This is a genomic window from Gaetbulibacter jejuensis (assembly GCF_039524015.1).
GTDB classification, from domain to species: domain Bacteria; phylum Bacteroidota; class Bacteroidia; order Flavobacteriales; family Flavobacteriaceae; genus Gaetbulibacter_B; species Gaetbulibacter_B jejuensis.
This window is the reverse complement of sequence record NZ_BAAAGF010000002.1, coordinates 230,686-461,371: the sequence shown is the minus strand read 5'-3', so window position 1 is coordinate 461,371 and position 230,686 is coordinate 230,686. Positions and strand designations below refer to the sequence as shown.

The window sequence follows — 230,686 nt, the reverse complement described above, 5'->3', positions numbered from 1 at the left end:
TGTAACTTCTTCAGTACAAGAGGTAACTGTATCAGTTACTGTTACTGTATAAACTCCAAAAGGGAGTCCTGAAATTACATCTCCAGCAATACTCACAGAAGCAGGATTAGGGCTTATGGAATAAATATAAGAACCTGAACCTCCTGATACTGACATTGTAATTTCACCATCATCATTATTACAGGTAGGAACCGTATTTACTGTTGGCGTTAATCCTAAAGGTGGCGCAATTGTTACTGAAACTAAGTTACCACAACCATTTGCATCGTTTATTTCAACAGTATGTGTTCCTGAGTATAAATTTGAAATTGTAAATGGAGCTGTTAGTGTTTGAAATGCACCTCCATTAATACTATAACTATAAGGAGCAATTCCTGCAGTTGTTAGTGCTACTTCTATTTCAAAATTACCCTCTTCTGTTGTACATTGGTCACTTAATGTTGCTGTAATTACAGGAGATGAATCCATAGGTAATACAACAACAGGACTTGTTACTACACAACCATAAGCATCAATAACATGTACATAGTAGCTTCCTGCATCCATATTAAATGTACTTACTGAACTCCATGAAGAATCGTTAGCTGCTGGAGCAGTTGCTGTTGTTGTAATTTGATATTGATAAGGCGCTGTTCCATCATGACCAATAGCGCTAATAACACCTGAACTTGGGTTACAGTTAGCGTTTTGATCTACTGAAGTAGTTAAACTTAATGGAATTGCAGATTCAGTAATATTAAAAGGAGCAGTTACCACACTACAGCCTGCATTGACTCCTGAAGTTTCAGTAATTAACACATAGTAGTTTCCAAATGGTAAAGGTCCTAAGTTTGTAACATTTAGCGAACCTCCTGCCGTAACTGTTCCTGAACCTGTTATTCCTGTATTTTGTTGTGATATGGCATCAAATATTGTATAATCTACTGTTACATCAGTCCCATAAATACTGTTTACAGTAAACGATACATTACCATCGTCACTTCCTGTACAAGTTATATTATTAAAACTCTCAGCACTTATTGACAAGGTTGAATTTGTAGGTATAGGTGCTGTTGCAGGTTCATAATAACTACACATAGTAGAGGCATCATATACAATAAAAGTATAGGTAACTCCAGGTGTTAATCCAGTAAATGTAGCTGATTGACTTCCTGGTGAATCTTCAGGAATCCACGTTCCTGCAGGATTAGGATATACCGAAGTAGGTCCTTGGTAAATACTGAAAAAGAATGGACCAAGACTTGGTAAACTAGAACCAATACTTACTACTGCTTCTCCTCCTAATGCACAATCTACCGAAGTACTAATTACAATATCTAAATCTGTAGGTGGAGACGCTACTAATACATCTTGATGTAAAACCGAACAACCATTAGCATCGACTACATTAATTTCATATAAACCAAAATCAACCACATCAAAACTTACCGAAGTTGATCCAGTAGCATTCAATTCAGAATTTGAATAACCATTAGTTCCTGTTACAAAATAATTGTAAGGAGCTGTACCACCTACAACGCTATCAATAATAATAGAACCTTGAGACACTCCTCCTGCTGTACACGTAATATCAATGGTATGATAATCTACTACAATTGCATCAGGCTCATTTATAGTAATGGTTTCAGTGCCTGTACAAGAATTAGCATCAGTAATAGTAATAGTGTAAGTTCCTGCTTCTAATCCTGAAGTTTGCGTACCAAAATCTGTAGCTGTTGTATCATTAAATACATTTATTGTAAAAGGAGGCGTTCCTACTGAAGGATCAATTGTAATATCAATTGCTCCATTAGTATCTCCATGACATAAAATAGGCTGAGTTTGAACCACAGCACTTATTGCAGGAGGAACAATTGGTGCTACAGTATGAATTACAGATTGAGCTGTACATCCATTAGCATCAGTAATTTCAAATTGATAAGTTCCTGGAGTTGTAGTTGTATAGGTAAATGTTGTTCCTGTTGCTCCTAAATCACTAAACGCTCCACCATCAATAAATACTGCATAAGTAAATGGAGCTACTCCACTTGATATTGTCCCTTCAATTACAGCATCAGGTGTTGCTGTACAATCAAGACCTTCAACTAAAACTGTATTTACCGAAACTACTGGCAAAGGATCTATAGTATAAGATTCTGAATATTCACAGTCATTTTCGTCTCTTACTTGAAATGTATATGTTCCTGGAGCTAAACCTGAAAATACATTTGACGTTTGGTAAGATGTTGCATAAGAAGCTGGAGCAGTAATTTGATATTCTAAAGTTCCTGTTCCACCTGTTACACTTGAAATAGTAACAGTTGATTCATTTGTTGGACAAGTTAATGGTGTATGACTAAAGGTTAAATCTGTTGGAGGATTCAACACATCAATTGTAATTGTATTAGTAATAAAAGTACATCCACTTGCATCTTGAATAGTTACAGTATACGTTCCACTAGTTAATCCGCTAAAAGTATTACCTGGCTGAAAATTAACACCATCAATACTATAAGTATAAGGTGGTGTTCCGCCTGTAACTCCTGTAACTGCAATTGTTCCGTTTGTTGCACAGGTATAAGGTGCTGATAATTCTGCTGTACCATCAATAGCGTCTGCTGAAGTAATTGTTACCGTTTGAGGATCAGTTAAACAAACCGAAGTTCCTACCGTATATTGAACGACTACATCATAATCTCCTTCTGAAAGTCCAGAAAACACTGAGGAGTTAGAAAAAGTCGTTCCACCATCAATACTGTATTGTAAACTATTACCATTAGTATTGGTCACATTTATGGTAATTGTTCCATTTGACGAACCTGAGCAAGAAATATCTGTTGTTGCAATGGTAAAATCTGGAGCAGGAATAGCATCTACAGTAATAGTTGTTTCTGCTGAACAGTTGTTAGAATCTATTACTAAAATATCATAAACTCCTGGTGAAGTCACTACAAATTCAGGTACAGTTTGGAAATCTGTTGTACTATTTATAAAATAAAAATATGGAGCTGTTCCACCTTCTGGATAAATAGTTATTTCTCCATCACTACATGTTAAAGGTACGGTTACTGCTGCAGTAACAGTTAATAATGGTGGCTCGATAATTTCTATATCTTCAGTATGAAAACAACCATCTTCAGTTTCAATATTAACCGTGTAGATTCCTGGGTTTAAATTTGCAAACGTATAGTTATTTTCGGTAATAGGACCTACACTATTTACTAATGTTCCTCCATTATATATTGAAAAGAAATATTGAGGATCAACATCATTAGCAGCTAAGTGTACACTTCCTAAATCACCATGACACAAGGGTTGTGTTACTAAAGTTGAAACCGTAAAATCACGTTCTAAAATTTGAACATCTGGTACAGTAAACACACATGGGTTTGTTGACACTCCAATTTGTCTAATATATACAGTATAAAGTCCAGGAGTTGTTACTGAAAATACATTGCTTGTTTGATAATTTACATCATCTAAACTATACTCATAACCATTTGGCACATCTAAAACCGTAATACTTCCTGGTGTTGTACAAACAATATCAGTAGCAATTACCGAAGGACTTAAAAGATTTTGATATACATTGAAATAGAATTGCACAAAACAACCACCTTCATAATTAATAGTTAACCTAAATTGACCTGCTGTGTTTGCTGTAAAGTCTGAACCTGTTGCTACTTGATTCCAAGTACAAGCATCGTTTTCGTTAGCACAATCGTCATCAGTTACAGGAGCACAACTCGATTCATCTAATTGTTCCCAAATTATTGAGGTGGCTCCAGCAATATCAGTTTCAATTTCTCTAAAATCATTTGCTCCACATAAAAATATATTTGGTAATAATTTTCCATCGTTTGGACAAGTCACCACCTCATCAGCATAAGGAATAACAGGGTTCGTTAAGTTATTACCTCCATAAAGCCCAACAACATATTCTTGCTCAATAGATTGACAAGGTGCTAATGCAGTATTAAAAGAATAATATGTACCTGTGTTTGTAACTGTAATGGTTTGTGTAGTCCCAATTACAGGAGTTCCTGTTGGACTTGTTGACCAAGAGTACGAATCATAACCATCAGCTGCAGTAAGTTCAACACTATCACCACATAACACTATGTTTTGTGTAAACGTACAATCTAAATCTGCTAAAAAATTTGTGGCTTGAGGAGTGATTAAACACCCTGTATTACTACTTAAACTTGGGTCATCTGTAATTGTGAAATTAGGGTTAAAAAACCCACTGTAAGACGCAAAAGCTTGATTACTCACAATGTTTGAACACGCATCAGCCAACTCATTACAAGTATCTACAACTTGAACTTCAATTCTAATTTCGTAAACTGGATCATTTTCTTCAACTAAGTAATCTTCAATATCAAATATAATTTCTCGAGTAGTAGGATCGTAACTTACAACTGTAACTCCTGGAGGTAAAACCAAATCCTCTGGGTAATTAAAAATAATATTTACCGGAAGAATATCCCTTATTTGAAAATTTGTAGCATTATCATTTCCTGTATTTTGAAAACCGATAACATAATTTAAGGACGCTCCTAAACCAACAGTTTGCCCTCCAATGTTGTTTCCTGAGTTGTCCTCTACAATTTTTGTAAGTACAATATGTGGCTCAATAATTTCTACTGCAAATGCGAAAAAGTAAGGAAAATAAGTATCACCACTTGTTTCTAACCTAATTACTGCAGATGTAGCATCGTTAGCAATTACTGTATTTCCAGGGTTAGGAACAGTCATTACACCTGTGTCAAATCCTAATGTATTGGTACTATTAGGAACTCTGTTATTTACAGGTGTTGCATCTAATTGCGTTACAGAACTATTAAAAAAGTTACCTACTGGTCTATCTGCAGTAGATAATGGCACACCATTAAGTAACAAACGGTCTCCTAAAATAGGCTTATCTCCTTCTAAAGTTGCAAAAGCAAAATTTGCTCTTACAGGAGCAGGTGCTGGAATAGTTCTAAATCCACTAACAGGAATATCAAGATTTGGATTACCTCCTGCAACACTAATTGCACTAAAACCGTCAAAACTGGTAATTGATTTACCAGGTAGTGTTGGGTCTTCATACACAACAAAAAGTGACCATCCAGCAGATTCTCCAGTTCCATTATATGGACTATAATCAGACGATTCTCCCTCAGCTGATGACACGTTTGCTACAGTATAAGTTCCCAAATCAACACCAGTTCCAAAACTTGTTACAATACTAGTTACATCAGCAAAACAAGCATAAGAAAAGCTGTCTCCTCCATCAACCGAACTACCATTTGCATCATAAATTACTGTACCAGTAATATCATTATAACCTCCAACAGGACCTCTTAACTTAACATTTGTAATTGGTTCGTCACCAGGATTTACTGCTCCCCAATATAAACCAGCATAAATAATTTGGTAACAGTTTGGGTTAGGAATTTCTAAATCAGCACTTGAAGAAGAAAACGTCGTTGGGTCTCCATCAATATCAATATAAGTCATATTAACATTGTGGTTATACACCGAGTTATTATTAAACGCATTATTATTTGGTCCAAGAATATTGTTACCTATAAGCACAATATCACCTTTTAAATCTTCATTGAATCTTGGTGTAAAAGGCTCGTAGTTTTGGGCATAACATTGTAGGCCTAAAAACAATAATGAAACTAAGGTTGCTAGTTTAGAAAAAGTAGGTTTTTTCATGGTATTCAATTTTTTTAATTCTGAGTTCAAAAAGGGGCATAATTGAACCTAGAATTGGCCTATTATTTTATTAGTTTTCTATTTTCAAGAGTGATGCTTTTGCTTTATATGGTTTACTTTCTTTAGCTTCCAGTGCTGCATTTGCAGCTTGAATGCTTTCAAAACTTTCGTAATAGATGTAATACTTACTTGTCTTAACATCGTAGAAGAAATTAATGTTCTTCTCACCTGAAGCTACTGCTTTAGCTAAGAAATCATCTCTCTTTTCTACATCAGTATGTACTGCAACTACTAAATAATATCCATTTTCTACATTTTGAACATTCTTAAGAATTTGGATATTGCCACTTAATTCTTCTCCAAAATCAAACTCTTCTTCAGGAATTGGACTTATGCTTAGTGGTGTGTTTTGCTTAATACTATTTAACCTCGCTTTATCTTGAGCATATCTATCTTCTTCATTATCATAAAGTGCGCGTTTAATTCTTCGTTTTCTTTCAAAGTCAGTTGCTAAGTTTATATCTTCCAACCTACTTTCTAAATCAGATTTAGCTTTAATAGCAGCCGCTTGTTCGGCTTTTAAAGATTTAAGTGCTTTTTGATAGTATAAGTACACTTCATCCATTGCTACGGTTTCTATTTGCTGTCTTTGATTGTATAAAGATTCTAATTCGTTGATTTTATCACTTGTAGTTTTAATCGCATTATCTAAATCTGTTCTAATTGCTTCAAGAGCAGCATTTTCAGCAGTAATACTCTTAAATGGTTTAGGCTCCATATAAATACCTTTTTCACTTAAATCGTTTTCCTCTTTTAAGTCTTTAAGGTCTTGGTCTTTTACATCAATAGCATCTAAAAACTTCTTTAATAAAGCTTCTTGCTCTTTCTTAGACGCTTCAGTGGACTCAGATATTTCGTTCATAGACTTACCAAGATTATCAGTTGCTTCTGGCGGTGTATCTTTCTCTTCATCAACCACTTCATCCTCTTGACTTTCTTCTAATTCCTGCTGAGCTTTTGCCTTAGCTTCAGCTTCTTGTCGTGCTTGCTCTTCTGCTGCTGCTTTGGCTCTAGCTTCCTCTTCAGCCTTTTGTTGTGCTTCGGCTTGGGCTTTTGCATCAGCTTCTGCTTTAGCCTTAGCTTCAGCCTCTTGTCGTGCTTGCTCTTCTGCTGCTGCTTTGGCTCTAGCTTCCTCCTCAGCTTTTTGTTGTGCTTCGGCTTGGGCTTTTGCATCAGCTTCTGCTTTAGCCTTAGCTTCAGCCTCTTGTCGTGCTTGCTCTTCTGCTGCTGCTTTGGCTCTTGCTTCCTCCTCAGCTTTTTGTTGTGCTTCGGCTTGAGCTTTTGCCTCAGCCTCTGCTTTGGCCTTAGCTTCTGCTTCTTGTCGTGCTTTCTCTTCTGCTGCTGCTTTTGCTCTAGCTTCCTCTTCAGCTTTTTGTTGTGCTTCGGCTTGGGCTTTTGCATCAGCTTCAGCTTTAGCCTTAGCTTCCGCCTCTTGTCGTGCTTGTTCCTCAGCTGCTGCTTTCAATTTACGTTCGGTAGCTTCTGCTTTAGATAGTTTAACAACAGGCTTTCTTTTTCTTGTTGGAGAAATTAAAGCACTTACTTCATCTTCGCTACTATAATCATAGTTTGTGTTGTTCTTAAATTTGTAGGCCAGTGTAATTTCATGTGATGGACCAAAATCTGTTAAATCACCTAGCGCTTTTTCAAAGTTGTATTCAATTGAAATTTGATTCGTGATATTAAGTCCTAAACCTGCTGAACCACCATACAGAGTGTTATAACCAACTTGTGCCCAAATACCTTTAGGTACCATCACCATAGCTACACCAGAAATAACTGTTTTATCTTTTTTAAATTCTGAACGCAATAAACCTGTAAACTTACTTTCATCAAAAAAACCACGACTATCCATATAACCTGTATACATCATGTGTGCTTGAATAGCTTGTTCAGGATTATCTTCTATAAGTTGAGAACTATTGAGATTATATAAGACTAGGTTGTTTATTGATAACCCAAAGTCTAAAAATGCTGTTCCATAGTTTATTCCTGGATTAACGGTAAGCATAAAGTTTGAAGGAATATTGTCTAACGAAGGGTCTGGGAAATTGGTAACGACATTTCCATCGTTAACTCCACTTTTATAAGCACCAACGTTAAGACCAAACGTTAGGTTATTATCAGTATTTAGCCTAACGTTATAGGCAAAATTAGCAAGTCCACCAAAAGTAGTTAGTACTCCGTAGTTTTGTTGAAATACACCTACTCCAATACCAATATTTTCTTTAAACCTTCCTGAAAAACTCACTAAGTAGGTTTGTGGCGCGTCTTCAAACTGAACCCATTCTCTTTTATTAGTTAAACTTATGTATTTATTTTGTTCTCTAACAAAGCTAAATGTTGGATTAATAACATATCTGTTGAACTTTAAAGAGTTTCGTACTGGTAGCGCAAGAGCAACTACTCCATCATCTTCTTGAGAGTAGGACATCTGTGTAGAACAGATAAATAACGCTATTATTAGTACAAAAAGTTTCATTTCATTTTACTACTGTTATTGAACCTTTTTTGGGTTTTTGATTAGGGATTGTGATGATATAATAGTAAACTGGATTTATGCTTTTAAAATCCAATTGATTTTCAGGCCAATTGTTTTGGTAATCATTAGTTTGCAACACTACTTTTCCTTGGTTTGTCATAATAATAACTTCGGCATTTGTACCACTAACATATTGTGGTGGTATTACCCAAGTATCATTAACACCATCTCCATTGGGACTAATAAGATTAGGTATGTTTGCTACATCAGGAAATTGCTCTATTGGTGCAGAAATTGAAAACAGAAATTCGCTAGACACAATACAACCTGAAGTTTGAGAAATAACAACTCTATAATCTCCATAAGCTGTTGCTTGATAGGAGTCTTCGGTTGCTCCTGCTATTAAATTGTTATTGAAATACCATTGAAATTCTGGATCAATAGCTGTTGTTGTTAAACTCACCCATAAGGTTTCGCCTTCTTCCATAGTATTTTCTTCAGGAACATCAATAGTACTTGTAAAGCTTTCACTCACTAAATCTATGGAACCTGAAGCTTCACAACTTCCTAAATCTACTTGAACAGAAAACACTCCAGATTCGTTTGTTTGATACATTTGCTCTGTAGCATCTGGAATTATATTTCCATCTTTATACCATTGGTAACTATTTCCGCCAATAGTGCTTAATGTTGTCATTCCTTGATCTGGACAAAACGGATTTCCTAAACTAGAAACTATTGATGCATTAGCTTCTCCTGAAGTTGCCTCACTAATAGTAACTCTATTTGAAAATGAATTAGAGGTACAAGTACCATAATTAGTTTCAACAAAATAAGTACCTTCTTCAGTAACCTCTAGAGAGTTTCCTTGAGCTACAAATACTGAAGTTGTTGGTCCAGTTTCTTTATACCAATTAAATGTAAGAGATGGATAGTTTAAAGGAGAATCGTTTGAACCTGTTCCTGGATTATCAATAGTCAACAAATAACTACCTCCAGTACAATACGCTCCTGTAGACACTAAATTATTAATAGTAAACGGACTATCCTGTGCTTTATAATAAGCTGCAAAAGTTGCTGAGCCAGAGCTAGTAGCTACAGGAGCAGTACTTTTAATTCTTATTCTGTAACCTTCACCTGAAGTTGTTTCAGGTAAAGAAAAGCTTAATGTTGCTGGTGAAGTTGTAACTTCTCCTGCATTTGATGTAAATACAATTGTTGGATCTGAAAAGCTTCCATCAGCGTCAGACATTTCAATGATAAATTGGTTTGAAGCGCTCAAAGCAGATTCTGGTGAAAATACAAATGTTGTGTTATACGTATTGAACGACTCACTTGCGCATGCTTGACTGAATCCTAAATTTGGCGTACCAATAACTATTTGAGCGTTTGATTTTTCTGTTGAAAGAAAAGTCAACAAACAAATTCCGAAAAATAGGGCTTTAAGGATGGTAGTTTTTTGCATTCAGTTCTGTTTTTTAATTACCTTTTTTATTCTCAATGTCAACCCTTAAAAGAGCTTCTTAATTGATTAATCAAAAAGAACACGCAATTCATTATGAATAGAGTGTTTAAAAAATTACATGAATCTATCTATTAGTCTTCGTAGGCGTTAGAAGCTATAATTTTGTTAATACGTAATCTGTAATCAGGACGTCTCGTGCTTGTTGCATCAATAAATGTTTCAGAGTCGTCTCCTTTAGAATACACATTAAAAAATACACTGTTTCCGTACCAATTCTCTAAGTCTTCGTTATTGGAGTTATTTTTAGTAAAAATGTTTCCGTTGCAGTTGTTGAAATACATTTCACTAAATCTTATCTTTTTGAGATTTTCGCTATTTACTTTGATATTGTCATCTAAAATAACCGCTGGATTAAACCCAGAAATTACACTTTTGTTCATTCTCAATGAGGCATCTTGATCGATATAAAGTGCTTCTTTTACCAAACCAACTTTTATATCAGCTTCTAAATTATCACTAATATTTACTAATGTTAAGTTTTCAGCATTAACAAAAGTTCCAGGTTTAGTAAAATCTACTTCATCTTTTTTATCATAAGAAGCAATGTGCATACATATTGAACCATCAGCTCCTGAGATATAAGGAGATCTAATTGCTAGAGAATTTGAAATATTACATAATGTTCCATAATTAAACTCATAGTCATTACTACTTGTTCTATATGAAATCATCTTATTTAAGTTTACTTCTCCTCCAAGAATATTGAAAGAGTTTCCTTCGCAATAACTTACCATAACATTTTCAATAATGGTTTGGTTTCCAACACCTGCTAAAGTAAGTGCGTTAAAATAACCAAAGTCTTTAGTTCTTTTACCAGCAAATTCAATTCTTACATATTTTAAAATACCTGAATTGCTTTCAGTATTGTCACCACCATAACTAATATTTTCATAAGATGAAGGTCTTAATCCGTATTCAACTGAAGAACCATTTCCATATTTATTAATTGGTGCATCTCCCAATACAAAAACACCTCCCCAATCTCCTTGTTTTTTTACGCTTCTGTTTGAAGTGAAAACAATTGGATCGGTTTGAGTCCCTTCAGCAATAATTTTACTGCCTTTACTAATGGTAAGTGACCCATTAGTATCAAAATCTCCAAGTATTACTGTACCTGGTTCAATTGTAAGTGTAGTACTATCAGTAACAAAAACACTTCCTAATAAAAGGTAAACATCTCTTTTATTAAGCTTTGTATCTTTTGTGATGTTTCCGGTTAAAATTTGTGTTGGCTCACCATAATCAGTATGATTTGGTTTAAACTCTGTCCAATTATTCAACCAGTTATTTGCTCCTATTATTCCCTTTTCCTGTTGGGCAAAAATGTTGCCAACAACAAAAAGTAATACACATAAAATTTGAGTAGAGTTTTTCATAGTAGGTAAATTTGTAATTAGGTTTGGGGTTCATTTTTATACTATTAGACCAAACATATTAACTTTTCCTATGAAATACAAATAATATCGGCAAAATACATTTTTTTAATATAAAAGACAGTTTATTCCTACAAAAATTAAGATAATTTGACTATTTTTTAATGAAGAAGAAATACTAATTAACAAGAAAACTCCTATTTATCAGAAAAATAAAAGATTACAAATAAAAAAACCTCAACTTATTAGGTTGAGGTTTTTATAAAAACAATACCAAATTGTTTAGTTATTAAATTCGTTATAAGTATGTAGCGATTTTAGTGTTTGCTCATAAAAAAGAATGGCTGCAATTAAATTTGATTTATCTGAATAAGGCAACACCTTTTTTTGAAATTCAATTGTACTATCAAAGTAAATTTTTGAGGCGTTTTTATTATCCTCTAATGCTTTTCTATTATCCTTAGTGTCTGGAATTCCTAAAGACGTCATTGTAATACCAGGCTTCGTTGCAAAAGCAATATTAGGGAGAATGTTAACAATGACTTCTATACGTTCGGTATACAAATCCAACAACTCTCCTTTTTGCATCTTTTCTAAATCTTCACGATCATGATACTTAGTTATTGAAACTTTACCGCTTATAATATTTTGAGCCTCATCCTTTTTTTGAGCAAATACGTTACTCATAGCTAGGAAAAAAACCATCATAAGTATAGTAAATTTAGTTTTCATAGTTTAGATTTAAGGGGTTCAATATCGCAAATTTATGTAATTAAACGAAAAAAACAAGCGTTTTGTCGATTTTTTAAGGAATTTACGAAAAAAAAATTGTAAAAAATTAACAAATAGGACTTTAGAAGACATTTTATGATTAAACCATCTTATTTATAAACCTTTACATAATCTACAATAAACTCTTGAGGAAAAATTGAATCATCTACTTCTGGACCTCCAAAATTACCTCCAATAGCCATGTTTAGTATAATATAAAACGGTTTATCAAAAGGCCATGTTTTATCGTTTTTAACTTCTGGATTAAAAGTGTAAACCAAAGTATCATCAATAAAAAACTCAATAAAATCTTTAGTCCAATTACATTTATAGATATGAAAGCCTTCTTCTATTTTATTGTTTGTTGTAATTTTAGTGTTTTTAGATTGACCATAACTATCAGGAGTATGTAATGTTGTGTGTACTTCATGTGGTGCTTTACCAACATATTCCATAATATCAATTTCTCCACATGCTGGCCAACCTTTGTCACCAATATCAGAGCCTAACATCCAAATTGCAGGCCAAATACCTTGTCCTTGTGGCAACTTTGCTCTAACTTCAACTGTTCCGTATTGAAATTCAATCTTTTTTGCTGTAGTAATTCTTCCTGACTCGTAAAGCGTACTATCTTTTGTTGCTTTAATATATAACAAACCATCTTTTACTGAAACATTGTGCTTGGTATAAGTCTGTCGTTCATTATTGCCCCAACCACAGAGGTTAGGGCAGCCATCTCCTAATTCGTAATTCCAAAATGATTCGTTTAATGAACTTCCTGTAAAGTCTTCTTCAAAAATTAATTCTTTTTTTGATGCTTTGTTACAAGATGTAAAAGCAATACACAATAATGCTATTAAAAAACTATTTCTCATTCTAATGTAAATTTAGCTTCTAATGTTGTATTTGAACTTCCTCCAACATACACTTTAAAGTCTCCTGGTTCAAGTAAAAATTTTCCTTCGTTGGAATAAAACCCTAACTCATTTTTAGACAATGTAAAGTTAATTGTTTTTGACTCGTTAGGGTTTAGCTCGACTAATTCAAAACCCTTTAACTCTTTTACTGGTCGTGTAACACTTGCAAATAAGTCTTGCATATATAATTGCACTACTTCTTTACCTTTTAGCTTACCAGTATTAGTCAGTTTAACACTTACCTCAACTGTGTTGTTAGAAACTACGTTAACCTTTAAATTGGTATAATTAAACGTAGTGTAGCTCAAACCATATCCAAAAGGATATAATGGTGTATTGCTTACATCTGTATAATGAGACCAAAATACCTCGCCTGGTGAAGGCATATTTGGTCGTCCTGTACTTTTACTGTTGTAGTATAATGGTAATTGACCTACGCTTCTTGGAAAAGTCATTGGTAATTTACCACTTGGGTTATAATCTCCATACAACACTTGGGCAATAGCATTACCACTTTGTGTTCCTAAATGCCACGCTTCAACAATTGCTGGTATATGCTCATCAGCCCAATTAATGCTTAACGGTCTTCCATTATTAAGTACTAAAACAATGTTTTTATTTACTTTATAAACCTCTTCAAGTAATTCTTGCTGAACTCCAGGTAAATCAATATCTGCTCTACTTCTTCCTTCTCCACTTTGAAACCCATGCTCTCCTAATACCATAATAACAACATCTGCTTGTTTAGCAACTTGTTTAGCTTCGGTAAACCCACTTTTATCAGATACATTAATATCTAATTCTCGTGCAAAAACAGTCTGTCCATATACCAAATCTGCTCCTTTAGTATACGTAATTTGATTTCCAGAATATGCTTTTAATCCTTCTAAAACTGAAACTGCTGTTCCATCATCGGCTCCAATTCTCCAGCTACCCAACGGACTTGTTTTATCATTAGCTAAAGCTCCTATAACTGCTATTTTTTGTCCTTCCTTTTTTAAAGGCAAAACATTGTTTTCATTTTTTAATAACACTATAGATTTTTTAGCCATATCCAACACTGCATCTTGAATTTCCTTACTACCTGTTACGCTTTGCTCTCGCTCTTCGTTACAGTATTTATAAGGGTCATCAAACAATCCTAATTCAAATTTTACTCTTAAAATTCTTCTTGCAGCATCAGTGATAAATTGCTCGTCTACTTTACCTTCTTTTACTAAAGTGACCAACTCATTAACATAAAGGTTTGATTCCATATCCATATCAGAACCTGCATTAACCGCTAATTCTGTAGCATGAGTACCATCTTTAGCATGACCATGTGCAATCATTTCTGCAATTGATCCCCAATCTGACACTACAAAACCTGTAAAATCCCATTGATGTTTAAGAATTTCTCTTTGTAAATATTTATTACCTGTTGCTGGCACACCATTAAGCTCGTTAAAAGAATTCATAAAGGTTCTAACACCTGCTTCATTTGCTGCTTGAAATGGTGGCAAGATAGTATTGTAAAGTGTTGAAGTACCAACATCTACAGTATTATAGTCTCTACCTGATTCGGCAAAACCATAGCCAGCAAAATGCTTTGCACAAGCTGCAATAGTGTTGTGAGCTGAAAGGTCTTCGCCTTGAAACCCTTTTACTCGCGCAACAGCTATTTTACTTGATAAATAGGTGTCCTCTCCAGATCCTTCCATTACTCTTCCCCAACGTGCATCTCTTGAGATGTCGACCATTGGAGCAAAAGTCCAATTTATACCAGCAGCTGCAGCTTCTTCAGCTGCAACTTCTGCTGATTTTTTTATAGCTTCTAAATCCCAACTAGCTGACTCAGCTAATGGAATAGGGCTAATCGTTTTATAACCATGAATAACATCAAACCCAATAATTAACGGAATACCTAAACGTGTTTCTTCAACGGCTATTTTTTGAACAGCTCTCACATCCTTTACGCCTCTCACATTAAGCATTGACCCTACTAACCCTTTTCTTAAATCGTCATATTTTTTTGCCGCATCACCATTTTCAGGCACTGGACCAGTAACATCCCAAAACCCATTGTACTGGTTCATTTGCCCAATTTTCTCTTCTAAAGTCATTATAGCTAAAAGGCTATCTACTTTAGACTCGATGGTAGTATTAAGATTAGTATTGACAGTACTTATTGCCAATTTTTTCTCATCAGTTTGGTTGCATGAAACCAATAGTAGTCCTATACAGACAAGCTGCAAATACGTTTTTATATAGTCTTTCATTTCTTACTGGTATACTCTTACATAATCAACTTCCATAGTATCTTCGGTAAATGCAGGATCAATTGTTCCTCCTAAAGTTCCTCCCATTGCAACGTTTAAAATCAAAAAGAAATCACTGTTGAAAGGTAAACCTGCATTATTACTTACAGTATGGAAGACAGTATCATCAACTAAGAAAATAATTTCGTCTGTTCTCCACTCAACAGTATAATTATGAAATTCTGTTGTTGAAGTTGGCGCACTTGTACTAGAAGAATCTCCAGCTCCAGGAGATACTGCAGGATGATGAACAGTTCCTAGAACTACATTTTTGTCTTGTCCTGTTTGTTCCATAATATCTATTTCACCACATGCTGGCCATGTATTAGTCTGGTAATCTTCTCCTAACATCCATATTGCTGGCCAAGTCCCTTGTGAAGCAGGTAGTTTTGCTCTTACTTCAACTCTACCATAAGTAAACTCATATAAGTTTTCAGTTTTTAATCTAGCAGAAGTATAACTTCCTCCATCGGCTTTTGCAGTTATTTTTAGCAAACCGTCTTCAACAATAACGTTATCAGATGCGTTTGTGTAAGTTTGAGATTCGCCATTTCCCCAGCCACCAGCACCTAAATCATAGGTCCATTTTGTAGCATCAGGAGCTCCATTAACATCAAAAGCATCTTCCCAAACTAAATTATCAAAGTCCGTTTCGAAAGGATCTTGTCCTGCTCCTTCTTCTTCTGAAGTAATAATGAACCACCAATCGAACTCTCCATTTCCATCAGTAGTTTTTAATAAAATTTCATTTGGAACAGAGCGATCTACAATTTGATAATTATGGTTACCACCACAGTAATAGCTTATAAATGCTAATCCTGATAAACTTAAGGTTTCTTGTCCTCCAGGAGCAATAAGCGTCCAAGTCTCAGAATAATCATTATAAGGGAAATTTTCAACATCAGCTCCATTAATTGTTCCTGTACCACTTCCTAATTCACTTACAAGACCATCACGACCAAAAATGGTTCCTGTTGGATCGTTTGTAGGATCATCATTAGTATTATTGGTAATATGAGTGAAAGTTCCATCTGCATTAAATATAAAACGATCGTCATACATTCCTACTCCAACTTTTTCATTAGCTGCAGCTCCATACCATTCCGCTGGAATTTGTCCTCCTACTGGACCCAAGCCAAAATGTCCAGGTTGTTCAGATTTCATTCTCCAAGTTTTAGAGCCGTCACCAACTAGCAGTTCTAATAAATCTTCAGGTGGCGCATAAGTTGCTAAAACTTCTACAGTAACTAATGTAGAGCTTGATGTTCCGCCAGCACCATAAGCTATAACAACAATGTCATAGGTATTAATGCCTAAGTTAGAAAAATTCATTGCTACCTCTCCAATTGGTGAGTTTGCAGCAACCGAACCGTAAACAAACTTAAAGTTGATAGCATTATCTGCTGTAGCTTTAAAATTAACTACACCACTTCCATCACCATAAGGATTATCGGCATCCTGCCCTACAATTTCGGTAGTTACAACAATATTTGATGGAGCTACTATATCTCCAAAACTTGCATCATCATCTTGACAAGAAGTAGCTACAAAAGCTATTGCCAAAAGTGAAGCGAAAATATATCTTAATTTCTTCATAGTCTTATTTTTTAAATTTTTACAAGCTTATACTGCCAGAATACGCCTGCTCCAGCTTCAATAGAAACATTAATTGTATTACTGTCAATAAACGTTACACTATATGTGATTGATGATGGTGCATCAGCTGGATTGCTTAACTCACCTGAATTATTTGCTTTAGGCACTCCTATAAAAGCACCTACACCATTTAGTGTTACAGTTCCTGCTCCTTCATCATATGTATAAGTTGCTGGATTAGATCCATCATGAGGTGCTACTGGAGTTCCACATGCATCTCCTCCACCTTGCCAACCTTCAACCCAAGTATCTGCTCCAAGAACATTACTGAACGATCCATCAGCTCCAAAAACATATTGGTCATCATAGTAACAAGCTCTATCAGTTACACAAGCAGCATCACAGTTCCACCAGCTAGTGTCTCCAGGTGCTGGACCAACTCCTAAAGCTCCTGCTTCCTGAGCGACTTGCCATGTTCCTGCTAATGGAGATACTGGCTCTGATTCTTTAACTAAATGAAATTGCCAGAATACGCCTGCTCCAGCTTCAATAGATACTGTCATTTCAGTGTCGAAATTAGAAAGCTCTACATTATAAGTAATAGATGCTGGCGCATCAGCTGGATTACTTAATTCACCAGAGTTATTGGCTTTAGGCACTCCAATATAAGCTCCTACTCCATTTAATGTTATTGTACCATCTATATCATTGTAAACAAAAGTTGCAGAATTAGATCCATCATGAGGTGCTACTGGAGCTCCACATGCATCTCCTCCACCTTGCCAACCTTCAACCCAAGTATCAGTACCAAGAACATTACTAAAAGTTCCATCAGCATTAAAAATATATTCATCATCATAGTAACAAGCTCTATCAGTTACGCAAGCTGCATCACAGTTCCACCAGCTAGTATCTCCAGGTGCTGGACCAACTCCTAATGATCCTGGAGCAGTAGATAACTTCCAAGTTCCTAAAACACCTGTTGGTGTTGCTGATGGTGTTTTCCAGAAATAAATATTATCAATAAACACTGTTCCAGCAGCCCATGGTTCGCCTACAAACTTTAGTTGAAAAATCTCAGTTACTGTTAATCCTTGATCGATATAATCTGAAATAGGAATTTCAATACTTGTCCAGCTATTAGCATTTAATGCTACAGTTACTGGAGCTTCAGTAACTGTACCTGATGCGTTATTAATTAGTGATACTTCAATATCAGTCACTGCATCAGCAGTCCAAACATCTAAATGAAGAGATTCCATGTTAGAAACGTCTACCGAAGTTCCATCGGCTAAGGCAATACCTTGATAGCTTAAATTTACATATTGTAGCATTTGGTCTCCTCCTAAATCAAACATAGCCCAACCACTGCCTTGACCTCCTTGTCCCCAATCTGGAAAATAGTTAGTATCTGGAACATCATTATAAACACTACTAAATATTGATATTACATCTTCTTCAGCTCTTGAAGGTGGTGTTGGTGCCGATGCTAATGGTTGTAAAATAGCTGTAACTTCAAAGTCTTCTGAATATGTAGTTGTTTCAATAGCTGCTCCCATTGCTTCAATAGTAATGGTGTAAATACCAGCTTCTTGGTAAGTGTAAGAAATAGTTTCACCTATATTGGCTGAAGATGGCTCAGTTGAATCATCTTCTCCAAAATCAACTTCATAAAACATTGCATAATCTGCAGTAACAGTTACGTTAACTGTTTTTGATAATGCTGAATCGTTTTCTATAATAACTTCTAAAATCTCTGGAGCTTGAAATGACACTACAATTTGTTGTGTGATAGTAGTTGATAAACCATTAAGTCCGTTAGCAGTTATTGTTGCTTCGTAAGTTCCTTCTTCGTAAATATGGTCTACACTTCCTCCTGGTAGGATAACTCCTGAAGGTTCTGAATTATCACCAAAACCAATGTTAAAGGTTGTTACACCTTCTGCTAAAGGTGTTATGGTAACTAATCCTGTGTTGTCTTGTGTTACTCTTACAGATGCCGAAACATTTGTTGGCGCTTCAATTTGATTGACAAAATCTGTATTATCATCATCACTAGTACATCCAAATAATGTAAGGACAATGAGCGATAAGCCAAGTGTGTACTTTAAAATTTTCATAGTCTTATATTTTAGTATCCTGGGTTTTGTTCCCAATTTCCGTTTGAGAATTGAATCTCTTGTAATGGAATAGGAAATAATTCGTTCTTATTAGCTGTAAATCCTGGTATTTCAGTACCTCTTCCTGTTCTTACCAAATCAAAGAAGTGATGCCCTTCACCTATTAATTCTACGCGTCTTTCATGATAAATAGCTTGTGTTAAAGCGTCTCCTGTTGCTGTAACATTATGCTCTGTATCACCAAAGGCTCTTTGTCTTACTCTATTAAGGAAATTTTGAGCTTTAGTATCATTGATATTTCCTCTGTTAAAAGCTTCTGCAGCCATTAATAACACATCAGCAAAACGAATTGCTCTGTAATTATTAGGGTTTGTTAGGTTTAAATCTCCTGCTGCTTCAGTACTTCTAGTTCTAGGTAAATACTTTCTGTTGAAATAGCCTGTATGCTCATAACCTGTACCATAAGTAGCTCCTGTTTCATCTGCCCATGCTTGGATATCTAAAATTGCAACGTCTTTTCTTAAGTCACCATCTTCAAACTCGTCAACAGCTTCTTGAACAGGAACATTAAAGCTAAATCCTGGTGTAAACAGTGGGCCACTATAGTTTCTTACTCCACTAAAACCAACTGCAACATTACCTTCGCTACACTGTAAACAATCGAATCCTGCTCCTTCAACATCAGTATATTGAACTTCAAACACTGACTCAATTCCGTTTTCGCCTTCCATCTCAAAAATGGTATCATAGTCGGTAACCAAATCATACGGTCCATCCATAATTAAAAGGTCTAATACATTTGCTGCTTCTTGAAACTTATCTTGATATAAATACACTTTTCCTAATAATGCTTGTGCTGAACCTTTAGTTGCTCTTCCTGTTTGTGGTGCAGTGTAAGTAAGATTATTTACTGCGTAGATTAAATCGGTTTCAATAAGTGCATAGACATCTTCAACTGGTGACCTTGGTATTGTAGTTTCATCACCTAATTGAAATCTTGATTCCTTAATTGGAATGGGACCAAACCATTTTACTAATTCAAAATTGAAATAAGCTCTTAAAAATCTTGCTTCAGCAATTATTGTTTCTCTACCTTCAAAATCGGTTTTATCTTGAAATTCTAGAATATAATTTGCACGATTAACACCTGCATACATCCAGTTCCATATATCTCTTAGGTTACTGTTTACTGGTGTATGAATCATATCGTCAATTTGTTGCCACCCAACAACGTCAGTAGCACTCTCTCCTCCACATAAAGTATTATTAGAAGCTATTTCTCCTAAAATAACATTAGCATAGGTAGATTGAAGTATATCGTAAACTGCTATCAAGGCATTGTAATAATCGTCTTCTGAATTGAAATAGTTTTCAGAATCTATGTTATATGTCGATACATCTTCTAAATAGTCGTCACCACAAGCATTAATGGCTAAACCCATAACGATTAAAAGTGACAGTTTTTTAATTTTTCTTAAGTATGTTTTCATTTTAATCATTTTTTTATAGTGAAAGATTTAACCCTAATAAATACTGTCTTGATATTGGGTAAAACCCGTAGTCGATTCCTCCTCCAATTGCATCTCCAGAAGTAGCTGCAGGATCATACCCTGAGTATTCAGTAAATGTAAATGCATTGTTTACCGCTGCATAAATTCTGAATTTACTCATTCCTATTTTTTCTAAAACATTATCAGGTAATGAATATCCTAATTGGATGTTTTGAATTCTCAAGAATGATGCATCTTCCACATAAAAATCAGAGAATAATCTGTTAGTTGTTGAGGCAGTTGTAACTCTAGGTACTGTATTACTAGTACCTTCACCTCTCCATCTATTAAGGTATAAATTAGAACGGTTTACATTAGGTTGAGACCTCTCGTAGTTTCTAACCATTTCTTTTCCAACTTCAGCATACATATAGGTTGCAAGATCAAAATTCTTGAAGTTTACACTTAAATTCAATCCCATGTAATAGTCTGCTTGCGGTTTTCCTAAATAAGTTCTATCATCAAAATCGATAACTCCATCACCATTAACATCTGCATAACGAATATCTCCTGGAGCAGCTTCAGCTCCTAAAGCCAATTGTGAAGGATGTGCTTCAACTTCAGCTTGGTTTTGAAATATTCCATCTGTTTTTAATCCATAAAAATATCCTATTGGTTGTCCTACTTCCATTCTTGATGGTGCTAATTGACCCACGCCAAAAGCGCCTCCTTCAGGAATAACATCTCCATTGATTGAAATTACTTCTCCTTTTACATTAGTAAAGTTGAAATTAGCAGCAAAACTTAAGTTATCAGAAAAGTCATCTTTATAACCAATACTAAATTCAAACCCTTTACTACGTGTTGTTCCTGCATTAACCGTTGGGTTTCCTCCTCCTGGAGCAGCAGTTCCTAAAATACCTGAAACTGGTAAACCTCCTATAAGCAGATCTTCTCTATCTTCAACAAAATAATCTGCTGTAATGTCTACTTTGTTGTTAAGTAATGTAATATCAAAACCTACATCTAGCTTTTCTGCTGTTTCCCATTGCGCATTAGGATTTGGTAATCTACCATTTGCAACTCCTGTTACTAAAGCTCCATCCATTACATAAGTAGCTTCACCATTTAATAAAGCTCGGTATAAATCGGCTCCAACATTATTACCAAGTGTACCATAACTAGCTCTTAATTTTAAGAAATCTATTACTTCAGAATCTTCCATAAATGGTTCATCAGAAATTTTCCAACCAGCAGTTACAGACTTAAAGTAGTCTACTCTATTTTCTGGAGAAAAATCTGAAGCAGCATCTCTACGAACCATTGCAGACAATAAGTATTTGCCCATATAATCGTATTGCAGTCTTCCAAAGTAAGATGTTAGCCTGTTATCGTAAACATAAGAAGCATTTGATTTTGCATCACTTAATCCTGGTGTTAAACTTATATCTGCAAATTCCCAAGAGTTATTTGGTACATCAAATCCGCTTGCGCTTAAACCATCTCCCCAATTTCTTTGAGCACTTGTACCCAATGTTACTGTTGCGTGGTGCTTATCGGCAAATGTTTTATCGTAATTAATGAATGTTTCCCAAGTATAAGAGTTGTAGTGGTTTCTCGATTGGTCAACTCTACTTCTAGGATTGTTAAATACTTTTCCTGTTCCGTACTCAACAATTGGAGCAAACGATTTTCCTTTATCAGAATATACTTTGTATCCAATTCTTGAGGTCACGGTCAATTCTTTTAAAGGTTTGTATTCTAACTGAAAATTACCTTCAATATTAGTTCCGTTGTAACTGTTATAAGTATTTCTTATTTGTGACAGTGGATTAATAACTTCGTTTCCTAAAGTACCATTCCAATCTTCTTCATCTACATTAAAAGTTGGCGCATAGTTTAAAGCATTGAATAATACCGAACCTAAAGCGTTCTCTGAAAACCCTCTACTTGATGCTGTAAAATAATTGGCATTAGTTGTAAACTTGAATTTTTTAGAAATATCTATTCCTAGGTTAATCTTGATGTTGTTTCTAACAAAATCAGATTTATCTCTAGCTACTATACCATCTTGCTCCAAACGCGAAGCTCCAACATAGTAAGTAATTTTTTCACCACCACCAGACAAACTAACATTATGGTTAGTTATAGGTGCATTACTAAATACTTCGTCTTGCCAATCAGTTCCGGCTCCTAATCCTGAAACATTAGGATAAGGTAACGCTTGCCCATTAGCAGCATAACTTTCATTAAGTAATAAAGCATACTCTGTAGCATTTAAGTAAGGAAGTGTACGTGTTGTCTCTTGAGTTCCTGTATATGCATTATATGAAAACTTTGGTGCTGAATTTTTCTTACCTGACTTTGTAGTAATTAAAACGACACCATTTGCTCCTTTAATACCATAAATAGCTGCTTGAGCATCTTTTAACACTGTTATCGATTCAATATCATTTGGACTTATAGTGTTAAAGGATGACACCTCATAACCATCAACAATGTAAAGTGGCTTGTTACTACCATTAGAGCTAATACCTCTAATTATAATATTAAACTCAGCTCCTGGAGAACCCGAAGGCGAGTTAACAGTAACACCTGAAGATGTACCTTGAAGTGCTATTGCTGCATCTACAGGTTTTAAATCTTCTAAAGTTTCAGATGATACTAGAGACACAGCTCCTGTTACATCTTTTCTCTTTTGTGTTCCGTAACCAATAACCACTACCTCGTCTAAAGATTCGGCATCTTCAACTAAAAGAATTGAGATTTCTTGACTACTTGTTATAGTTACTTCTTGAGTTTGATACCCTAAATAAGTAACTACTAAAATTGAATTAATTGGCACATCGTTAATTGAGAAATTTCCATCAAAATCGGTCGAAGCACCTTTTGCTGTGTTTTTAACAACAATATTTACACCTGGTAGTGGTGCATTTGTTGCTACATCTTTTACATTACCTTTTACGTTAATTGTTTGCGCATAAGAAAATGCGGAAAACATAAATAAGGCAATAAAAGCAATGAAGTATGTTTTTTTCATATAGATTGAATATTAGTTGTATGGTAAAATTATCACATTACACTAATAAATTATCAAAAACGCACGCTACAAAAAACATACAAATCAAAAAAAATCACATTTTTTTACGAATTTGACAAAAAACCCTTACTGTTGTTAGGTTTTAGAAGCATTACAAAACACCAAACTACATCGTTGTAGATTAGCTATTTGCATAAAATGTTGTGGTAATGTATAGGTATTTTAACTATTTGTTTGGGTGTTATAAATCCAAGATATAATTTGTTAAGCTCACATCATGCTCTAATTCCATTTTTTTGCGAAGCCTGTATCGTTTTACTTCTACACTTCTAGGAGAAATATTTAGTAAAGGTGCTATTTCTTTTGAACTTAAATTTAGTCGCAAATAAGCACATAATCTTAAATCGTTTGGAGTAAGTGATGGGTGTTTAGCTTTAATCTTCTTAAGAAAATCTTTATCAGCATTATTAAAGGCTTCCTGGAAGAGTTTCCAATCGTCTGTATTATTAAGGTTTTTATCAATGATTTTAATAACAGGTTTTAAACCCTTTCCTTCTTGGGCAGCTTTAAGTTCATCTTTAATGTTATTTAAAAACTCATTTTTCTTTATCAAACTCATTGTAGAAATAGCCAGCTCTCGGTTTTTATTATCAATGTCTTGTTGTAGCTTTTCGTTCTTAAAAGCCATAAGCTGTTGTTCATTTTCTAATTTCTTAAGATCTAATTCGCGTTGAGTCCTTTCTAATAGTTTTTCACGTTGCTTTTTGTAATAGTTTTTATATACATTATGCATAAAGAATGAAAAAAGCGCAACACTAAACACATATAAAACGATCATTGTATTGGTTATATACCAAGGCTTTGCAATTGTAAAATTATAAGACGCTACATTAGTTGTAATAGTATTACCTACTCTTCCTCTTACATTAAAAGTATAGTTTCCGTAGGGTAAGTTTTTGAAAGACTCTTCAGAATAGTTACTCCACGAACTCCAATTATCATAAATTCCCATAAGCTGATATTGATACTCTGCCTCAGAATAACGGTTGAATTCGGAAATACTATACGAGAATGTTATGTTGTTTTCTTTATTTTCAAAATTTCCTGACACAGATTTATCTATAGCACTTTGGTCTCCATCAAGAGCACTCATTTTTATTGTGTTGATGTCTATTTTAAACTTTCGTTCTTTAAGCTTTTCTAAATCAACTACAATATATCCTGATGAAGACCCTAAAAGGTATTTTTGACCATACAAGTAAGATATATTCTCATAACCTGTCATTTCATTTCTTAAAGAACTTGGTAAAGCAATTGAATGTATTTCTGGGATATGACTTAATTTCCCGGGTGTAAGATAGTTAAGTTCCTTATCAGAAAAACTCCAAAGCCTATTCGTGTTTTGATGCGCAATCAACTTTCCTGAAGTGTAGTTTTGCTCATTAAATAACTTACTGTATATAGAATCTCTTTGAAATGTACTGTTTTCAGAATCATATTTAAAAACCCCTTTTTTATAGGCATAATAAATTGAATTGTTAAATTTTACTAGACTAGAATTATAGCCTTTATCTACAGTACTATCTTTTGTGAGTTTAATAACTTTGGTTAAGGTTTCGTCAACTTTTATTTTAAAAACTCCTTTGTACTCATGACTTACTAGAATCTCATTATTTTGTGATTGCTCAAAATACTTAGATGAATTATTAAATCCTTCTATTTTATTCCTGAAAGTCCAACCTAATGATGTTTTCTCTAAAATGTTCAACCCATTATAATTTCCTTGTAACAGTAGGTTTTCAGCATCTTTAATAGGTTGAATATCCCAAGTACCTTGCACATTGGAAACTAATTGTGCTGAATCATTTTCTACTACATAAGTTCCCATATTATGACCACAAAATAATTGGTCATTTACAACTCTTAAACACCAAACCTGTCCTTTAGTACCTTTAATAAATTTAAACGCTTCGCTGCTATCTTCTTTTTTGTAGAAAAGCCCTTGATTAGTTCCTAAATAAAGGTTTCCATTGTAAACTGCAGAACAATACACAGTTCCTAAATCGCCTTTTATATCATTGTAAATTCTAAACGGAGAAGTAATATTAACACAGTTAACACCATTATCTAGACCAAGCCATATATTGTTATCCACATCTTCCATTAAAGATAATACAGTATTATTACCCAAACCATCTTCGTGACTTATGGAATAATTAATTATACCATTTTCGGTTAAATGCAATAAACCGTTTGATATTGTTCCTAAAGCAAAACTGTTATCCTTAAGCTGAATGCTACTATAAATCGTGAAATTTGATAATTGAACGTTGGCAGGAATATTCCATTTTCTCAATTCATCATTATTGTAAACAAATAATCCTTCTGATTGCGTATGTATCAACAATGATTGCCCTTGTTGAAATACATTTACTATCCTACTACTCTTCAATACTTCATTGTTACTTACTAATTTAGGTAAACCGTTTTCTAACTTGAATAAACCTTTGCCATACTTCTGAAAGTAAATACTATTACCTACCTTGTACATTTTAACAATTTCAGTTTCGCATTCAATAACCTTTATTGTTTGGTTTGAAATATTATAAATGTAAATTCTATTTAAAGACTGAAACAATACCCAATCATCAACTCCTATGATGTTCCAAAACTGTTCGTCTTCAATAAGTGGTTGCTGTAAGGTTTTAGATATTGAGGTATAATCTAAAGTTCCAAATTGATTATGCGACCAATAACCAAATTCCATATAACAACCTGTATAAATACGCTCATTAATAGCTTTTACTGAACGCATAACAGTTTCGTTAGGTGAATTATAAAGTGTCCATACTGCTCCATTAAACTCTAGAAGACCTTTATTATTTGCTACATATACATATCTATTATCTGCTTGGGTGATTGACCAATTTTGATTTCCAGCATTGTAATCTTTGGTAGTAAATACTTCAATTGGAGGCAATTCATCTTGAGAAAAGCAAACACTATACTGTATAGCTATAAGAAAAAAAGAAAGTATATAGGTTTTAATTTTCACTCCAATTTATATTATTAGTTACACAAGTATACAAATAAAAAAACACAACTCTCAAATTACACAATCATTGGTCAATGCTATACTTGTCAAGTTATTTTAACAACTCTATAATTTATTTAACAATTGTTTAACTTCGTTTAGTTCGGATTGTTCCGAACTTGATATATTTTTGCATCATAATTTTTTAAAATAGTATTATGACGAAAGATATATGTAGCAAAAAAATGGCACTAGTTGAAAAACTTGGTGTACACTTAGAAAGTCGCGAAAAACTTGCTCCAGTTGCTGCACGTATAATGTCGTACGTGATTTTAACTGGTAAACGAGGTTCTACTTTCGATGAGATGGTAGAAGTATTGTGTGCAAGTAAAAGCACTATTTCTACTCACCTAAATCACTTACAAGATTTAAAAAAGATTGAATACTTCACTAAAACTGGTGACAGAAAAAAGTATTTCATCATTAATAAAGATTCTGTTTTACATCATATTAATGAAATGATTAAAGAATGGGAAGAAGTTGCTACACTTCATAAAGAAATGAAAGCATACAAAGAAACAATTAACGAGCATATTACAGATGAAGATGAAAAATTTGACCTAACCTTTCATAATGATTATTTAAGATTCGTTCAAGATGCTTCAGCTTCGATAGAAATTTTAAAAGAAAACCTAATTAAACATAAATTTAACCTTTAAGACAATGAAAACAAATAAAATAGCATCAATATTAACCTTAGCCAGTGTGTTTCTAGTCATGGTTAGCTGTGGTAATAAAGACAATACCCAAGCAGCTGCACCACAACAGCAACAAGCCTTACCATTTCCAGTAACGCAAATTCAAACGCAAACAGTAGAAGGCTATAATGAATACCCTGTAAACATAGAAGGTATTGTAAACAGTGATGTGCGTGCGAAAACTTCGGGTTACGTTCAAAAAGTATTGGTAGACGAAGGTTCTAGAGTACGCAAAGGTCAACCTCTTTTTAGATTAGAAACACAATCTTTAAGTCAAGATGCCGAGGCAGCAAAAGCACAAGTAAATGTAGCTCAAGTCGAAGTAGATAAACTTAAACCTTTAGTTGAAAAGAACATTATTAGCTCAGTACAGTTAGAAACTGCTAAAGCCAATTTAGCTCAAGCCAAAGCTAATTATAGCAGCATTGTAGCTAATATTAGTTATGCAACCGTAAAGAGTCCAGTAGATGGTTACGTAGGTTCAATCAATTTTAGAGAAGGTGCTTTAGTAAGTGCTGCTGATGGAACACCACTAACAACGGTTAGCGATATTAGTAAAGTCTATGCGTTTTTCACTTTAAACGAAGCACAATACATAGACCATTTAAAACGAATGAAAGGTCAAACAAAAGCTGAGCGTATCAAAAATTCGCCAGACGTTAGTTTAGTATTGGCAAATGGCGATATATATTCTGAAAAAGGTCGTATTCAAACCAGTACTGGTCAAATTAGCGAAACAACAGGTACCATTAAAGTAAGAGCTGCTTTTAATAATCCAAACGAGTTATTAACCAATGGAAATAGTGGTAAAATACGTATTCCTTCAACTTATGACAATGCTGTAGTTGTACCACAGTCTGCAACTTATGAGCAACAAGGAAAAGTAATGATTTATACTTTAAGTGAAGACAACAAAGTGAGCAGTAAAATTATTGAAATTGAAGCCAAAGTAGATAACTTATATGTAGTTAAATCTGGTATAGATGCTAATACAAAAATTGTAGCTTCAGGTGTTTCAAAATTACGTGATGGTATGGCAATAGCACCACAAGAAATTCCATTTAGCGAAGCCACAAAAAAAGTAGCTACCTTATTTAAAAACTAAAATCATTTTATAAACATATTTATTAGTTATGTTAAAAACATTTATTGAAAGACCTGTCCTTTCAACAGTAATCTCTATTATTATAGTTGTACTCGGTGTTATCAGTATAACATCCCTTCCAATAGAGGAATATCCAGATATTGCACCTCCAACTATTAAAGTTACAGCAAACTATACAGGTGCCAACGCTGAAACCGTTTTAGAGAGTGTTATTGTGCCTATTGAAGAGCAAATTAATGGTGTAGAAGGTATGACGTACATTACCTCTACAGCATCAAACAATGGTACTGCCGAAATTACCGTGTATTTCGACCAAACTATGGATGCAGACATTGCTGCGGTAAATGTTCAAAACCGTGTAGCTCGTGCAAATCCGTTGTTACCTTCAGAAGTTATCCAAACTGGTATTGTAACGCAAAAGCAAGAAACTAGTGCATTAATGTTTATTGCTATGTATTCTGATAGTGAAGATTATGATGCTACTTTTATTCAGAATTACTTAAAAATAAACGTAATTCCTGCTATGCAGCGTATTAAAGGTGTTGGTGATGTATCTGTATTTTCGCAACAAGATTACGCAATGCGTGTTTGGTTAAAACCTGAAAAATTAGCAGCTTATAACTTAATTCCATCAGATATTACAGCTGCTTTAAACGAGCAGAATATAGAAGCTGCAGCTGGTGCTTTAGGTGAAAATAATGGTGAATCGTTCTCTTATATTTTAAAGTATAGTGGTCGATTTAAACAAGAAAGTCAATATGCAGATATTATAATTAAAGCCTTAGGAAATGGCGAATATTTACGCTTAAAAGATGTAGCAGATATCGAATTAGATGCGCAATCCTATTCATCTAACGCTACAAGTTTAGGACATCCAGCAGTATTTATGGGAATTTTCCAAACCAAAGGATCTAACGCTGCCGAAATTATTGAAAACATTAAAACCACTTTAGACGATGTAGAACAAGGTTTGCCTGATGGCTTAAACTTCTTTGTGCCTTACGATACAAGTTTATTCTTAAACGCATCTATGGACAAAGTAATTAGCACACTTTTAGAAGCCTTTTTACTGGTGTTCTTAGTGGTATTTATCTTCTTGCAAGATTTCCGCTCTACATTAATTCCTGCAATTGCAGTACCAGTCTCGATTATTGGTACCTTCTTTTTCTTGAATGTCTTTGGCTATTCCATAAACCTATTAACGCTTTTCGCATTAGTGCTGGCTATTGGTATTGTGGTAGATGATGCCATTGTTGTAGTAGAAGCAGTACACGCCAAAATGGATAGTGGTGAGAAAAAACCGAAAAGCGCCACTTTAAAGGCTATGAGTGAAATTTCGGGTGCTATTATTTCTATTACACTGGTAATGGCAGCGGTATTTATTCCGGTAACTTTTGTAACTGGTCCTACAGGTGTATTTTACGAGCAGTTTGGTGTTACTTTAATTATAGCCATTTTAATTTCAGCAGTAAACGCCTTAACGTTAAGTCCTGCATTATGCGCATTGTTATTAAAAGAACATAAAGACGATGAAGAATTAAAAGGAAAAAATGCACTTCAAAAATTCTACACGTTGTTTAATAGAGGATTTGACGCAACGGTAAATAAATACGGAAAGTCACTACAGTTTTTATATAAAAACAAGTTTGTATCAGTGATGCTATTAATCATTGCTGGTGTAGGTATTTACTGGGCTGCAACAACAACACCAACAGGATTTGTGCCAAATGAAGATAGAGGAATTATTTTCGCTAACATAGAATTACCTGCAGGTGCATCATTAGACCGTACCGAAGCAGTAACAAAAGAATTATATGCAAAAATTAAAGACATTGATGGTGTTACAGATGCTAGTTTTGTTAAAGGACGAAGCTTAATTAGTGGTGCTGGTAGTAACTTTGGTATTGGTTTCGTGAAGTTAGACGATTGGTCTGAAAGAGAATCAGAAGCCTTATCTGCACAAGCCATAACTGGTAAATTATTTGGTATTGCGGCTACCATTCCAGAAGCAAAAATTATTTTCTTCTCGCCACCAAGTATTCGTGGTTTTGGTAACTCAGCTGGTTTTGAGGTGAATTTATTAGATAAATTTGGTGGTGAGTTTACCGATTTAGATAAAGCAAACCAAGAATTTGCAGCAGCCTTAATGAGTCATCCTGAAATTCAGTATGCGCAATCAGCATTCAATACTAATTATCCGCAATACGAAATGGAAGTTAATGTGCCTTTAGCAAAAGAAAAAGGTGTGGCTATTAACAGCATTTTCGGGACGCTTCAAGGTTATATTGGTGGAATTTACGCTTCAGATTTTAGTCGATTTGGTAAACAGTATCGTGTATACATTCAATCGTTACCAGAAGACAGAGCAGATGAAAACGACCTTAACAGTATGTATGTGAGAACAAGTTCTGGTGAAATGACGCCAATTACACAGTTTGTAACCTTAAAACGTGTGTATGGTCCGCAATCGGTAACGCGTTTCAACCTATTTAATTCAACAAATATAACAGGTGCAACTAATCCTGGATTTAGTACAGGTGATGCCATTAGAGTGATTGAAGAAGAAGTAGCAAAATTACCAAGTAATTACACCGTTGCATATTCTGGTTTAACACGAGAAGAGGTAAATGCAGGTAACCAAACTACGTTTATTTTCATCTTAAGTATTCTGTTTGTGTATTTCTTATTAAGTGCGCAGTACGAGAGTTATATTTTACCATTTTCGGTTTTATTATCGCTACCATTTGGTGTATTTGGTGCGTATATAAGTACAAAATTCTTCGGGTTGGAAAACAATATTTACTTCCAAATTGCACTGATAATGCTGGTTGGTTTGTTGGCTAAAAACGCCATACTTATTGTTGAGTTTGCATTGCAAAGACGTAAACAAGGTGAAGGTATAGTAGATGCAGCTATTCATGGTGCCAAAGCACGTTTACGACCAATTTTAATGACATCATTCGCCTTTATACTTGGGTTAATGCCGCTAGTATTAGCCAAAGGTGTTGGTGCCGAAGGAAACAATTCTATTGGTACAGGTGCAGCTGGTGGTATGTTAATAGGAACCCTATTAGGTGTATTTGTTATCCCAATTTTATTCATCTTTTTCCAATGGTTACAAGAAAAAGTATCGCGTAAATCCGTTATTGAAACTAAAGAAGCTTAATTAATTATGAACTCTATAATAAATAAAACCTTAGTTGTGGTCGTTATGGCCACAACTTTACAAAGCTGTTTTGTTGCAAAGGACTATACACGTCCTGAATTAGATGAAACAGAACATTTGTACAGAACTGATAACTTACCACAAGATAGTTTGTCTATGGCAGATGTATCATGGAAAGATATGTTCTCTGACACTTACTTAAAACAATATATTGAAGAAGGTCTTCAAAACAACTTGGACATTCGTGTGGCTATTCAACAAATAGCTGCTGCTGAAGCTTACATGAAACAAGGTAAAGCTGGTTATTTTCCAACATTAAACGCAAATGCACAGGTAACCCATCAAGAGTTATCTGAAAACAGTCAGTTTGGTGGTTTGTTTTCATCTTTAGATCAATATGAACTTTCAGGAAGTTTATCTTGGGAAGCTGACATTTGGGGAAAGATAAGAAGTAATAAACGTGCTGGCGAAGCTAGCTATTTACAAACAGTTGCAGCTCATCAAGCTGTTAAAACACAATTAGTTTCAGCTATTGCTTCAACCTACTACCAATTGTTAGCTTTAGATGCTCAATTGGAAATTACAAATCAAACTATTGCAACAAGAGATAGCAGTGTGTACACCATTAAAGCGCTTAAAGATGCTGGACAAGTGACTCAAGTTGCAGTGGACCAAAATATAGCACAATACAATAATGCAAAAGCACTAAAAGTAGATTTGGAAGTTGCTATTTTTAAAACTGAAAATGCTTTTAATTTATTATTAGGAAGACCAGCAGAAACTGTTAACCGAAGTGCATTAACTCAACAGCAGTTAAATGCTGATATTAAGTTAGGTATTCCTGCTACTCTACTTAGCAACAGACCTGATGTTATTGCTGCCGAATATAGTTTAATTAATGCCTTTGAATTAACCAATGTTGCTAGAAGTAATTTTTACCCATCGTTAACCTTAACAGCAAGTGGCGGATTTCAAAGTTTAGAATTAGATGAATTATTTAATGCCAATTCATTGTTCGCTACTCTTGTTGGAGGATTAACACAGCCAATATTTAACAAGAGACAAATTAAAACTCAGCATGAAGTAGCTGTTTCTCAACAAGAACAAGCCTTATTAAACTTTAAAAAGACTTTACTAACAGCTGGTAACGAAGTATCAAATGCATTATACGATTATGATGCTGAAACTGAAAAATTTGAATACAGGCAAAATGAAGTTGAAGCGCTACGACAAGCTGAAGCAAATTCTGAGGAATTACTTAAAAATGGTTATGCAAATTACTTAGACCTATTAACTGCAAGAGAAAGCGCTTTAAATGCTGAATTGAATGTTATTGATAATAAACTACAGCAGTTATTAAGTGTTGTTAATTTGTATGAAGCACTTGGTGGTGGCTGGAAATAATAATGATAAGTAAAGAAGAACTTTTGGAATGTTCGGTGGCTAATTTTACCACCTTTGGAAGCAAGCGTTTTACTATGGACGAGTTGGCGCACTGTTTGGGTATTTCAAAAAAAACTATTTACAAATATTACAGTAGTAAAGAGGAGCTTGTTATAGCTAGTGTTACGTGTTTGATAGACTCTTTTAATGAAAATATAAAGGAAATAATAGCTAAAGAACAAGACCCTCTTTCTTGTATTATACTATTGTACAAACGAGGGTTTGAGTATTTAAAACACTTTAAACCTTCGTTTATTTTTGGCTTAAAAAAATATTACCCTGAAGCCAATAAAGTCTTTGATGATTTTAGAGATGAGTTTGTAAACGAAATTGTTTATGGGCTACTACAAAAAGCTCAAGTATTTAAGTTTATTAGTAGTGATGTGAATATAAAATTGTTTTGTGAGTTGTATTTTAAGAGGTTTGAAGAAATTGCTTTTAAAGACAATACGCTTTTTGACACTTACAGTAATGATGAGCTTTTAAATCATTTTGTGATTTTTAGTTTAAAAGGAATTATTAATCCTAATTACGAAAATCCTCATTTTAAAAAAGCCTCCTTTTAATACAAAAAGGAGACTTCTCTACTAATCAATTCAAAAAAACACTTACTTTATTATTGAGCTATTAGGTTTAAAGAAACCACAAGCAAACTACCTCCTCCAGAGAATTTTTCGGCCCAAACCTCTATGTAATCGCCTTGAGACAATTCAACTGAACCCACAACAGACACAGCTCCTACATCATTATTTGCTCCAATTTCTCTATAAACTTTGGTATCTTCTAAAACACTTCCATTTTTTGCTATATAGAAGATATAAATTGAGTTATTGTTATCACCTTGAAAAGAAATACTAGATGATATGTGAAAGTTTCTAGTCTTAACACCATCATAAACAATTCTATTATCAACAGGAGCACTAAATCTAAATAAGTTATTAGATGTTGAGGTTCCTACAAGCTTTGTCTCAACTCCTGATCCTATTGACCCAAAATCTGTTTCAAAGCCACTACCAATTGGTGCATCTAGATGTATATCTCCACTTGCTACATTATCAGTTTCTAATTGAATTCCTGGACAATCCACATCCCAAGCTGTAGTGAAGTTATAACCAGGATATGTTCCTACTGTATATGGGTTCACTCTTGTTCCTGCACCTGTAAAACTTATTTCAGAAAGCGAAGCAGAAATATTAATTGTAGGGTTTGCACTTAAATCAATTCCTGTTTCTCCTGAATCAGCTACAACTCTTCCATTAGCCAATTGCAAATTATCAAAAGCACCTGAAAGAGTTAAAAAAGTACCTGAATTAGTATCAGTCCAAAACACTTTATCCATATACAAAGACGTGATATTTGAAGCATCAATACCATCACTAGAGTTAATGAGCTGAAACACCTCAAAATATACTATACCTAAGTTACTTAATGTTCCTATTGAAGATGCTCCATTAATAATTACACTATATCCAACAACACTTTCTGCTCCAGACCCTGTGATATCAAAAACTTGTTGTCCATTACCACTAATCACAACATCTTTAATACGTCCACCTTTACTACCACTAAACAAAGCTGAACCTGTATTATTTACAAGAATATCTTCTCCTGTGTCATGTCCTTCAATATATGCTCCATTTAAATCTATTGGGTTATCTATTAGTATTGTTCCGTTGATTTCATATAAGTAATTTTCGTTTAAAACATATTTTCCACCTGATAATTCATCAGATAAATCAGCAACACTTTTAACCAACTTATAATTAGTTCTAGTTTCTGCTCCCTCTAATGGCAACCAACTTCCTCCATTATAAAAATAAAACACATTTTCATCGGTATCGAATACCAAAAGCCCTTCAGCTGGACTAGAAATTGCAGTTCTTTGAGTAGTGGTCATTCGTGGTGTTAACATTCCTTTTTCCGTAGAGCTTATATCTAACATTGAAGAAGGATCTGGATTGGTTGTTCCAATTCCAACTTGAGAAAAACCGTTGTAATTAAAACCTATGCATAAGGTTATAATAGAGATTATAAATTTTATTTTTTTCATAACTAGTAGTTTAAGATTTTTTGGGTGTGTTTGCTATTAATTGTTTCTATCTGTACAATATAAACTCCATCACTTTCACTAAATGGAATTGATATGTTTGTTTTATTATTAAGGCCCTTATTTAAGGCTAATATTTCTTGACCTAATACATTAAATACTTTTATAGATTTAAGTTCTACTCTATTTGCATTGCTTATAATTATATGCTCATTACCATCATAATAAATTTTGACATTTTCAATATCGTTGTCATTATTAGATAAAGTTGCTTGCGGCATAAATACTATTGAAAATCTATCTAAATATTCGCCTATTGGTAAATTAACACTGTAGCTAGACTCGGTTAAATTATGAGTAGTGTTTAATACATTATCTTTTAAATAAACATTTATCAGAAAAGTTTTCAAGAGCATCAATCATGATATTATGTGTTCCATTTTCAGAAATTAAAATACCTATAGGGAACTCTAACGTATTTTGATAATCATCTAAACCTTGAATTGCATATTTTTTAGTTAAGTCGTTATCAATAATAAAAAACATATCATCTTCTCTATGTCTATTTAGCAGTGCATCATAACCCAAGTTATAGTTTATATCAGCTGGTGAGTTTGGTAAAAAACCAAGTAGTAATTGCCTGTGAAATCCTTCTGGATCTTCGTAACCTAGTCTAATGTATTGTTTAACTGATTCTTGCTGGTTACTATCTGTTGTACTATAAAAAATAGACTCTTCAACTACTTCAGACTTAAATGCTCTTTGAGAGTTATTAAACACAATAGAACCTGTACCATAAGCTTCAACAAAAAAGCCCTGACCAACTGGCACATATTGTTTTGGAGCTGTAACACTACCTGAGCTACCTAGTCCACTTATTAAAGGTGATGCTATTGAAGGAGGTGTACCTCCTGTTAAATTTCTTATTGCATAACCTCCTAAATAATCGGTTAAAGCATGAGAAGTTGATCCTCCATCAACCCAAAAGTAAAGCGCATCTAGAAGTAAAATATTATCATTAATAAACTTTTCAGAATCAAGTGCAGAAGGATACGGATTCCCTAACAATGATTGCTCTCCTGAGTTTATTGCAAACGAATAATCTCCATTATTTGGCGCACCATAATACACATAATTTTGTTCTGACAATAGAGTGTTTGTCCCTTTCATGGTATAACCTTGTCCAGGGTTTAAAGTGCTGTTTTCATCTAAACTTACCCAATCAGAATATGCTCCTGTACCTTGCATGTACTGATACAACCAATAGGTATTAATGGTCAAAGGTGTAATTACATTATCAGATCCGTCAACTACTGATGGCAAACCATTGTATGGCGAACCAGAATTAAATGAAGCTTGTTGTGGATTAAATGAATTAATACTAGAATCTGTACCATCAAACTTTCCGCCTAATAGTGAAAATGTACCACCATTGTTAATTGGAGACGACCAATAGTTAAACTTATAGGCTGATGAGTATCCTTGTTGGTCAATTAACAACTTTCCTGATGTAATTGTATTAGCATCAACACCAGAGTGCGCTTGGATTAGTTGTGCTTCTCCTACAAGTCTAATATCTCCACTTGTAAAATTTACAGCATTTTCTACATTTAAAGCAAATCCATCGTTTACTGAAAGTCCTTTAGTGTTAGTTGCTGTTACATCAACTTCTAAGTTGTAAAAGTTAATTTCATTAGATAATCCTGAAATGCTTAACAAAGGATTACTCGCACTTTTAAAATAAGTAGTTCCTGAAGTGGAGGTTGTAGTTCCGTTGTTTACAAAGTTGTTGTTTAGGTATAAATTACCATCGTTGTTATGAGTTCCTGTTGTTTTATTAGTGTATTCATTTTCAAAATAAACATCAGTTGATGCTGAGATTTCAAATACTCCTTCATTTGAGATTTGCGAGTACCCAAACGAAAAGCAAAAAAGAGCAAGAAAACATATTTTAGTGTAGTTTTTCTTCATAAAAAAAGGCTATAGTTAATAAAGTAGATTGGGTTAAGGTGTAATTCTTAAAGCATCAGAGTTATAATTTTCTTTGTGATATTTACAGTTACTTGAATAGGTTTCAATTTTAGAAAACACCTTATATAAATGATCTTTTCTTAAAGGCTTGTAGATTAAATCTTCACAGAGTAATTCGTTTTTTGCCTTTATAACATCTTTTAGGTTAGTTGTAGCTGAGAGCATATAAATTTTTATCTCTTTCCTTTTAGGCTTCTTTAGTTTTTTAAATTCTTCTAAAAATTGAAAACCATCCATAAAAGGCATACTAATGTCTAGTAAAATGATGTCTGGTAAGGAAAGCGTTGGGTAAACAGTTTTACCGTCTAGAATTTGCAAAAACTTAAGCGCAGAATTTGCGTTTACAAAGGTTCGCACATTGCAATCTGGCACAACCTTTTCAATTGTTTTTTGACTAACAAATAAATCAATTTTATTATCGTCAATTAACATAATGTTCAACTTCATAAGTAGGGAGTTTTAAAGTTAGTTATTTAGGGTTAAAGAGATGAGTACTCCTTTGGGGTTTTTAAAGTACTTGCTCTTAATTCTTCTATTTCATTTATAATATTTTTTTTAAGGTTTTGTTTTATAATTAAAGTTGCTGAAACTACAATTCCTAGTTCATTAAAATTTGGGGAAACTAGTGTAGAATAGTTTATTTTTTTTCCATTTGCATCAAGGTCATAACTTTCAAATTCACTTAAAGTCTTGTTAATGAATACGTAATCAATATTTCTCTTAAAAACTTCAAAAAAATCAATGTTAATATAGTCATAAATATATGTATTTATCAAATCTTGAATGCTTTTATTGTAACATTCTTTACTAACATTTAATATTTTTCCGTGTTTGGTAATTGTAAAAACATAAACAGGCATATTGTTAAAAAGTGTTTTGCTTTTTATGTTTTCTTCTTTTAAGTTTTTATTGTCTAATTTATATTGGGTAACGTCATTATATATTGCTAAATACCTTGTATGTTTTTCTTTTTTAGTTTTAAATGGAATTATCGTTGCATCTAACCAAATTTCTTTACCATTAGATAAGGTTTCGCTTAGAGTACCTTTCCATGTTTTTCCCATTTTTAAAGTTCGCCATAACCCTTTATACAAAGGATCTGAATGCAAATGAGACTTAAAAAGTGTATGCGATTCTCCTACTACTTTATCACTATCATACTCTAGTGTTTTACAAAAAACATTATTAGCATACTCTACTCTTCCTAAATCGTCTGTTATGGTAACCATACAGTTAGACTCTAATTGAGATAATATTATATTTTTAAGCTTATTCTCTCCCATAAAAGTCATTTTTAGTTTCTGTACAATATTGTTTTGCTAATCTAATGTCACCGAAAATGCCATGAGGTGTAGTAGAATCGTATATTCTTTTATAAGAAGCAATTAAAAGTTTTGCGCCAATAGAATTAAGAATAAAAGCTTCAGAAATTCTTAAACTTTTTAAAATTGGGGAATTAGCCATTAAATTTCCTGCTTCAGGTGTAAAGGCTCCTTTAACACCTCTTATATCTACAACAAAAGGCATTGGATTACCCTGACACATTTTTTCAATTGCTTTTATATATTCTTCTACTTTATTCAAATCTAATTTGCTGTAATTATCCGTACTTAAAAATTGACAAAAAAGTATACCATCTTCAATCCAAAATTTAGTATTACCTACTTTCACAACTTTATGATTATCCATACTTTAACTTAATCCGTTGAAAATAATATTGTTTTTATCGCAATGCCTTATTGCCATCCTTAACGTCTTAAATACTCTATCTGGAATTATAGGGTTACACATAAAACTATAAACAGTTAACACTCCTTTTAAAAGATAACTATCAACTAAAAATGTCTTAGAAAGCACTAAAGAATTAAGTATTGAGTTATTCACTAAAAACTTAAATATCTTAATAGCTTTAAAAAACCCTACATTTTCAATATTTATGATAATAGGCATATATTTTCCTCCTGATAATGAAGCTATTACTTTAGAGAAGATTTTTTCAACAGCAGCTTCCGTTTGGTTAGAGTCATAACTATTACTTACCTCACAATAAATAATATTGTCTTCAACCTTAAATCTAAAATCATCTATTCGTATTTCACTCGTCATTATCCTGAATTTGAATCATTTAAGACAATACCAATGCCAAAAAATGACCTCAGAAAGAAAAACAAATACAATTCATTGATTTTCAAACACTTAAAAACATTGAGTTTTTTTCAATGAAAATAAAACGTGTCGGAATACCGTGTTTTTTTTATGGAAAGAAAAGATACTCACGGAATACCGTGAGTATTACGTTAAGGTTTTTGTATTCCTAGTTTGGTCATTTTATCACGTAAGGTACTAGGTTTTAGTCCCAATACATCTGAAGCGCTTTTTAGACCACTAATTTTCCAGTTACAACTTTCTAACACTTCTAATATGTGAGCTTTTAAAACAGAGTTTAAAGATAAGTCCTTACTATTGATACGTTGTTTTGATTTTTGCGTTGAAGTTTCAAAACCTGGTATCATTAAAGTTTCTGTGCTTGTTAGTATTACAGCTCTTTCTATTAAGTTTTCTAGCTCTCTAATATTCCCAGGCCAATTATAAGTCTTCATTTGAGCCATAGCTTCATCAGAAATATACTTTATTTGCTTTTCATAAGCTTTATTGAATTTATCTACAAAATGCTCAACCAATAGAGGAATATCCTCTTTACGATCTCTCAATGGCGGAATACTAATAGGGAACACGTTAAGCCTAAAATACAAGTCTTCCCTAAATTGTTTTTTCTCAATTTCTTCTTTAAGGTTTCTGTTTGTAGCTGCAATAACTCTAACATCTAGCTTTTTTAAGCCAACTCCTCCTACTACCTCAATTTCGCCTTCTTGTAAGAATCTTAAAATTTTAGGTTGCATGTCTATTGGAAGTTCTCCTATTTCATCTAAAAAAAGCGTTCCACCATCAGCAAGTTCAAATTTTCCTACTTTATCACTAAATGCTCCTGTAAACGACCCTTTTTTATGTCCAAACAACTCGCTCTCAATCAACTCCCTTGGAATAGCTGAACAGTTTACTTTTATTAACGGTTTATTATTTCGGTTACTTGTATTGTGAATTGCTCTCGCTAATAGCTCTTTACCTGTACCAGATTCTCCTAACAATAATACAGTAGCATTTGTTGGAGCAACACGCTCTACTTCTGTCAACACATTACTAAACTCAACACTACCATATACCATTTCTTCATAATTGAAGACAAGGTCTAACTCATTTCTTAAATAAACGTTCTCTTGTTCTAACTGCTTTTTTAATTCATTCAACTCTTTATTAGCCTCTAAAAGCTGAGTATTTGTTTTCGCTATTGTTTCTTCGGCTATTTTACGTTCATAACTCTCTACCATTAAGGACACCACATTAGCTATAGAACTTGCAAACTCTTGTTCTTCAATAGTCCAATCTCTAGTCTCCTCACCAACATGCTCAAAACAAATTATACCATAATACCCAGTTGTGCTGTTTATAAACACATCCATTAACGATTTAATTTTATTAGGTTTAAGGTATTTTTCTGAAAACCGCTTGGTGATGTTATCGTTTTGGGCATCAACCACTAAAATAGATTTATTGCTTTCTAAAGCCTTAAAATAGTTTGGGTTGTCCTCATAATTTATGGTGAAGTTTTTTTCATAAGAGTTTGATTTTAATTCATATAATTGCTCACAATGTATCGCATTATTATTATCATTAAAACTCCAAATACTTACACGACAAACATTTAATGTTTCGGCAGATAGTTTAGTAATTGTCTTTAATGAAGATTTAAAATCGTGTCCTACTAATTCAGCTAATTTTAAAATTACATCTTTTTTTTGTGAAGACTGTATTGCACGTTCTTCTAATATTTTTTTAGCTTTTTCTTCCTCTGAAATATCTTTCATTGTTCCAAATAAAGCTGTAATTTCTCCAGTTTCGTTTTTAATAGCTCCTGTTAAAAATGATGCTAAAAACTGCTCTCCATTTTTTCTTATAATTTCATATTGAAGTGATGGAGACTCTCCTGCTTCTATTCTTTTTTTATCAACAAGAATTTTATTGTAATCCTCTTTTTTAGTAAATGAGTAAGGTAATTGCATTCCAACCAATTCTTCTTTGGAGTATCCTAGAATTTTACAAGTTGAGTCGTTAACCATTATAACTTCCCCTTCAAGATTAGTTATAATTAAACCTTCTTGCATGGACATAACAAGGTTACTAGTAAACTCTTTGGCTGCTCTTAAATCGAGTTCTGCTCTTTTTCGTTCAGTAGTATCTATTATTGTTCCAAAATAAGATTTTATAGTTCCATCAGAGTCTTCAATACTAGAAACCATTACATCAACATTAAAACGGGTTCCGTCTTTACGCATGTATATGGTTTCAAAATTATTTAGTTCTTCTCCTCTTTCTATTTGTTCGTGACGAAGGTTGGACTCATCTTCAATTTCTGGTGGTGAAAAAGGATATGGACATTGCTGACCAATCAATTCTTCTTCAGTAAAACCAGACATCTTACAAAACGAAGGATTCACTTTGGTTATTTCGGTTTCCATATTGAACACAATTAACCCTTCGTTCATTGATTCTATTAAAGATTCAGAATAGTCTCTAGCTTCTTTTATTTCTAATTCAGCCTTTTTTTGTTTGGTAACATCTCTAATAATTCCAACAAGAAACTTATTACCTTCTTCATCTAAAAAGCGAGTTTTTTTAGTCGATAAATATTGTGTTTCTCCTCCTCTTAATGTTAAGGTTTCTTCATTAACATTCTCTTCTCCTGTCTTTAAAACATGCCTATCTATTTTTAATGCTAATTCGGCCTCTTCAGGCTCAACATCTTCTACAAGTGTTTTTCCTATTATATAGTCTCTAGGTGAATCAAACATTTTACAAAACTCATTATTAGCTAAAATAACTTTACTATGCTCATCCTTAACAAAAACAGGGTCTCCTATTTTATTAATAATATTGTTTAAGTATTTTTCACTTTTGGCTATTAAACGTTCTGCAATTTTTTGTGGTGTTATGTCAATAAAATACAAAGTCAATCCATCAGCATGCGGATACACCTTATTGGCAAACCATTTATTCAAAGGCTCGTAATAATCCTCAAAATATTGGGTTTCTTTTGTCTCAATAGCTTTGTAAAATGCGTTGTAAGTTGGCAAACCTACAGCTTCAGGAAATACTGTCCAAACGTGCTTTCCTATTAGTTCTTTTGGTGATTTACCTAGAATTTCTCCTGCTCTATTGTTTGCATAAGTGTAACAAAGATTGGTGTCAAACGACACTAATCCATCAGAAATATTATTTAATGTACTTTCTATTTGCGAGGAAATGTTTCGCTCTAGCATTAAATTGAGATATCGTTTTCTATAATTTAAAACCGAAAAAATGTCTTTATTAGATAGCTCGAGTGACTCTATATCATAATCAAGATCAGAAATTGATTGAAAATATTTAAGATAAGCTATTACTTTAGACTTAGTATTTTTTATGGCAGCCAAAAAAACTAAAACAGGAAATTCTTCTCCTTTTTTATGCTTATAAACAGCTTCAAATTCACGTTTTAAATGATCCTCTTGAAAATCTTTAAACCTCTGGTTAAACTCATTAATATATTTTTTTGGCCAAAATGGAAATGGAGTTTTAATATTTAGTAACTCATTTTTATTAAATCCTGTTATACTACAAGCCGCAGCATTGACCATTAAAACTTCCCCTTGGGTGTCAGTAATTAAAAGTCCATCCTGTAAGGATTCAATAAAATTTTCAGAAAACCCATAGGAATTCTGTAGCTCTAGAAGTAATTTTTTCTTTGTGTTGCTCATAAAAACATATTTAATCCCTCTAATGCGCTTTGTTGAATTAACACCTGAAAAAATACCGCTTACTATATAAGAAAGTATTTAAGAAATTAAAGTACTTCTTTTATCATAAAAAAACTAATTTAATCGATAAAAGGACAAAAGAAATATTTATCGGTCTTTTTTAATCCACTCAACAGTAAGTTAGCAATTTAAAAAAACGTAAAGCACTGTTAATCAAAATACAACAGTTAAAATTATCTTAAAAGAAAATTATCCATTCATAGGCGAAAATTGTCCATTTTAACACATTGTTTTCTTCTTCAAATTTGCAGTGTCAATAATGACAAACAATTTAAAATATAAAAAAATGGAAAATTTAACTGCAACGGAATTTAAAGTTCCAACACGAGAAGAAGTATCTCAAAACAATCAAGAAATTTTTGACAATTTAAACAAAGCTCTAGGCTTTGTTCCAAATCTTTATGCTACAATAGCATATTCTGATAATGGTTTAAAACGCTTTTTAGACTACCAAAACGCTAAAACCTCTTTAAACAACAAAGAAAAAGAAGCTGTAAACCTTATTGTAAGTCAGGTAAACGAATGTGTGTATTGCCAAAGTGCACATTTAGTACTTGGTAAAATGAACGGGTTTAGCGACGAGCAATTACTAGACATTAGAAAAGGAACAAGTGATAACGCTAAACTAAACGCTTTAGTAAAATTAGCAGCTGATATCACTGAAAACAGAGGAAAAGCTAGTAATGAAAATGTTGCTGATTTCTTTGCTCAAGGTTATACCAAAGAAAACCTTGTAGATGTTATTCTTCAAGTAAGTGACAAAACAGCAATGAACTATTTACACAACCTAACTAAAGTGCCAGTAGACTTTCCTATTGCTGAAAGTATTTAAAACATTCTAAAAAAACAGAGTCTTTTCTTGTTGAAGAGGCTCTTTATAACTCATTAAAACAAAACACAATGAAAACACATAGTATTAATTGGCGAAATGCCATTTTAGCAGGTATCACAGGGACTTTAGCTTTTGATTTGATAGGTCTTTTATTCACAGGAACATGGTGGGATATTGCAGGAATAATAGGAGAAAAAACAGGATTAGGTTTAGCGTATGGTGTATTTGGTCATTACTCTAACGGTATATTATTAGCTGTTTTATACGCAGGAATAGCACCATCATTAATTGGTCCTAATTGGCTTAGAGCTCAAATTTTTGTAATTGCAGAAACCATAGCACTCGTTTGGTTTTTTATGTTTCCACTTTTAGGTGCTGGCGTTGCTGGTTTAGAAGCTGGAGCAATGCTACCAATAGTTTCAATGGTAAGGCACTTAGCATATGGTGTTCCTTTATGGTTCTTTATTCATAAATTTCAACAACAAGAACTAAGTAGTAAAGCCACAATAAAAGCCTAATGATAATTAATCCAATACACAAACAACCTTTTTCATTCTAAAATCAAAATGAAGAAGGTTGTTAACACAACCAAAAACACATTAAAAATGAATACAGAAATAAAACACCCAATTCCTCCATTTAATGAAGAAACGGCAAGATTAAAAGTACAAATGGCTGAAGATGCTTGGAACTCTAAAGATCCAGTAAAAGTATCTAAAGCATATACTATAGATTCTGAATGGAGAAATAGAACTCAGTTTATTAACGGAAGAACTGAAATTATTGCGTTTTTAACCAAAAAATGGAATAACGAAAAACACTACAAACTAAAAAAAGAGCTTTGGGGATTTAAAAACAATAGAATGGCTGTAAGGTTTGAGTATGAATTTCAAGATAATAACGACCAATGGTATAGAGCCTACGGAAATGAGCTTTGGGAATTTGACGAAAATGGGCTTATGCAAAAGCGCTACGCAAGCATAAATGATTTAAAAATTGAAGAAAGCGACAGACGATTATAAAACCTAACAATCAACAACACAATGAATAGAAGGCTTTTAGGAAATGTATTAATTGTTATACTCCTTGTTTTATTAGGTTCAGGTATAGCTATGTACATCATACCATTTAGCAAAGGTCTTGCTTCTTTGCATACAGTTTTTGGTTTCTTGTTTGCATTAACTATGGTATTCCATATAATCAATAACAAAAAACCACTCTTTAACTACATCACGGGAAATAGAAAACCACGTTTTCAAAAACTTCAAGCGCCATTTATTTTTAGCATTATTGTAGCTCTAGCTTTTGGTCTATATTTTAATATACCTTTATTAAATGGCGTTTATAATTTTGGTAATCAGTTAAGAAATAAAAAACTGGGGAAAGTTAAAACACCTTTTGAGTATGAAGTCATAGAACTCTCTAATGCTAATGGTCATCATAATTTTGAAATAGAATTAAAAAAAGGCAATGCTTTTCAATATCCTTTGTTCGCTATATGGTTAGAGGATAGTCTTGGTAATTATATAGAAACGCTTTATATTTCTAGAGTAATAGCATCAAGTACATTTGATTATGGTAAAAACGTTGACGGTAAATGGCAATCTGCAGTAAAAAGACGTCCTGAAGCTTTACCATATTGGTCTCATAAAAGAGGTATAAAAGCATCAGATGGTTTATATGTGCCGCTTAATAACGCTACAGATATTGATGCTGTTTCGGGTGCAACACCTACAGGGAATTTTATTATTAAATCTAAAAGTGATTTGAACGATTTAAAACACTATAAAGTAATGCTAGAAGTAAATCAATCTTACGATTGGAATAACTATTACACCAAAGATAAATTTCCTGATGATGACATATATTCTGGTTCTGGTCAAGTTGGTCAACCATCATTAATTTATGCTACAGAGGTATCATCTCTCAACATTAAAGACAATACGTATAAAATAATGCAACTTATAGGTCATGGACATCATTCAGGAAAAAATGGCAACCTTTACAAGGATCTTTCGCACATTAGCACAGCAAAACAAATTATAGATAGAGTAATTCTAAAAGTACACTAACAAGCAATAATGATTATGGAACAAAGAGATAGCTTTACGCTCACAAACCCACAAACAGGTAATTTAGCATTCAAACTATGTTATTTTGAACGTAACAATCCTTTTGACCATATAGACAAACACAACTATTACTCCCTTATTTGGATACAACAAGGTAGCGGAATTATAAAAGCCGATTTTAACACTTATAATTTTACGTCAAATACGTTATTGTCGTTTTCACCTCATCAACCTTTTTTACTTGAAGCTGAAAGTCCTTTGAGTGGTTTAGTCATAAATTTTCATCCAGATTTTTTTTGTATTCATAAACACCATAAAGAAGTAGCTTGTCATGGTGTATTATTTAATAATATTTACAACCCTCCTTTTGTAGATGTAGATGCTAAAGCCCAAGCCAATTTTAATATGGTAGTAGAACAAATTAAAACTGAGATGCAAAATCCTGCTCTAGCACAATATGAATTATTGGTTTCTTACTTAAAGATTTTTTTAATTACTGCATCAAGATTAAAAACCGAGCAACAGTCTGAAATACAAAAAGAACGTAGTGATACAGAAGAACCATTTATACTTCAAAATTTAAAAAACTACATTGAAACACATTATAAAACCAAGCACTCTGCTAGTGAATATGCTGATATGCTTGCAATAACACCCAAAGCTCTTACCAAGTTAACCAAAGCCCACTTTAACAAAACACTAACCGATTTAATTTCTGAACGTATAATTATAGAAGCCAAACGAGAACTCTATTTAACCAACAAAACCGTAAAAGAAATAGCTTTTGAATTAGGTTATAATGATGAATATTACTTTAGTAGATTTTTTAAGAAAAATGCCGAAGTATCTCCTCAATTGTATAGAGACACTGTAGGATTTGATAGAATATCAGCCTTACAATAATATAACTCAAAAATAGTATCTTTATTCATTCAAACTATTTCAATTACTACTATTGGTGTTTGGGTAACCTTGAAAAGTTAATGAATCGTGAAATAATAGACATAAACGACTGCACAATTTTATTAGAAGAAGCTTCAACTAATACTACTTTAGTTGATTCCTGCTTTTTTGACGAACCAGTAATAGCTATAGCATTTTATGGTGCTGGCGATGTTGGTTTAAACGTAAAATACAACGAAAAAACTAAAACATTTCATCATACAAAAGGTATGGTACTTTCGTTTTATGCTGATGAAAAAGTAGAATTTGAGCACCTAGTTTCATCACAAAAACCATTACAATGCTTGGTGATAGCAACGAGTTTAAGAAATTTAGATAAGCTACCTAATGGTGAAGGTCAATTTCTAGAACAATTTTTACACCAACTAGTACATCCAAAAGATCATTATGTTGAAGGTCCTGTTTTTAAAATGAGCCCTGAAATGTTTCTATTAGTTGAACAGTTCTTTAGCAACACTTATGAAGGAGGCATTAAAATGATGTTTTACAAAAGCCATATGACGGCTTTACTTTCACATTACTTCGGACAATTAGCAAGTCAACAATCAACAAAAATAAATGTTGAACAACTTGAAAAAATTAATCTTGCGCAAGAAATCCTATTATCTGATTTAGAGAACCCACCTTCACTTACCGAACTTGCTCATAAAATAGGCACCAACACTAACACTCTAAAAAAAGAATTTAAAGCCCAATTTGGTGTTCCTGTTTTTAAGTACTTACAAAATGAGCGTTTAAATAAGGCACACAATCTCATAAAAAAAGAGCGCACAACCATCCAAGAAGCTGCTTGGGCTGTAGGTTATGACAGCCTAGGCTCATTCTCAAATGCTTTTGAAAAAAAATTTGGATACAGACCTAGCCAAGTCTAAAATGCTTTTCGAATAAATCTTAATGCTTTTTAAATAAGTAGCTGATTTACAATGGCTATAGATTTGCATCATAATTAAAAAATCAAAAATTATGATTTGCAATCGGTTACTTAGTATTATATGCGTCATTATAGTATGGGTTTTGGGTGTTAGCTTTTATTTGACATCGTTTTACATCAACATCTTAGAAAACCCTGAGCGACAAGCCAATATTATATTAGCATTGTCAATTGTACCAAGTGCTTGTCTTGGAACCTATTTGTTTTACAAAAAAGGACAAATGAAGCCTTCAACATTAGCTCTAATATTTGTATTTACTGCTGTTTTACTTGACGCTTTAATTACTGTTCCTGTTTTTATAATTCCTGAAGAAGGTGGTTATTCTAGCTTTTTCTCAGACCCTGTATTTTATGCCATTGCAGTAGAACTTTACTTTATAGTATTCTATTTCGGGAGTCATTTAACTAAAAACAAAACATCATGAAAACTTCAGTATTTTTTATCACAGTTTTACTAAATGCTCTTTCTGCTGGATTCTTCTTTGCTTGGTCAGTTTCGGTGATTTTAGGAACAAAAAAAGTTGGTGACCTTACTTATCTAGAAACCATGCAAAGCATTAATAAAGAAATTCTTAATCCTGTATTTTTTATCGTTTTTTTCGGGAGCTTAATCACTCTAATTTTAAATGCAGCTCTACAAAACAATAATAAACTAATGTTTTGGCTCTTATTAACTTCTGCTATTATATATCTCATAGGCACTTTTGGTGTTACTGCATTTGGAAATGTGCCCTTAAACAATGAATTAGATGCATTAGACATCAAAGCATTAAATATAAACGAATTAAAAAGCTTCAGAGACTATTACGAAAGTAACTGGAACCAATATCATAACATAAGAACCCTATCAAATATGATTTCATTTATTCTTTTACTCATTTCAATTTTTATTCAAAAACTATTTTAAATCAATCAAATTATGAACAGTAACATTTTAATTATCGGAGGAACAGGGAAAACTGGTCGTCGAGTAGTAGAGCAATTACAAAAGAAAGGTATACAACCTAGAATTGGATCAAGACAAGCAACACCAAGCTTTGATTGGGACGATAAAAACACTTGGATTGAATCCTTAAAAGGCATTGAAAAAATGTACATCACCTATTACCCTGATTTAGCAGTTCCAGGAGCTAAAGAAGCAATAGAAAGTTTAACTTATTTAGCTAAAGAACTTGGTGTAAAAAAAGTTGTTTTGCTTTCAGGAAAAGGCGAAGTTGAAGCTGAAGCTTGTGAAGCCATTGTAAAGAATTCTGGTGTAGATTATACCATTGTAAGAGCATCTTGGTTTAACCAAAATTGGAGCGAAAGCTTCTTTTTAGACCCAATACTTTCAGGAGAAGTGGCTCTACCAATGTCTAATGTTCTAATTCCGTTTGTAGATGCTAACGATATTGCTGAAGTAGCAGCAACAGTACTATTAGATAATAATTACAATGGAAAAACAATTGAAGTAACAGGTCCTGAATTAATTACTTTTAAAGACATTATTCACACAATCTCTACAGTTACAAATAGAAATTTAACCTTTCATGAGATAACTTTAGAACAGTACATTGAAGGCATGAGGCAAATGCAGTTACCTGAAGATGTAATTTGGCTAATTGAGTATTTATTTAGTAATGTACTTACTAATCCAAATAATCAAAAAATTAGCAATGATATAGAACAAGTATTAGGTAGAAAGGCTAGAACATTTTTGGAATACGCTAAAGAAACTGCTGAAACCGAAGTTTGGAGTACTGCTGAGATTATCAAATAATTTTTTTTCAAAAAAAGGTATACTCTTTATTACACTATCTTTGCTTTTTTAACGCTCACTAAAAGTTAAAACGCTTTAATGGGCTAGCGCAAAAATATGCAACACTTTACACATTACTTTTTACACTTAGTGTTTCCGTTTTTAATAGCCTTTATATTCTTTAGGAAAGACTGGAAAAGAGTATACTTTATTTTATTAGCGACAATGCTTATTGATTTAGATCATCTTTTTGCAAACCCAATATTTCAACACAATAGATGTAGTATTAATTTTCATCCACTACACACCTACTATGCTGCTATTGGTTACTTTGTATTGCTGTTTCTTAAAAAACCACTAAATATTATAGGCATTGGTTTACTGTTGCATTTAATAACTGACTTGATTGATTGTGTCTTTACTTATAGTAGCTGCAAATCTTGTTTAAATAATGCTCCAGCTATTAAACTTATTGAAGGTATATCTAAATTAATTGGATTAAACTGAAAAACAAGATTGTTATAAAATTACTGATGCAATGTTAATACAGTGTTTGTATTTAACTGTTTTAGTTTTAAAATAACATCAGACTTAAAAAGACCTATTTTTCTAAAAAAGTTTGGTTTTTTATCTACAACACACATTATTTCATTGCGATGAGATTGTGCATAAGCCTTAAGCTGATTATTAGTTTTAGCATATTTTAAATCAACATGTGCATTTTGAAATTTACTTAAATACAGCATAAAGGCTTCTAAATTATCCTTGATTTGCTCTGAAAGTTTATGTTCTTCTTCTAAAACTAGTATTCCTATTTCAACTTCTAAACCTCCAAGGCTTTTTCTAAATTGATCAAGTTGCTCATTGTTTAGTTTTTGCTTAAAATTTGAAGCTATGGTTAAACTTAAGCGTTTGCCTAACTTAACATTTGAAGGAATTATTAAAATTGGACAGTCTCTAACACTGTTTAAAATTTCATCATTAGTTTTTTCTACTTTTTTGTTTCCTCCACTGGTTAATAAAACTAAGTCGACACCCAAATGAGCTTGATGTTTTTTTACAGCATTAACTAAACTAGAACATTCAGTTATTGCGTGAAAATTATGAGACTCTACTTTACTTAAAGAAATACAACGTTCTATTAGTTTGCCTAATTTACTCTCAGACTCTTGTTTAGGTTTTTCATACCACTCTTCATCGGCATGCAGCAATTCTAAAGCATCTAATCCATTAACACTAAATGTGTAGGCATGCAAAAAATAAAATTCACATACTTCGTGCTTAAAGAGTTTTAAAATAGCGTCAATAGCTTTTTCATTTGCAGTCGAAAAATCAGTTGGGATTAAAATTTTTTTCATCTTTTCTTCAGTTTTAAATATTACTCTTTATACTTAGGCTAACCGCAAAGTCAATCTCTTTGCGGTTATAAAAACAAAACTAACAACACTATAACTCACTATTAACTAATGAATGATGTTAAAACCGCCTAAGTATTTTTCTTTTTTAACTTACCTTCTCTTATAGGTTATCAATGTTTTATAAATAGCTGTTTTCAACTCATTGTAATCTTTTATCAATTGTTGATATTGCTGTCTTTTATTTTCATGCTGTTTTGCTCTAACTTCATCATAAGGCACTTTACCATATTCAAACTCGGTTTTTAACGATTGCTCATATTTACACAAAGCAGCAACCATTAAAACATTTTTTCGCCTTATAGACTTTACATGATTTACAACAGCTAAGCTTTTTATTAATTGAGTACCTATAGTATTTAAGTAGGTTAAATCTTCATTGTTATTTTCTAAAACTTCAAGCCACTGCTCTATTTCTTTAATATCCTTTTTTATACAAAGCCTTCTATAGGCATCTATTATTGTTTGTTGAAATTGCATTAAACAAACGGAGGAATTAAGTCATTTTTAAAAGCGCAAACTTGCCTTTCACTTTTTTAAAAAAATCATCTTTTAAACGTCTATATTTATCTAAATGATAGAGGTAACTTCTTCGGTAACTTTCGTGTTCTGTTATATATACCATATCACATTGTGTGTCTTCACACTCAACAATATGACTTCGTGATACAGAGTATTTCACTAAAGCATTTAGAAGCGTATCGTTTTCTTTTTGTTTTTTCTTAAAATGTGCTAAAACGTTTATATTATTTATTTTATCATCCATATTGTGTGTACAAATAGACACCAGATTAGCAAGCTCTTTTTTTATGTATTCTAGATGAGCTATCCAGTTATCTAACTCTACACTATTGATTTTGTGTGTTAAATCAACATCAGTATCATGATTATAAATTTCGTTTTCTACTTTTTTCATAGTTTACCTTAAATTACTGTACCTACGTCACTAAGTGTCTCTTCTTGTTCAACTTTTACAATCTTAACTTCTTGCTTACCATTTGGAAAATCCCACAGAACCGTATCACCTTCAGAATAACCAAATAGCGCTGAACCCAAAGGCGTTAAAACAGAAATTTTATTGCTCTTAAAGTCTTTTTCTATTGGAGTAACTACTTGTATTGTTCTTTGTATGTCATTACTAAAAGCTACAGTAACCATACTGTTAAACCTTACTATATCTGTAGGCATTAATTCGTGATCAACAATATGAGCAGTCTTTAACTCTTCAGAAAAACTCATTAAGCACTTCTGTGTTTCGTGATCTTCAGCATATCCTGATATGTTGAGTATGCGCTTTAAATACACATACTCTTTTTTTTCTAGTATTAGACTTCCATATTTCATCTTCTTTTCTATTTAAAATTAATTAAGGGAAAATACCTCTTTGAACATAAGCTCTTTCTATACGCTGAATAGCAATACAGTAAGCAGCTGTACGCATATCAATACCTTCTTGTCTTGAATAGTCATACACCTTATCAAACGACTCTTTAAGCTTTTTATCAAGTTTTGCCATAACCTCATTAAGTTGCCACAATTCTCCGTTTCGGTTTTGTAACCATTCAAAATAGCTTCCTACTACTCCACCTGAATTACATAAAATATCAGGTATAATAGTTATACCTCTTTTTAAAAGAATTTTCTCTCCTTCAACATTAGTTGGGCCATTAGCTCCTTCAGCAATTAACTGTGCTTTAATTTTTGAAGCATTGTCTTTGGTAATCTGATTGCCTAATGCAGCAGGAATACAGATGTCGCAATCAAGTCCAAAAAATTTATCGTTATCTACAGGTTGAGCTTGAGGAAAATTAACGATACTTCCTTCGTTAATTTGACTGTAGTTATACAAGTCTTCAACCTTTATTCCTTTTGGATTTTGTATACTTCCGTTTGCATCTTGTACTGCTACTAATTTTGCACCATCTTGCTCTAAAAAGTAAGCTGCCCAATAACCAACATTGCCAAAGCCTTGTACAATAAATTTTTTATCGGTTAATACTTGAGCATTTTTTTCGGCCCAAAACTTTATAGAAAGGTAAACCCCATAACCAGTTGCTCTGTCACGTCCTTCTAAGCCACCACTACCTGCAGGTTTTCCTGTTACTACATGCTGGTTTGCCGAACGTTGCGCTGGCGGACGCGTACTCATGTACGTGTCAGCCATCCACGCCATTGTTTGACTATTAGTATTTACATCTGGAGCTGGAATATCATGTTCTGGACCAATATTATCTGCTAACGCATAAGTAAAACGTCTTGTAATACGCTCTAGTTCTGATTGGGAATATTTTGAAGGGTCTAATTTAATACCTCCTTTTCCTCCTCCATAAGGCAATCCTGCCAAAGAGGTTTTCCAGGTCATCCACATTGCTAATGCTCTAGCTGCATCAATATCAACTGTTGGATGATAACGAAGTCCGCCTTTATATGGACCTAAAGCATTATTGTGTTGCACACGGTAACCTGTAAAAACCTCAACATCACCATTATCCATCTTTACAGGGAAATTCACAATAATTTCGTTATTGGTAATGCTTAATATTTTTTTGATATTAGGATGTAGTTTTATTTGGTTTGCAGCACTTTCAAACTGCTCCATAACATTATCCATCATACCTCTTACAGGCACTTTCTTTTCTTCTTTTTTTATTTCTTTTGTTAATGTTGTCATTCTTTTTGCTACTTCTTTTATTGAATTTATTTTTTTAATTGTTATTTAAAATATCTGTTGCTTATGCTTCTTTCGTGATATTTCTCGTTTAAATACTTGTTAATTCTAGAGGCTTTTTTATTGCTTATTGCTTGCTTTGGAATAACAGCTGCTATTAATGTATTTAAGTTCATCTTCTCTTTCTTTTTAAAAAAATTAAACTAATTCTGTTTCGAGTTTTGCTGTCTTATTTAAAACTTCGTTCTCTGGTAAATGGTTTTCTTCAAAACCTTTTTCATCATACTCACTACAAGACCATACCTTATCCTTTTGAGTTGTTAAAACACAACTAGACATGTGTAAACAACTTGGACAAATATTAATGTGATTCATATAAAAAATGATTTAGTATTTATTATGTACCACTATAGGCAATGCATGTGCCAAACGAATTACACAGGCATATAAAAAACCTCAAAACCCTTTATTTACAAGGCGTTTTGAGGTTTTAAAAATTGCTTTTCACTTTTTTACACTGGTACTTATTTCCCCTAATGTGTAAAAACGTATCAGCCAAATTTTAATCCATAAGTTTTTGTCGGATAGTTTTTCTATCTATTTGAAGAATCTCTGCTGCTTTAGTTTTATTGTTTCCTGTAGCTCTTAGCACTTTTTCTATGTATTTTTTCTCCATAGCTCGAAGTGGTACAAGCTCATCAGTTGGTGTGTCAATTGTATATTTTAACCGCTCAGGAATATGTTCAACATCAATTATTTTGTCACTCATAATTACTGCTCGTTGAACAATATTTTCTAACTCTCTAATATTTCCTGGCCAATCGTATCGTTTTAGTATTTGTAGTGCTTCTGGAGTTATTTTTAAAAACCTATCTTTATATTCAATACCATACTTTAAAAGAAACTTATCTACCAATAAACCAATGTCATCTTTACGGTTTCTTAGAGGAGGAATACTTATTTCTACTACTGATAATCGATAAAACAAATCTTCTCTAAAGGTTTGATTTTTTATCATACTCAACAAATCATTATTTGTAGCAGCTATAATACGCACATCTATTTTTTCGGCTTTGGTTGTTCCTACTTTAATTACTTCTTTTTCTTGAAGTACGCGTAGTAATCTAGACTGAACTGCCAATGAAGCGTTACCTATTTCATCTAAAAAAATTGTACCTCCATGTGCTGCTTGAAAAAACCCGTCTTTGTTAGTTTCTGCTCCAGTAAACGCACCTTTTACATAACCAAATAACTCGGCTTCCAAAAGATTTTCAGGAATAGCACCACAGTTTACTGCTACAAAAGGTGCTCTTGAGAATTTCCCTTGATAGTGAATAGCTCTTGCAACAAGCTCTTTACCTGTTCCACTTTCACCTTGTATATAGATTGTTGCTTTATTGTTTTTAACACGATCAATAATTTCAAAAACAGTTTTTATGCTTTCAGAATTTCCTATAATATCTCCATAAGCCTTTTGCTCTGTAGTAATTGTGTTTTTTTCGTCTGCAGTGGTTTCAGAAGTTCCAATCGCTTTTTGTAAAGCTTCTTTTAATTCTTCTTTTGTAAATGGTTTAGTAAGATAATCTACAACACCAGATTTTATAGCCTGCAACGACCCTTGTACCGAAGGATAACCTGTTATTACCAATGCTGGCATTTTAGGGTAATGCTCTGAAGCAAACTTAATAAGTTCAAAACCATCAACCTCAGGCATTTTTAAATCTGTAATTAATAAATGTATATGTGTATCTCTCAAAATCATTACAGCTTCTTTTACAGACACAGCCTTAAAGACATGATAATTCCAAGATTGTAAATGTCGTTGTAATAATTCTAAAATATGAATATCATCATCAACTATAAGTATATTTTCCTTTCTTAATTTCATAATACTGCTACTTGTTTATAGGCAATTTTATAATGAATAATGCACCTTTATCTGAATTGTTTTTAGCTACTATAGAACCTTTATGAGACGCAACAATACCATGCACAACACTTAGCCCTAAACCTGTTCCTTCTCCATGAGGTTTGGTCGTAAAAAAAGGCTGAAAGACTCTATCTAAATCGGTTTTTTTAAACCCGATACCTTGGTCAGAAATTTTTAAAACTATATTGCTTTTTGTACTGTAAGCTTCTATCGTTATCATGCTGTTTTTTGGTGAAAAATAAATAGCATTAATTAATAAGTTGAAAAGGATTTGAGTCATTTGAATTTGGTCTGCACGCAAAAAAAGTTCGTCTTCAAAAATTTTCAATTCATAATTAACTTGTTCTTTTTTAAAAGTTGCGTCTAAAAGTTTAATGGCATTATGAATACTTGGAATTAAATCTATCAGTTTCATTTCCTGAGGCATTTCGCAAGCAAAAAACATTAACTTTTTAACAACTTCTCTCGAAAAAATAGCATTTTGAATTATTTTATCTAAGTCGGAAACCGCTTTTTTATTAGACTTTAAATCTTCTCTAAGCAACTCACCAAATCCTAGAATGTTAGCTAAAGGTGTATTGAGTTCATGTGATATTCCTGCGGTTATTTTTCCTAAAATATTTAAACGGTCAGCATGCTCCATTTGGCGCTTTAATGAAATCTCATTTTTTTGAATTTCTATACGCTCCAAAAGGCTTCCTATTTTTAAAGCCACACTGTCTAATAGTTGTTTTTCTTCTCTTAAAAAATTAATGTATTGTGCTTTAGACTTCTCTAAATAAACCTCTAGCTTCCCTCTTTCAGTATTAAAAATATTGATAGTTGAGCTTATCTTTAAATCTTTATCAAGAAAATCATTTGTTGCGATTTTTATAGACTCACAATCAATTAAAACATTAGTTTTTTTAGGGTATTGAAACGCTTTTTTTAAACTAAATGCTATGGCTTTTAAGGTGTCTTCAACCAGTTCATAATCTGAATTTGCTATAATTGAAGACACCTCATATAGGCAAGTTAATTCTTTTATTCGCTCTTTTAAGGCTGATTCAGTTTCATTCATCATATACTACTTCTATTTTTATATCCTTCTAAATTCAACCTCTTATTAGACAAACAAATTTACTCAATTTGACGATTTAACTGTTCGTTTTCTTAAAATAAGATATCCTAAAACAGCTGAAATTATAGAGCCTATAAGTATCCCAATTTTAGCAGACGAAATAAACTCTGGTGTTGAAGCAAATGCTAAACTAGCAATAAAAATAGCCATAGTAAACCCTATTCCTGCTATAAAAGACACACCAAAAATATGTCTTGTAGTGATATCATTTGGAATTTGTATTAAGTTAAGTTTTTGAGCTAAAAACACAACAAGCGGAATTCCAAAACCTTTACCAAGTACCAAACACAATACAATATTTACAATTAAAGGAACATCAAGCTCGACTGAACTATTTATAACCACACCAGCATTAGCAAGTGCAAATAGCGGAATGATAAAATACGCTACCCAACCATGAAGATTATGTTCTAAATGTTGTAATGGAGACTGAAATTTGCTCGACCAATCTTCTAAATCATCCAAGTGTTCAATTTGTTCTTTTGATAGAATAGGTTTTTGTAAAACACTTGCTGATTTTATGTCATTGAAAATAGTTTCCAACTGAGTTAAAAACGTTGATGTATCAATCTTTTGTCTTATAGGAATTGAAAATGCTAATAAAATACCTGCAACAGTAGGATGCACTCCCGATTTTAAAAACAATAACCATATAATAACACCTGTAAAAAAGGTTACAAACCTAGAGTAAAACCCTCTAAAAGACAGTATATATAAAAAACCAAGTAAGGCTAACCCTATTAACAATAACACAGTATTAATAGTACCACTGTAGAAAATGGCAATTACCAAAACAGCTTCAATATCGTCAACAATAGCAAATGCTATTAAAAACACTTTTAAACTTAAAGGAACTCGTTTACCTAAAGCATTTAATACTGCTAAAGAAAATGCAATATCAGTAGCCATAGGTATTCCCCAACCTGAAAATGTTTCAGGATTATTGTTAAGTAGCACAAATAACGCTACTGGTATTATTGCACCTCCTAAAGCTCCAAACAAAGGAAAAGCTAGCTTTTTAAATGAGTTTAGCTCGCCTATTAATACTTCTCGTTTTATTTCTAACCCAATAAGGAAAAAGAATATTGCCATTAACCCATCATTAATCCAAAGTAACAATGGTTTTTTAAGCTCAAAATTTTCAGAAGCAATTCCAATTTTATACTCCCAAATTGACTTATATAAATCACCATAACCCGAATTGGCCCAAACCAAAGCGATTACAGTAGTTAATAACAATAAAATACCACTCAATCCTTCAACTTTTATAAATTTTTGAAATGGTGAAAGAAATACTCTTTTAAGCATAGGCAATTTTATTTATAAACGATTAAATTTTAATTCTCTTTTTATCACAGATAATATACCAAATTCGCTTTAAAAACTGAACGCTTATCGTCAAATACTTTAAACTTAAGTGGTTCTTTACAAAAACTTTTTATCTCAACTAAATCGCACTGGGTAAATTTTACCCGCTAGAGTAAATTTCACTCAGTAGAACCTTAAAATTTGTTGACTATAATTATCCTGATAGCACTTTAAGTAAAATGCCAAAAGCTGTATCTTTATTCCATAATTTTTTTAAAACTCATAAAAAAACACCAATAACTCGTGACTGAAAAAGAAAAAATGCTGAATGGAGATTTTTACAACTCTAGAGATCCTGAATTAATAGAAATGTATCACAATGCCCGAAAATTATTAAAAGCATACAATAATCTAGACTCTAAATTACTTGATGAACGCAATACTATTTTAGACACGCTTTTTGAGTTTAAAGGTGCAAATGTTTGGATTGAAACTCCTTTTTTTTGTGATTATGGTGCTAATATTTCAATAGGAAAAAACACATTTGTAAACACCAACTGTATGTTTTTAGATAACAACAAAATTTCTATTGGTAAAAACGGTTTGATTGCACCTTATGTTCAAATATACACAGCTACACACCCTTTAAAAGCTTCTGATCGTATAATTGAAACTGAAGATAATTCTCGTTACCTTACCTCTACTAAACCTGTAACCATTGGAGACAATGTATGGATTGGTGGAAACTCAGTAATTTTTCCTGGAGTAACCATAGGCAATAATGTAACCATTGGAGCTGGCAGTGTTGTTACTAAAGATATTCCTGATAACGTATTAGCTTTTGGAAACCCTTGTAAAGTTGTTAAGCAACTATAGCAGTTACATACAATCTATAATAAAATTAATTACCAATCAGATTTATTATCTTTAATACCGCAACTAATCTGCTGTGATTAATGAATAAAGTATTATTAACTGGAGCTACAGGATATATTGGAAAACGGTTATTACCTGTTCTAATAGAAAAAGGATGCTTTGTTGTATGTTGTGTAAGAGACAAAAATAAATTTCATATTGAAGATTCTATTAAAGACAGCATTGAAGTAATTGAATTAGACCTCACTAAAAAAGATACCTTTAACAATATTCCTAAAGATATTGATGCTGCTTACTACTTAGTGCATTCAATGTCAACTTCAGATGATTATTTTGAATTAGAAAAGCAGTCAGCCATAAATTTTAGAGAAGCCATTAATACTACAAGTGCAAAACAAGTAATTTATTTAAGTGGTATAGTAAACTCAAACTCTCTATCTAAACATTTACAATCTAGAAAAAACGTTGAGATTGAACTCAGCAAAGGCAATTATGCACAAACTACTGTACGTGCAGGAATAATTATTGGGTCTGGTAGCGCTTCTTTTGAAATTATTAGAGATTTGGTAGAAAAACTACCAATAATGGTTACACCCAAATGGCTAAAAACCAGATGTCAACCAATAGGAATTTCAGATGTCATTAAAATTTTAACTGGTGTTTTAGGGCATAACCAAACCTATAACAAAAGCTTTGATATTGCAGGTAACGAAATACTTACTTACAAAGAAATGTTATTAGGCTTTGCTAAAGTGCGTGGTTTAAAAAGAATGATTTGGACAGTGCCAGTAATGACACCTAAGCTATCTTCATACTGGTTGTATTTTATTACCTCTACTTCTTACAAACTTGCTGTTTCATTAGTTGACAGTATGAAGGTTGAAGTTATTGCTAAAAATGACAGCATCATAAAATTGCTCAACATTACACCTCTTAGTTATGAAGAGGCTATCAAAAAAGCATTTAGTAAAATAGAGCAAAATGAAGTGGTTTCTAGCTGGAAAGATTCCACAGTAAGCGGAAGAATAAATTACAGAATATCTGACTATATAAAAGTACCTCAATTTGGATGCTTTATTGATGCTCGAAAAAGACCAGTTGAAAATCAAGAAAAATGCCTTGAAAAAATATGGAAAATAGGTGGAAAAACAGGATGGTATTATGGCAATTGGTTATGGAAGCTTAGGGGTTTTTTTGACAAACTATTTGGAGGTGTTGGTTTAAGAAGAGGACGCACAAATATTTACGACATAAACTCTGGTGATACTTTAGATTTTTGGAGAGTACTTTATGCTGATAAAACTGAAAAACGTCTCTTATTATTTGCTGAAATGAAATTACCAGGTGAAGCTTGGTTAGAATTTAAAATACAAAACAACACTCTTATTCAAACTGCTACATTTCGCCCAAAAGGCTTATTAGGTCGACTCTATTGGTACTTAGTATTACCGTTTCACGGATTCATTTTTAAAGGCTTAATAACCGAGTTAACTAAAAATGATAACTCATAAGCCTCTTCTAGTTCACATTTACTACTAGATCTAACAAACTTCTTTTCATTTAAAAAATTGAAAATAAACCCTTTACAAAAACCATACTTTTTAAAATGATTTTTAACCGCAACCAAGTTGCATTATTGTTTTTTTATTCTAGTTTTGCAACTTAGTTGCTTTTAAAATCTAAATTCAACTAAAAATAATTAACTAAATACTTTAATAAAATTAAACAATGAACAAAAAACATGTATTTTCTTTAGCGTTAGCGGTTTTATCAATTTTTGGCTTCCAATCTTGTAGTAATGATGATGACAATTCAGGAACAAGTTTTCGATGGAGTGATCAATCTGTAGCAGGAACTCTAGCATCAACAAACTCTCCAGATAGATATAGTTCGTACATAATAATATTTGACGAAGAAGAAACTGGAAAATTAATTACATCTACAAGCGAGTTTGAAGGTACTTATGAATTAAGAAATGACTCTCTTATTTTTAACACAAATGATACCGAAAAATGGTTTTTCTTTGACGTAATTGACAATGAGTTAATTAGCAGCAAGTACGAAGTTAGATTTTATAATGAAGACGGAACATACAACCCTGCAGCAGTACAGTACAATTCAACTTTTTATCAATCAGAAATTCCCGTAAGTAATGAATTAGTTGGCAACACTTATGTAGGAGATCTATATAAGTTATTTACATCTGGTGTTTTTGAAGAAAATTACAACATCGGTTTTGACCCTACTGGTGACTATTATGTAAGTGGTCAGGAAGACCATATTCATTATGAAACATATAACAATATAGCTTTTAGATCTGAAATTAATGGCAAAAAAGAATTTGGTGTTCTAATAAATGGAGAGCTTGTTGTTTCTGCTCTTGATGGTAACGGATTTTCTTATTGGGGAACCTTTGAAAAACAATAAACTAAAATTAAACAGCTTATTAAAAAAGTCACTTAAATGGTGGCTTTTTATTTTTTAAACTGATTAGAGAGATAGTATAACCAACATTTAGTAAGTTTAACTCAATTAAATCTAAACATAAAACTCATATACAAACCTAACCTAACATGCCTAGAGAATTTGATTCATTTATTATAGTCCCTGAATTTGCTGAAAAATCTATTATGCATTACGATGACTATATTGGTAAAAAAACAGAAGATTATCCTGAAATGGCTTTGTTGCAATTTAAAAGTATCATCGCTTCATTTATTCATGATGCCACTGAAAAAGAGGAAAAAACAATTACTTTTTTTGAAACACCAAACACTAACATAAAAACTCATTTTCAGAAAAAATTAAAAACTATAGACAAAACACTAAAAATAAATACTAACATTTTTTTAGACACTATTAGTATTCTACCTGAAGACAACAACAACTATCATTTAGCAAAACTTACATTTATAGCAAACAACAAAAAAATATGTATGTATTCGTATGGTCCTGAGGTTATCAAAATTGAGAACTAACAATTACAAATACACTATCTTTAATCCTCCAACAAGAGAACACTAATAAATATCTATGAAACAAAATATTTTAATGCTCTTCGTATTAGTAGTTTTAGTAAGCTGTAGCTGTAGCTCGTTAAAAAAAATACAACTAATGAAATCTGGTAAAGTTAGTAATAGTAACTTTATGGAACGCATCAGTTTTGACTATGGTGCTAAACTTCCTATTGTTGAAGCCACTATAAATGGACATAAAGGTAGATTTCTTTTTGATACAGGAGCACCAAATGTGCTATCAAAAGAGTTTTCCCAAAAACTTAATTTAAAAAAATTAGCCTATGGTAGTGTTGGCGATTCTGGAGGGAATGTTTTAAACAATCAAGCTTTTATACAAATTGAAACTATTACTTTAGGTAAGGTTACTTTTAAAAACACAGGAGCAATTATTCAAGACTTAGGAACATCACAAGCTATGAAATGCTTAAATATTGATGGAATTATTGGCGCCAATTTAATGCGAAATGCCTTTTGGAGAATTGATTACCAAAACAAAAAAATTGAAATCACTGACGATTTAAATCGTTTTGAACTAACAAACGAATATTCAATAATTAATTTTAAGACCAAAACTCAAGGCACACCTTTAATAGATTTAGATATAGATGGTATAAAAGTCAAAAACTTAACATTTGATACAGGATCAAATGGTCAAATGTCAATACCCACAAGTGCTTTACAAGCGCTACAAAAAACTAAAACTGTGAGTTCAACATATTCAATAGGCTCAACAACTTATGGTGTTGGCGGAAAAGCTAAAAATGACACTCTCTTTTATGGTATTATCGATACAATTAAAATTGGAAATTTAAATCTTGAGAAGAAAATTATAAAATTCAGCACTCATAGCGATAATATTGGAAATAAGTACTTTGAGAACTATAATGTCGTTTTAGATTGGAAAAATGAAAAAATTTACATGAAAGAATTACAAAATTACCAACACGACTCCTTAATCGATTTTGGCTTTGGTATTGATTGGCAAGACGATGGCATATACATTGGCTCTATTTACACAAACTCTGATGCTACAAATAATTTACAAATAGGTGATAAAATACTAAAAATCAATAATCAAGAATTTACAAACTTAAGTAACGACACCATTTGCATCACTTTTAAAAACAATGATTGGGATTACGAAAAACAAGACAGTATTATAATAACTGTAATGCGAAATGACAAAGCCCATGAGTTTAAACTTAATAAGAAACAACTATTACCAGTTGCCATAAGTGATTAAAATATTAACATATTTTCCCTCTGATTATATCAAATTATTTATTTTCGAAGTGTAAAACATTTAATTACACCATTATAGTTGAAAGCATCTTCTAAATCTATTGCTGTTCTGCCATTTGTCAATATGAGTAACGATATTGACAATGAATATTTTAGTGATGGTATAACTGAAGAAATCATTAATGCTTTATCTAATATTAAAGCACTAAAAGTGATTGCGCGAACATCTTCTTTTGCCTTTAAAGGAAAACAAGTTGATGTTAGAGACGTTGGAAAAGAACTCAATGTTTCAACCATCTTAGAAGGCAGTGTTAGAAAAGCGAATAACAGAGTACGTATTTCAGCTCAATTGATTGACACATCAGATGGTACGCATTATTGGTCTAAAAATTTTGATCGCGAACTTGATGATATCTTCAAGTTGCAAGATGAAATTAGCCTCTTAATTGCTGATAAAATACGAGAAAATTTTGGACACTTTAATGTTGACGATTCTCTGGTAACACATCATAATATTTCTACAGAATCATATCACAATTATTTAAGGGCTAAAAAACTTATCTCACGCTTTAATAAGGTCGATGTGTTTAAAGGAATTTCGATTTTAAAAGAAATTATAGAACAGCATCCTACTTTCGCATTAGCACATGTTAATATCCATTACGCATACAATATACTTGCTGCTGGCGGATTAATGCCTGTAAAAGAAGCTTTTGAAATTGGCGGGAATTATCTTGAAACAGCCCATAACCTAAAAGTAGATTTACCTGAAGTACATCATTCATTAGGTTGGGACGCCCTTAATAAAAAATGGGATTTTAAAGCGGCTGCTTGTCATCTTAAAAAAGCTTTAGAATTAAAACCTGGTTATTCCGATGCACATCAAAAGCTTTTCATAACCTTAATTTTAGAAGGAAACCTAGAAGAAGCAAACACCCATATAAATACTGCATATACATTAGATCCGCTTAATGATTTAAACAACTATTTTAAGGGCTACAATGCCTATATTAATAAAGATGAAAACGCTGTAAAAAAGCATTTTAAAAGATGTTTTGAAATCAATAACAAGTTTATTGTTGGTTATGGCATTTATGCCTTGGCTTTAGCGTATCACAAACAACCAAAGCATATTATTGAAGTTGCCCAAAGTATTCCAGAAATGGAAGGCTCTAAAATGGAGCAATTAATAATGACAACTTTAGCGCATGCAGTAATGCAAGACACTGCAAATGTTGAAGCGAATTTAGAACTGCTAAAACCGTTACTGAACACAGATAGTCGTGAGCGTGTACGCTTTTTCTTGATTTATATTTACACGCTTTTGAAGCAATATGACAAGGCTTTAGATTTAATTGATGAAGGCATCACACATAAAGAGCCTTTAATGACTTTGGTTAAAGTTGATCCCTTATTAGAGCCTTTACACAATCTTGAACGCTTCAAAAAACAGCTAGACGTCATTTTCGCTTTATCCAACGAAAGTAAACCACAAACCGAAAGCACTGAAAAACAACTACTTTCTAAAACCCAAATAACGCATTACAAAACAGCTATTTTAGATTTAATGGTCAATGAAGAATGCTTCCTAAACACCACATTGTCTTTACGAACATTAGCTGATAAAATCGATATTCACCCAAATCATTTATCATGGTTGCTTAATGCGAGTTTCAAGAAAAACTTCAACGATTTTATTAATACCTACCGTTTAGAATATTTTAAAACCATTGCACTAAAACCCGAGTTTAAACACATCACCATTCTTGGTTTGGCTTACGATAGTGGCTTTAATTCTAAAAGTGTATTTAATACTTTTTTCAAAAAAACAGAAGGTATTACACCTAGTAAATGGGTGCAACAGCATTCTAAGTAAACCTTTCTTCTTATAAATTCCGAACGTTCTAAATTATAATTTAGCACGACGGATAACTATTTATACTTCAATTTTGCAGTATCAAATAATCAATTAAAAACGAACAGTTATGACAACTTTACACAAACTTTTAATGGCATTTATAATTGCAATTTTAATGCTTTTCACATCATGTTCAACCGATGATGACAACAACACAGCTTCCATTAATTACACAACTGCTGAAAATTTATTAACCAACATTAACTTTCAAGGGTATGCCATTATCACAAAAAATGGAAACGATTTGGTACGACAAGGTTTTGGCTTAGCCAATGAAAACACAGCACTTCCTCAAGATTACGAAATAGCATATCGTATTGGTTCGGTATCCAAAACATTAACTGCAGCAGCAATTATTCAGTTAAAACGCGATGGTTATATTTCAAATTATAATCAAACTTTGGATGAATTTGATCCTGAATTTCCAAACGGAAATCAAATTAGTATTGCACAACTGTTATCGCATCAATCAGGTATTCCAGACTATCAATTTGTGGTTGAAGACGCTACAGAACAAGGCTACTTTTTTGATAAAGAAGACGTCTATGAAGTTATTATGGAACTAGTTACAGAAAACGGACTCAACTTTACACCTGGCGCAGGAAAACAATACAGTAATTCCAACTACCTCATTGCGGCTTTGTTGGTTGAAGAACTTACTAATATGGCTTATCACGAGTACATTCAGCAGAATATTTTTAATCCTTTGCAAATGACAAACACGTACAGAGGCACAGACAACATTAATCCAAACACACATGCAGAAGGCTACAACAATGGTAGTACCAACAGTGTTTACCCTATGAATTTAGCGTTTGGCGCAGGCGATTTTAGTAGCACACCAAGAGATATGGAAACATGGACAAATGCAGTAAAAACGAATTGGTTTTCAGCTGAAGAAAAAGAAGACATATTTGCTCAAGATGTACCAAGCGGCTATGTAGATTTTGGCTTAGGTTGGTTTACCACACAAGAGGGCAACACCACACTTTACTGGCATGGTGGCGACATAGATGGGTATTGGAGTATGATTGGTTTTTTGCCAGAATACAACGCTACTATTATATTATTAAGCAATCAACAAGACGATTCTGGTGAACAACGCAATACCATAATTCAGCAACTGTTAACTAATGAATTTAATTAAGGTTCAATCTTAAACATCACACAAAATGCAACATACCAACATACTATTAGCAGGTGCTACAGGCTATTTAGGCAAGCATTTATTAAGGGTTTTAATAGAAAAACAAAACCAGGTGGTTGCTATTGTCCGTAAGCCAAATCAGATAGATAATCCTAATGAAAATTTTCTGGAAATTAAGCAGGCTGAAGTCACCAAACCAGAAACCTTAAGAGACATATGTAAAGGTATAGACACGGTCATTTCAACCATTGGTATTACGAGACAAAAAGATGGTTTAACCTATATGAATGTCGATTATCAAGCGAATATGAATTTGCTTGAAGAAGCTAAAAAATCTGGTGTGAGTCACTTTGTTTACGTCTCTGCCATTAATGGTGATAAACATCGAAATTTGAAGATTTTTGAAGCAAAAGAGAAGTTTGTTGATGCTTTAAAAGTTTCAGGGTTAAATTACACGATTGTAAGACCTAACGGGTTTTTCTCGGACATGAAAGACTTTTTACAAATGGCAAAATCAGGTCGTGTGTATTTATTTGGATCAGGAAATCAAAAATTCAACCCAATTCATGGAGAGGATTTAGCAAAAGCTATTGTCGATAACTTAGAAGATTACAATAACGAATTAACCGTTGGAGGTCCTGATATATTAAGCTTAAATGATATTAGTAAACTCGCTCTGACTTCATTAAACAAGCCTATAAAAATAACGCATTTACCAGATTGCTTAAGACGATTCACCATTTGGACTTTAAGAACTTTTACCAGCGTAAAAACCTATGGTCCTATTGAATTTTTCTTAACCTTAATGGCTGAGGATAATATTGCACCAACTTATGGAGATTATCATTTAAAAGACTATTTTAGAGAAGAAGCTAATACACTAGAGATATGAACATTCCAGATCCAAATACCGTTTTCCCGTTGGCCAATTACGATAAGCTTTGTTTTTTGAAAAACTACATTAAAAAACCGAACATTAAGGTTGGTGATTACACCTATTACGACGACTTTGAAGATGTTTCAAATTTTGAAAAAAATGTGAAATACCATTTCGATTTTATAGGTGATAAACTCATCATTGGAAAGTTTTGCATGATTGCTTCAGGTGCTATCTTTATTATGAATGGTGGTAATCATTTAACCGAAGCCACATCAGCCTATCCGTTTGCCATATTTGGTGGTGCGTGGCAACATGCTATGGAGGGTAAAAGCTATCCAACCAAAGGGAATACTATAATTGGTAATGATGTGTGGATTGGTCATAATGCTACCATTATGCCTGGTGTAACCATTGGTGATGGTGCCATTATAGCCACAAAAGCAGTGGTTGCAAAAAACGTAGAACCTTACACTATTGTTGGCGGAAATCCTGCTGAACCTATTAAAAAACGTTTTTCAGAAGACACCATTTCTAAATTATTGGAACTTAAATGGTGGGATTGGGAGATTGAAAAAATCACTAAACATGTAGATAAACTTACTTCCCATCCCGAGGAGTTGTTATAAATAAACCCTAAGAACTAATAAAAGGCTTAATAGTAAAACTGTTAAGCCTTTTTCTATTCATGTAAAAATGAAGGATTCGTACTAAATATCAAAAAGGTACCGAATCATAATTCAGAACGATTAGCCTTCACTTCTACTGCATCTTTGTACCATCAAAATTTCAATCAAAAAACGAACAATTTAAACATCAATCACAATGAAAAAATTAGTAATTATCTGCCTGTCACTTTTTACAATTCATGGTTTTGCTCAACAGATTTCAGAACCAGAAAAACACAACAACGCGGATTTAAAATATAGAGTCAGTTTTCCTGCCATTATTTTAGGAAATATTGGAAAAGATGGCGAAAGAACCAACACGCAACACATTGAATTACACGTTAAACGTGAGCTTGATGTCAAAAACATCGTTGGTGTTAAATTTGCCACTTGGCGCTTATTTCAACCTATGGGAATTCAATGGTGGGATGGACTTACAGATAAAATAGATTCTGAAACCGAATTTTATCCTGGCTATTTACGTGAAACAGGTGTAGGTATCTCATATCAACGTATGCTATGGAAAGGGTTATTTGCTTCAATTGAAGTATTACCATTATACAAAACGTATTTAGATCTTAATGACAAAAAAATAGCCAACGGTTTTAAACTTTACAATTCGTATCATATTGGTTATCATTTCGCTTTTGGTAAAAAGAAACAATTTTTTATAGAACCACAATTTCATTGTAATGTTTGGCATTTTGACACCAATACGCCAGATTCTTTTAAGCAACTCGACAACAAATGGGATTCTTATTTCTTATTTGAACCCAACCTTTATATTGGTATAAAATTTTAACTTATAAAACCATCTTAAAATTCTAAAACTAACATTATGAAACATTTATTTCTAGGTTTAATATTTTTAGTTGGATTATCAGCTATTGCTCAGCAAACAAAAGAAACAACAATTATACAACTCTTTGAAAATGAATTAGAAAGAGAGAATATAAAAAGTGGAATACTACACGTGTATTCTGAATCTCGTGGCATTAACATTCAGATTGCGGAAAGTAAAGAAGATTCTATTTCAATAGATCATCCATTTTACACAGCTAGTATTACAAAACTATTTACCGCAACAGCTATTGGAATTTTAAAGGATCAGAATAAATTAAACTTTGAAGACAAAATCGCTCAGTACTTACCAGATTCACTGATGAATAACCTTCATGTATTGGATGGTAAAGACTATTCAAAAGATTTAACCATTGCACATTTATTACAACACACGTCTGGTTTACCTGATTATTTCACAGATGAAACTAAAGACGGAAGTCCGAATATCATCAATCAACTATTAATGAATCCTAATAAAATGTGGTCTGCTGAAGAACTGATTCAGTTTTCAAAAGAAAAGATGACACCTCATTTTGTTCCTGGCGAAGGTTATCTTTATACAGATACTGAATATGTGCTTTTAGCCTTAATTATTGAAAACACAAGTGGTTTAACTTTAGATGAGTTCTTTAAGCAGCGTATTTTTCAACCATTAAAAATGAATAGTTCTTATGTCAACTTAAAGTCATCTTCTATAGAAAACAAACTTACAATCGTTAAGTTTTATGCTAGTCAATTTGAATTATCGTCTCTTAAAAGTCTGAGTGCCGATTGGGGAGGAGGCGGTTTAGTCTCAACAACTCACGATTTAATTACGTTTTTAAAGGCTTTTAATACTAATGCCATTGTAAAGAAAGACACACGTTTTGCCATGCAAAATTGGGTGACTGAAACAAAAGGTATGGAATACGGTCTTGGGATAAGACAAGTTTCTGTTGGTGAATTAACTAATACAGAAAGCGACTTACAACTCATTGGACATTCAGGATCTACAGCTTCCTTCTTATGGTACTGCCCACAATTAGATACATATATTTCGGGTACTTTTAATCAATTAGAAGTTTCAAAAAATGCTTTACTTTTGGTTATTGATTTACTAAAAGCAGTAAAAAGAAAATAAGTTTCATGAATACATTTCAAAAAAAAACAACCTGTCTTTTAATTCTTTTTGTCTCGATGTTAAGTACAATGTTAGCTCAAACACCAAACAAAATAGATTGGAAAGAAGACTTACAAATTTACAAAGCATCTTTAGAAGACAAACATATAGACCTTTACCATTCTGTAACTGAAGAAAAATTTAATGCAGAATGGAGTAAAATTTATGACAGCATTGGTTTATTAAACGATTTTGAAATTACCTTAAAATTAATGCAATTAACAAGGCTTATAAATGATGGGCATACAGCTGTATCACTTCGTAACTATGATATCCACGACTATCCCTTCAAAATAAAACATATAGAAAATCAATGGCGCGTTGTAAAAATTAATAATACTAACAAAAACCTATTAAAATCTACACTTGTAGCTATTGATGGTGTTCCAATAGACGAGGTTATGTCTAAGGTTTCAAAAGTTGCTCAATTTGTTGAAAACGAACATTCATTATTAGTTAGAACTGGAAACTATGCAACCATAAGCGAATTGTTATATGCTCTTGGTATTACAGAAAAATCAAACTCAGCAACATTTACTTTTCAAGACATAAACCATCAAAGTATAGATTTAAGACTTGACGCTTTAAATCAAACAACTTCAAACTCTGATTCTTTTCAAGAACTTGTTATCGGTATTCCTGAAATCATTAAGCCTGAAAACCTCTCTTTTGAGTATTTATGGTATGCTCCTATTCAAAACACAAATGCGGTTTATATCCGATTTGATAGCTACCCTTCTTTTGAAAAAATGCAACGTTTTAGCGAAGAACTGTTAGGCTTTATTTCTAAAAATAAAATTGAAAAAATTGTAATTGACATGCGCAATAATGGTGGTGGTGATTTGTATGTTGGTATAGCACTAGCTTATGCTCTAAATTTGTCTGATACTGTAGATTGGAAACAAGGCGTTTATGTTATGACTGACGCTGTAACATTTTCAGCAGGAACTAGTAATTCTGCTCTTTTTAAACAGTTACTAAATGCAAAAATAATTGGACAACCAACAGGTTCCAACCCAACTGGTTATCAAGACATGGATCAGTTTGAATTACCAAACTCTAAACTTGTTATTACCTATTCTAAACGAAGATTCAATTTATCAGAAACGGTAACCCAAGGTATTTATCCAGATGTAATATTAAATTACAATTGGAAAGACTATCAAAATGGTTTAGACACTATGCTGCTATGGGTTATAAAAGACATTAAAAAGAAGGAATAGTTATACCTTATCCTTATAAAATATATAAATCCAAATAGACCTCGACAATTTAAAGTTAATGGTTCCTAATAAAACAGCTATTGTAGCAATAATAGCAAAAACTCGTAAAGGTGATAAATCAATAAAATACCAGAACACCACAAGACTCGCAATCATTTGCGCTACAGCAAGTCCGTAACTCACAAACATAGCTCCAAAAAAGAAACCTGTTTCGCGTTCAAACTTATAGTTACAAACAGGACATTTATCATTCATTTTAGGAATATTCAACAATAAGAGATTACCTCTATTATTAAAAATTTTACCGTTTTTACATTTAGGACATTTACAAGTCAACGCAGCAATAACATTAGGCATAAGCAACTATTTTATTAGCAACAAAAGTAAAACCTCTAATCCTTTTTACATATATAGAATTTGCACTATTATTTGTACTTTTAGGACATATTATGCAAATTCCTATTTTAAATATTAGTCAGTTTAAAGAATCTACGCCTCTTAATGAAGTGTATATCAATTCATTTTCAAAACATATACAGCGTAATAAAGATTTAATAAATAAGCCACACAGTCATAACTTCTATCTGTGTGTACTATTCACCAAAGGCACAGGCATCCATGAAATAGATTTTGATTCTTATGCTATTAATCCAGGTAGAGTGTTTTTCTTAAAACCAGGACAAACTCATTTTTGGAAGTTTAAGACACAACCCGAAGGGTATATCTTTTTCCATTCGCAAGAATTTTATGATCTAAAGTTTTTAAATCATACCCTACATTCATTTCCGTTTTATTATTCTTATCAGAATCCTCCTGTAGTAGATTTAACAAGCCAACAGCTCTCATTACTACAACTTAAGTTTAAAGAGGCTTACACCGAATATATGCAACCTAACCTTTTAAGAGAATTAAAAATAGTAAACTTGTTTAGTGACATTTATATTGAACTCACTAGAGCATATACCACTAATATTAATTTAGAAAAGCTTAAAACATCTCAATATTCGCAAATATTAGAGAAGCTAGAGCATTTAATAAACAATCATTTCCTTAAAGAAAAACTACCAAAGTTTTATGCACAAGAACTTAATATAACTACCAAGCATCTTAATAGAGTGGTTCAAAAAACCATTAACAAAACTACAAGTCAGCTTATCTCTGAGCGAGTCATCCTAGAAGCCAAACGATTAATTGTGCATTCTCATGATAACTTAGCTACAATTGCTTATCAGCTCGAGTTTTCAGACTATGCCTATTTTTCAAAAGTATTTAAATCCAAAACCGGACTAACTCCTTTAGAGTTTAGAAAAAATTATAACTAACAAACAGATTAACCTTTTAATAAACCATACAGAATTATATATAACAACGTAGATTTAAACAAAACAAACGTAGATTTGGAAAACTATCTCTTTTAGTATTTGCTCAACTTTGTATCATCATTAAAAAACTACAGTAACATGAAACAAAAAACAGCAATTATTACAGGTGGCAGTAGAGGTTTAGGACGCGATATGGCTCTTAATTTGGCACAAGATGGTGTCAACATCATTTTTTCATATCACAGCAACCAAAATAAAGCCAACGAAGTTATTTCTGAAATTGAAGCTATGGGTCAAAAAGCTGCAGCATTTCCTTTTGATGCCAACAACCCTAAAAGCGGACAAGATTTCATTAATAAAGCAACCAACTATTTACAACAAGAAAATGGAAGCAAAAACTTTGATTTTTTGATTAACAATGCAGGCACTGGAACGTTTAACTTAGTACCTGACACTACTGAAGTTCAATTTGACGAAATGATGAACATACACCTAAAAAGTGTCTACTTTTTAACACAAGCAGCTATACCATATCTCAATAAAGGCGGAAGAATCATTAATATATCAAGTGGTTTGGCACGTTTTAGCCTACCAGGAATGTCTGCTTATGCTATGATGAAAGGAGGAATTGAGGTCTTTACACGTTACTTAGCTAAGGAACTAGGTAAACGTAACATCACAGCCAATGTGATTGCTCCTGGAGCCATCGCAACCGATTTTGCTGGAGGCAGCAACAAAGACAAAGAAAAAGCAGACTTAATCTCTAGCATTACAGCACTTGGTCGTGTAGGTAAAGCCGAAGATATTGGTGGAACTGTCGCTTTCCTTTGCTCTAAAAAAGCAGGCTGGATTAACGGACAGCGTATTGAAGTATCTGGTGGTATGTTAGTGTAAAATCTTTTCTTAATTTTATAGCTAATGAAAGACTTAAAACACTTTAAAAAGGTAAGTGATTACCATAAACAAGCCAATATAGCTGCACCTGAACATCCATTAATTAGTTTAGTGGATTACAGTCAGGTGCAGTATCCTTCAAATATTGAATCTCTAAAATGGAAACAAGATTATTACACTATTGGCTTAAAACGCAATGTGCCTTACAAGTTCTTTTATGGTCAACAAGAATATGATTTTGATGAAGGTGTGATGACTTTCATTGCACCTAATCAAATTATGAGCTTAGGAGAAAATCCTAACATTAAAACCAACACACCTTCGGGTTGGCTCCTATTGGTACATCCTGATTTTTTATGGAACTCGTCCTTAGCAAAAACCATAAAGCAATATGAGTTTTTTGGATACACCGTAAACGAAGCATTATTCCTTTCAGAAAAGGAAGAACAAATGATGTTAAATATTTTAATGCAAATTCAAGGCGAATACCAGTCTAACATAGATAAATTCAGTCAGAAAATCATAATTGCGCAAATAGAACTACTCCTCAATTATGCTGAACGTTTTTATGAAAGACAATTTATTACCCGAAACATTTCTAATCATCAAATATTAAGTCAACTAAAAAAGGTACTTGCAGAATATTTCAATGATGACCAAATAATTGATAACGGCATACCTACTGTACAAGATGTTGCAGACCGCTTAAACTTATCGCCTAACTATTTAAGCAGCATGCTCAAATCCTTAACAGGACAAAGCACACAACAACATATTCATAATACAATTATAGAAAAAGCTAAAGAGCAATTGGCAACACCGCTACTCTCTATTAGTGAAATAGCCTACAACTTAGGCTTTGAACATCCAGCTTCATTTACCAAACTTTTTAAAAATAAAACAGACATGTCTCCTTCAGAATTTAGAAAAACGTATAATTAATAACTAGAGTAAATAGCAATCAAATATTTACTTAAATAACAATTCTTAAAAAGATGCTTCTATAGCTTTTATTTTTTGATTTACAGCCATTATTCTTTATTAACATCCTTAAACAATTGATCCACTCTAGACTTCAACACATCATTTGGTAATAAGCTATAAAATTCCTCAAGCAAGTCTAAAGACGTTGGTTTTTTTGGATACTTGTTATTAGCTAAAAAGTTCCTTAACGCTTGATTGACTTTGTCTTCACCGATTAATTCAGATAATTTCACCATTGCAATAGCTCCTTTTGAGTAAGCTATATGTGTGGCTCCATAAGGTACTTTGTACAACGGTGGATCTCCGTAAAGTCCCTTTTCGTTATCATAAATTTGTTGATGAATTTGAACACGTTCCATCATACGCTCTTTTCCATATAGTTTTTTGTAAATCATCATTTCGGTATACATGGCAAGAGATTCTGTAAGCATGGACGCTCCTTCCCTTTCATCTGGGTTTATTTGGCTATTTCCCCACCAAATGTGAGCCAACTCATGACCTGCCAATTCATTGATAACATCTTTACTTGGGTCACTATCGATATTAGCGTGGAAAATCATGTTTTCGGTCATAAAAATGGTGGCTGGATAGGCTGTAGCAGCGAATCCGCTCGTAAAAGAAGACACCTCAACAAAGCTTATTTTTTCAAATGGGTAAGTATTAAAATTATCGATACAGTAATCTAAACTCAATACCGTATTTTTCAGTAGTCGGTCTACATTTTCAAAATGCATATCATGATAAAGCACTTCAATCTCTATATTACGATGCATCATAGACTGCTTTTGGTATTTAGCAGAAGCTACTGCAAATCGAAATGGAATACTATCGGCTTTATATTGTGTAAATGCCCTTTCGTTTTCAGACCAAGTTTTAACTACATCACCAATTCCCATTGGTGTTTGGTGGCTTTCCGTAGACACTACCATATCTAAATTGATAAAGTCATTTTTAAAAACTTCTGGTGCTTCAAGTGTCTTTAAAGGTGTTGGATTTCCAAGTTCGTAGGCTTCTCTTTTTTGCTCGTCCTCTATCTCTTTATCTGATTGGTATCCCAATGATGGATAATAATTACTAATACGCATAAACGAACCATTATTCACGATAGCATTAAACGATTGATGTCCATTGACAGCATACCATTTGTATGATAAATGAAACTCTAGAATCGCTGTGTCATTTGGCAATAAAGGTTTATTAAGCTTGATTTCTGACACATGCTTATCGATTGAAATCTCTTCATTCTGTATTTGAAGTTTTGCGTTCTCTAATTTTAAATCAGCGTGAAAATTTAATAGAATCTTATGTATTGGTTCATCTGACAGATTTTGAAGTCTATACTTGCCTTGAATCTCATAAGCATTTTCAGAAGGATACAAATCTATTTTTGTATCTACATCTGTAATTGTAGGTTGAGATATGTTTTCATAATGACGAAAATTCTTTTCATAATTAACAGCCTCAACAAGTTGAGCATCTTCGTTTTTTGGTGCATAACCCTTCATAAAATTGAATGCTGTAAAAACGCTTAATCCAAAGAAAATAACGACAATAAATGATTTGATTTTAGTCCATTGTTTTGATTTCAAATACGAATTAAAAACCCACAATAACCCTAAAAGACAAATTCCAAAAAGCGATCTATTTATAAAAGCTGACAGGTAAGCTCCATAACCATTTAGGTCACTAAATACACCTTTGAATCCTGAAAACACATGTAATAATGGATAGGGCAACAACATCTTTATTAATGGTGTCGTAAAGACTACAACCGCTAATATTGAAACGCCTAAGGCTACATATTTGCTATTGATGATACTATTGATAAGAAGTAGCAATGTACCAAAAAGAAAAAGCGGAATTGTATTGAATATAATAACTCCAAAATAAGCCAACCAATCCATTTGTGAATATCCATAACCGAGTTGAAAAACTAATGCTAGTACGATAAGTAACGTTGTTAAGAACACCAATAACACAACCAGTGACATTAAGTGGCCTTTCAGTTTTGCTTTTGAAAAAAATGCACTGTCTTCAATTAAGTAAAAATTGGCAGAACTACTTCTCCAATACATATCATTAATGAAATACACTAGAATGAATCCTCCTAACAAATGAAAACTTTGAGAAATAGAAGTCGCCAAAAGTCCAGAACTGGCATAATAATCTGGTAAACGTATGCCTTTATCGATATCTGAATACATTTCCATGCCAACGAAAAATACCAATAGCATAGAAACGGCAACTATAGTTACGCTTTTAAAAAGGTAAATCAAATCAACTTTTGCAAAGGAAATGATTGCGTTTAATTCTGACTTAAAACCAAAATTAAGAGCAGGCGTTTTGACTTTTGTTAATTTGACTATTGCGTCTTTAACGCTATGTTTTTTACGCTTCAATGTCTTTTTACTTGTTGCTTTATTAAACACATAAAAACGATAAGAAATCACCAAAAACAGCATTGACAATACCAGATAAACTATACGATTGATAGCTAAAAAGCCTTTTAGTGGCACGATGAACTGATTTTTATCAGTAACACTTAAGTCTCTAGCTTCAAAGAAATAGGCAGATGTTCCAAAAGGGTCTAACAATGATGATAGTTGTTGTACTTCAATAGATTGCGGAATACTTCCTGCCATAAATGGCGAATTAGAAAACACCAATAACACCATATAAAGCACATACAGAAGTAAACCTCCAATGACCACTAATAACTTCTTACGTGTTGTGTAAGCAATCATAAACAAGACGCTACAAACAAAAAGGCAGTTTAAAACTCCGAAAATTAAAAAGGGATAGAGATACGACCAAAGACTAAATCCTAACTGCATTTCGCTTCCTGTTCGTATGTTTTGACCAATAACGAAACCAATAATTAAGATTGAAAAACTTAAAAAAGTTTTTATCGTAAATCCTGAAAACTTTCCGATTAAATAGGTCTTAAGGGAAACAGGATATGAAAATAACATGATATCAAATTTTGTATCCCATTCCTTAAACAGAATCTCTAAGGCGAATAAAATAGCCAAAAATATCATGGACAGACTCAACAAAGCCATCATAAATCCAATGGTGTATGGTGAATTAAGATAAATGCCCTCACCAGCAGTTAGGTTGAATTTATAGCCACAAAACCATCCTATAAACAGTAATAAAACACTTGTTAAAGCTAAGACGTAACGATTTCCGCTATGCTTTAATTGAAATTGAAGTATAGCATTCATAATTAACTGTTTTGAGAAAGCACATTAAAGTAAACATGCTCTAATATTGGATTAATTGGTGAAAACCCTTCAGGTTGTGAAGGTGCAACTACTGTAATTTGAAGTTGACGTTCTATTAGTTGCTGACTGATAACATTGAGATTTGATTGGTACATTTCCAAGTCTTCATTAGCAATACTTTTTGACCAGATTTTACCTTCTAATTCTTTGATTAATTCTTTAGGCTTTCCTGTTTTAAGAATTCGACCTCTATTCATTACAGTCATTTCAGAACACAAGTTTTTAACGTCTTCAACCAAGTGAGTAGATAAAATCACAACAACCTCACTACTAATATCACTTAAAAGCGTATTAAACCGATTCCGTTCTTCTGGATCCAGTCCTGCTGTTGGCTCGTCTACAATGATGATTTTTGGGTCGCCAAGTAAAGCTTGCGCAACCCCAAAGCGCTGTTTCATACCACCAGAAAACGTGTGTACCTCTTTATCTCTAAAGTTCCAAAGGTTCACCTTTTCCAACAAATATTGAATCTGTTTTTGACGTTCAGATTTGTTATTGATCCCTTTTAAAATAGCTATATGATTTAATAAATCGTATGCATTCACTTTAGGGTAAACTCCAAAGTCCTGTGGCAAGAACCCTAGATTTTTTTTAATATAATCTGCATCTTCTACAACATTAATATCATTAAAGGTAATTGATCCTGAAGTTGGTTTTTGTAAACCTACAATGGTTTTCATTAAAGACGATTTTCCAGCTCCATTAGGACCTAACAAACCAAACATCCCATTCTTTATTTCTAGGGAAATTCCGTTAATGGCATTATAACCATTTTTATAAGTTAGATTTAGGTTGTCGATTTTTAATGTATTCATAATGTTCATTTTTGATTGATTATTAATTGCTTTAGTTTTTACGCAATTTTTCTATTTCCTTTTGCAAATCATCTTCTTGTCCAAGTTTATATCGTTTTGAAACTTCAACTCCGAGGAGATAAGTGTCGATCGCTTTTTCCTTTTGGTTGGTCTTTTCATATAATTTTGCCAATTGCGTCAATAATCCAATGTACATTGGATAGGCTTCTGAGGCTTTTTTTAGTACAGTTATAGCTTCTAAGTCATTCTCTTTATTGACCAGAACCGAAACAAGATTAAAATAATCTTCAGCAGGTCGTCTTGCCATATTGCCATACTTGGTTTTCAATTGTTCTTCAGCATCTAAAAAGCTATTATCACTAAAATTACTGATTAAGTCTTCATTTAGTTTTAAATCAGAAAACAAAAACTTTAAACCATTGTAGTTCAACAGTAATCTAGATGCCATATGACCTTCATCACCTACCTCTTCATGAAGCCATCTAAAGTTTTTTGGTTGGTATTGTTTTACAACATCAACATACCTGATCAACTCTTGTTGCATTCCCCAACCGTCTCCACCACCAATTCCGAAGTAGACTGTTTTGTTTAGTATCCTATTGGATTTGAAGAAGGTTTTTGCCTTTTCAGTCATTTCTTCTTTATTCCACCAAAGTGCTGGTGATTGAATAATAAACGCATCAAAAAGTTCTGGGTTTTCCATGAGCGTGTAAACGCTAAACAAACCTCCAAAAGAATGACCTTCTAAAATACGATAAGGATGTGTTCGATAATTGTTATCTACAAAAGGAATCAACTCTTCACTTAAAAACTCTAGAAATTTTGGTGCACCTCCACTCTGTGGTATTCCTGAATTTCCAGTGCTTCCTTGTAAATCCTCTCCAGCTTTTGAAGGAGTAAAATCTCTATTTCTGTCTAAACTTTCTATACCAACCACAATTATAGGTGGAATTAATCCCGACTCGGTTAACAGCTCAACAGTACCAACTGTGTGTTTTATGTTTTGCAAACCATCTAAGACATATAGCACTGGATATTCTGCTTGGTTATCATGATAGCCTACAGGTAAAGAAATAATTACAGGGCGTTCTTCCTTTAAAATATCAGACTGAATTTTGTGTTGAGTTCCTAAACCCAACAATTGATAATCTTCAGTCATTTCTATTTTATTAGCTAACTGTGCGTTTGATTGATGACAAGACAAAACCACAATGGTAATAAGTATAATATGCTTAATTAATTTAGCTTTCATAATGCTAATTCTTTTAAATTCTTATAGGATTTTGTTGTTCCCTTTGTAATCATATAAAATGTTAATCCTACCTCACCAAGAGCAGCTGCAACTCCAACTATTAATGCGGTATAACCTTCATAACCTGGAACATTAAAATTTCCAAAAGTTTCAATAAGATAACCAGCTGCAGCACCTAACAACAAACCGCCAAATAGTTTTGGAAACACATTGGATTTGTATATAAGCATAGCCAGTAACAAGCAATGAATACCAAAAAATCCACCAGCAATTAAGTATCCGTAATGATGCGCTTCCATCAATAGACTGCTCATTTCCTGAGCTTGTGCTTCACTAAATGCGCTTGACATTCCGCTTGTTCCAAGCACCTTCAAAGCCATGTAGTGATTCAATAAATTTAAACTCCCTATCGCTGGATGTGCGATAAGTCTAAAGGCCGAAGACACCATGGCTAAAGTTTTATTGAAAGGTTTAAAAATCTGATACAAGAATACCGAAATGACAACATCTAAAAGGAATGCTATTAAATCTGTTGTTAAACCTAATTGAAACAAACCTTTATTTTGAAGTATATTATTTGCGGTTTGTACAGCATTACCTGGCACAATAAGAGTTCCTCTAACATACCCTTGACTAAAACCAGCACAAATTATAACCAACAAGTAAAGTAATCCTGTGAGTCTAATCTGTTTTATACTCGCTAACGCTTTTACACTTTTCATGATTTCGACGTTTTGATTTATAAGCAAAATTCAGAAATAGGCACTTGTTTTTATTGACTGTTAGTGCCAAAGATTTGATAATTTGGGACAACGCACTTGTATACGTTTATGTCACGCAGTAATTAGTTCAACTCTTTCAATAATTTCTCTGATTCTTCTTTCATCAAATCTTTAGAAATCAAATCGTTTGCAATGCGTCTTGCTTTATCTTTCTCGCCTAACGACACATAGGTTTTGGCTAATAAATACTGTAGATTTTCATTAAAGAAGTGAGGTGAAGTCAACTCTACTAATGCAATACCTTTCCTCAATTCCTCATTATTTTCAGTCGATGCTAAAATCTTGTAATAACCATACGCAGCTACCAATGGTAAATCGTAATTAGCATTGTTCTTATCGAGTTCTTCTTCAGCCCAAGCTATAGTTTTGGTGTTATCCAACACGTCCTGAATTAAATAAGCACTTCTTTCGTCATTATAAAATTCCCTTTTTACAGGCGTAAGTCCTAAAGATTCCACAACAGCTTCTGCTGATTTTGTTGTTGAAAAAGGATTTTGACCTGTTACAAATTTTCCTGAAACAACAACTTTTGAAAGCATAAAATCGGTTTGTTTAAAAATAGCGCCTCTTGATTCTAATTTGGTTTCTAAACTAAATGGAAACTCCTTTACCCATTTTTTTCCGAAAAGTTCTTCTTCTACGTTACAAAAACTAGTTAATTCCACACCGTTAATAATATAATCTTTATCATCAACCACATTTACAAAAGCTGCTGGACCGTGACACACAGATGAAATAACAGTATGCTCTCTTTTGTATAAATTCAATATAATTTCCTGAAGAGAAGGGTCGAAAGGCAAATCAAACATAGCACCTTTACCTCCAACAATATAAATAGCATTGTAGTCATCGGCATTTATGTTTGCCGTAGCTATGGTGTTGTCTAATAAGCTTAAAGCCTGTTTGTCTTCCAATAGTGTTTTGTTGTATAACTTTTCACTGTTATACTTATCTGGCTCTGCTTTGCCGCCTTTTGGGCTAGCAACATCAATAGATAAATTATTGTTTTTAAAAATTAAATACGCTTGAGAGAATTCATCAAACTCATAACCTGGTCTTACAGATCCCATATCTTTTCCGTAACTGCTTACCACCATCAAAACCTTTTTCTTGGTATTTTTTGTTTGAGAAATTAGGATGATTGGTAAAAAAAGGACGATACATAAAATAGTTTTTTTCATTTTTTGATTGTTTTGATTGAAAAAAGAACACGAATGAAAAGCAAATTTGTTACTTCAAACATTTTTTAGTTCAATGACAAATGTCAAACAATCTATGTTTTATGTATTGACTTTTTAAGCCAAAAAATTGATTATTGAGGACAGTATAATTGGCTACAGATTTTTGCGATATTCATTAGGCGCTTGACCTGTCCACCTTTTAAACGCTCTATTAAAAGCGCTTTGTTCAGAAAACCCTGTTAAGAAGGCAATTTCACCAACCGATTGTGATGAATTGGAAAGTAATTGAGTAGCGGTTTCGTGTTGATTTTTTTGAATAAGTTCTCTAAAAGATAAATTTCTATCTGCCAATCTTCGTTTTAAGGTTCTTGCACTCATACCCAAATAGTCACCAACCTGTGAAATGCTTGGTATACCACTAGACATGGATTCTTTTAGTAGTTTATTGATTTCAGAAGTGAGCACATCTTCTTGTTCGCTTAATTTTGATTTTTCCTGCTCCATACGTTCCAGCAGAAATTGATGAATAAATTTATCGGCTTTTATAGTAGAGATCTCTAACGCTTTAGAATTAAAAATCAAAGTATTTTCAGTTGCATTAAAGTTTACAGGGCAGTCAAAATATTCAGAAAAATAATCACTATTAGAAAATGAGTGCTTAAAATTAACTTCTATAGGCTTAATGTTCTTACCTGTTACTTCATTTAAAATTCCAACCAGCATTACAAAAGAGGCTTCATTAGCTGTTTTTATACCAGTTCTATAAACCTCTCTATTTAAAACAAGTTTAGTTTTACCTTCACTTTCGTCCAACTCTATACTACCGTCATCAGTAACCAGAACCATGTAACGCTTTACATTGTTTAACACATCGATAGCTTTTAAGCATGTTTTCCAAGATAAACCTAACGTTCCATAATCTGTAGTATCTAGTTGCTTGCCTTGTCGTAATCCAAAACCTGCTTGTAGCTTATCTGATGCTAGCTCATACACTTCTAGCAACAATTCCATTGGCACACGCTTATTCTCTACTTTATAGTCTAAAAAGCGATTAAGTTGTACTTTGTCTAAACCTTCGGATAAGGCAAGTTGAATAGCTTTGTTATATATTGTTGAAAAAACAACTGCCATAAAAAAGATGCTTAGGTTTTTAATGACTTTAAACTACTTTATTTAAGGACAATGACAGACCTTTTGAAGTGTCTAAATATCAAAAATTGAAACCAAAAAGATAAACAATTTTTATTATCGCTAATTCTTTTAGGGAATATTTTGGTTGAATTGCTTTTAAGTGAGTTGTTTCCCGACACATAAAGTAACGAACGCTACCTGTATTCATTGTCATAGCGAATGTACAATACAAATTTGGCGCAACAGATAATAAGTTAACTTAAAAATAGAATAAAGAACAATAGATGATAGTACTTATCTAACCAGAATTTAGCCTTCACCTGTAACTACACAGTATTTTAAAATCAATCACTTTTTAGGTTAAACTCTAAAAGCGAAATAGGTATGTCTCCATACTTCAATAACTCATTATGAAATTTTATATATTCAAAATCTTCATTCTTCTTTGCTTCATTCAAAAATTTAAGAAATACATCTGAACCATATTTATACGTAATAACTTGGGCAGGCCAACGTTTCATTCGATTAATTTCTCTCCAGCCAACAGCATCTTGATCTACGATATGCGCTTTCCAAAAAGAAATTGCCTTTTCGTCTGACCAGCCATAATAATTTATACCCACATCCAAAACAACTCTAACAGAGCGTATTAAATCCCATTCCCATTTACCGTATTCATCATATATGGTTTTATAAACACCTAACTCTTTACCAAAATGTTCCACATAAGCACCCCAACCTTCTACAAAACCAGAGTACCAAAACAATTGCTGTATATCTGTACGTTTTATAATAGCATTAACCATAATTTGGTAATGATGCCCTGAAATGCCTTCATGAATATAAATCCAATCTAACTGACGCTTATTAAAAGGTTGGTTAAAATAATTAAAATAGAATGTGCTATTGTTATAATAGGCTGGAACTTGTGAAAGAGACTCATTAGTACCTTGAGTTATATTTACATCAGGTATACTATCAATATATGGGAAAAAATTTGTTGCTTTTTTGGCAACTTCTCTTTTGGTGTTCTCAAATGCTTGCTGAATATCCTCAACATTATGCAAAAAAAATGAAGCATGGTTTAAATACTCTTGAAAGGCTTTTTCTGAAAATCTAGACCTACCTTGCAAGTCTTTCATATTGGACTTAATTTTTTCAATCTCATCTAATCCAAATTGAAACATTTCGTCTGGTGTTACAGTTATATCAACCCATTTTTTCAATAAATAAGCATACCAATTTTTTCCATTCTTAATAGTGTAAATACTCCTTTTATCATCCAACTCAATTGTATCATCCCATTGTTTTTCCAAAGAGATACGTTCTAAATTCAATGCAACTTCGTAATTCATAAGGTGATAATCTAGTTGCTGATATTCATTTAAGTTTTTAACATCCACATTAGTTAATTGCTTTGCAACCGTTTTAAAAAAAACCTCCTGCTGAATTATATTTTCAATTGGTTTAATAGACTTTAAATTTTGCACATAATTGGCTTGATGATAAGGTATTTGTAATGCGATGTAATTCTTTACAAAATCTTTGCGAACAGCTTCAAAGCTTTTACTCTGAGAACATAATAGTGGTGAAACCAATAAAAGAATCACTACACTATGTAATTTACTATACGTCTTCATCTCAATCTTCTGTATTAAATTGAACTGTAAATGTTAATGCTATTAAAAGCTGGAGTACTTTTCTTTCTTAATGATACAAACTTTACCTCATTAGATGAATTAGCAACCTATGTGAGTTTAATGAGCTTACCATTATCAAACCATATAAAACAATTAGCATCTTTCTTTTCGTTACTATTTAACTTTTGCTTTCATCCATTTAACACTCTCTTTTCCTAACGCGACACTGTAATTGTCACGTGCATGTGTCATGTAAGTACCATTTCCTAAAGTTTCGGCATTATGTTGCATTGAGTCAAAATTCACAAAACCATGGTCAGCTTTCTTAACTACAATAAATTCTCCTTTACCTCCATTTTTATTAACTATATCAGCTATTTTTTCTGCACTTTTTGGACTGATTGCTTGAATATCGAATTCTCCGTACATTGCCAAAACATTGGTTTTTACTTTTGTCCAGGCTTCAGGAATATTAACATCTGCTAAATTTTGCCAAAAGTCGAAATGCCGTCCTATGTATTGGTTTTGTCTAAAATTGACTTCATTATCTCTAAAAAAAATGGCATAAACTTCGTTCTCAAGAATTTCTGAACCTGAAAGTTTATTAATTAAAAAGTCTTCATTAAACTTTAAATTAACCTTATTATCTTCTTTAATTTGAGAATCTGAAACACCAAAATGCTTTGGTTGTATGGTATATAGATCTACCATATAATCGTACCAATTCTGAGCTATGCTTCCGTAGATTAAAATGCCACGAGGTGATTTCATTTCGTTTAAAAGTGGTGCAATAACACCTCCCATTGAGTGTCCAAACATAAAGATGTTATCAGTATCTATTGTTTCTTGTTTCAACAAGTCTTTATAACCTTCTTTAAATGCAGTAAGCTCTTCATCAAAACTTATTTGCATACAATGCTTACTGCTCTTACTATCTCCTACTCCTGGTTTTTCAACCCTATAAACTGCAAAACCAGCATTAACCCAATCAGACATTAACTTTTTTGCCGGATTATCATCGGTAGTTGTTTCAACAGTTCCGCAGGTATAACCTTGTAAAAAATACACAACAGGAGCCTTAATTTTATGTTTAGGTGTTACTAGAATACTTCTTAGTACATTACCTTCATAAACCACTTCACCATAGGTAACATCTCCATTTTCAAAAGTTTCTATAGGTCTACCCAATAAAGCAGTGGATTTAATTTTCTTTGAATTGCCTGAATAAAACTCGGCTTCAATAATATCACCTTCATACAACTCACCAGTAATTGCTAAAACATCTTGAATTGTTCTAACAGATGACCCATTCAATTTTGTAAGTACATCATCTTGCTTTACTCCTAAATTTGCGAATGTTGAGTTTGGCATAACAGCAGTAATATGCACTCCTGTTTTAACCTTAAAATTGTTCTGTATTGCAATACTGTCGGTTAATGTTTGCATCATAACACCTAACATACCTTTGCGTTTTAATGTTTGAGATTGTAATGTTATTGAAGCAACTAATACAATGAGAACATATAAGTATTTAATTTTCATATTTAAACTTGTTGTTATATTGATTATCATATTAAAAATGGCAGAGATTTATCTTGATGAGAAGCAACCAGCAAACTTCCTTTAATCTTACAAACTCTCCCTATTTCATTCAAAGACTTCTTCAGCTTCTTGGTAATTTGTATGTGTTGTTTTCAATTTCGACATTAATTTCCTTTAATCGTGATTGAAATTGTTCTGGTGTTGTATTTAGTGCTTTTCTGACATCTTTTAATGCCGCTTTCTTATTATTCAAAAAATATTGACTAAGCCCTCTATTTAACTCTAAAAACCACGTATCAGGATTTGATTTAAGTGAAATATTACAATACTCTAATGCATCTTGATAAAATCCATTTTGAAGCAAGAATCTACTAAAACCATTTGCCTCATAAACTGATGCATTCAATTTCATTGCTTCTGCTATAGTCGTTTTGGCTTCTTCAGTTTTGTGCAATTTTGTTAACAATCTGATCTTAGTTGACATGTTCGTTAAATTCTTATCTGCTGCAAAACCTCCATAACCTCCATCTATTGATCGGTTAACCCACTGCAGTGCTTCTTCTAAATTGGTATTATGTTCTAAACACCATAATGCAGCATCGTTCCATGACTGCCAATGATACGTGTTAATACCTCGCAATTCACTTCTAAAACTTTCCACAACAGTTGTATTTAAATCAACTTCTACAGTAAATGGAATTCGTTTTTCTCCCCATTCTAATCCAATTACCAATGTGTTTTCAGTTCGATTTAAAAACTCGTAGTCAAGTTGTTCTGACTTCGGACAAGATTCCGATGGTACAGAAACCCGAAGGCTAACATCATTTTCTACATCTAAATAATAACTTCCCCATTGGTCATAATTGTGTGCGAATAATAAATCATAGGTATCACCTTTAGGTATTATATGAAATCCATATTTACCAGATTTTAATAATTTACCTTCAATTTTCACATCTGTACTAAATTCAATAACAGTTGCCATGTTAGCTCCTGCTCTCCATGGAATAGGATTACCTTGCTGTGGAATGATACCTGAGTTGTTCCAAACATCCCTACCTTTTAATGCTGGACTACTATAATCTATTGTGATTTTTGTGACTCCAAGCATTTGGCTCTCTTGAATCTTAGGGCTGGTTTGAGGTATACTTAAAGTGTGAAATTGCGCATATAGACTTATGGTGCACAACAATGCAATAGCAGAAAATACAAACGATTTATTCATTTTTAGTTTTTTTAAAATTTTAAGCTAAACTATGCTGATAAAGGTTGTTTAATCTCCTAATTCGTGAAATGTGGAGATATTTTTATGAGGATTTTAACAGAATCATTTGAAATCGAATAAATATATTTGTAAAAAAAGATAGGATGGACACATCAATAGCGTTAATAGTTTTTTCAAGTATTGCAGTTACTTCCTGTGTCTTTTTGGCTAGTTATTTTTTGTTTATTAGGAAAGAATCCAAACTACAAGATTTGACTTTAGGACTGTTGTTCATAGCTATTGCGCTAAGAATTTTAAAGTCTATTTTTTATTATGTCTTACCAGAAATTTCGCCTATTGGAACTGCTTTAGGCTTTTTAGGTTTTGCTCTTATTGGACCTTTGGCTTTTACTTATCTTTCGCTTAATAAAAACAATCATAAAACCTTAAAACCAATTCTATTATTGCATGTTTTATTCCCAGTGATTGGTTTTGTTATCATACTCATCAATAGCAATTTTGCCTATGATATGTATTTATTAGCAAACGTTAGTTTTGCTACCTATCTAGTAATATCTGCTATTACATTCATTTCAAAACCAAAAGAAAATAATTTAACTCAATGGCATAAAGCTTTGTTTTATGGTTTAGTAGCTTTATCCGCAGTGTTGATTTATCAGCTTTTAGGAGAAACAATTTCAGCATATGCAACAGGTATTGCGCTTTCTTCAATAGTTATTTACTTTTTATTTTTCTATGCATTACAATCGCCTTCAGTTGTAAAAAAATCAAGTTCTAAAGTTATACCAGAAAAAATGATAAGAAAAATTACAAAGGCAATGGAAGACGACAAAATTTATTATCAACCTGGTATCACATTAGCCCAATTTGCTGAAGCGATTGATGCTCCTAATTACTTAGTTTCTAGAGCTACAAAAAAAATATATAACAAAAGTTTCCCTGAAGTCATCAATAGTTTTAGAATTAAAGCTGTGAGAGATAAACTATCACAACCTGAATTCATGAACGAAAAAATTGAGGATCTCGCCTACGATGTTGGATTTAATACCTCTTCTGCTTTTTACAATGCCTTTAAAAAAGAAGTAGCTATGACACCTAGAGAATATCAAACCTCAATTATGACTAAGAATTAGAGCAAATAAAGTACTTTCAGGACTTTATAAATGTTGATAACACTATTACTTCCCGATACAGAAAGTAAAATCAATTAAATTTAGTGCTATTTTAAATAATCGAGACAAATATGATACAACTAACAATTTCTGAATTATAGACTTTTTATTCTAAATAAATTCACTAAATTAAAAAACTTAAATCCAACTGTTTTTTGAGCTATCAAGAATCACATAATTTAATTCTTAATAATATTTCTAGGTTTATTGATTTAACCAAATTAGAAAAGCAAAAATACCTCTCTTTACTCACAGAAATAAAAGTAAAACGAAAAGCATTTTTAATGCAGGCTGGAGATATAACCAAATATGAATATTTCATAACTAAAGGATGTTTAAAAGTGTACACCTTAGATGAAGACGGTACACCTCACATTTCTATGTTTGCTTCAGAAGATTATTGGACAGGCGATATGGCAAGTTTTATGACCAAAAAGCCTACACGCTACTTCATCAAAGCAACTGAAGATTCTGAATTACTAGGTATCTCTAGAGTTAATTATGATTTGATTTTTAAAGAGATACCAAAATTTGAAAGATTCTACCGTATACTCTATCAAAAGTCACTCATTAGTTATATTAAGCGCTCAAACGATGGAATTTCCTTAACAGCTGAAGAACGCTATCTAGAGTTTAAAAGGAAGTATCCAAACATTATCAATAGAATAACGCAAAAGGACTTAGCAGCTTATATTGGCATTACCCCAGAATTTATGAGTAAAATTATTTCAAAAGTGAATAGAATGTAAAAGTCTTAAACTAGTTCATTTTTTTTCATGTATTCCTATCGGAATTTTGAAGCATGAAAAATATTATACTCATAACCACTTTTGTATCCTTAGCATTTTCAAATCTTTCTTATGGGCAATTCACACAAGTAGAATTGTTTACAGGTTTAGATAAAACAGATTTTACCCTTTACTCTAGTTATGCTATAAACAAGAGCGAAACACTTAGTCTAAACACCTTGGCGTTCTTTCAAAAGTTTAAATCTGAAGCCAACAAAGAGTTTGATGAGATAGGTGTACAACCAACACTATTTTGGAATATCAATAAGCATATTGCTATTGGGCCTTCAATTTACTACAACAGTTTTGCTGGATTTGCAGAACGCTTGTCTGCAAAACTAACCCTAAAGAATTCCCGAATCTTATTCGTCACCATTCCTACAATGGCCTATTCTGAACAAAAGGATGCTAGTTATGCCGAATTGCTTGTTCAATTGCAATACAATATACCACTTAGTAACAAGGTATCGCTTTGGTGTAATGGACAACTTTTAACTATATGGGACGAATTTGAAAAGCACTCAAGAAGTTTTCAGCAATTGAGGATAGGTATAGAAATTAACACTCACCAGTTTGGTTTAGGTCTCGACATTGATCAATATGGACCAAAACCAATAGAGCAATCATCCTTCGGTTTGTATTACCGAAACACCTTATAAATAATTTTAAATCTTAAATATTATGAAAAATTTAGTAAAAGTTTCACATTGGGTAGCATACGGATATCTAATCTATGCATTTGGTTATGCAAGTCTTTTTAAAGTTTTCCAAAAACAAAGTATGATGGAAAACATGAGCAATTTTGGTTTCGGAAAAACATGGACCTTATTTATTGGTTATAGCGAACTGTTGGGAGTAATTGGTTTGATTGTTGGCTTATGGGTGCATAAAGTTAAAAATCTATCAACTTTATGGTTATTGCCGTTTGCAATTGGCGCTTTGATAACCCATTTTGCACATAATGACTATGAATATTTTTATACATCATTATATTGTTGTATTGCTTGTATGGCTCTGCTTGTTACAGATAAAAATTTCAAAGTAATACTATAATGATTAAAACTCCAAAATTTTAAAATAGTCTATAGATTATCTAATCTAAAAAAAGTAATCATGAAAAAAATAATCACAATTGCAGGTAGTAATAGTCAAAAATCAATTAATAAAAGTTTATTAAACTATACATCAAGTTTGTTAAAAAATGTAGAACTAATCACAATAGACCTAAATGATTATGTCTTGCCAATTTATGGAGTTGACTATGAAACTGAAAATGGAATACCTGTGGTAATTAAACGCCTAGATGAACTCATTGATAAAGCAGATGGTTTTATTATATCACTTGCTGAACACAATGGATCTTATACTGCAGTTTTTAAAAACATCATCGACTGGCTTTCGCGAATCAACATGAAAATATGGCGTGAAAAACCTATGCTACTTATGGCAACCTCACCTGGAAGCAGAGGTGGTACAACATTACTGAAATCTGCTAGCGCATACTTTCCTTTTATGGGAGCCAAAATTACAGATACATTTTCATTACCATCCTTTTATGACAATTTCAATAACGCAGAAATTGTTGACCAAAGCTTAAAAGAAGACATCAGTAATAAGGTTAATAAGTTTCAAACTATAATTTGATAAAATATGATACTATCATCAGAATTTCACAAAAAAGAAGTAATGAAATGGGATATCATTCGTCGTCTTGCTTTAATCAATAACAATCAAAAAATGAAAAACATTATTTTAAGTATTACGCTCTTATTACCTATACTATTATTTTCTCAAAGACATGAAGGTCAAAAAAAAGTATTAATGGTCGTTAGTAGCTACGGAAAAGATAAAGGTGTAATAAGACCAGGATTCGAGTTTGATGAGTTCTCGCAAGCCTATTTAATTTTCAAGAATAATAATTTATTAATAGATGTAGCAAGCCCAAAAGGAGGAAAAGTTGATGCTGACCAGTTCAATAAAGAAAAGCTTTACAATAAAACATTCCTAGAAGATAAAAACGCTTTAAAATTATTAGAGAACACCTTAGCTACAGCAGATGTCAATGCTGAAGATTATAATGCTATTTATATTGTAGGTGGTAAAGGTGCCATGTTTGATCTACCTTACGACCCTTCGCTTCAAGATATTATTCTAAATTTATATAAAAGAGAAAACACTGTGATTTCCTCTGTATGTCATGGTCCTGCAGCCTTTGTTAATGTCAAGGACAACGATGAATATATCATTAATGGTATAGAATTAACCAGTTTTTGTAATGTTGAAGAAGAACTCTTTGGTAAAAAATGGGTAAAGGAATTTCCTTTTAGCTTAGAAAACAAACTAAAAGAAAGAGGTGCTAGTTTTGAACAAACCGATTTCATGTTATCTAAAGTGGTAGTTTCAGGCAAATTTGTGACAGGTCAAAATCCTTTCTCTACAACAAAATGCGCAGAAGCTGTAGTAAAATCTCTAGGAAATAATCCTGTGTATAGGAAATGGTATGATGATGAAAAGAGTGTTTACTTAATTCAAGAACTACTAAATGATGAAAAGACTATTAAATGGGCTGAAGAAGAATTGGAAAAGAACAAAGCAAAATACGATATATCTTTAATCGCAGCCTATGGATATTATAAAATACTGGCTTCAGAAGAAAACAATGAAGAATTAAACAAGGGAATTGAATTGTTTGAATTAGCCTCTCCACACTTTTTTAATGAAAATTTACACTTGTTTTTAGCTAAAACTTATGTTTCAATTGGAAACAAAGAAAAAGCCAAAGAACTACTAAATGAATTAATTTTAAAAGGACTACTAAAAAATAAGGCTACCAAGTTGTTAGAAGAATTACAAGAATAATTACGCAACAAATATCCTATACCCTAAAAATAAAAAACATCTCATACTTAAACAGAGCATGATGACAACACCTTACCCATTAATAAAACCAAAATATTATATATCATTAATAAAGGATTTACTCCGTTTTATTAAATACCCTGAAGATAATCTCACAGAAAATAAAACCGTTAAAAATAAAGTCTACGACACCATAGGACTTTTCTTTATAAAAGTTATTTTCTCAATAACTGTAGCCTCATTGTTACAGTTTATTTATGAACCTGAAAATTTAACCTCAACAAGTATGACTAAAAGATTTCCCCCTCTACTCTTATTAGTAGTTGGTGGGATTATTTTACCATTATTTGAAGAAATAACCTTCAGGCTGTCTTTAAAGTTCAAGCCGATTTATTTTGCGTTAACATCTGGGACATTTACATATTATATACTTACCAAAGCAGTTTTTAAAAGCCGATTATCTATGATAGACGACACATTTTGGTATAGATTCTTAGCAGGAGCTTTCATATTATTAATAGTGTACGTATTATCCAGTAGAAGACCTACAAGACAAGCTTTACAACAGTTTTGGAAAAAGCAATTTAAGTGGATTTATTACGTATCATGTATCAGTTTCGCTTGGCTACATATTTTTAATTTTGAACTAAACCTCATCAACCTTTTATGGTTGCCCATACTTACATTACCGCAATTATTTAGCGCATTTATTGCTGGTTACACAAGGATAGTCTTCGGTTTTCAGTACCCTCTCTTTTTACACATATGTACAAATGTTTTATTTTTATCGTTAACATTCTTACCTCTTGATTAATACAAATATAAAAGCACAAACAAAACTGTAAAAAATCATTCCTAAAGAGTAAATAAAATCAGTTTGATTTTATTTAAATTAACTACATATTATGCTAAACATCTTTAACTCATGTCAAAAAATAAAATCATTATATACACCTAAAATCATTGCAGAGGTAAATAACGAGTACATCAAATTGGTTAAGATCAATGGTAACAAAGTGCCTTGGCACAATCATAAAAATGAAGATGAGTTATTTTTCATTATTGAAGGGTCATTATTGATGGAAATAGAAAACAAACCTAGTTTTAAAATGCAAAAGGGAGATTTATTTGTTGTTACTAAAGGTCTAAATCATAAAGTTTCTTCGCAAAAAGAGTGTACAATAATGTTGATTGAAAGTAAATCTACTTTACACACAGGAAATGTAATATCTAAAATTACAAAATCTATAGAAAGTCAAAAAAAATGATACTAGTATAATTGAATGCAATTAAAAATTATAACTAGTAATTGATTTGGTTAAATTAAATGATTTCATCTCTTCTACATTATTATGCTATACTTTTTGCAAAAGGATAATTACTTTGATTAAAAAAACTGATTAACTTTACAATTATGGCAAACGAAATAGTTGAAGGTATAAAACAATATATTGACCTTACAGATGAAGAAGCTAAGATTGTAGAAAACTGTATTCCATTAAAGCAATTTGATAAAGGAACTGTTCTACTAAGAGAAGGTCAAATTGCAAAAGCATCTTATCAAAATCTTTCTGGTTTGGTTCGTAAATATTATATTGTTAATGGGGAAGAAATTACAACAAATTTCTACGAAGAAAACACATCTATTTCATCTTTGAACAGTTTAAATAAACAAGAACCTTCTAATCATTATTTAGAATGTATAGAAGATTGTAAACTAGCAATCTTAACCAAGGAAAAAGAAAATGAACTCATTAAAAAAATCCCTCAATATGAAGCCTTATGTAGAGCTTCGGTTGAAACAGATTTAGGAGATCACCAAGAAGCATTAGCCCAATATTTAATTGCTTCACCTGAACAGCGTTATCTTAGCTTACTAAAAGATAAACCTAATTTACTAAACCGAGTTCCTCTTTACTTATTAGCTAGTTACATTGGTGTTAAACCAGAGTCTCTTAGCCGCATACGTAAACGAGTTATGAAAAATAAAAACTTCTAAGATTCTTCTAAATAAGAAGTAAGTTTATGTTCTTTGTTAACTAAACCTAAATTACGTTTTGAAAATCCTACAATAAACAACCAAATAGTGAATGACAATTCGCCAATAACACCAGTTAAAACAACACTTGCTTCAAAATAAATTTGATAATCATAATAAGCATTAAAATTCAGCTTCGCAATTCCATCAACAAAATATCCAAATGCAGCTATAATTAGTAAATACGCCAAAAAATTAGGTATATGATTAGCTTTTATTGCTAGATATCCTAATATCAAAAGATGAACTCCAAAAAACAACAAACCTACAGTCCACATTTCATCAAATGTTGATAATAAATCCATCACTGCTTTAGATTGTTCATTAGAGTAACCAATGGTATTTGTAATATTGAAAACCTCGTTCAGTTTTAGTAAAGCCATTCCAAAAAACAGCGCATGAAGCATTCTAATACCTGAAGCTATATAAGACCAATTACGATTAACTGCCTTAGTAAGGTTAAACAAAGACGCAATCAACACAATATCAAACAGTAACATCAATAAAAAACTCAATAAACCATTTCTAAATAAGTTTAGATTATTGGAGATATTGGATAGTGTTTTTGAAGGATTATCTATTTCAATTAAGCCTGATAAAATCGCGAAATTCGCATAAAAACCTGTGAAAAATATCATTGCATAAGCAAAACCTGAAATTTTAGCACTCCTCTTCATAATACTTTTTTTAATAATTCTCTACAAAACTAGACTCTATTAACAAGTTAAAAAATGACTTTAGTTAAGAACAAAACCTCCAATAAATAGTATTTTAACCAAATGTCTTCAAAATTTAGCTTTTTTGTATTTTTAACCATCAGTTTCTTTTTATAAAATGAAAATTAGAGAATTATCTTTATTTTGTTTAGACCTTAATGCTGAAAAAGCATTTTATAATAACACCTTAGGATTTCCTATAACAAATGAGAGTGCAAATAGTTTTACAATAAAAATCGGATGGAGTAAACTAAGCTTTATTAAATCATCTATTCAACATAAGTATCATTATTGTTTTTTAATACCCTCTAACAAGCTTAATGAAGCTTTTAACTGGTTAGAAAAAAAAACTAAAATCTTAGAAATTGAACCCAATAAAAAGATTCAAAATTTTCAAAGCTGGAACGCCTACTCATTCTATTTCTATGATGCCAATGGTAATATTGCTGAATTTATAGTTAGAAAAGACTTAAAGAATGACACCAAAGACAGTTTCAGTATTAACGATGTACTATGTGTAAATGAAATTGGAATACCAACTACAAATATTCAAAAATATAATGACCTTTTAGTTGAAAAAATGAACTCACCTTTTTGGAAAGGCAATACCATTAGTTTTGGGACTAATGGATCTCAAGAAGGTCTATTTTTATTACCTAACTATAAAAAGAGATCGAAATGGTTTCCTACTGACATTTCCATAAAGCCCTCTCCTTTTAATGCCTTAATAGAGAACAATAACTTTTTTTATAAAATGAATTTTCTAAATGAAAGTCTGATAATTAAAAAAAATGACTGAAAAAGATCACATATCACTACTAATCAATCATATTAAAAAAGATGTCGATCTAAATGAAAATGATATAGAAGCATTCACCCAAATTCTTGAAATTAAAGAACTAAACAAAAAGGATTTTTTGTTTCAACCTGGTGAGACCTCTAATTCAATGAATTTTATTGCCAAAGGATGTATGAGAAGCTATTACTTAGATGAGAAAGCCCAAGAGCATACTTTACAATTAGGAGTAGAAGAATGGTGGATAAATGATTTATACAGTTACCTGAGTAGAAAAAAATCAAGAATGTATGTGCAGGCTTTAGAACCTACAATACTTGTTCAACTTCCTAGACTAAAATTGGAACAACTTTATCTGGACGTTCCTGCAATTTCCCATTTCTTTAGAATTAAAATTCAAAATGCGTATGTTGCCATTCAAGAGCGCGTTATAGACAGTATGAGCGACGACGCTTACGACAGGTATAAGGATTTTATCAAGTCTTACAGAGATATTGAGCAACGTGTTCCTCAATATATTATAGCGTCATACTTAGGAGTAACACCTGAATTTTTAAGTTACTTACGAAAAAAACACTCTTAGATTCTTTCTTAATATACCTTAAGTTTTTCCTTTAAATCAATCTATAGTTTTGACCCATAAACAATTATAAGGGTCATGAAACGATTTATTGTCTTTACTCTCTTTACTTTACTAGGTACATTTTTAGTCTATTCACAGAATACTAAATTTTCACCTGAATTTACATTTGGTAATCGCTCTATTGGCTATCAACATTACATTGGATATGATTTATCTAAGAAATGGTCTATAAATAATATAACACTATTTGACACCGAATATAACAATGACAATAACAATATGTTTTTTATTAGAAACATGTTGTCTTATGCCATCAATAAATCATTTAAAGCTAATGTAGCCTTTGGAGTTAAAAATCCTGGCGGCTTCAATACGATAACCCTTCAGTATGCTTTAAACACAAAAAATTTCTCACTGAATTACAATATTGGTACTACTTACCAAAATGGTTTTACGCTAGAACAATCTTTAATCTTAAACTATAGTAAACGAATCAATACCGCTTATAAGTTTTTCACTAGACTTTTCACTGTAATGAATACTAATTTAAAATATTTAGATAGAGGTATCCAACAACTAAGAATAGGAATCAAGAAAGAAGCCCTACATGTTAGTCTAGCTATAAATCTAGATCAATTTAAAAAGGCCGAAAAAACTTTAGAAAACTTCGGAGTAGCATTTAAATATAATTTTTAAACAAGACATATTATGAAATCAAAATTAGACATCGGATTATTACTATTAAGAACATCAATTGCATCAACTATGCTAGTATATGGCATCACTAAACTCATAAATGGTGTGTCATTTATTTCAGGCTTATTATCTGACTATGGTTTGCCTTCTTTCTTTAGTTATGGTGTTTACATTGGTGAAATATTGGCACCATTGTTAATAATCATTGGTTATAGGACAAAACTAGCTGGATTGATTTTTGCCATTAACTGTTTAGTAGCCATCTTAATGGTACAATTACCAAACTTTTTTACCCTTAACGAATTTGGTGGCTGGTATGTAGGTCCAATTGTTATCTACTTTGTTTTTGGACTCGCTATGTTCTATACAGGTGCTGGTAAAATTGCGCTTTCTTATACAAACAAATGGGATTAAAACACAGAACCATGAGACTCTATCTTTTATTTATCCTAGCACTTTCAGGTGGTGTATTTTTAGCCATACAAGCTGGGTTTAATTCACAATTGGGTGGATTACTTAAACAACCTATCATAGCTGTCGTTGCTTCATCAATAAGCAGCGTCGTTTTTGGACTTGCATTTCTCTTTTTTACTGAAAAGGGACTTATTCAAACTTTAACCTCAACACAGGTACCATGGTATCTATGGTTTATCGGAGGGTTGTTTAGTGTTATCGGCATATACATTTACTTCTATACCATACCTAAAATAGGTATTTCAAAAATGATTGCACTTGGACTTTGTGGTCAACTTATTTTTTCATTAATCGCAGGAAAATATGGCTGGTTAAATCTACCTGTTGAACCCTTAACTAAAAAACGAATTATTGGTGCATTTGCTATGCTCATTGGCATTGTACTACTTAACACTAAATAATTAATATGACAACAAGACAACGTAACATTAGCAACCTCATTGATTTATGGAAAAATGCTACACAGCCATTTAACACCTATAATGAAGATGAATTTATAGGCTATTGCTTTATTAAAGACTCTCAATGGCCCAATAAGATCTGGCTAAAAGAAACTCATAATATTAGTATACTAAACGATATTAGCTTAATACTAAAATCAAGAATGGATAATCTTACCTTTTCATATTTCGATAAGGATTCTGATAAGGTGAATCTAATTTTTGATTATTACGGATTTGATCAAGTTTCTTCTCAACATGGAATGTCTTTAGACTTAAAAGAACTTCCCTCATTTAAAACAAAAACGTATTTGAAATTTGAATTAGTTACCGATTCAAATAAGGCTGAGATATGGAGTAAGGCTTTTGAAATGAGCTTTGGTTATAAAATCTCCGAAGAAACCATAAACAAGACATTTCAAAAAATTAATTACTACAACATATACTTTAATAATGAGATTGCCGGAACTGTAATCTGCCACAAAACACTAACAACATTAGGCATACACAGTTTAGGCATAATACCATCAATGCGAGGCAAAGGCTTAGCCACACAAATTATGTACAACATTCTTAATGAAGCTAAAGCAAATGGCTTAGAACTTGCCACTTTACAAGCCTCTCAAATGGCGAAATACATGTACGAAAAGATGGGATTTACAACGGACTTTTTAATGCGTAATTATAAACTAAAAACAATATAAAATGAATTTATTAGAACATTTACAATGGCGTTACGCCACCAAAAAATTTGATCCTACTAAAAAAGTATCTTCAAATGATCTTGAAAAAATCATACAAGCAATTCAACTTTCTGTGTCTTCTTACGGTTTACAACTGTATAAAGTTTTGATTATTGAAAACCCTGAAATTAGAGAAAAATTAAAGCCAGTTTCCTGGAATCAAAGTCAGATTACAGATGCTTCGCATCTGATAGTATTTTGTAACTACACAGATGCTACATCACAAGCTATTGATAATTTCATAGAACAAACAGCAGTTACTCGAAATCTAGATTTAGAACGCCTAAACGGTTATGGTGATTTCATAAAGTCTAAACTCAACGAGAAATCAGATACAGAAAAAACTAATTGGTTAAAATCACAAACGTATTTAGCACTTGGGAACCTTTTAAGTGCTTGTGCAGAATTAAAGATTGATTCTTGCCCTATGGAAGGCTTTGAACCTGAAGCGTACAACGAAATACTTGGTTTGAATGAACAAGGCTTAAATGCTGCCGTTATTTCACCTATTGGATACAGACATCACGAGGATGATACTGCAGAATTACCTAAAGTAAGAAAGCCTATTAATGAACTTTTTGAAATTGTTTAGTTTAATTAGATTTTTGTATTAAGGGTTTAATCATAATGGTTAAGCCCTTTTTTGTTTAGCATTGTAACAAAGTAAGTACACTGTCGGATTTTTAATGACTAACCTACAGAATCTGCACTTACATTTTTTTATGATTATACTTTTGTTTTATTTCTAAGCTGCTATTTCTCATTAAACACGTTAGTAAATATTTAATCTATTTTGAATCAAAAAGTATTTTAGCATTTACCCAATACACCTCTCCTTTTTCAACACCTGCCCATCCTTTTTTTTCAGGGTTGTTATATCTTCTTGAATAGATAAAGTATTTTCCGTCAGAAGACATATATGGACTATAGTATCTCCAATTACTCTCGTATTTTAATGGTACCTCTTTGGGTTTTGTCCATTTACTATTTTCATAAAAGGTTATTTGAAATTTACCCTTTCCGTTAGTAATGGCATATCGCTCATCTGGTGAAACATATGTTATTAGTTCTTTGTTCTCGCTCTTAATATTTATGACAATAGGTGTTTCAAATTTTCCATTTCCTAAATATTGCGCACGGTACGTTTGCATTCCTCTTTTATTATTTGGTCTGTTTGAACGAAAATATAAACTCCCATCCGCCGTAACAACAGGATAAGTTTCAAAATATTCCGTTGAAACTGAAAAATCTACTTTAGAAGCTAATTGCCATTTACCATTTACTTTTTCACTTTTATAAATATCTGGTGGTATCGTGTAAAGTTCTTCTTTGGTAACGCTATTGTTATAAAGCTTTGGGTCAACACCCAGAAAATACATTGTCTTTCCGTCATTAGTAATTGTAGGGTCACAAGCAACTGAAACTAAAACATTATCTCCATACATTTTAATGGGTTTAATATCAGACCACTCTCCATTAATAAGTTCAGAATGATGAATAACAAAGCTACTGTCTACAATTCTTGAGAAGAACATTTCTGTATTATCATTGTTAAAAACCACATTCAACTCGACATTGTCAGTATTAACAATTGATGGTGCAAATAACTCAGGAACTGTTGAAGGAGGATCTTGATCAAAATATGAAATAGTACTGTTTTTGCAACTAAAAAAGGTTACAATTATTAAGAAAAACAATAAGAATTTATTCATAAAACTAAAATGTTTACTAGTGGTTAATTTAAATAGATTTTTTGTTTTTAGATTAATAGATTTTACCATTAAAATCTTCATACTGAAATAAACCTGATAAGAGACTTACCATAAGTTTTCATTTTTGTAAAAATCGATTCGTTGTTGATGTAAAGAACTAAATTACTAGTTTTAATTATTAAAAGTCAACTTATTAAGTTGCAGGCATGAGTTTTCACACCAAAAGCAATCTCCTTCTACAGGCTTAAGTTCTATTGCTTTTTTATAGCTCTCCCTTGCCTTTGCAAATTGTTTCGCTTGATAGTAAATATCTCCCATAGTATCCCAAATATTACCATCATTCGGAAATAAGTTAGTGTTGAACTCTGCAAGACAGATTGATTTTTTAAGCTGCTGTTCCCTCATATATATTCCACTCAATCTATTTAAAATAACTGGATCACTGATTATTTTTCCGAATGTAGTATGTAACTCCTCTCCCAGCTTTTCAATATCATCATCATAGTTTTCAATGTAGTTTAAAAGCTTAGTAATTTCATTATTTGAAATAGGTACGGGATTATAATCTGGATTAAACAGCATTTTCTTTATTCGATATGGAATTAATGAAACTTCTCTAGTTGATGAGTTTGTACCAAATAAAATCAAGGCATCTTCTTGTGGAAACCAAATAAAATCATAGTATGACACACCATTGAAGCCATTGTGCATCACGATTTTTGTGTCTCTTGAAGACTGATACGTCGTCCAACCATAGGCGTAATAACTTGTTGCTTCTTCGTCTTCAGCTATATATGGTTTAATTAATTTTTCTGTAGATGCTTTACTAAGAACTGTGTTATTCTTTAAGGCTAAATACCACTTGTACATATCGTTTTGAGTGGAATTAACCCCTCCATTAGCTTTTAATGGCCAGGCTATTTTATTGTCTGCTTTATACTTTTCAACATGATTTCCTTTATTAATTACATTGTAAACATATTCATTAGCAATAGCCTTATTGTTCCATTGGGGTAATAAATATCCTGTGTTATGCATTCCACTGGGATCAAAAAGTTTTTCTTTTAAGTAAGCTTCATAACTTTTACCTGAAACAATTTCTATGATTCTTCCTAAAATACTGTAGCCAGAATTAGAATAAGAATATGTCGTTCCTGGCTTAAAATGTAGCTTAGCATTAAACAATTCTTCAAAATATTCATCCTTAGGAATATGATCAAAATCACCATCTCCAATGCCATGTCCAAAACCAGCAGAATGTGTCAGTAGTTGATGAATTGTTATCCCACTTTTATCTTTTGGAATGTTCTTAAAGTATAGTCCCAATGAATCTGTTACACTTAATTTTTTTTCTTCTACAAGTTTCAGTATTGCGGCACCTGTAAATTGCTTGGTAACTGAACAAATATCAAAAACCGTTTCTGGTGTGTTTGGTATAGAATTTTCCTTATTTGCAAATCCATAACCTTTATTAAGAATAATAGTATTGTCTTTAACAATCAACACAGCACCATTGAAACCATTCATTTCGCTTTTAGTAAGATAATCATCAATGCGTTCACTTAATTGAATTTCATTTTGCTGAGAATTTGCGCTCAAGGATATTATAAAAATCACTAATAATTCAAAGTATTTAATTTTGTTCATTTTTTAATTTATTATTTTTAATTATCCAATCTGAAATCACATCTAAAAACCCATCCACAAATTCCTTTTTTAGTTCTGAATATTCTTCACGTTTTCCTGTTCTTGCATTTTGAAAAAAATGATTTGCATTGTTAAACACTTTAAAATCATAATTAACACCTGATTTTAAGAGAGCATTCTCCATTCTATCCTTATTTTGAAATATAGGAACTTGAAAATCTAACCCTCCAAAAAGACTTAATACTGGAATATTTAATTGTTCCAAATCTTTGGAAGGATCATAATAGAGAAATGACGTTAACGATGGCAAGCCATAAATGATTTTAAACTCATTGGCTTTGTCCGTAGCTTTTTGCCTTATTTTTAATGAGTTCACTTCTCTTTCTGAACTTGTTTTATATAAAATAGATTCGGTTGTTTTTCTAAATAAGTGGTATGCTTGCTCTATATTTTTATCATCTTCAATAGCTGTCATTAATTTGTTATGTGCTGAAACATCAGCTTCAATCAATGTTTTAGAAATCTCTAAGCCACTATATTCCTGTCTAATCTGATAGGTTACCACTTCTACCAAAGGAACTGATGGTGCTGCCATTAAAACGACTTTTTTAACGGACTCGTTTTCAACAGCAACTTTTCCAGCTAGGATGCCTCCTTGACTATGACCAAACAAAATAAAACTATCAAAATTGTTTGCTTCAGAAGATTTGAAGTATTCTATAATTCCTTCTAAATCATTAGTTTGATCTTCTATTGTACTATTTACAAAATCTCCAGTACTTATACCTACTCCTCTATCATCATATCGAAATGAAGCAATACCTTTTGATGCTAGGTGTTCAGCAATGACTTTAAAAATCTTAAAGCCTTCTAAAGTTTCATCTCTGTCTTGCGGTCCACTTCCTGAACTCATTATGACTAAAGATTTTGTATTCAAATTAGATGGAATAACAAGTGAGCCTCCAATGGAATTATTTTCTAATTTGATAACCAAATCAATAAACTTTGAATCTTCATTAGTTGTGCCTTCACTTGAATGACAAAAACATGTTATAATTAGAAATAGTATTAAAATGGGTAAATGTATTCGTGTTCTCATTTTTGATGTATTGCATTATTATTAGTACCCTTAAATAATAGATCAAATCCTGATTTTAACGATTCATTTGGCTGCACTCTATAAAATTGCTCAAGAAAACTCAAAGACATTAGCTTTTGTAATCCTACGGTTATTTTTTATTAAAGAGGATTTACCAATACCATTAAGACCTAACAAACCAAAAATCCCATTATTTGTTTCTTGGGAAATTCCGTTAATGCATTGTAACCGTTTTTATAAGTTAGATTTAGGTTATTATTTTTAATATATTATAACATTCTTTCTTGATTGATTGAAAGCGAGATTAAAGTGAATTCATCATAGCTAATCAGTATTTGATTCTAACCAATCATACTTTCTATACGGAAAATAAAATCCAGACCTCTCTGCTATTTGATAAGCTTTATTCATAACTTTTAATATGGATTTTTCATCTTGCTTTGTTTCTATATCCATCTTGAATAATTCTTCACTATTTGTTTTTTTCATTATCCTTTATAATAACAGAAGCTATTTCTCTAACTAAAACAGTTGGCGAATTACAATCACAATTACTAAACCCAACAACATAAATATCTAAATCTGGCACATACACAGCCATAGACTTAAATCCAAAAATGCTTCCTCCATGCTCTCTTGTTTTTACTGAATTTATCTCTTTTAAATGCCAACCATAACCATAATTAATTTTTGTACCATCATTTAGAGAATGGTTCATAAATACTATTTCTTTAGTTTCTTGTGAGATTAGAATATTGTTATTAATAGCTTGTTGCCATAATAACATATCATCTACTGTAGACATCAAAGCTCCTGAAGCATAAGGGATGGTAAAACTTACATCAAACTTATTTTTATAAGCCTTACCACCATGATAGCCATAAGCTCGGTTTTTGATTATCTTACTATCACTAGCATAGTAAGAATGATTCATACCTATTTTATTAAATATTTGCTCTTCAATAAAACTCTTATAGTCTTGATTTGACACCAATTCTATGATATAACCAAGAAGCGTATAACCAGAATTGTTATACTTAAACTTTTCGCCTGATAGAAAATCAGATGGTTCATTTTTGAAAAAATCAATCAATGCTTTAGGTTTCAAATCGCTCTTTGCAATTGACATAATTAACTTCATTTTTGTAAAATCCTTTATTCCTGAAGTATGAGTCAATAAATGATGAATTGTTATACTATTCCCATTTGGGTAATCTTGAAGATATTTCGAAATAGTGTCAGATACATTTAACTTCCCTTCTTCTTGCAACATCATTATAGCTATAGCAGTAAACTGCTTAGTCATAGAACCTATCTGAAAAACGTTTTCAGGAGTCATGTCAACATCTAGTTCAATATTAGACTTACCTGTAGCTTTTCTATAAATAGTTTCTCCTTTTTTTGACACAAGAAAAACACCACCAGGACCATTACTATCATTATAAACTGTAGATAATAGACTATCAATTTGCTTTTCTATTTTCTGAGAAAAAGAAACTTGAAACAGGAATAAAAAGAGTATGAGGGATGATATTCTTTTTGTTAATAGATTTTTCATTCTGTACGTTTTTATCTTCGACGATTGCTAATATGATTTAGTTTCAATTATTAATTGATTTAGTAATCTAAACCAAAAGGCATTCTAGTTTTGACTATAGTTTTCATTAATTGAGGTAAAATTAGAATAGTTATAAATCTAAAATCTTAAGGTATCTTAAGAAAACATCTAATCATTAAAACCACTAAAATTATTTGACGAATTTATGAAGATGAAAGCAATAAGAAATTGACTTTGGTTAAGAAAATAGCTACCCACTTATAAATTATTAAAATTATATAAATATTAATTGTGAGATAAAAAATAGGGTTTTAACAATTTTTCAAGATGGTTTTTTAACAAAACATAAGCTAGTTTGTTATTTTGTAAGTAAAATGACTGGCATCTATTTACAATACAGGAAATAAACCAATTGAATTTGATAATATTTTAAACAATCGAGACAAATTTGATACAGTCAAAATTAAATAAGCCTTATTTTTCTCATTTTGTTATTATTGCTTTACGGTCGTTTTTAATGAAATGTTATCTTACGATTACAGGTAACAGTCGCGATTATGTGCATTGTGAATTGAAAAGCGTTAGTTTTCAATCTTACATGAACGTTAGCTAGCCTAACGGTGACAAGCAAGATTATGTTTTTTTTATAAATATTCAAACTATGAGTGGAAAAGTAATCCGAAACTTCGATTTATCACATCAGCCCACATTACATATATTATTGTGTACTGTTTTTACTCTATCCATTTAATTGCATTTTCAGACATTTTCTTATAATTGTGACCTACATTTTTTATGGTATCAATTTCCCAATTAAACACCCAGCTATTCTTGTTTTTCATTTCAATATTTGTATTAAAAAAAGTAGTTCCGCGTTGCAACCTATGAGAGCCTTGTTCCATTGCCAAATCTGTAGTTCTAAAAGTTCCTAAATTTGGATCATTATCTAACTCTCCTAATAAAACAACCAATTTTTTACGGTAAGATTCTGCCAGATTTATTTCTACATTTTTAATACCATACGGAAACTCAAGAGTTGCATTAGGTAATGTATAAAAGCCCGAATTTGCAGAAATAGCTGTTCTTATTCTTGCTTCAGGCATTAACAAGACCATTCTATGCACAAACTGACCTCCTGCTGAATGTCCAAAAATATCATAATGGTCATTAGTAATATTATTGGTCATTTTGATATGATCAAAAATGTTTTCTACCACTGTAAATGCCCATTCACTTTTCGGGTTTTTAGTCCCAAAAAAGGTAAACAAATTTCCTTCTTGGTAATCGTTGGTTGTATATTTTGAAAACTTGTTATCAAATTCAGGAGCTACAATTAATAGGTTATTAATATCTGCCAATTCAATCCAAGCCTGTAGATAATCATCTGCATTTCTTCCTCCACCATGCATAACAAATACTATGTTATCTTGGTCTTTCCAACTTTCCGGTTTATAGGTCCATACTTTAATAGATTTTCTATCACTATCTTTGTAAGCATTGATAACAAAAGCGTCTACTCCAATTTTAATTTTACTACTTGCTGTAATTTCAGGACCTTTAGGAAGTACATAAAGGTAAATGTAACCTGCAACGGAGAAAAGTAAAAAAATAGAAAAAGTATATAAAAACACCTTTTTTAATATTCTATAAAAATTATTCATTGATTCGTTTTTTGTTTATTGATATTTAAATTGCTTTACCTATTGCCTGCTTTTATAGTATCAATTTATGTTTTTTATTCAGATAATCTCATAATCATTTTTCTACCTCCAAAATCTATTTCGTGCATGAGTAATTTTCTGGTTCGGGTATCAATATAATATGTGTTCAACACATTATTATCTGAAATATCATCAGTAACCTCAACTTTCCAAACAGGGATGGATGTCTTGTTAAAATTAAGCGTCGTTTTTTTGGTATTTTTTACTGTTGCTGCAATTACTCCTACTTTTGATTTTGGATTGTAATCAAAAATGGAAATAGATGCAGAATAGCTATCCTTTAAAGGAAGTAAACGTATCAATTGAGGATAAAAGTTACTATCAAAGAATGGCTGTTGGGTTTCTTCTAAAATTTCTGTTTTAATAGCTGTTTTTTTATCCAAGTAATAACCTTTTATCTGCTTATCAAATTTCAAAACCATATCTCTTTGCTCATTGTAAGAAGCATGATAAAGTGGCTTAAAACTTCCAGCAGCAACCGTTGTACTGTCAACCCATTCACTTTTAGATTGCTTCATTTTCACTTGAGTTATAATATAGATAACAGCATTCTTTTTTTGAATTTGAGTTACTACCTCACCTATTTTGACTTCTGTAGTATCGGTAACAACTAACCAATCCATTACATAAGTTTCAGATTTCAATAAAGATTCATCAGCTGAATGACTTAATGGAGTTAATTGTTTCTCCTGACCAAAAATTGATAGCGTTGTACTTATGATGAATATAACTAAGTAAAGCGTGTGTTTCATTTTAAAGTTTTTTTAGTTTGCGTTATTGAGTTACAAATTTGACCATTACTTCTATTTCTCAAAATGGATAATCGACGTTTATAGATGGACAATTTTCCTCTTTTTTAATTTTTTATTTATTAGCTTCTATTGGCTGCCAAACTCCTGTTTTTGCAGTTTCTGTTGCATACGCTAAAAACGTTTTTGGTTTTCTACCTAAAACCTTTTCAATATCGTTTGTTATTTTTTGATTTTCTGGGTTGGTTAACACGTGGCTAAAGAGATATTCAATCAACCAAACGACATCAGCTTCTACTTGCATTTGTTTCATACCTTCAACATACTGCTCTAAAGTGATTTCGTAAAAGTTTAAATTTCTTTTACTCACGTTTGAAATGGTTTTAACAATATCCTTAAAAGTGATAAGCTCTGGTCCCGTTACTTCAATAATTTCTCCGTTATAAGTATCATCTAATAAAACAGTGCTAGCAACTTCTGCAATATCATCAGCATCTACAAAAGGAATTAATACATCTGACAAGGGTAAAGCAACGTCTCCTGTAAGTATAGGGTCTAAAAAGAAGCTTTCGCTCCAATTTTGATTAAACCAAGAGGCTCTTACAATAGTATAGTTGACACCTGATGTCATTATAATTTTTTCACAAGCTTCAGCTTCAGTTTCCCCTTTTCCAGATAATAAAACAACTTTTTTAACGCCAAGTTCTTTAGCTAAATATGTAAAGCTTTCAATAGCCTCCTTGGCTCCTGGTACAGCTAAATCTGGATAAAAAGTGATATATACACGCTCTATATCTTTTAAGGCGTTTACCCAAGTTTCCTTATTATTCCAATCGAAACTTGGAGAGGCATTTCTGGATCCAACTCTTGGTTTAATACCTTTCTTTTGTAATTGCTTGATAACTCGACTACCTGTCTTACCTGTAGCTCCGAGCACTAAAATGTTACTGTTCATTATTTGACTTTTTTAATTATGAAGCAAAAGTCACACTAAATGAAAGGAATAAGTTATTTCAAAAAGAATTTAATTTATTCTAAAAGGAGTTTATTTAATTTGGCTTGGTCTATATCCAAATTTTTTCTCGAAAGCATTTGAAAAAGACCCTAAACTGTCATAGCCAACTTGCCATGCAGCTTCTTGTACTGTGGCTTTCTTATTGTTTATTAAATCGTGAGCCATTTTTAAACGTTCGTTTTGTAAATATTTAAAAACGGGTGCGCAAACAATGCTTTAAAGTTCTTTTTTAAATTATAGGTATTTAAGCCTATTTTACGAGACAATTCTGAAAGCGTAGGTGGATTGTCTAAATTATTAACCAAAATATCTTTAGCCAAATACAGCTTTTCTCTTTCTGCTGAATTTATTGTATTTGTTTTTAAGGAAGCTAGTTGTCCAAAAAAATGCGACAATAAAGCGGTCATTTGACTACGAAAGAACATCATTTTTGTTTTTCCTACATATGTCATATTAAATACGCCATCCACAATTTGATCCATTTCTGGTGTCATAAAAAACTTTGGTCCCTCTACATAATGATCAGAAGGATTGACCAATTCATTCAATAAGCTCGAAAAAATTTCACCTTCATCATTGGGTAGTTTATCTAAATTTCTAATTGAAGTTGCTATTAGTAAACAACGTAAAGGTTTTTCCGGTGATACGGTATGCACAAATTCTACTTGTTCGTCTGCATAAAAAGACAAAGCCAATCCTTTGGTTTGTTGAAATTGCTTTTCAGTGCTTTTAAAATTAACAGAAATATCTACATTTCCTGATCCATAAAAGGCCACGGCAATTACAGGTTCATCAAATCGGCAAGCATCGGTTATCACTCTTTCCGAAATAGCCTCCTCTACCAAAATAGTAAAATCATTAATATGTATAAAATCTCTGGTCATCGATACCGTAAAGTTAAAAAATAGCGAAAAGTAATTGCATGCTTCAAACAATTATTTGAAATGCGTGTTTCTTTTAAAACAAATCATTCTCCTTTCTAAATAAACTACAAGTACATCTTCTACATACTTTCGAATAGATTTTTACCGTAGGGAAAATTGTCCATCCATAGACGTAATTCATCCATTTTATGGCTTGTGTGTTATTCTCAATTTTGTAATGTCAATAATGACAAACAATTTAAAAACAAAAAAAATGGAAAATGTAACCGTTTCAGAATTTAAAGTTCCTTCAAGAGATGAAATAGCTACAAGTAATCAAGAAATTTTTGATAATTTAAACAAGGCCCTAGGTTTTGTACCAAATCTTTATGCCACTATGGCCTATTCTGACCATGGTCTGGGAAGATATTTAAATTTTCAAAATGCTAAAACCTCATTCTCTAATAAAGAGAAAGAAGCAATTAACTTAATTGTAAGCGAGGTAAATGGCTGTATTTATTGTTTAAGTGCACATACTGTAATTGGAAAAATGAATGGCTTTACAGATGCCCAATTGCTAGATATTAGAAAAGGTACAAGCGATAACGCAAAATTAGATGCCCTAGTAAAACTAGCTGCAGACATTACTAAAAACAAAGGAAATGCTGATGATGAGAATGTTCAAAATTTCTTTAACCAAGGCTATACTAAAGAAAACTTGGTTGACCTAATTCTTCAAGTAAGTGATAAAACTGCCATGAATTATTTACATAACCTTACCAAAGTTCCTGTTGACTTTCCCGTGGCCGAAAGTATTTAATCAAATATGGGAAGTTTGTAAAACAAACAGACTTCCCTCTTTTAACTTTTTAAAATGCAATTACAATGAATACACTAAAAAATATTTTGAGCTTTTTAAATAAGACTCCACAAGAAAAAATAGGTAAAACTCCAGAAGGTTTTTGTCCCAATTGTTGGGGAAGACAAGAGTATGGCGGAAACTTTTTCAAAGCCTTAAAAGCTGAAAAATTAGAAAACCTAGAGCGTAAAAAGGGTTGGATTACAGCCTACGTTGAGCGTAATCTTAAACACATACAGTTACAACACAAAGAAAAAAAGCAGGTTTGTAACGTGTGCTTTGAAAGTTTCGATTGCTAATATCCTATTTTGATTTATAACAACTAAAAACAACATCATGAAAAAATATCCGCTACCACCTTTTAACGAAGAAACTGCTAAACAAAAAGTGCAAATGGCAGAAGATGCTTGGAATAGTAAAAATCCTGAAACTGTAGCCCTAGCCTATACTCTAAATTCAGAGTGGCGAAACAGAACCCAGTTTATTAATGGACGTGAAGAAATTGTGCAGTTCTTAACCAACAAATGGAACAAAGAAAAAAATTACAAACTCAAAAAAGAACTTTGGGGTTTTAGAAACAATAGAATTGCTGTAAGGTTTGAGTATGAATTCCAAGCTGAAAATAACCAATGGTATCGCGCATACGGAAATGAATTATGGGAATTTGACGAAAACGGACTTATGCAAAAAAGATATGCTAGTATTAACGACCTAGAAATTGAAGAACAAGACCGAATCTTATAATTGTATTTAAAAAAATCTAATTGTTATCAAAACAACTTATTATGGACAGAAGACTTTTAGGAAACATATTAGTATTTACACTACTTGTATTATTAGCTTCTGGGTTACTCATGTATTTTAAACCCTTTAGCAAAATAGTAGCGTCAGTACATACCGTTTTTGGATTCTTATTCATTTTTGCTATGGTTTTTCATATTATAAACAACAAAAAACCATTATACAATTATCTTTCTGGAAAAAGAAAATCTAGTTTACAGAAGCTTCAAAGTCCTTTAATTGTGATTATAACAACGGTTATTGTAACCGCCTTATGTTTGAATTTACCTATCTTTAATGAGGTATATAATTTTGGAAATGAATTGAGAAATAAGCAATTGGGAAAAGTTGAAAATCAATTAGATTATCAAATTATAAACCTTAATAATGAACAAAACGGTTTGCAGTTTGAAATAGAATTAAAAAAAGGAGATGCTTTTCAATATCCTTTATTTGCCATTTGGTTAGAAGATAGTATAGGTAATTATTTGGAGACCCTTTATATTTCTAGAGTGATTTCCTCTAGTTCTTATGACTACGGAAGTAAAGTAAACGGAACTTGGGAAGCAGCCATAAAACGACGCCCAGAAGCACTGCCATATTGGTCTCATAAAAGAGGCATAAAAGCTGCTGATGGTTTGTATGTACCGCTTAACAACGCTCAAGACATTGATGCTGTTTCTGGCGCCACCCCAACTGGTAATTTTATAATTCAACTAAATAGTAAGTTGGATAAGATAAATAATTACAAAGTAATGTTAGAAGTCAACCAATCGTACGACTGGAATACATATTATTCTGAAGACAGGTTCCCAGAGGATAAAATCTATTCAGGAACAGGACAAGTAGGTCAGCCTTCCTTGATATACGCAAGCCATGTTAATGATGGAGATATCAAAACTAAACCGTACCATTTCATGACGTTAGTAGGTCATGGTCATCATTCTGGAAAAAATGGGAAACTGTATACAGATTTATCTAATATCACAACGGCTAAAAACATAGTGGATAGAATTATTTTAAGTATCAAGTAAAGCTTCAAAATAATTTATGTGCATTGTTTTAAAAACAGACATTCATCAATTTTAAATACGTAAACATGGAAGAAAACAACTGTTTTACACTTATAAACCCGCAAACCGGTAATCTCGCATTTAAACTTCAGTTTTTTGAAAATGAAAACCCTTTTGATACGATACAACGGTTAAACCACTATGCTGTCATTTGGATAAAAGAAGGAGCAGGTAATGTGCACGCAGATTTTTCAGACTATACCATAAACGCAAACAGTTTATATTCCTTTTCGCTTTACCAACCTTTTCAATTTAAAGCTGAAAAACATTTGAGTGGTGTAGCACTTTATTTTCATCCAGATTTTTTTTGCATACATAAACACCATAAAGAAGTGGCTTGTAATGGTGTATTGTTTAATAATATTTACAATTCTCCATCAATAAAAATAGATAGTAAAACCGAGATAAATTTTAACATGCTAATTGAGCAATTAAAATTAGAAATGCAAAATCCTGCGTTAGCACAATATGAACTTTTAGTATCGTATTTAAAAATTATATTGATAACCGCATCTCGATTAAAAACAGAACAACAAGACGCAGAAAACGTTGAGACTAATAAACATGATGAACCGTTTATTTTACAAAATTTAAAAAACTTTATAGAAACACATTACAAAACCAAACACACCGCTAGCGATTATGCTAACATGCTAGCTATAACCCCAAAAGCACTAACCAAATTAACAAAATCTCATTTCAATAAAACGCTAACCGAGTTAATCGCCGAACGCATTGTTATTGAAGCTAAGAGAGAACTGTATTTAACAAACAAAACCGTAAAAGAAATAGCCTTTGAATTAGGCTATAATGATGAATATTATTTTAGCCGATTCTTTAAAAAGCACGTAGACCTATCACCTCAACTCTTTAGAGAGCGCATCGATTTTGACAGTGCTACTTTTTCTTGACAAAAAAGACTTTAACATCAATATTTCAATCAAAAAACGAGCATTATGACAACATTTTATAACATCCTATTTTCATTACTCTTAGGACTCCATATTGGTTTTTCGCAACCTGCTATTGATGCAGAAATGAAACCTTCCAACTGGGAAACACCAAAAAACGCTAAATTTGAAACTTTTGAAGGAAAACAAACGCTTCTACTCGATGGTAAAGCAACCTTAAAAAACGTAACATTTATTAACGGCACTATACAAGTAGATGTATACGCAAACACCAAGCGCAGCTTCGCAGGAATCTTTTTTAGGAAACAAAATCAAACCATGGAAGAGGTTTATATGCGGTTGCATAAATCCAATCAAGTTGATGCGGTTCAGTACTCGCCTACTTTCAATAATGAACTCACATGGCAATTGTACCGAGAGCATCAAGCGCAGTTTACATTCAAGCAGAAAGGATGGAATACCTTGCGCCTAGAAATAAAAAACAGAGAATTAACGGTTTTTGTAAATAATGAAAAAGTACTAACCGTAGAAAACATGAAAACCGATTTCTACGAAGGATCTATTGGACTATTTTCTCTTTTTCCAAATCGATTTACCAACTTCAGGTACACTCCAGATACTAAAAACCATAATATCAAGCCCAATAACGCGAAACTTTTAAATACTTCATTTATTACAAATTGGAAAATTACTCCTGCGAGACTTTACAATGAAGCAGGTTTTAAACTCAAAGACAAACTATTCAAAAAAACTTTGACTGTAACTACAGATGAATCTGGATTGCTGGCTATTTCTAAATATTTAGATAAAAGTTCTAGCGGGAACTTTGAAAAAAACGACGAGATGTATACCATAGCATCAACTACAATCGAAGCTAGTAAAAAGCAAACCAAACGTCTTTATTTTGATTATAGTGACAAAGTAATTGTATACCTCAACGGACACCCAATTTTTAAAGGGAACAACGCTTTTCGTTCTAAAGGCGTTCAATTTATGGGGCATTTAAATGTAGAAACCAATAGCTTATATCTACCACTTAAAACAGGCAAAAACCTGATTCAATTTGTGGTTATTGATAAAGCTAATGGCTGGGGATTAATTAGTAAATTAGATTAATTTTAATGAACTGTTTGCGAAAAAAAGTACTAGAACAAACCTCAACACTGTTAATTAAATTTCTAAAAAATATGCAACCATTAGAAAAACAATTCATTGAATTTTCAAATAAATAGGTTTGTAATTATTCCCTTTACTATTTTCATATATATTAAATAACCCTTTATATACCTCATAAGAAATGAACATAGAATACAGTTACGAAAAAAGACCAACCACCGAGCAGATAATTGAGCTATATGACAACACAGGCCTACCTCGGCCAACTTATGATAAGGAAAGGATACAGAAGATGTTTGAAAATTCAAATCTTATTGTAACTGCTTGGGACAATAACTTGCTAGTTGGTATTTCTCGATCCATTACAGATTGGGTTTGGTCTTGTTATCTTTCTGATCTAGCGGTTAGAAATGATTACAAAAAAAGAGGTATTGGAAGAAAACTTATAAACTTAACAAAATCAAAAGTTAGCGAACAGTCAATGATATTACTCCTATCTGTTCCTACAGCATTGGAATATTACCCAAAAGTTGGATTTAAAAAACAAAAAAGTAGTTTTATTATTGAAAGAGCAGAATGGAAAATTCACCAATAGAAATTTTTAAGAAATGGTTTAGCGAAGAACTTCATTTGACTAGGGCTCGAATTCCGTCAGCTGTTTGTTTATCAACTAATGGGAGCGATAACTTTCCAAATGCAAGATTTGTATCCTTCAAAGAAATAGTAAATGATTCTTTTATTATAACTGGCCCATTAAATTCTAAAAAGGGGATTGAGATAAGTAGGAATAATCATGTAGCATTAACCTTTTGGTGGACAGAGACAGAGAGACAAATAAGAATTCAAGGAAAAGCGACAAAAATAACTGAAAAATTGGCTGACAAATACTTTGCAGAACGTAATAGAGAAAGTCAAATCGTCTCCATGGTAAGTAATCAAGGGGAAGAAATCACCGATATTAACATGTTACACAAAGCATATCAAGAAATGGAAAACATTAATAAAAACCATGCTTTATCGAGACCTGAAAACTGGGGTGGTTACTTCATAGAACCAATAAGAATTGAATTTTTAGAATTTAAGTCAACTCGCTTTCACGACAGAAAACTTTTCGAATTAAAAAAAGGCATATGGAATATGAAACAAGTACAGCCTTAAATGCGGAATATTAGTTTAAAAGAAGACTATTGAAAGTAATTTTAAATTGAGTTAAATTGGAAATTGCAGAAGAACAGACGTATTGTTCTAAATGAATTCTTTAAATTAAATGAAATCAAAAAACATTTTAGTTATCGAATGCCTAGAAAAATCGAACACAAAGTTGTAAAAAATTTAACACAATCTAGACATAACGTATGAGTTGTGAGTAGAAAAACAAATCCAGCTTTTGATTGGGAAAACTCAGAAAGCTATGATGCAGTTCTGAAAGATATGGACAGAGCTTACATAGTCTATTATACTGATTTGTCTATTCCTTAATCTAGAGATGTAATAACAACGCTAACCGAAAAAGCATTAAAGCTGGCTTAGAAAAAGTAGTATTGCTTTCAGGAAAAGGGGAGGCTTAAGCCGAAGCTTGTGAAGACACCTTTGCTAATTCAGGTTTAAACTACACTTTGGTTAGAGCCTCCTAGCCTAACCAAAATTTTAGTGATGGTGTATTTTTAGATTTTATTTTAGATGACGTTCTGGCATTACCTATGCTAGCAGCAAAAATTCCATTTGTAGATGTAGGTGACATTACTGATGTCGTTTCAAAAGTCATCATCGATGATGCGTACAATGGACAAACCATAACCGTTACTGGTCCGCAAAAAAGAACGTTTAAAGAAGTTATTGAAATTATTACTGAAACCTCCAATAGATCAATTCAATTTGTACATATTTCAATTGACGATTTTAAGGAAGACATGCGAAAAGCAGGGTTACCAGATTCATACGTTTGGCTCTTCGGTTATCTATTTAAAAAAGTAGCATTTTAAAAACAAGAAGCCAGATAAATAACATCTGACTTCTCTAAATATATAGCTATTAATTAAAGGGATTCTTATTACTATAAACCTTACGATTCTCTTTTACATTTTTATAATTTTTTTAGAAAAAGATTTACCTGAGTTAACATTAACTTTAAGTAAATAAACACCTTGAGGTAAATTAGAGACATCGATTTTATTTTGTCCAAAAGTTTCAACAATCAACTTACCAGTTATATCAAAAAGAGAAAATGACTCAACTTCTGAATTGGATGAATTAATTGTTAATGTATCACTTACTGGATTAGGAAACACCTTGATAATATTATCATCAATTTCTGGTTCATTAATTCCTAAAGCCTGAAAATCTAGTACGTATTTCACTAAACCTAAATCAATTGTTGAAATATAAATTTCGGCATTGCTTGAACCATTGAATTTAACTTTAGATGAGGTAGAACCAACCGAAGATAACTCTTCATTTTCAATACGAGTCCAGTTTTGACCTCCATCAGTTGTGAAAACAATAGCATAATCAGAAACTCCAGAAGAATGAATTGTTCCAACCATATACCCTTCTGAACTATTAGAATAAAAAACCTGATGAACCAACTCTGTATAAATTTGATTCCACGTACTACCTCCATCAACAGAACTAAATATTCCTTTATTAGTTGCAACTGCTAAATGCTGAGAATTAAATGGATTACTATCAACATTCAATATTAAATCATAACCAGGTATTAATTGCTCCAACCCAGCATTAGATAATATCCATGTATTTCCATAATCTTCCGTTCGGTAAACTCTAGTGCCTATAGTAATTAATACATGACCTTCGTTTTGAGGGTCAAATTGTATCCCTCTAATAAAACCATTATCTGGTAAAGTTATATTCTCAACCTGTACATTTGTTAAGTCACCAATATTTGCACTAATAAGCTCTGAGTATCCAGAGGTATTTGAGAGTGAAATCCAAACCACATTATTATTAAATGGGTTAGCTTTTACAGCATCAAAATAATTCATAAAAGTGTTTAAAATTTGATGTTTAGTTTGACCATGATCATTACTTACTTCTAAGTCTGACCCAAACCATCCTCCGCTAAAAGTATAAACTCTACCTTCAACAAAGTCATCAACATATAAAGTTGGCGCATCATTTTGATTATACCAATCTATTGGAAGAATATCAAAACTATCTTCAAGTCCATCAGTTAAATCTCTATGAATATAACCATGCTGTACACCATAGTATAAATGTTCATTTCCATTCAAAAAAAGCCCCATAGATCCAGTTGAAAGGAAAAAATTGTTCTTTGACCAGTTCAATGTTACTCCTCCATCAGTTGAAAATTGCGGGTGGTAATCACTATTAATAAACACTTCATTTTCATTAAATGGATTAAAGGATAGGTCTGTTCCATAGTAATACCCATGAACGTCGTCTGAACTGTGAACATGGTTTTCCCATGTTACTCCTCCATCATTTGAAATAACTATTTCATTCTCTTCTAAAATAACAATCTTGTCCTCTACATTTGGGTTGTAAGCGATAACTATAATATCATTTAACTGTTCATCTGTCCAAGGTAATGCTACTACATTCCAAGTGTCTCCTTGATCAGTAGATCGATATAAATTTTCAACTGTATCTCCAAAACTAATACCTGTACCAACTAGCACTTCATTTGCATTAAAAGGATCAAAAGCAATAGGTGCCAAAACAACACCAGGCAACTTATTTATCCATGTTTGGCCTGCATCATTAGAAACAAACAGGCCTCCATCAACATCTGTTGGACCTAAACCTCTTGTTAAAATTAAATTATTAGGGTTAATAGGGTTTATAGCTACATTATTTATTGAGACTCCATCATAATCTGTTTTTGAATATACTAAATCCCAATTTTCTCCTCCATCTGTAGTATAGTAGGTATTTTCTAAGTCTCCAAAATTTAATTTTGTATTCATCAAGATTATATTTGAGTCACCTTCATAAATACTATATGATTTAACATAACGATCGGTTGAAGCATAAGGGATTTCTATCTCTTCTATAACTTGATTTGTTGCTAAGTCATAAATAATGATGGTGTTATCTGAAGATGATTGATTGAACTTAATAAAACTTAATGCAGTATTGTTATTAGTCATTTTTAAGTCTTTAAACTTAGTGACGTCGTGTATAGACATTGAAAATAATATCTCCCAGTCTATTCCATTATTATTCGACACTAATATGTGGTTATATAATGAGATTGCATACAACCTATCTTCAATATTAGGATCGTAAGTAATGTTAAAGATACGTCCATAATTTGATGACCCTATAGGTTCGACTTGTGAGTAGGACATTTTAGTTGACAACAATAAAGCAACTAATAGAAATAATGTAGTTTTAATTTTCATGTGTTTATCAGTATATATTAATGGTGCTAAAGTGAAAAATCATCTTTAACTTTCAGAAAAATCAACACGAAAAAGTGGGACATTTAATTATAATAAGTGGGACATTTTTAGATATGGATAAACTAAACCTGCTTTAGTTTTCTAAAAACCAGACAAATAATCATATAACAAAGAAGTATCTTCTAAATTCATTTTTTTAGCTATTCTTTGCTTACGTTTTCTACAAGCATCAGGTGTAATATTAAAAATGGAGGCTATTTCTTTAACAGATAAGTTCATATATAGATAACAAATGAATCGTACATCATTTGTGTTTAACAATGGATGCTTTTCTTTTAACGTTTTTAAAAAACCATAATTTGCTTCTTCAAAATGTACTAAGAAATCCTCCCAACCAGAATTATTATTTAAATGTTTTTTTAGTTGTTGAACTAACTTTTTAATATTACTATTATTTAATAAGTCAGGATAACTATTTATAGATTGAATAATGTCTTGTAGTAATTCATTCCTACTAGCCATATTAAGTGCTTTAGAAGTTAACTTTCTATTTCTAAATTCTAATTCATTCTCCAGCTCAAGCATTTTAATCTTTTGATTTCTTTCAGAAATAATTCTCTTCTGCTTAGCTTTAGTTACATAGTTTCTCCAAGACCAAAGAGAAATCAAAAGAAGCAAAACTACGGCAGTTAATGATATATAAAACACTTTACGCTCCTGCTGAAGCTTCATTTGCTTTTCTATAATTTGTTGCTCATACTGCTTAACGTTAAACTTCACACGACTACTTTCAAACTGGTCTTCTCTTTTTTTATAATGTAAACTATCTTTAAAAGACATTACAGAATCAGTATAAGTCCTTGCTTCTGAAAAAGCATTTAAGTCGTATTTAATCTTAGATATATGTTCAAAAATATCAATACACAACTCTATACTTGTATGTTGATTTTTTGCTTTTAACACATACTCCAAAGCCTTGTTTATTTCACTTTTTTTATAAAAAATTTGAGATAATAATAGATAAGAACTTGACTCGTGTTCAAAAAGTCTATTAGCTTTTAACTTAGGAATGATAGTATTCAATAACTTTTGAGATGTCAAATAATCTTGTTTTAAATAAAGATTTTCAGCTATTGCATACTTTACTTGCAACAACATATTGGTATCCTCCAAATTGTTTTGTGCTACACTAAGATATTCATAAGCCAAATCAAGTTCTCCTAATAAGTTTAAAGTTAACCCTAAATTGATCGCATATAATGCGATTTTCTCTTTTGCTTCAGAGGCAGATGCAATTTCTAAAGCCTTACTAAAGTATGTTTTTGCGTCTTCAAGTTTGTTATCATTGAAATATAAAATACCTACATTATTCAATACAACCATTTCCTTTTGGTTATTTAGATGTTTTACAGCAACATCATATGCCAATAAATAGTTATCTAGAGCCTCTCCATAATCAGAAAGCTGGTAGTAATTTGCTCCAATATTATTTAAAGCCGAAAACAACTCCTCATTCCAATCATTATTTGATGCTATTGTTTGGGCATCAATTAACATTTCTAAAGATGCTGAATATTCTTGACGGTTTAAAGCTTCAATACCTAATTGAATTAATTCTTTACACTCCTCTTTTGTTTCTTGTATTGGTAGTATAAAAAGACAAAAAATAAAAACGATATAATTCATAATATTAGTCCAAGATAAAACATGTTCATTTTATTATACAGAACAGCAATGCATTACTTTAAACTTGGAATTATATTTATTGTCGAGAGTATAAATAAATTTATTTAAATCCGATATAGTTTACTATAAATGATAAAAGTAAAAGCTAAGTTTCCTTTTTTACATTTTAAAAATTCTATAAGATAATATTGTGTTCTAATAGCATAAAAGTATTAATATTTTCAAAAAACTCTGATTAATTTTTCCTCTTTAACTTTTTGAGTTGGTTTTTAGAATTTTCACACCAAAAACAATCATCTTTATATATACTTAAGTCTTTCCGCTTAAATTCTGTCATAGCGGATTAAACTTTCCTGAATCCCCAACTATTAAAACCCTAGGCTATCTTGTTTAATATCAAAAAGTATGTTCCTAAAAATTTCTCTATCTCTTGAAAGAATAATGATTGCCCTTATCCTAACAAGCAGTTCAGTAGAACAAAAAGAAGAAAAAAAATTTTATGAAATTTTGGTTAAGAATTAAATCGTACAGGTATTAATAAACAATAATTTAAATCGATTTGTTATGATATACTTTAACGAATTACTTCCCGATACAGAAAATGACATCACAACACATTGCATTGATTTACAATAAATTAACTTAAAAGTAGAATTTATGATGTACAAATAATTTACAAAAAACACTTATTTAGTTTTCGAAGTTACATCTATACTTCTTTGTTTTTTCATTGAAATCTCTAAAGTTTCGGCTATTTTTTGTTGCTCTATTTCATTAATTGGTTTTAATCTCAAGAAATTAAACCCAAGTCTTCTCAAAATAAAATATGGCAGCTTATTTTTATTAAAGTCTTCCTTTAATAATTTCACATCCTCTAGAGGAAAATAAGTAGAGTAATCTAATTTATTTGCAATACTAATAAGTCTTATTATATTATTATCTTTATTATCATTTTCTACTTGATTAAACGTTAATTTCAAGTCTTTTGACGAAATAGAAATAGAAACCTTTTTAATAACCGAATAAGAAACCATATAAAGCATATTAAACATTATCATTTTAGCTAAAAGATCCTTTTCATTTTCAGTTATACTAGTATCCTGATTAATTAACTCAAGAATTTCTTTTCTTAAATGCTCTTCTCCTTGTAGTAGAATTTCAAATATTGATGATAATGTTTTTATGCTTAAAAAATAAATTTGTTCAACAATAGCATTTTTATCCTCACCTCTTAAAGATGCATATCTATTTTTAAGAATGTGACCCAAAATCTCGATTGATTTATATGAAATATTAACTTGAGAAATAAAATCAATGTTGGCAGAAACTTCTTCATCTATCACAATATCTTCTTCCCTACTTGTTTCATTAACACCGTCCTTCATGTCCAACTCCTCTTCTTTGTTTTCTGAATAAGTTTTTGAGGTCTCTAAAGATAAGCCTTCAGATGTTTGTTCTATTAAATTATTAATATCACCAACATCTGTATTAAAATTCATGACTTTTGCATTAGTAAAAATAGTATTAGAATTATCAACAACCATGTCTATTATATATTTCGATTTAGAATGATGAGAAAGAAATAAATAAATATTTGCAGCATGGGATTGATACAATTTTTGAGATAAAATCTTTATGTCTACTCTGACATCTTCATCCTCTATATTATCGGACAAATACTTACCAATAAAATAAAAGTATATGTAAGTATATTTAAATTTATATAAACCATCAATAGTTAGTGATAAAATTTGTGTTTCTAGAAGTATTGAATTGTACTCTTTAAAGCTAACATCAATATCATATAATGAATTAAAATTCAAGTGAAACTCCATCAACTCTTGTTCTGTAATCTTCAAAATTCTCTTCTTAAAAAGCCAATATGACAATTCTGATAAATAAGAATACATTTTTTCAATTTCTTTATTCTTTTTTACCTTATCTCCAATGGCTGATTTTATTAAAACATCATAATAGTAGCCAAAAGTACTTTGCTCTAAACTAGCTGTTGTTGTTAATTCATTGGATTGAAGAACAATAAGAATATAAATAGGGAAAGAAGGAACTAAATTTTTACCAATTATGGAATCAATAATTTTTTCAACTTGATAGTAATTATTTACTTTATCTTTTTCATCGATATATTCATCTTCATTAACTAAATCAGACCATTTTTTTATTAATTCAAATCTTTTTTTTGAGCCAAATTGTAAAATTTCAAATATATCAATGTCAATATTTTTCACATCCAAAAACTCATTAAGAGTCAAATACTCATCCCAAATAATTAATGTATTATAATCTGATTCAAGAATATTATTTATGAGCGCTTTTTTATATTTAAATTGAAGCTTCGAATTTTTAAAATCATCAATTATTAAATATATTTTCTTCTTGCAGTCTGAAGAATAGTTGGCATATTGTTTCTCTATTTGTTTTGAAATTAACTTTTCAAGTTTAGATACACTGGAATCTTTTAAATCCTCACCCTTTATATAAATAGGAATAAATGAACCTTCATCAAACAACTCTCTATACATAACCTTACATAAAGTTGTTTTACCTGAGTTTTCTTCTCCAAATACAATAATATTTTTAAAAGTTGAATCTTGTGTTTTACCGATTAAGAATGATGTTGTTAAAGTATTATTATTCTCTTCATTATCAACTACATCAAACCTTTCTAAGAAAGGTTCAACATAAATATCATTCAACTTAATATCCTTTGAAGATCTGTTTGTAAATTTTGCTCCTGCATCAGTGAGATAGCTGTTAAATGAGTTAGAAATCATTATTTTAGCCTGCTCTTGAGAGGTTGAGAGAACTTCTCTTTTTTGAATTTGCAAAACAAGTTTACCATCATTCAATGCATTATCTGTATTGGATATAAAAATCTTCTTATCATCATCATATTTTCTAAAATGACAAGTAACATTATCCCCAACTAAATATTCTACAATCGAATATCCATTCTTGTAAACTTCAATTTCTGAATTTTCAGCTGTTAATGATTTTCCGACCGATATAAAATAATCGCCGTTAATTCCACTGATATAATCTGTCTTTTGTTCATGTGTATGACCTATTAAAACTATATCAAATTCGTTTTGAATCTTTTTCTCAATTTCACTTTGCTCAACATTTTTAGATAGATAATTCAGTGGATGGTGGACAACACATATTTTTAAGTCTACCTCATCAATAAAACTTAATGAATGCTCAATTTGTTTAATTCCAATTGCTATATTACCATCATCATTATCGTCATAACAAAGCCAACTAGAGTTTAAGCAAGAAACTCCGATTTTAGAATTTTCTCCTTCTATTATAAAAGTATTGTCTAAATCTGATAACTGTTTTTTTGGATAATTAGAAAAATAACCTTTTGAAAATTCATTATAACCTTTCAATCCATTTATTATATATGTATCTTTATTATAAAGGTCGTTTAAAAAACCATTTAAATTACTTTTAGACTTTAGTAGATTTTCTTTGAATGGAAAATCCACATATTCCTGCAAAGAACTCCTTTTAACTTCATGATTCCCTGGCACAAAAAAGACTCTATCCTTAAGCATCGGAAAACTATCAGTAAGTTTATTTAAAAAATTATCAACAATTTCATACGGATTCATTTCTTCAGGAAAATTCCTTCCCCCTTGATTTAAAAAATCTCCGCTAAAAATCATTAGAGTATCCTTATCTACGTACTTCTTTAAATCTTTTATTAAAGCATTTATTAAGTTCTTGTGGTTTAAATCAAAACTTGAATTATCTATATGTAGGTCACTTAAGTGTATTATTTTCAGCATATCATTCGTTTAAATAAAAACAATAAATTTAAAGAAATTTTTAGCTGAAGAAGTTAGTAACAAAATATACTAATCAACTATTTATCAACAAACATCTATTTTAAAACTTCAATTATATTAATAAGCACTAAAGTCAATAAGCTCATAAACCATTGATATTATTGATTAAATTAATCGTAAGTAGTTTTTATTAGTAAATATTAGCAGTCTGCTATTTACCAATACAGAAAGTAAAACTATTTATTTAATAAGGTTTTAAAAACAATAAGTACAAATTTGGTACACTAAAAAATTAAAATAAATCAAATTTTATTTTCTTAAAATACTATTAACTTTTGCAAAATCTCCAAACTTAGTCCTTTACTAGTATAAATAAGAAAGAAAAAAGTCAAATCAAATATAACCCTATTCTTTTCAGATAATAACATGACCATTAATTTTTTAAATATGGATATCTTTATTCTAAATTTTGATAAATAATAACTACTGTCATAGTATAACAATGAACTTTTTCATGATTTTATTTAACTCTAATTGAGTTAATGCCTTTCCTCATTTAGATCTTTGATTTCATTCTTTTACATAAAAAAGTGAAATTATCGTCATTTAACAGAAGTGTTAAGCCAAGAAGACTATTGCTATATATAATGTAAATCTTATTTTAAAACTTTTCTATTGGTTAAAATGTAATTTCTCTTGCTATATTTTTTTGTAAACATTAGTCAACATGTTTAATATTTAATAATCTTTTTGCAAAACGAATTGTTTTTACTTCTTAAAAAATACACATCAGACGGCAAGTCATTAAAATCAATCGTTGTATTTCCATCTACTTTTACAGTCTTTAAAAGTTGTCCTTGCACATTATACAGCTGAAAGGTTAAAGGTGTTTTTGATGTAATGGTTAAATACTCTTCCACTGGGTTTGGATACATCTTAAGTGCATCTATAGTTGTTGTTTCTATTCCCAACGTTGAGCAGCTATCACTATAAGAAGCCGTAGCATCTTTCTCCCAACTACTACCGGTTGGTGGTGTAAATCCATTATCTATTTGAATACAGGTTAAACTCGGGTTGTTTTGCGCTTGAAACAGGTTAAAATTGGTGTTGTTGGCATTGGCAACATTTAAGCCGTGTAAATTGTTGTTATAGCAGCTTAAAGTGTATAAGTCGCCATTAAGCGATACATCTAAAACTAATAAGTCGTTATCGGTACAATATAAACGTTCTAAATATTGGTTTTGATCTACATCCAAAACCGTAAGCTGATTATTACTACAATCTAAATAAGTAAGTTGTGTATTATTACTTACATCTAAAACTTGTAATTGGTTTTGAAAGCAGTACAAGGTTTCCAAGTTTGCATTTTGAGAAACATCTAAAGCTATGAGCTGATTGGCAGCACAGTTCAATTCTTCTAACGCTGAAAAATCCTGAATACCGGTTAGGTCGCTAATGTTTTTGGCATAGACATTTAGGTTGGTAACTGTGCTAATATTGCTTGTCAATACTTGTCCGTCTATTACGGTATCGTAACCCAAGTCTATAAGTGCTTGCTCAAAATTGGCATCAGGAATTGCGGTATATGAAGGATTACAGTCTTCAGAAAAAACGGTTACCCCATTTATTCCAGAACTTAAAATTGCATTGGCATAAGTGACATCGTCAACCTCAACACAACTTAAATTAGGATTGTCTTTTGCATCAAAATAAGAAAAGTTGGTATTGTTCCCATTTTTAATGTTAAGTGATGTGAGTTGATTGTCTGAACAAACAAGTGTTACTAACTGTTCATTTTGGCTTACATCTAGTGCTGTGAGTTGATTATTTGTACAATAAAGCAATTCAAGATTTGTGTTTTGACTTACATTTAAGGATGTTAGTGCATTTACATAAGTATATAAAGTTGTTAAATTGCTGTTTTGACTTACATCTAAAGCCGTAAGATTGTTTTTAGAACAGTTTAGATACTGTAACATTTCAAAATCTTGAATGCCTGTTAAGTCTGAAATCGAGAGATTTGAAACATTTAAATACGTTATCGCCTTAATACTGGCTGTTAAAACCTGCCCATCAATAGCAGTGTCAATTCCTAAATCTATCAGGGCTTGTTCGAAGTTGGAATCTGGAATGGCTGTATAATAATCAGAGCAAGTTTCAGAAAACGATGCCGTGGCATCAATGTTAGTCCAATTTGTTGTTGCATAATTGGCATCATCTACATTGATACAGCTTAAATCAGGATTGTTTAATGTGTTGAAATATGTAATTTGACTATTGTTGCCATTTTTCACATCCAATGCTTTCAATTGGTTATTGTCGCAACGCAACCAACTCAAGCTAGAAGTCTGGCTTAAATCTAAAGCAGTAAGTTCATTACCATAACAATTTAATATTTGTAATGTGGTATTGTTTTGTAAACTAATAGTTTCTATATAATTATTAAAACAATGCAACTCTTCAAGCACATTGTCCAAACCAAAATACAGATAAGAAATTTGATTATTGTAACACGATAACGTCTTTAGGTTAGAGCTGTTTTGAAAATCATAAATATACAAGTCTGTGATTTGGTTGTTATAGCACGAAATCGTTTCTAAATTAGGATTGCTTCTTACGTCCAAAACCGATAAAGAATTGTTTTCGCAAGCCAAGATTTCCAAGGCTGTAAAATCTTCTATACCACTTAAGGTTATAATGTTTTTAGCGCTTACATCCAGCGATGTTATGGTATTAATATGATGTGTTAATACGAAATTATTCAAAACATCGTCGTATCCCAAATCTATAAGCACTTGCTCAAAATTGTCATCTGGAATGTAAGAGTAATAGCCTAGACAATAACCAGAAAAACTTGTTGTTGTATCAATATTGGTCCAATTGGTTGTAGAATATGCTGCATTATCTACCTGAATGCACGACAAGTTTGGTGAATTAGTGGCATCAAAAAACGTTATCAAGTTGTTGGTGCTGTTTTTCACGTTTAAGGTTGTTAAGTGAGCACTGCCATTAACATCCAAATGTGCTAAATTAATGTTTTGACTCACATCCAAAACTTCTAATGAATTCCAATATATTACGAGGTACTCAAGATTGATGTTATTGCTCACATCCAAGCTGGTAAATGGGTTGTTGGCACAACGTAAATCGACCAAATTAGTGTTTTGACTTATATCCAAAGCTGTTAAGTCATTTCCCGTTACCCACAAACGTTCTAATGCTGTATTCTGTGAAATGTTTATTGAGGTGAGCTATACACAACACGTTAGAGCACATTTGACGCAACCATTTAGTTATTCCTGTATCTACACAAAATAATATTTGTTTTGAAAAAAAATTCTTCTAATAATTATTACCTTACTCTTTAGTAATCAAATTATTGGTCAAAATCAGGCTATAAAAATTACTAATATTAATACGAATAAAGAAAAAATCATTGAAGAGAACAAAAGAATAAAGTTAACAACATTTGATGGTCTAAAAATTAAAGGTCTCTTTAAAATAGAAAATAGTAGTACAATTTTTGTTGACAATATTCGCATAGATTTGTCTGATATTGATGCATTAAAACGTAATCCTCTTTTGACTTCTATTTTTACTTCTGGATTTCTTATTTACGGCGGTGCTCTAACAGCTGGTTTTGGTGTTTTAATAGGTATATTGGTTGATTCAGCTACTTTTTGGCTAACTATTCCAGCAGCTGGAATGATTTATACTGGAATAAAAACCACCAAATTTTAACAAGAATCATAAAACTGATAAAGGTTGGAAATTTGAAATCATAATGATACCTGGTTAAAAACGTGCTACAACAACGTGTATAGTCCATGAGTAACATTTGCAGTCGTTTTCAAAGACAAAGTCTTTGGCAGAATATAGTTAAGCGTGATGTTCACTTCCTGTTCTGACACCACTATCCTTTCGGTTATGATTTCTATGATGTTACGTTTTGTCTCTTGGTGAGCTTACCCAATTTTTTACAGTGAACGAGCTTCTTTAATAATATATCTACTTGATTTAAATTGGTCTTTCAAGGCATAGATCTCGCCTTCAATTCGTGAGATTCTGAGTTTTAATTGCTGCACTTGGTTGTTTGGTTAATCGTAGAAATCTTTAAATCTATCAGTATCAATTTGCCCTTTTCGTGAAGTTCAAAAAGCTTGCTAATCTTGTCTTCAAGTTTTGTATTTCAGATTTCACATTTTCAATGTCTTGTTCCTTTTCTCTAATGATAGTATGTGTTCTATCAAAGTAACGTTTTACTTCTTCTTTCGAAATGATAAACTCTGTCAGCTGGTCTTTAAAAATGACTTCAATATCTTCGACATGGATTTTACGTTTACACTTCTTACAGGTATATTTTGGGTTTGACGATGTCGCGTACATCCCTCCACTACATTCACAAATGAGATAGCTGGTAAATAAATGCACCTTCTTATTCAAAGGCTGTACCTTTTCTTTTCTTGTTTACGGATGATATCATTTACGGTGTCCCATGCTTCGTCTGATACGATTCGTGGTGCTTCATGGATATACCATTCCTCTTTATCTCGCATCACGGTTTTTCCGTCATTATCTATTTTGGTGCAATGTGAACGTCTAATGCCTTTTGCGGTTGAGTCTTATAATAGTCGTAACGGTAGCGCCCGTAAATTTACTTTTTCTCTTGGTTCGATACCCTTTGTTATTTAATATGTTGGCTGCCGTAGCATGACGTTTATGTTCTAAAAATAAATCATACATCATTTTGCTGATTGGTGCTTCATGTTCATCGAGTGCCATATTATCTTTACCTACTCGTTTATACCAAAATGGAATATCTCCCATGACTTTTCCCATCTAGGCTCTGACTTCAACAAATGATTTAATACGTTTAACAATGTTTTCTCGTTCCCATTGGCTCATAGCGGATATAATGGTATAGAAAAAGCGGCCTGATGATGAGCTGGTATCAATAGATTCTCCAAGAGATATCAAATCGGCATTATACTTTTGAAAATAATCTGAGAACTCCAAGAGTTCTTTTTCATTTATAGAGCGACGTGAGATTTTAAAGAAAATCATAACCTCCACTTGCCCACTTTGGATATCTTGCATCATTCTCTGTGCTTCATGGTGTTCCATCACACTTTGCCACTGACGGCTTCTAAGTGGTACTCTTCTAAATATCCCAATCTTTGAGTTCAGCATACATCTTAGCCTTTTGCAGATGGTGTTCTGGACTATCTGAATTCTGTTATAATTTTGTGGAAACATGTATCCACACGCCAACTCGCTTTTTCATGATTATCTAATCTATTGTTAATGAACATCTAACCTAAACTTTTGTTTTAAACATGAAAATTTCATCGACTTTTATTGCAAACGCAAAAACCCTACATGTACACGCCCATTTCTCAGAAATCCATGAGACAAAATAGTACTGTTAAAAATACAGATACACAGAATATTTCTTTCATTAGAAAGCTGATAAAAGATGAACCTGAAAAGGATATTATCAATGCAAAAGAAAGTTCCATAGGCTTTGCTTCACTCATGAGTTTTGTTGTACACGCATTATATAGATAATTATATCTTATTCCCTAAACTAAAGATTACCCTAAAAATGATGAAGAAGATAATTGACTGGTTAGGTTATGTATCTCCTGTAGGAGTTGATAAAGATACACTTGGAGGATGATTATGTATTTACAGGTGCAAACATGGATTAAGACAAAAAAATATTTCAGATAAACTGCAAATTGATATATGCATAGTAACCATGATAGAAAACAATATCAAAATTAAAAATTGCAATCAAGACAGACTTAGTGACTTTTTAAAAAAGTAAAAGTGCCCACAACAAAACTTAAATAATTGCCCTTTAGCTTCTTAACAAAAACAGAATCATTTAGCCGTAAAACACATTTGTAATGAACTTGGTTAGTAGCCTTTAAATAGGCTTTACTGGTTAGATTTAACAAAAACTGTAAGTTTATGTGTAACATTATTTTATTTGCGATAATATTTTTGATGCTATTATTGATATACAATACAGAAACATTAGCAAAATCTTACATTATATTTCTAGTGAGAGTCTGCTACTAAGAAAGTTGATTCTGAATGAACTGACTAGTTACTCATATAATGAAAACCATGGATGATTTAGTTTTATGATCCAAACATCTAACTTCAATTGTTTTTATTACTTTTAAGCATAACTATTTCATCTTTCAAATCATCAATTTTAGTCAGTAGCTCTCTCATGACTGGGTTTGATGTTGAGGAATTTCTCAACTCTTCCTCTCTAAATCCTAGAATAGTATCTATTCTTCCTATAATTAGAGACAATAGTATGAAAATCAAAAACAGAATAGGCAATGATAAATAGAGGTTTTCAAATATTAGTTTACCTACTGAACTGTCTTTATAGGCCTCTAAAAAAACAAAACCTATCATAATAAACTGAATATAACCAATATACATTCTTGCTCTATCTATGTATACTTTCCATCGTATTAAGGTTCTTTTATTTGGTTTCATTTGATAGGTTTATTAATTCTTTTTTAATCATATAAGGGAATACTTCATCAAAACGCTCAATGTAAGGTTCACCCATTTTATAATTTACGTATAGCTCTGCTAATTTAAAATTTTCAAATGCTTTTTTCTTATTACCTTGTATCTCATATACTAAACCTAATTGATAATAGGCTTCTGGAAATTTATCAACAGAAGCTATCGCTTTATTATAGTATTCAATAGCTTTATCATATCCTTTCATCTGGGCATAAGACCTGCCAATGTAAAAGAAAACCATATAGTTATCATTTATATCAAACCCTAACTTATTCTCTTCTATGTTCACTAAAGTCAAGGTTTCTATAGCCTCATTATATTTGCCAAGTTTATATAAGGCTTGACCTTTGTGAAAATCACATGGTTCTCCCCAACAACTATTATAAGTATTTCCAGTAATCTTTTTTATTAAATTCACATCTCTAACCACACCTTCATAATCTCTATAATAATAGAGTAGTGTCCAAGCCCTGTACTCTAAAACATCAGCTTTACCATTAGCAGTATCAATTTCAACAGCTTTATTTAAAATCTCCATTGCTTTTATGTGTTCTCCAACTTTTTTATAGGAGTATGAAAGTCTTTGCATATAATCAACATTATTTGGTTGGGCCTGTAATGCTGAATCTTTGTACTTTCTATATAGCTCAGATGGTTGTAAAAAATAGTTTGAGGTTTCATGAAATTGTTTCGCTAAAGTGATACGATCCTTTTCACTTATTGAAAAACCATTTTTGTTTTTAATCCCTTCACATGAAGAAATGAATAAAAAAACAAATAAATAAAAGATTGTATTTTTTAAGGGCATAGATCGACAATTTTTCCGTTATGGAGTTTAAACATTAAAAAGGCATGTATATCTTTATAATCTAACCATTCGATTTGAGAATAAGAAGAAGGAAAATCATTCAATGTACTTACTTTACTAAGAATATGTTTAATTATTTCTTTTTGAAAGCTCATTTTTTTAAAATCTCTGTCCATTTGTATCAAACCAAAATGACCGACATCTCCATTACAATTAATAGTAAATTGAACAATTATATATCCCGATTTGTCTTCTGTTATCGGTGCATTTTTACTTACATAATCAATCAAAAACTGATTCCCTTTATTAAAAGTTACATCATCCCCAAAATAATACTCTCCTTGATAGCCATCAAAACAATTTGAATATTTATTTGCATTGCTAATTGAATTTACATAATCGTCTTCTTTAAAAGAGCTTTTATAATAACTGATATCTTTTATTTCACTTGAAGAAAAGTCTCTTAGGTCTATTTTGCCTGGTCTATGCTCAACAATTTGAAATATTGTCTGAGGGTTGTTTTCTTCTTTTTGAAATGATAAAAAACATATACTATCAATTTTAAACAAATTATAACTTTTTGTTTCAAACTCTGAGACTGTTTTTATACCTTGATAATAGTAATCGGTCAAAACATACAAGCTGTCTTCTTTAACTTTAATAGTCTGTTTTATTTCCAAATCCTTATTAGGGTTGCTATTTTCATCCTCAACTACATTGTATTCCCAAATAGTGTTTTTAAAATCATTTTTTAACAACCTGATATCTATATCAAAATCAGATTGAATTTGTACAAATTTGACTGAATTTTTAGGATTGGGAGCTCCATTTTTAAATGGTCTAAAATTTAAAGTATCCAATAAATCAAAAGCGTAAAAATTATCTTTTTTTCTATTCAGTACATTAAAATGCTTTTCTTTGAATTCAATAGTTTTATTTTTTTCTATTCTTTCTCCTTCTGTTCTATCTATCAATAAACCACTATTGTTAAACAAATACAAAGAATCACTATTTTGTTTGACAATATATGGGTATGGAACCATTTGATCCATAATTCTATATGCACCAATATAATGAGTTGTTTTATTGTTGCTTTTATTACCGCAGCTAGATAGTAAAGCAATAAGGAGTAACGTTTTAAATATTGACTTCATTTATTGTTTAAAAATTTCTTTAAATTGATAAAAGAAACGCTCTATTAAGCGCAAATCTTCAGTAATAATTTCAGCTGAGCCACGCATTTCTTGTTTGAATTCTATTTCCTTGTTATACGAAGTAACTAATTTACTTGGTAATTCTACATCTACAAAATACAACCCTTCATTATCTGGAATAAGTGACATGCTCTTAATCGTTCCGTTTAGAACACCAAATTCTTTGTCTGGATAATTTTCTAACTTAATATTTACTCGTTGACCAATTTTAACCTTTCCTGAATTTTGACTTGGGGTTTTGAGTTTAGCAATATATGATGAGCTTTCATTTGGGATGATTGTAAATACTAAATCACCTTGATTAACGGTTTGATTAGTATTCCAAACATTTAAAAATGAGACCTTACCATTTATATTAGACTGTAAAACGTAACGATATTCCCAATCTTTAATGGCTTTTTTAAGTTGATTAAAAGATTGAATCACATTTTTAAGAAGAGTCATTTCTTCTTTTACACGATTAATTTCAGTACCCTTTGAGGTTTTATGAGCATTGCTTATTGCTTCTCTCATTTGAGAAATGGACGACTCAAAATTCCTATAATTACGTTCCGCCTGTGCGTATTCTAATTGCTTATTTTCATAATCTTGTGCAGAAATAACACCCTTTTCAAATAAGGATTTATTACGGTTTAAATCTTTTTCTTTGAAGGTCAGTTCTGTTTTATTAATTTCTCTTTGAGATTGGAGGCTACTTAAACGTCTATTGAGTTCTGAAAGGGAGTATTGATTTGCTAGGGCTTCATTTGAAAACGGTTCCAACTCTTTATTGAGCTGATACTGAATATAACTATTTTCAAATAAGGCATATTGAGATTCAATATCACCCAAAAACAAAATAGGCAAACTATCAACAGGAAATGTAAAAGAGGTGTTATTGACCTTGATAGTATCTATTACAGATTTTAGTTTAAATACATCTTGGTAATTGGAAGTATTTTCGATAACCGCCAAAGGTTGTCCTGTAGTAACGTTTTGGTTGTCTTCAACTAAAATAGCATCCAGTTTTCCTGTTATTTGCGCATATTCTTTTTGTGGTGGAATTTGTGTTGTAACCGTTGCTTCAGATTCTATAACGTCAGGGTATTTTACAAACCAAGAAATCAATAAGAGCATCACGATCAAAGACAGGAACAGTACATTGCCCCAACGTATCATCCAATGGGGTACTTTGGTTAGTATTTCCTGTACTTCTTCGCTTCGTAATTCTATATGTTCTAAACTATTGTTATTTGGCATTTTATTTACCGAGTTCTAATTGGTTTTTTACTAAATGGAAGTAATTCCCCTTGTTTTGTATAAGTTCTTGATGATTGCCTACTTCAACTATTTTTCCTTTATCTAACACCACAATTTGATGAGCATTTTTAACCGTACTTAATCTGTGCGCAATAACCACTACTGTTTTATTTTCAAAAAAAGTATTTAATTTTTCCATAATAACCTTTTCGTTATTCGCATCTAATGAACTGGTCGCCTCATCAAAGAATAAGAAGTTAGGATTTTTATATACAGCCCTTGCGATTAATAAGCGTTGTTTTTGCCCTGTACTAAGCCCAACACCTTCCATACCTATTTTGGTGTTGTAGGATAGCGGTAAGGTTTCTATAAACTCTTTAATGTTTGCAATATCAACAGCGTGGGCTAATTTCTTTTTATCGACATAATCTTCGCCAACTGCAATGTTATTCGCAATGGTGTCATTAAAAATATAACCCTCTTGCATCACCACACCACATTCATTTCTCCATGTTTTTTGAGAGATGTTCTTTAAGTTGTGATTACCTAATTGTATCTGTCCGTTATTTGGGTTATAGAACTTTAAAAGTAATTTCATAAGAGTAGTTTTTCCACTACCGCTTACCCCAACAATAGCAGTTACTTTGTTAGCAGGGATTGTTAAATCTAAACCCTGTAACACCAATTGGTTTGAACCAATATATCTAAAATCTACTTTTGACAGTTCTATATTAGCATTTAATGGAATTTCTACTATTTTTTGTGTATTTAGCTGTTCTTCATCTTCTTTGTTATGAATTTCGGAAAGTCTATCTAACGAAATTTTAGCATCTTGTACTTCACGAATAAAATTTATTAACTGAGCAATTGGGGAATTTAACTGACCAACAATGTAACTTATGGCTAGCATCATACCCAAAGTTATTTCACCATCAATAACTAGTTTTGCCGATAGTACTGTAATGAGTATATTTTTAAGCTCATTAATAAAACCTGACCCTACACTTTGATATTGCTCTAATGCTAATCCTTCAATTGAGACTTTGAATAATCTTGCTTGTATAAACTCCCAACTCCACCGTTTTTGTTTTTCGGCATTATGAAGTTTAATCTCTTGCATTCCATTGATAAGCTCAATTACTTTACTCTGTTCTTGACTCACTTCTGAAAAACGTTTGTAATCCAAGTCTAGGCGTTTTTTAAGAAAAATGATAATCCACAGAAAATAAAAGAAACTCCCTAAAAGGAAAATACCAAAAAGCATCAGGCTATAATATGCTAGCACTAAACTAAACACAAATAAATTAACCATTGAAAATAAAACACTCAAAGAAGACGTAGTTAAAATTCGTTCAATACGCTTATGATCGTTAATCCGCTGCAAAATATCACCTGTCATCCGAGTATCAAAAAATGCAATAGGTAAATTCATGAGTTTAATAAAGAAATCCGATACTAAAGAGATATTAATGCGAGTACTTAAATGTAGTAAGATCCAACTTCTTATAACTTGAATAGTAGTTTGCCCTATAAACAAAGAAAGTTGAGCAAATAAAATCAAGTAAATAAAATGCATATCTTGATTTTTAATACCAACATCTACAATACTCTGTGTTAAAAAGGGGAAAATAAGTTGCAATAAACTTGTGGCAATCAAACCAATAATTAGCTGCCATAAAAATTTTTTGTACTTAAAGATATATTTTGAAAGGAACTTAAACCCAAAATTAGATTTATCCTTTTCGAAATCAGAATCGTAGAATTCTGCTGTTGGCTCTAGCAATAATGCTACACCTTTTCCAGTCAGTTCTTTTGCATTGTTAGCTATCCAATAATTTAAAAATTCATTTTTATTGTATTTTAATAAACCATGAGCTGGATCTGAGATGTAAAATGTATTATTCTTTATTTTGTATAAAACTACATAGTGATTTTTATTCCAATGCAATATACAGGGTAACGGTGCTTTAAATAATTTGTTCAGGCTAATTTGAACTTTTAGTGATCGAAACCCAATTTTTTCAACCGCTTCACTCAAGCCTAATAAACTACTACCAAATATAGCCGTTTCGCTTAAGTTTCTTAATCTTTGAATTGTAATTACTTTTCCATAATGTTTGGCTATTATCTTTATACAGGTTGGACCACAATCTTTAAAATCATATTGTTTATAAAACGGAAATTTTTTAGTCATTATTTTGTATTATTTCTTTCATATTATAATAACTTATAGCTTCTTTTTTTAATGGATTGGTGGTCCATTCTTCCCATTTATTAGTATATGGATTATAGCCACATTTTAGAGGTTTTGAATGAATGTCTTTAGGATTTTCTCTATATGCCCTACAATCAGTACATACATATCTAAATTCGCAATCCTTACAAATATTTATTTGGTCTTTTGTGATATTCCAATATTTATTAAAATCTTTATGGCTTAATGATTCTTTTAAGGTAGTGTTTTTAATATTACCATAATTTTGAAACATACTAGGACAATTTTTAATATTACCCATTCTGTCAATTGAAATTTTACGATTTAAGCACGAATTATGGTTCATTGCTTCAGTAACGGAGCTTATATTAACTGTAAAATATTTTTGATGAATAACACCGCAACATTTCTCTGAAAAATAATTTTCGGAGGTATAAACCAAAAAAGCATTATCATTAACTTCACTCCTTATAATTTTATCTTGGTCAGAATTATATACTATTACACGCATTAATCTTGAAAAATTCTTTATTAATGTCGGTAAATCATTTTGTTCATAGATTGGATTATTTTTCAATATGAATTCAACTGACTTAATAGGAAGTTTATAATCCTTAACAAACTTTAAAATTTTTCTTAATGTAATTATTGACACCTTTTCATAAAAACGAAACTGAACAAATTCACAGTTAAGACTTCCTAGTTCATTAAGAATTTGAAAAACCCTTGTCGCTATAACTGGACTAAAATCAATAATTGAGTTTGTAATTTTAGTGTTGTACGACCATTTAGTATTCAACTCAGGGAATGAGTTTGGGTGGTTTGAAAAAAAAATAAACTCATTTTCACTAAGAAAGTCCATATACTCATCAATGACTTCATCATGTTGGTGATTATAAAAAGTTTTTATTTCCTCGATGGTTTGTCCTTTATGATTATTAAGAATTTCGTATAAAGAATTAGGAATTAATTTAATATTATTTCTTCCCAAATCACAGATAATCGACCTAGAATATCCCTTTACTAAAAGGCAATTACTATGTAAAACTAATTTCATTATTTAAAAATTTTAGAAATTGGTTTCCAATGAAGCTCTGAAATCACTTCTCTTTCAACATCGTTCCCTATTATAATTTCACATTTTTGAACCATAACTCCTTTATTAACATAAGATTTTTTTGAAACAGCGAGCTTATGACTTGCAGGGTATTTTTTATTTTTCATAATCTACCAAATAATCATATATGATTTTGTCAAGTTTATAATTACAGTTATAACTCAAATCAAAAAATTGTCCTACTGGATTGACTTCTAAAAATATGTAATCATTATTTTCATCTACTATTAAATCAATAGAACCTGTGTTTAAGTCTAATCTGTACATTAATTTCTTAATCTTAGTTTCTATATCCTTAGGCAATGCAAAGCGTGTTTCTCTATTTGGTTTGTCCAAGTTATAGTTTCTATAATCATCTTTTGTTTTGTCATCAATTTGAGAAAATATAGCTTTAGAATAAACTTTATTATTTAGGTAAAAAGCTCTTATTTCATACTTTTTAATAATCTTTTCTTGAAATAACGATATAGACAACTCTTCCTCTGCTAACAGTTCTCTATCATAATTAAAAGTGAAGTAATTTATTTTCTGTTTATCTGTAGAAAAATTATTCATATTGACAAGAAGTTTGGTTATGGCTGGTTTATCTTTAAAAAAACAATCTACATCATTAATTTTATCTGTTAACATTGTTTCAGGTATTTTTAATCCTATTTCTTTGGCTAAAAGGAGAACTTCTAACTTATTCACGCTTATTTTGAAAGGATTACCAAGACATTTAATTTTTGAAAAAATGAGACTATTAAAATAGGTTTCTATAATGTAATGTGTTTGGTTATGAAATTTTTTTATTGCTTCTTCATCTAATCTATCTAAGTAATCATAGTTTAATCTAAACCTACCCCTTCTAAACCATACACTTTCAATACTTGTTATTGATAAATTATAATCCTCAAGTAAAAGCACAGGACAGTCAAAACCGTTTCTGAAATCTACAGAAATAAAACTGCTTTTATCAATTACAATTACATCCTTTTCATGATAATTAAACCATTTTAGAGTTTGATTTGTTGGTTGATCAAATTTATCAGAGATTATTATATGCATCAATATACTATTTGATAATAAAGCTTGTATTCATCATGGGGCTCTGTGTTAAAATTTATCTTAATCAAATTTTCTTTCCATCCATATTTGATTAATATATCTTTTGCTTGATTTAGTAATGAATTTTTTAACGTATCATCTAAAACAGAACTTGATAACTCATAGAATAAATCTTCTGAAGACTCTGACATTAATTTAACACTAGCAATTGATTTAAACTCTAATTTTGTTAAATCCGAATCTTCATCTATTAAACCTGTTTTCTTATAATCAATAAATCTGAAAGGAGTAATAAATTTCTCAATATTCATATATTCAATATCATTTATGTAATATTTTTTTGAGTAACCAATAATTCTTTCAACTCTACTCCAATACTCTTTTCCTCTTTTAGCACTTTCAAGTGCCATTTTGGTATATTTAACATACTGTTTTTCTGGCATATGACCAATAAGAATACCTATGTTTGGATTTTGAGGTGTTCTAGCTAAATATTCATAACCTAACCATTCCCCTACAGAATCAATAATTTTGGAAAACTTAACAACGTTTATTGAGTCCGATTTTTTCACAATAGAATCCCAATAAAATTGTCTTTTTCTTAATTTTTCAGCATAATTTTCATCAGAGGGAAATTGTAATCCCTGTTTTTTAACTACATCATTGAATTCTTCTCTTGCTGCCTGATCTTTGTACATGATATCACTTAACTGATTAATTAAGCTTTCATTTGCTTTATTACTCATATCATCTAGGCTTAAATTTTTACAATAATTTTTATACTCATAAAGAAGTTTTCCCTTAGCATCTATTGTCTTCAAAGAATCGAAAAGTGTCATTATTATTTTACAATCATTACTTTTTAAACTCTTAACTAGTCCTAAATCCCTTATATAATCATCATAAGTAATATTTATTAATTCATTTGAATTGTATTTTGTACTATCCTTTTCGTTTTTATTACTACATGCAAAAAACAAAGAGATAATAGTTATATAACATATTGTTTTCATACTACTTTTTTACACAAAAAAATCAGATTATATTAATAAACAATCTGATCTTTTTATTATTGTTTACAGCCTTAGTTTATGGTGCTATAATTTCAACTGTCTTTATGCCTCTACCAATGTTTGTTACTATAACAGATCCTGCATACGAACCATCATCTCCATAAAAATCTGTCTGCTCGTCTGGAGAATTCCATTGACCTTCTGTACTACAAGTACATGTTCCTCCTGACCCTCCAGTAAATTTTGCTCCTTGCAGATCGTTAATTTCAAAGTCTTGAAATTTGTCTAAACTTAATTTTTCCATAAATATAAAAGATTTAAAATATTGCCTACTCTGTCAGCTTTTCGGCTTCCGCTTTAATTCAAATTAACTTAAAAAGTAACAATATATTGTTACTTTTTAAGATTTTTTTATCAACATCTCCTTTTAACCCATTTTTTTACCGATTAAAGATATTTTAGGTCTCCAATTATTAATTCATCGTAATTTTATATTGCTATTAATCTTTCTGAAGTGGATATTGAATTGCGTAATGACATCCAAAAAGTATTGGGAGAACGAATAAAAAAGTTCAGGCTTCTTAAAGGGCTTCGACAAACGGAAATCGCAAAAAGCTGTGGCTTTTATAAGAGCGGCTACAATAGCATAGAGCTTGGGCTTCGGAATGTATCTCTTATCAATATTTACAAAATAGCTTTTGCATTAGATGTTCCTGTATCTTGCTTTTTTAATGATGATGAGTTTTATAAATTTCTTGAACTATACAATGAGAATCAGAAATAACAACCTTAATTAGAGATTTTTTATTTTTCATATCCTTAAAAAATGCACATGACATGTCTTCTCAGAAATGACTAAATAAGACATAAAATATCTAAAAGAATTTATTTGTTTAAAAAACTACTGAATTTTAAATTTTTGTTATTTCTTTATAAACCTTATCCTTTGACTTTTGTTATTTATACTGAATTAATATCAAAATTAGCTTTAATTTTTATGAAGTTGGGGATTGGGTTTGGGTATATTATAATATCTAAATCGTTCTTCATATAATTTAAGTATATCGCAATTTGAAGAGTACTTAATTTAAAAATGAATGACTGGACTAAACTTGAAAATGTCCGAGAAAAAAGGAATTCCATATAGAAGTACTTAATTTACAAATTAAAAATTTGAAATCCGAAAGGACTCTATGTCGGTTGGTCATTTTCAATCTGATTTATTTAACCCTGAATAGTCAATTAAATGAATTAGCTCCTCAATTACAATTCTTAAATCTTCGCTAATTTTATCCAAATCATGCTTTTTTGCACTAAACCTTCTATTATGGGCACTCAAATCACCAAGCTTTTTAATTTTTGGAAGACTATTTATTGTATTCCTACTTAAAGACCATTTGGGTTCTTTAACAAAAAGGTCTATTAAATCACCCAAATAGAAAAAGTAGTTATCTTTATTTTTTATTTTATTGCTTATAGAATTAAACTCAAAGCATTCTATTATTAGTGTTTCTAAAAGTTTTCTAATCATTACTAATGAAGCATCGTAAAGTCCAGATTGATAACATAGAGAAGCTTGATTGCCGATGTTAATTATATAGCCTCTAGTATTACTCAACAATTCAAGAGGAAAAAGGCTCTTATTCTTATAGGCTTCATCATACGAATTTAAATCGAAATACGGTTTTGTCTCTAATTTCTTTTGAGTTTCTTGATACTCTTTGATACTTTTCTGTTTATATAAAAATACCTCATCTATTGAATCAAAGTTCATATATGTATCAAAGGAACTATTACCTATAGTAATTGAATCGTAACCATAACTATCACTTTTGGAGCCTGCACCATTCCAAAGATTCAAACCTTCATTTGAAAACAACTTATATACAATTTTTGTCAATCTTCTTTCTTCATTTATGCAGTCTGCTATAAAATTTAAATCAAAGCCTTTTTTGTCGACATCCTCAAAGAGTTCATTTTTTATGTATAGAAATGTTTTATTACCTATATCGAATGCTTCTTTTTCAAGGTTTAGCGCAATTAAACCTTTTAAAGTTATTTCAACATTCTCTCTAATTAATTTATCATCAATTTTCCAAGGCTTGAAATCCTTCGGGATTCTATTTAATGTTTTAACTTTTATATGCTTATAAGAATCGAGATAATTATGATTTTTCAAATGGTTCCAGCATTCAGTTAGCCAGATTTCTTCACTTTTAGTTATTTTTATTTTTGGGAGATCTTTGATTGTCATTTATTGATTAGAAATATAAATTGATTAAGTTTAATTCTATATGTTATTCAATATATAGTAATTGTTTTATAAAAAACAGTCTTGCCATATGACTTAATAAGTTTCTTGTAATAGTCATTCCGAATTATTAATTCTGCCCCATCTAATAACGGAATCTCATCAGCAATTCCTGTAATATGACCATTACCAATATAGTTTGTTTTCCAAGAGTTATATTTTAGCACTACTTCTCCTAATTCGTTTTCTGCAGAAAAACCATTATTGAATTTCACCCTTTTTAAGTTTAAGGTGTTCATTAAATTGGGGTTTAGGATTATAAGGTTTAGCTCTTCCAAGTGATGCTTTTTTTGAATAAATATATATGTGATCATTTCATTATCAAACACTTCACTTAAACTATATTTCTCATTAGGCATACTCTTTAGGTGACCAACAGGAAGTTCCTTTTTTTTATTTCTATCAAAACAAATAGAACCAAAAGTCTTGTATTCAGCTCCATCTTCAAACCTACCTTCTTTAAATATTTCATTTTCGATATGAGCTATTCTAATCCACTGCTTATCATCATTAACAGGTTCTTGACTTATTTCTTTCATTGAATGAGGAAGCTTTAATTCTTGTGGTCTGTAATAACTTGAATTGGTCTGAGATATAATGTTTTTTATATCTATTGTTAAATCTTCAAAAATTATTCCCTGTTCATTATAATTTTTTAATTCCTCATATAAATCTTTATTTAATAGTTCCAGGATATAATCGTAGTAGTATAAATTATTAACGTGAATTTTATTAGATCTTGAATAATATAATTCTAAATAATCTCCATATTTTGTATTATAAGTTCTTTTATATTTTCCATATATCTGGATGAGATTTTCTGGAAACCTTTGAAATAATTTTAAGTGTCTTGAGTTTAATTTCAAGAAAAATTCAAACTCACCTTCTTTTATTTCTTCATTATAAATCAAATCTAAATTTTGAACTATTATGGCATCTTTTTTCTTTTTGGAATACATTAATTCTATAGCAGTATCGAATAGATAATAATTTAGCGGATATATACGATCTATTTCAAATTTGAAATTGTGTTTATAATCTGGATTTTCTTTGTTGTATTCGTATAGTAAGGTAATTATTGAAATCAAAATTGACTTTAAATATTTCTCTTGATTTTTAAAAAACCATTTTAGAGGTTTTATAAGTAATTCTGGGTAGTTATATAATAAATATGATATACCAGATAATGTATGTTGAAATCTTTCTACTGTATTGGAATTGAATCGCGTTATTAGTATACAGACAAATATTTCTTCAATACCCATTTTACCTTCATTTTTTAAACTCTCTTCCCATTCATAATCTGATTTAGAAGGAAGTCTTTCACTCATACAATGAAATAAAGTATTCCATATTTTTTTTATTGTCGTCTTATCTTGATTTGTTTTTATAAAAGCATTAATTAGATTTCCCCCTATACCCACGCTAAACCCTTTTGATAGCTTATTCTCTAAAAATTCATTTAAAAAACTCCAAACAGCTTCATTATCTATTTTGTATGCTTCATTTAAAGCAGATATGTTAGTAAACTCTTCATACCAAGTGCCCCTATCATATACAAAACAACAAACCCAATAGTATAATGTTATTTCATTTTTTTTAGTGAATAAAACTTCATAATCATAATTATGTGTAGAAGAATACTTCCCTCCTTTTACTATCGTTTTAATTAAATCTTTTAATTCCTTTGTTAAGGAATTGAATTGATCAAAATAATAACATAATGAATTGAGCTCTTTTTTATTTATTCTTTTTTCAAAGAGAAATGATTTCATTTCTTCTGGTTTCATTTCAGAAAAACATTTTCGGTCTTCATATTTAGATTTAAATACCTCTATAATATTCGAATGACTTCTCTCTTTTTTCTTTGGGATTTTATTATTGTGTTTAGGTGAAATAACGCCTTGTTTATTTTTAAAAACATTATTTAATCTTTTTAAAAACTTGGACGAAAAACCAGTTGTAGAACTTTTGTCAGATTCAAATTTAATGTAGATAGAGCTTAGAAAGCTTCTTGAAATTATTGGATGTTCTTCTTTTGTTAGATCATAAATATCAAGGCATTTGTTTAAATGACTTTCTGATGATTCTATAATAAATGTTTTAAATAGAAAAAGCTTAATAATTGGTTTAACTTCTTCTTCAATTTTATTTAAAATATTTAACAAACTTGTTTCTAAACGCCAATCATATCTTGAATTGTTTAATTCATTAAGTAAATAAAGACTAGAGTTAAAAATATCGTTTTTACAAAAAGCACTAAACCAAGAAACAGGATAATGCCTAGTCTCTTTTCCATCTGTGTGGTTTACAACAGATTCGACTAATACTTTTGTTTTTTTGAAAGCCTCTAAAGCAAAATCTTTTCCTAAACTATTTATATTCTCTAAAGAAATAATTAATTCTGATAAAGTTATATCTTTCCTAAAGGTATATCCTATAGAATACTTAACTCCTAAATTAAATGCTTTTTCAGCTTCTTCTAACTTATTATTTTTGGAATATAATTGAGATAGAAGAAAATTATATTCTGCAACATAAGAATGTAAATGATATTCACTTTTGCTTTTGAGTTGTTTCTCTAAAACAGACAAAATAAGTTCAATATTATCTTGATTAGAATACTCTTTTAATAGTAGAAATAATTCATCTGGAGGTAAAGGGCCTCCAAGACTGCCTTGCAAACTTGTCGTAGTTTCATCAGACAACTTTACAAATATGCTTATAATCTCATTCCAATTGGCACTTTCATCTATAAGGGACAAACCTAATCTATATGATTTATAAATATCTTCTCTAATGGTGTATAAATCACAAGTTCGAGGCTCTCCTATAAAGTTTTCTGTATCTAGAATTAAATAATTGAAAATACGACTCAGTTCATTAAAATTACTTTCAGAGTTTAAATAAGCTATATTTATTTCTATTAAATAAATAAGCCAATTGTAAAACCAATTTATATTTCTAAATTGATTAATTACATAATCAATTAATTTTTTATTGTTATGATTTAGTTTAATAAAATTGATTAATTCACTAATTAAATCTTTATCTTCCTTTTGTATATAAGAACAATTTAAAAGCTCTTGACAGGTCTTATTTATATCTATATCATTTTCAAAAGAATCATTTTTCGACAAAACATTTAATACAATTGCATTTTGCTTTAGTTTTTCAATGAATTCTAAATCTTTTGCTTTGAAAACTTCATTTTTAAATACATCTTGGTATTCAGGATATTCTCTAATTTGAGAGCATATATGGATTAACCCTTCGTTATTTTTATTGTCAATATGATATCTTATAAATAAATGAAAATCTTCAATCTCAATATTTTCTCCTTTTATAAAGTATTTATCAAAATAAATATCCCATATAGGACTATAATTATTTATGCTACATAGATAGCAAGACTGTAACCCTAATCTTGGATCTATTGTACGAAGTCCATCAAAACTTAAATAATCATTAACAAATTTATATCCTTTAAGACTTCCTAAAGCTTCTATGTAATTATTATAGAGTTCATAAAAAGTATCCTGGGTAGTACTTATTATCTTATTTATTTCAGAAGTGATAACAATCTTTGAATAATCATTATTCTTTATAGATGCATATACAAGGTAATCGTAGTTTTTTTCGATTAACTCCCAAGGTTGACCATTTATAAGACTTTTAAAAACAAAATCTATTGAAATGTATTTCCCTATGGTCTCATAATGTTTTCCATCACTTAATAAAGAAAGGTAATATCTATATGCTTTTTGATATTCAAATAACCCTTTTTCATCAAACCAATCTATAATTGGTGAAAAAACATTTTTTTCTATATTAACATTTCTTTCCTTTAAATTATTTATTATGAAACGTCTAAAGCTTTCGTGATAAATTATATATCCATTTCTTGAAAAATTATATTTCAATATAGGCGTTAATGATTTTAGAGAACTTTCTACATCATCCCCATCACCAGTTATCTCTATTAATTCTGATTTTGTTAAACCAAAATTAACACCAGATAAAACTCTTGGAACTTGTTCCTTTGTATTCAGTCTATCTAATAAGTAATTATAATACAGCTCTAAATTATAGGAATAGTTTGGTAATGAGCTTAAAGAAGCTTTAGATAGTGTGATATTATTCTCTTTAATTTCTTTAATAAGATAACTTAGGTAAAGAGGGTTTCCTGTGCTCTTATTTAATAAAAATTGTGATAAGTCTATCTTAGAATCACTTAAAAAAGCATCATCAAGATTTAGCTTAAGCATTAATTTTTTTACTTGTTTTAATTGCCAACTAGGAATTTCGTGTTGTGTAAATGAGCTTATGAAATCTAGATCTTCTATAGGTTGTGATGTAGCAATTATCTTAACTTTATTGGAAGTTTTAATTTGATCTAAACAGGTAATAATTTCAGTTTCTTTTTTTGTTAAGTCATTAAAGTCACGAAATTCATATATTCTATTTATATGATCTAAGCCATCAATTATAATAACTGTATCTTCAGAAATATTTAGTAATAATTCGTTTAATTCAGATAAACTACTTCCAAATTTATTTTTCTTTTTTTTATGTAAATTAGGAAAAGAATTAAGTATGTCTGAAATTAAATTACCATAAAAAACATTTAATTTAATTCTTTCTTTCTGCAGTTCGTCTTCTAAATCAGTATAACAATAATGTTTTACTACATTAATGTTTTTCTTTTTTAAAAACTTAATTAAATTGTTTACAAACCAAGATTTACCACTACCTGGTTCTCCAGTTAATATAATTCTTCGCTTTTCATTTAAATAGTTGTTTAGTGCATCTAATCTGCTTTTTAGGCCAATATTCTCTTTTGGATTAATAGGAAATATTTGTTTTATAGAACCGAAATCTCTTTTAATATTTAGCTTATTAAAAATTTGTTCAGTAGTAAGTATTTGTTGGCTTATTCTATACTTTCTAATTAAGTGTAATAATCGATTTATAAAATCAATAGGATGTGTCTTGTCGTTAGGGTACACACCTATACCTAATTGTTCCGTTTGTCTTAAAATTAAAAGCTCTAAATCATTGGGTTTATCAAAGTCTAGGCTAAATTTCGGATATTCTACTTCAATAATAAGATTCTCACAAAATTTGGCAAATAATTTCTTGTCAATATTTTTAGATTCAATACCAAGTCTTTTCCAAGAATTTAATGGTTTATTTTTTTTCCAAAGTTCATCTAGGTTTATTTTATATTGTGAAGTATTAAAATTTTTAAATGATTTATTAGAGTTGTCAATACATAAGACCTTTGTCAACTCATTATCAATTGGTTCACCCCAAGCTAAACAGAGCCTTATATCTTTTATTTTTTCTTTTTCTGGGTTAAATAACCAAGATTTATATAATAAATCTATGGCGAGATTGTATGTTCCTTTTGCAGATAAATCCTGTTTTTCTAATATGTGATTGTCACTATATTTTATTTGTTTTTTTAATACCTCTTGTCCTCTTATGATAGTTAAATCGTCAAACTTATCTTTTTTAAACTCTTTTTTATCAATTTTAAAACTGCTATTATGATCATCAATAATTTCTTCTATTATAAAATAAGCAGTAATCAAATCTTGGTATTCATACCCCTTATGTGCTTCACTTAATGCCATATATAATAATATTAACCTTCAGGAAGTACATCTTTAAACTTATCTATTAAGAGATTAATAGGAAATTTATACTCGTTAAACCTATTACTTATTGGAGATAATCTTTTATAAAAAGCTTTATTAGCTTGTATAATTCCTTCTCTTCGATTTGGATTATTTACATTAATCACCTTTTTCATAGCTTTGTGATGAACATCTATGATATTCTTAAAATTACGATCTTTTAATTTTAGGTGAGGTAGCCAGTAGATTAATGTATCTATATCAATAAATGTTAGATCCCTAATTAAACTTGGATTATAATTATCCCCTAATTTTTCTTTTACTAATTCTAAATACCACTGATTTAAGATATGATTCATTCCCATTATTTCAAAAATTCTGTCACTAACTAGCAATACAGGGTATATTGTTAAGTTGTTTTTATTATTTACATATTCATCAAATGGAAATTGATTATTTACTATTTGTTCAATAGATTTAACAAGTTGGCCAATACCTACTGCCCTATTACCATCGTGAAGAAATTTTTTCTTTAATAAGTTACGAATTTCATCAATATCAGATGAACTTTTAATGCCACCAGCTACTAAAACATCTTTGTTTTCAAAAAGATAAATTCTTTTGTTATGACGAACATAATAATCTGGTTCGTTATCTGTAGTTTCTGCAATTTGTCTTTTTATCATATGTTTCCAATGAAAAATTTCATCCAATACATTTTTCATAAGAAATTCTTCAGAAAACTTCATATTATAAAAACTAAAAAATGCTCCACTTCTTTCAGATAAATTATGATGTGTATTATATGCATTCTTTAAAATGAATTTAACACTCTTAAAAAATTTATCTACAACAAAAAAATAATCAATAATGGAAAATGTATCATTATCTATTCTATAAATAGGATGGTTTTTTAAGTTTGTAAAATCTGTAGATTCTTCTATTTCATCAGATGCTAGGGCAGTCAAGAAACGTTTATGTTCAGGTTTTTCAATAAAAAGTTTGTATTTATTATCAAACTTCAGTTTTAGAATAGTGCCTAATAATAATTTAACTTGTTCGTTTAACCCAGTTATATCAGATTCTTCAAAACTTTCAAGTAAAGCAGCTTCTAAGTAATTATATTCTACATTTGAATTAATAAATTCGAGAATGTATTCAAATTTCACTATTGTAGCATATAATAATTTTCCAAATTCTATATCACTATTTGAGTAAACTCCAATGTCCGCTGATGAAAAAGCCATTGTAATAGACATATCAGCCATCTTATCTATAGTAGCTTCTGAGTCTCCGAAGTTTTGTTTTTCATTTACTTCTTTATTTATAACAAGGAACGCCTTGAAAATATTAATTTCATCGGCATCTCTATCATCATTAGTATTACCGTTCAACAAACTTTCTTTATTAGCTAAAATATGTTCGGCAAGTCTCAGACTAGCTTCTCTAGATATCACTTCTGGAGGTTCTGGTATTCGGTTCTCTCTACCATATTTTGTTACTCTTTGAATAATATCCCAACTAACGTCTGGGTTTGAAAAAAAAGTGTCAAAATTTGGTTGCGGTTTTGTATTACTAAATCCTATAATATTTAAGAGAGTAAATTTTGATATATTTCCCAAATATTCTAATACATCTTTTTGTTCTTCGTCTGGAAATACATTTTCAAATTCTAATCGTTGTACTATTTTTATCATAGACAGCAATTTATTGAATTAACAGTTAAAAATTTACGGGATTGAGTAATTAATTGAAGGAAAGAAAGAATCAGCTTATTTGTAAGAAACCATAGGAACTAAAGAAATTAGCAAATTTTAATCAAAAAAACATAAATTAATTCGCTTTAATTAAAATAAGATTAATATCAATTCATTCAAATGTAAATACTAAAATCATATATTTGCTTTAACATATAGAATATAGCGTTAGCTATTTAATCTTGTTCGAAAAAACTGGTAATTTTTGAATGTGTACAAGATAAATGGACTGATGCTCACGTAATGGCGTGGGCTGTGTTTATTTGTGCACGGGTATACCAGTACCTTTCGAACAGTAAGCTACAGTTCCACGCTTATTATTTTTAACTAACTTCACTTTGGAACTGGGTGATTATAATATTAAATATTATGAGATACCAAATTTTCAGATTGATGCTCTTATCAATTTTAACTTCAACCTACTTAGGTTGTTCTTCTGATTCCGATTCAGAAAATTGTGAAACGATTGTATGTCTTAATGGCGGTACTTTTATGGATTGTGAATGTAATTGCCTTGAAGGTTACACAGGTAATAATTGCTCTGATCAAGTAACACCAAGCAAAGTAATTATTAACAAAGCTATTGTAAGGGTATTTCCAAATACGGACAACGGTGAGTTTTGGGATGCGGCAATTCCAGATGCAGAAGCTGCATTACCTGATGTCTACATTACTTTTCAGGATTCTGATTTGAATGTTATCTATGATAGTCCTACGTTTTATGAAAATGCAATTTCTGGTGAAGGCACTTTTTTTGAGTTTACATTAACACCTTCACTTGAACTAATTACTTATGAAAATCCATTTTTAGTAAACATCTGGGATTATGATACAACTAGTGAAGATGACTTTATGACAAGTTTTGGCTTTTTTGCTTATACATCAAATAACAATTTTCCTGATGTAATCACTGTGGTTAGTCAATCTGAAGAAATATTGGTTGACCTAGAAGTAACTTATGAATGGTAACATATAGTCCATAAAACATCTAGATATAGTCTTACTTATGTCTAGATGTTTATTCTTTGGGATTCTGCTTATTATTTTTTTCAGAAATTATTAATTTTAATAAGAAAATAGTTAAAAAACCTGCACCCAAACCAACTAACATATTAAAAAGAATATTATTCTTATGCTTTAATGATTCACATTCTATTTGAGACAACCTTAAATCTTCAGGGAAATTTTGCTTTAAATCTAATTCATAACAGTTTATTATTTGATGTTCCATAGTTAAAAGGCTTTATCTAGTTTAATTATTTTAAATGCATTTGTATCAACCAAGGCATATGCATAATCATGAACACATATCCAGTTTATATTTCCAATCTTCATTGTATGTGTATTAAATCCAAAGTTTAATCCTGCTCCATCCATAAAATCATATGATTTAATCACTTCACTTTTAGAACCTAATATTCTCTGTAACACCTTTCTATTTGCATTTAATATATTCTCTGTTAAAGCCTTCGCATTTCGTTCTTTAGCAGCTTTGATATTATTATACTTGATTTGGTTCTCCCTAGATGCAAATTTTTGGTTGCTACGCTTTGGCACGAACTCCTCTCCTGTTAAAGGATCAATGGCCTTTTCTTTATTATCTTCTTTCATGATTTTAAATTTAATATAGTTATATGTAGCTTAGATATAAAAGGATTTATACCCATTCAGGTTAATGCAACGGCATATATGCCAACCTAACTGAAATCCATATGCATTTAACTTAATATGCGTATTATAAGGTAAATTTAGGTTTTACTTAAGTAGTCATTTGCCTCTCGGTCTATAACCGATGGTTTGCCTTCCTTAAGCCAATTCACAATGTCCTTTCTTGAAAATGTCAATGGTCGTCGTTTAGAAACAACCGGCATTTCAAACCGACAAACTTTAGAATAAATCGTTGCCTTTTTATAGCCTGTTAGTTGTTGGACATCTTCGACAAAAATGATATCGCTATTTGAATTTGATTTGTCCGAGATCTCATCATTATTTACTATTAGCTTTTTTGCTTCTTGAGCAAAAGCCTCTTTACTTAGCTCCATATATTCTCCTACAGTAAGTGAATATAGTGGTTTAGATAAATCTTTCATTCAATATAATTTTAAATTGAGTCGAGCTGTTTCAACCTCTCGAATCATAATTAATTATGCAACGATCGGAAGAAATTTGGGTCCCTTTCAAGACCCTAAACTCAAAAGGCACCTAAAAGGGATATGTTTTTTTAAAGAAGTTATTTACTCTTAATGTAATCTAATCCTGGAAGGTCTATTCTTTTTGAATTTGGAATATCATAGAAATTTTGTGTTAGTTTCTTATGAACATACTCAAGATTAAAACCAGAATGTATTTTGTTCTTACCATAGTAAGTAAAGTGTTTACAAATCCATTTTTCAGTATTGACTAATTTTCCAATTATCTGTTGATGTAAATGAAGTTGTCTAAAAACCATTACAAACTGGTTAGCATTGCTCTTAAAACAAATTTTATTTTTAATTTCATTTTCTGATAGAAGGGAATTCAACTTTTCATGTTCTTTATCGTCAAAATAAGGCTTAAGGACTTCAAATAACTTTGTTCGATTATATTTAATTCTCAAAATGATTCTATCATCTACTAAGTTGACTTCCTTTTCAACAGAACTAATTGCTGAATGGTTTCCAATCCAATCTTCAACTATTTCGATAACTCTGTCGCTAAGTAAATCATCCTTAAATTGTTTAGTGACTATTTTGAGAAAATCAAGGATTTCGGAAGGATTATTGTTAAAACTGGACTCAAGTTGAAAATTTAAAAAATTACTTATTTCTATAAGTTTAGAATCATATTGCCTCAATTTCAATGCAAACCAGAAATCAAAGTCAAACGATTCAGGCTTAATGATTATGTTCTGCTCATACTGGTAACAAGAATGTTTGTTGAAAAAATAATTAAGATCATACCTGCCATTTAAACTTTTGGAATCTCTCTTAAAATCATTTAGATGTCGTAAATAGTAAGTTTTGTCTGTTTTGGGAACGTTAACACCTAAATCAACCGTAAAGTTTACCTCACCTTTTCTTATTATAATTTCCTCTGCTTTATCGATAATTGTTTTAGCCAATCTATCAGAGGTATTTCCAACTAAGAATTGCTCATGCTCATGTTGCCAAATATCCGCTATTTCAATATTGTAGTAATCGTAGTTTGTTGCCATATTTAAGTATTAATGTCTGGTATTACATTAGCGGCCTCTACTTTCTTTTGATTTATGATTTTAGCATAAACTTGAGTGGTTTTTAACTCCTTATGACCAAGTAACTTTGAAACCGTGTAAATATCGGTGCCAAAGGTAAGTTGTAAGGTGGCGTATGTATGACGAGCACAATGAAACGTAATCGTTTTACTTATTCCTGCTTTCATAACCCATTGTTGTAGCTTTAAATTATTCCAAGCACTGTATCTCAAGCCTTTAAATACACGATCTTCATCACCCTGCCCTTCATTTAACAAATTAAATGCTTGTTCTGGTATAGGGTGCGTTTGATAGCCATTGGTCTTCTTTTGTTTAAAGCGTATATAATGACCTTGTTCTTCAGAGTATTGGACCTCCTTCCAAACCAATTTGTGTACATCAGACCATCTAAGCCCAGTAAGTGCACTAAAGATAAAAGCTTGTTTCAAGATTGGAATCTCGCATTCCGTATTAGCAACTTTTTTCAATTCTTCTAATGTTAAGAACTCTCGTTCAGATTCTCCTTGTTTAAAACCTTTAATATTATCCACTGGATTATTTGAGATGATGTGTTCTCTTGTGGCCTCTCTTAAGCATGCTTTAACTTTATTAAAATAAGAGTAACATGAATTTTGAGAGAGTGACTGATTACTTTTAGTTCTTGCCGTATGCTTTAAATAATATTTAAAATCCTCAAGCCATTTGACGTCTATTTCTCGAAAAGGCACAAAATCGCCTTTAAATTTTATCAAATGCTTCAATACACTATCCCAATTACCATAATTACCTGTAGATTGGTTATAACGTTCATCTGTCTTTTCAGAAAAATAAGTGATGAAATTTTTATTTAAGTTCTCTCTAGCTGTATTTGAAAACCCATGTGCATCATGTTGCATCTCTAAAAACTTCTTAGAACGAATACTTTCTGCCAGTAATAAAGTTTTTTTATTATGAGTTCTTTCCTTAGAGGTATTTGGTGAGGTATATAGGAATAAATTTAGAGATTCCTTTTTTCGTTTTTGCTTCGCCTTTGGTAGATAATAATCTAAATATAAACTTTCCTGACCGTCCTTTTTCTTTCGTTTTCTAATGGATACATTCATGTGACAAAATTTTGTACCGTTTTGTACCGCAAATTAAAAATGGTACAAATACAGGACAAAAATAGTTAAATTTAAACAAACAGGCAAAAGCTCAATTCGATAATAAAATTTTAAACAACTGTTTTTCAATTGTTTATATTGATTCATTTTGAGGTAGTTTGTAGAAGTTACTTTCCGATACAGAAATTAGCAAAAATATTACCAAGTAGGTCATCATTAGTAATCTCTCCTGTAATCTCACCAAAGTGGTAAAGCGTTTGTCGTATATCAATAGCCAATAAATCTCCTGAAAGCCCAGAGTCTAGTCCATACTTCACTTTCTGAACCTCTTCAAAAGCCTTTAAAAGAGCATCATAATGACGTGTGTTAGTTACAATAGTTTCATTATTACGTAAAGCACCTGTATTAATTAAATTCAATAACGAATCGGTTAATTGCTCTACACCAAAACCTGTTTTTGCTGAGAGTAACTGCACGCCTTCAATCTGTTGCTGTAATGTAGCAAGTTGGCTGTCATCAAGTAAATCTATCTTATTGGCAATAATAAGCAAAGGTTTTTGAGGGTACCTATTTTTTATTTTTTCAAGTTCTATTTGTATCGATTTTAAGTCAGTAATCCCTTTTGTACTGTCAAAGAGATAGATTGTGACTTGAGATTGTTCAATCTTTTCAAAAGTCTTTTTAATTCCAATACTTTCAACAACATCTTCTGTTTCTCTTATACCTGCAGTATCTATAAATCGAAACCCAATACCTCCTATAGATAGCTCATCCTCTATAGTATCTCTTGTAGTACCTGCAATATCACTCACAATAGCACGCTCTTCATTCAATAGCGCATTCAATAAAGTAGATTTTCCAACGTTTGGTTCACCAACAATAGCTACAGGAATTCCGTTTTTGATGACATTTCCAACAGCAAACGAGTCTATCAAACGTTTTAACACAAATACAATACGGTCAACTAAACTTTTAAACTGTGTACGATCTGCAAACTCAACATCTTCTTCAGCAAAATCAAGCTCTAACTCAATTAAAGATGCAAAATTTAAAAGCTCTTCTCTCAACTTTGCAATCTCACTCGAAAAACCACCTCGCATTTGTTGCATAGCAATTTTATGAGACGCTTCGTTATCACTAGCTATTAGGTCTGCAACAGCTTCTGCTTGACTCAAATCAAGTTTTCCATTTAAAAAGGCACGTAGCGTAAACTCACCTGCATTAGCCATTCGACAGCCTTTTCTAAGAAATAATTGAATAATCTCCTGTTGTATATAGGCTGAACCATGACAAGACACTTCAACCACGTCCTCTCCAGTGTAAGAGTTTGGATTTTTAAATACCGAAACTAATACTTCATCATACACTCGTTTATCCTCTACAATATGTCCTAAATGTATGGTATGTGTCGCTTGGTCTTTAAGTAACTTATTGTTTTTTACTGATTGAAAACAACTATCTGCTATTGCTATAGCGTCCTTTCCAGAAAGTCGTATAATAGCTATTGCACCACTCCCTGATGGTGTTGCCAAAGCTACAATAGTATCTTGATGAAACATCTTTGATATAATTTTTAACAAAAGTATTGTAAAATTACTAGTACTCACTAATTGAACCTAGTTTCTTTAGGATTTTATTAAGAAAAATCCATTGACATTCTCCTATATTCATTAGTATATTTGTGCAACTTTAAAAAGAATATAAAATGAAAAAAATACTTGGTTTTCTATTAGTAAGCTTATTACTAACTGCTTGTGAAACTACTGAAAAACCTGATGGATATGTAGTAAACGGAACTGCCAAAGGGGTTTTAAATGGTATTAGAGTTTACTTAAAATCTAGAGATGACAAAGGAAAAGAAATGTTTAAGGACACAGCTATAATTGTAGATGAGAAATTTAAGTTTGAAGGCAAAATTGAAAACCCTCAAATGTGGTTCTTACAAGTAAATAGCGTTCCTGGAAGCAAACCTTTTATGATTGAAAATGGAGTTATAAACATACAGGTTGAAAAGGACAGTATGCATACTACTAAAGTATCAGGAACAAAGTCCAATAAAGCCTTTGAAGAATATAATCTTAAAGTAAAAGAGCTTTCTCAAAAACGCAGAACCTTAAGCATGAATCATAGACAAGCTGAAAGAGGTACAGATTCTGCAAAAACTAAACTAATCAAAGAAGATCTAGACAAGCTCACTAACGAAATGATGAGCTATCCTTTTGAGTTCATAAACAAAAACAATGACAACTTCTTCTCTTTAGTATTGATTGAATCGTTATTAGGAGGTAACAATACCGATTTAGACAAACTCAGCAATGCATTTAACAATCTTGAAAGTGACATTAAACAATCAATCTACGGAATGAGAGTTAACACTAGAATAATAACCAAAAAACAAGAAAAAGAACGTTTAGCAAACCTTGAAATAGGAAAAGCTGCTCCTGAGTTTTCAGCACCAGACCCAGATGGAAAAATGCTTGCCTTAAAAGATATGAGAGGAAAAGTAACTATTATCGACTTTTGGGCTTCATGGTGTGGACCTTGCAGAAGAGAAAACCCTAATGTGGTAAAAGTCTACGAAAAATACCACGACAAAGGTCTTGAAATTATTGGTGTGTCTTTAGATAAGCAAGGTCAAAAAGACAGATGGCTAAGTGCTATTGAAAAAGACAAATTAACTTGGCATCATGTATCTAACCTAGCTTATTTTAACGATCCTGTAGCTAAACAATATGCGATTAACTCTATTCCTGCAACTTACATTTTAGATGAAGAAGGAACAATTATAGCAAAAAACCTCAGAGGTCCAGCTTTAGAAAATAAAATTGCTGAATTATTAGATTAACAACGCACAAGCACTAAAACAAAAAAGCCTTCAATTATGAAGGCTTTTTTGTTTTTATAACTTTCCTGTTTTATGCATCACAAATAAAATAAGTATTGGCACAGCTAATAAACCTACAAATAACAAATTGGTTTCAAACAACCAAGGTGCCAGCATTAGAGTTACAATATAGCCTCCTACTGCTCCACCAAAATGCGCATCGTGTCCTATATTTCCTATTCTGTTTTTCATTCCGTATATAGAATATAAAAGATACCCAATCCCAAAAATATATCCAGGTATTGGAATTGGAACAAAAAACATATAAAGTCCCATATTAGGCTCCAATAATATCGCAGAATACAACACACCAGTAACAGCTCCACTTGCTCCTACTGCACTGTAATAATATTCATCTTTATGAAAATATAATGAGAGTAAGCTCCCTAAAATTAAACTGGCAACATATACTATAATAAAGTTTAAACTGCCTAAATAAGCAATAACAACATCAGCAAAAAAGTATAGGGTAAACATATTGAAAAACAAGTGCATTGTATCTACATGTAAAAATCCAGAACTAAACATGCGTATTTGTTCTCCACGTTTTATACTTCCTACATTAAATTTATAGCGCTCAAAAAAGCCATAATCATTAAGTCCTTTGAAAGAAATAATAACATTGGCAGCAATAATAACAATTGTAACTAAACTTAAATTACCCATAAACTGTAAACGTTTAAATAGAATATAACATATATTTGCTGATGCAAATCTAATACTAAAAAATGCAATTTCTAGTTTACATTCTGGTTTATCCCTTTTTATGGCTTATTTCTATTTTACCATTCAGACTATTGTATGCATTTTCTGATTTTGTATATCTTTTTGTCTTTCGCATTTTTGGTTACCGAAAAAAGACTGTAAAAGAAAATCTTCGATTAGTATTTCCTGATAAATCAAAAGAAGAAATTAATAGAATTACCAAAGTTTTTTACCACCACTTATGCGACATGATTGTGGAGTCTATTAAGTCCATGACCATATCTGAAGCTGAAATGAAAAAACGCTTCACCTTTACTAATATTGATGTTATAAAAGCTATTGAAGAGCAAAATAAAAGTATCATTTTAATGTGTGCTCATTATGGGAGTTGGGAGTGGATATTTATTCTTCAAACTTATGTAAAATATAGAGGAAATGCTGTCTACAAGAGATTAGCTAATAAATATTTTGACCGATTAGTAAAACGTATTCGTGCCAAATACAACAGCTACCTTATCACTACTAAAGAAACTGTTCCAACGCTTATTGACTTAAAACGAAAAGGGATTTTAACGATAAACGGATTTGTATCAGACCAATCACCTAAGCCTAGTAAAGCATTTCACTGGAATGAATTTATGGGCTTAAAAGTACCTGTATATACTGGAGCTGAAATGCTAGCCAAAAAACTAGATATGGCTGTAGTATTTTTTAAGGTAAAAAAGCTAAAACGTGGATATTATGAAACCACTTTTGAAACTATTACACTAAATCCAAAAGAATATAAAGACTACGAAATCACTGATATCTTTTTAAAGCTGGTAGAACAACAAATCTATGAAGCTCCAGAGTATTACCTATGGACTCACAAACGTTGGAAACATAGAGACAAAGTGCCTGAAAAGTTTTTATAATTACAACTTAAACCAATCGTCAATTGGTGTATTATTTGAGTTTGTCGCGTTCTTATGAATAAACTCATTGGTCATCTTATTGTAGTTGTAATCTTCTGCCCAAACCTTATGGTTTGCTACCAATGCTTTTAAGCTTTCGCAAACATAATTTACTTCTTCAGTTGTTGTTGTTGGGTGAATAGAAAGTCGTATCCAACCTGGTTTTCGCGTTAGCTCTCCCAATGAAATTTCTTGAGTTAACTCGTGAGAAGTATCATAATCTACATGCAACAAATAATGTCCATAGGTTCCTGCACAACTGCAGCCACCACGTGTTTGAATTCCAAAACGATCATTAAGTAGTTTTACGCCTAAATTATAGTGTAAATCATCAATATAAAACGAAAATACGCCTAGTCTTTCTTCATGTTGACCTGCTAAAATATTTAAGTGTTCAACATTGCCCAATTCACTAAAAAGCGTAGTCAATAGCTCATGCTCTCGTTTTAGCATATTGTCAACTCCCATTTGCTCCTTCAATTTAATCGCTAAAGCAGTTTTAATAGTTTGAAGGAAACCTGGTGTTCCACCATCTTCTCTATCTTCAATATTATCAAAATACTTATGTTCTCCCCAAGGGTTAGTCCAACTTACAGTACCTCCTCCTGGACAATCAGGAATCATATTTTTATACAATTTCTTATTGAAAATCAACACACCTGAAGTTCCTGGTCCACCCAAAAACTTATGAGGTGAAAAGAAAATAGCATCTAAGGCTTTTGCTTCGTCTTCAGGATGCATATCAATATCTACATAAGGTGCTGAACAAGCAAAATCCACAAAACAAACACCTCCATGTTGATGCATCAGTTTTGCAATATCGTGATATGGTGTTTCAATTCCTGTAACATTAGAACCTCCAACTACCGAAGCTATTTTTAAGGTTCTGTCTTTGTATTGATGTAGTAATTTTTCAAGATTTTCTAAACTGAATAATCCTTCTTCTCCTGGTGGAATTACCTCAACCTTTGCGATGGTCTCTAACCATGATGTTTGATTAGAGTGATGCTCCATATGCGTGATAAAAACAACTGGTTTCATTTCGTCAGGAACAGCAGTGTAACTCTTAAGGTTTTCAGGCACTTTCAAACCTAAAATACGTTGAAACTTATTTACAGCATCAGTCATTCCACTACCACATACAATCAACACATCGTCTTCATTGGTATTAACATGTTGCTTTATAATTTGACGTGCTTTATGATACGCTTTAGTCATTGCTGTACCTGACACAGTGGTTTCGGTATGTGTATTGGCTACAAAAGGTCCAAAATCATTAGCTATTTTGTTTTCAATAGGTCTGTACAAACGTCCTGATGCAGTCCAGTCGGTATATATGATTTTTTGAGTTCCAAAAGGCGATTGAAACTCTTGGTCAATTCCTATAATATGCTGTCTGAATTGTTGAAAATACTGTTCTAATTCAGTGGTGTTATGAGTCATTTCAGTCGTCAGCATAAGTCTGTGATTTAAAAGATAAAGTTACTAATTTTTCCACGGAAGTTCTTTTACTAATTACTAATAGCTTTAATTTCTGAAATGATTTTATCTGCTAAAGTATCAGCTTCTTCTTGTGAAGGCGCTTCAGTATAAATTCTAATAATAGGTTCAGTATTACTCTTTCTTAAATGCACCCAACTATTACTGAAATCAATTTTTACACCATCAATAGTGGTAAGTTTTTCATGGCTATACTTAGCTTCCATTTGCTTTAAAATACCATCAACATCCAATTCTGGTGTTAATTCTATTTTCTTTTTGCTCATATAATACAAAGGATAAGTTGCCTTTAACTCACTTACTCGCATCTTTTTCTTTTGTGCCAACAAGCTTAAAAACAACGCAATCCCAACTAAAGCATCACGACCATAATGTAACTCAGGATAAATGATTCCTCCATTACCTTCTCCACCTATAATGGCATTATTTTTTTTCATAAGCTCCACAACGTTTACCTCTCCTACTGCACTAGCTTCATAAGTTCCTCCATGCTTTTCAGTAATGTCACGTAATGCTCTTGTAGAACTCATATTGCTCACAGTATTTCCCAGAGTTTTGCTCAACACATAATCTGCACAAGCTACAAGGGTGTATTCTTCTCCAAACATGTCGCCATTTTCATCCATAAAGGCTAAACGGTCAACATCAGGATCTACCACTATTCCTAAATCTGCACGTTCTTTTACAACAGCTTCTGATAAGTCGGTTAAATGTTCCTTTAAAGGTTCTGGATTATGCGGAAATTGTCCGTTAGGTTCGCAATATAGTTTTACGGTATGCACTCCCAATCGGTCTAACAATAATGGAATTGCAATACCTCCTGTAGAATTTACACCATCAACTACCACTTTAAAGTTAGCCGATTCTATGGCTTTTTTATCTACCAAAGGTAAATTTAAAACCTCATCAATGTGCATATCAATATACGCTTGGTTTTTTGTGATTTTTCCTAAACTATCAACATCAGAAAAAGTCATGCTATCATTTTCAGCAATTTCTAAAATCTTAGCACCTTCAGCACCATTCAAAAATTCACCCTTAGCATTCAACAACTTTAAGGCATTCCATTGTTTTGGATTATGACTTGCGGTTAAAATGATGCCTCCATCAGCATGCTCCATAGGTACAGCAACCTCAACCGTTGGTGTTGTGGACAAACCTAAATCTATAACATGAATTCCTAAACCTACCAAAGTGTTCATTACTAAGTTTTGTATCATTTCACCTGAAATTCTAGCATCTCTACCAACTACTACTCTATAATTTTCTTTTTGGCGTTGTTGTTTTAACCACGTACCATAAGCCGAAGCAAATTTCACAGCATCAATAGGTGTTAAGTTTTCACCAACTTGTCCGCCAATTGTACCTCGTATTCCTGAAATAGATTTTATAAGTGTCATGAATTTATTCTTATTTTTAGCAAATATACCATTTCAAAACCGTAAACCTAAAATCGTAATTCGTAAATTCGACCTATGAATTTTCTAGCTCATATATACCTTTCTGGAGACAACGAATTTGTAACTATTGGTAATTTTATTGCTGATGGTATTAGAGGAAAATCGTATAAAAAATTCCCAATTGATGTTCAAATAGGCATTCTACTACATCGCGAAATTGACACATATACTGACGCACATCCTACTGTAAGACAGAGCACAAAACGCTTGCATAAAAACTACAGTCATTACAGTGGTGTAATAGTTGATATTTTGTACGATCATTTTTTGGCAAAAAACTGGAAAGACTATTCCAATGTTCCTTTAGAAGTTTATGTTGAACAGTTTTATGATTCGTTAGAAGCTAATTTTGAAATGCTTCCCAATCGCACACAGCGAATGTTACCGCACATGATAGCTGACAACTGGTTGTTGAGTTATGCTAAAATTGAAGGTATACAACGCGTTTTGGATGGTATGAACCGTCGTACTAAAAACGTTTCTGGTATGAACACTGCTACTAACGAACTTAAGCAATACTACGCTGAGTTTGAAAGTGAATTCACTTCTTTTTTTGAAGAATTAAGAGCCTTTACCAAACTAAAACGAATAGACATAACAAAAACATTTCAGCATAAATGAAAAAACTCATTCTGTTCTCACTCTTCTGTATCACTTTAATTTCTTGTAACGAAAACTCTAAGAAACAAACCCAACCCAAAACGCAAAGAGGTTTAATCACTTCAAAAGCTATGGTAGTTTCTGCAAGAGCTGAAGCTTCAAAAATAGGAACAGATATTTTAAAAAAAGGTGGTAATGCATTTGATGCTATGATGGCTACTGAAATGGCTTTGGCTGTAACTTATCCTTATGCAGGCAACCTTGGTGGTGGCGGATTTATGGTTTACAGACTCAACGATGGCACTTTTGGCGCTTTGGATTACAGAGAAAAAGCTCCTTTAGCAGCAACAAAAAACATGTATCTTGATGAAGAAGGTAATGTTATAAAAGACAAAAGTACAGTTGGCGCTTTTGCGGTTGGAATTCCTGGTACTGTAGCAGGCATTTTTGCTGCTCACGAAAAATTTGGTTCTTTACCTATTACTGAAATCCTTCAGCCTGTAATTGACTTAGCCAATAATGGTTTTGTTATTACTGAAAAACAACAACAACGTTTTACAGAATATGACAGTATTTTTAATGCTGTAAATGAAAAAGAAATACTGTTTTCAAAACACACTAAAGCTAACGACACGATCAAAAACCTTAAACTTGCTGAAACCTTAAAACGTATAGCCAGCAAAGGAAAAGAAGAGTTTTATAAAGGTGAAACAGCGAAACACTTGGTTGATTTTTTAAGTCAAAAAGGTGGGATTATAACACTTGAAGATTTAGAGCTCTATGAAGCTAAATGGCGAGATCCAATTGCTTTTAACTACAAAGACATTAAAGTAGTCTCTATGTCTCCACCTTCTAGTGGTGGTATTTGTCTAGCACAGATTATGAAAATGATTGAGCCTTTCGACATTCAACAGTATGGACATAATTCGTTAAAAGCTATTAAAGTAATTGTTGAAGCAGAACGTCGTGCTTATGCTGACCGTAGTTTTTATTTAGGCGATCCTGATTTTGTAGATATTCCAACCAATCATTTGTTGAGTGATGTATACTTACAAGAGCGCATGAGTGATTTTTCTTTTAAAAATCCTACCATTTCCGATTCTCTATCTTACGGAATAATTCCAGGTTATGAAAGCGACCAAACCACGCATTACTCTATTGTAGATCAATTTGGGAATGCTGTATCTGTTACAACAACACTCAATGGTGCTTATGGTTCAAAACTGTATGTTGATGAACTAGGTTTTTTTCTTAATAACGAAATGGACGACTTTAGCAGCAAACCAGGAGTCCCTAATGTGTATGGACTTATTGGTGCTGAAGCCAATAGTATTGCACCACAAAAACGCATGTTAAGCGCTATGACACCTACAATTATTGAAAAAGAAGGCGAATTACACATGGTACTTGGAACTCCAGGAGGATCAACCATTATTACATCTGTATTACAAACTATATTAAATGTTGAGGAATTTGGTATGACAATGCAGCAGGCTGTAGATGCTCCTCGTTTTCACCATCAATGGTTACCTGATGAGATTAGAATGGAAGTTAACCGTTTTCCTGATGAACTTAAACAACAACTTCAAAAAAGCGGTTATCCTATCAATGAAGAAGCACCTCCTATTACCGCAAGAGTAGATGCTATTTTAGTGTTAGATGATGGCTCCTTAGAAGCTGGTGCTGATCATCGAGGAGATGATACTGCTGATGGCTTTTAATCGAAATAATTTAATAGTCAACGTACAATTGAATAGCAATTAAAAAAATCGCTTAACTTAACCTTTCAAAAATTAATATATGTCATCTAAAAAGATATTAAAAATAGTTGCTGGAGTAATCATTTTTATTACTCTACCTAGCCTTTTGCTTTTTGGATATCTGCATTTTAAATATGATGAAGACCTTCCTGTTGGCACACAAAATGAGCAAGCTGACGCTTTAGCAAAAAAAATGCTAACTGCTCTTGATTATGAAGCCTATAAAAACACGAAGTATATTGAATGGACCTATAAAAAACGTAGGCATTACAAATGGAAAAAGAGCGAACATTCTTGTACTGTTTATTGGGAAGAATACAAAGTTGATTTAAAACTTAATGAGCTAAACAGCAGTAAAGCTTACGTTCATAATTTTAAAGTTGAAGGCGAACAAGCTAAAAACTTGATTGCTGAAGCCCATACATATTTTAGTGAAGACTCATTTTGGTTGGTTGCACCATACAGAGTCTTTGATGAAGGTGTTACGCGTAGTGTAGTTAATGTAAACGGAAAACAAGAATTACTTGTAAACTACCAACCTGATGATACTTATTTATGGCAATTAGATGCAAACGGAATGCCTACCAGTTTTAAGATGTGGAATGATAAACTACCTTTTGATGGTGTAGAACTCTCTTGGAAAGACTGGACAACTACCGAAAGTGGTGCAAAGCTACCAACCTTTCACAAGTTTATGTTTTTTGGGATGGAACTTCAAGATGTTAAAGGCACTAAGTAATGCTCAAGAAAATATTCAATCTGGTTTATGATGTTCTTATTTTTATCTCAAACCTCACAGGATTTAGCTACAAAGAGGTAAACATTATTATTTGGTATATTATTATTCCTTTGTTTTGGTGCATACTTATTGACAAGATTATAAAACGTCATTACTTAAAAATTGCATTTACACTCATTGTAGTAATTACACTATTAAGCGTTAAAAGTTTTTCAGAATTTTCAAATCAATTGTTTGATGCATCTGCAGACTTTTTAAGAAGTTTTAATGCAGTAGGAAGCAACTACACCACCTCATCAGTTGTTATATGCGTTGTTATACCAATTGCTATCAGTATTTACCTTATCAAAAAAGCATTCAAAAAAGAATCTTAGTAATTAATTAACCTCCTTTTTGACCAACAAACTGTTGTGATTTTAATTTAAAAAGCACATTAAAGGTTGTTAAACTACCGTAACTCCTGGTGATGTATTGTTGTAAGTCTATTTTCTCTTGCTCATCAAGGTTTTTACTGGAGTTAATTTTTTGTTCCATAACACGTAATCTATCACGTACCATTGTTATCTTATGAAAAAAAGTATCTATTGGTAACTCTTTTCCTTGTAAACTTGTATCTCCAGGTTCCATAACAAGTTTACCGCCTTTCCATTTATCAGCAATTGGCACTACTTCACTTACATCACTCCAACGTTTTAAAATTTGCACTAAGCTACTTTCAACTTCAGAAAAACTAATAGTATCAACATCATCTTCGCAAAGCTCTATAACTTCAAAATCGCTATCGATATCAATAGTTTCTAATCCGTTTTCAATAAAAGTTACCCAATAGTGTTTTGATGTAACATTAGTCACTACACCTTTTCCGTATTCGTTATGGTTTATTCTAGAACCTATTCCTAGTAATTGCATAAATTATAAGTTTTATGTTTAAGTAAAATGCTTGTTATTTAAAATTAAAATTTTTGAATGCATCAAGACAAACTTCAATACATTCGCAGAGTTAAAAGTAGTTATTTTTTATACGAATCCTGAAAACTTACTCATCAATTTATCACACAAAACACTGTTTCATAATTGACATTGCTATTGCAAAAAACTACCCGCTAATGCAGCTATTCACTTCTATAAAATCATCTTGAGTATCTGCAATCACCATTAACACATCATTTTCTAACAGTTCCGTGGAACCTCCAGGTCTAATATATTCTTTACCTCTTTTTATCATTACTATAAATGCCGATTTAGGAAACTTAACATCAACTATTCGTTTATTAGCTGCATAAGAATGAGGTGAAATCACAAACTCTTGAAATGACGATTTAGGTAAATCTAGTATAAGTCTATCAACCTCAGTTATTTTTTTAGTTTCTTCTGGTAAAGCCACTTTTAACCAATTAGCAAATACTGAAAGTGTTGTACCTTGTATTAAAACCGATGTTACCGAAATAAAAAATACAATACTAAACATCATGTTTGCTTTATCAATTCCTGCTAGCAAAGGATATGTAGCAAATACAATAGGTACAGCTCCTCGCAATCCAACCCAAGAGATGTAAGCACGCCTTCTTAGTTTCATTTTAAAAAACATCAAACTAATAAAAACACCTATAGGTCTAGCAACAACAATAAGAAACAAAGAAATAAGTAGTCCGATACCTATATAAGGAACAATTTGAGAAGGAAATACTAATAAGCCTAAGGTAAGGAATAAAACAATTTGCATTAACCAAGCCAACCCATCAAACATCTTTAAAATTGTAGATTTATGAATTAAGTCTTGATTTCCTAAGTAAACAGCACAAATGTAAATAGCAAGAAAGCCATTACCTCCTATAAAATCGGTTGCTGAAAATGTAATAAACATTAGTGCTATTGCTAAAACTGGGTACAACCCTTCAAAGCCTAGTTTAATGGTATTTATAGTAAACTTACTCAATTTACCAAATCCAAAACCTGCTATACAGCCTATAACCATTTGTTGTAAAAATAAAGGGATGATTGACCACGCACTTTGATCTTGATTTACTACCAACGTTAAAAATGCAATAGTTAACACATAAGCCATTGGGTCGTTACTTCCGCTTTCAAGCTCTAGTGTAGGACGAAGATTAGTGCGTAACGAAAGATTTTTAGAACGTAAAATTGAAAATACAGCAGCAGCATCAGTTGACGACACAATAGAACCTAACAATAAACTTTCATAAATCGTAAAATCGGTAACCATCCAAACAAAAACACCTAGCGAAGTAGCTGTAAGCAATACTCCTAAAGTGGACAACATTAAACCTTCTCTTAATACTGGTTTAACCGATTTCCAACTGGTATCGAGACCACCTGAAAACAAAATAAAATTAAGTGACACAATACCTATAAACTGCGCTAGCTTAGGGTCGTCAAAATAAATCCCCACAATACCATCAGAACCTGCTAACATCCCAATCACTAAGAAAAGTAGTAATGTTGGCACTCCAAATTTATAGGAAGTTTTCCCCACAACAATACTCACAAAAAGCAATAACGAACCTATTAAAAGTATATTTTCAATTGTTATATCCATAAAGTTGTATCAGTCTATCTATTTTTTAGTTCCGCACTAAGAATTATTACATTTTCCAAAGGTCTGTCATTTTCATCGGTTGGCAAATTTACAATTGAATCCACTACATTCATTCCTTCAATTACTTCACCAAAAACAGTATAATTTTGATCTAAATGCGGAATACCTCCTATAGATTTATAGACTGCTCTATGTGCTTCAGGAATAGTGTAGGTTTCAAAATCAGTATAAGTTTCAGCTAATTGTTGTATACTATCATTAAGCTTAGTTGCGAGCTGCTCATCATTACCTTCACTTGCTATCTTTAATGCTTCAAACAAAGGCTTATGCGCTTTACTTTTAATTACATGAAAACGCGCAGTCATAGTGTTAATACGTTGTTGCGCAACAATAAGCAAGCTATCGTTATACACTTTACCATCAACTATAAAAAATTGCATAGCGCTTGATGCTCTTGTTAAATTTTCTTCTCTGGCAGTAGCCAAGGCACCTCGTTTATGAAACAAATTTGGTCTAAATTCAGCTGGTACAGTATAATCTAAATCACCTTCACCTAAAAACTTTCCTATTGGTGCATTTTTACTATCAGGATCTCCTCCTTGTATGACAAAGTCTTTAATGACACGATGAAACAACAAGCTGTCATAAGCATGCTCATTTATCAGTTTTATAAAATTATCTCTGTGCTTAGGAGTGTCGTTAAAAAGCTCTAAGGTTATTTCGCCGTAATTAGTTGTTAATACTACTATTGTATTACTAGTATCTTCTATTTTCTTTTTTTCTGGTTTTGAATTGCATCCTAAACACATAAGAATGCTTAACAGAACAAATACTAAGTTTTTGTTTTTCATTTTCACAAATCAAAATTTACACTCACTAATATACACTTTTATGCCTTTTAGCATCATAACATTGTACTTTTTTCCACATTACCTTATGACAACCTATATTTTAAAATTCAGCAAAAACTAATACGCTCAGTAATATCTTTTTAACAAAACTCTAAAACAGCTTCACTTCGTTTTGTATTACTAAATCTGTACCTTTGCAACTTTGCAATTCTATGAGTCAATTTGAAGAACATATAGAGGTTCAAGGCGCAAGAGTCCATAACCTCAAAAACATAGACGTTACAATACCTCGCGAAAAGCTTGTGGTTATCACAGGTCTTTCAGGTAGTGGTAAGTCCTCTTTAGCATTCGATACTATTTATGCCGAAGGACAGCGTCGTTATATCGAAACCTTTTCGGCTTATGCGCGTCAGTTTTTAGGTGGATTGGAGCGTCCTGATGTCGATAAAATTGATGGACTATCTCCTGTAATTGCTATAGAACAAAAAACAACTAGTAAGTCGCCTCGTTCTACAGTAGGTACTATTACCGAAATTTATGATTTCCTCAGACTTCTTTTTGCTCGTGCAAGTGATGCCTATAGTTACAACACTGGCGAAAAAATGGTGAGCTACAACGATGAGCAAATTAAAGCACTTATTGTAGAGTCTTTTAATGGCAAACGTATAAATATTCTTGCACCTGTTATTAGATCTCGTAAAGGTCACTATCGCGAACTCTTTGAGCAAATTGCAAAACAAGGTTTTGTAAAAGTGCGTACTGATGGCGAAATAAAAGACCTTGTAAAAGGTATGAAGTTAGACCGTTACAAAACGCATGATATAGAAATTGTAATTGACCGACTTAAAATTGATAATTCTGCCGATAACGATAAGCGCTTAACAGAAACCATAAATACAGCCATGTATCATGGAGACGATGTGCTTATGGTGTTAGACCAAGACACTAACGAGGTACGTTATTTTAGTAGAAGTCTAATGTGTCCTTCTTCTGGTATTTCTTATCCAAACCCAGAACCAAACAACTTTTCGTTCAATTCACCTAAAGGAGCTTGTCCAAAGTGTAATGGTATTGGTAGACTTTATCAAATCAACGAACGTAAAATTATACCAGACGACAGTCTATCTATAAAAGCAGGAGCACTTGCACCTCATGGACCACAAAAGAACTCTTGGATTTTTAAACAGTTAGAAACCATTGCGCATCGCTATGGCTTTAGCTTATCCGATCCTTACAAAAGTATTCCTGAAGACGCTAAACAAATGATTCTCTATGGTGGAAATGAAAAGTTTTCGGTAGAAAGTAAAACACTTGGTGTTACCAGAGATTATAAAATCGAGTTTGAAGGTGTTGCTAATTTTATTGAAAGCCAATACAACAATGCAGAGTCAACATCTTTAAAACGTTGGGCAAAAGACTACATGGATAAAGTAAAATGTAGTGAATGTGAAGGCTCTAGACTCAGAAAAGAATCTTTATACTTTAAAGTTAATGGTCTTAATATTTCTGAATTAGCTAACAAAGACATTGTTGATTTGGTAGATTGGTTTAATGAATTACCAAAACATCTATCTGAAAAACAGTTTAAAATTTCTGAAGAAATACTAAAAGAAATTTCAACACGATTACAGTTTTTGTTAGATGTAGGACTTGATTACTTATCACTTAACCGAAGCTCAAAATCGCTTTCTGGTGGAGAAGCACAACGTATTAGGCTTGCCACCCAAATTGGCTCGCAGCTGGTTGGTGTACTTTATATTTTAGACGAACCTAGTATAGGCTTGCATCAACGTGATAATGAAAAACTTATTAACTCGTTAGTTTCGTTGAGAGATATTGGCAACTCGGTAATTGTTGTTGAACATGATAAAGACATGATTGAACGTGCCGATTATGTTATTGATATTGGACCAAAAGCAGGAAAATATGGTGGCGAAATTATAAGTATTGGCACACCTGATGAATTAAAAACACATCATACACTAACTGCCGATTATCTTAATGGTAGTAAAGCTATTGAAGTACCAAAAGAACGTCGTGAAGGCAATGGAAAATTTATTGAGCTAAAAGGTTGTACTGGTAACAACTTAAAAAATGTTTCAGTGACTATTCCGTTAGGAAAAATGATAGGAGTTACTGGTGTTTCAGGAAGTGGAAAATCAACACTTATCAATGAAACCTTATATCCAATAATGAATGCGCACTACTTTAATGGCGTAAAAAAACCAATGCCTTACAAGAGCATTAAAGGTTTGGAGCATATTGATAAAGTTATAGACATTAACCAGTCACCTATTGGTAGAACACCTCGTAGCAATCCTGCTACTTACACTGGTACATTTAGCGAAATACGAAGCCTTTTTGCCAAAATACCTGAAGCTATGATTAGAGGTTACAAACCTGGTCGTTTTAGCTTTAACGTAAAAGGAGGTCGTTGCGAAACTTGTCAAGGTGGTGGTTTACGAGTTATTGAAATGAATTTCCTTCCAGACGTTTATGTAGAGTGCGAAACTTGTCAAGGCAAACGCTTTAATCGTGAAACCCTCGAAATTAGATATAAAGGTAAAAGTATTAGCGATGTACTCAATATGACTATTAGCGAAGCTGTAGACTTTTTTGAGCACATTCCTAAAATCCATAAAAAACTAAAAACCATAAAAGACGTTGGTTTAGGATACATAACACTGGGTCAACAAAGCACAACGCTTTCAGGTGGTGAAGCACAACGTATTAAACTAGCTACTGAACTTAGCAAGCGAGATACAGGAAACACCTTTTACATTCTTGACGAACCTACAACAGGCTTACATTTTGAAGACATTCGTGTACTTATGCAAGTGCTTAATAAATTAGCCAACAAAGGAAATACTGTACTTATCATTGAGCACAATATGGATGTTATTAAAATGATGGATCACATTATTGATGTAGGTTACGAAGGCGGAAAAGGTGGCGGACAAATTGTTGCTGAAGGTACTCCAGAAGAAATAATAAAACACAAAAAAAGTTACACTGCGCAATTCCTTAAAAAAGAACTAAATTAGCGTGTTACAAAAATAAGATTTACACTATGAGAAACGAACAACATCACAAAAGATGGAATGAAATAAAAACAAACGACTCTTGGGCAATTTTTAAAATCATGGGAGAGTTTGTTAATGGTTATGAAAAATTAAGCAGAATTGGACCTTGTGTTTCAATTTTTGGTTCTGCAAGAACAAAACCAGACCACAAATACTACAAACTAGCTGAAGAAGTAGCTAGCAAAATTGTAGACCATGGTTATGGTGTAATTACTGGTGGTGGACCTGGTATTATGGAAGCTGGAAACAAAGGAGCTCACATTGCTGGAGGAACATCGGTAGGACTTAACATTGAGTTGCCGTTTGAACAACATGACAACCCTTATATTGATTCTGACAAGAGTTTAGATTTTGACTATTTCTTTGTAAGAAAAGTAATGTTTGTAAAATACTCTCAAGGTTTTGTTGTAATGCCTGGTGGTTTTGGAACTTTAGACGAGTTGTTTGAAGCGATTACCTTAATTCAAACCAATAAAATTGAAAAATTCCCTATTATACTTGTGGGAACAGAATTTTGGAGCGGATTGATGGATTGGGTTAAAGCAACACTTTTAGAAACTCACAATAACATTAGCCCTAAAGACTTAGATTTAATTCATTTGGTGGATACTGCTGATGAAGTTTTAGAAATTCTTGATGCATTCTACAAAGAATTCAACTTGAGTCCTAACTTCTAAAAAAAATTGCTTTTTAAAATATAGTTATGAAAAAGAAGAACATAGCATTGCTTGTACTAGCTGGTATGCTTAATATTTATGGTCTCTTCTCGCAAGAGACCTTCAATGTTATGTTCTATAATCTTTTAAACTATCCTCTAGAGAACAATGTAGAAAACAGGTTGCAATACCTTAACACCATTGTTGATGATTACCGACCAGACTTATTTATGGTTTGTGAACTCAATAATGAAAATGGAGCTAATGACATATTAGCTATGATGCAAAGCATAAATCCTAATTATAATAGAGCTGCTTTTGTTCTTAATAATTCTGATGATAATCTTGGTAATCAAAATGACCTGCAAAACCTTATCTATTTTGACACTTCAAAATTTATTTTAGAAAGTCAGAATGAAGTGATTACTATTTATAGGGATTTTAATCATTACAGGTTAAAGTTAAACACTGTAAATCAAAGCACAAACCCTATTTACATTGATGTTATTGTTTGTCATTTAAAAGCTTCTAGCGGAACAGACAATCAAGCATTACGATTTCAAATGGTTGAAGATTTAACAGATTACTTAGCCACTTTTCCTGTAAACAGTAACGTTATTTTAGGAGGCGACTTAAATGTTTACACCCATTCTGAACCTGCTTTTCAAGAACTAATTGACACTTCAAACAACATTACATTTGTTGATCCTGCTAATAGAATTGGAAGTTGGCACAACAATAGCAGCTATATTGACGTTTTTACTCAATCAACCAGAACGCAAACTGGTTTAGGAGGAACTACTGGTGGTTTTGACGACAGATTTGATTTTATTTTAGCTTCAGAAAACATGCTTACCAATACTGATATTTTTTATGTAAACGATTCTTATAAAGTATTTGGTAATAACGCCAACACCTCTTGTCATAATCAAGAAATAAATTCAACCAATTGCTCAGGAACCGATTTTGATTTTAATATTAGAAATGCTCTGTACTATTTTAGCGATCACTTACCAGTGACTTTACAATTACAAACTACTGAGGTTTTAAACACTCACAGTCCTGAGTTAAAACAACCAATACGCTTTGTAGGTTCAAATATTTTGAATACTTCTTTTTTAGAACTAGAGATCCATTCTGAAGCACTTTTTAACACGACTATAACTATTTATAATGGTATTGGTCAATTGGTAAAAACCATTCCTTTAAAAAATTCGGTATATATTAGGGAAGATATTTCAAATCTATCAAATGGTTTATACTATATTACCTTGTCCCAATTTAACAGTAACCCTTTAAAGTTTGTGGTAGCGAATTGAAATCAGCAATAACTATATATCTACTTTTAGTAGTAAACCTTTGTACATGGGCTCAAAATAAAATTGAGCTAAATGCAAAGTTTGATATTCCTAATAAAACCCTGCATATAAAGCAATACATTTCCTATCAAAACACCTCAAAAGACACTTTAAAAACCATATATTTAAACGATTGGAACAACGCCTACTCCGTTAAAACTAGTCCGTTAGCAAAACGTTTTACTGAAGAATTTAACAACAAATTCCATTTTGCTAAAAGTGATGAAAGAGGCTACACAAATATTACATCGGTTAAAGAAAATGAAGGTGATGATTTAGAGTTTACTCGTTTAAAAAACCACCCTGATGTTATTGAAATCACACTTAACAACGCTATTCCTCCAGGAGAATCGTATAATATTCTTTTAAATTACAACTTAGTTGTTCCTAATGATACATTTACCAGTTATGGAATAACCGAAACCAAAGATTTCAATTTAAAATATTGGTATGTAACACCTGCTATTTATGATGGTGAATGGCATTACTATAGTAATAAAAATCTTGACGATTTATACCTACCAAAAACCGACTTAACGTTTGAAATTGAGCACCCAAGAAACTATGCGCTCATGACAGAGTTAAACACGCTTGCGCTTAACCAAACTGATAGTACATTAATTACTATTATAAATGGAAAAGATCGTATTAATTCGTTTTTATCTCTAGCTCGATTTCCTGATTTTAAATATGTAAAAACCGATAATGTAACTGTTATTACTAATTTAAAAGAAGAAAACTTAGAAGCACATGAAAGAGCTATTATAACTGATAAAGTACTCAGTTTTATTGATGACAACTTAGGAAAGTATCCACATGAAAGAATGTTGTTAACCGAAATTGAGTATAAAAAAGACCCATTGTATGGCCTTAACCAGTTACCAAGTTTTATTAGGCCTTTTCCTGATAATTTTCAATACGAACTGAAGCTTTTAAGAACAGCTCTCAATAAATATCTTGAAAACACATTATTGATAAATCCTCGTAAAGACTATTGGCTAAAAGATAGTTTTCAGGTTTATTTTCTAATGAAATATATTGAAGAACATTATCCAGACATGAAGCTTCTAGGAACATTAGCTGATGTTTGGGGAGTAAGATCTTTTCATGCTGCCGATTTAAAATTCAACGACCAATACCTGTTGTTTTTTATGCAAATGGCTCGTACTAACAGAGATCAACCTTTGGCAATGTCTAAAGATTCTTTATTAAAGTTCAATGCTAATATTGCAAGCAAGTATAAAGCAGGTTTGGGTTTAAAATACTTAGACGATTTTATTAATGGAAATGTACTTGAGCAGACTATCGTTCAATTCTTAAAAGAAACTAGGCTAAAACCAACTTCTTCTAAAGCATTTGAAACACTTTTAAAACAAAACACCTCAAAAGATATCGATTGGTTTTTTGATGATTATCTAACAACAAGAAAAAAGATTGATTTTAAAATTAAAAATGTTTCAAAAACCGAAGATTCAATAACATTTACTATAAAAAACAAGCGTAAAAATGCAATGCCTGTGTCGTTATTTACTTTAAATAACGATTCAATACTTTCTAAAACTTGGATAGAAAATGTTAATGGAAGTAAAACGTTAACCATACCAAGAAATGACGCTAATAAACTGGTTTTAAATTACGATAATGCAATACCAGAAATAAACCTAAGAGATAATCAAAAATCCTTAAAAGGGTTTTTCTTCAACAATAAACCATTTCAATTCCGATTATTTAAGGATATTGAAGACCCTCATTACAACCAAGTATTTTTAATGCCAATTGTAGAGTATAAAAATATTTACGATGGTTTAAATTTAGGAGCAAAAATCTATAATAAAACATTGTTGCGTAAAAAATTAAACTACAAGTTTTCTCCACAATACTCAACAAACTCTAAGACCTTAACCGGATCTTCAACTGTTTTGTTTACTCACAATATTGAAAACAACAACCTATACAATATTACCTATGGTTTAACCGCTAGTTATTCATCTTTTGCTGAAAATGCTTTTGTAACCATAGTATCGCCTACGCTTTCATTTTATTTTAGAGATGACAAAAACTTTAGGTCTAATAAGTCTAACTACATTAACTTAAGGTATTTAGATATTTCAAGAAAGCAAGAAGACAATAATCTTATATTGACCGAAGAACCAGATTATGGTGTTTTCAATATTAGATATATAAACTCTAACCCTGGTTTGGTTGATTTTTATAAAATTTATACAGACTTTCAAATAGCTAATAAATTTGGTAAAATAGCTGTAAACTACGAGTATCGTAAGCTTTCTGAAAATAACAGACAATTTAACTTTAGGTTTTTTGCAGGTACATTTTTATACAATAAAACCAATGCTAATAACAACTACTTTAGTTTTGCATTAGATAGACCTACTGATTATTTATTTGATTACGATTATTTAGGACGCTCTGAAGCTTCTGGTATTTTTAGTCAACAAATTATCATTGCCGAAGGTGGATTTAAATCAAAGTTAAGACCTGCTTTTGCCAACCAATGGATGACAACTATAAATACCAGTACAAGCATTTGGAAATATATTGAAGCCTATGGAGACCTTGGTCTTGTAAAAAACAAATACTCTGATGCTGAAGTCGTTTATGACTCCGGAATACGATTAAACTTAGTGCCAGATTATTTTGAAGTATTTTTCCCTGTATATTCCAATTTAGGATGGGAAATTGCTCAACCACATTACGATCAAAAAATAAGGTTTAAATTTACAGTAGATCCACAAGCACTTTTAGGCCTATTTAGAAGGAAGTGGTATTAGGAATTTATTAACAGATTCTTAATTTTTATCGATTTAATAGAGAAATATTAAAAATATTTGCTTTTTTTTGATATATTCTTAATATTATAACAAATTTAGGCATTGTAAAGAACAGAAAGTTTCCCTAAATTTGCAACTTAAAAACACCTCTATAAATGCATACTGAACCAAACACTATAAACAACATCACTTTTGATGATTTCAAAGCCGAAGTCATAAACGATTACACAGTTGCTGTTACAAGCAGAGAATGTAGTTTGTTAGGTAGACGTGAAGTTTTGACTGGTAAAGCAAAATTTGGAATTTTTGGTGACGGTAAAGAAGTCCCGCAACTTGCATGGGCAAAAGCATTTAAAAATGGAGATTTTAGATCTGGTTATTACAGAGACCAAACCTTTATGATGGCTATTGGTGAGCTAACCATTGACCAGTTTTTTGCTGGTTTATATGCACATCCTTCTATTGAAGCTGACCCTATGTCGGCAGGAAGACAAATGGGAGGTCATTTTGGTACTCACAGTTTAGACAAAGATGGTAACTGGAAAAACTTAACACAACAAAAAAACTCAAGCGCTGACATCTCTCCTACTGCTGGTCAAATGCCTCGTTTATTAGGATTAGCACAAGCTTCTAAAATATACCGAAATGTTAAAGGTATAGACGCTACTAAGTTTTCGGTAAATGGTGACGAAGTTGCTTGGGGAACAATTGGTAACGCAAGTACTAGTGAAGGTTTATTTTTTGAAACCATAAATGCTGCTGGTGTATTACAAGTACCAATGGTAATAAGTATTTGGGATGATGAGTATGGAATTTCAGTACATGCTAAACACCAAACTACTAAAGAAAACATATCAGAAATCTTAAAAGGATTTCAAAGAGACGATAAACATAAAGGTTACGAAATACTTAAAGTTAATGGTTGGGATTATGTAGCATTAATGGAAACCTACCAACAGGCTTCTAAAATTGCAAGAGAAGAGCACGTTCCTGTAATGATTCATGTGGTTGAACTTACACAACCTCAAGGCCACTCTACTTCTGGATCTCACGAGCGTTACAAATCTCCTGAGCGTTTAACCTGGGAAGCTGAGCACGATTGTATTTTAAAAATGCGCCAATGGATGGTTAGCAATAATATTGCTGATGAAGAAACATTAGACAGCATTGATAAAAACATAAAAAAACAAGTAAGAGAAGGTAAAAAAAGAGCTTGGAATGCTTACTTAAAACCAATCAAGCAAGAGCAAAACGAAGTTATTGATATTTTAACTAAGCTTGCATCTTCTAGTCCAAACAAGGTGTTTTTAACAAAACTTGTCAATGATTTATCTGCTATAAAAGAACCTATCAGAAAAGATGTATTTTCTTCTGCAAGAAAAGCACTTCGTTATGTGATTTCTGAAGAATCAGCAGAAAAAACAACATTACAAAACTGGATTAACACTAACTTAGACAGAGTACAACCAAAATACAGTTCGCATTTATACAGCGAAACCAAGCATTCTGTACTAAATATTAAAGAGGTTGAACCAACCTATGATGACAATGCAGAAGAAGTTGATGGACGTTTAATATTAAGAGATAACTTTGATGCCATTTTTGGCAACTATCCTGAAACCTTAGTTTTTGGTGAAGACTCAGGAAATATTGGTGATGTTAACCAAGGCTTAGAAGGATTACAGAAAAAATATGGTGAACTTAGAGTAGCTGATGCTGGTATTAGAGAAGCTACAATTATAGGTCAAGGTATTGGAATGGCAATGAGAGGATTGCGTCCAATTGCTGAAATTCAGTATTTAGACTACCTAATGTATGCACTTCAAATCATTAGTGACGACCTTGCTACATTGTATTACAGAACTTTAGGCAAGCAAAAGGCACCATTAATTATTCGTACTCGTGGACACAGACTAGAAGGTATTTGGCATTCTGGTTCTCAAATGGGTGGAATTTTACACTTAATGCGAGGTGTTAATATTCTTGTCCCTAGAAATATGGTTAAGGCTGCAGGATTTTACAATACGCTTTTAGAAAGTGATGAACCTGCACTTATTGTAGAATGTTTAAATGGTTACCGTTTAAAAGAAAAAATGCCTAATAACTTAGGACAACTTAAAACACCTATTGGTGTTGTTGAAACTGTTAAAGAAGGTGCAGATATTACTTTGGTATCCTATGGATCAACACTTCGTATTGTTGAAGATGTTGCTAAAGAGCTTCTAGAAGTTGGTGTTGATGCAGAAGTTATTGACTTACAGTCACTGCTTCCACTAGACATTAACCATGATATAGTGAAGAGTGTTAAAAAGACAAACCGATTAATGGTTATTGATGAAGACGTTCCAGGAGGAGCTTCGGCATATATTTTAAACGAAATATTAAATACTCAAGGCGCTTATCAATATCTAGACAGTCAACCTAAAACATTAACAGCTAAAGCACACAGACCTGCTTATGGTACTGATGGTGATTATTTCTCAAAACCTTCTTCCGAAGATATTTTTGAGGCTGTTTATAATGTTATGCATGAAGTAAACCCTTCAAGTTATCCAAAAATTAGGTAATTTGACTTCATTTACTGTTTGATGTATTCAACTTAAAAATCAAATAGTTATATTTACTTATTATAAGTTCTCCTTTTTCAAGGTGAATAATTAGGTTATTCATGATAAGACGCTTTTTGTTGATTATTTTTTGTTTAACTACTATTAGTTTGTTTTCGCAAAACGAATCTGCTATTTGGTATTTTGGCTACAATGCTGGTCTTGATTTTAACACTGGAGATGATCCTTCAGTTTTATTAAATGGGCAACTCATTACCAAAGAAGGATGCGCTACAATTTCTGATGCTAATGGTAGTTTATTGTTCTATACTGATGGTAGAACTGTTTGGGATAGACAACATCAAGTTATGCCTAATGGCGAAGGACTTTTAGGACATTCTTCTAGTACAGAATCTGCACTTATTATCCCTAAACCTGGTAATTCAAACTCCTACTACATTTTTACTATTGACAAACCAAGTTATTTTTTAACAGAAGACGAGCCTATTGATGGTGTTAATTATTCTGAAGTTGACATGACACTTAACAATGGCTTAGGTGATGTTGTTGATACTCAAAAAAACATACATTTAATCACTTATGACGTTAACAATGCTACTCAAAGCGAATATAAATCTTCCGAAAAAATTACAGCTGTAACACATAGCGACGGAAGCGCTGTTTGGGTTATTACACATTTTAGAAATAAATTTTATGCGTTTTTAGTTGACTATACTGGTGTTGTTGATACCCCTGTTGTTTCTTCGGTTCAACAAATGGTAGAGCCTAGGATTAATGAAGAAGGTGCAAATGTTACTGCTATTGGGTACTTAAAAGTATCACCTGATGGAGAAAAAATTGCAATAGCACATAGCTCAACAAATCTAGGTAGCCCGAGAAACGGAACAAAAAAATCAGGAAAGGTATTATTGTACGATTTTAATAACGCTACAGGTGTTGTAAGCAATCAAAAAAACGTAATTTCAAATACCTATCCTTACGGAGTTGAATTTTCGCCTAATTCAGAGTTACTATATGTTACTACTAGTGTTTTTGATGAGGACGATTTATTTGTTACAAGTTATTTGTATCAATACCAAACCGAGGCTGCTAATGTTGAGGCTACACAGCAAACCGTTAACAGTTCTTCAAATGTTGCTGGCGCTTTACAATTAGCTATTAACGGTAAAATTTACAGAGCAGGATATCCTGTTTTTGGAGAAGGAGAATACCTATCAGTTATAAATAACCCAAATGGTATTGGTTCTGCATGTAACTATTCTCATAATTCTCTTTTTTTAGAAGGAAAAACTGCTCAACTAGGACTTCCGCCTTTTATACAATCTATATTTCTTTACACCTTTGATTACGAGTTTACCTGTCTTGGTGATACCACTCATTTTTTTATAACTTCCGAAGAGCCTTATGATACTGTAGAATGGAATTTTGGAGACGGTCAAACCTCAACTAACGAAGAAGCTTATCATTTTTATGACCAACCAGGAACTTATACAGCTACATTAACCCTATCAATTAATGGTGTTGAATATGACCCAATGGTTAAGCAAATAAATATTTCAGAAGCTCCTAATGTAATGCAAAACACTTACAATTTGGTACAATGCGACTCGTATGACAACGACCCAAATGATGGTATTGCAACCTTTAATTTAGCTTTAGCCAATGAACCTTTAACCTTCAACACTTCTGAAGCTATTCAAGTTTACTATTACCATTCTGAAGCTGAAGCTTTAGCTGATGAACACAACTCAAATGCCTTAAACAATGTTTATGAAAATCAATACCAAGGCGAAATATTATACGCCAAAGTATACAAAGCCAATACACAATGTTTTAATATCGCATCAATAAGACTCGAAACCACACAGTCAGTTGATTTAAATAGTTTTGAACTTGAAACTTGTGATTTAGATAATTCTGGTATCGCTGAATTTAATTTAAATAATGCAGTTGAGAATATCGTAAACACCCTCAACTTACCTACAAATGTCAATGTTACCTTTCATGAAACACAACAAGATGCTGCTATTGGCATAAATGCAGTACCATTAAACTATACTTCATCTTCTACTAGCCTTTATATTAGAGCTGAAAATGATAACGTATGTTATGGTGGTGGCGTTTTAGAATTAATTGTAAAAGACTTTCCTTTAATTGACGACCAAACTATTAATGTTTGTCCTTCTGAATTTCCAATAATAATTGATTCTGGTTTAAGTAATAGTGATGTTTCTAACTTTAATTATCTATGGAATACTAATGATACCACCAATCAGATTTACATAAACGAACCTGGTATTTACAATTTAACAATAATTGACCCAACTTTAAACTGTGAAAAGCATATAACTGTTACTGTTAATCAAATTGAAACTGCTCAAGTAGAAAGCATAATTATAAACGATTATGATGTAACTATAAACCTCATCACCACAATTGGAGATTTTGTATTTTCACTAGATGACCCTAACGGAATCTACCAACCTAGCAATGTATTTACTAATGTAGAAGCAGGATCTCATACAGTATATATTAAAGACCTTTTTAACTGCAATATTAGTTCTGAAACATTTAATATTATTGGGTTTCCTAAATACTTCACACCAAATAACGACGGAAGACACGACACGTGGAATATAAAAGGATTAGACCCAAACGATTATCCTGATATTACAATTTACATTTTTAACAGGTATGGTAAACTTCTAAGAGCTTTCAACCCAAATACATCAAATGGTTGGGATGGTTTATTACATGGTAAACTATTAACACCTGACGATTATTGGTATTACTTAAAACTTCCTGAAGGAAAAGAATATAGAGGTCATTTTTCGTTAAAAATATAATCAATTAATAATTTCGATTTACACCAAAACTATGCTCACAAAGCAAGACAAACAGCAATTAAGAAGTAATATTTTTAAACACCTTGATGGTATTGCTACTGCTACTACTGCTCATACTTTGAATTCAAAAGGAGTATTACAGTACCTTTTAGAAAATAAAACGTGTAGTCTAACAGAATTAACCGAAAAGTTCAATGCTAACGATGGCTATCTCAATATTGCGTTAAGAATTTTGTCTGCTCAAGGTTGGCTTACTCAGCACCTAGACAATGCCAATGACAAAGTAGAGTACGAAATTAATGCTAACAGTAAAAAGGCTTTTGAACTTGTTCATTTATATGAAGATGCTGTAAAGCTTTTGGATTACTCGGTTAAATTTCCTGAAGACCGAATTGGTGCTGATGCATTTATCGCTCTTGAACGCATATTCAAAAAATTTGAGCAAAACTTTGGATTAGGCAAAGTAGAAGAAAACAGTATTGAACAACAAATTTTAAAACACATTGAAGGTGTTATTGTTGCTCCTATAATTGTGTTATTAGGAGTTAATGGTTTATTTCATAAATATTTTATGGAAGCCTCTTTTACTGCTGAAGAATACCATAAAGACCCAGAAAGTTTTAAGAAAATATTGGACTTTTTCACACATTTAGATTGGTTTACTAAGAAAAAAAACACCTATCAGTTTACCGACAAAGGATTGTTTTTTGCTAAAAGAGCAAGTGCTTATGGCGTTACTGTATCTTACCTTCCAACCTTTGTAAAACTAGATGAGTTGATTTTTGGAAATCCTATGATTTTAAAAACCGATTCTCCCGATGAAAAGGAAAAACATGTTGACAGAGAAATGAATGTTTGGGGAAGTGGTGGTGCGCATTCAACGTATTTCAAAGTTATAGACGAAGTTATTATTGAACTCTTTAACAAACCCATAGACGAACAACCAAAAGGCATACTAGATATGGGTTGTGGAAATGGTGCGTTTATTCAGCATATATTTGACGTTATCGAGCACCAAACTTCAAGAGGAAAAGTATTAGAAGAACATCCTTTATTATTGGTTGGAGCAGATTTTAACCAAGCTGCTTTAAAAGTTACTAGAGCCAACTTAATTAAAGCTGATATTTGGGCTAAAGTAATTTGGGGAGACATAGGACGTCCAGATTTATTAGCAAAAGATTTAAAAGAAGACTATAACATCGATTTAAAAGACTTACTTAATGTACGCACATTTTTAGATCACAACCGTATTTGGGAAGCTCCAAAAACAACTACTAACAGAGTTAGTAAATCATCTGGTGCTTATGCTTATCAAGGAAAACGCATTAGTAATAATTTAGTAGAAGATTCTCTGCTAGAACATTTACAAAAATGGAAACCTTATGTAGAACGTTTTGGTTTACTCATTATCGAATTACACACCATAAACCCTAAACTCACGGCTGCTAACCTAGGGAAAACTGCTGCTACTGCTTACGACGCTACTCATGGTTATAGCGACCAATACATTATTGAAGTTGATGTTTTTAATAGTATTGCTGAAGAAGCAGGTTTAGTTCCAAGTGAGCATTATTTTTCAAAATTTCCTGATAGTGAACTCGCCACAGTTAGTGTTAACCTACTAAAAGGAAACCTATGAAAGCAGCAACTGTAGTTAGCATTAAAAAAGAATTACAGCATCGTTCTTCTGAAGAATTAATAGAACTCTGCTTACGGTTATCAAAATTTAAAAAAGAAAACAAAGAGCTACTCACCTATTTACTATTTGAATCTCATGATGAAACAGGATACATTGAAGCTGTAAAATCTGAAATTGATGACTTGTTTGAACAAATTAACACCAACAGCTATTTCTACATTAAAAAAAGTGTCAGAAAAATATTGAGACTCATAAAAAAATACGCACGATACTCACTTAAAAAAGAAACCGAAGTTGAGCTTCTACTCTACTTTTGCAAGCAACTAAAAGCGTTTAAACCTTCAATAAAGCACAATGTAACGCTAACTAACATATATCAAAGACAAATTGTTGCCATTCAAAAAATAGTTGCAACACTACATGAAGATTTACAATACGATTACACTGTAGAATTAGAGCAATTAGAAGCTTAATTCATAATTCTAACCATTAATTCCTTAAGTAAATCGCTTTGCGGTATTGAGTTAGCACCAACACCTTTACTCTTTACATCAAACTCTCTTAGTGAGGCAATAACAGCACTTACTTTTTTCATTGGATAGTTACGTGCTGCTACAATATATTCGTTAGCAAAATAAGGGTTTATTTTTAAGGCAGACGCAACGTTTCTGGACGACTTATCATTTAATCCATGTAACTGCAATAGTTTAGAAAAATAACTATGAAGTAATGAAACTGTAACTACCATTGGGTTATCTTTTGGGTTTTCACCAAAATACTTAATAATCTTAAAGGCTTTTTTAGTATCTCTATCTCCAATAGCTTTGTGCAATTCAAAATTATTATAATCTTTGCTAATTCCAATATTTTGCTCAATATGCTCAGGAGTAATCTCAGTGCCTTCAGGAAGTACAATCTTTAGTTTTTCAAGCTCATTATTTATTTTGCTTAAATCGGTTCCTAAAAATTCAGCAAGCATCAATGCTGCTTTTGGAGTTATTGAATAGCTTTGACCAGACAACACTCTCCTAATCCAATCTGGCACCTGATTGTCGTATAGTTTTTTGCTTTCAAAGACAACACCATTTTTCTTTATAGCCTTATAAAGCGACTTTCGTTTATCAATTTTCTTGTACTTATAATTTACAACCAAAATAGTTGTTGGTTGCGGATTTGCAACGTAGGCTTCCAACTTATCAATAGTTCTAGAAAGATCTTGAGCTTCTTTTACTATAACCACTTGGTGCTCTGCCATCATAGGAAAACGCTTAGCATTACCTATAATATCCTCAACACTCACATCTCTTCCGTAAAGTACCATTTGGTTAAACCCTTTTTCCTCCTCGCTTAAAATATTGTCTTCAATAAATTCTGACAACTTATCTATATAATAAGGCTCCTCACCCATTAAAAAATAAACAGGTTTAATGTGTCCTTTCCGTATATCGCTTACTAATTCTTTGACTTCGTCCATTGAAAAATTTTCACCAAATTTGTAGTGTGCAAAAACTAAATTTTCCTACATACTCGTTTCGATTCAAAAATAACGAAAATAAAGTTTCTATTTTTGATGCTATTCGCAAAAAATTTGTGGTTTTACAACCTGAAGAATGGGTAAGACAACATTGTTTACAGTTTTTAATTGAAGAGAAAAAATATCCAAAATCTTTAATTAATGTTGAAAAAGAATTAACGGTCAACGATTTACGAAAACGCTACGATATAGTCGTTTATAACCCAAACGGACAAATACATTTGGTTGTAGAATGTAAAGCACCAAAAATTAATATCGACCAAACTGTCTTTGATCAAATTGCACGTTACAATTTAGAGTTAAACGCAACCTATTTAATGGTTACCAACGGAATTAATCATTATTATTGCCAAATGGACTTTGAAAATGAACGCTACGTGTTTTTAAGAGACATTCCTGAATATCAAAAATGAAAATAGCTGTCGTCATACTTAATTGGAACGGAAAGAAACTTTTAGAACAGTTCTTACCATCGGTTGTTGCTTATTCTCAAAATGCTGATATTTACGTAGCTGATAATGCTTCAACAGATAACTCCGTTGAGTTTTTAAAAACAGAATATCCTAACATTAAAGTTATTGTCAATTCTACAAATGGTGGTTATGCCAAAGGCTATAACGATGCTCTTAATACTATTGATGCTGATGTATTTTGTTTACTCAATAGCGATGTAGAAGTAACTCCTAATTGGCTTACACCTATTCAAGAGGCTTTTAGCAACGATAAAAACATTGCCATTGCGCAGCCAAAAATTTTAGATTACAAACAAAAAGACCATTTTGAATATGCTGGAGCTGCAGGAGGCTATCTAGATAAATATGGTTACCCTTTTTGCAGAGGTCGCATCTTCAACACTCTTGAAAAAGATAATGGTCAATACAATGATATTGCTACTATTTTTTGGGCAACAGGTGCTTGTTTATTTATAAAGCGATCTGTTTTTGGAGAACTCAATGGATTTGATGAAGACTTTTTTGCCCACATGGAAGAAATTGATTTGTGCTGGAGAGCCTACAACAAAGGGTATACAACAAAATACATTGGCACATCAAGTATATACCATGTTGGTGGTGCAACACTGAAAAATTCTAATGCAAAAAAAACGTATTTAAACTTTAGAAATAGTCTTTATACCTTAGTTAAAAATGCTCATGGCTCAATAATACCAAAAGTGTTTACTAGGTTACTTTTAGATGGTGTAGCTGGCATCAAGTTTTTACTAGAGTTTAAGCCTCAGCATTTTTTAGCAATCATTAAAGCACACTTTGCATTTTACGCAAAACTACCTAAGCTTTTAAAATTTCGAAATTCACAAAAAAAGAAAGAAAATTACTACCATAAAAAATCTATAGTGTGGTCTTATTACGTAAATAAGGATAAAAGATTTTAATTGTTTATAAAATTGTTAAAGTTTTTGTTAACATATACCAAACGGAGTAATCTTTTATATAATTTTGGTATGTTAAATTACAAATTATTTAATCACACACTAATTATGAAAAAACTAATGTTATTAAGTGTTTCAGCCATGTTGCTTTTTGGATCATGTGTATCTAAAAAAGAATATGCAGCACTTGAAGCGAAACAACAAGAAACACAAGACCTATTAAATACTGCAACTGTTAAATTAAACAGCTGTTTATCTGATAAGGCTTCTGCGATTGCAAGAGCTGAAGCTTTAGAAGACAGAATTTCTGACTTAAAAAAATCTAACGACAACCTAATTCAAAGTAACAAGGATTTAACGATTCTTACTTCAAAAGGTGCTTCTAACGTTGAAAAAACTTTAGAAAGCATGAAAGAAAAAGACCTTAAAATCTCTCGTTTACAAGATGCTATCACTAAAAAAGATAGTGTAATGTTGGCTTTAGTAACTAGCTTGAAAAAAGAAGTTGGTATTAACGATCCTGACATTGAGGTAAACGTAGAAAAAGGAGTTGTATTTATTTCAATTGCTGACAAACTTTTATTTAAAAGCGGAAGCTATGTTGTAAACGAGCGCGCTAAAGAAGTTTTAGGTAAAGTTGCTAAAGTAGTTAACAGCAAACCAAACTTTGAGTGTATGGTAGAAGCACACACTGACCCTGTTCCTTACAATAAACCACCATTGGTTGACAACTGGGATTTAAGTGTTAAACGTGCTACATCTGTAGTTCGCGTACTTGAAGATTTAGGTGTTTCTTCATCTAAACTTATTGCTGCAGGTCGTGCAGAGTTTGTTCCTGTTGCATCTAATGACACTGCTGAAGGTAAAGCAGCTAACCGTCGTACTAGAATTGTGATTTTACCAAAAATCGATGAGTTCTACGATATGATTGAAAAAGAAATGAAAAACTTAGAAGCTGGTACTAACTAATTGCTTCTTTATAGAAAAAGAAAAGCTCAACCATTGGTTGAGCTTTTTTATTTAAAATATTTCCAAACTTCCTTTGCCTTCCCTAACAATAATTGGTTCTTCTTCTGAAAGGTCAATAACAGTTGATGCTTCATTATCACCATAACCTCCATCAATTACCAAATCAACTCGGTTATTCCATTTCTCCAATATAAGTTCAGGATCAGTTGTATATTCCAAAACTTCATCTTCATCACGTATAGATGTTGAAATAATAGGGTTACCTAATTGCTTCACAATTTCTTGAGCAATAGTATTATCAGGCACACGAATACCTACTGTCTTTTTCTTTTTAAAAGCATTTGGTAAGGTCTTCGCTCCTGGTAAAATAAACGTATAAGGACCAGGTAATGCTCGTTTTAAAATCTTAAAAGTCGTAGTGTCTATTTGCTTAACATAGTCACTTAAATTGCTTAAATCATGACAAATAAATGAAAAGTTAGCTTTATCTAACTTTACGTTTTTTATTTGAGCAATACGCTCTAAAGCCTTAGTGTTTGTAATATCACAACCTAAACCATAAACCGTATCTGTTGGATAAATAATCAATCCACCATTTTTAAGCACCTTAATCACTTTAGCAATTTGCTTAGGATTAGGATTCTCCGCATAAATTTTCACAAATTCAGCCATAAATATGTATCTTACAGTTACATTACAAAGTAAAGCATTTTTATGATGTAATGCATATAAACAAATTTTGATACTAATTAAAAACACTTACAAAAGCACATTTACTATAAAAACATGTAACAATATTCAATTTTTAGAGTCTTAACTATATGCAAAAGATACTACTCATATTCATACTTTTTATCACTACAGGAAAAGCGTTTTCCAATTTTAAAGTAGAGTATGTATCTTTTACCGAAGCTGAAATTATAAACGATTATACTACTAGAATTCCTTTTAAGCTTATTGACCATTTAATTGTTGTTGAAGCTAAACTGTTAGGGAAAGAAGGTAATTTTATAATAGATACTGGCTCTGAAACTTTAATTTTAAACAAAGTTCATTTCCCAATAAAATACAGTCACAATAAAAAGAAAAACGAAACATCTGGTGTAGTGAATATTGTTGACGACCCTTTAGAAAGACAACTCAGTCAGTTTGTAATTCAAAATTTGATTTTGGAAAACAAAACCTCTGATGTTATTGACCTTTCTCATATTGAAAGAACAAAAAAAATGAACCTTTTAGGTGTTATTGGTTTTAACATATTGAAAGACTACGAAGTATTTATAGATTTATACTTAAACCAAATTACACTTACTAAAACAGATAGGTTTGGCGAAAAACTAGATAAGTATGTTTATCTAGAAAAAATAACAGATAGCATTGATTTCAAATTAAAAAACCATACTATTGTACTCAACGCAACGGTAAATGGTCAAAACTTAAAAATGGGATTGGATAGTGCTGCTGAGCTTAATCAAATAAACAAATCAGTTAGCAAAAAGGTTTTAAAATATTTCCATCCTAAAGAAAGACTCATGCTTACAGGAGCAAGTAATTCCAAAATTGAAGTTTTGGCAGGGAAATTGCATCGTGTTAAACTGAGTGAAACTATTTACTTTGGCCCAATGAACACAATATTGACCAATTTAAGTAAAATGAACGAAGCCTTCGGAACCAAGTTAGATGGTGTTTTAGGCTTTGAGTTTTTTCAGCAGAAAAGAACAATTATAAACTATAAAAAAGAAAAACTTTACTTCGTAAAGCATCCAAACATAAAGGATTGAAATTAGTCATAACATATTTATGCCTTTGCTTTTTAAGCTTAAACCTCGTAGCACAAAATGGCAACACTTTAGGCTACAAAATTGAAGGTGAAGATGTCGTGTTTACTTTTGATGTTAGAGACTACAAAGAATACACCAATGAGCATACTGGCAGAAAGATGGACTTTAAAGATTTTGACATTGAAAATGTTGTCGTTTCTGGAGAGTTCAACCTTTGGTCTAGAGACAAATGGAAAATGAACAAAGTAGGTGAATACACTTATGAATTAAGAAAAAAACTTTCTGATTTTACTGATGAATTTTCTTGGGAGTTTAAGTTTGTAATAAACAATTCGTATTGGGCAGAACCTAGCAACAAGGTATCCAATATTGCTCCTGCAGTTGATAACCACGGAAACAATTACCACACATACAATCTTAAGATTTACACTGCTGTTCCTGATCCAAACGGAAATGCATGTTTTAAATTAAACGGTTATGAGAACGCAAAAAGTGTAATCTTAAGCGGTAGTTTTAACCGTTGGGATGAACACTTATTTAAAATGATCAAAACAACTAATGGCTGGGAACTTACCCTAGACTTAAAACCAGGAGAATATCAATACAAGTTTATAGTTGATGGTAACTGGATAGAAGACCCTGACAATCCTTCTAAAAAAAGAAACGAGTATGATGGTTACAACTCTGTTATCAATATACAAGTTCCTGTTACATTTAATCTTTTTGGTTTTAAAGACGCTAACACTGTAATTCTTGCTGGTTCTTTTAATGATTGGAACGAGCACGAAATAAAAATGACCAAAACCGATAAAGGATGGACATCTACCATACTTCTATCTGGTGGAAAACATCACTACAAATACATTGTTGATGGCGAGTGGATTGTTGACCCAAACAACTCTATAAAAGAATATGATGGTCATGGACACATCAATTCTGTAAAAATGGTTAAATAATTAACCCAACACTTGCAGCTTAGCAAATCGTAACAATAGCTTTTTTACACCTCCATTTTCAAAATTGATTTCTGCTTTTGTATCAGCACCTTGACCTTCAATTTTAAGCACTTCTCCTTTACCAAACCTAATATGCTCCACAATATTTCCTACAGTAAGTTTACCATCAAACAGATTCACTCCATCGTTTGTGGTTTTTGATATAGGTTTCAATTTAGGTGGAGCTACAAACTTAGGAGGCTTGTTTTCAGATTTTCGCTTAATGGGTTTCTTAAAACGAATTTTATCAGGTTCAACATCACCAAAAATATCAGGATTCAACATAGGGTTTTGCCTTGGGTCGTTTACTGGAGTTAATACCTCTAAGTACTGATCATCAATTTCTTCAATAAATCGACTTGGTTCAGCATCAATTAATTTTCCCCAACGGTACCTCGAAAGTGTATAGGTTAAGTAAGCTTGCTTTTCTGCTCTAGTTAATGCCACATAAAACAAACGTCGCTCCTCCTCTAGTTCACTACGCGTATTCATACTCATGGCACTCGGAAATAAATCTTCTTCCATACCTACTATATACACATAAGGAAACTCCAAACCTTTAGCCAAGTGAATGGTCATTAATGCTACTCTATCGTCGTCACCTGTGTCATTATCTAAATCGGTAGCTAGAGCAACATCTTCTAAAAACTCGGTTAAAGAACCTGTAGTGTCTGCCAGTTCTTTTTGCTCTTCAACAAAATCCTTAATACCATTTAAAAGTTCTTCAATGTTCTCCATTCTAGCGATACCTTCAGGAGTACCATCTTTATTGAACTCTCTTATCAATCCGCTAGCTTTAGTGACGTGTTCAGCAAGTTCAAAAGCATTAGCATTTTGGTTCATGACCTGAAAACTCTCAATCATAGTTACAAAATCCTGAAGCTTGCCTTTTGTACCAGAGTTGATTTTTATATCAACCTTATCTAGGTTTTGTAATACTTGAAATATTGAACGGTTATAACCATTTGCTGCAACCACCAATCTATCAATAGTAGTTTGCCCAATACCTCGTGCAGGAAAATTAATCACACGTTTAAGCGCTTCCTCATCGGCTGGATTAATAATCAACCTTAAATACGAAAGCACATCTTTAATCTCTTTACGTTGGTAAAAGGATAAACCTCCATAAATTCGGTATTCAATTCCTCGTTTACGAAGTGCATCTTCCATTGCACGCGATTGCGCATTGGTACGATACAGTATGGCAAAATCTTTATTTTTAAGCTGATTATTCATCTTATTCTCAAAAATAGAACTCGCCACATAACGACCTTCGTCACCATCGGTCATTAAACGGTTAACCTTTATTTTAGGACCTTCATCATTAGCTGTCCAAACTACTTTATCTAGCTTGGTTTGGTTTTTATCAATAATAGAGTTTGCTGCATTAACAATGTTTTTTGTAGAACGGTAATTTTGCTCTAACCTAAACACTTTTACATCATCATAATCGCGTTGAAAATTCAAGATGTTATTAATGTTTGCGCCACGAAACGCATATATACTTTGCGCATCATCACCAACCACACATATATTTTGAAAACGATCAGAAAGCGCTCTTACAATCAAATACTGCGAATGGTTAGTATCCTGATACTCATCAACCAAAATGTATCTAAAACGATCTTGATATTTGGCAAGCACATCAGGAAAACGAGTTAAAAGCTCATTGGTCTTCAACAATAAATCATCAAAGTCCATAGCACCTGCTTTAAAGCATCTCTCTACATAGTTTTTATAAATATCACCTAATCTTGGTCGTCGAGCAGCAGTATCAGCTTCAATAAGCTCTGGATTATTAAAATAGGCTTTAACTGTAATTAAGCTGTTTTTATACGAAGAAATTCTAGATCTTACCTGCTTGTACTTATATACATCTTTATCAAGATTCATTTCCTTGATGATCGAAGAAATCAATCGATCAGAGTCTTGTGTGTCATAAATTGTAAAGTTACTTGGATAACCTAACCTATCGGCTTCAAACCTTAAAATTTTAGCAAAAACCGAGTGAAATGTTCCCATCCAAAGGTTTTTAGCTTCGCTATTTCCAACTATATCTGCAATACGCGATTTCATTTCGCGAGCAGCTTTATTTGTAAAGGTTAATGACAAAATATTAAACGCATCAACGCCTTGACTCATCAAATACGCTATTCTATAAGTAAGCACACGTGTTTTCCCTGAACCTGCTCCTGCTATTACAATCATAGGTCCATCTTTTTGCAATGTAGGTGCTAATTGCGCATCATTTAACTGACTTAAATACTTCTCCAATTCAATTTCATTTTAAAGTGTGAAAATAACCAATGTTACTTAGTTACATAAACAGTTTTATTAATAATTATAAACAATTAAAGTATTGTAAAAAGGCTTTGACAAATTTTAAATATATTTAGAGTTCAAAACGTAAATAGATACTTCATGAAATTTCTACCAGCTTTATGTTGCCTTATCATTTCAAGCGCATTTTCACAAACAACTTTAGAACAAGATATTATTGATATTGAACCAAAAGTTATTGAATGGAGACATCATTTTCATCAAAATCCTGAATTGTCAAACCGAGAGTTTAAAACTGCTGAAAAAATTGCTGAACACTTAAAATCTTTAGGGTTTGAAGTGCAAACAGGAGTCGCAAAAACAGGAGTTGTAGGCATTTTAAAAGGTGACCTTCCAGGGAAAGTAGTGGCGCTTAGAGCTGATATTGATGCGTTACCTGTTACCGAAAGAAATAATTTACCCTTTAAATCGGAAGTTAGAGATACCTTTTTAGGTACTGAAACTGGTGTAATGCATGCTTGCGGACACGATACGCACATTTCAATTTTAATGGGAGTTGCTGAAGTATTTTCAAAACATAAAGACAAGATTAAAGGCACCATTAAATTTATTTTTCAACCTGCTGAAGAAGGTCCTCCTCCTGGAGAAGAAGGCGGAGCGTCTTTAATGGTTAAAGAAGGCGTTTTAGAAAATCCGAAAGTGGATGCTATTTTTGGACTTCATATTAACTCTGCTACTCCTGTTGGTACCATAAAATACAAACCTGGAGGTATGATGGCTGCTGTAGAGCGTTTTGTAGTGAATGTAAAAGGCAAGCAAACTCACGGTTCGCAACCTTGGGGAGGAGTGGATCCTATTTACATTTCTGCTAAAATTATTGATGGCTATCAAAGTATCATCAGTAGAGAATCTAATTTATTGGTTGAACCTGCTGTTATTACTGTTGGTAAAATTACAAGTGGTGTACGTTTTAATATTATTCCTGAAAGCGCTGAACTTATTGGGACTGTTAGAACCCTAGATGCTGATATGCGAACCAAAATTATTACGCGAATGACCGAAATGACTGAAACCATCGCCAAAGCTTATGGTGGTGAAGCAACTATTGAATTTCAAGAAAACACACTTGTTACCTATAACGACCCAGATTTAACCTCACAAATGTTACCTTCGCTAGAAAAAGCAGCAGGAAAAGATAATGTTAAACTTATGAAAGCAGTTACAGGAGGTGAAGACTTCTCTTATTTTCAAGAGGCTGTTCCTGGTCTTTACTTTTATTTAGGCGGAATGACACCAGGAAACACTGAAGTGTTTCCTCACCATACTCCAGATTTCAAAATTGATGACAATGGATTGATTTTGGGTGTTAAAGCCATGACATACTTAGCATTAGACTACTTAAACAATTAATAATGAATACGTTTTTAGATTTTATAAGTAACATAAGCTGGTGGATGTGGATGTTAATCATTTTAGCTTTAGTTGCTATAAGAGACATCTTTTTACAAAGAAAACACACCATAAGCCATAATTTCCCTGTTATTGGGCATTTTAGATATATTTTAGAACGCATTGGTCCTGAACTTAGACAATATCTTGTAGCAAACAATAGAGAAGAGTTACCTTTTAACCGTATTGAACGTGGTTGGATTTATGCGTCTGCTAAAAAAGAAAATAACTACGAAGGGTTTGGAACTGATAGAGATATTTATTCGCATCATCACATCTTTATCAACAATGCAATGATGCCTTATAAAATTGAAAAAGACCATCCTAATGCTGTTGACAAAACGTTTTTACCTTGTGCAAAAGTTATTGGTGCTTACAACAAGCGAAAAAAACCGTTCAGACCTGCGTCTGTAATTAATGTTTCTGCTATGAGTTTTGGTTCTTTATCTGCCAAAGCAGTTGAATCTCTAAACAAAGGTGTTCATATAGCTGGTGCTTACCACAATACAGGTGAAGGTGGTTTGTCTCCTTACCACTGTAATGGTGGTGATGTCATGTTTCATTTTGGAACAGGCTATTTTGGAGTAAGAGATAGCGATGGTAACTTTTCAATGGAAAAACTAGTGCAGTTAGTTAATGATAACCCACATGTAAAAGCCATAGAAATTAAGCTATCTCAAGGCGCAAAACCTGGAAAAGGTGGTGTACTTCCTGGAGCAAAAATCACTGAGGAAATTGCACGCATACGTCATGTAGAAGTTGGTAAAGACGTGTTATCACCTCCTAACCATTCAGCGTTTTCTAACGTTCCTGAAATGGTTGATTTTATTGAAGCCATTGCTGAAGCAACAGGTTTGCCTGTAGGTATAAAAGCTGCTATTGGAAAACTAGACCAATGGGAAGAACTTGCTGATATAATGAAAACCAAAGGTCATGGACCAGACTTTATAACTGTTGATGGTGGCGAAGGTGGCACAGGTGCTGCTCCACCAAGTTTTGCAGACCACGTTTCATTACCTTGGGTTTATGGGTTTAGCGATTTATACAAACTATTTCAGAGAAAAGGTTTAAGTGAACGTATTGTATTTATTGGAAGTGGAAAACTAGGATTTCCTGCAAAAGCTGCAATGGCTTTTGCTATGGGAGTTGACTGTATTAACGTTGCCAGAGAAGCCATGATGAGTATTGGTTGTATCCAAGCACAAATTTGCCATACCAATCATTGTCCTAGTGGTGTTGCCACCCAAAGCAAATGGCTACAAAGTGGTATTGATGTAACTTTAAAGTCACATCGATTAGCGCAATATTTTAAAACCTTTAGAAAAGAGTTTATAGAAATTACACATTCCGCAGGTTACGAGCATCCTTGTCAGTTTAAAATGAGTGATATTGATGTAAATGTAGACGACCATAACCTGTCTAAAGAATTAGATTTAACCTATCACTACGAAAAAACTCCTGTGCCTTTTAAAAGTATGCAAGATTTAAAAGATTGCATATATTTGGGAGGTCAATATAAAAACCAAAATACCTAACCTAACTAAAACACTATGGAAGTTGAAAAAATATTTGAAGTATTATTGTATGCTGTTCCTGCCCTAATTACTGGAATGATTGCTTATTACTTTTTTAAAGAACACACTAAAAACGAAGATGGTAGAAGACGCTTTTTATTACATAAAGACATACAAGTAAACACACTTCCTATCCGCTTACAGGCCTATGAAAGAATGGCTTTGTTTTTAGAGCGCATTACACCTTCAAAATTATTGATTAGAGTTATTCCAAACTCCTCAAATAAAGAAGATTACGAATCTTTAATTATAGCAACTATCGAACAAGAGTTTGAGCATAATTTATCACAACAAATCTACATGACTGATGAATGCTGGAACATTATTGCAGCAGCAAAAAACGCCACTATTCAACTGATAAGAAAAGCAAGTCTTTTAGAAAAAACTGACACTGCCAATAAACTTAGAGAAGTTGTTTTAACCGAAATGATGGAAAAGCGAGCTCCTAGTGACGCTGCATTATCTTACATAAAACAAGAAGTAAGCGACATGTGGTAAAACTCCACTACCTTTCATTTCTTGCTTTAGCATAATCATAACCTAATTGCCACCATTTAGTCATCAAGCGCTTACTGAAAATTAATGAGTTTTCAGTAAGGTCTGTTGGTGTATAGTACAAATTCAGCTTTACGCCTTTATTTCGTGCAGCAAGCTTGCCTATAACTATATCATTACGCTCTACTTGGTTTAGCAAATGCCCAAACAGGTTAATCATTAAGGAAAATGGATTTTTACCCAACACCTTCAACCTATCCATTTGTTCAGCTTCTAAAACAATAGCATCAATTTCAGTTGCTCCACGCTGTATAGCCTCGCGTATTGGCACTACACAACCCAAACCACCATCAGCATATTCATAACCGTTCACTTTAGCTAAAGACATAAACGGTATATAATTGCAAGAAATCCATATCCAATTACAAAACTCTTCATACGAGTAATCGTTAATAGACTTGTACTCTACTGTGTTTTTAGAAAGGTTAGACACAGTCACCACAACGTCCTCTTTGGTTTCTTTTATCTTTAAAAACTCTTCTTTAGTAAAGTTCTTCCTAATATTCCTCCTTAGTGATTTACTCTCTCCAAAGGTGCGTTTCATTCGAATAAACTGCCATAAAGAGTTCACAAAATCAATAGACACAAACTCTCTTCCGTCTTTTTCACGCTGCACAAAAGGACTTACACTAAAAATATCACTCTGTTGCACATTAGTAAAAATATCATACAACTTACCAATATCGTTGACAGCCAAATGAGGTATTAACAAACTTCCTGTAGAAGTTCCCAAATACATATCGTAAGTTTTCCCCTGACCTTCAATAAGGTACTGCGCAACTCCTCCTGCATACGCACCTTTACTTCCGCCACCTGATATTACTAATGCTCGCATTTTATTTGTTTTCTGCTCGTTTTAGAGTTCCAAAATACAAAAAATCAAGTTTTATCTTTCAAGTATTAGAATTATATTCGTTACCATGAATACCAATCTTCAAACACCTATAGATTACCTTAAAGGCGTTGGACCAAATCGAGCCGATTTACTTCGTAAAGAGCTTGGTATTCACACCTATCAAGACCTAATCAACTTATTTCCAAATCGATACATAGACCGAACTCAATATTACAAAATCAATCAACTGCAACGCAACAACGCTGACGTACAGGTTATTGGAAGAGTTACTAGCTTTAAAGAAATCGCTCAAAAAAGAGGCAAACGGCTAGTTGCCACGTTTCAAGACGATACTGGAGTTATGGAGTTGGTTTGGTTTAGAGGTCAAAAATGGATTAGAGACAGTATAAAACCAAACACAACTTATGTGATTTTTGGGAAAACCAATTGGTTTAATGGCACATTTAGCATGCCTCATCCTGAAATGGAACTGCTTGAAGAACACGAAAAGAATTTGCGCTCTGCAATGCAACCTATTTATCCTTCAACTGAAAAGCTATCCAATAAAGGCATCACCAATAGAGTAATTAGTAAAATTATGCAGAATCTGTTCCTGGAAACCAAAGGCAGATTTTCGGAAACCTTATCTGAAAATTTACTTTCAGAACTTAAATTACTCTCAAAAAGCGAAGCACTTTTTAACGTGCATTTTCCAAAAAACCAAGAGCTATTATCACGTGCTCAATTTCGATTAAAATTTGAAGAATTATTCTACATCCAACTGCAGCTTATTCTTAAAAATCTAATCCATAAATCAAAAATAAAAGGCTTTCCGTTTGAAAAAGTTGGCGACTATTTCAACACCTTTTTTAAAGAACATTTACCCTTTGAATTAACCAATGCTCAAAAGCGAGTTCTTAAAGAAATTAGAGCCGATTTAGGCAGTAATGCACAAATGAACCGATTATTACAAGGTGATGTTGGTTCTGGGAAGACCATAGTTGCGCTAATGTCAATGTTAATAGCACTTGACAACGGTTTTCAAGCTTGTTTAATGGCTCCAACTGAAATTTTGTCAGTTCAGCACTATAACGGCTTATCAGAGTTTTGCAACAAACTGAATATCAGTATAAAATTATTAACTGGTTCAAGTAATACTTCAGAACGAAAAGAAATCCATGAAATTCTTGAAAATGGCAATTTACAGATTTTAATTGGCACTCACGCACTGCTTGAAGATAAGGTAAAATTTAAAAATTTAGGGCTTGCAATTATAGACGAACAACATCGATTTGGAGTCGAGCAAAGAAGCAAATTATGGAGAAAAGGCCCAGAGGCATCTTCTGATAATGAAAGGGCAACTACTCCTCCACACATTTTAGTGATGACTGCAACACCAATTCCGCGAACTTTAGCAATGTCGGTTTATGGTGATTTAGACATCTCAGTAATTGACGAATTACCTCCAGGAAGACAGTCTATAAAAACAGTACATCGTTACGATAAAAACAGACTTCGTGTGTTTCAGTTTATAAGAGACGAAATTAAAAAAGGCAGACAAGTATATGTGGTATATCCATTAATTCAGGAAAGTGAAAAAATGGATTACAAAGACCTTATGGATGGTTACAAAAGCATTTCTAGAGACTTTCCTATGCCAGAATACCAAATCTCCATTGTACACGGAAAAATGAAACCAGCCGATAAGGATTACGAAATGCAACGTTTTGCTAAAGGCGAAACACAAATTATGGTAGCCACTACAGTAATTGAAGTTGGTGTAAACGTTCCTAACGCCTCTGTTATGGTTATTGAAAGTGCTGAACGCTTTGGGTTATCGCAATTACACCAGTTAAGAGGTCGTGTTGGTCGTGGTGCCGAACAAAGCTATTGTATTTTAATGACGAGCCATAAACTAAGTAACGACAGTAAACTACGTTTAGAAACCATGACCAGAACCAGTGATGGTTTTGAAATTGCCGAAGTAGACCTTAAACTTCGTGGTCCTGGTGATATTATGGGAACCCAACAAAGTGGTGTACTCAATCTTAAAATTGCCGATATTGTTAAAGACAAAGACATCTTACAAAGCGCTCGCTTTTATGCTAAACGCGTTTTAAACAGCGACCCAACACTAGGCTTACCAGAACACAAAGTCCTACTCCACACCTACAGGCAATTGAGCAAATACAAAAACATGTGGAATTACATTAGCTAAAAAAAGCCCAACTAAAATGTTGGACTTAAAAAACATAACTGCTCGTTTTTAATTGATTGATTGTCTTAAAATTAGACCATTACCTACCTCACTGCTGTTAGCAATTTGTTAAAGTACTGTATACAACTGTTAATTAACGCTTTTTTAAGAATACATCTGTTAATAACAATTCATAAGATAACTGTATGACTGTCAGATAAAAAAACTAAATTCGTTGAGAGTTACCTGCAAGCTAAAAAAGATGACGCAAACAGAATTTAGAAAAAAACTATCCGAAACAGCAAATACCGATTGGTTCAACTCTGTTGAATTCGAAATGAACTACTCACATCTAAATTTAAGTTTTGAATTCAAAGGATTTGGACACCTACACAAATTTGTAAATCAACAAATTAGAGGTTGGGGAAAATTATCAGAAAATTTACCGAATGAATTAATTGCTTCGAAAAGACATTTCGAATCTATAGAAAACCATTTAGTAAATTTTACCGACTCTTATAGGTCTCAAGAAAGTGAAGCGAGTTTAAAAAACTATTTTAGAAGTACTAAAAACCAAATACAAAATAACACAAATTCATATTTCACTTATGACTGCCCTGAAACCGACTTCTTAATTGAGGTTTATAAAAATCATCCAAAATCATTTATTGGAGCTTATTCCTATTTAACTGGTAATCTAAACCAAAACATAAATAACAAGGATAACCTAAATGGTTATTTGCTAGCTTATGAATTTACATTAAAAGATTCAACTGAAATTACAGAAAGAAGAAATAAAGATAAGCTATCTCTTTCCAGACTACGCACAAAGTTTGAAAATAGTCTTCCAGAATTAGAAAGTCAGTTGATTGAGCATTTAAAAAATAATACTAAAAAATATGAAGAGTATTCAAAAGCAATAGATGACTTTAAAGAAGATAAAGAAAAAACTTATTCGGACTGGTTTATAAATACAAAAGGAGATTTTGAGAAATTCAGCTCAAAATCGGACAAGAGATTAAAAGAACTTGAAAACACCTATCAAGAAAAACTAAAATTAGAGGAACCAGCAAAATACTGGTCAGAAAGAGCCAAAAAATTAAAGAAGCAAGGATGGATGGCTTTAGGTGTATTAATCGCTCTCATACTTATTGTAGTTTCCTCTTTAGGTAAATTGCTCTGGACAACACCAGAACAAATTTATGAGTCTTTTTTCAGTGGAGATAAAAGTGCCGCAATCCGATGGTCAATTATTTACATAACCTTCATTTCTTTTATGGCTTTTGCGATAAGAGCAGTTACAAAAGTAATGTTTAGTTCTTTCCATTTAGCTCGCGATTGTGAAGAAAGACACACTTTAACCTATTTCTATTTATCGTTATTAAAAGATTCAACGGTTGATAAAGAGGATAAAAAATTAATTATGCAAGCGTTATTCAGTCGAGCCGAAACTGGACTTTTAAAAGATGATGCATCACCCACAATGCCGAATGATATTGTCGGAAAATTTATGAGCAAATAAAAAACCAGTAAGCAACAATAATTACAAACTACTCACAACCATAGCTGTTGTGGATAATTGTCCCAATCAATATCTAATGAATTGAAAAAATTCTTAATCATATCAGGAATTATAATAGTTAGTTTGGAAATAGCTATTTATTTATTTTGGTACAAGGAATTATATAATATCGAATTTTTTGTTTTAACTGGACTTTGTCATTTTGCTCTAACTTCCATAGTATTCGGAATTATGACTGAGATACGACCAAAAATCAAGAGGAAACTAATTATCAATATTTCTTTTGGCATTTTCGCATTTTTATTTTTAATTATTTTTTTGAATACCAACAGAATACAAAATCGAATTGATAAAGAAGGAATTTACATTAAAGGTATCGTTGTAAAAAAAGAATATGGCGCAAAAAGTCCGCCATGGCTAACAACAAACTTTAAATATGATGGTAAAACTTATAAGTCAAATTTGTCAATAACTGACTCAAATGAATTTGAAAAGATTGAATTAACCGATTCAGTTTTGATTAAATTCATAAAAGAGCACCCAAAAATGAATAGAACTGAAAAACTCTTAAATAAATAGTAACTATTAGCAATACGCTTAATAATTAATTTACTAATTCTAGTTTTCTTTCAAACATTCCAAATCAACCTATTCTTATTTCCATATTCAATTTAGTACCTTTAAGCATTAATTATCTATTATGCTTACAAAAAAAGAACAAGGCTTTAGTATCATCTTTTTTATCATTGTTATTGCAGAGCTTATTTGCAGTAGTGTTGAAAGCCTAAATGGGTTGCATTATGTTACCAAACCAGCTATTTTGGTGTCGCTTATCGCCTATTTTTTAACAAGCAGTAATCACCTCAACAAAACCTTAAAGCTACTTACCTTATTTGCCTTACTGTTTTCTTTGCTTGGTGATGTGTTGTTAATGTTTGTACACAAATCAGAAGGTTATTTTATGTTTGGGCTTATCGCTTTTTTACTGGCTCATATTATGTACATCATAGTATTTTTAAAACATAAAAACCCAAACAAAAACCCTTATGTATTTACACTTATAGCTTTGCTGTATGCTGCAATACTGTTTTATATAATGTTTGATGGTCTTGGAGACATGCTGTATCCTGTAACGGTTTATATGCTAGTAATTTTAACTATGGCTGCAACTGCGTTTTTAAGACAAGGTAAAGTGCTACCACTAAGCTATACGCTAGTATTTTTAGGCGCATTGCTGTTTATGCTTTCTGATAGTATTTTGGCACTCAACAAGTTTTACAAACCCTTACCATTATCGAACATCAGCATTATGCTAACGTATGCTTTGGCACAGTATTTCATAGTGTTAGGCTTACTAAAAAACAAATAATTTTAAACTAGTGTAACAACTCACCTTTTATAGCTACATATAGTCAACTAACTGATTGAAATTTGGACAAACAACTTGAACATAGTTTTGTAGAACAGCTTGAAAAGCATCAGAACATTGTACACAAAGTCTGCAGATTATACACCAATAATCAAGAAGCGCACAATGATTTGTTTCAAGAAATAACTATACAATTATGGAAAGCCTATCCTAAGTTTAGAGGCGACTCAAAATTTAGCACATGGATGTATAGAGTTGGCTTAAATACAGCAATAACGTTGTACCGAAAATCTAAACGCTCCATACAAACACAGGAGTTTGAGAGTATTCAGTTTAAAATAAAATCGGAAGAATACGACGACACCGAAGAGCAACAACTAAAGCTATTGTACAAAGCAGTCCACCAATTAAACGACATTGAAAAGGCACTGGTGTTTTTATACTTAGAAGATAAAAATTACAGTGAAATAAGTGAAACTCTGGGAATTACTGAGGTAAATGCAAGAGTGAAGATGAACAGAGTGAAAACAAAACTAAAAACAATATTAAATCCGTAAGCTTATGGATGAGTTAGAATTATTAAAGAAAGACTGGAAAAAGGGAGAAGACAACTACCCAAAGTTGACTTACAATGAGATTTATAAAATGATATTAAAAAAATCATCATCTATTGTCAAGTGGATTTTTATTATCAGTCTTTTAGAATTTGCATTTTGGACAGGAATAAGTTTCTTATTGAAAGACAATAAGAACGCTAAACATTTTGACGAGTTAGAAAGCGACTTTTTACTCATACCTTTTGCTATTTTAGGTTATGTGGTTTTGGCGTATTTCTTTTATCTATTCTATAGAAACTACCGCAGAATTTCTGTAACTGACAGCGCAAAAGTACTTATGGAAAACATCCTAAAAACCAGACGTACTGTAAAGCAATATGTAGCTTTTAACCTTATTTTTATGATTGCCTCAGCAGTTATAGCGTTGTATATTGAATTTAGCCAAAACGAAGATGTTATTTCTAAGGTAGAGCTAGCTTCGGCCAATGGTGAAGCCTTTACATTCTACGCTAAAATTATAGGACTAACCATAGTTACTCTAGGTGGCGCAATACTAGTGCTACTTGGGTTTTACTGGCTTATTTATGGTATTTTACTCAAACGTCTTAACAACAACTACAGAGAGCTTAAAAAGCTGGAAGTATAGTTAAAAACAAGTTCAAAACAATAAAAGAGATAACCTAATAAAACTACCACTCACGTAGTTTGTTGAGTTCTTCTTGCGCTTGTAGTTCCTCTTGGGAAATCACCTTTAAAAACGAAGGATGTTGCTCGATAGCGTATTCTATTTTTTCAACAATTTCAGCAATACTTTCGTTATCGTAATCAATCTCCAAAGGTGCTTTTATTTCCATGCTTTGTAAGATGTTTTTCTTTTTAATACGCAATCCTTTTTTATCAAAAGAGCGTCTAAAACCATCAATTACAATAGGCACAACAATAGGTTTGTATTTTTTAATAATGTGCGCTGTTCCTTTTCTAATAGGTTTAAAAGGCGTTGTGGTTCCTTGCGGAAATGTAACAACCCAACCATCGTCTAAGGCTTTTCCAATATTAGAAATATCGCTCATTTTAACCTGTCGGTTAACATCTTGTCCTTCTGCTCTCCATGTGCGCTCAATACTTACCGAACCTACATACGCCAAAATTTTTGGCAACAAACCAGATTTCATGGTTTCCTTTGCAGCAACGTAGTAAATGTTCAGCTTAGGATTCCATAAATAACCTACATTTTTAATATTGTCTATTCTTCCACTTAAACTCGCATTGAACACGTGAAACATAGCCACAACATCTGCAAAATAGGTTTGGTGATTAGAAATAAACAACACATTGGCATCAGGAAGATTCTTGATAACCTCAGAGCCTTCAATTTTAAGTTCATTAAAACCTCTAAAGCGTCTGTGAGTCATTGCGCCTAAGATTCTAATGAGCCATTTTTTCAAAAAAAGAATATGTCCGAAAGGATTTTTTTTAAATAATCCCATAGATTTTTATTAGTTAGTAAGCTACAAATGTAAGAAAACTGTTATTTTATAACACTTGTTTTAACAAGTCTTTTAACTCGCTAAGCATCATTGCAGTGGCTCCCCAAACAATATGATTGTTCAATTTATAAGCAGGAACTTCAACATTTACTTTGTAAGAGGTTGGTACAGAAGTTTTAATCATTGTACTATCATCTAAAAAATGAGACAGCTCAACTTCTATCAAATCTTCAACCTCTTCTTCTTGTTTTATAAAACTAGGCATTGTGGTCGTGATTCCAAAAAACGGAAACACAGTAAAGTTGCTTGGTGGTATATACATTGGCGTTAACGCTCGCAACACTTTTATGCTCTGCTCCAATACACCAACCTCTTCTCGTGTTTCTCTCAAAGCAGTAAATTCTAATGACGTATCGTCTTTTTCAAACTTTCCTCCAGGAAATCCTACTTGAGCCGAATGCACACCTTTGTAGGTTTTTCTTAAAATTAACAACAGTTTTGCGTTTTGCTTGGTATCAGGATAAAATAATGCCATAACACCAGCGTGCTTGGAGTTTTTCATGGCTTCTTTTTGCTTTGCCATAAGCTCCAAACGATAAGGAGGCGACATTTTAATTTGTGAAGCTTCTCCTGGTAGTGGTAGATTTTTTATTTTTGAAACAGAATCTAAAAACGCATTAAAATTCATTATGAGAATTCTTTTATTGGTTTGCCTTTGTTTTGCCTTAACGAACTGTGAAGATAAAAAATCTTCTAAAAAAAATAATACAATACCTTCAACAGATACTACAGAAACCAAAAAAGAACCTCCAAAAACCGATACTATTACTGAACCTAAAAGAGAATTCCCTTATCTAACCGATGAGAATGCTATGGAGTTTTTCTTGGAGTACGAAAAGCACAACAAAGAAAACAAAGTACGAATTACGACAGATTTTGGTACTATAGACATCTTATTGTTTAACGAAACCAAATTCCATAGAGCTAATTTTATCTTTCTTACCAAGCAAAGTTATTTTGACGACACACAATTTTACCGAGTGGTCAATAACTTTATTATACAAGGTGGAAGCACTGACGATCCTGATGTTATGAACAAAAGAAAAGACATTGGTCGCTACCTCTTACCTACTGACACCAAACGTGGTTTTAGACACGACAGAGGTGTGGTGAGCATGCCAAGTAGCGAAATTGAGAATCCTTACAAATTGGCATCACCTTATGAGTTTTTCATTGTTCAAAAACCTGGTGGTTCTTACCATTTGGATGGAGACTATACCATTTTTGGAAAAGTAATAAATGGAATGGACGTAGTAGATAAAATCGCAGCACAAGAAACCGATGAAGCCGAATGGCCATTGCATAATATATACATTAAAAAGGTAGAAATTATAAAATAATTAAGAATCATTTTTATAGATTTTTAATACCTTCCGCAGCATAATACTAAACTACTTTCTAAATGAAAAAACACAATTTTTCTACGCACATTAAAACTTTGGGTTTATGTGCTTTAATCTCTTTTACAGCTTGTAAAGAAGAGAGCCAACAACAAAATGATGACGTTGCCATGAGTGATAATATTTTACTACAAGAATGGACAGGTCCTTACCAAGGCGTTCCTGCATTTGACAAAATGAAGGTTGAGGACATTAAAGAAGCTATGGAAATAGGAATGGAATTAGGCTTAAAAGACATTGAAGCTATTGCCAACAATCCTGAACCTCCAACTTTTGAAAACACTATAGTTGCTATGGAGCGTTCTGCTGAAGAGTTAGACCGAGTATCACGTTACTATGGTATTTTTAGTAGTAATGTATCTTCTCCTGAGTTTAGAGCAATTCAAGCAGAGTTAGCACCTAAACTATCAGATTACCAATCTAAAATTTCGCAAAACGAAAAATTATTTCAACGTATTAAAGCGGTTTATGATGCGTCACAAAAAACACCTTTAGGTGACCAAGAGCAACGTGTTGTAGATTTAACCTACAAGCAGTTTGAAATGAATGGTGCCAACCTTGATGCTGCTAAAAAAGCACGTTACGCTGAAATCAACAAAGAATTATCGTCATTGTACACTAAATTCTCTAATAATGTTTTACATGACGAAGAAAACTATGTGACTTACTTGAACAAAGACCAATTAGGCGGACTTTCGGATGGGTTTATAAAATCTGCTGCTAAAATCGCTACAGATAAAGGTCACGAAGGTAAGTATGCCATTACAAACACACGTTCTTCAATGGACCCTTTCCTTACCTACTCTACCAACCGTGAGTTACGCAAACAAGTTTGGGAAAACTACTACTCTCGTGGAGACAATGGTGACGAATACGACAACAACCAAATTATTGCTGAGATTTTAAAACTACGTAAAGAGCGTGTAGCGCTTTTAGGTTATGACAATTATGCTGAGTGGAGATTACAAGACCGAATGGCAAAAACCCCTGAAAACGCTATGGATTTAATGCTAAAAGTTTGGCCTGCAGCAACAGCAAGAGTTAAAGAGGAGGTTGCAGACATGCAAGCTGTAGCTAATGAAAATGGTGATAATATAACTATTGAACCTTGGGACTACCGTTACTATGCTGAAAAAGTTCGTAAAAAGAAATACGATTTAGATAGCGATGAAGTAAAGCAATACCTTCAATTAGATAAGTTAACCGAAGCAATGTTCTTTGTAGCTGGAGAATTGTTTAATTACAAGTTCACTCCTGTTGAAGAAGGCTCAGTTCCTGTATTTAACGAAGATGTAAACGTTTGGGAAGTTACTGATAAAGATTCAGGAAAACATATCGGTCTTTGGTATTTAGACCCATTTGCTCGTGAAGGTAAACGTTCAGGTGCTTGGGCAACTACTTACAGAAGTTACACGTCATTTGATGGTGAAACCAATGTATTGGCATCTAACAACTCTAACTTTGTAAAACCTGCTCCAGGAGAAGCAGTATTAGTGTCTTGGGATGATGCTACAACATTTTTCCATGAGTTTGGACATGCTTTACACTTCTTTGCTGCTGATGTGAAGTATCCAACCTTACAAGGTGGTGTTAGAGATTATACCGAGTTTCAATCGCAATTGTTAGAACGTTGGTTATCTACTGACAAGGTGATTAATCAATTCTTGGTACACCACGAAACTGGAAAACCAATGCCTGCTGAATTGGTTGAAAAAATCAAAAAAGCTTCGACGTTTAATCAAGGTTTTGGTACGACGGAATATTTAGCTTCTGCATTAATTGATATGAAATTACACTTAGCTGATCCAACCAATATAGATATTGATAAGTTTGAGCGTGAAACTTTAGACGAACTTGGTATGCCAAAAGAATTACCAATGCGTCATAGAACACCTCACTTTGGACACGTATTTTCTGGTGAAGGTTATGCTACTGCATATTATGGTTACATGTGGGCAGATGTATTAACTAGTGATGCATCAGAAGCTTTTGCTGAAGCTCCAGGTGGTTTTTATGATGAAGCAGTTGCTGAAAAATTGGTGAAGTATTTGTTTGCTCCTAGAAACGCTATGGATCCTGCTGAGGCTTACAGACTATTTAGAGGTCGTGATGCTAAAATTGAAGCATTAATGCGTGATAGAGGATTTCCTGTACCGCAAAACTAAATTAACAAAAAGGCGTTGAATAATTTTCAACGCCTTTTCTTTTATACTCTATGGAATTAAAATATACAATAAAAATTATAATTGCTGTTATCATCATTAGCGCAACTCTTTACTCTTATAGAAAAAGAAAAATTGAAAATAAAACCACTCCAAATGGTCTAAATAAAAAAGAACCAAGCGTTTTCATTAGCAATGAAAAGAAAAAAGAAAGTTTAGAGTACTTATATAAATGCATTGATATTACAATAAATCATGAAGACGCTAAAAAACTAAAATCATTTATTGCTGAAAAAGTTAAAAAAGAAAACCAGACTATCAATTGGGATATTAAAGAAGAGTTTATTAATCAAGAAATTATTAACTTTCAATATTATCAAAATGTATATTTCTACGGTTGTTTAGACTGGAAAGAATCTTCTGATGTACTTGAAAAGTATATTAAAACTGCTCTTAAAAGCAACTTTAACATAGATATTGATTTTAAAGATATTTTAAACACAGATGAAGACAAAACGATTCATCATGCTTTTGAAAAATATGAAAACGCGCTTAATGATAGAGGTATTGCCTTAAGAGATGTAGATATAAATAGTGATAGCTATCAAATTGTATTGATAAAAAAAGACAATTTAACCCAATTTACTTCGCTTATCGAAAAAATTGGATTTAAAGTCAGAAAAATTGAATGGGGTAATTCTTTAAGTTCAGATTAATACTACTTTAAAAATAAGATTGATTATGTTAACTAGCATCAACCCAAAACTCCCAATGCGTGACAAAAAAGCCACTAAAGTTTTTTACACAGAAAAATTAGGGTTTAAAGAATTTGGTAGTGTTGACTATGAAGGTTATCTAATGTTAGAAAAAGACAATATTCAAATTCATTTTTTCGAGTTCAAAAATCTTAATCCAGAAGAAAATTATGGTCAAGTTTATATTAGAGCCGAAAATATCGATAATTTTTATCAGTCGTTATTAGACAATAAAGTTAGAATACATCCAAACGGACAGTTGGAAATTAAACCATGGAAACAAAAAGAATTTTCAATACTTGATCCTGACAGTAATCTATTAACCTTTGGACAAAGCCTTTAAGCATCTAACTATGCTTTATCTTCTTTATACAAACTAGGTAAGCTTATTTTCAACCTCACAGCTAAAAGCCGAATAACAATTACAACTACTCCTGCTATTACAAACACAAAGTTAGAATCGGTTAAAAACTCACTAAGCAAGAAATAAGTAAGTCCACCCAAAATACAAGCTGTTGCATAAATTTCTTTTCTAAAAATCACAGGTATTTCGTTACATAAAATATCTCTTATCACACCACCAAAGCAAGCTGTCATGGTTCCTAGCGCAATACAAATTATAGGATGCAAACCAATGGTTATACCTTTTTCAATTCCAACCACAGTGTAAAGTCCAATACCAATAGTATCAAACAAAAAAAGTGACGTTCTTAAATAGTTAATATAGTTTTTAAAAAGAATAGCAAATAAGGTTGCTCCTAAAATAACATACACGTAAGTCATATTAATCATCCAAGACACAGGAGTTTGCCCAATAAGTGTATCTCTTAAAGTTCCACCACCTACAGCAGTTACAAATGCTATAATAAGCACTCCAAATGGATCCATTCTTTTATTCATAGCGACTAAAACACCTGAAATAGCAAAAGCAATAGTACCTAGTATGTCAATAACCTGAAAAAACATTACATGCTTTGTGTATAGTAGTTATAGTCTTTAAGTATGGTATCAATAAATTCAATATCGTTACCATTCACTTCTTTAATATCTATAACTTCAATTATTTTCTTACGCAGCTTTATAAGCGTTGTGTAGTCTTTGGCTGCTTTGGCAGTTATAAAAGTGTCTTTGATAATACGTGCATCATTATCAGACAATTTAATAACCGAAGGATATGTTGGTGTGTAAGTATCTTCTAAATCTTCAAGAATAGTATGACTGATATTTACATTATTCTTTAATGAAATTACCGATGTACCAGCAGCCATATCTCCTAAACGTTGACTTTTTTTACTAGTTACAATAGAGATTAAAGCGACAAAGCCAATAAAAAGCATATCAATTGATCTTAATGACCATCTCATTAAAAAATCAGGAAAAGATGCCTGATAACCGTCAATTTTGACAACTTTAACTTTCATAACCTTCTTACCCACTGTTTGCCCATCAAAAATTGACTCTAACGTTAGAGTGTAAAACAAAACTGGGATAGAAAAAATAGCAATCACAGCATTTTTAGACCAACCATCTAAGTCATCATAAATCGAATTAAAATCAAGAAGATCAAATATCACGTAACCAAACCCAACAAAATATGCGACTTTTATGATAAGGTCAATAATATATGACAAAATTCGCTCACCAACACTAGCTGCTGTGAAATTTATATTTACATTTTGAGTGGTGTTTATTTGTAACTCTACCATTTATTACTTTAATTTGATAGCTTATGAGAGAAGTTGCATTTATTAAACAAAATAAAGAAAAATGGCTCAATTTTGAAAAGGCTATTTTTGGAAAAACCCTTAAAAATCCTGATGAACTCGCATCACTTTATATACACTTAGTAAACGATCTTTCGTATGCTCAAACTTACTATCCCAAAAGTAAAACAATTCTTTATTTAAACAACTTAGCCGCCAAAGCTTTTCAAAAAATTTATAAAACCAAGCGCGAAGACACTAATCGATTTGTGCATTTTTGGAAAATTGAAGTTCCGCTAATTGTTTACCAATACAGACGTTATGTGCTTTATGCCTTTTTAATTTTTGCTTCGTTTGTGGCTATTGGAGTGCTATCTTCTGCAAACGATGATGGTTTTACTAGACTTATTTTGACCGATGGTTATGTAAACCAAACTAAAGAAAACATTGAAAATGGAAACCCATTAGCTATTTATGGCACTAATACCACTTGGGGAACATTTTTAGGTATTCTCTATCATAATTTAAGAGTTGCTATAAACAATTATTTTTGGGGAATTTTTGGTGGAATTGGTTCTATTATTATCTTGATGTACAATAGCATAATGGTAGGTACATTTCAACATATGTTTTATGAATTTGGTACTTTTTGGGAGAGTGTGAGAGGTATTTGGATACATGGAACTTTTGAAATTTTTTCAATGGTAATAGAAGCTGCAGCAGGACTAATTTTAGGAGCGAGCATTTTATTTCCAAAAACATATTCAAGACTAACCTCTTTTATAAATGGCTTTAAAGATTCATTTAAAATTTTTCTAAGTACTATCCCTTTTACTGTTGTTGCTGCTTTTTTAGAGGGTTATGTTACACGACACTATAATACTATGCCCAATTGGTTATCAGTAGGAATTATATTAGTTACCCTTTTTATAATTTCTTACTACTATTTGGTTTACCCTTTCATTTTAAACAAAAAACTTAAATCAACTTATGGAACTATATAAATCTAGAGGCTTTGGTGAATTCTTTCAAGACACTTTTGCATTTTTAAAGCAAAGCGGAAAACACCTTTTTAAGCAATTTTTTATAGTAAATGGAATTTTCCTCATCATACTTATGGTATTGGGTTACTTTTTTTCAAAGTTTTATACTGATATCGTTTTTGGAGGATTAATGTCTAATAATCCATCTGTGGTTGATGATTACATGAATGAAAACATGGGAATTTTTATAGTACTCATTATTTTGTTTTGTACTGTTGGATTAATTGCTGGTGTTGTCTCCTATTCGTTCGTTCCTATCTATTTAAAATTATACAGCGAACGTGGTGGCTCTAACTTTGAAACACGTGATATTGTTGACTTATATAAAAAACATATTGGTAAAATATTCATTTTTCTGGTATGTGCTATTTTAGTTAGTATTCCTTTAATGATTGTTTGCGGAGTAGCCATGTTTCTTCTAGTAATTACAATTATTGGTATGCTGCTTTTACCACTTGTTATTGGTTTTGTAGCGTTGTTTTATCAGTCTACTCTTATAGAATATATTGAAGACAAAAAAGGTATTTGGGAATGTTTTGGATATGCTTGGACCTTAATAAGCTCAAAATTTTGGGCTGCAATAGGTAGCGTTGGTATCTTTTTCTTAATGAGCTACATTGTACAAAACATTATTGCTTTAATACCTTACATTTTTGGTATGGCAAGCTTATTTACTACCATAGAACAAGGAGACACTATGAATAACCCACAGGAAATTGCTGGTACAATGACAGTAATGATGATTGCAATTTTCTTATTAACCTTTTTAGTAAGCTCAATACTAAATGTAATTGTTCAACTTAACCAAGGTATTGTGTTTTACAGTTTAAAAGAAGACAATGAAAATATAAACACCAAAAGCATTATTGATCAAATTGGTTCTGGTGAATAAATTCTTATTTATACATATTATCCTTTTCTACTTTGGGTCATTAACAACAATGTTTGGAATTTCTGCTTCTGAAACTGCGTCTGATTCTTTAGTAACTGACAATTCGCCTATTGAAAAACGTCATTTTGAAGAGTTAACCGATAAGTATTCTGGTAACGATTACATTTATGAACGCACAGTAGAACAGTCTGGTTGGTGGACTCGATTTAAACAATGGTTAAGCGATTTGTTTCAAAAACTATTTAATTTAAGTGGTGATGGGCAAGCATCGTCATTTACCGAGGTTGCTTTAAAAATTTTCTATGTGGTCGTTTTTCTACTGGTAGTGTATTTTATTTTTAGAGCAATTATCAACAAAGAAGGCACTTGGGTGTTTGGAAAATCTTCTGAAAAAAATATTGTTCCGGTTACTGATATTGAAAACAACATTCACGTAGCCGATTTTAAATCGCTTATTGAAATTGCTGAAAGTGAAAAGAATTACAGACTTGCAGTCCGTTATTATTACTTATGGTTGTTACGATCGTTAACCAATGCGCAACTTATTGATTACGATGTAGAAAAAACCGACAGCGACTATCTGTACGAATTACAATCAAAAACCAATAGAGATCAATTTTCTTACACCTCTTACTTATATAATTACATTTGGTATGGTGAGTTTGATGTCAACACACAACAGTTTGACAAAGCTAAACATGCATTTACAACCTTTATAAACAACGTAAAAGCATGAACAAAACCATAAAAATATACATAGGTCTTTTAGTTTTACTTTTTGTAGGAGCTATAATTGTTGAGTTTTCTACTCCTCCACCAGTAAACTGGACTAAAACCTATAACGAAAATCAAAAAATACCATATGGTACTTATATTTTACACAGCGAATTGGAAACCCTTTTTCCAACCAGTAAAGTGCATGATATAAAGGTTACACCTTATGAGTATTTTGACGATTACTACAGTTGGGAAGATAGCACCTATCTTACTGCTGGAAACTTTATTCAAATTAATGAGTTCTCTCCTACCGATGATGTTTCAGCTCAAGAATTATTGGATTTTGCGTCCTTTGGAAATTCCATTTTCATGTCAACCAGTTATCCTCCAAGGACATTTTTTGACAGTTTAGGTTTTCAAACTGACAACGATTATAGTTTTAAAGGTGCTGCAAATTTAAGTTTTGCAAATCCTAGGCTTAAACAGGATTCTATATCCATACAAAAAGGTATGAGCAACATCTACTTTTCAGAATTAGATACTGTTTACACAACCGTTCTAGGCTATCAAAAGTTTGACTCATTACAACAACGTGTCAATTTTATAAAAGTAAACTGGGGAAAAGGCAATATCTTTTTACACTTGCAGCCTGTAGTTTTTACCAACTACCATTTACTCAAAAAAAATAATAAGAAGTATGCAGCTGCTGCATTGTCTTACTTACCTGACGACACTATTTATTTTGACTCAAAAAATAAGTTTGGTAAAGATTTAGGAAGTTCGCCATTACGATTTATTTTAAGTCAACCACCTTTACGCTATGCTTGGTATTTAGCACTATTGTCTATATTTTTATTTATGATTTTTAATGCAAAACGAAAACAACGTGTTGTAAAAGTGATAAAACCATTAGAAAATACAACTGTAGCCTTTACAAAAACTATAGGAAACCTATATTACGAAACAAAAGACCACGACAATCTTGTCAATAAAAAAATAACTTACTTTTTAGAACATATAAGGCGTGTGTATTATTTAGACACACAAGTATTGGATAAAAAGTTTGTAAAGTCTTTAGTCTTAAAATCAGGAAAAGACGAAAGCGAAACTCAAAAACTCATCAACCTTATTGCACATTTAAAAGCAAAACCTAGTTGCAATGAAGATGATTTACTCAATTTAAATAAAGCAATAGAAGATTTTTATACCAAATAATTATGGAGCACGAAAACGAAAATCAAGACGAGCAATTACAACCTCAACAAGATGAGCAAACCACTCAACAACCTGTTGAAAACGCTATTACAGAAGACGAAAACATTAGTTTTAAAAACCGAATAGACCTTAGCGAGTTACAAGAAGGTATTGCATCAATAAAGCAAGAAATAAGTAAAGTTATTGTAGGTCAAAAAGGAATGATAGACATGCTTTTGGCGTCGTTATTAGCAAATGGACATTCGCTTATTGAAGGTGTTCCTGGTGTTGCAAAAACCATTTCAGCTAAACTATTAGCAAAGTCATTGGATATTGGGTTTAGTCGTATTCAATTTACACCAGACCTTATGCCTAGTGATATTTTAGGAACTTCGGTTTTTGATATGAAATCATCAGAATTTCAGTTTAAAGAAGGTCCAATATTTTCGAATATGATTTTAATTGACGAAATCAATCGTGCACCAGCAAAAACACAAGCTGCGCTTTTTGAGGTTATGGAAGAACGCCAAATTACTATAGATGGTAATAAATATAAAATGGATTTACCTTTTATTGTTTTAGCAACTCAAAACCCAGTAGAACAAGAAGGGACTTACCGCTTACCAGAAGCGCAATTAGACCGTTTTTTATTTAAAATAGATGTAGATTATCCTAACCTTGATGAAGAAGTTGAAATCCTTAACAGAGAACAAGCGCTTAAAGGCGATTTAAAAACCGATAAGGTAACGTCTCATCTTAACAAAGCACAAATTAAAAAGTTTCAGGATATTGTTAACCAAATCATTATAGAAGAGCATTTGGTAAAATACATTGCAAATATTATTGTAAACACACGTAACAATCCGTTTTTATATTTAGGAGCTTCACCAAGAGCATCTATAGCAATACTAAAAGCAAGTAAAGCATTTGCTGCTATTGCTGGACGAGATTTTGTAACTCCTGAGGACATTAAAAAAGCGGCAACTCCTGTATTACAACACAGAGTAATTGTAACTCCTGAACGCGAAATGGAAGGTATTACCACAAAACAAATTATTAATCAAATTATTGAAGCTGTAGAAATACCAAGATAATGCTTAAACGCCTAAAACCGTTTTACATACAAAACCGATTTTTTTATGCCTGCTTAGGTATAATACTGCTATTTATTGTCAGTTTTATTTTCCCAAGACTGTTCAATATTGTTAAGCTTTTGGTATTGTTATTAGTCGCATTAACCATTTTGGACACCTTACTGTTATTTATGGCAAAACGAGGTGTTGTTGGTAACCGTTTACTTCCTGAAAAATTCTCAAATGGTGACCAAAACGCTATTGAACTTACGTTGGAAAATTTCTACACCTTTCCTGTAAATGTTAGAGTTATTGATGAAATTCCTGTGCAATTCCAAGTTAGAAACTTTAATATTGAACGACGTTTAAAAGCATCTAGTGTTTCAAAACTACAGTATGAATTGCGTCCTGTTGAACGTGGCGAATATCATTTTGGAAAACTAAACATATATGCTTCATCTGTTTTTGGTTTAGTTGCAAGACGCTTTGTAAGTGCCGAAAACAAAATGGTACCAACCTACCCTAGCTTTATGCAATTGCGCAAATACGATTTGTTGGCAATTAGCAACAACCTGCATCAATATGGTATAAAAAAGATTAGAAAAATTGGTCATACCATGGAGTTTGAGCAGATTAAGGAGTATGTTTTAGGAGACGATTTACGCACTATAAACTGGAAAGCTACAGCTAAGACCAATCAGTTAATGGTTAATCAGTTTCAGGATGAAAAATCGCAACCTGTATATTCGGTAATTGACAAAGGACGTGTTATGAAAATGCCTTTTGATGGTTTAACCTTATTGGATTATGCTATCAATGCTTCTTTGGTAATTTCTAATGTAGCTCTAAAAAAGCAAGATAAAGCAGGTATTTTGGCTTTTTCTAAAAAGGTTGAAAACATTGTTGTTGCCGAACGTAGAACGTCGCAAATGAATCTTGTTTTAGAAACTCTTTACAATGTAAGAACCGATTATTTTGAAAGTGATTACGGAAGACTTTATGCTGATGTAAAACGAAACATTAACCAAAGAAGTTTGATGTTGTTGTATACCAATTTTGAAACTTTAGATGGATTACACAGACAACTTCCCTACTTAAAAGGTATTGCTAAAAACCATCTTTTGGTAGTTATTTTCTTTAAGAACACTGAATTAAACACGCTTATAGAAGACAAGGCAGAAACAGTACAGCAGGCTTATGACAAAGTCATAGCTGAGAAATTTGCTTACGAAAAACGACTGATTGTAAGTGAGCTTCAAAAGTATGGCATACAAAGCATACTTACAGCTCCAGAAGATTTAACCATAAACACTATTAACAAATACCTTGAGATTAAAGCGAGAGGATTATTGTAGAAAGATTACTCATTTACCAATACAAACGAAACATTAAATTAGGTGTTAATCCTAATGAAAACTTATCTATTCGTTCGATTTCATTTTCAAAATCGTTATTACCTATATATTCTCTATTAATGAGATTATTTTGGTTGTAAATATTACGAATAGACAAACCTACTTTTCCTTTAAGCTTATTTCGATTTGAAAAACTAAAATCATAAGTTGATGAAAAATCTAAACGATGGTAATTTGGTAAGCGTTCAGTATTAATTCCTTCATTAAACTCATATCCATCTTCGGTTACAGTTGATGCAGTAAACGGTTTTCCTGTTTGCCAACGCCAACCTAATGCCATTTGAAAATCAGATAATTTATAGCTTACAGCAGCTGTTACAGCATGTAAAACGTTTGACCTTGATGTAAACGCTCTTTCATCATTAAGGTTTTCATACTTGCTTCTAGAGTGATTAAACCCATAACCAATCCATGAATTAATCTTGTTATAACGCTTTTTCAAAAAAACATCTACTCCTACCACATCACGCTCACCAATATTGTATTGACTGTTTTCAGGATTAAGAAAACCAAAAGATAAAGCTGTAATATTATCCATAGTTTTATAGTAGCCATCAACATCAAGCATCCAACCTTTATTTTCATATATGAATCCCAAAGATGCTTGTTTACTATTTATAATTGGAAATTCCTTTCCATTAGCCAAACGCCAAAGTCGGTTTTCCAAAGACAAGTCACTTATAACCGTTTCATCTATTTCACTTAAAATTTGATGTTTAACTTCACCTGACAGTTGAAGCGTTAAGTTTTTTAGGAGTGTTTTGTAAAGCAAGAGTCTTGGTTCTAATCTAAAAGCATCCAACTCCTCATAATACGTAGCTCTTGCTCCTATGGACACATTAAAAAGCTTAGGGTTTTTATAATCGTAGTTGGTGTAAACACTATGAGTTTGAATTTTTGAATCGTCTTGATCCAGAATAAACTCAAGATTAGCTGTGTTCTTAAAAATATATCCAACATCCTTAAGCACATATTGATAACCTAAAGTTAGGTCTTGCTGAGAATTTAGTTGATATTGTATTTCTGTTGAAATCCCAGAATCATAAATAACATTGCGTTTTTCAAAATTGGATTGTTCTTCTTCATCTTCAAAAGTGATATAATTATAATCAAGCTCATATTCTGAAAAAAAGAGATTAGTAACTTGTTTCAACTTGGGTTGCCATTGAGCTTCCCATCCTAAACCATAACCTGAATTTGAGATTTGCATTACATCGTTGAACATTTTATTATCAGTACCAGAAACCGTATAATCCAACTCATTGTTTATAGAAATTATACTAGCAAAAATGCTATGTTTTGTATTGGGTTTAAAATTTAATTTTACATTGTAATCCAAAAAGCTAAAGTCGTTGTTAGAGTTTTCAACATCGCTAATTTTTGTGCTTTCAAAAACTTTTTTTGCCAATTGATCAAAAGTGTAGGATTGATATAAATTTGTGTAACTCGATCTTATTGAGGCTTGAACAGCTAACTTATTTTCAATAAGAGGCATTTCTAAAAACGCATCGGTATGAATACCATTTAATCCTATTTGTGCTTTAGTTGTATTTGCTACAGATTTGGTTGTTGACATATTAATAACACTCGAAGCGCGTTCACCATAACGTGGATGAGACCCTTTATTGATAAATTCGATTTCATCTGTAGCATACGAATTAAAAGGTGATAACATTCCAAACAAATGTCCTTTGTGATACATGTTGATACCATCCCAAATCACTCTATTTTGATCTAGTTTTCCTCCTCTTACAATAAGTCCTGAAGCTGTTTCATTAGGACTAATTACACCAGGTAATAATTGAATACTTTCTAATACATCTGGCTCAGTTAAACCAGGAAGAACACCCAAACGTTTAGGTTTAATTTTAAAAGAAGCATTCTCTTGTTTTGAAATTCCTTGCGTGAGATAACTAGTAATTACAATTCGTTCAAGTTTTTGAAGTTGCAAAGAACTTTCAATACTATGAACTATAATGTAACGTTTATTTATAAATTCAAAAGAAAGAGATAGTTGATTTTCAACAATAGAAAGTAAATCAGTTAGTGCTAAATACTGTGGTGTAATTGTAATACTTTTTCCTGAAGTCAATTGTGCATCATAAGACAATCTAATATTGTAAGTATGCTCTATAGTTTCAAAGGCAGATGCTAGTGGTTCTTCATTAAAACCAATGTAAAATTTAGCCTCTTCTTGCGAAAAGGCCAAATAAGACAATAGCATCATAAAGTAAACAATTATATTTTTCACTTCACTCCTAAATAGATAGTTTCTTTTTCTTTTTCATTATAAGGTATACCTAGCGATTTAAAAACAGTTTGCAATGCTATATTAATATCATTGTGAGGAAAACTTCCTGTAAATTCAATGTTGTCATTTATTTTTGAGGAATTAATAGTAATATCATATTGAGATTCTAAGGCTGAAATAACATACTTTAACGGTACATTTTTAAAGCTACTTTCACCATGAATCCAACTTGGATTAAGGTCGGCAACATTCCACTGCTCCAAATCATTTCCGTTAATGCGTCTTAGACTATTAGAAGGCAATAACACTACAGACTTCTCTTTACTCTCTACACGTACTTTACCTTCGTAACATACCACTTCAAACAAATCTAAATTTGTATTTACATTAAATTGTGTACCTAAAACCTGTACTGTTCCATTTGCGGTTTCAACAGTAAAAGTGCTTCCCTTTTGAACTTTAAAGTACGCTTCTCCATTGAGTTGAAGTGTTCTGTTTTTAGACCAATTCTTTTCGTTATAGCTTATGGTAGATTTGGAATTTAAAATAACTTCAGAACCATCTAAAAGTGCAATAGTTTTTTGTTCGCCAAAATTTGTTTCAACTAAAATTGTATCATTATCTAACAAAAAGAAAATTCCTAATAACACCACAACAGAAGCCGCAATACCCAACCACCAACGTTGAGTTCCCAACTGCCTTACCTTAACAGGCTTTTTATGAGATATTTGCTCTTGTATTTTAGCAAAAGTTGAATCGGTTTCAGCATTCAAATCAGCATAAGTATTAATACCCTTACGCAGCTTTAAAAAGGCTTTAAAATCAGCTTCAGACACCATTTCTTTTAACTGCTCATCTGAGATATCTCCAGCCAACCATTGTGCTAAATACGTATTGTTTGTGTTATGTAAATCTTGTTCTTTCATTATTTCAACTGTATATATGACAACTCACTTTTGTTATACCCTACTTTTTTTTAAAAAAATTAAATATTACCTATATTTTCTCGCATTACTAATAAGGCTGCGTGCATACGCTTTTCAACAGCTTTAACAGAAATATCAATTTGTTCAGCAATTTCTTTATAGGTCTTTTTTTCTATTCTATTAAGTAAAAACACTTCCTTTTGTTTCTCTGGTAATGCTTGTATAGTACGTTCTAATTTTTCCATAAACTCTTTTTCTAGTAAAATAAATTCAGGCGATTCGTTAGATTGATGACTCGACACACTATTTTGATGTTTTTGTACCACCTTATCGTGTTTTACCATATTTAAAAACGTATTTGAAGCTACTGAATAAATATAACTTTTCACTTTTTCAATATTGACTTTACTACAATTTTCCCAAAGTTTTACAAACGTTTCCTGAACGATATCTTCAGTTTTGTCCATATCCTGAGTTTTGAAAAACACAAAGTGTCTCAAATCTTTTGCATATTTTTGGTACAGATCCTTAAAAGTGTCTGACTTACAAATTGGGTGTTGGTTTTTTGACATTCACGAATAATTAAATCGGTGTGCTCAAAACTAAATAAAAAAAAATTGAGTAAAAAAGTAGGGTATTTTTTTTGTGCGTTGTCTTAGGTATGATTAATCGCTAAAAAAAATATGAACCAAAAATTTCTATGATGAAACATTTTAAATTATTATTTGTCAGTTTTGCTCTTGTTACAGGATTATTTACATCTTGTTCTAAAAACGAGCCAATTTCAGAAGAATTAAATATTCAAAAAACCGAAGCTATAACACTATCATTAAATAGGTTGTCTCAACAATTTAATAGTGATGGAAATGTAACTGCTTCAGGAAACCCTTCAGGTAACATAGTATTCGATTTCGGTTTTGATTTTGTATATCCTTTACACTTGTCTTTTAACAATAACAGTTCTGTTTACGTTAACAGTTTAGACGATTTAATTGAAATCTTAATCAATTCGTCAACCAATTTATACATTGATGGTATTCAATTTCCTTTTAATGTTGAAGTCTATGACGAAAATTCAAATTCAATAGTTGTAATTACTATTAATTCTGAAGCAGAGTTTTATGATTTGATAGAGAGCTTAGATTGGGATGACCAAGATGAGTGCGATTGTTACCAAAACTACAACCCTATTTGTGTTGAAGTTACTGATGTTGCAGGCGTTGTTTTTACAGTAACTTACCCTAATTCTTGCTATGCAATTTGTGATGGTTTTGATGCAGATGATTTTATTGATAGTTGTGAAGGAGATTACAATGGAAATACTACTTATGAGTGCTTTACGTTCAATTTCCCAATTTCAGTTATTACAGATCAAAACCTAACTATTACTGTAAATTCACAAGAGGAGTTAAACACTGCTGTTTACAACTCTTTCTACTTCGGGTTTGTATATCCTTTTAATGTAACTACTGAAGAAGGTGATGTAGAAACTATTGAAAACCAAGAGAGTTTTAATGATTTACTAGAAGACTGTTATGATGACCTTACAGATGATTGTGAGTGTTACCAAGACTATAACCCTGTTTGTGTTCAAATTGAAACACCAACTGGAAATTTAGAAATAATAGAATTTGACAATGAATGCTACGCTATTTGCGAAGGGTTTAGTGCAGAAGATTTTGTGAATTGCGAAATTGATGATGAATGCGACTGTGATGATGAAGAAAACATTACTGTTTGTGTTGAAGTGGAAGTTGATGGACAAATAGAAATATACAGTTTTTTAAATGCGTGTTTAGCTGAATGTGAAGGATATACTGAAGCAGACTTTGTAGATTGTTCAGGAAACACTGATTGCACAACAGAAAATGTTGTTATAATTCTGTTAGAATGCCCATGGACTTTAAACGGAACAACAACTTACGAGTTTAATTCTGATAATACAGTAGAAATAACTGGTTCTGGACTTTCAACCACAGGAGAATGGTCTATAGAAATGAGCAATGATGGTTATCCTATTGTAAGTATTATTTCAGACATTGGTAACTTTAGTGATGATTGGCACTTTGTGGATTGCAATCAAGTAAATAGTTTAACCGTAACAAGCTCAGTAAATCCAGCAGCTGAAATCTTATTAAACTGTGATTAATAGCGCTGATATATTAAGTTTTAAACCAAAAAAGCCACTCTATCGAGTGGCTTTTTGCTATTAATCAATTAACAAACGGTTAGATTGATTCGTCTAACCAAGCTTTCATCATCCAAACAGTTTTTTCCTGTTCAGTAATAAAATCACTCATCATCGAGTTTGTACCTTCATCATTAGCTTCATCAGAAGCATCTAATATGTTTCTTTCAATCTTTAATAATTCGGTTAATGAATCCACAATTAATCGTACTGCTTTTTCATCTTGAGAAACATTTTTCCCAACTGGCACCTTAGCGTTCTTAGTATAATCTTCAAACGTATGTAAAGGTGTTGTCCCTAAAGTAAGAATACGCTCTGCAATTTCATCAACCTTTAAGTTGGCGTCAGTGTATAATTCTTCAAACTTAACGTGTAAATCAAAAAAGCGTTTCCCTTTAATATTCCAGTGAATTCCTCTTAAATTTTGATAATATATTTGAAAATTTGCTAGCAAAATGTTTAAATCATTAGCAATTTCTTGTGTTTTCTTGGTTTCTAAACCTATACTATTTAAAGTCATAATTTACTGTTTTTTAATTCATTACAAATTTAAATTATAATTAACACAATCAGCTATAGAATTAATTGATAGTTTTTATATTTTTATAGCTAAAATTAATTAAATGACCATAACACAATTACATTACGTCTTAGCAATTGCTGAACATAAAAACTTTACTAAGGCTGCTGAAAAGTGCTTTGTAACCCAACCAACGCTAAGTACTCAAATACAAAAACTCGAAGAAGAACTTGATGTTTTAATATTTGACAGAAGTAAAAAACCTATTGAACTTACTGATGTAGGAAGAAAAATTGTGCATCAAGCCAGAAATATTGTTAACGAATCTGATAGGATACAAGATATTGTTGACCAACAAAAAGGGTTTATTGGAGGCGAATTTAAACTTGGAATGATTCCAACCATAATGCCTACATTATTGCCAATGTTTTTAAAAACATTCATTAAAAAATTCCCTAAAGTAAAACTTAAAATTGAAGAGTTAACGACTGAAGAAATTATAGAGCGTATAAACGAAGGTCACCTAGATGCTGCTATTGCTGCAACACCTCTTGAGGACGAAACCATAAAAGAACGTGTACTCTATTACGAGCCTTTTGTTGGTTACATACCTAGTAGTCATAGATTACATGAAAAGAAAAACATTGAAGTTTCTGATCTTGAAATTGACGATATGCTACTTCTTGAAGATGGTCATTGCTTTAGAGATGGTGTTATTAATCTTTGTAAAGTATTAAAAAACAATACCGATGAACATTTTCAGTTAGAAAGTGGTAGTATTGAAACCTTGATAAAACTATCAAACGAAGGTTTAGGAATGACGCTTTTACCTTATTTACATACTATGGAGCTTAATGATAACCTAAAACAAAACTTACATCATTTTGTAGAGCCAAGTCCAGCAAGAGAAGTGAGCATCATTTATCATAAAAGCGAGCTTAAACTCCAAATTATTGATGCACTACACAATGTAATTTCAGGAATTATAAGAGGTGCTATTGCATTTCAAAATGTTGAAATCATAAGTCCTTTAGCTGTTAAAGAAACAAAAAGAGCGGTTTAAAACCGCTCTTTTTTTTGAATTATAGTTTGTAGTTTAAATAGACTGAAAACCTATTTTTGGCTTCTACGTTTCCACCAAAAAAATCTTGATGTATTGGTAGTGTATACTGCAACCCTAGTTGAAAATCTTTTAAATTAAACTCTGACCCTAATGAGCAGTTGTACAAATGTCCATTAGTATCCGCTAAAGTTTCACCATATTGTTCAATTGAATCATAAACATCTCCTGAAATACCTACAAAAGGTGAAATATCCATTTTTTTGGTTTTCAGTTTATAAAACAAATTTGAGCTAACACTAAATTGATTACCAAACCTGTATTCATTTTTATTTTCAGATTTTAAGTAATATGCAAAAGTAGTATTGAGTCCTAAATTATTATTTCCGTAGTTATACATAACAGTCGCAATAGCATCCCAACTTCCTGTTCCTACCTGAAAACCAGGATTTACTCTATCAGTCAATTCTTCTTCAAACTTACCTATTGGCGCTTTAACACCCAATCCAAAATTAAACGAATGTCCTGTAAGTTCTTTATTAGTACTAAAATCTATAGCCTCTTTATTTTCGCTGTTACTCTTATAGATTTTTAAATTATACCAACCTATAAGTGTCATATCTCCTACACCATTAATCGACTCGGTATTGCCTTGAAACTTTCTGCTTAAATCTTGATACGGAATTATCGCGCTTACGTAAAATGATTTTCCTAACGGAACTCTAGCCCAAAGTTGATAAGTATTAAATTGCTCTTCACTAGTAGGCGAATTATCAAAAATTCCGTTTTTAGATTCGTACGTTTGATAAATGTATCGCAACCCAACAAAACTAGTCATTTGCAAATCGCCAAACGAAGCGCTACCACTACTTGTTGTGCATCCACACAAGTCGCAACTATAACTGTTTGTAAAGCTAATAATAGCGAGTATTAAAAGTATTGTTTTAGTATTCTGAAAATCTTTCATCGTTTAAAAATTCATTATCTGTGAGTGTTTTTAAAAAAGCTATTAGGCTTTCTTTTTCATAAGTATTTAGGCTTATTCCCAAAGTGCCATCATCACGTTGAAAGATAGGATCTACATTTCCATTATCTACCATTCCAGAGTCGTAAAAATTAAGCACAGCCTCTAAGGTTGAAAATCGACCATCGTGCATATAAGGGAAAGACACTTCAACGTTTCTTAAACTTGGTACCTTAAACTTATATAAATCGTCTGGGTTTTCTAACACATTATATCGACCTAAATCATTAAGCTGCGGGTTTACAGGCAAGCCATTATTTCTGTAGGTTTGGTCTGTAAATAAATCGGTAGCATGACATGAAGCGCATTTATTTTGAAACGTAGCACGACCATCTTGTTCAATTTGAGAAAGCATTACTCCATCTTCATTTCTAATGTATTTATCATATTTAGAATTTGATGAAATCATGGTAATCATAAACTGAGACAAGGCTTTAAGCATATTTGCGCTATTAACTTCACCATCTTGAAACGCCTTTCTAAATTGTTGCCTGTAATAAGGTTCTGCATTAAGTTTTTCAACCACATTACTCAATGTTTCACCCATTTCTAGTTCGCTAGTTAATGGAATTATAGGTTGCAAATCTAAATGAGAAGCTGCTCCATCCCACATAAATTCGTTTTGAAATGCTAAATTTTGAATAGGTTGTGCATTTCTAAATCCAATACCTCCATTAACACCATGACTTAGTGTGTGCCCATGATGCGTAAACGCAAAAGCTTGCTCATGGCAAAACGCACAAGGTATGGCATCATTTGCAGATAGTTTTCCTTCGTAAAACAAACGCTTACCCAGTTCTACTCCTGCTTCGGTTAATGGATTATTATCTAAGTTGTAAGCCATATCAGGAAAATTTGATGGCATTTCTACAACCACAGGAACAGGCACGTATGTTTCTGTACTATCGGATTTTGAACAACTAAAAACTAGCGTACCCAAAATCACTAATACTGAAAATTTAGTCTTCATAATTAGTATTATAAACACTCAAGAAGGTTTTTAGGCCTTCTTGAGTTACTATATTTTACTCATTATGTACGTGGTGTACACTAAAAGCATTTTGAAAATTATTTGCAATAACTGTTGTAGTTGTAGCATCAGTATGAACTTGACTATAACCGTTAGACAATTCTACTGAAGTTTCTCCATCAAATACCTTAGCAATATCAGCAACAATATGTACTTGAGGTGTAGTAGTTTCTCTTACTCTTACTGTATTTGGAAACTGTAGTGTAATTTCTCTATAATTATCTAATGAAGTACCAACACTTCCCATGTGAATATTTAATGCTTCGTCAGTTACTGTAGTTGATGAAAACGTACCATCAAACCTCATAAACCTATAACCTGTTGCCCAAGACCACATCATTCCTGCTTCTTCGGCTTGTGTTAAAAAATCACCTTGACCTTCAGCTCCTAAAGCATAACGGTCTTGGTCTATACCTAAACCAAAAGTAATTTCGGTATAGTTTGCAGCATCTACATTATCTAAATCTATATAAATTTCTCCAGCATTATTCCCTTCAGCTTCATCTACGATAAACACATTATCTGCAGAAGGATATGTAAACGTGTTACCGTTTTCGTCTTTTACCCTTACATTACTAATAATATATTTAAGAGTTTCCAACTTATATGACTCTGCACTTGACTTGTTGTAGCTAGTGCCAAAAATAAAGTCTTGATCACCTACTCCATTATCAAATTTTAGAGTTAATGTACCTGTTTGTCCTGTTAAATCTTCAGAGTTAGAATCGTCGTCAGAAGAGCATGACGATAGTGTTGCACATAAAAGTAGTGCAAATGTATATTTTAAAATTTTCATTTGTTTTAATTTAATATTCGTGTGCTGTTAATGGCAAGCACAGTTAAGCCTTGTATAAAAAACCGATATTAAACTTTAACAAATAGGAGGTTTATAGATACTGTAATCTATAAGGTGAGAATAATTATTTACGTAGTAGATGGGTTGTTTAGCTTTAAAAAACACAAGCTTTGAAAGCGTTATTTCTTCATTAGCTATTTGTTGAACAAAAACCGGATAAAATGCTTCAAACACCATTTGATGCGATTTACCTTTACCTGAATCGTTACTTGCCTTTTGAATTTGTGTAGCTAAATGACATTTACCATTACACTGTAGCTCTGGTTTGTCTTTATTAATACAATAGGTTTCAATAATGTAATCAATATTTAACTCATAGTATAATACTTGTCCAACATAATACATTGGTCGCAATGCAAACGAAAGAAGTAATATGGTTAAATATAGCTTTTTCAGGTCTTATATAATTTTCTACAAAGATAACACCAATATTCTACTATCAAGCTCTTTTTTACAAAAATAAAGCGACCATTTGGTCGCTTTATGTCAAGGTTTTAAATATATTAAACATTGATTTAATTCTGGGTTCTGTAGTACAAGTGATTGAATATAAATTCTTAACTCTTCAATTTCATAAGGTAATAATCGTTGAACAGCTTTTTGTACTTCTTTACAGAACAACGAAGCATCAAAACTAACTTTATTAAGTACCGTTTTGGTGTACTCAAACATTGCTCTTGCCATTTGTAATTTTAGGTTTTAGGGTTAGGTAGTTGTATTGTATAGGCTTAAAGTGTTTTTGTTTTTACATTCCTAAAGTACTAAAAAAATCGATTAGTTGTTTTAGTTAAACAAAATTTTAACACTAAAAATCCCTCATTAAATATAACTCAATACGTTAACGTTTAGAACCTATTGTCACCATCAAGTAAGTCTCCTAAACCACCAAGAATACTACCTTCTCCTTTACTTTTGCCACCAGATCTTGGTGCTGAAGCTAGTACTCTACCTGCTAATCTACTAAAAGGTAAAGATTGTATGTATACTGTTCCAGGTCCTTGTAGTTTAGCAAAAAACAAACCTTCACCTCCAAATACCGTATTTTTTATACCTCCTACAAACTCAATATCATAATCTACATCTTGAGTAAAACCTACTAAGCAACCTGTATCTACTCTTAGAGATTCTCCTGCTTTTAATTCTTTTCTAGCCATAGTACCACCAGCATGAACAAACGCCATACCATCTCCTTCAAGTTTTTGCATTATAAATCCTTCGCCACCAAAAAGTCCTCTACCTAATTTCCTTGAAAACTCAATACCAACGCTTACACCTTTTGCTGCACAAAGAAAAGCGTCTTTTTGACAGATGAACTTGCCTCTAAACTCCGTTAAATCTATTGGGATGATTTTACCAGGATAAGGTGATGCAAAACTCACATTGCGTTTACCTGAAAGGTTGTTATAAAACGCAGTCATAAACAAGCTTTCTCCTGTAAGTATACGTTTTCCTGCTCCAAGGATTTTACCTAAAAAACCAGTGTCTTTTTGTGAACCGTCTCCAAAAATGGTTTCCATTTTAATACCATCATCCATCATCATAAAACTTCCTGCTTCGGCTATTACACCTTCTTGTGGATCTAGTTCTATTTCTACGAATTGCATTTCTTCTCCGTAGATTCTGTAGTCTATTTCGTGTGCTGTCATTATATTGTGTTTTTAATTGATTTATAAATTAGTTGATGTATTATCTGTTTTGTTACAAATAGTTTTATAAAGGCCTCATTACATGAAATTTACAAAAATTCTCTACTCTTAATCAAAGATATTAAAACATAACAAACTAAAAACAAACAACTTACAAGTAAGCAGTTAAAATATTGCATCTATTTTATTCTGCTTTTCTTGGATATAAAAACTCAACTTTGGCATTTATTATTCTTTCTATATCATTCAAATTTAACTGAAACCAATATTCTTGTTTTTCTATATAATAACTGAAACAAAATTCCATTTCAGTTGTATCAAACCCACCATGATACCTTTCTGTTTGAAATTCATCTGAACTCTCAATTTCAGCCCATTGATTTATATTTAAATTTCTAGCCAAAATACTTTCGCAAATTTTTTTAAACTGTTCATCTACCTGAATTTTGATTAAGTCTGATTCATTTCCATAATAGTCATAGTAATGTTGAGCAAATTCTGTCTTCATTATTTTACTATTAATTCCGCCAAACTGAATTTCAAAATCGTTTCCTTTTTCCATTCCGCTAATTGCGCCTCCCCAACCAACTAGTTCTGTTCTGTTTTCAAGATAAACTTTCAATTTAGGGATCACCTGAGTATCAATAAATTTATATTCTTTATCGTCTTGATTTATTGTTACTTTATGCTGTTGACAATGATTTTTAAACAAGTTATATGGTGAGTCTACATTTTCAAAATTAATTTTTCCATAAACAACTCCCATTGGAGTATCAGCAAATTCAAAAGCAGTTGTTCCTATTTTAATTCCACTTAATTGTATTTCGTAAATTTTTTTCAAATTATTATCAACTAACTTTTAACTTTAATACTCCATTCAAAATTAAATACCGACACTTCCACTCCATCTTGGTTTACACCTTTTGATTGCATCCACAAGGTTTGTCCTTCACCAGTTTCAATAGCTTTGGCTATGGCATCATCAATTTTATGACCATCTGTACAACTAAATGTAATTTTTCCTGTTGCCTTTTTAGTAAAAGTAGCATTGTTATTAGCTACCAACATAGAAATAGGCTTACCGCTTTCTCTAATTTTTGCAAGTACCAGAGCACCTGTAGTTAATTCGGCAGCCATACCTTGAACTGCCCAAAACATAGATTTAAAAGGGTTTTGATTAATCCAACGGTGTTTTACAACTACTGTACAAGTGTCATTATTAATAGACTTTACACGAACTCCAGTAAAGAACACTGAAGGCAGTTTAAAAAAGTTAAAAGTGTTTATTTTATTAGGTGTGAGCTTCATTTTAAAAATTAGTTTTATCAAATCTAGACAAAATAATCCATAATTCAATTTGTTAATATTATGTTAAAATGTACTACTATGCGTAACATAATACCTTTTTTTAGACATATATTTGTATAAGATAATATTATACGTTTTAAAATCATGTTAGACAACCACCAAAAAAATATTGCAACTTTTATTCATTTATCTACCTTTAGTAGGTTTATAATTCCGTTAGGAAATTTTATTGGACCTATTATACTATGGATTACTAACAAAGAAAAATCGGAGTTTGTTGATAGTCATGGAAAGCAAGCCATAAACTTTCAAATAAGTATATTACTATATACCTTAATTATAGGTACGCTAACTATCCCGTTTTTCTTTTTAAAGTTTTTTAATGGTATTGACTTTATAGACTTTCATGGGTTTAATGATTTTCACATTAACATAGGGAAACCTTCTCCTCTACTTTACATTACGGGAGGTTTGGGTGTTCTTGCAGTTTTTGGATTTATCTTAGAACTTATATTTATAGTCATTGCAAGTTTAAAAGCACGCGATGGTGAGTTGTACAACTATCCATTAACCATAAATTTCATCAAATAACCATCAATCAATCAATCAAAAAATGAACAGTTTTTCAAATTAAAAATTTCTTTAGAACATGAAGATAGAAAACACAAAAGCACAAATGCGTAAAGGTGTATTAGAATACTGCATATTATCAGTCTTAAAAGACGATGATGCTTATGTAGCCGAAATTCTAGACACACTAAAAGACGCAAAACTGCTTGTTGTAGAAGGAACCATTTATCCACTACTTACAAGACTTAAAAACGCTGGTCTTCTTAACTACCGTTGGGAAGAATCAACCTCAGGTCCTCCACGAAAATATTACGGTTTAACAGAAACAGGAAAACTGTTTCTAAATGAGCTTAATACCACATGGAGCGAATTACAAAATGCAGTTAACCTAGTAACAAGACAAAAAAATAAAAAATAATGAATAAAACAGTCAACATAAATTTAGCAGGTATATTCTTCCATATTGATGAAGATGCATACTTAAAATTACAACGCTATCTTGAGGCTATAAAACGTTCATTTACAGACTCTCAAGGTCGATCAGAAATCATAGCAGATATTGAAGCTCGTATTGCTGAATTGTTCAACGAGCGTGTTCAAAACGAAAAACAAGTTATCAGAATAAAAGAAGTTGATGAAGTGATCTCAATAATGGGACAGCCTGAAGACTATCTTGTTGATGACGAAATTTTTGAAGACGAACCAAAAACACAATACAGAAGAACGTCACCTTCCAAAAAACTATTTAGAGATACTGACAACTCTTACATTGGTGGTGTTGCATCAGGTCTTGGACACTATTTAGGTATTGATGCCATTTGGGTAAGATTACTTTGGATTTTACTTACTCTAGGTTCTGGTGGTACGTTTGTGCTTATATATGTATTGTTTTGGGTTTTAGTTCCTGAAGCAGTTTCAACCGCTGATAAACTTACAATGACTGGTGAACCTGTGAACATCAGTAACATTGAAAAAAAAATTAAAGACGGATTTGAAAATGTATCACAAACGGTTTCAGACACGGTAAAAAATATTGATTTACCCAAACAAGGAAACCGAATAAAATCATCGTCAAAAACATTTTTTGACACTATAGGAGACATCATTATGTTTTGTCTTAAGGTGTTTGCAAAGTTCATTGGTATTATTTTAATAATCATTGGAGCCAGTACTTTAATAGGATTAATAATTGCATTATTTACAGTTGGAATTGCCGATTCTGTTAACGTCCCAGGAATTGAATTTATAAATGCTGCCAATGCTGCAAACACACCAGTTTGGTTAGTATCAATGTTGCTATTGTTTGCCATAGGAATACCGTTCTTTTTCATTTTCTATTTAGGACTCAAAATATTAATCAACAACCTAAAATCAATTGGTAACATTGCTAAGTTTTCGTTACTAGGTTTATGGTTAATGTCAATGATAGGACTATTTGTAATAGGAATAAAGCAAGCTAGTGAACATGCGTTTGATGCTAGTGTGACCGAAAACACTGAATTGTTAATGCTTAATCCATCAGATACTTTAACAATACGTATGCAAGGAAACTCGTCATACAGCAAACATTTTGGAAGACGTAGCAGCTTGTTTAAAACAGTGTATGACGATAACGACAACAAACTTATATACAATACTGATGTGCGACTTATTGTGCGTTCAACTAAAGATAGTGTAGCCTCTTTAAGTATTGAAAAAAATGCACATGCGAGTGATTATCAAAAAGCAAAATCAAGAGCACAAAACATTAATTATGATTTCATGGTAAATGGTAATGAACTTTTACTAGATGCTTACCTTACTACAGAATTCAGAAACAAGTATGGTGAACAACAAATTGAAGCTACATTGTATTTACCTGAAGGTACTGTGTTTTATGCAGATCAAAACACCTATTCGTTTCACAGAAACTCTAGCTATTACAGAGACATACTAGAAAATGGTATGGAAGAACATTATTTAAAAGTAACTCATGATGGTGTGGTGTGTTTAAACTGCGAAGACGATGAATTTAAAGTAAGAGTTGATGTAAACGATGAACACTCTGGTCTTAAAATAGATGAAGATGGTGTTAAAATCAAAAAAGACAGTGTTGAAATAGAAATCAACGACCAAGGCATTAGAGCAAAGGACGTAGATGTTAAAGTAAGAATAGATGATAATGGTGTTGAAATAATATCAGACGACAATTAACAATAACAATTCATCAATAAAAAACAACAATTCAGATACTTAGTTTATTAATCGTATATATAAAACTAGACCTTTGAACCTGTAATCAATCAAAAAACAAACAGTTATGACAACCTTAGCAAAAGTAATTATCTCCACAGTTTTAGGACTACTTATGATGTCCTGTAACTTTGATATGAATTTTGGAGTAAATGGAAACGGAAATGTAACCACAACCGAAAGATCGCTTGATGGTAGCTTTAGCGCAATAAAAGTAAGTAGAGGTTTAGATGTTTACATTACTCAAACCAATACCGAAAGTGTAAGTGTTGAAGCCGATGAGAACTTACAAGACATTATTATGGTAGAAATTGAAGGTGATGTTTTAAACATTTATGCCGAAGAAAATATTGGCACTTCAAAATCAAAAAAAATAATGGTATCTCTTGACGATTTAACTAAAATCTCAACAACTAGTGGTAGCGATGTATTTTCAACCAATACTATTAACACAAACACTATTGAGATTAAAACCACTAGCGGAAGCGACCTTGAACTAGATATCAATGCCGAAAGTATTGACTGTAGTTCAACTAGCGGAAGCCATGTTAAGCTTTCAGGTAAAACAAATAAACTCTACGCAAGTGCTACAAGCGGAAGCGATATAAGCGCACAAGATTTAAGTGCTGTGTCCTGTCAAGTAAAAGCAACTAGTGGTGCAAACATTACCGTAAACACATCAGAAGAATTAATAGCTAAAGCTAGTAGTGGTGGCGACATTAACTACTATGGTAACCCTAAAAAAGTAGAAACTAGCGATAATGTTTCTGGTAGTATAAGAAAACGCTAACCAACCTTTTTACATACAACTAACCAACCTGTTTTTCAAACCATTTCAAC

At 31.9% G+C, this 230,686-nt stretch carries 206 protein-coding genes (1 of these 206 cut by a window edge); 103 read left to right on the top strand and 103 right to left on the bottom strand.

Annotated features, from left to right (window positions below; translation table 11 throughout):
• The 12 genes from ABD011_RS08640 to ABD011_RS08585 form a co-directional block, all read right to left on the bottom strand.
• On the bottom strand, positions 1–5,688 hold the 5' portion of the coding sequence (locus ABD011_RS08640) for a T9SS type B sorting domain-containing protein (protein ID WP_343797498.1). 2,532 nt of this gene lie to the left of the window's left edge; only the first 5,688 of its 8,220 coding nucleotides appear in the window; its start codon is at positions 5,686–5,688; its stop codon lies off the left edge, out of view.
• A gap of 70 nt (positions 5,689–5,758) precedes the next feature.
• On the bottom strand, positions 5,759–8,230 hold the full coding sequence (locus tag ABD011_RS08635; protein WP_343797496.1) for a PorP/SprF family type IX secretion system membrane protein: 2,472 nt from the start codon (positions 8,228–8,230) through the stop codon (positions 5,759–5,761).
• Position 8,231: 1 nt separating this feature from the next.
• Positions 8,232–9,695: a T9SS type B sorting domain-containing protein gene (locus tag ABD011_RS08630; protein ID WP_343797494.1), complete on the bottom strand. Its 1,464-nt coding sequence runs from the start codon at positions 9,693–9,695 to the stop codon at positions 8,232–8,234.
• A gap of 131 nt (positions 9,696–9,826) precedes the next feature.
• The gene (locus tag ABD011_RS08625; protein ID WP_134200128.1) at positions 9,827–11,131 is read right to left on the bottom strand and encodes a hypothetical protein; all 1,305 of its coding nucleotides are present in this window, start codon (positions 11,129–11,131) and stop codon (positions 9,827–9,829) included.
• 279 nt (positions 11,132–11,410) lie between these two features.
• Entirely contained in the window at positions 11,411–11,860 is a 450-nt protein-coding gene (locus tag ABD011_RS08620) for a hypothetical protein (protein WP_343797490.1), read from the bottom strand.
• Between the two features lie 149 nt (positions 11,861–12,009).
• Positions 12,010–12,774: a glycoside hydrolase family 16 protein gene (locus ABD011_RS08615; RefSeq protein WP_343797488.1), complete on the bottom strand. Its 765-nt coding sequence runs from the start codon at positions 12,772–12,774 to the stop codon at positions 12,010–12,012.
• Positions 12,771–15,074 carry a beta-glucosidase BglX gene (bglX, locus tag ABD011_RS08610; protein WP_343797486.1) on the bottom strand — a complete coding sequence of 768 codons (2,304 nt, stop codon included), beginning with the start codon at positions 15,072–15,074 and terminating at the stop codon, positions 12,771–12,773. Before bglX ends, ABD011_RS08615 begins: the two co-directional genes overlap by 4 nt.
• 3 nt (positions 15,075–15,077) lie before the next feature.
• A complete protein-coding gene (locus ABD011_RS08605) occupies positions 15,078–16,709 on the bottom strand; it encodes a glycoside hydrolase family 16 protein (protein WP_343797483.1) in 1,632 nt (543 codons plus the stop codon).
• Between the two features lie 11 nt (positions 16,710–16,720).
• On the bottom strand, positions 16,721–18,829 hold the full coding sequence (locus ABD011_RS08600; RefSeq protein WP_343797481.1) for a hypothetical protein: 2,109 nt from the start codon (positions 18,827–18,829) through the stop codon (positions 16,721–16,723).
• A gap of 11 nt (positions 18,830–18,840) precedes the next feature.
• Entirely contained in the window at positions 18,841–20,319 is a 1,479-nt protein-coding gene (locus tag ABD011_RS08595; RefSeq protein WP_343797479.1) for a RagB/SusD family nutrient uptake outer membrane protein, read from the bottom strand.
• Positions 20,320–20,332: 13 nt separating this feature from the next.
• Positions 20,333–23,359, bottom strand: a complete 3,027-nt coding sequence (locus ABD011_RS08590) for a SusC/RagA family TonB-linked outer membrane protein (RefSeq protein WP_343797477.1) — start codon at positions 23,357–23,359, stop codon at positions 20,333–20,335.
• Between the two features lie 241 nt (positions 23,360–23,600).
• The gene (locus tag ABD011_RS08585) at positions 23,601–26,414 is read right to left on the bottom strand and encodes a helix-turn-helix and ligand-binding sensor domain-containing protein (RefSeq protein WP_343797475.1); all 2,814 of its coding nucleotides are present in this window, start codon (positions 26,412–26,414) and stop codon (positions 23,601–23,603) included.
• 197 nt (positions 26,415–26,611) lie between these two features.
• Here ABD011_RS08585 and ABD011_RS08580 point away from each other — a divergent pair, with 197 nt between their 5' ends.
• From ABD011_RS08580 to ABD011_RS08560, 5 genes are read left to right on the top strand one after another with little or no spacing between them, the layout of a single operon-like run.
• Positions 26,612–27,112, top strand: a complete 501-nt coding sequence (locus ABD011_RS08580) for a GbsR/MarR family transcriptional regulator (protein WP_131507446.1) — start codon at positions 26,612–26,614, stop codon at positions 27,110–27,112.
• A gap of 4 nt (positions 27,113–27,116) precedes the next feature.
• On the top strand, positions 27,117–28,256 hold the full coding sequence (locus ABD011_RS08575; RefSeq protein WP_343797473.1) for an efflux RND transporter periplasmic adaptor subunit: 1,140 nt from the start codon (positions 27,117–27,119) through the stop codon (positions 28,254–28,256).
• A 28-nt stretch (positions 28,257–28,284) separates the two neighbouring features.
• Positions 28,285–31,422 carry an efflux RND transporter permease subunit gene (locus ABD011_RS08570; protein ID WP_343797471.1) on the top strand — a complete coding sequence of 1,046 codons (3,138 nt, stop codon included), beginning with the start codon at positions 28,285–28,287 and terminating at the stop codon, positions 31,420–31,422.
• Positions 31,423–31,428: 6 nt separating this feature from the next.
• Positions 31,429–32,826 carry an efflux transporter outer membrane subunit gene (locus ABD011_RS08565; RefSeq protein WP_343797469.1) on the top strand — a complete coding sequence of 466 codons (1,398 nt, stop codon included), beginning with the start codon at positions 31,429–31,431 and terminating at the stop codon, positions 32,824–32,826.
• A 2-nt stretch (positions 32,827–32,828) separates the two neighbouring features.
• On the top strand, positions 32,829–33,431 hold the full coding sequence (locus ABD011_RS08560; RefSeq protein ID WP_134200152.1) for a TetR/AcrR family transcriptional regulator: 603 nt from the start codon (positions 32,829–32,831) through the stop codon (positions 33,429–33,431).
• Between the two features lie 50 nt (positions 33,432–33,481).
• Here ABD011_RS08560 and ABD011_RS08555 read toward each other — a convergent pair whose 3' ends face one another.
• The 8 genes from ABD011_RS08555 to ABD011_RS08520 form a co-directional block, all read right to left on the bottom strand.
• Positions 33,482–34,915: a cell wall anchor protein gene (locus ABD011_RS08555; RefSeq protein WP_343797467.1), complete on the bottom strand. Its 1,434-nt coding sequence runs from the start codon at positions 34,913–34,915 to the stop codon at positions 33,482–33,484.
• Between the two features lie 2 nt (positions 34,916–34,917).
• The gene (locus ABD011_RS08550) at positions 34,918–35,322 is read right to left on the bottom strand and encodes a T9SS type A sorting domain-containing protein (protein WP_343797465.1); all 405 of its coding nucleotides are present in this window, start codon (positions 35,320–35,322) and stop codon (positions 34,918–34,920) included.
• Positions 35,285–36,883: an ABC transporter permease gene (locus tag ABD011_RS08545; protein WP_343797463.1), complete on the bottom strand. Its 1,599-nt coding sequence runs from the start codon at positions 36,881–36,883 to the stop codon at positions 35,285–35,287. Before ABD011_RS08545 ends, ABD011_RS08550 begins: the two co-directional genes overlap by 38 nt.
• A 33-nt stretch (positions 36,884–36,916) precedes the next feature.
• The gene (locus ABD011_RS08540) at positions 36,917–37,390 is read right to left on the bottom strand and encodes a response regulator (RefSeq protein ID WP_262732942.1); all 474 of its coding nucleotides are present in this window, start codon (positions 37,388–37,390) and stop codon (positions 36,917–36,919) included.
• A 32-nt stretch (positions 37,391–37,422) separates the two neighbouring features.
• Positions 37,423–38,226 carry a PAS domain-containing protein gene (locus ABD011_RS08535; protein ID WP_343797461.1) on the bottom strand — a complete coding sequence of 268 codons (804 nt, stop codon included), beginning with the start codon at positions 38,224–38,226 and terminating at the stop codon, positions 37,423–37,425.
• On the bottom strand, positions 38,213–38,632 hold the full coding sequence (locus tag ABD011_RS08530) for a DUF7793 family protein (protein ID WP_343797459.1): 420 nt from the start codon (positions 38,630–38,632) through the stop codon (positions 38,213–38,215). Before ABD011_RS08530 ends, ABD011_RS08535 begins: the two co-directional genes overlap by 14 nt.
• 3 nt (positions 38,633–38,635) lie before the next feature.
• Entirely contained in the window at positions 38,636–39,049 is a 414-nt protein-coding gene (locus tag ABD011_RS08525; protein ID WP_343797457.1) for a hypothetical protein, read from the bottom strand.
• Between the two features lie 191 nt (positions 39,050–39,240).
• The gene (locus ABD011_RS08520; RefSeq protein WP_343797455.1) at positions 39,241–42,795 is read right to left on the bottom strand and encodes a PAS domain S-box protein; all 3,555 of its coding nucleotides are present in this window, start codon (positions 42,793–42,795) and stop codon (positions 39,241–39,243) included.
• 346 nt (positions 42,796–43,141) lie between these two features.
• Here ABD011_RS08520 and ABD011_RS08515 point away from each other — a divergent pair, with 346 nt between their 5' ends.
• From ABD011_RS08515 to ABD011_RS08470, 10 genes are all read left to right on the top strand, one after another.
• On the top strand, positions 43,142–43,687 hold the full coding sequence (locus ABD011_RS08515) for a carboxymuconolactone decarboxylase family protein (RefSeq protein ID WP_131507464.1): 546 nt from the start codon (positions 43,142–43,144) through the stop codon (positions 43,685–43,687).
• A 68-nt stretch (positions 43,688–43,755) separates the two neighbouring features.
• On the top strand, positions 43,756–44,205 hold the full coding sequence (locus tag ABD011_RS08510) for a hypothetical protein (protein ID WP_208325370.1): 450 nt from the start codon (positions 43,756–43,758) through the stop codon (positions 44,203–44,205).
• An 87-nt stretch (positions 44,206–44,292) separates the two neighbouring features.
• Complete coding sequence (locus ABD011_RS08505) at positions 44,293–44,709, top strand: DUF1348 family protein (RefSeq protein WP_343797452.1); 417 nt, start codon at positions 44,293–44,295, stop codon at positions 44,707–44,709.
• 21 nt (positions 44,710–44,730) lie between these two features.
• Positions 44,731–45,759, top strand: coding sequence for a T9SS type B sorting domain-containing protein (locus ABD011_RS08500; protein ID WP_343797450.1), 1,029 nt, complete (start codon positions 44,731–44,733; stop codon positions 45,757–45,759).
• 15 nt (positions 45,760–45,774) lie between these two features.
• A complete protein-coding gene (locus ABD011_RS08495) occupies positions 45,775–46,662 on the top strand; it encodes a helix-turn-helix domain-containing protein (protein WP_343797448.1) in 888 nt (295 codons plus the stop codon).
• 80 nt (positions 46,663–46,742) lie between these two features.
• A complete protein-coding gene (locus tag ABD011_RS08490) occupies positions 46,743–47,594 on the top strand; it encodes a helix-turn-helix domain-containing protein (protein WP_343797446.1) in 852 nt (283 codons plus the stop codon).
• Between the two features lie 91 nt (positions 47,595–47,685).
• A complete protein-coding gene (locus tag ABD011_RS08485; RefSeq protein ID WP_343797444.1) occupies positions 47,686–48,078 on the top strand; it encodes a DUF5367 family protein in 393 nt (130 codons plus the stop codon).
• Entirely contained in the window at positions 48,075–48,560 is a 486-nt protein-coding gene (locus ABD011_RS08480; protein WP_343797442.1) for an anthrone oxygenase family protein, read from the top strand. The genes ABD011_RS08485 and ABD011_RS08480 overlap by 4 nt, the downstream gene beginning before the upstream one ends.
• 12 nt (positions 48,561–48,572) lie before the next feature.
• Positions 48,573–49,412 carry an NmrA family NAD(P)-binding protein gene (locus tag ABD011_RS08475; RefSeq protein WP_343797440.1) on the top strand — a complete coding sequence of 280 codons (840 nt, stop codon included), beginning with the start codon at positions 48,573–48,575 and terminating at the stop codon, positions 49,410–49,412.
• A 96-nt stretch (positions 49,413–49,508) separates the two neighbouring features.
• Positions 49,509–49,898, top strand: coding sequence for a DUF6122 family protein (locus ABD011_RS08470; protein WP_343797438.1), 390 nt, complete (start codon positions 49,509–49,511; stop codon positions 49,896–49,898).
• Positions 49,899–49,918: 20 nt separating this feature from the next.
• Here the strand turns inward: ABD011_RS08470 and ABD011_RS08465 are convergent, their stop codons facing one another.
• From ABD011_RS08465 to nhaA, 10 genes are all read right to left on the bottom strand, one after another.
• Entirely contained in the window at positions 49,919–50,749 is an 831-nt protein-coding gene (locus tag ABD011_RS08465) for a universal stress protein (protein WP_343797436.1), read from the bottom strand.
• A gap of 150 nt (positions 50,750–50,899) precedes the next feature.
• Complete coding sequence (locus ABD011_RS08460; protein ID WP_129760653.1) at positions 50,900–51,286, bottom strand: hypothetical protein; 387 nt, start codon at positions 51,284–51,286, stop codon at positions 50,900–50,902.
• A gap of 16 nt (positions 51,287–51,302) precedes the next feature.
• The gene (locus ABD011_RS08455; RefSeq protein ID WP_129760652.1) at positions 51,303–51,722 is read right to left on the bottom strand and encodes a hypothetical protein; all 420 of its coding nucleotides are present in this window, start codon (positions 51,720–51,722) and stop codon (positions 51,303–51,305) included.
• Positions 51,723–51,730: 8 nt separating this feature from the next.
• Entirely contained in the window at positions 51,731–52,150 is a 420-nt protein-coding gene (locus ABD011_RS08450; RefSeq protein ID WP_129760651.1) for a GreA/GreB family elongation factor, read from the bottom strand.
• 22 nt (positions 52,151–52,172) lie between these two features.
• Positions 52,173–53,477, bottom strand: coding sequence for a Glu/Leu/Phe/Val family dehydrogenase (locus tag ABD011_RS08445; RefSeq protein ID WP_343797433.1), 1,305 nt, complete (start codon positions 53,475–53,477; stop codon positions 52,173–52,175).
• Between the two features lie 41 nt (positions 53,478–53,518).
• Positions 53,519–53,650, bottom strand: a complete 132-nt coding sequence (locus ABD011_RS08440; RefSeq protein ID WP_255421387.1) for a hypothetical protein — start codon at positions 53,648–53,650, stop codon at positions 53,519–53,521.
• Between the two features lie 22 nt (positions 53,651–53,672).
• Entirely contained in the window at positions 53,673–53,849 is a 177-nt protein-coding gene (locus ABD011_RS08435; protein WP_161566744.1) for a hypothetical protein, read from the bottom strand.
• Positions 53,850–54,036: 187 nt separating this feature from the next.
• Positions 54,037–55,362 (bottom strand): sigma-54-dependent transcriptional regulator, encoded by a 1,326-nt coding sequence (locus ABD011_RS08430; protein WP_343797427.1) that lies wholly within the window; start codon positions 55,360–55,362, stop codon positions 54,037–54,039.
• 7 nt (positions 55,363–55,369) lie between these two features.
• A complete protein-coding gene (locus ABD011_RS08425; RefSeq protein ID WP_343797825.1) occupies positions 55,370–56,464 on the bottom strand; it encodes a sensor histidine kinase in 1,095 nt (364 codons plus the stop codon).
• A 63-nt stretch (positions 56,465–56,527) separates the two neighbouring features.
• A complete protein-coding gene (nhaA, locus tag ABD011_RS08420) occupies positions 56,528–57,832 on the bottom strand; it encodes a Na+/H+ antiporter NhaA (protein ID WP_343797425.1) in 1,305 nt (434 codons plus the stop codon).
• A 303-nt stretch (positions 57,833–58,135) separates the two neighbouring features.
• On the opposite strand from nhaA, the gene ABD011_RS08415 reads away from it, so the two are divergent.
• The 12 genes from ABD011_RS08415 to ABD011_RS08360 all read left to right on the top strand — a co-directional run bounded on the left by ABD011_RS08415 (position 58,136) and on the right by ABD011_RS08360 (position 70,802).
• Entirely contained in the window at positions 58,136–58,708 is a 573-nt protein-coding gene (locus ABD011_RS08415; protein WP_343797423.1) for a sugar O-acetyltransferase, read from the top strand.
• An 80-nt stretch (positions 58,709–58,788) separates the two neighbouring features.
• Entirely contained in the window at positions 58,789–60,219 is a 1,431-nt protein-coding gene (locus ABD011_RS08410) for an SDR family oxidoreductase (protein ID WP_343797421.1), read from the top strand.
• A gap of 217 nt (positions 60,220–60,436) precedes the next feature.
• On the top strand, positions 60,437–61,135 hold the full coding sequence (locus tag ABD011_RS08405; RefSeq protein WP_343797419.1) for a hypothetical protein: 699 nt from the start codon (positions 60,437–60,439) through the stop codon (positions 61,133–61,135).
• A gap of 146 nt (positions 61,136–61,281) precedes the next feature.
• Entirely contained in the window at positions 61,282–61,686 is a 405-nt protein-coding gene (locus tag ABD011_RS08400) for a hypothetical protein (protein ID WP_343797417.1), read from the top strand.
• A 136-nt stretch (positions 61,687–61,822) separates the two neighbouring features.
• On the top strand, positions 61,823–62,968 hold the full coding sequence (locus tag ABD011_RS08395; protein WP_343797414.1) for an aspartyl protease family protein: 1,146 nt from the start codon (positions 61,823–61,825) through the stop codon (positions 62,966–62,968).
• Between the two features lie 78 nt (positions 62,969–63,046).
• Positions 63,047–64,843 (top strand): helix-turn-helix domain-containing protein, encoded by a 1,797-nt coding sequence (locus tag ABD011_RS08390; RefSeq protein WP_343797412.1) that lies wholly within the window; start codon positions 63,047–63,049, stop codon positions 64,841–64,843.
• A gap of 109 nt (positions 64,844–64,952) precedes the next feature.
• Positions 64,953–66,032 carry a serine hydrolase domain-containing protein gene (locus tag ABD011_RS08385; protein ID WP_343797410.1) on the top strand — a complete coding sequence of 360 codons (1,080 nt, stop codon included), beginning with the start codon at positions 64,953–64,955 and terminating at the stop codon, positions 66,030–66,032.
• A gap of 25 nt (positions 66,033–66,057) precedes the next feature.
• Entirely contained in the window at positions 66,058–66,924 is an 867-nt protein-coding gene (locus ABD011_RS08380; protein ID WP_343797408.1) for an SDR family oxidoreductase, read from the top strand.
• Entirely contained in the window at positions 66,921–67,538 is a 618-nt protein-coding gene (locus ABD011_RS08375; protein ID WP_343797407.1) for a CatB-related O-acetyltransferase, read from the top strand. Before ABD011_RS08380 ends, ABD011_RS08375 begins: the two co-directional genes overlap by 4 nt.
• A gap of 196 nt (positions 67,539–67,734) precedes the next feature.
• Entirely contained in the window at positions 67,735–68,379 is a 645-nt protein-coding gene (locus ABD011_RS08370) for a hypothetical protein (RefSeq protein WP_343797405.1), read from the top strand.
• A 36-nt stretch (positions 68,380–68,415) separates the two neighbouring features.
• On the top strand, positions 68,416–69,540 hold the full coding sequence (locus ABD011_RS08365; protein WP_343797403.1) for a serine hydrolase domain-containing protein: 1,125 nt from the start codon (positions 68,416–68,418) through the stop codon (positions 69,538–69,540).
• A gap of 5 nt (positions 69,541–69,545) precedes the next feature.
• The gene (locus tag ABD011_RS08360) at positions 69,546–70,802 is read left to right on the top strand and encodes a S41 family peptidase (protein ID WP_343797401.1); all 1,257 of its coding nucleotides are present in this window, start codon (positions 69,546–69,548) and stop codon (positions 70,800–70,802) included.
• Here the strand turns inward: ABD011_RS08360 and ABD011_RS08355 are convergent, their stop codons facing one another.
• Positions 70,803–71,159 carry a DUF983 domain-containing protein gene (locus tag ABD011_RS08355; protein ID WP_343797399.1) on the bottom strand — a complete coding sequence of 119 codons (357 nt, stop codon included), beginning with the start codon at positions 71,157–71,159 and terminating at the stop codon, positions 70,803–70,805.
• Between the two features lie 92 nt (positions 71,160–71,251).
• On the opposite strand from ABD011_RS08355, the gene ABD011_RS08350 reads away from it, so the two are divergent.
• The 3 genes from ABD011_RS08350 (at position 71,252) to ABD011_RS08340 (ending at position 73,960) form a co-directional block, all read left to right on the top strand.
• Positions 71,252–72,124 (top strand): helix-turn-helix domain-containing protein, encoded by an 873-nt coding sequence (locus ABD011_RS08350; RefSeq protein ID WP_343797397.1) that lies wholly within the window; start codon positions 71,252–71,254, stop codon positions 72,122–72,124.
• A 138-nt stretch (positions 72,125–72,262) separates the two neighbouring features.
• Positions 72,263–73,018: an SDR family NAD(P)-dependent oxidoreductase gene (locus ABD011_RS08345; protein ID WP_343797395.1), complete on the top strand. Its 756-nt coding sequence runs from the start codon at positions 72,263–72,265 to the stop codon at positions 73,016–73,018.
• Between the two features lie 24 nt (positions 73,019–73,042).
• The gene (locus ABD011_RS08340) at positions 73,043–73,960 is read left to right on the top strand and encodes a helix-turn-helix domain-containing protein (RefSeq protein WP_343797393.1); all 918 of its coding nucleotides are present in this window, start codon (positions 73,043–73,045) and stop codon (positions 73,958–73,960) included.
• A gap of 89 nt (positions 73,961–74,049) precedes the next feature.
• On the opposite strand, the gene ABD011_RS08335 is transcribed toward ABD011_RS08340, so the two are convergent.
• The 9 genes from ABD011_RS08335 to ABD011_RS08295 form a co-directional block, all read right to left on the bottom strand.
• A complete protein-coding gene (locus ABD011_RS08335; RefSeq protein WP_343797391.1) occupies positions 74,050–77,229 on the bottom strand; it encodes an ABC transporter permease/M1 family aminopeptidase in 3,180 nt (1,059 codons plus the stop codon).
• 2 nt (positions 77,230–77,231) lie between these two features.
• The gene (locus ABD011_RS08330; RefSeq protein ID WP_343797389.1) at positions 77,232–78,104 is read right to left on the bottom strand and encodes an ABC transporter ATP-binding protein; all 873 of its coding nucleotides are present in this window, start codon (positions 78,102–78,104) and stop codon (positions 77,232–77,234) included.
• 31 nt (positions 78,105–78,135) lie between these two features.
• Positions 78,136–79,356, bottom strand: coding sequence for an alpha/beta hydrolase-fold protein (locus ABD011_RS08325; protein ID WP_343797387.1), 1,221 nt, complete (start codon positions 79,354–79,356; stop codon positions 78,136–78,138).
• Entirely contained in the window at positions 79,353–80,078 is a 726-nt protein-coding gene (locus tag ABD011_RS08320; RefSeq protein ID WP_134200204.1) for a DUF4386 domain-containing protein, read from the bottom strand. Before ABD011_RS08320 ends, ABD011_RS08325 begins: the two co-directional genes overlap by 4 nt.
• Positions 80,079–80,200: 122 nt before the next feature.
• Positions 80,201–81,319, bottom strand: a complete 1,119-nt coding sequence (locus tag ABD011_RS08315) for a DJ-1/PfpI family protein (protein WP_343797384.1) — start codon at positions 81,317–81,319, stop codon at positions 80,201–80,203.
• Positions 81,320–81,472: 153 nt separating this feature from the next.
• Positions 81,473–82,450 (bottom strand): AraC family transcriptional regulator, encoded by a 978-nt coding sequence (locus tag ABD011_RS08310; protein WP_343797382.1) that lies wholly within the window; start codon positions 82,448–82,450, stop codon positions 81,473–81,475.
• A 344-nt stretch (positions 82,451–82,794) separates the two neighbouring features.
• Positions 82,795–84,090, bottom strand: a complete 1,296-nt coding sequence (locus ABD011_RS08305) for a DUF885 domain-containing protein (RefSeq protein ID WP_343797380.1) — start codon at positions 84,088–84,090, stop codon at positions 82,795–82,797.
• A gap of 174 nt (positions 84,091–84,264) precedes the next feature.
• Positions 84,265–85,632 carry a CocE/NonD family hydrolase gene (locus ABD011_RS08300; protein WP_343797378.1) on the bottom strand — a complete coding sequence of 456 codons (1,368 nt, stop codon included), beginning with the start codon at positions 85,630–85,632 and terminating at the stop codon, positions 84,265–84,267.
• A 121-nt stretch (positions 85,633–85,753) separates the two neighbouring features.
• Positions 85,754–86,857, bottom strand: coding sequence for a DUF2911 domain-containing protein (locus ABD011_RS08295; RefSeq protein WP_343797376.1), 1,104 nt, complete (start codon positions 86,855–86,857; stop codon positions 85,754–85,756).
• Between the two features lie 143 nt (positions 86,858–87,000).
• Between ABD011_RS08295 and ABD011_RS08290 the strand changes: the two genes are divergently transcribed.
• The 9 genes from ABD011_RS08290 to ABD011_RS08250 all read left to right on the top strand — a co-directional run bounded on the left by ABD011_RS08290 (position 87,001) and on the right by ABD011_RS08250 (position 93,675).
• On the top strand, positions 87,001–87,990 hold the full coding sequence (locus tag ABD011_RS08290; RefSeq protein WP_129760637.1) for a helix-turn-helix domain-containing protein: 990 nt from the start codon (positions 87,001–87,003) through the stop codon (positions 87,988–87,990).
• 194 nt (positions 87,991–88,184) lie between these two features.
• On the top strand, positions 88,185–88,778 hold the full coding sequence (locus ABD011_RS08285) for a Crp/Fnr family transcriptional regulator (RefSeq protein WP_343797373.1): 594 nt from the start codon (positions 88,185–88,187) through the stop codon (positions 88,776–88,778).
• A gap of 53 nt (positions 88,779–88,831) precedes the next feature.
• A complete protein-coding gene (locus tag ABD011_RS08280; RefSeq protein ID WP_343797371.1) occupies positions 88,832–89,476 on the top strand; it encodes a hypothetical protein in 645 nt (214 codons plus the stop codon).
• A gap of 22 nt (positions 89,477–89,498) precedes the next feature.
• Positions 89,499–89,870 carry a DoxX family protein gene (locus tag ABD011_RS08275; protein ID WP_343797368.1) on the top strand — a complete coding sequence of 124 codons (372 nt, stop codon included), beginning with the start codon at positions 89,499–89,501 and terminating at the stop codon, positions 89,868–89,870.
• A gap of 60 nt (positions 89,871–89,930) precedes the next feature.
• Entirely contained in the window at positions 89,931–90,461 is a 531-nt protein-coding gene (locus ABD011_RS08270; RefSeq protein ID WP_343797366.1) for an NADPH-dependent FMN reductase, read from the top strand.
• A gap of 6 nt (positions 90,462–90,467) precedes the next feature.
• Positions 90,468–91,676, top strand: coding sequence for a DJ-1/PfpI family protein (locus ABD011_RS08265; RefSeq protein ID WP_343797364.1), 1,209 nt, complete (start codon positions 90,468–90,470; stop codon positions 91,674–91,676).
• Positions 91,677–91,737: 61 nt separating this feature from the next.
• Positions 91,738–92,490: a hypothetical protein gene (locus ABD011_RS08260; RefSeq protein ID WP_343797363.1), complete on the top strand. Its 753-nt coding sequence runs from the start codon at positions 91,738–91,740 to the stop codon at positions 92,488–92,490.
• Between the two features lie 91 nt (positions 92,491–92,581).
• Positions 92,582–92,944 (top strand): cupin domain-containing protein, encoded by a 363-nt coding sequence (locus tag ABD011_RS08255; protein ID WP_343797362.1) that lies wholly within the window; start codon positions 92,582–92,584, stop codon positions 92,942–92,944.
• Positions 92,945–93,090: 146 nt separating this feature from the next.
• Positions 93,091–93,675 carry a Crp/Fnr family transcriptional regulator gene (locus tag ABD011_RS08250; protein ID WP_343797361.1) on the top strand — a complete coding sequence of 195 codons (585 nt, stop codon included), beginning with the start codon at positions 93,091–93,093 and terminating at the stop codon, positions 93,673–93,675.
• Here the strand turns inward: ABD011_RS08250 and ABD011_RS08245 are convergent.
• Positions 93,672–94,391: a DUF4386 domain-containing protein gene (locus ABD011_RS08245; protein WP_343797359.1), complete on the bottom strand. Its 720-nt coding sequence runs from the start codon at positions 94,389–94,391 to the stop codon at positions 93,672–93,674. The two genes, ABD011_RS08250 and ABD011_RS08245, sit on opposite strands and share 4 nt — an antisense overlap.
• A gap of 157 nt (positions 94,392–94,548) precedes the next feature.
• On the opposite strand from ABD011_RS08245, the gene ABD011_RS08240 reads away from it, so the two are divergent.
• The 7 genes from ABD011_RS08240 (at position 94,549) to ABD011_RS08210 (ending at position 98,754) form a co-directional block, all read left to right on the top strand.
• The gene (locus ABD011_RS08240; protein ID WP_343797357.1) at positions 94,549–95,229 is read left to right on the top strand and encodes a VOC family protein; all 681 of its coding nucleotides are present in this window, start codon (positions 94,549–94,551) and stop codon (positions 95,227–95,229) included.
• Positions 95,222–95,809 carry a Crp/Fnr family transcriptional regulator gene (locus ABD011_RS08235; protein ID WP_343797355.1) on the top strand — a complete coding sequence of 196 codons (588 nt, stop codon included), beginning with the start codon at positions 95,222–95,224 and terminating at the stop codon, positions 95,807–95,809. Before ABD011_RS08240 ends, ABD011_RS08235 begins: the two co-directional genes overlap by 8 nt.
• Before the next feature lie 75 nt (positions 95,810–95,884).
• Positions 95,885–96,505, top strand: coding sequence for a hypothetical protein (locus ABD011_RS08230; protein ID WP_343797353.1), 621 nt, complete (start codon positions 95,885–95,887; stop codon positions 96,503–96,505).
• A 12-nt stretch (positions 96,506–96,517) separates the two neighbouring features.
• A complete protein-coding gene (locus ABD011_RS08225) occupies positions 96,518–96,919 on the top strand; it encodes a DoxX family protein (RefSeq protein ID WP_343797351.1) in 402 nt (133 codons plus the stop codon).
• Positions 96,920–96,930: 11 nt separating this feature from the next.
• The gene (locus ABD011_RS08220) at positions 96,931–97,380 is read left to right on the top strand and encodes a DMT family transporter (protein WP_343797349.1); all 450 of its coding nucleotides are present in this window, start codon (positions 96,931–96,933) and stop codon (positions 97,378–97,380) included.
• Between the two features lie 5 nt (positions 97,381–97,385).
• The gene (locus ABD011_RS08215) at positions 97,386–98,123 is read left to right on the top strand and encodes a GNAT family N-acetyltransferase (RefSeq protein ID WP_343797347.1); all 738 of its coding nucleotides are present in this window, start codon (positions 97,386–97,388) and stop codon (positions 98,121–98,123) included.
• Position 98,124: 1 nt separating this feature from the next.
• Positions 98,125–98,754 carry an NAD(P)H-dependent oxidoreductase gene (locus ABD011_RS08210; protein WP_343797345.1) on the top strand — a complete coding sequence of 210 codons (630 nt, stop codon included), beginning with the start codon at positions 98,125–98,127 and terminating at the stop codon, positions 98,752–98,754.
• Positions 98,755–98,950: 196 nt separating this feature from the next.
• Here ABD011_RS08210 and ABD011_RS08205 read toward each other — a convergent pair whose 3' ends face one another.
• From ABD011_RS08205 to ABD011_RS08165, 9 genes are all read right to left on the bottom strand, one after another.
• Positions 98,951–99,874 (bottom strand): TolB-like translocation protein, encoded by a 924-nt coding sequence (locus tag ABD011_RS08205; protein WP_343797342.1) that lies wholly within the window; start codon positions 99,872–99,874, stop codon positions 98,951–98,953.
• 171 nt (positions 99,875–100,045) lie between these two features.
• Positions 100,046–101,521 (bottom strand): serine hydrolase, encoded by a 1,476-nt coding sequence (locus ABD011_RS08200; protein WP_343797340.1) that lies wholly within the window; start codon positions 101,519–101,521, stop codon positions 100,046–100,048.
• Positions 101,508–102,620, bottom strand: coding sequence for an alpha/beta hydrolase family protein (locus ABD011_RS08195; protein ID WP_343797339.1), 1,113 nt, complete (start codon positions 102,618–102,620; stop codon positions 101,508–101,510). The genes ABD011_RS08200 and ABD011_RS08195 overlap by 14 nt, the downstream gene beginning before the upstream one ends.
• Before the next feature lie 472 nt (positions 102,621–103,092).
• Complete coding sequence (locus ABD011_RS08190) at positions 103,093–104,178, bottom strand: serine hydrolase domain-containing protein (protein ID WP_343797338.1); 1,086 nt, start codon at positions 104,176–104,178, stop codon at positions 103,093–103,095.
• Between the two features lie 734 nt (positions 104,179–104,912).
• Complete coding sequence (locus ABD011_RS08185; protein WP_343797337.1) at positions 104,913–105,839, bottom strand: alpha/beta hydrolase family protein; 927 nt, start codon at positions 105,837–105,839, stop codon at positions 104,913–104,915.
• Between the two features lie 74 nt (positions 105,840–105,913).
• Entirely contained in the window at positions 105,914–106,651 is a 738-nt protein-coding gene (locus ABD011_RS08180; RefSeq protein ID WP_343797335.1) for a DUF3108 domain-containing protein, read from the bottom strand.
• 112 nt (positions 106,652–106,763) lie between these two features.
• Positions 106,764–107,603, bottom strand: a complete 840-nt coding sequence (locus tag ABD011_RS08175) for an NmrA family NAD(P)-binding protein (protein WP_343797333.1) — start codon at positions 107,601–107,603, stop codon at positions 106,764–106,766.
• Between the two features lie 90 nt (positions 107,604–107,693).
• Positions 107,694–107,828, bottom strand: a complete 135-nt coding sequence (locus tag ABD011_RS08170; protein WP_343797331.1) for a helix-turn-helix domain-containing protein — start codon at positions 107,826–107,828, stop codon at positions 107,694–107,696.
• Between the two features lie 2 nt (positions 107,829–107,830).
• Complete coding sequence (locus tag ABD011_RS08165; RefSeq protein ID WP_343797329.1) at positions 107,831–108,547, bottom strand: AraC family transcriptional regulator; 717 nt, start codon at positions 108,545–108,547, stop codon at positions 107,831–107,833.
• A gap of 253 nt (positions 108,548–108,800) precedes the next feature.
• Here ABD011_RS08165 and ABD011_RS08160 point away from each other — a divergent pair, with 253 nt between their 5' ends.
• The 9 genes from ABD011_RS08160 to ABD011_RS08120 all read left to right on the top strand — a co-directional run bounded on the left by ABD011_RS08160 (position 108,801) and on the right by ABD011_RS08120 (position 115,247).
• Positions 108,801–109,346: a carboxymuconolactone decarboxylase family protein gene (locus tag ABD011_RS08160; RefSeq protein WP_343797327.1), complete on the top strand. Its 546-nt coding sequence runs from the start codon at positions 108,801–108,803 to the stop codon at positions 109,344–109,346.
• A 65-nt stretch (positions 109,347–109,411) separates the two neighbouring features.
• Complete coding sequence (locus ABD011_RS08155; protein ID WP_343797325.1) at positions 109,412–109,684, top strand: hypothetical protein; 273 nt, start codon at positions 109,412–109,414, stop codon at positions 109,682–109,684.
• A 37-nt stretch (positions 109,685–109,721) separates the two neighbouring features.
• Positions 109,722–110,129, top strand: coding sequence for a DUF1348 family protein (locus ABD011_RS08150; protein WP_343797323.1), 408 nt, complete (start codon positions 109,722–109,724; stop codon positions 110,127–110,129).
• Between the two features lie 41 nt (positions 110,130–110,170).
• Positions 110,171–111,199, top strand: a complete 1,029-nt coding sequence (locus ABD011_RS08145) for a DUF4405 domain-containing protein (RefSeq protein ID WP_343797320.1) — start codon at positions 110,171–110,173, stop codon at positions 111,197–111,199.
• 65 nt (positions 111,200–111,264) lie between these two features.
• Positions 111,265–112,149, top strand: a complete 885-nt coding sequence (locus ABD011_RS08140; RefSeq protein WP_343797317.1) for a helix-turn-helix domain-containing protein — start codon at positions 111,265–111,267, stop codon at positions 112,147–112,149.
• Between the two features lie 45 nt (positions 112,150–112,194).
• Positions 112,195–113,265, top strand: a complete 1,071-nt coding sequence (locus ABD011_RS08135) for a 3-keto-alpha-glucoside-1,2-lyase-like domain-containing protein (RefSeq protein ID WP_343797315.1) — start codon at positions 112,195–112,197, stop codon at positions 113,263–113,265.
• A gap of 181 nt (positions 113,266–113,446) precedes the next feature.
• Entirely contained in the window at positions 113,447–113,860 is a 414-nt protein-coding gene (locus ABD011_RS08130; RefSeq protein ID WP_343797313.1) for a GNAT family N-acetyltransferase, read from the top strand.
• Positions 113,842–114,423: a pyridoxine/pyridoxamine 5'-phosphate oxidase gene (locus tag ABD011_RS08125; RefSeq protein WP_343797310.1), complete on the top strand. Its 582-nt coding sequence runs from the start codon at positions 113,842–113,844 to the stop codon at positions 114,421–114,423. Before ABD011_RS08130 ends, ABD011_RS08125 begins: the two co-directional genes overlap by 19 nt.
• A gap of 542 nt (positions 114,424–114,965) precedes the next feature.
• The gene (locus ABD011_RS08120) at positions 114,966–115,247 is read left to right on the top strand and encodes a Rossmann-fold NAD(P)-binding domain-containing protein (RefSeq protein ID WP_343797308.1); all 282 of its coding nucleotides are present in this window, start codon (positions 114,966–114,968) and stop codon (positions 115,245–115,247) included.
• A gap of 93 nt (positions 115,248–115,340) precedes the next feature.
• Here ABD011_RS08120 and ABD011_RS08115 read toward each other — a convergent pair whose 3' ends face one another.
• From ABD011_RS08115 to ABD011_RS08100, 4 genes are all read right to left on the bottom strand, one after another.
• Positions 115,341–117,650: a T9SS type A sorting domain-containing protein gene (locus ABD011_RS08115; RefSeq protein WP_343797306.1), complete on the bottom strand. Its 2,310-nt coding sequence runs from the start codon at positions 117,648–117,650 to the stop codon at positions 115,341–115,343.
• Positions 117,651–117,791: 141 nt separating this feature from the next.
• Positions 117,792–119,336 (bottom strand): tetratricopeptide repeat protein, encoded by a 1,545-nt coding sequence (locus tag ABD011_RS08110; protein ID WP_343797304.1) that lies wholly within the window; start codon positions 119,334–119,336, stop codon positions 117,792–117,794.
• A gap of 686 nt (positions 119,337–120,022) precedes the next feature.
• Positions 120,023–123,148: a metallophosphoesterase gene (locus ABD011_RS08105; protein ID WP_343797302.1), complete on the bottom strand. Its 3,126-nt coding sequence runs from the start codon at positions 123,146–123,148 to the stop codon at positions 120,023–120,025.
• A gap of 731 nt (positions 123,149–123,879) precedes the next feature.
• Entirely contained in the window at positions 123,880–126,327 is a 2,448-nt protein-coding gene (locus tag ABD011_RS08100) for a leucine-rich repeat domain-containing protein (RefSeq protein ID WP_343797300.1), read from the bottom strand.
• Between the two features lie 367 nt (positions 126,328–126,694).
• Between ABD011_RS08100 and ABD011_RS08095 the strand changes: the two genes are divergently transcribed.
• Positions 126,695–126,889 carry a hypothetical protein gene (locus ABD011_RS08095; protein WP_343797299.1) on the top strand — a complete coding sequence of 65 codons (195 nt, stop codon included), beginning with the start codon at positions 126,695–126,697 and terminating at the stop codon, positions 126,887–126,889.
• 387 nt (positions 126,890–127,276) lie between these two features.
• On the opposite strand, the gene ABD011_RS08090 is transcribed toward ABD011_RS08095, so the two are convergent.
• The 4 genes from ABD011_RS08090 to ABD011_RS08080 are packed head-to-tail and all read right to left on the bottom strand — an operon-like array spanning position 127,277 to position 128,338.
• Positions 127,277–127,591 carry a hypothetical protein gene (locus tag ABD011_RS08090; RefSeq protein ID WP_343797297.1) on the bottom strand — a complete coding sequence of 105 codons (315 nt, stop codon included), beginning with the start codon at positions 127,589–127,591 and terminating at the stop codon, positions 127,277–127,279.
• The gene (locus tag ABD011_RS15765) at positions 127,588–127,704 is read right to left on the bottom strand and encodes a hypothetical protein (protein ID WP_425545556.1); all 117 of its coding nucleotides are present in this window, start codon (positions 127,702–127,704) and stop codon (positions 127,588–127,590) included. Before ABD011_RS15765 ends, ABD011_RS08090 begins: the two co-directional genes overlap by 4 nt.
• A gap of 43 nt (positions 127,705–127,747) precedes the next feature.
• Entirely contained in the window at positions 127,748–127,987 is a 240-nt protein-coding gene (locus ABD011_RS08085; protein ID WP_343797296.1) for a recombinase family protein, read from the bottom strand.
• Positions 127,988–128,338, bottom strand: a complete 351-nt coding sequence (locus ABD011_RS08080) for a recombinase family protein (RefSeq protein ID WP_343797295.1) — start codon at positions 128,336–128,338, stop codon at positions 127,988–127,990. It lies immediately after the preceding gene.
• A gap of 352 nt (positions 128,339–128,690) precedes the next feature.
• On the opposite strand from ABD011_RS08080, the gene ABD011_RS08075 reads away from it, so the two are divergent.
• Positions 128,691–128,828 carry a hypothetical protein gene (locus ABD011_RS08075; RefSeq protein ID WP_343797294.1) on the top strand — a complete coding sequence of 46 codons (138 nt, stop codon included), beginning with the start codon at positions 128,691–128,693 and terminating at the stop codon, positions 128,826–128,828.
• 491 nt (positions 128,829–129,319) lie between these two features.
• Here ABD011_RS08075 and ABD011_RS08070 read toward each other — a convergent pair whose 3' ends face one another.
• The 10 genes from ABD011_RS08070 to ABD011_RS08025 form a co-directional block, all read right to left on the bottom strand.
• Entirely contained in the window at positions 129,320–129,670 is a 351-nt protein-coding gene (locus ABD011_RS08070; protein ID WP_343797293.1) for a hypothetical protein, read from the bottom strand.
• Positions 129,657–130,514 (bottom strand): tetratricopeptide repeat protein, encoded by an 858-nt coding sequence (locus ABD011_RS08065; RefSeq protein ID WP_343797292.1) that lies wholly within the window; start codon positions 130,512–130,514, stop codon positions 129,657–129,659. Before ABD011_RS08065 ends, ABD011_RS08070 begins: the two co-directional genes overlap by 14 nt.
• Positions 130,505–131,668: a hypothetical protein gene (locus ABD011_RS08060; RefSeq protein WP_343797290.1), complete on the bottom strand. Its 1,164-nt coding sequence runs from the start codon at positions 131,666–131,668 to the stop codon at positions 130,505–130,507. The genes ABD011_RS08065 and ABD011_RS08060 overlap by 10 nt, the downstream gene beginning before the upstream one ends.
• Positions 131,669–132,967, bottom strand: coding sequence for an HlyD family secretion protein (locus tag ABD011_RS08055; RefSeq protein ID WP_343797288.1), 1,299 nt, complete (start codon positions 132,965–132,967; stop codon positions 131,669–131,671).
• A gap of 1 nt (position 132,968) precedes the next feature.
• Entirely contained in the window at positions 132,969–135,161 is a 2,193-nt protein-coding gene (locus ABD011_RS08050; protein ID WP_343797286.1) for a peptidase domain-containing ABC transporter, read from the bottom strand.
• Complete coding sequence (gwsS, locus tag ABD011_RS08045; protein ID WP_343797284.1) at positions 135,154–136,239, bottom strand: grasp-with-spasm system SPASM domain peptide maturase; 1,086 nt, start codon at positions 136,237–136,239, stop codon at positions 135,154–135,156. Before gwsS ends, ABD011_RS08050 begins: the two co-directional genes overlap by 8 nt.
• The gene (locus ABD011_RS08040; protein WP_343797282.1) at positions 136,239–136,406 is read right to left on the bottom strand and encodes a hypothetical protein; all 168 of its coding nucleotides are present in this window, start codon (positions 136,404–136,406) and stop codon (positions 136,239–136,241) included. The genes gwsS and ABD011_RS08040 overlap by 1 nt, the downstream gene beginning before the upstream one ends.
• Positions 136,396–137,346, bottom strand: coding sequence for a grasp-with-spasm system ATP-grasp peptide maturase (gene gwsG / locus ABD011_RS08035; protein WP_343797280.1), 951 nt, complete (start codon positions 137,344–137,346; stop codon positions 136,396–136,398). The genes ABD011_RS08040 and gwsG overlap by 11 nt, the downstream gene beginning before the upstream one ends.
• Positions 137,346–138,359: a hypothetical protein gene (locus ABD011_RS08030; protein ID WP_343797278.1), complete on the bottom strand. Its 1,014-nt coding sequence runs from the start codon at positions 138,357–138,359 to the stop codon at positions 137,346–137,348. Before ABD011_RS08030 ends, gwsG begins: the two co-directional genes overlap by 1 nt.
• 76 nt (positions 138,360–138,435) lie before the next feature.
• Positions 138,436–138,663 carry a hypothetical protein gene (locus ABD011_RS08025; RefSeq protein WP_343797276.1) on the bottom strand — a complete coding sequence of 76 codons (228 nt, stop codon included), beginning with the start codon at positions 138,661–138,663 and terminating at the stop codon, positions 138,436–138,438.
• Positions 138,664–138,873: 210 nt separating this feature from the next.
• Between ABD011_RS08025 and ABD011_RS15760 the strand changes: the two genes are divergently transcribed.
• Complete coding sequence (locus tag ABD011_RS15760) at positions 138,874–139,143, top strand: helix-turn-helix domain-containing protein (RefSeq protein ID WP_425545554.1); 270 nt, start codon at positions 138,874–138,876, stop codon at positions 139,141–139,143.
• Positions 139,144–139,569: 426 nt separating this feature from the next.
• On the opposite strand, the gene ABD011_RS08020 is transcribed toward ABD011_RS15760, so the two are convergent.
• Genes ABD011_RS08020 through ABD011_RS08010 form a run of 3 tightly spaced genes read right to left on the bottom strand, consistent with a single transcriptional unit; the run spans position 139,570 to position 148,009 of the window.
• Positions 139,570–140,613, bottom strand: a complete 1,044-nt coding sequence (locus tag ABD011_RS08020) for a hypothetical protein (RefSeq protein WP_343797274.1) — start codon at positions 140,611–140,613, stop codon at positions 139,570–139,572.
• A 47-nt stretch (positions 140,614–140,660) separates the two neighbouring features.
• Positions 140,661–146,309, bottom strand: coding sequence for a P-loop domain-containing protein (locus ABD011_RS08015; RefSeq protein WP_343797272.1), 5,649 nt, complete (start codon positions 146,307–146,309; stop codon positions 140,661–140,663).
• 11 nt (positions 146,310–146,320) lie between these two features.
• The gene (locus tag ABD011_RS08010; RefSeq protein ID WP_343797270.1) at positions 146,321–148,009 is read right to left on the bottom strand and encodes a hypothetical protein; all 1,689 of its coding nucleotides are present in this window, start codon (positions 148,007–148,009) and stop codon (positions 146,321–146,323) included.
• Positions 148,010–148,462: 453 nt separating this feature from the next.
• On the opposite strand from ABD011_RS08010, the gene ABD011_RS08005 reads away from it, so the two are divergent.
• A complete protein-coding gene (locus tag ABD011_RS08005; protein WP_343797268.1) occupies positions 148,463–149,038 on the top strand; it encodes a C2 domain-containing protein in 576 nt (191 codons plus the stop codon).
• Positions 149,039–149,087: 49 nt separating this feature from the next.
• Here the strand turns inward: ABD011_RS08005 and ABD011_RS08000 are convergent, their stop codons facing one another.
• From ABD011_RS08000 to mnmE, 6 genes are all read right to left on the bottom strand, one after another.
• Complete coding sequence (locus ABD011_RS08000) at positions 149,088–149,300, bottom strand: hypothetical protein (RefSeq protein ID WP_343797266.1); 213 nt, start codon at positions 149,298–149,300, stop codon at positions 149,088–149,090.
• A 2-nt stretch (positions 149,301–149,302) separates the two neighbouring features.
• On the bottom strand, positions 149,303–149,680 hold the full coding sequence (locus tag ABD011_RS07995; protein ID WP_343797264.1) for a hypothetical protein: 378 nt from the start codon (positions 149,678–149,680) through the stop codon (positions 149,303–149,305).
• A gap of 137 nt (positions 149,681–149,817) precedes the next feature.
• Positions 149,818–150,159 carry a hypothetical protein gene (locus ABD011_RS07990; protein WP_343797262.1) on the bottom strand — a complete coding sequence of 114 codons (342 nt, stop codon included), beginning with the start codon at positions 150,157–150,159 and terminating at the stop codon, positions 149,818–149,820.
• Between the two features lie 140 nt (positions 150,160–150,299).
• The gene (locus ABD011_RS07985) at positions 150,300–151,262 is read right to left on the bottom strand and encodes a hypothetical protein (RefSeq protein ID WP_343797260.1); all 963 of its coding nucleotides are present in this window, start codon (positions 151,260–151,262) and stop codon (positions 150,300–150,302) included.
• Positions 151,263–151,264: 2 nt separating this feature from the next.
• Positions 151,265–152,383 (bottom strand): site-specific integrase, encoded by a 1,119-nt coding sequence (locus tag ABD011_RS07980; RefSeq protein ID WP_343797258.1) that lies wholly within the window; start codon positions 152,381–152,383, stop codon positions 151,265–151,267.
• 167 nt (positions 152,384–152,550) lie between these two features.
• Entirely contained in the window at positions 152,551–153,942 is a 1,392-nt protein-coding gene (mnmE, locus tag ABD011_RS07975) for a tRNA uridine-5-carboxymethylaminomethyl(34) synthesis GTPase MnmE (RefSeq protein ID WP_343797256.1), read from the bottom strand.
• A 146-nt stretch (positions 153,943–154,088) separates the two neighbouring features.
• Between mnmE and ABD011_RS07970 the strand changes: the two genes are divergently transcribed.
• Positions 154,089–155,228 carry a TlpA disulfide reductase family protein gene (locus ABD011_RS07970; RefSeq protein ID WP_131507534.1) on the top strand — a complete coding sequence of 380 codons (1,140 nt, stop codon included), beginning with the start codon at positions 154,089–154,091 and terminating at the stop codon, positions 155,226–155,228.
• A 54-nt stretch (positions 155,229–155,282) separates the two neighbouring features.
• Here the strand turns inward: ABD011_RS07970 and ABD011_RS07965 are convergent, their stop codons facing one another.
• Positions 155,283–155,933 carry a rhomboid family intramembrane serine protease gene (locus ABD011_RS07965; RefSeq protein ID WP_343797254.1) on the bottom strand — a complete coding sequence of 217 codons (651 nt, stop codon included), beginning with the start codon at positions 155,931–155,933 and terminating at the stop codon, positions 155,283–155,285.
• A gap of 62 nt (positions 155,934–155,995) precedes the next feature.
• Here ABD011_RS07965 and ABD011_RS07960 point away from each other — a divergent pair, with 62 nt between their 5' ends.
• On the top strand, positions 155,996–156,886 hold the full coding sequence (locus tag ABD011_RS07960; protein WP_131507536.1) for a lysophospholipid acyltransferase family protein: 891 nt from the start codon (positions 155,996–155,998) through the stop codon (positions 156,884–156,886).
• On the opposite strand, the gene ABD011_RS07955 is transcribed toward ABD011_RS07960, so the two are convergent.
• Together ABD011_RS07955 and glmM are read right to left on the bottom strand one after the other, a co-directional pair.
• Complete coding sequence (locus ABD011_RS07955; RefSeq protein WP_343797251.1) at positions 156,887–158,383, bottom strand: aminotransferase class V-fold PLP-dependent enzyme; 1,497 nt, start codon at positions 158,381–158,383, stop codon at positions 156,887–156,889.
• A gap of 53 nt (positions 158,384–158,436) precedes the next feature.
• Entirely contained in the window at positions 158,437–159,825 is a 1,389-nt protein-coding gene (glmM, locus tag ABD011_RS07950) for a phosphoglucosamine mutase (RefSeq protein ID WP_343797249.1), read from the bottom strand.
• A gap of 75 nt (positions 159,826–159,900) precedes the next feature.
• Between glmM and ABD011_RS07945 the strand changes: the two genes are divergently transcribed.
• From ABD011_RS07945 to ABD011_RS07930, 4 genes are all read left to right on the top strand, one after another.
• On the top strand, positions 159,901–160,506 hold the full coding sequence (locus tag ABD011_RS07945) for an acyl carrier protein phosphodiesterase (protein ID WP_343797247.1): 606 nt from the start codon (positions 159,901–159,903) through the stop codon (positions 160,504–160,506).
• The gene (ggt, locus tag ABD011_RS07940) at positions 160,503–162,206 is read left to right on the top strand and encodes a gamma-glutamyltransferase (protein ID WP_343797245.1); all 1,704 of its coding nucleotides are present in this window, start codon (positions 160,503–160,505) and stop codon (positions 162,204–162,206) included. The genes ABD011_RS07945 and ggt overlap by 4 nt, the downstream gene beginning before the upstream one ends.
• A gap of 79 nt (positions 162,207–162,285) precedes the next feature.
• Entirely contained in the window at positions 162,286–162,984 is a 699-nt protein-coding gene (locus ABD011_RS07935) for a hypothetical protein (RefSeq protein WP_262732897.1), read from the top strand.
• Positions 162,984–163,358 carry a hypothetical protein gene (locus ABD011_RS07930; RefSeq protein WP_343797242.1) on the top strand — a complete coding sequence of 125 codons (375 nt, stop codon included), beginning with the start codon at positions 162,984–162,986 and terminating at the stop codon, positions 163,356–163,358. The genes ABD011_RS07935 and ABD011_RS07930 overlap by 1 nt, the downstream gene beginning before the upstream one ends.
• 7 nt (positions 163,359–163,365) lie before the next feature.
• Here ABD011_RS07930 and ABD011_RS07925 read toward each other — a convergent pair whose 3' ends face one another.
• The 3 genes from ABD011_RS07925 to ABD011_RS07915 all read right to left on the bottom strand — a co-directional run bounded on the left by ABD011_RS07925 (position 163,366) and on the right by ABD011_RS07915 (position 166,392).
• The gene (locus tag ABD011_RS07925; RefSeq protein WP_262732895.1) at positions 163,366–163,893 is read right to left on the bottom strand and encodes a hypothetical protein; all 528 of its coding nucleotides are present in this window, start codon (positions 163,891–163,893) and stop codon (positions 163,366–163,368) included.
• Positions 163,894–164,080: 187 nt separating this feature from the next.
• Positions 164,081–165,541, bottom strand: a complete 1,461-nt coding sequence (locus ABD011_RS07920) for a potassium/proton antiporter (RefSeq protein ID WP_335974966.1) — start codon at positions 165,539–165,541, stop codon at positions 164,081–164,083.
• A gap of 14 nt (positions 165,542–165,555) precedes the next feature.
• Entirely contained in the window at positions 165,556–166,392 is an 837-nt protein-coding gene (locus tag ABD011_RS07915; RefSeq protein WP_343797238.1) for a peptidylprolyl isomerase, read from the bottom strand.
• 212 nt (positions 166,393–166,604) lie between these two features.
• On the opposite strand from ABD011_RS07915, the gene uvrA reads away from it, so the two are divergent.
• From uvrA to ABD011_RS07875, 8 genes are all read left to right on the top strand, one after another.
• On the top strand, positions 166,605–169,436 hold the full coding sequence (gene uvrA, locus ABD011_RS07910) for an excinuclease ABC subunit UvrA (RefSeq protein ID WP_343797236.1): 2,832 nt from the start codon (positions 166,605–166,607) through the stop codon (positions 169,434–169,436).
• Between the two features lie 26 nt (positions 169,437–169,462).
• Positions 169,463–170,152: an LOG family protein gene (locus tag ABD011_RS07905; RefSeq protein ID WP_129760586.1), complete on the top strand. Its 690-nt coding sequence runs from the start codon at positions 169,463–169,465 to the stop codon at positions 170,150–170,152.
• A gap of 26 nt (positions 170,153–170,178) precedes the next feature.
• Positions 170,179–171,450: a hypothetical protein gene (locus ABD011_RS07900; protein WP_343797234.1), complete on the top strand. Its 1,272-nt coding sequence runs from the start codon at positions 170,179–170,181 to the stop codon at positions 171,448–171,450.
• Positions 171,447–174,278: a gluzincin family metallopeptidase gene (locus ABD011_RS07895; RefSeq protein WP_343797232.1), complete on the top strand. Its 2,832-nt coding sequence runs from the start codon at positions 171,447–171,449 to the stop codon at positions 174,276–174,278. The genes ABD011_RS07900 and ABD011_RS07895 overlap by 4 nt, the downstream gene beginning before the upstream one ends.
• Positions 174,279–174,433: 155 nt before the next feature.
• A complete protein-coding gene (locus ABD011_RS07890; RefSeq protein WP_343797230.1) occupies positions 174,434–176,845 on the top strand; it encodes an alpha-ketoacid dehydrogenase subunit alpha/beta in 2,412 nt (803 codons plus the stop codon).
• Between the two features lie 101 nt (positions 176,846–176,946).
• Entirely contained in the window at positions 176,947–179,691 is a 2,745-nt protein-coding gene (locus tag ABD011_RS07885) for a T9SS type B sorting domain-containing protein (RefSeq protein WP_343797228.1), read from the top strand.
• 31 nt (positions 179,692–179,722) lie between these two features.
• Positions 179,723–181,330, top strand: coding sequence for a class I SAM-dependent methyltransferase (locus ABD011_RS07880; RefSeq protein ID WP_343797226.1), 1,608 nt, complete (start codon positions 179,723–179,725; stop codon positions 181,328–181,330).
• Positions 181,327–181,803: a hypothetical protein gene (locus ABD011_RS07875; protein WP_129760580.1), complete on the top strand. Its 477-nt coding sequence runs from the start codon at positions 181,327–181,329 to the stop codon at positions 181,801–181,803. Before ABD011_RS07880 ends, ABD011_RS07875 begins: the two co-directional genes overlap by 4 nt.
• Here ABD011_RS07875 and holA read toward each other — a convergent pair.
• A complete protein-coding gene (gene holA, locus ABD011_RS07870; RefSeq protein ID WP_134200281.1) occupies positions 181,800–182,804 on the bottom strand; it encodes a DNA polymerase III subunit delta in 1,005 nt (334 codons plus the stop codon). The genes ABD011_RS07875 and holA overlap by 4 nt on opposite strands.
• Before the next feature lie 26 nt (positions 182,805–182,830).
• Between holA and ABD011_RS07865 the strand changes: the two genes are divergently transcribed.
• The 3 genes from ABD011_RS07865 to ABD011_RS07855 all read left to right on the top strand — a co-directional run bounded on the left by ABD011_RS07865 (position 182,831) and on the right by ABD011_RS07855 (position 185,220).
• A complete protein-coding gene (locus tag ABD011_RS07865; RefSeq protein ID WP_134200283.1) occupies positions 182,831–183,277 on the top strand; it encodes a type I restriction enzyme HsdR N-terminal domain-containing protein in 447 nt (148 codons plus the stop codon).
• Positions 183,274–184,254 carry a glycosyltransferase family 2 protein gene (locus tag ABD011_RS07860; RefSeq protein ID WP_134200285.1) on the top strand — a complete coding sequence of 327 codons (981 nt, stop codon included), beginning with the start codon at positions 183,274–183,276 and terminating at the stop codon, positions 184,252–184,254. The genes ABD011_RS07865 and ABD011_RS07860 overlap by 4 nt, the downstream gene beginning before the upstream one ends.
• Before the next feature lie 105 nt (positions 184,255–184,359).
• The gene (locus tag ABD011_RS07855; protein WP_131507574.1) at positions 184,360–185,220 is read left to right on the top strand and encodes an OmpA family protein; all 861 of its coding nucleotides are present in this window, start codon (positions 184,360–184,362) and stop codon (positions 185,218–185,220) included.
• Between the two features lie 51 nt (positions 185,221–185,271).
• On the opposite strand, the gene ABD011_RS07850 is transcribed toward ABD011_RS07855, so the two are convergent.
• On the bottom strand, positions 185,272–185,892 hold the full coding sequence (locus ABD011_RS07850; protein WP_343797219.1) for an L-threonylcarbamoyladenylate synthase: 621 nt from the start codon (positions 185,890–185,892) through the stop codon (positions 185,272–185,274).
• A gap of 149 nt (positions 185,893–186,041) precedes the next feature.
• On the opposite strand from ABD011_RS07850, the gene ABD011_RS07845 reads away from it, so the two are divergent.
• The gene (locus tag ABD011_RS07845; RefSeq protein ID WP_343797217.1) at positions 186,042–187,001 is read left to right on the top strand and encodes a hypothetical protein; all 960 of its coding nucleotides are present in this window, start codon (positions 186,042–186,044) and stop codon (positions 186,999–187,001) included.
• Positions 186,998–187,957, top strand: coding sequence for an early set domain-containing protein (locus tag ABD011_RS07840; protein WP_343797215.1), 960 nt, complete (start codon positions 186,998–187,000; stop codon positions 187,955–187,957). The genes ABD011_RS07845 and ABD011_RS07840 overlap by 4 nt, the downstream gene beginning before the upstream one ends.
• On the opposite strand, the gene ABD011_RS07835 is transcribed toward ABD011_RS07840, so the two are convergent.
• On the bottom strand, positions 187,958–190,270 hold the full coding sequence (locus ABD011_RS07835) for an ATP-dependent helicase (protein WP_343797213.1): 2,313 nt from the start codon (positions 190,268–190,270) through the stop codon (positions 187,958–187,960). It abuts the gene before it with no gap.
• A 147-nt stretch (positions 190,271–190,417) separates the two neighbouring features.
• Here ABD011_RS07835 and ABD011_RS07830 point away from each other — a divergent pair, with 147 nt between their 5' ends.
• From ABD011_RS07830 to ABD011_RS07820, 3 genes are read left to right on the top strand one after another with little or no spacing between them, the layout of a single operon-like run.
• Positions 190,418–191,686 (top strand): amidohydrolase, encoded by a 1,269-nt coding sequence (locus tag ABD011_RS07830; RefSeq protein WP_343797211.1) that lies wholly within the window; start codon positions 190,418–190,420, stop codon positions 191,684–191,686.
• Between the two features lie 2 nt (positions 191,687–191,688).
• Positions 191,689–193,260 carry an FMN-binding glutamate synthase family protein gene (locus ABD011_RS07825; protein ID WP_343797209.1) on the top strand — a complete coding sequence of 524 codons (1,572 nt, stop codon included), beginning with the start codon at positions 191,689–191,691 and terminating at the stop codon, positions 193,258–193,260.
• Between the two features lie 15 nt (positions 193,261–193,275).
• Positions 193,276–193,797, top strand: coding sequence for a DUF7935 family protein (locus ABD011_RS07820; RefSeq protein WP_129760571.1), 522 nt, complete (start codon positions 193,276–193,278; stop codon positions 193,795–193,797).
• A 7-nt stretch (positions 193,798–193,804) separates the two neighbouring features.
• On the opposite strand, the gene ABD011_RS07815 is transcribed toward ABD011_RS07820, so the two are convergent.
• The gene (locus ABD011_RS07815) at positions 193,805–194,689 is read right to left on the bottom strand and encodes a patatin-like phospholipase family protein (RefSeq protein WP_343797207.1); all 885 of its coding nucleotides are present in this window, start codon (positions 194,687–194,689) and stop codon (positions 193,805–193,807) included.
• A gap of 85 nt (positions 194,690–194,774) precedes the next feature.
• On the opposite strand from ABD011_RS07815, the gene recG reads away from it, so the two are divergent.
• The 6 genes from recG (at position 194,775) to ABD011_RS07785 (ending at position 200,980) form a co-directional block, all read left to right on the top strand.
• Positions 194,775–196,907, top strand: coding sequence for an ATP-dependent DNA helicase RecG (recG, locus tag ABD011_RS07810; protein ID WP_343797204.1), 2,133 nt, complete (start codon positions 194,775–194,777; stop codon positions 196,905–196,907).
• Positions 196,908–197,148: 241 nt separating this feature from the next.
• Complete coding sequence (locus ABD011_RS07805) at positions 197,149–198,408, top strand: DUF6161 domain-containing protein (RefSeq protein ID WP_343797202.1); 1,260 nt, start codon at positions 197,149–197,151, stop codon at positions 198,406–198,408.
• A gap of 81 nt (positions 198,409–198,489) precedes the next feature.
• Positions 198,490–198,987, top strand: a complete 498-nt coding sequence (locus tag ABD011_RS07800; protein ID WP_262732714.1) for a hypothetical protein — start codon at positions 198,490–198,492, stop codon at positions 198,985–198,987.
• 121 nt (positions 198,988–199,108) lie between these two features.
• On the top strand, positions 199,109–199,777 hold the full coding sequence (locus tag ABD011_RS07795) for a lysoplasmalogenase (protein ID WP_343797200.1): 669 nt from the start codon (positions 199,109–199,111) through the stop codon (positions 199,775–199,777).
• A gap of 62 nt (positions 199,778–199,839) precedes the next feature.
• On the top strand, positions 199,840–200,334 hold the full coding sequence (locus ABD011_RS07790; protein WP_129760564.1) for an RNA polymerase sigma factor: 495 nt from the start codon (positions 199,840–199,842) through the stop codon (positions 200,332–200,334).
• A gap of 4 nt (positions 200,335–200,338) precedes the next feature.
• Entirely contained in the window at positions 200,339–200,980 is a 642-nt protein-coding gene (locus ABD011_RS07785) for a hypothetical protein (RefSeq protein ID WP_262732712.1), read from the top strand.
• A gap of 43 nt (positions 200,981–201,023) precedes the next feature.
• Here the strand turns inward: ABD011_RS07785 and ABD011_RS07780 are convergent, their stop codons facing one another.
• Entirely contained in the window at positions 201,024–201,821 is a 798-nt protein-coding gene (locus ABD011_RS07780; RefSeq protein WP_129760562.1) for a lysophospholipid acyltransferase family protein, read from the bottom strand.
• Between the two features lie 46 nt (positions 201,822–201,867).
• Positions 201,868–202,509, bottom strand: coding sequence for an NUDIX hydrolase (locus tag ABD011_RS07775; protein ID WP_343797197.1), 642 nt, complete (start codon positions 202,507–202,509; stop codon positions 201,868–201,870).
• A 1-nt stretch (position 202,510) separates the two neighbouring features.
• On the opposite strand from ABD011_RS07775, the gene ABD011_RS07770 reads away from it, so the two are divergent.
• The 4 genes from ABD011_RS07770 to ABD011_RS07755 all read left to right on the top strand — a co-directional run bounded on the left by ABD011_RS07770 (position 202,511) and on the right by ABD011_RS07755 (position 206,541).
• Positions 202,511–203,221 carry a peptidylprolyl isomerase gene (locus ABD011_RS07770; protein WP_343797194.1) on the top strand — a complete coding sequence of 237 codons (711 nt, stop codon included), beginning with the start codon at positions 202,511–202,513 and terminating at the stop codon, positions 203,219–203,221.
• Positions 203,222–203,283: 62 nt separating this feature from the next.
• Positions 203,284–205,446 (top strand): M3 family metallopeptidase, encoded by a 2,163-nt coding sequence (locus ABD011_RS07765; RefSeq protein WP_343797192.1) that lies wholly within the window; start codon positions 203,284–203,286, stop codon positions 205,444–205,446.
• Between the two features lie 50 nt (positions 205,447–205,496).
• Positions 205,497–206,159: a DUF6630 family protein gene (locus ABD011_RS07760; protein ID WP_343797190.1), complete on the top strand. Its 663-nt coding sequence runs from the start codon at positions 205,497–205,499 to the stop codon at positions 206,157–206,159.
• A 25-nt stretch (positions 206,160–206,184) separates the two neighbouring features.
• Positions 206,185–206,541 (top strand): bleomycin resistance protein, encoded by a 357-nt coding sequence (locus ABD011_RS07755; protein ID WP_343797188.1) that lies wholly within the window; start codon positions 206,185–206,187, stop codon positions 206,539–206,541.
• A gap of 8 nt (positions 206,542–206,549) precedes the next feature.
• Here the strand turns inward: ABD011_RS07755 and ABD011_RS07750 are convergent, their stop codons facing one another.
• Both ABD011_RS07750 and ABD011_RS07745 read right to left on the bottom strand, forming a co-directional pair.
• Positions 206,550–207,164: a trimeric intracellular cation channel family protein gene (locus tag ABD011_RS07750; RefSeq protein WP_343797186.1), complete on the bottom strand. Its 615-nt coding sequence runs from the start codon at positions 207,162–207,164 to the stop codon at positions 206,550–206,552.
• Positions 207,164–207,904, bottom strand: coding sequence for an RDD family protein (locus ABD011_RS07745; protein ID WP_343797184.1), 741 nt, complete (start codon positions 207,902–207,904; stop codon positions 207,164–207,166). Before ABD011_RS07745 ends, ABD011_RS07750 begins: the two co-directional genes overlap by 1 nt.
• Positions 207,905–207,927: 23 nt before the next feature.
• Here ABD011_RS07745 and ABD011_RS07740 point away from each other — a divergent pair, with 23 nt between their 5' ends.
• From ABD011_RS07740 to ABD011_RS07715, 6 genes are read left to right on the top strand one after another with little or no spacing between them, the layout of a single operon-like run.
• On the top strand, positions 207,928–208,905 hold the full coding sequence (locus ABD011_RS07740) for a stage II sporulation protein M (RefSeq protein WP_343797181.1): 978 nt from the start codon (positions 207,928–207,930) through the stop codon (positions 208,903–208,905).
• Entirely contained in the window at positions 208,892–209,836 is a 945-nt protein-coding gene (locus ABD011_RS07735) for a hypothetical protein (RefSeq protein WP_343797179.1), read from the top strand. The genes ABD011_RS07740 and ABD011_RS07735 overlap by 14 nt, the downstream gene beginning before the upstream one ends.
• A gap of 49 nt (positions 209,837–209,885) precedes the next feature.
• Positions 209,886–210,572 carry a DUF4129 domain-containing protein gene (locus tag ABD011_RS07730; RefSeq protein ID WP_343797177.1) on the top strand — a complete coding sequence of 229 codons (687 nt, stop codon included), beginning with the start codon at positions 209,886–209,888 and terminating at the stop codon, positions 210,570–210,572.
• The gene (locus tag ABD011_RS07725; RefSeq protein ID WP_343797175.1) at positions 210,569–211,768 is read left to right on the top strand and encodes a DUF4350 domain-containing protein; all 1,200 of its coding nucleotides are present in this window, start codon (positions 210,569–210,571) and stop codon (positions 211,766–211,768) included. The genes ABD011_RS07730 and ABD011_RS07725 overlap by 4 nt, the downstream gene beginning before the upstream one ends.
• A gap of 2 nt (positions 211,769–211,770) precedes the next feature.
• On the top strand, positions 211,771–212,841 hold the full coding sequence (locus ABD011_RS07720; RefSeq protein WP_335974904.1) for an AAA family ATPase: 1,071 nt from the start codon (positions 211,771–211,773) through the stop codon (positions 212,839–212,841).
• Positions 212,841–214,175 carry a DUF58 domain-containing protein gene (locus tag ABD011_RS07715; RefSeq protein WP_343797171.1) on the top strand — a complete coding sequence of 445 codons (1,335 nt, stop codon included), beginning with the start codon at positions 212,841–212,843 and terminating at the stop codon, positions 214,173–214,175. The genes ABD011_RS07720 and ABD011_RS07715 overlap by 1 nt, the downstream gene beginning before the upstream one ends.
• Positions 214,176–214,188: 13 nt before the next feature.
• On the opposite strand, the gene ABD011_RS07710 is transcribed toward ABD011_RS07715, so the two are convergent.
• From ABD011_RS07710 to ABD011_RS07700, 3 genes are read right to left on the bottom strand one after another with little or no spacing between them, the layout of a single operon-like run.
• A complete protein-coding gene (locus ABD011_RS07710) occupies positions 214,189–216,462 on the bottom strand; it encodes a TonB-dependent receptor plug domain-containing protein (RefSeq protein ID WP_343797169.1) in 2,274 nt (757 codons plus the stop codon).
• A 20-nt stretch (positions 216,463–216,482) separates the two neighbouring features.
• Positions 216,483–217,412, bottom strand: coding sequence for a FecR family protein (locus tag ABD011_RS07705; protein WP_343797167.1), 930 nt, complete (start codon positions 217,410–217,412; stop codon positions 216,483–216,485).
• A gap of 59 nt (positions 217,413–217,471) precedes the next feature.
• Positions 217,472–217,984, bottom strand: coding sequence for an RNA polymerase sigma factor (locus ABD011_RS07700; protein WP_343797165.1), 513 nt, complete (start codon positions 217,982–217,984; stop codon positions 217,472–217,474).
• Between the two features lie 131 nt (positions 217,985–218,115).
• On the opposite strand from ABD011_RS07700, the gene ABD011_RS07695 reads away from it, so the two are divergent.
• Positions 218,116–219,561, top strand: coding sequence for a hypothetical protein (locus ABD011_RS07695; protein ID WP_343797163.1), 1,446 nt, complete (start codon positions 218,116–218,118; stop codon positions 219,559–219,561).
• A 79-nt stretch (positions 219,562–219,640) separates the two neighbouring features.
• On the opposite strand, the gene ABD011_RS07690 is transcribed toward ABD011_RS07695, so the two are convergent.
• Positions 219,641–220,120: a Dps family protein gene (locus tag ABD011_RS07690; RefSeq protein ID WP_262732701.1), complete on the bottom strand. Its 480-nt coding sequence runs from the start codon at positions 220,118–220,120 to the stop codon at positions 219,641–219,643.
• Between the two features lie 103 nt (positions 220,121–220,223).
• Between ABD011_RS07690 and ABD011_RS07685 the strand changes: the two genes are divergently transcribed.
• Positions 220,224–221,183 (top strand): LysR substrate-binding domain-containing protein, encoded by a 960-nt coding sequence (locus tag ABD011_RS07685; protein ID WP_343797160.1) that lies wholly within the window; start codon positions 220,224–220,226, stop codon positions 221,181–221,183.
• 19 nt (positions 221,184–221,202) lie between these two features.
• Here the strand turns inward: ABD011_RS07685 and ABD011_RS07680 are convergent, their stop codons facing one another.
• The 8 genes from ABD011_RS07680 to ABD011_RS07645 form a co-directional block, all read right to left on the bottom strand.
• Entirely contained in the window at positions 221,203–222,147 is a 945-nt protein-coding gene (locus ABD011_RS07680) for a transporter family protein (RefSeq protein ID WP_343797158.1), read from the bottom strand.
• Positions 222,125–223,174, bottom strand: a complete 1,050-nt coding sequence (locus tag ABD011_RS07675) for a cytochrome-c peroxidase (RefSeq protein ID WP_343797156.1) — start codon at positions 223,172–223,174, stop codon at positions 222,125–222,127. The genes ABD011_RS07680 and ABD011_RS07675 overlap by 23 nt, the downstream gene beginning before the upstream one ends.
• A 55-nt stretch (positions 223,175–223,229) precedes the next feature.
• Complete coding sequence (locus tag ABD011_RS07670; protein ID WP_343797154.1) at positions 223,230–224,030, bottom strand: MbnP family protein; 801 nt, start codon at positions 224,028–224,030, stop codon at positions 223,230–223,232.
• Between the two features lie 75 nt (positions 224,031–224,105).
• Positions 224,106–224,435 carry a hypothetical protein gene (locus tag ABD011_RS07665; RefSeq protein ID WP_134200343.1) on the bottom strand — a complete coding sequence of 110 codons (330 nt, stop codon included), beginning with the start codon at positions 224,433–224,435 and terminating at the stop codon, positions 224,106–224,108.
• Positions 224,436–224,576: 141 nt separating this feature from the next.
• Positions 224,577–224,774, bottom strand: coding sequence for a hypothetical protein (locus ABD011_RS07660; RefSeq protein ID WP_129760530.1), 198 nt, complete (start codon positions 224,772–224,774; stop codon positions 224,577–224,579).
• 161 nt (positions 224,775–224,935) lie between these two features.
• Complete coding sequence (locus ABD011_RS07655; RefSeq protein ID WP_129760529.1) at positions 224,936–225,736, bottom strand: TIGR00266 family protein; 801 nt, start codon at positions 225,734–225,736, stop codon at positions 224,936–224,938.
• Positions 225,737–225,920: 184 nt separating this feature from the next.
• Entirely contained in the window at positions 225,921–226,577 is a 657-nt protein-coding gene (locus ABD011_RS07650) for a hypothetical protein (protein WP_343797151.1), read from the bottom strand.
• Between the two features lie 11 nt (positions 226,578–226,588).
• Entirely contained in the window at positions 226,589–227,044 is a 456-nt protein-coding gene (locus ABD011_RS07645; protein ID WP_131507642.1) for a DUF4442 domain-containing protein, read from the bottom strand.
• A 144-nt stretch (positions 227,045–227,188) separates the two neighbouring features.
• Here ABD011_RS07645 and ABD011_RS07640 point away from each other — a divergent pair, with 144 nt between their 5' ends.
• The 4 genes from ABD011_RS07640 to ABD011_RS07625 all read left to right on the top strand — a co-directional run bounded on the left by ABD011_RS07640 (position 227,189) and on the right by ABD011_RS07625 (position 230,636).
• Entirely contained in the window at positions 227,189–227,635 is a 447-nt protein-coding gene (locus ABD011_RS07640; RefSeq protein ID WP_129760525.1) for a DUF4870 domain-containing protein, read from the top strand.
• 58 nt (positions 227,636–227,693) lie between these two features.
• Positions 227,694–228,032 (top strand): PadR family transcriptional regulator, encoded by a 339-nt coding sequence (locus ABD011_RS07635; RefSeq protein WP_129760523.1) that lies wholly within the window; start codon positions 227,694–227,696, stop codon positions 228,030–228,032.
• The gene (locus ABD011_RS07630) at positions 228,032–229,807 is read left to right on the top strand and encodes a PspC domain-containing protein (protein ID WP_343797148.1); all 1,776 of its coding nucleotides are present in this window, start codon (positions 228,032–228,034) and stop codon (positions 229,805–229,807) included. Before ABD011_RS07635 ends, ABD011_RS07630 begins: the two co-directional genes overlap by 1 nt.
• A gap of 106 nt (positions 229,808–229,913) precedes the next feature.
• Positions 229,914–230,636 carry a head GIN domain-containing protein gene (locus tag ABD011_RS07625; RefSeq protein ID WP_343797146.1) on the top strand — a complete coding sequence of 241 codons (723 nt, stop codon included), beginning with the start codon at positions 229,914–229,916 and terminating at the stop codon, positions 230,634–230,636.
• The last annotated feature ends 50 nt before the right edge of the window (positions 230,637–230,686 follow it).

Excerpts from the sequence above, each read along its gene's own strand:
- ABD011_RS08635 (WP_343797496.1), bottom strand. The coding sequence starts at position 8,230 with ATGAAACTTTTTGTACTAATAATAGCGTTATTTATCTGTTCTACACAG.
- ABD011_RS08630 (WP_343797494.1), bottom strand. The coding sequence starts at position 9,695 with ATGCAAAAAACTACCATCCTTAAAGCCCTATTTTTCGGAATTTGTTTG.
- ABD011_RS08625 (WP_134200128.1), bottom strand. The coding sequence starts at position 11,131 with ATGAAAAACTCTACTCAAATTTTATGTGTATTACTTTTTGTTGTTGGC.
- ABD011_RS08620 (WP_343797490.1), bottom strand. The coding sequence starts at position 11,860 with ATGAAAACTAAATTTACTATACTTATGATGGTTTTTTTCCTAGCTATG.
- ABD011_RS08615 (WP_343797488.1), bottom strand. The coding sequence starts at position 12,774 with ATGAGAAATAGTTTTTTAATAGCATTATTGTGTATTGCTTTTACATCT.
- bglX (WP_343797486.1), bottom strand. The coding sequence starts at position 15,074 with ATGAAAGACTATATAAAAACGTATTTGCAGCTTGTCTGTATAGGACTA.
- ABD011_RS08605 (WP_343797483.1), bottom strand. The coding sequence starts at position 16,709 with ATGAAGAAATTAAGATATATTTTCGCTTCACTTTTGGCAATAGCTTTT.
- ABD011_RS08600 (WP_343797481.1), bottom strand. The coding sequence starts at position 18,829 with ATGAAAATTTTAAAGTACACACTTGGCTTATCGCTCATTGTCCTTACA.
- ABD011_RS08595 (WP_343797479.1), bottom strand. The coding sequence starts at position 20,319 with ATGAAAACATACTTAAGAAAAATTAAAAAACTGTCACTTTTAATCGTT.
- ABD011_RS08590 (WP_343797477.1), bottom strand. The coding sequence starts at position 23,359 with ATGAAAAAAACATACTTCATTGCTTTTATTGCCTTATTTATGTTTTCC.
- ABD011_RS08580 (WP_131507446.1), top strand. The coding sequence starts at position 26,612 with ATGACGAAAGATATATGTAGCAAAAAAATGGCACTAGTTGAAAAACTT.
- ABD011_RS08575 (WP_343797473.1), top strand. The coding sequence starts at position 27,117 with ATGAAAACAAATAAAATAGCATCAATATTAACCTTAGCCAGTGTGTTT.
- ABD011_RS08570 (WP_343797471.1), top strand. The coding sequence starts at position 28,285 with ATGTTAAAAACATTTATTGAAAGACCTGTCCTTTCAACAGTAATCTCT.
- ABD011_RS08565 (WP_343797469.1), top strand. The coding sequence starts at position 31,429 with ATGAACTCTATAATAAATAAAACCTTAGTTGTGGTCGTTATGGCCACA.
- ABD011_RS08560 (WP_134200152.1), top strand. The coding sequence starts at position 32,829 with ATGATAAGTAAAGAAGAACTTTTGGAATGTTCGGTGGCTAATTTTACC.
- ABD011_RS08555 (WP_343797467.1), bottom strand. The coding sequence starts at position 34,915 with ATGAAAAAAATAAAATTTATAATCTCTATTATAACCTTATGCATAGGT.
- ABD011_RS08545 (WP_343797463.1), bottom strand. The coding sequence starts at position 36,883 with ATGAAGAAAAACTACACTAAAATATGTTTTCTTGCTCTTTTTTGCTTT.
- ABD011_RS08540 (WP_262732942.1), bottom strand. The coding sequence starts at position 37,390 with ATGAAGTTGAACATTATGTTAATTGACGATAATAAAATTGATTTATTT.
- ABD011_RS08535 (WP_343797461.1), bottom strand. The coding sequence starts at position 38,226 with ATGGGAGAGAATAAGCTTAAAAATATAATATTATCTCAATTAGAGTCT.
- ABD011_RS08530 (WP_343797459.1), bottom strand. The coding sequence starts at position 38,632 with ATGGATAATCATAAAGTTGTGAAAGTAGGTAATACTAAATTTTGGATT.
- ABD011_RS08525 (WP_343797457.1), bottom strand. The coding sequence starts at position 39,049 with ATGACGAGTGAAATACGAATAGATGATTTTAGATTTAAGGTTGAAGAC.
- ABD011_RS08520 (WP_343797455.1), bottom strand. The coding sequence starts at position 42,795 with ATGAGCAACACAAAGAAAAAATTACTTCTAGAGCTACAGAATTCCTAT.
- ABD011_RS08515 (WP_131507464.1), top strand. The coding sequence starts at position 43,142 with ATGGAAAATTTAACTGCAACGGAATTTAAAGTTCCAACACGAGAAGAA.
- ABD011_RS08510 (WP_208325370.1), top strand. The coding sequence starts at position 43,756 with ATGAAAACACATAGTATTAATTGGCGAAATGCCATTTTAGCAGGTATC.
- ABD011_RS08505 (WP_343797452.1), top strand. The coding sequence starts at position 44,293 with ATGAATACAGAAATAAAACACCCAATTCCTCCATTTAATGAAGAAACG.
- ABD011_RS08500 (WP_343797450.1), top strand. The coding sequence starts at position 44,731 with ATGAATAGAAGGCTTTTAGGAAATGTATTAATTGTTATACTCCTTGTT.
- ABD011_RS08495 (WP_343797448.1), top strand. The coding sequence starts at position 45,775 with ATGGAACAAAGAGATAGCTTTACGCTCACAAACCCACAAACAGGTAAT.
- ABD011_RS08490 (WP_343797446.1), top strand. The coding sequence starts at position 46,743 with ATGAATCGTGAAATAATAGACATAAACGACTGCACAATTTTATTAGAA.
- ABD011_RS08485 (WP_343797444.1), top strand. The coding sequence starts at position 47,686 with ATGATTTGCAATCGGTTACTTAGTATTATATGCGTCATTATAGTATGG.
- ABD011_RS08480 (WP_343797442.1), top strand. The coding sequence starts at position 48,075 with ATGAAAACTTCAGTATTTTTTATCACAGTTTTACTAAATGCTCTTTCT.
- ABD011_RS08475 (WP_343797440.1), top strand. The coding sequence starts at position 48,573 with ATGAACAGTAACATTTTAATTATCGGAGGAACAGGGAAAACTGGTCGT.
- ABD011_RS08470 (WP_343797438.1), top strand. The coding sequence starts at position 49,509 with ATGCAACACTTTACACATTACTTTTTACACTTAGTGTTTCCGTTTTTA.
- ABD011_RS08465 (WP_343797436.1), bottom strand. The coding sequence starts at position 50,749 with ATGAAAAAAATTTTAATCCCAACTGATTTTTCGACTGCAAATGAAAAA.
- ABD011_RS08460 (WP_129760653.1), bottom strand. The coding sequence starts at position 51,286 with ATGCAATTTCAACAAACAATAATAGATGCCTATAGAAGGCTTTGTATA.
- ABD011_RS08455 (WP_129760652.1), bottom strand. The coding sequence starts at position 51,722 with ATGAAAAAAGTAGAAAACGAAATTTATAATCATGATACTGATGTTGAT.
- ABD011_RS08450 (WP_129760651.1), bottom strand. The coding sequence starts at position 52,150 with ATGAAATATGGAAGTCTAATACTAGAAAAAAAAGAGTATGTGTATTTA.
- ABD011_RS08445 (WP_343797433.1), bottom strand. The coding sequence starts at position 53,477 with ATGACAACATTAACAAAAGAAATAAAAAAAGAAGAAAAGAAAGTGCCT.
- ABD011_RS08440 (WP_255421387.1), bottom strand. The coding sequence starts at position 53,650 with ATGAACTTAAATACATTAATAGCAGCTGTTATTCCAAAGCAAGCAATA.
- ABD011_RS08435 (WP_161566744.1), bottom strand. The coding sequence starts at position 53,849 with ATGAATCACATTAATATTTGTCCAAGTTGTTTACACATGTCTAGTTGT.
- ABD011_RS08430 (WP_343797427.1), bottom strand. The coding sequence starts at position 55,362 with ATGAAATTAAGAAAGGAAAATATACTTATAGTTGATGATGATATTCAT.
- ABD011_RS08425 (WP_343797825.1), bottom strand. The coding sequence starts at position 56,464 with ATGAATGAAACTGAATCAGCCTTAAAAGAGCGAATAAAAGAATTAACT.
- nhaA (WP_343797425.1), bottom strand. The coding sequence starts at position 57,832 with ATGCTTAAAAGAGTATTTCTTTCACCATTTCAAAAATTTATAAAAGTT.
- ABD011_RS08410 (WP_343797421.1), top strand. The coding sequence starts at position 58,789 with ATGAATAAAGTATTATTAACTGGAGCTACAGGATATATTGGAAAACGG.
- ABD011_RS08405 (WP_343797419.1), top strand. The coding sequence starts at position 60,437 with ATGAACAAAAAACATGTATTTTCTTTAGCGTTAGCGGTTTTATCAATT.
- ABD011_RS08400 (WP_343797417.1), top strand. The coding sequence starts at position 61,282 with ATGCCTAGAGAATTTGATTCATTTATTATAGTCCCTGAATTTGCTGAA.
- ABD011_RS08395 (WP_343797414.1), top strand. The coding sequence starts at position 61,823 with ATGAAATCTGGTAAAGTTAGTAATAGTAACTTTATGGAACGCATCAGT.
- ABD011_RS08385 (WP_343797410.1), top strand. The coding sequence starts at position 64,953 with ATGACAACTTTACACAAACTTTTAATGGCATTTATAATTGCAATTTTA.
- ABD011_RS08380 (WP_343797408.1), top strand. The coding sequence starts at position 66,058 with ATGCAACATACCAACATACTATTAGCAGGTGCTACAGGCTATTTAGGC.
- ABD011_RS08375 (WP_343797407.1), top strand. The coding sequence starts at position 66,921 with ATGAACATTCCAGATCCAAATACCGTTTTCCCGTTGGCCAATTACGAT.
- ABD011_RS08370 (WP_343797405.1), top strand. The coding sequence starts at position 67,735 with ATGAAAAAATTAGTAATTATCTGCCTGTCACTTTTTACAATTCATGGT.
- ABD011_RS08365 (WP_343797403.1), top strand. The coding sequence starts at position 68,416 with ATGAAACATTTATTTCTAGGTTTAATATTTTTAGTTGGATTATCAGCT.
- ABD011_RS08360 (WP_343797401.1), top strand. The coding sequence starts at position 69,546 with ATGAATACATTTCAAAAAAAAACAACCTGTCTTTTAATTCTTTTTGTC.
- ABD011_RS08355 (WP_343797399.1), bottom strand. The coding sequence starts at position 71,159 with ATGCCTAATGTTATTGCTGCGTTGACTTGTAAATGTCCTAAATGTAAA.
- ABD011_RS08350 (WP_343797397.1), top strand. The coding sequence starts at position 71,252 with ATGCAAATTCCTATTTTAAATATTAGTCAGTTTAAAGAATCTACGCCT.
- ABD011_RS08345 (WP_343797395.1), top strand. The coding sequence starts at position 72,263 with ATGAAACAAAAAACAGCAATTATTACAGGTGGCAGTAGAGGTTTAGGA.
- ABD011_RS08340 (WP_343797393.1), top strand. The coding sequence starts at position 73,043 with ATGAAAGACTTAAAACACTTTAAAAAGGTAAGTGATTACCATAAACAA.
- ABD011_RS08335 (WP_343797391.1), bottom strand. The coding sequence starts at position 77,229 with ATGAATGCTATACTTCAATTTCAATTAAAGCATAGCGGAAATCGTTAC.
- ABD011_RS08330 (WP_343797389.1), bottom strand. The coding sequence starts at position 78,104 with ATGAATACATTAAAAATCGACAACCTAAATCTAACTTATAAAAATGGT.
- ABD011_RS08325 (WP_343797387.1), bottom strand. The coding sequence starts at position 79,356 with ATGAAAGCTAAATTAATTAAGCATATTATACTTATTACCATTGTGGTT.
- ABD011_RS08320 (WP_134200204.1), bottom strand. The coding sequence starts at position 80,078 with ATGAAAAGTGTAAAAGCGTTAGCGAGTATAAAACAGATTAGACTCACA.
- ABD011_RS08315 (WP_343797384.1), bottom strand. The coding sequence starts at position 81,319 with ATGAAAAAAACTATTTTATGTATCGTCCTTTTTTTACCAATCATCCTA.
- ABD011_RS08310 (WP_343797382.1), bottom strand. The coding sequence starts at position 82,450 with ATGGCAGTTGTTTTTTCAACAATATATAACAAAGCTATTCAACTTGCC.
- ABD011_RS08305 (WP_343797380.1), bottom strand. The coding sequence starts at position 84,090 with ATGAAGACGTATAGTAAATTACATAGTGTAGTGATTCTTTTATTGGTT.
- ABD011_RS08300 (WP_343797378.1), bottom strand. The coding sequence starts at position 85,632 with ATGAAAATTAAATACTTATATGTTCTCATTGTATTAGTTGCTTCAATA.
- ABD011_RS08295 (WP_343797376.1), bottom strand. The coding sequence starts at position 86,857 with ATGAATAAATCGTTTGTATTTTCTGCTATTGCATTGTTGTGCACCATA.
- ABD011_RS08290 (WP_129760637.1), top strand. The coding sequence starts at position 87,001 with ATGGACACATCAATAGCGTTAATAGTTTTTTCAAGTATTGCAGTTACT.
- ABD011_RS08280 (WP_343797371.1), top strand. The coding sequence starts at position 88,832 with ATGAAAAATATTATACTCATAACCACTTTTGTATCCTTAGCATTTTCA.
- ABD011_RS08275 (WP_343797368.1), top strand. The coding sequence starts at position 89,499 with ATGAAAAATTTAGTAAAAGTTTCACATTGGGTAGCATACGGATATCTA.
- ABD011_RS08270 (WP_343797366.1), top strand. The coding sequence starts at position 89,931 with ATGAAAAAAATAATCACAATTGCAGGTAGTAATAGTCAAAAATCAATT.
- ABD011_RS08265 (WP_343797364.1), top strand. The coding sequence starts at position 90,468 with ATGATACTATCATCAGAATTTCACAAAAAAGAAGTAATGAAATGGGAT.
- ABD011_RS08260 (WP_343797363.1), top strand. The coding sequence starts at position 91,738 with ATGACAACACCTTACCCATTAATAAAACCAAAATATTATATATCATTA.
- ABD011_RS08255 (WP_343797362.1), top strand. The coding sequence starts at position 92,582 with ATGCTAAACATCTTTAACTCATGTCAAAAAATAAAATCATTATATACA.
- ABD011_RS08250 (WP_343797361.1), top strand. The coding sequence starts at position 93,091 with ATGGCAAACGAAATAGTTGAAGGTATAAAACAATATATTGACCTTACA.
- ABD011_RS08245 (WP_343797359.1), bottom strand. The coding sequence starts at position 94,391 with ATGAAGAGGAGTGCTAAAATTTCAGGTTTTGCTTATGCAATGATATTT.
- ABD011_RS08240 (WP_343797357.1), top strand. The coding sequence starts at position 94,549 with ATGAAAATTAGAGAATTATCTTTATTTTGTTTAGACCTTAATGCTGAA.
- ABD011_RS08235 (WP_343797355.1), top strand. The coding sequence starts at position 95,222 with ATGACTGAAAAAGATCACATATCACTACTAATCAATCATATTAAAAAA.
- ABD011_RS08230 (WP_343797353.1), top strand. The coding sequence starts at position 95,885 with ATGAAACGATTTATTGTCTTTACTCTCTTTACTTTACTAGGTACATTT.
- ABD011_RS08225 (WP_343797351.1), top strand. The coding sequence starts at position 96,518 with ATGAAATCAAAATTAGACATCGGATTATTACTATTAAGAACATCAATT.
- ABD011_RS08220 (WP_343797349.1), top strand. The coding sequence starts at position 96,931 with ATGAGACTCTATCTTTTATTTATCCTAGCACTTTCAGGTGGTGTATTT.
- ABD011_RS08215 (WP_343797347.1), top strand. The coding sequence starts at position 97,386 with ATGACAACAAGACAACGTAACATTAGCAACCTCATTGATTTATGGAAA.
- ABD011_RS08210 (WP_343797345.1), top strand. The coding sequence starts at position 98,125 with ATGAATTTATTAGAACATTTACAATGGCGTTACGCCACCAAAAAATTT.
- ABD011_RS08205 (WP_343797342.1), bottom strand. The coding sequence starts at position 99,874 with ATGAATAAATTCTTATTGTTTTTCTTAATAATTGTAACCTTTTTTAGT.
- ABD011_RS08200 (WP_343797340.1), bottom strand. The coding sequence starts at position 101,521 with ATGAACAAAATTAAATACTTTGAATTATTAGTGATTTTTATAATATCC.
- ABD011_RS08195 (WP_343797339.1), bottom strand. The coding sequence starts at position 102,620 with ATGAGAACACGAATACATTTACCCATTTTAATACTATTTCTAATTATA.
- ABD011_RS08190 (WP_343797338.1), bottom strand. The coding sequence starts at position 104,178 with ATGAAAAATCTATTAACAAAAAGAATATCATCCCTCATACTCTTTTTA.
- ABD011_RS08185 (WP_343797337.1), bottom strand. The coding sequence starts at position 105,839 with ATGAATAATTTTTATAGAATATTAAAAAAGGTGTTTTTATATACTTTT.
- ABD011_RS08180 (WP_343797335.1), bottom strand. The coding sequence starts at position 106,651 with ATGAAACACACGCTTTACTTAGTTATATTCATCATAAGTACAACGCTA.
- ABD011_RS08175 (WP_343797333.1), bottom strand. The coding sequence starts at position 107,603 with ATGAACAGTAACATTTTAGTGCTCGGAGCTACAGGTAAGACAGGTAGT.
- ABD011_RS08170 (WP_343797331.1), bottom strand. The coding sequence starts at position 107,828 with ATGGCTCACGATTTAATAAACAATAAGAAAGCCACAGTACAAGAAGCT.
- ABD011_RS08165 (WP_343797329.1), bottom strand. The coding sequence starts at position 108,547 with ATGACCAGAGATTTTATACATATTAATGATTTTACTATTTTGGTAGAG.
- ABD011_RS08160 (WP_343797327.1), top strand. The coding sequence starts at position 108,801 with ATGGAAAATGTAACCGTTTCAGAATTTAAAGTTCCTTCAAGAGATGAA.
- ABD011_RS08155 (WP_343797325.1), top strand. The coding sequence starts at position 109,412 with ATGAATACACTAAAAAATATTTTGAGCTTTTTAAATAAGACTCCACAA.
- ABD011_RS08150 (WP_343797323.1), top strand. The coding sequence starts at position 109,722 with ATGAAAAAATATCCGCTACCACCTTTTAACGAAGAAACTGCTAAACAA.
- ABD011_RS08145 (WP_343797320.1), top strand. The coding sequence starts at position 110,171 with ATGGACAGAAGACTTTTAGGAAACATATTAGTATTTACACTACTTGTA.
- ABD011_RS08140 (WP_343797317.1), top strand. The coding sequence starts at position 111,265 with ATGGAAGAAAACAACTGTTTTACACTTATAAACCCGCAAACCGGTAAT.
- ABD011_RS08135 (WP_343797315.1), top strand. The coding sequence starts at position 112,195 with ATGACAACATTTTATAACATCCTATTTTCATTACTCTTAGGACTCCAT.
- ABD011_RS08130 (WP_343797313.1), top strand. The coding sequence starts at position 113,447 with ATGAACATAGAATACAGTTACGAAAAAAGACCAACCACCGAGCAGATA.
- ABD011_RS08125 (WP_343797310.1), top strand. The coding sequence starts at position 113,842 with ATGGAAAATTCACCAATAGAAATTTTTAAGAAATGGTTTAGCGAAGAA.
- ABD011_RS08120 (WP_343797308.1), top strand. The coding sequence starts at position 114,966 with ATGCTAGCAGCAAAAATTCCATTTGTAGATGTAGGTGACATTACTGAT.
- ABD011_RS08115 (WP_343797306.1), bottom strand. The coding sequence starts at position 117,650 with ATGAAAATTAAAACTACATTATTTCTATTAGTTGCTTTATTGTTGTCA.
- ABD011_RS08110 (WP_343797304.1), bottom strand. The coding sequence starts at position 119,336 with ATGAATTATATCGTTTTTATTTTTTGTCTTTTTATACTACCAATACAA.
- ABD011_RS08105 (WP_343797302.1), bottom strand. The coding sequence starts at position 123,148 with ATGCTGAAAATAATACACTTAAGTGACCTACATATAGATAATTCAAGT.
- ABD011_RS15765 (WP_425545556.1), bottom strand. The coding sequence starts at position 127,704 with ATGCGAGATAAAGAGGAATGGTATATCCATGAAGCACCACGAATCGTA.
- ABD011_RS08085 (WP_343797296.1), bottom strand. The coding sequence starts at position 127,987 with ATGGGAAAAGTCATGGGAGATATTCCATTTTGGTATAAACGAGTAGGT.
- ABD011_RS08080 (WP_343797295.1), bottom strand. The coding sequence starts at position 128,338 with ATGCTGAACTCAAAGATTGGGATATTTAGAAGAGTACCACTTAGAAGC.
- ABD011_RS08070 (WP_343797293.1), bottom strand. The coding sequence starts at position 129,670 with ATGAAACCAAATAAAAGAACCTTAATACGATGGAAAGTATACATAGAT.
- ABD011_RS08065 (WP_343797292.1), bottom strand. The coding sequence starts at position 130,514 with ATGCCCTTAAAAAATACAATCTTTTATTTATTTGTTTTTTTATTCATT.
- ABD011_RS08060 (WP_343797290.1), bottom strand. The coding sequence starts at position 131,668 with ATGAAGTCAATATTTAAAACGTTACTCCTTATTGCTTTACTATCTAGC.
- ABD011_RS08055 (WP_343797288.1), bottom strand. The coding sequence starts at position 132,967 with ATGCCAAATAACAATAGTTTAGAACATATAGAATTACGAAGCGAAGAA.
- ABD011_RS08050 (WP_343797286.1), bottom strand. The coding sequence starts at position 135,161 with ATGACTAAAAAATTTCCGTTTTATAAACAATATGATTTTAAAGATTGT.
- gwsS (WP_343797284.1), bottom strand. The coding sequence starts at position 136,239 with ATGAAATTAGTTTTACATAGTAATTGCCTTTTAGTAAAGGGATATTCT.
- ABD011_RS08040 (WP_343797282.1), bottom strand. The coding sequence starts at position 136,406 with ATGAAAAATAAAAAATACCCTGCAAGTCATAAGCTCGCTGTTTCAAAA.
- gwsG (WP_343797280.1), bottom strand. The coding sequence starts at position 137,346 with ATGCATATAATAATCTCTGATAAATTTGATCAACCAACAAATCAAACT.
- ABD011_RS08030 (WP_343797278.1), bottom strand. The coding sequence starts at position 138,359 with ATGAAAACAATATGTTATATAACTATTATCTCTTTGTTTTTTGCATGT.
- ABD011_RS08025 (WP_343797276.1), bottom strand. The coding sequence starts at position 138,663 with ATGGAAAAATTAAGTTTAGACAAATTTCAAGACTTTGAAATTAACGAT.
- ABD011_RS08020 (WP_343797274.1), bottom strand. The coding sequence starts at position 140,613 with ATGACAATCAAAGATCTCCCAAAAATAAAAATAACTAAAAGTGAAGAA.
- ABD011_RS08015 (WP_343797272.1), bottom strand. The coding sequence starts at position 146,309 with ATGGCATTAAGTGAAGCACATAAGGGGTATGAATACCAAGATTTGATT.
- ABD011_RS08010 (WP_343797270.1), bottom strand. The coding sequence starts at position 148,009 with ATGATAAAAATAGTACAACGATTAGAATTTGAAAATGTATTTCCAGAC.
- ABD011_RS08005 (WP_343797268.1), top strand. The coding sequence starts at position 148,463 with ATGCTCTTATCAATTTTAACTTCAACCTACTTAGGTTGTTCTTCTGAT.
- ABD011_RS08000 (WP_343797266.1), bottom strand. The coding sequence starts at position 149,300 with ATGGAACATCAAATAATAAACTGTTATGAATTAGATTTAAAGCAAAAT.
- ABD011_RS07995 (WP_343797264.1), bottom strand. The coding sequence starts at position 149,680 with ATGAAAGAAGATAATAAAGAAAAGGCCATTGATCCTTTAACAGGAGAG.
- ABD011_RS07990 (WP_343797262.1), bottom strand. The coding sequence starts at position 150,159 with ATGAAAGATTTATCTAAACCACTATATTCACTTACTGTAGGAGAATAT.
- ABD011_RS07985 (WP_343797260.1), bottom strand. The coding sequence starts at position 151,262 with ATGGCAACAAACTACGATTACTACAATATTGAAATAGCGGATATTTGG.
- ABD011_RS07980 (WP_343797258.1), bottom strand. The coding sequence starts at position 152,383 with ATGAATGTATCCATTAGAAAACGAAAGAAAAAGGACGGTCAGGAAAGT.
- mnmE (WP_343797256.1), bottom strand. The coding sequence starts at position 153,942 with ATGTTTCATCAAGATACTATTGTAGCTTTGGCAACACCATCAGGGAGT.
- ABD011_RS07970 (WP_131507534.1), top strand. The coding sequence starts at position 154,089 with ATGAAAAAAATACTTGGTTTTCTATTAGTAAGCTTATTACTAACTGCT.
- ABD011_RS07965 (WP_343797254.1), bottom strand. The coding sequence starts at position 155,933 with ATGGGTAATTTAAGTTTAGTTACAATTGTTATTATTGCTGCCAATGTT.
- ABD011_RS07960 (WP_131507536.1), top strand. The coding sequence starts at position 155,996 with ATGCAATTTCTAGTTTACATTCTGGTTTATCCCTTTTTATGGCTTATT.
- ABD011_RS07955 (WP_343797251.1), bottom strand. The coding sequence starts at position 158,383 with ATGCTGACGACTGAAATGACTCATAACACCACTGAATTAGAACAGTAT.
- glmM (WP_343797249.1), bottom strand. The coding sequence starts at position 159,825 with ATGACACTTATAAAATCTATTTCAGGAATACGAGGTACAATTGGCGGA.
- ABD011_RS07945 (WP_343797247.1), top strand. The coding sequence starts at position 159,901 with ATGAATTTTCTAGCTCATATATACCTTTCTGGAGACAACGAATTTGTA.
- ggt (WP_343797245.1), top strand. The coding sequence starts at position 160,503 with ATGAAAAAACTCATTCTGTTCTCACTCTTCTGTATCACTTTAATTTCT.
- ABD011_RS07935 (WP_262732897.1), top strand. The coding sequence starts at position 162,286 with ATGTCATCTAAAAAGATATTAAAAATAGTTGCTGGAGTAATCATTTTT.
- ABD011_RS07930 (WP_343797242.1), top strand. The coding sequence starts at position 162,984 with ATGCTCAAGAAAATATTCAATCTGGTTTATGATGTTCTTATTTTTATC.
- ABD011_RS07925 (WP_262732895.1), bottom strand. The coding sequence starts at position 163,893 with ATGCAATTACTAGGAATAGGTTCTAGAATAAACCATAACGAATACGGA.
- ABD011_RS07920 (WP_335974966.1), bottom strand. The coding sequence starts at position 165,541 with ATGGATATAACAATTGAAAATATACTTTTAATAGGTTCGTTATTGCTT.
- ABD011_RS07915 (WP_343797238.1), bottom strand. The coding sequence starts at position 166,392 with ATGAAAAACAAAAACTTAGTATTTGTTCTGTTAAGCATTCTTATGTGT.
- uvrA (WP_343797236.1), top strand. The coding sequence starts at position 166,605 with ATGAGTCAATTTGAAGAACATATAGAGGTTCAAGGCGCAAGAGTCCAT.
- ABD011_RS07905 (WP_129760586.1), top strand. The coding sequence starts at position 169,463 with ATGAGAAACGAACAACATCACAAAAGATGGAATGAAATAAAAACAAAC.
- ABD011_RS07900 (WP_343797234.1), top strand. The coding sequence starts at position 170,179 with ATGAAAAAGAAGAACATAGCATTGCTTGTACTAGCTGGTATGCTTAAT.
- ABD011_RS07890 (WP_343797230.1), top strand. The coding sequence starts at position 174,434 with ATGCATACTGAACCAAACACTATAAACAACATCACTTTTGATGATTTC.
- ABD011_RS07885 (WP_343797228.1), top strand. The coding sequence starts at position 176,947 with ATGATAAGACGCTTTTTGTTGATTATTTTTTGTTTAACTACTATTAGT.
- ABD011_RS07880 (WP_343797226.1), top strand. The coding sequence starts at position 179,723 with ATGCTCACAAAGCAAGACAAACAGCAATTAAGAAGTAATATTTTTAAA.
- ABD011_RS07875 (WP_129760580.1), top strand. The coding sequence starts at position 181,327 with ATGAAAGCAGCAACTGTAGTTAGCATTAAAAAAGAATTACAGCATCGT.
- holA (WP_134200281.1), bottom strand. The coding sequence starts at position 182,804 with ATGGACGAAGTCAAAGAATTAGTAAGCGATATACGGAAAGGACACATT.
- ABD011_RS07860 (WP_134200285.1), top strand. The coding sequence starts at position 183,274 with ATGAAAATAGCTGTCGTCATACTTAATTGGAACGGAAAGAAACTTTTA.
- ABD011_RS07855 (WP_131507574.1), top strand. The coding sequence starts at position 184,360 with ATGAAAAAACTAATGTTATTAAGTGTTTCAGCCATGTTGCTTTTTGGA.
- ABD011_RS07850 (WP_343797219.1), bottom strand. The coding sequence starts at position 185,892 with ATGGCTGAATTTGTGAAAATTTATGCGGAGAATCCTAATCCTAAGCAA.
- ABD011_RS07845 (WP_343797217.1), top strand. The coding sequence starts at position 186,042 with ATGCAAAAGATACTACTCATATTCATACTTTTTATCACTACAGGAAAA.
- ABD011_RS07830 (WP_343797211.1), top strand. The coding sequence starts at position 190,418 with ATGAAATTTCTACCAGCTTTATGTTGCCTTATCATTTCAAGCGCATTT.
- ABD011_RS07825 (WP_343797209.1), top strand. The coding sequence starts at position 191,689 with ATGAATACGTTTTTAGATTTTATAAGTAACATAAGCTGGTGGATGTGG.
- ABD011_RS07820 (WP_129760571.1), top strand. The coding sequence starts at position 193,276 with ATGGAAGTTGAAAAAATATTTGAAGTATTATTGTATGCTGTTCCTGCC.
- ABD011_RS07815 (WP_343797207.1), bottom strand. The coding sequence starts at position 194,689 with ATGCGAGCATTAGTAATATCAGGTGGCGGAAGTAAAGGTGCGTATGCA.
- recG (WP_343797204.1), top strand. The coding sequence starts at position 194,775 with ATGAATACCAATCTTCAAACACCTATAGATTACCTTAAAGGCGTTGGA.
- ABD011_RS07805 (WP_343797202.1), top strand. The coding sequence starts at position 197,149 with ATGACGCAAACAGAATTTAGAAAAAAACTATCCGAAACAGCAAATACC.
- ABD011_RS07795 (WP_343797200.1), top strand. The coding sequence starts at position 199,109 with ATGCTTACAAAAAAAGAACAAGGCTTTAGTATCATCTTTTTTATCATT.
- ABD011_RS07785 (WP_262732712.1), top strand. The coding sequence starts at position 200,339 with ATGGATGAGTTAGAATTATTAAAGAAAGACTGGAAAAAGGGAGAAGAC.
- ABD011_RS07780 (WP_129760562.1), bottom strand. The coding sequence starts at position 201,821 with ATGGGATTATTTAAAAAAAATCCTTTCGGACATATTCTTTTTTTGAAA.
- ABD011_RS07775 (WP_343797197.1), bottom strand. The coding sequence starts at position 202,509 with ATGAATTTTAATGCGTTTTTAGATTCTGTTTCAAAAATAAAAAATCTA.
- ABD011_RS07770 (WP_343797194.1), top strand. The coding sequence starts at position 202,511 with ATGAGAATTCTTTTATTGGTTTGCCTTTGTTTTGCCTTAACGAACTGT.
- ABD011_RS07765 (WP_343797192.1), top strand. The coding sequence starts at position 203,284 with ATGAAAAAACACAATTTTTCTACGCACATTAAAACTTTGGGTTTATGT.
- ABD011_RS07760 (WP_343797190.1), top strand. The coding sequence starts at position 205,497 with ATGGAATTAAAATATACAATAAAAATTATAATTGCTGTTATCATCATT.
- ABD011_RS07755 (WP_343797188.1), top strand. The coding sequence starts at position 206,185 with ATGTTAACTAGCATCAACCCAAAACTCCCAATGCGTGACAAAAAAGCC.
- ABD011_RS07750 (WP_343797186.1), bottom strand. The coding sequence starts at position 207,164 with ATGTTTTTTCAGGTTATTGACATACTAGGTACTATTGCTTTTGCTATT.
- ABD011_RS07745 (WP_343797184.1), bottom strand. The coding sequence starts at position 207,904 with ATGGTAGAGTTACAAATAAACACCACTCAAAATGTAAATATAAATTTC.
- ABD011_RS07740 (WP_343797181.1), top strand. The coding sequence starts at position 207,928 with ATGAGAGAAGTTGCATTTATTAAACAAAATAAAGAAAAATGGCTCAAT.
- ABD011_RS07735 (WP_343797179.1), top strand. The coding sequence starts at position 208,892 with ATGGAACTATATAAATCTAGAGGCTTTGGTGAATTCTTTCAAGACACT.
- ABD011_RS07730 (WP_343797177.1), top strand. The coding sequence starts at position 209,886 with ATGTTTGGAATTTCTGCTTCTGAAACTGCGTCTGATTCTTTAGTAACT.
- ABD011_RS07725 (WP_343797175.1), top strand. The coding sequence starts at position 210,569 with ATGAACAAAACCATAAAAATATACATAGGTCTTTTAGTTTTACTTTTT.
- ABD011_RS07720 (WP_335974904.1), top strand. The coding sequence starts at position 211,771 with ATGGAGCACGAAAACGAAAATCAAGACGAGCAATTACAACCTCAACAA.
- ABD011_RS07715 (WP_343797171.1), top strand. The coding sequence starts at position 212,841 with ATGCTTAAACGCCTAAAACCGTTTTACATACAAAACCGATTTTTTTAT.
- ABD011_RS07710 (WP_343797169.1), bottom strand. The coding sequence starts at position 216,462 with ATGATGCTATTGTCTTATTTGGCCTTTTCGCAAGAAGAGGCTAAATTT.
- ABD011_RS07705 (WP_343797167.1), bottom strand. The coding sequence starts at position 217,412 with ATGAAAGAACAAGATTTACATAACACAAACAATACGTATTTAGCACAA.
- ABD011_RS07700 (WP_343797165.1), bottom strand. The coding sequence starts at position 217,984 with ATGTCAAAAAACCAACACCCAATTTGTAAGTCAGACACTTTTAAGGAT.
- ABD011_RS07695 (WP_343797163.1), top strand. The coding sequence starts at position 218,116 with ATGAAACATTTTAAATTATTATTTGTCAGTTTTGCTCTTGTTACAGGA.
- ABD011_RS07690 (WP_262732701.1), bottom strand. The coding sequence starts at position 220,120 with ATGACTTTAAATAGTATAGGTTTAGAAACCAAGAAAACACAAGAAATT.
- ABD011_RS07685 (WP_343797160.1), top strand. The coding sequence starts at position 220,224 with ATGACCATAACACAATTACATTACGTCTTAGCAATTGCTGAACATAAA.
- ABD011_RS07680 (WP_343797158.1), bottom strand. The coding sequence starts at position 222,147 with ATGAAAGATTTTCAGAATACTAAAACAATACTTTTAATACTCGCTATT.
- ABD011_RS07675 (WP_343797156.1), bottom strand. The coding sequence starts at position 223,174 with ATGAAGACTAAATTTTCAGTATTAGTGATTTTGGGTACGCTAGTTTTT.
- ABD011_RS07670 (WP_343797154.1), bottom strand. The coding sequence starts at position 224,030 with ATGAAAATTTTAAAATATACATTTGCACTACTTTTATGTGCAACACTA.
- ABD011_RS07665 (WP_134200343.1), bottom strand. The coding sequence starts at position 224,435 with ATGTATTATGTTGGACAAGTATTATACTATGAGTTAAATATTGATTAC.
- ABD011_RS07660 (WP_129760530.1), bottom strand. The coding sequence starts at position 224,774 with ATGGCAAGAGCAATGTTTGAGTACACCAAAACGGTACTTAATAAAGTT.
- ABD011_RS07655 (WP_129760529.1), bottom strand. The coding sequence starts at position 225,736 with ATGACAGCACACGAAATAGACTACAGAATCTACGGAGAAGAAATGCAA.
- ABD011_RS07645 (WP_131507642.1), bottom strand. The coding sequence starts at position 227,044 with ATGAAGCTCACACCTAATAAAATAAACACTTTTAACTTTTTTAAACTG.
- ABD011_RS07640 (WP_129760525.1), top strand. The coding sequence starts at position 227,189 with ATGTTAGACAACCACCAAAAAAATATTGCAACTTTTATTCATTTATCT.
- ABD011_RS07635 (WP_129760523.1), top strand. The coding sequence starts at position 227,694 with ATGAAGATAGAAAACACAAAAGCACAAATGCGTAAAGGTGTATTAGAA.
- ABD011_RS07630 (WP_343797148.1), top strand. The coding sequence starts at position 228,032 with ATGAATAAAACAGTCAACATAAATTTAGCAGGTATATTCTTCCATATT.
- ABD011_RS07625 (WP_343797146.1), top strand. The coding sequence starts at position 229,914 with ATGACAACCTTAGCAAAAGTAATTATCTCCACAGTTTTAGGACTACTT.